The sequence below is a fragment of the Thalassovita mangrovi genome, from assembly GCF_009857745.1.
In the GTDB taxonomy this organism is placed as follows: Bacteria; Pseudomonadota; Alphaproteobacteria; order Rhodobacterales; family Rhodobacteraceae; genus Thalassobius; species Thalassobius mangrovi.
On record NZ_WWEN01000006.1, the window covers coordinates 1 to 217,014 of the forward strand.

Consider the following 217,014-nt stretch of genomic DNA (forward strand, 5'->3'; position numbering starts at 1 on the left):
TTGGCCAGATCGACACCGCTGCCATCCGCCTTAACGCGGACTTTCACGTTGTAGTCGATCACACGTTTGACCGGGACTAGTAGTTTCATCAAAGGTCTCCTCGGGAATTTCACTAAGATCGGGGCATCGATAGGATGCGGGCTGTCTTGGCGGGCATGGTTTCGGCCCTTCCGTCCGCTAGACGCGTTCCAGCAGGATGGCGACCCCCTGCCCGACGCCGACGCACATCGTCGCGAGCGCATAGCGCCCGCCGCATTTCTGCAACTCCAGCGCCGCGCTGCCGGTGATCCGCGCCCCGGACATGCCAAGCGGATGGCCAAGCGCGATGGCGCCGCCGTTGCGGTTCACGCGCGGATCGTCGTCGGAGATGTTCAGCCCGCGCAAAACGGCCAGCCCCTGCGCCGCGAAGGCTTCGTTGAGTTCGATGACGTCGATCTGGTCCAGCCCGATCCCCGTCATCGCGCACAGCTTCTGCACCGCAGGCACCGGGCCATAGCCCATCACGCGCGGCGCGATCCCGGCCGAGGCCGCGCCCACGATACGCGCCAGCGGGCGCAGCCCGTTGGCGGCAGCGGCGGCTTCGGAAGAGACCAGCAGCGCCGCGGCCCCATCGTTGACCCCGCTCGCATTGCCGGCCGTCACCGTGCCATCAGGGCGAACGATCGGCCGCAATCGGGCAAGATCCTGCAACGTGGTCCCGGCGCGCGGATGTTCATCCTGCGCCACCTCGACCGTCTTGCCGCGGCCCAGATCGATGGTGACCGGCGCGATTTCCTCGGCGAGCCGCCCCGCTGCCATCGCCACCCCCGCCCGCTCCTGCGAGCGCAGCGCAAAGGCATCCTGATCTTCGCGTGAAATCCCGTGTTCATCGGCGACGTTTTCCGCCGTTTCGGGCATCGACTCCGTGCCCCATGCGGCCTGCATCTTCGGGTTCACGAAGCGCCAGCCGATCGTCGTGTCATACAAGGCGCTGGCCCGCGAAAAGGCGGCGTCGGCCTTGGGCATGACGAAGGGCGCGCGGCTCATGCTTTCCACGCCACCGGCGATGGCAAGCGCAATGTCGCCGGCGCGGATGGCGCGGGCGGCCGAGGCGACCGCCTCCATGCCCGACCCGCAAAGACGGTTCAGGGTGACGCCCGGCACCGTTTCGGGCAGGCCCGCCAGCAGCGCGGCCATGCGGGCGACATTGCGGTTATCCTCGCCCGCCTGATTGGCGCAGCCGAGCCAGACTTCCTCGATCGCGCTTGGGGCGATGCCCGGATTGCGCGCCATCAGGGACGTCAGCGGATGCGCGGCCAGATCGTCGGCGCGCATCTTCGACAGGACACCGCCATAGCGGCCAATGGGGGTGCGGATGTAATCGCAGATGAAAGCTTCGCTCATGGGATAATCCGTTGTCCTTGCGGTTGGTTTCGTCAGGCCCCGGGCAGCGGCGTTCGCCGTGCCGGACCGGGTTGGAAGGGGTAGGAAAGCGGGCCTTGCGCGGGCTCACGCGGAACAAGATTACGCATCGCAAGCCCTCAGAGAGACGGGCGCATGCCGCCGGAGACAGACAGCATTTCACCGGTCAGGAAACGCGCCTGATCGGTGAGGAAACAGGCGATGGCCTCGGCAACCTCGTCGGGTTCGGCCATGCGCGGGTTCAGCGCCAGGCCGATCAGCCGGTCTTGCTGCTCAACCGGCATGTTTTCGGTCACCGAGGTGCGCGTCAGGCCGGGGGCGACGCAATTGACCGTGACATCGGGAGCGAACTCCGCCGCGAGAGTCCGTGTCAGCGACGCGACGGCGGCCTTGGCGGCGGCGTAATCCGCCTGCCCCGGTTCCCCGCCGAACACGATCGAGGCGACATTGACGATGCGGCCCCAACGGTTTTGCAGCATGCCCGGCGCAAAGGCGCGGACCAGGTGGATCGTCCCCATCAGGTTCAGGTCCAGCGTCGCCCGCCATTGCTCGGGCTCGATTTCCAGAAACGGGGTGTAAAGCTGCCTGGAGCGCAACCCGCCCACCAGGTTGACCAGGAGATCGACCCGCCCGAAGCGATCCAGCGCCGCGCGGGAAAAGCCGCCCGCCTCGTCGGCGCGGGTGACATCCGCCCGCGTCGCGCAGACCGGCAGATCAGGGGGCAGCGCCGCCACGGCTTCTTCAAGCCGGCGGGAGGAGATATCGGTCAGCGCCACCCCCGCGATCCCGCCCGCGACAAGCCGCTCGACGGTGGCGCGGCCCATGGGACCGCCCGCGCCGGTGACTGCCGCGATGCGGTTCGAGAGGCTCATTCCAGCCCCATTTCTTCGCGCAGCATCTTGCGCAGCGCGAATTTCTGGATCTTGCCCGAGGCCGTCGCCGGCAGGGTTTCGCGGATTTCCAGCCGTTCCGGCCAGTAGTTCCTGGAGAAGTTGTTTTCCGCCAGGAAGGTCTTCATTCCGTCGAAGGTCAGGGTCTGGCCGGATTTCGGGATGACGAAGGCGCAGGCGCGTTCGCCCAGGCGGTCATCGGGATAGCCGACGATGGCGACCGTGCCGACGGCGGGATGCTTGAACAGCGCGCTTTCGACCTCGATCACGGGAATATTTTCGGCCCCTCGGATGATGATATCCTTGGACCGGCCGCAGATGCGGATATATCCCCGGTCGTCCACCCGCGCGATGTCGCCGGTGTCGAACCAGCCGTCGGCATCCACATCGTTCAGATGCGCCCGCTTGAGATAGCCGCCGAAATTCGAACAGCCGCGCACGAAAAGCTCGCCCTCTTCATGAGGGGCGGCGATGCTGCCGTCGGGGCGGCGGATCTGAATTTCCATCCCGGCAAGCGGGTAGCCGTCGCTGTGGATCGAACATTCGTCCGGGTCGTGCAGATTGGTCAGCGTCACCGCGCCGTTTTCGGTCATGCCCCAGGCCGATACGATCTTGGTGCCCAGCACCGTGCCCGCCCGTTCGACAACCGGGCCGGGGATCGCCGTGCCGGCGCACAGGAAGGTGCGCAGCGAGGAACTGTCGGTTCCTTCTTCCTCGACGACATTCGCCAGGTCCATCAGGAACGGGGTCGATGCCATGGTGAAGGTGCAGCGATCCTCTTCCACCACCTTCGCCGCGACCGACCGGTCCCAGGTATCGAGAAGAACCGCCCGCGCCTGCAGCTGCACCGGCATCAGCAGCCCGTACATGAACCCGGTCTGATGCGCCATCGGCGACGCCATCAGCACCACGTCCTCGGCCCCGAGCTGCAGCCGTTCGGCATAGGGCACCAGGTTGGAATACATCGTGTTGGCGGTGTGCATAACGCCCTTGGGTTCCCCGGTCGTCCCGGAGGTGTAGATCAGCTGGCAGACCGCATTGGCATCCGACCGGTTGTCGGTGACGATGCGCGGCAGGTCCGGGTCGTCATCCAGCGACGGATCGGCAAGGAGCGCGTCGAAGTCGCGCTCGCCCTCGCCACCCGCGACGACGACATGCTGCAGATCGGGCAGGTCCTTGCGCATGCCGTCCGCCATCGCCTCATGATCGAAGCCGCGGAACAGTTTCGGAACGACGAACACCCTCGCCTCGCCATGCCGCAGCATGAAGGTCAGTTCGTGTTCGCGGAAGATATGCATCACCGGGTTGAACACCGCCCCGATCCGGGCGCAGCCCAGATAGGTGACCACGAACTGCCAGGAATTGGGAAGCTGACAGGCGACGACGTCGTCCTTGCCGACCCCCAGCCGCGACAGCCCGACGGCGGCGCGATTGGCCAGAACGTCCAGGTCCTTCCAGGTGAAATCGCGCCGTTCGCCGGTGGCGACGGAAATCGAGGTCAGCGCCGGCTTGTCGGGGCAATCGGTCATGCAGGCGTCGAAATGGTCATTGACCGTCTTGCCCTGCCAGAATCCTTTTGCCGTCATCTCGTCGATGCGCGGCTCGATCAGTACAGCGTCGAATTGCATGGGGTTTCCTCCTCCCGGTTTGCTGGATGCGCCGCTGCGGGTCTCCTCAGCCCGCAGCGGCCTCCGTTTGCATTTCGTCCTCAGGCGGACACGGCGGCCCGCCCTGCCCGTTCCCGGGCGATGATGTTTTTCATGATGTGCGCGGTCCCGTCGCCGATCTGCAGGCCAAGCACGTCGCGCAGGCGCTGCTGGAACGGGAAGTCCTCGGAATAGCCCGCGTGACCGTGGATCAGCAGACAGGCATGGATCGCCTCATAGGCAAGCAGCGGCGGCCACCACTTGGTCATCGCGGCCTCGGCGGTATGGGGCAGCCCCTGATCCTTCAACCACAGCGCATTCATCGACATCAGCCGCGCTGCTTCGACCTTGGTGTCGAAATCGGCAAGCTGATGCGTCACCCCCTGGAACGCCGACAGCGGTTTGCCGAAGGCGTGACGTTCGCCGATATAGGCCCAGGTTTCGTCAAGGCTCTGGCGTGCCGCGCCAAGCGCCTGCAAACCGATCAGCGAGCGCGAGAAGTCGAAGCCGTTCATGACCTGACCGAACCCCTTACCCTCTTCGCCCAGCAGCAGCTCCGCCGGGACGCGCACATTGTCGAACCAGATCGACCCGTGACCGACCGAATTCTGGCCGCAATTGGAAAACTTCGACGTGGTGATCCCCGGCAGGTCCAGCGGCACCAGGATCGCCGAAACGCCCTTTGCCCGGTCTTCGGGTTTGCCGGTGCGCGCGAAGGTCACCACGCCCTTGGCGATTTGGTTGGCCGAGATCGAGGTCTTTTCCCCGTTGAGAATGTAATGATCGCCGTCCCGTTCCATCCGCAGACCCAGATTGGCCGCGTCGGACCCGCCCTTGGGTTCGGTCAGTGCGATGGCGAGCATGTCTTCCCCGGCGGTCACCCCCTCAAGCCAGTCGCGGGCGACCTCTGGCTGGGCGAATTTGCGCAGAATCTGACCGTTGAGGGACGCCAGCAGCGGCGCATAGCCGAAGGTGAAATCGGCCTTGCCGATCTCCTCGATGATGACGCCCGAGTAAAGGAAATCGGCCCCCATGCCGCCGAATTCCTCCGGCAGTTCCGGCGCGATCAGGCCCAGCTGGCCCATTTCGCGCAGCAGGTCCATGTCGAAGCGACCGGCCTTTTCCCGTTCCAGATATCCCGGTGCGACGCGCTCCTGCGCGAATTTGCGCGCCAGGTCACGGATCTGGTTAAGCTCTTCTGTATCGAAAATCGTCTGCACGCTGTCCTCCCTCGGCGTGATCGGTTCGCCCCCGGACCTGTGCCCGGGGGCGCCTGCTTATTTCCCGAACCTGCGGAAATCCGGCTTGCGTTTTTCCTTGAACGCGATGCCGCCTTCCTTGCTTTCATCGGTGTCGTAATAGAGCGACAGACCCAGCATCCCGAGCCCGGCAATGCCGCGCTGATGTTCGGTATCCATGTTGAAGCTGCGCTTGGCCAAGGCGATGGCGGTGGGCGATTTTTCCATGATCTCGGCGCACCAGCGATCGACCTCGGCGTCCAGCTCCTCATGCGGGACGACCTTGTTCACCAGCCCCATTTCCTGCGCCTCCTGCGCCGAATAGCGGCGGCACATGTACCAGATTTCGCGCGCCTTCTTTTCGCCCACCACGCGGGCCAGGAACGCGGTGCCGTAACCGGGATCGACCGAGCCGACCTTGGGCCCGACCTGACCGAACTGGGCGCGGTCGCCGGCGATGGTCATGTCGCAGATCGTGGCCAGGACGTTGCCGCCGCCGATGGCGAAACCCTGCACCTTGGCGATCACCGGCTTGGGCACGTCGCGGATGATCGAATGCAGGTCCTCCATCGGCAGGCCGATGGTGCCGCGCCCGTCATACTGCCCCTCATGCGCCGACTGGTCGCCGCCGGTGCAGAACGCCTTTTCACCCGCGCCCGACAGCACGATCACGCCGACGGATTTGTCCCAGCCCGCCTTGTTGAAGGCGTCGATCAGTTCCTCGCAGGTCTGGCCGCGGAAGGCGTTGTATTTGTCGGGACGGTTGATGGTGATATGCGCCGCGCCGTCGCGGATTTCGTAAAGGATGTCTTCGTAGCTCATCTTGGCCTCCCTCAGCCGTGCATTGTCAGGCCGCCGGACACCGACATGACCTGTCCGGTAATGAACCCGGCATCGTCGCTGGCGAAAAAGGCGATCGCGCCGGGCAGATCGCCGGGCTGGCCAAGCCGGCCCATCGGCACCGCCTTGGTGAAGGCCGAGCGCAGCTTTTCCTTGTCGCCGGCCGCTTCCATGAAGGCATCGAGCATCGCGGTTTCGGTCACCCCGGGGCACACCACGTTGACCGAAATGCCGTGCCGGGCATGTTCGCGCGCGATAGTCTTGGAAAAGGCGATCACACCCGCCTTGCACGCCGCATAGACGCTTTCGCCCGACGACCCGCCGCGGGCCGCATCCGAGGCCAGCGAAACGATCTTGCCCGACCGGCGTTCGGCCATCTTCGACAGCACCGGGTGCACGATATTCAGGACACCGCGCAGATTGATGTCGATGATCTTGGACCAGAAATCCGGATCGCTTTTCAGGAACGGCGTGAACACATCCCAGCCGACACCGTTGACCAGAACGTCGATCGGGCCCAGTTCCGCCTCGATCCGCTCGACGGCGGCCTGGGTGGCGTCCGCATCGATGAGGTTCACCGCAACGGCCAATCCCCGGCCGCCCAGCTGATTGATCTGATCGGCCACCTTGCTGGCCGCCGCTTCGTTCAGATCCACGACGGCGACGCGCGCGCCCTCTTCCGCGAAACGCAGACAGGTTGCGGCCCCGATTCCACCGCCGCCCCCAGTTACGACAACAGTTTTACTTTTAAGCCCTCTCACGGAATTCTCCTTCAAATTTGCAGGACGCAAGAGGAGGGTCGAACAGATTCGATACAAAAATACATATAAACCCCTCCCCTATGTCGTCCAGCCTCCTCAACTTGACGAGATACAGCACTAATCGCCGCGCGATTTTATGTCAAGTAGTTGTCATTTATTTTCGCAAGAAGCAGCAAACTGTTGACTTGAACCGAAATAGCCCGCACAGACTAAAACCATGAGCGAACATCCTTCCCCAGCCCCGCACAGCAAGGTGGACGACCTGGCAAACCGGCTCTTTTTCCGGCTCTATCAGTCGGCAAACCTCATGCATAAAAGCGGCACGAAAGCGCTGGAAGACATGCACATCACCACCCAGCAATGGGCGGTGATCGGGGCCCTGGCGCGTGACGGCGCCGAAGACGGAATCGCGGTCGGAGAACTGACTCGCTTCCTGATGGTCAGCCGGCAGAACCTGACCGGTGTCCTGGCGCGGCTGGAACGCGACGGGCTGATCGAACGCGTCGTTTCCCCCCATGACAGCCGCAGCCGGCTGATCCGGCTGTCCAGCCACGGACGCCACCTTTGGCGCACCGACATGAGCGATCGGATCTCCGCCTTCTACGAAGCCGCGCTGGAAGGGTTTTCGACCACCGACAAGATCCACGCGATCCATTACCTGGACAAGCTGCTCGACAATATGCGGCAGCTCGACGAGGGCCAGGGCGAGTCATAGACCCGCCCGCACCCGCGCCTCGGCCGCCATGGCGCGCGCAATGATCCCCTGCTGAATCTGCGTCGTTCCCTCGTAGATGCGGAACAGCCGCGCATCGCGGAACAGCTGCTCGGCCCGGTATTCGCGGATATATCCGGCGCCGCCATGGACCTGCACATTGCGATCCGCCACGCGGCCGACCATTTCCGACGCGAACATCTTGGCGCAAGACGCCATCACGGCCACATCTTCCCCCGCATCGCGGCGCCGGGCGGCATCCTCCACCATCGCGCGGGCCGCCAATGCCTCCGCCCGGCTGTCGGCGAACATGACCTGCAGCATCTGGAAATCGGCGATCGGGCGGCCGAACTGTGTCCGGCTGACCGCATAATCCATCATGTCGTCGATGATCCGCTCGGCCAGCCCGACGCAGGCGGCCGCGATATGCAGCCGCCCCTTGTCGAGAACCTTCATCGCGGTCTTGAACCCCACGCCCTCGACGCCACCGATCAGCGCCGAGGCCGGCACCCGGCAATCCTCGAAAATCACATCGCAGACATGCGCGCCCTGCTGGCCCATCTTCTTTTCAGGCTTGCCGGTCGACAGCCCGGGCATCCCCGCCTCGACCGCGAAGGCCGACACGCCCCTGGCGCCCCTTTGCCCGCTATCGGTTCGCGCCATGACGGTGAAAAGCCCCGCAATCGGCGCATTGGTGATGAACCGCTTGGTTCCGTTGAGCACATACTCGTCGCCGTCGCGGGTGGCGGTCGTGCGCACCGATCCCGCATCCGACCCGACATCGGGTTCGGTCAGCGCGAAAGACCCGATCAGTTCGCCGGTGGCGATCCGCGGCAGATAGGCCGCCTTTTGTTCGGGCGTGCCGTCGATCACGATGCCCTGCGATCCGATGCCGACATTGGTGGCAAAGACCGACCGGAAGGCCGGCGCGGCACGCCCGATCTCGAAAATCAGCGCCGCCTCTTCCTGCATGTTCAGCCCCAAGCCGCCAAATTCTTCGGGAACGGACAGGCCGAACAGCCCCAGCTCACGCATCTCCTGGATGATCGATTCGGGGATTGAATCGCTCTCCGCCACCTCGGCCTCGGCCGGCAAAAGCCTTTCGTCGACGAAGCGCCGAACCGTCGCGACAAGCTGCGCGCGCGTTTCAATATCCAATGCCATTCACTTTTCCTCCATAGGATTTTTTGTGCAATATATTGCTATTTTTACCGAGCGCGCAACATGCTAGCCGATCCCCATCGAAAGGCGCAGCGCAACATTTGCCCCAAATTTAAAGACCAAATAGCACTAAATACCTTCAGTCCACCAATCCCCAGCCCGACACTCAAAACAAAATCCTTGCCTTATATGTAATGATATTTACATTATTGCCCTGGGAGGAGCCGAGAAATGAAAGACCATATCCTTGAGACAGTGCTGGTGGAAACCGATGGTCCGGCGGGGGTGTTGCGCCTGAACCGGCCCCAGGCCCTGAATGCGCTGAACAGCCAACTGACCTCAGAGCTCAGCGCGGCCCTCGATGCGTTCGAGGCCGATGACAGGATCCACAGCATCGTGATCAGTGGCAGCGACAGCGCCTTTGCCGCCGGGGCGGATATCAAGGAAATCCAGAACAAGACCTTCGTCGATGTCTATGATGAGGCGTTCATCACCGCGACCTGGGAACGCGCCGCGCGCTGCCGCAAGCCGCTGATCGCCGCCGTTTCGGGGCATGCGGTGGGCGGCGGCTGCGAACTGGCCCTGATGTGCGACATCATCATCGCCTCGGAAACCGCGCGCTTCGCCCTGCCCGAAACGAAGATCGGCGTCATTCCCGGCGCGGGCGGCACCCAGCGGCTGACACGGGCCGTCGGCAAGGCCGTCGGCATGGACATGATCCTGTCCGGCCGCAGCATGGACGCCGAAGAAGCGCTCGCCCGCGGCCTGGTGAGCCGTGTTTCGCCCATCGCTACATATCTCGACGACGCCATCGCGCTGGCCAAGCAGATCGCTCGGTCATCGCGCCCCATCCTTCGCATGGCGAAAGAGGCGGTCAACCATGCCTACGAGACCCACCTCGCCGAGGGCATCCACCTCGAACGCCGGCTTCTCTATGCGACCTTCGCCACCGAAGACCGCCACGAAGGCATGACCGCCTTCATCGAAAAACGCCCGCCGAATTTCCGCCACCGCTGAGCCCACGCGCCGGCCGAGCACCCCGGGACAGCCATGCAAATTTTCCAATCCCATCCCGCCGACGCGATCCATTCCCAGCAACCGCAAATGGGGAAAACGGCGACAAAACCCGGAAAAACCGAGGGCTTTCCGCAAATTATCGAGAAAAACGCCAACAGCAGCCGACAGCACAGCACGCATACCCCGGCTGCGAAATCATACGAATTGTACAGCTTTTCGAACATATTCTCCATTAAGCGCCCCCCGGTTTTCTGGAAGGTTCAGGAGAACAGGACAGCTGCACACCCAGCCAACCGTCTTTAGGAGGACCGCCCCCGCAGATCACGCCAACAGGTCGCGGGAGAGGAGTGAAGACGCGTTGAAACGGGCACCGGCAACGGGCCGGGGCTCTGAACTGAGCAAGTGTCATTCAAGGGAGGAAACCATGAAAAATGACCTGAAAATCGGATCGATCGGACTCGCCGCCGTTGCGGCAGTCACGCTGACGGCCTCGGCCGCCTTCTTTGCGCCGAACACGGCCACGGCCGCCGAGGTGGACGGCCCCAAGGTCAAGTGGCTGGTGTCGCTTTGGGGCTCGCGGCGCGGCTTCACCGAAGGGGTCGAGGGGCTCAAGGACTATCTTGCCGAAAAGACCGACGGGAATTTCGAACTCGACCTGCAATACGGCGGTGTCCTGTCGGACCCCAAGGAAAACATCGACGGCCTGCAGCTTGGCGCCTTCGAGGCCGCCACGGTCTGCCCGTTCTACCACCCCGACAAGACGCCCGCCTCGATGGGGCTGAGCCAGGCCTTCCTGCCGCTACCCAGCTTCGAGGTGCAGTACAAGGTCTACGGCGAATATCTCAAGCATCCGGCACTGAAGGCCGAATGGGACAAGTGGAATTCGACGCCGATCATGTCCGCGCTGATGCCGAATTACGAAATCATGGGGCGCGGTGACACCCCTGCGACCTTGGCCGATTGGGACGGTGTCCGCCTCAACGCCTCCGGCGGGCACGCGGCCCTGACCGAAGCGCTTGGCGCGGTGCCTTCGACCATGCCGGCCCCCGATCTGTACAATTCGCTGGAACGCGGCGTGATCGAAGGCATCGTCTATCCCTACACCTATGCCTTCGTGGCCTACCGTTTCCACGAATTGTCGACCTGGGTGACCGATGCCTGGAACCTCGGCACCGTTCAATGCACCGTCGCCGCCAACACCGACGCCTATAACGCGCTTCCCGAGCAATACAAGCAGCTGCTGGCCGAGGCCGTGGTGCCCGCCTATAACCATCAGATCGCGGCCTATGCTGAAATCGATGCAGCGAACGAAAAAGAGTTCGAGGCGCGCGGCCTGAAACGGATCCCGCTGACCGACGACATCAGAACGGCGCTCAAGGCCGCGGTTGAGCCCAGCTGGCAGAAATGGATCGACGACGCGACCGCCAAGGGCATTCCCGGCCAGGAACTTTTCGACCTGATCCTGTCGGAAGCCGAAAAGGCGCAAGCCGGATAACCATCCCAAACGCAAGCCCGGGTGTCAGCGGGGCCTTCCCCGCTGACCCTCCCGGAAGAGGAGCACTGCCATGCAGGCTTTCATCGACTCGTGCGACAACGCGCTTGGCGCTGTCGAAAAATTCGCCGCGATCATCGCCGGCATCCTGATCCTGGCGCTGATGTCGCTGGTCTGCATCGAAGTCGTCGGCCGCGGCGTTTTCAATCACCCGGTGCGCGGCTCCATCGATATCGTCGAACAGCTCATGGTCGCGCTGGTCACGCTTGGCGTATCTTATTGCCAAAGCCATTTCGGCAATGTCCGGATGACCCTGCTCAGCGACCGATGCCGGGGCCGCGCGAAATGGCTCAACGAGGTTTTCGCGCTCGCCATCGGGCTTTTTGTCGTTGCCATTCTGACCAAGGGCAGCTGGCTGAACCTGATGCGGTCCTGGAACAACGGCGGCGATACGCCGGAAATCGGCATCCCGCTATGGCCGGGCATCGCGCTGGTCACCGGCGCGCTCGGACTGCTGGGGCTGCGGCTCCTGCTGCAACTGACCGAGGCGCTGCGCCTGCTGGCCCGCCCGACCGACGGTTCCACCATCTTCGGCCATCCGATGGATGCGATCGAAACCACTCCCTACGAATAAGGCCGCTACCATGGACCCCATCACGCTTGGCTATCTTGGCATCGCAACCCTGATCTTTCTCGTCGTTGTCGGTGTGCCGGTGGCATATGCTTCGGCCTTTACCGGGATCGTGGGAATGATGATCCTGCGCAATCCCACCGTCGCCACCGGGCTGTCGGGGATCATTCCCTACGCCAATTCCGGTCATTACGCGCTCAGCGTATTGCCGCTGTTCATCGCCATCGGCTTTCTCGCGATGCATGCGGGGATCACCACATCGGCCTATGACGCCGCCCGCAAATGGGTCGGGCGCGCGCCGGGGGGACTGGCCACCGCGACGATCTTCGCCTCGGCCGGGTTCGCCGCCGTGTCCGGCGCCAGCACCGCCTCGACCGCCGTTTTCACCCGCCTGGCCCTGCCCGAGATGGAGGCGCGCGGCTATGACAAGCGCCTGGCAGCCGGGGTGGTCGCTGTCGGCGGCACCCTGGCGGCGCTGATCCCGCCCTCGGCAATCCTGGTGATCTACGGCATCATCGTCGAACAATCCGTCGCCAAGCTGCTGCTCGCCGGGCTGGTGCCGGGCATGATTTCGATGCTCGTCTACCTCATCGTGATCACCGTGGTGGTGAAGCTCAAGCCGGGCATGGCCCCGATCGAACCCAGCACCAGCTTCGGCGAAAAGCTCAGGGCGCTGCCCCAGGTCAGCGGGGTTTTCGCGGTGGTGGGCGTGATCCTGGGCGGGATTTACCTGGGCTGGATGACCCCCACGGAATCCGCGGGCGTGGCCGCCGCGATCATCCTGGTCATGGCGCTGTTCAAGAAAATCAGCCTGGGCGAATTTCGCAACGGCCTGCTGGACACGGTGCGCACCACGGTGATGATCTTCATGGTGATCTGGGGCGTGATGATCTTTGTCCGCTTCCTGGCCTTCACCGGCCTGCCGGGCGCAGTGACCGACCTGGTGGTGGGGCTGGACGTGCCGCGCGGGGTCATCCTGATGGGCATCATCGTGATGTATCTGCTGATGGGCATGATCCTCGACGGGCTGGGCATGATGATGCTGACCCTGCCGGTGGTGTTCCCGGCCATCATCGGGCTGGGCTATGACCCGATCTGGTTCGGCATCCTGCTGGTGAAGCTGATCGAAATCGGCGTGGTGACCCCGCCGGTGGGGTTGAACTGCTACGTGGTGAACGGCATCCGGCCCGACATCCCGCTGGAAAGCGTGTTCAGGGGCGTCACGCCCTTCCTGATCGGCGAGATTTTCATCATCTCGATCATCGTCCTGTTCCCCGATCTGATCCTGCTTCTGCCGAACATGATGAACTGATCACACCCGGACAATCCACGCAGGGAAAGGTGCCCCGAGATGACGCAAGACGACAGAAAAACGGCCCTGATCACCGGCGCGGCCCAGGGCATCGGGCTGGAAACCGCCCGGCTGTTCGCAGAGCGCGGCCACCGCGTCGCGATCGCCGATCTGGATGGGGAACTTGCCGCGGAGCGGGCGCGGGAGCTGGGACCGGACCATCTGGGCCTGGCCTGCAACGTCACCGATGAAACCGCGGCCCAAGCGGCAATCGACGCCGCGGTGGCGCATCTGGGGCGGCTGGATATCGCGATCAACAACGCCGGGATCGGGGACACCAACGCGCCGACGCTGGAACAGAGCGGCGATCATTTCCGCAACGTGATCGACGTGCATCTAGGCGGCACCTTCCTGGTGTCGCGGATGGCGGCGGCGGCGATGCAGGCCGCCGGTCGCGGCGGCGCCATCGTCAACTTCGCCTCGATCGCCGGGCTGACCGGGCTGCCCCGCCGCAACGCCTATGGCGCGGCCAAGGCGGGGATCATCGCGATGACCCGGTCGATGGGGGCCGAATGGGGGGCGCTTGGCATTCGGGTGAACGCGGTCGCGCCGGGGTACGTGCGCACCGCGCTGGTGGAAAAACTGATCGCGGACGGGCTTCTGGACCCGGCCACGATCATCGCGCGCACGCCACTCGCGCGTATGCTGGAGCCGCGCGAAATTGCCGAAGCCGTGTATTTCCTGGCCTCACCCGCGGCATCTGCCATCACCGGCACGGTGCTGAGCGTCGATGGCGGCTGGACCGCCTTCGGCGCGGCAGGCACGCCGTCGGGCGATCCTAGCGCAGCGGGGAACAGCTGAGCGGGCGCAACAATTCGTGCCGCTCCGCCCCGGCGGCGGTTGCCATCGCATCGTCGCGTTCATGCCGGTACAGGCTGACCGTTTGCCCCGGCGCCGCGCCCGACACCACCTGCCAGCGCCCCGCCAATTCCGCCCCCGCCGCCCGGGCCGTGCCGAAGGTCAGCGACATGTACTGCGCGGCGAACATCGGCGTGTCCGCCGCCTGCCCCGGATGCACCGTCTTGCGCGCCGCGACGACCTGATCGAGCAGATCGGACCCCTCCCGCAGCGCCATGATCATGTTTTCCTGCGCAACGATCAGCGGGAACCCGGCGGGAACGAAGACCTCGTTCCAATCGCGATCCGCCGCCAGACCGGCGCGGCAGTCCAGGCGTTCCTCAAGGCTCTCGTAAATCCATAGGTGATACAGCCGGTTCAGCGCGCCGCTATCGGTCAGCCAATAGCCCGCCATCGGCAAATGCCGCGTGACATACTGAACCCCGTTGCGGCGAAACAGGTCGAGATAATCCGGCCCCTTGCCCGGCACCAGATCGTAAACCCTCAATTCGTAGAGCATCCTTGCCTCCCTCTTCTGCCCCGAGACTGCCCCCGGCCTCAGGACATTGGAATGGAGAGAACCCGCGATCCCTTGGACAAATCCCTAGCCCGCGCCGGCGGCCTGCCCGTCCCCGGTCCCGTGACAGTCCCGATAGGCGCCCGGCGGCTGCCCCACCCGCTGGGAAAAGAAGCGCGAAAAATAGGCCGGGTCGTCAAAGCCCAGCTCATAGCCGATTTCGGCCACCGTCATTTCCATGTAGACGAGGCAGCGCTTGGCTTCGATGATCGTCCGTTCGTGCAGCAACTCCGAAGCGGTCTTGCCGGTCCGGGCCTTGCAGGCCTGGTTCAGCCGCTGCGCGCTGACCCCGATCTGCCCGGCGTAATAATCCATCGCCTTTTGCTGCCGGAAATTGGGTTCCAGCAGTTCCTTGTAGCGCATCAGGATATCGTAATTGCGATCCCTGGCCGAGGTCATCGCGCTGGTCTGCACGCTCCGCAACCGCATGATCGCGACCAGCACGCGCAGGAAATGGGCCTTGATGACGGTGCGCCGCCCGGGGGCCGACCAGACATATTCCCGGTTCATCCACTCGAAAGCATCGGCGACGGCCTCGACGCTGACGCCGGTGTCCGAAATCGGATAGACCTGTGGCGTCAGCAGCGCCTCCATCAGCCGCTTGTCGCCCTCGGTCACCGACACCGCATAGGCCGATGCGGCGGTGACCGCGATCCCGTCGGTGCTGGGACTGAAGCGGATTTCATGCACCATCGCCGCCGGAACGATCACGATGCTGCCGGTGGGGATGTCGTATTTCTGCGCCTCGATCAGGATTTCGCCGCCGCCATGTTCGACCCACAGGATTTGCAGATGATCCGGATGGGCATGCGCGCGAATAATCCAATCATGCGCGCCGCTGCGTTCGTGGATCGGCTCGACATGAAGGAAGTTCAGTTCAACATCGTTGACCTGATCTCCATAGAGATAATAACGCGGAATTGCGGCCGTCTTCGATTGTGCCATGCGCCCCTCCCACGGATACCCGTCTTACGCCCCAAATGAATTGTGCAATAAAACGCGCGCTTCGTCCATTCGGTTCATCGCCGCAAAATGCCAGATTTGCCGCCGGAGAACAGCGCCGGGACGGCGCATAAGGGAGGAAGCCGAATGTCGAATACTGTGCAAGGGAACCTGTCATGTGACGTGTTGGTGATCGGATCGGGTGCCGGCGGCATGTCGACGGCAATCACCGCCGCCAAGCACGGACTCAAGGTCGTCATCGTCGAAAAGGAACCGGTCTTCGGCGGCACCACCGCCTTTTCCGGCGGGGTTCTCTGGATACCCGGCAACCGCCACTGCGGCGGCGAAGACAGCCGCGAAGATGCGATCGAATACATGCAGCACGAGACCGGCAATTTCTACCGGGCGGAAATGATCGAGGCGTTTCTGGATGCCGGGCCGGAGATGCTGAATTTCTTCGAGGCGGAAACCGCAGTGAAATTCATCCCCACCCTCTATCCCGATTACCATCCCGACATGCCCGGCGGCGTCGATGTGGGCCGTTCGGTGCTGGCGGCGCCGTTCGACACCTCGGAACTGCGTGGTGATATCAAGCGCCTGCGGCCGCCGCTTTCGACCATCACCTTCATGGGGATGATGTTCAATTCGTCCAATGCCGACATCAAGCACTTCTTCAACGCCACCAAATCGCTGACCTCCTTTGCCTATGTCGGCAAGAGGCTCGTCGGCCATTTCCTCGAGGTCAGCCGCTATGGCCGCGGCACCAAGGTCACCTCGGGCAATGCGCTCGCCGCGCGCCTCGCGAAAAGCTGTTTCGACCTCGGCATCCCGATCTACACCGACACCCCCGCCACCGAACTGATGTTCGAAAACGGCAATGTGCACGGCGCGGTGGTTCGAAGCGGCCAGACAACCGCCCGCATCACCGCCAGCAAGGGCGTGGTACTGGCGGCCGGGGGATTTGCCCATGACCTGGAGAAGATCAAGGCGGCCTATCCTCACCTGCGCCGCGGCGGCGAACATTTCTCGCCGGTGCCCGAGGGAAATACCGGCGACGGGATCGACCTTGGCGTCGCCGTGGGCGGCAAGTTCGACATGCATTTCCCCAGCACCTCGGCCTGGATGCCGGTGTCAAAGGTCCCGGTGGGCGGCGGCAAGTTCAAGGCCTTCCCGCATCTGCTGGACCGCTACAAACCCGGCATCATCGCGGTGCTGAAGAACGGCAAGCGCTTCACCAACGAAAGCGCGAGCTATCACGATGTGGGCGCGGCGCTGATCGCCGCCTGCGAGGACGAGACGGAAACCGCCTGCTGGCTGATCGCAGACCGGCCTACCATACGCAAATATGGCCTTGGCTTCGCCAAACCGGCACCGGTGCCGCTGCGTAAATACCTGGCCAATGGCTATCTGCAATCGGGCCGGACCCTGGCCGACCTGGCGCGGAAATGCGGGATTGATCCGGCGTCCTTCGAGACCACGATTGCCGAATACAATGCCCATGCACGCAGGGGCGATGACCCGGAATTTCACCGCGGCGCGACCGCGTTCAACCGCTATCTGGCCGACCCCGACCATCAGCCGAACCCCTGCGTCGGCCCGGTCGAGCAAGGCCCGTTCTACGCGCTCAAGGTGATCATGGGGGACCTGGGCACCTTCGACGGGCTGCAGACGACGGTGCAGGGCCAGGTGCTGAACGAAAACGACGATCCCATTCCGGGGCTGTTCGCGGTCGGCAACGACCGCGCCTCGATCATGGGCGGGAATTATCCCGGTGCGGGCATCACGCTCGGCCCCGCGATGACCTTTGGCTATATCACCGGCCGCCATCTGGCCGGCGTGAACTGAGGGCGCGCGATGGACTGGCTTGGACTGAAAGACAAGGTTGTCGTCGTCACCGGCGGTTCGGGCGGGATCGGCCGGGCCTGCCTTGCGGCCTTTCACGGCGCGGGCGCGCGGGTGGTGTCGCTGGATTACGCCGCGAAGAATGCCGAGGCCGCGGCGGCGGCGATCGACCCCGGCGGCGCGCGGGCGATGGGATTGGGCTGCGATGTCAGCAGCGAAAGCAGCGTCGCACTTGCGGCGCAAGCAGTGGCGGACACGTGGGGCGGCGCCGACATCCTGGTGAACAATGCGGGCATCCTGCGCCCCGGCCCGCTTGCCGACCTGCCGCTTGCGGACTGGGACAGGATGCTGCAGGTCAATCTCAGCGGGTGTCTGCTGACGGCGCAGGCCTTCGGCAGGCAGATTGCCGCGAAAGGGACCGGCAGCCTGGTGCATGTCGCCTCGATCTCGGCCAGCCAGCCGCAGCCGTTTTCGGGCGCCTACAGCCCCGGCAAGGCGGGGCTGACGATGCTTTCGCGGCAGCTTGCCTATGAATGGGGACCGAAGGGAATTCGCTCGAATGTCGTAAGCCCGGGCCTTGTGCTGACGCCGCTATCGGAAGCGTTCTATGCCGACGAAACGGTCAAGGCGGCGCGCGAAGCGCTGGTCCCCATGGGCCGGATTGGCCACGCGGAAGACATGGCCGACGCCGCGCTTTTCCTGGCCAGCCCCCGCGCCGGTTATGTCAACGGGCAGGAAATCGTGGTGGATGGCGGGTTGTCGCAGACGCTGATGGGATCGGTGCCCAGACCCGGCTACCAGGCGCGATAGCCCCGGCAATCCCCAGGCCGGAGAGACCAGCGCTCACCGACGGCCAACTAAATGCGTTGCGCATCATGGGTGTGGCCGACATAGTGAACGCAAAGGGGGCGCGCCGCGCGCGTCCCCCGCAGCGGCGCCCTGGGGAGGATCAGACAGATGCACGACCATCCGCACCATGACAACGAACTGGACGAGATGACCGCCCGGGCGCGTGCGCTTGAAACGATCCTTGTCGAAAAGGGGCTGATCGATCCCGCCGCCGTCGATACCATCATCGACACCTACGAACACAAGGTCGGGCCGCGCAACGGCGCCGCCGTCGTCGCCCGAGCCTGGAGCGAACCCGATTTCGCCGACTGGCTGCGGCGGGACGCGACCGAAGCCATTGCCTCGATGGGTTTCGTCGGGCGGCAGGGCGAACACATGCAGGCCCTGTTCAACACGCCCGAGGACCACAACCTCGTCGTCTGCACCCTGTGTTCGTGCTATCCGTGGCCGGTGCTGGGCCTGCCGCCCACCTGGTACAAGGCGCCCGCCTACCGGTCGCGCGCCGTGCGCGACCCGCGCGCGGTTCTCGCGGAATTCGGGGTGGACCTGCCCGAAACCACCCGCATCAACGTCTGGGATTCCACCGCTGAAATCCGCTACCTCGTCATTCCCGAACGCCCCGAGGGGACCGAGGGGATGGATGCGGCTGCGCTGGCGGACCTGGTGACCCGCGACAGCATGATCGGTTGTGGCCAGCCACACCGCCCCGCAACGTCATGAACGGCCCGCAGGATATCGGCGGGCGGCACGGCTTCGGCGCGGTGCAGCCCGAGGACGAGACCACCCGGTTCCACGCGGACTGGGAAAAGCGGGTTCTCGGGGTCACCCTTGCCTCCGCCTCGCTGGGCTATTGGAATATCGACGCTTCCCGCCATGCGCGCGAAAGCCTGCCCCCGGCGGTCTATTACAATGCCAGCTATTACGAAATCTGGCTGCGCGCGCTGGAAAACCTGCTGGAAGCGGCGGGCGAAATCAGCCGCGACGAGCTGAGCGAGGGACATGCGCAACGCCCGGGCCGGCGCGCCGACCGCCGCCTGCCCGCAGGGTCCGTCGCGGGCGTTCTGGCCAAGGGCGGCCCCGCCGACCGGCCCGGGCCCGATCCGGTCTTCGCCGTCGGCGATCGTGTCCGCACCCGCAACCATCAACCCGCCGGTCATACCCGCCTGCCCGGATATGCGCGCAGCCATTGCGGCATCGTCACCGCGATCCATGGCTGCCATGTCTATCCCGACAGCAACGGGCATTTCGAGGGCGAAGATCCCCGCCCGCTCTACACCGTGCGGTTCGACGCCGTGGAACTGTACGGCGCAGACGCCGACCCGACGCTCACCGTCAGCATCGAAGCCTGGGAGCCCTATCTTGAACGCGCCTGACGCCCCTTTCGAAGAACCCTGGCAAGCACAGCTTTTCGCCTTCACCGTCGCGCTGAACGAGGCGGGGCATTTCACCTGGTCGGAATGGACCGCCGTGTTCGGCCCCCGGGTTCAGGGGGCGGAGGCGGATGTCTATTGGAACATCTGGTTCGAGGCGCTGGTCGAGATGCTGGAAACCGCCGGCATCGCCAGAGCAGACGAGGTGCAGGCCCTGACCGAGCGCTGGCAGGCCGCCGCGCGCGCCACGCCGCACGGGATGCCGATCCTGCTGTCAGCCGCGCCCTGATCCCTGCAACAGCCGGTAGCCGCCGCTGAGGGCCCCGCCCGCCCCCGCGAGCGTTGCCATGTGCCAGGCCAGCGCCAGGTTGCTGCTGATCACCGGCAGGCCCAGTTCGTCCTCAAGCCCCTCGATGATGCCCAGCGTGCGCAGGTTGGTGCAGGACAGGAACACCGCGTCGATCCCACCCCCGTCAGCGACCGCGCGGGCGGCGGCAGCGATGGACAGCGGGTCGATGCGGGCGACGTTTGCCTCGACCTCTTCGCCAAAGCTGATCGCCCGGGGCACCTCGACCCCCGCCGCCTCGAACGCCTTTCGCATATCCGCCGCGATTGTCGCCGAATAGGGCGACACCAGCCCGATGCGGCGCGCGCCGACATGGCGCAGCGCCGCCTGCGTGGCGGTGAGCGGATTGCAGACCCGTTCGGTTCGGCAGCCCTGGCGGACCAGCCCCTCCACCCTGTCCACCCCGATCAGCGTGGTGCCCGAGGTGCAGGCGTAACCCACCGCGCCGAACCGGGCGGCGGGCGGCAGCAGCGCCGCCGCATCCGGCAGGTCGTGTTCCATCCGCGCGATGGTGTCCGGCGTAAGGTCTGCCCCCGACGGGATGCGGGTTACGTAGAGCGCCACCTCCTGCCCCGGCAGCAACCGGCGGAAATCCTGCTCTATCGTTTCGTCCACCTGCAGCACGATCAGGCCCAGCGTGGCGGCACGGCCCTCGGCCTCGCTCAGGTCATAGGGGAAATCCGTCATAGCGCGATCACCGGCAGCTCGGCGGGGGCGCGACGCGACAGCAATTCGGGGCCGTCCGCGCGCAGCACGATGTTTTCCTCATGCACCATGATCCGCCCCGGCGCCAGAACCACCGCCGGTTCCAGCGTCAACACCATGCCCTCGCGCAGCACGCTCAGATCCTTGGTCGTAAAGGACGGCCATTCGGTCAGCGTCACGCCTAGCCCGTGGCCCAATCGCCCGCCGCCCGGGATCGCGCCCTGCCCCGCGATGGCGGTGGACAGGATGCGATGGGCGTCGCAGGCCCGCATTCCGGGGCGCAGCTGCGCCAGCGCCGCCTCGGTCGCGTGGTGCAGCACCGCATGGCCGTGGCGGGCGTCGTCGCTGGGCGTGCCGATGGCGAAATTGCGGTCGAAATCGCAGAAATAGCCATCCTTCACCGCACCGGTATCCAGCATCAGGATATCGCCTTCGCGCAGCGCCACCGGGGCGGCGGGAGAAATCACGTCGCCATAGCCGCCCTGCCCGGCCCCGCCTGCGGTATAGCTGACCCAATCGGCCCCTTCCGCCAGCAGCGCCATCTGGAATTGCCGGAACACCCGGTCCAGCGCCGGGCCCTCGCGCACGATATCCGGCACCTTGTCGAAGGCCGCGTCGGCAATGGCGCAGATGGTGCGAATGCGGTCGATCTCGGCCTCGGACTTGACCTCGCGCACCCTGTGCACGACCTCGGTGGCATCGATAAACCGGCGCGGCGCGATCCGCCCTGTGACGCGGGCGTAATCGCCCAGCGGCATCCGCAGGCTGGTTTCCAACCCCATCGGCACGCCGATGCAGCCGGTTCCCGGCACCGTTTCGCACAGAACCTCGCTCAGCAGCCCGACCCCGTCGTCGATCGGATCGGGCGCGTCCCAGGTGCGGATATCGCTGATCCAGCTGCGCGCCATCAGGTCCTGACCGATGGACGGGATCACCGCGATGGGATCGCCATGGGCGGGCACCACCACGAACCAGGGCCGCGCCGGGCTTTCCCAGAACCGGGTCAGGAAACCGGTGGCATAGAAGATATCGGCCTGGGCGGTCAGCAGCAAAGCATCGCAGCCGTGCAGCGCCATTTCGGATTGCAACGCCGCGATGCGCCGGGCGTATTCGCCGGCGGGGAAGGCAAGCGAGCGTTCAGCCATCTTCCGGCCCCTCGCTGAGGATCGCCGGCATACCCGCGCCGTTCCCCGGTCCCGGATTTGGATTGTCGTACCCGATTGGCATCGCATCCCCCCGTTTGCCGCCGTTTCCCCAAGCAAAGACCACAAGCCCCCCGCAAAGCAAGCCCTGTCACCCAAGGCGCCGTCGCCGGTCCCTGCCCGGTCCCGGCTCCGCCCGATCACCGCGCATCTTGCACCCTGCGCGGCGATTGCCGAAAGTGGCGCCGAACAAAGCCCTGCAACCGAACCGAGGCCCAGATGACCCAAGACAGCCATTCCACCCACGACGCCGAAGCCGATCCGCGCAACGACGACATCAAGATCTATGTCAACGGCGATATCGTGCCCAAGGACCAGGCGGTGGTGTCGGTCTACGATTCCGGCTTCATGCTGGGCGACGGGATGTGGGAAGGCATGCGGCTTTACGACGGGGAATGGGCGTTTTTCGACGATCACATGGATCGGCTGTTCAATTCCTGCAAGGCGGTGTCGCTGGACATCGGGCTGGGGCGCGAAGACATCCGCGACCTCCTCGACCGCACGGCGGCGGCGAACGGCATGGTCACCGATGCCCATTGCCGGCTGATGATCACCCGCGGGCGCAAGGCGAAACCGTTCCAGCACCCCGCCCTGTCGAAATGGGGGCCGACCGTGGTCGCCATCGTGGAACATTCCAAACCCGCGACCAGCCTGCAGGATCGCGGTATTCGCCTTGCCACCGTGCCGCAGGTGCGCGGTCTGCCCAATAGCCAGGACCCGAAATTCAACAGCCATTCGAAACTGAACTGCGTCATCGCCTGCCTGCAGGCGGAACAGGCGGGGGCCGACGAGGGGCTGATGCTGGACCCGCATGGCTTCGTGAACACCACCAATGCCTGCAACTTCTTCATCGTGCGCGGCGGTGAGGTTTGGACCTCGACCGGGGATTACTGCATGAACGGGGTGACACGGCAGAAGGTGATCGACCTGTGCCGCGCCAACGGCATCCCGGTCCATGAGAAGAACTATTCGCTTTACGAGGCCTATGGCGCCGACGAGGCGTTCCTGACCGGCACCTTCGGGGCGCAGACCCCGGTGGCCGAGATCGACGGCAAACCGATCGGCAGCGGCGGCGCGGGGCCGATGACCCAGCGGCTCCGGGCGCTGTACAAGGACCTGGTGGCGCAGAACGTGATCGAACAGCACACCGCGCGGGGCTGAGCCCCCCCCCGCGCCGGCCTGCGTCAGGCCAGCAGGTCGTAGACCTGTTCCCCGTTCAGGTAGATATTGATTTCCTCCTGTGCGGCCCCGTCCACCAGGGCCCACAGGATATGCCCGGTGGGCCGGTAAATCACGAAGGCCTCTTCGACACCGGCTACGCCCGCGCCCGGCGTTTCGACGAAGTTGACCTGGAACTGGCTGGGCAGAGTGCCCTGCAACCCGAATTGCAGCAGGTCGCCATCGGCCGCGCTGTAATCCTGCACCCAGTCGCCCGCGTGACCATCCAGATCGCGGCCGTCGACGAAGAACGTGTCGGCCCCCGCCCCGCCGTTCAGACGGTCGCGCCCGAAACCGCCATTGACGAAATCGTCGCCGTCGCCGCCGAACAGCACATCGCCCCAGGCCTGAGCGGTCAGCAGGTCGTTGCCGCTGCCGCCGATCACCGTGTCGGCGCCATAGCTGCCGTTGAGCGTATCGTTGCCGTCGTCGCCGCGCAGCAGGTCGTTGCCATAGCCGCCATCGGCGCTGTCATCGCCGCCGCCGCCATAGACCACATCGTGCAGATCCGCTTCGCTGTCGCCGCCGCCGAAGGTGTCGTTGCCGTCGCCGCCGATCAGAATGTCGGCCCCGTCACCGGCGCTCAGCACATCGTCGCCGCCTTCGCCGATCAGCGTGTCGGCCCCGTCGCCACCCAGCAGGGTATCGTTGCCCAGCCCGCCGTCGAGCCAGTCCGCCCCGGCAAAGGCATAGACGAATTCGTCGTCTTCCGTGCCGGTGAAACTGTCCGCCTCGTCGGTGCCGTGATAATAGGCCTGGGTTTCGAACAGGCTCATGTAGAACGCGGCGTATTGATAATTGGATCCGTAATGGTCTTCGTAGCTTTCACGCTCCACCAGCAGGAACGCCAAGGAACCGCCATCCAGACCGTCGGCATCGCTGGTGAAGCCGGAGGAATAAGGCTCGGTGATCTGCACCGCGACGCCGGCTTCCGGCTCATCCCCGGAAACGACACTGCCCCAATAGGTGCGGTCTATGCCCCAATTTTCGTCCTCATAATAATATTCGCTGATCACAACGATTTCACCGGTCTCGAGCTCCACCAGGTCATGGTTGCGCAGCTCTGCCTCGACCCCCGGATCGACCTCGATCAGGTCGCTGCGGGCCGTTCCGTCTGCGCCGTAGAGCTGGAGATAGATCACATCCTCATCGGCCCATGAAACGGCAAATCCCCCGTCTTGCAGCGCCACCAGTTCGGGAACGAAGCTGCCGGGATTGACCGCCAGATCGATCACGCTGGCCTGCCACTGCGCGTCCAGCAACAACACCTGCCTGGTGTCGTCCGGCGCGCGCACGGCGACGATCATTCCGCCCTGTGCGAGCGGGGCGTAGCTCAGGATCTCGCTGCCCTCGAATTCCACGGTATCGCCAATTTCCGCACCGTTCAGGTCATAGGCCTGGATCGCGAAGGCGCCGGATTCCAGCCGCCACAACACGGCAAGGTTTTCGCCATCCCAGTTCAGCAGGCTCATCCTCGTCGCAAAGGGATTTTCAGCAAGAGACGCCTGGACGACCGCCGGAAGCGCGAAGGTAAAGCTGTCACCGGCAGCTGCGCCGTCTGCGTCGAAAATGCGCCCGTGGAAGGACGACGGCACCCTGTCCCAGCTGTCGTCACCCTCCGATTCCGTCCAAGAGATCAGAAACGATCCGTTTTCCAGGAACGCCAGATCGGGGGAAGTCGGCCAATCCGCGCTTTCCGGATCGGCCCTGAACAGTACGCTCTCGAGGATTCCGTTTTCGTCCAACACATAGAAATAGATGCGATAATCACTTTCCGGCGGCGGGGTAAAATAGTCAAAGGCGGGATAAGTATCGAAATAGACAACCGCCCCACCCTCCGGACGCGCGGAAATCTCGGCGACGTAGGTTGTCGCATTGTCAACGACGGAACTGAGCGTGATGTCCGCCGTGAGCGAAAGTTGCAGGCGTTGGGTAAACATGTGTCTGTTCCAAATTGGCAGCAAATGATCTTCAATACCCCAGATCATGCCACAAAATCCGCGCCCGCGACATTCCGGCCCTGCAGCGCCAACCGGACCGAACGGCGCGCCGCGCGGGAACTGACCCGGTCAGCCGCCCCGCGCCATCACCACGAGCCCCGCAACGATCAGCACGATCCCGGCAAGCCGTGACGGGTTGACCGGTTCGTTGAAGACGAAAATGCCCGACAGCACGATCATCACGAAGCTCATGGCGACGAAGGGGTAGGCCAGCGACAGGTCGAGCTGGCGCAGGGCAAACAGCCAAAGCACCGCGCCGAACCCATAAAGCGTCAGCCCCAGCAGCACGAAGGGCGACATCAGCAGGCCCAGCACTTTCGCCAAGATCCCGGTGATGTCGGCAAGCGGCACCCGCATCACCCCGTGTTTGAACGCGGTTTGCGCCAGCGCCGAAAGGGTCACGCTGGTGAAGACAAGGGCGAAACTGCTCAGGTTCATGGCAGCATCCAATCCAGGTTGATAGCATATGCGGCAAGGACGATCCCCACGAGGATCAGCCCGCAGAACCGGCTGATCCGGTCCTTGATGGCGAACACCACCGGATCGTCGCCGATCTGATCGCGGTTGGCCCACATCCAGCTGCGATAGGTCCAGAACATCATCACCGGCAGCATCAGCCATAGCACGCCCGGCGACTGGTAGCGGCCCTGGGCCTGTTCGTTGCTGATATATTCGGCCATGGTCATCAGCGACAGGGCGGCGTTGGCGATGCCGAAGATCTGCACCACGATCACGTCGCCGGTATAGTAATTGCGCGACGGCAGGCGGCCCTCGGATTTGGCCCGGCTCAGTTCGATATAGCGCTTCATGTAGGCCAGGCTGAGGAAGAAGAAGAGCGAGAAGGTCAAGATCCACGGGCTGGGCACCACCTGGATCGCCGCCGCCCCGGCGACGATCCGCAAGGTGTAGAGCAGCGACAGCACCACCACGTCGATGGTGGAATAGACCTTCAGCCACAGCGAATAGGCCTGCGTCAGCCCGAGATAAAGCAGCAGCACCAGCCCGAATTGCCAGCCGACCGTGCCGAACCCGACCGCCAGCCCCGCCAGCATCAGGATCAGCGCCGCCGCGACACCAGGTTTCGGAGTCAATTCGCCCGCCGCGAAGGGGCGTTTGCATTTGCTGGCATGGCTGCGATCGGCCTCGACATCGAGCATGTCATTGATCAGGTACACCGCCGAGGCGCAGGCCGAAAACGCCACGAAGGCCAGCGCCGCGCGGGTTACGCTGAGCGCGTCGAAATACATGTGGGCAAAGAACAGCGGCACGAAGACCAGGATGTTCTTGACCCATTGATGCGGCCGCATCGCCCGGAAAAGCGCCCGCCAGAACGACGCCGGATCGCCCGGCATCAGCGTCGCCGTCCCGTCCGCCGCCAGATCGCGCGCACCGGGAGGGATGGCGGCGAAGCCGCGCAGGCGCGCTTCGTGCCAGATCGGCAGATCGGCGCTTGAATCGCCCAGGTATTCGAAACCGCCCGGCCCCGCCGCATCGCGGATCGCGGCCAGCTTGGTGGCGCCTTTCATGTTGTGCCCTGGCTCGGTGGCGATCACGTCGTCGAACAGCCCGGTGTGATCGGCCACCGCGCGGGCGACCTTGCTGTCGGCGGCGGTGGCCAGGAACACCCGCCGCCCGGCCCCGCGCGCCTTTTCCACATAGTCCAGAACGTCCGGGTTATAGGGCAAGATGTCGGCGTGGAATTCCATGTGATCGGACAGCGCCCGCTTCATACCGCTGACGCCGGTCGACGCGCCCCCCGACGCAACCGCCCACAGCGCGGCGGGCGATTTGAACGCCCGCACCAGCAATTCCTGCGCCACATCGGTGCGGACCAGCGTGCCGTCCATATCCACGAAAAGCGGAATATCGGCACGTTCGGAATGAGGATTAACACTATCCGGCATGGCGGCCCATTATTTCCAACACCTGCAATTTAATCGCCAAAAAAGACCCGAAATCCAGAAATTCAGTTTCAAAACGACAGTTTTCTTTGCCCGCAACGCCCTAGCAGGCTACCCAATGAGGTATATTCCACGCAACGCTCGACTTTTTAACCACGATTTCGATGAATAGTTTCGGCAAAACTGCGGCCATATTGTGCGTTATTTTATTCACTGCGGCATTTGTGCTGCGGCTGATCGGCGTCGACTATGGCTATTTCCACGGCGACGAACGGGTCAACGAGGCGGCCAAGGTGCTGACCGGGCAGATCATCCCGGGTCAGCTTTTCTATCCTCCCTTCTTCAATTACCTGAACGCGGTGGCCTTCGGCGCGTTGTTCGTTTTCGGGCTGATGAGAGATTGGTGGGACGGCGCGGCGGATTTCCGGGCGCAGTATTTCAACGACCCGACCGTGTTTTACATCACCGCCCGCATGGTCACCGCCGCGATCAGCGCCCTGATGGCGCCGCTGTTTTTCCTAATCGCGCGCCGGCTGCAGCTGGACCTGGCGCGCGCCACACTGATCGCGCTGCTGGCGCTGCTGTTTCCGCTGGCCGTCTTCATGGCCCATATCGCCAAGGGCGATACCGGTCTGGCCACCGGGATGATCGCCTGTTTCTGGGCGCTGCTGGCGCGTCTGCAAACCGGCCGGCCGCTGCGATGGGATATCGTTCTGGGGCTTTGCGTGGCGCTGACGCTCAGCTTCAAGCAATCCGCGATTTTCGTGCTGTTCCCCCTCGCCATCGGGCTTTTCGTCCTGCTGGCCCGCGCCGAGGGCATGAAGGGCGCGGTGCTCTCGCTGCTGCGCGCCATCCTGGTGATCGCGGTGCTGTGGCCGGCGCTCAATATCGGCCTGATCCTCGATTTCGGCAATTTCCTCGACTACCAGCGGATACAGGCGGTGATGTCGGTGCAGCCCGGTGAGGGCGGCCCGCTTGCCGGACTGCCCGTCCTGGCCGCACGGGCGGCGGAGGTGATTTTCGGGCTCAACCCGGTGATGGCGGCGATTACGCTACTGACCCCGGTGCTTTTGCTGCGGCCCGGATGCGGATTGCCGCAGAAAGGCGCGCTTTGGGTGATCTGGCTGTCGCTGGCGATCGGCACGGTGGCGACCGCCATCCTGACCGGTCCGCGCCAGCCCGAACACCTGTGGATCGCCAATTTCGCCGGTTTCCTGCTGCTGGGCGGGCTGGTGTTGGCCGATCTGAGCCGGGCAAGTCAAACGATCCCCCGCGCCGCGGGCAGAGTGATCCTGGCTGCGGCGCTGGCCTTTTCCGTCCTGGGCACCGGCGAGGTGCTGAAACAGGCCCGCGCCGAAACGATCCAGCAGGCGGTGGGCAATTACATCCGCGATCATTTCGCCGACCGGAAAATCGTCACCTCGATGCCGCTGACCCTGCCGCAAGAAAAAGCCGCGCAGCAGATCGAACTGCAACGCACCGCGCGGCTGGCGCGCAAATACCGGGTAGAGCTGCCGCAGATGGCCGAGGAACGGCTGATCCGCCAATCCGCCCCCGACGCGATTCACTACATCAACATGCCGGGCGTGATGTTCGGGCTGGAAAGCGTGGATGAAAACGACCAGGACTACGAGGTCAAAGCCCATGCTTGGCCGCTGCAGCACGAAGAATGGCAGCTCGACTATTGGCTGTCGCGCGGGTTCAGCATCTTCGTGGTGCGCGACTTTGACTATTACGCGCATGAGGCAGAACCGCAGATTCGGCGGCAGTTTTTCCAGACGCTGGAATCGGCCTGCGCCGCGGGGCCGCGTTTCCCACCCAGCAAGCCGCTGTTCCTGGAACGCGAGGTGCGGGTGTTCGACTGCGCGGCACAGCAATAGCGGCGCAACGCCGCCCCCACATTCGGGGCCATCAACCGTCTATCGATTTTGGGGTGATGGTACCGCCTCCCCGGCTTGAACGGGGGACCTCTGGATCCACAATCCAGCGCTCTAACCAACTGAGCTAAGGCGGCACTGTTCGGGCGATTTAGCCTTCCTGACCGGGGATTGCAAGCCCGTTAAAGCGCAATTTCCCAGCTTTGTTCGACAAGATCGGTTCCGAAGCTGTGCACCGGCTCGGACCGGGTCAGTGTCCAGCCGTTGCGGGCGTAAAGCGCGCAGGCGGCGGCGTGGCTTTCATGGGTCCAAAGCACCATGCGCCGGTATCCCTTTGCGCGCGCATAGTCCATGCAGGCAGACAGCAGGCGCTGGCCCAGCCCCATTCCCCTTGCTGCCGGCACCAGCAGGAACAGGCGCAGCTTGGCGGTCTCGTCGTCCTGGCGGACGCAGAACACGCTGCCCAGCCGCTGGCCGTCCTGTTCGGCGATCCAGGCCCGTTCACAGGCCGGATCGTGGTTGCGGATGTAATTGGCCAGAATCTCGGCCACCAGGGCTTCGAAGCTTTCGTCGAATCCTTCATCACGGGCATAAAGCACCGCGTGCTGTTCGATCAGCCAGCCCGCATCGCCAATTTGCAAATCGCGCAAGATCACGTCACTCATGCCGGCAGCAAACCCCTCTGCGGCTTGCAATGCAAGGGCGAAAGCGCTAGCTGAACCCTGTCAAAGGAGAGCCGGACCATGGGCATCAACACCGAACGCGATATCGAAGCCAACCTGCAGATCGGGCCGACCGATCAGGGCATGGTGCGACTGTTCATCGAAGGCCAGGGGATCGAGATCCCGATGGATTTCGACCCCGAGGAAGCCGAGGAAATCGCCGAGGAAATCCGCGCCGCCGCCCAGGCCGCCCGCGCCGTCAAGCGCTAAGCCCTTGGGTCGCGCAGCGCCTGCAGCCGCCGCGCGGCGTGGGTGGCGAATTTGTGGGTCAGAACCTTGCGCCGGGGCGCGGCAAGTTTTGCCTCCGCCCCCATGCGGATGATTTCGCCGCCATAGGCGTCGGCGATCATCAGCCCGGTCCCGTCCGGCAGCAGATCGGTGGGGAAATCCGCATCCACCGCCCAGAAATAGCGGTCGCACCAATCCAGATAGCCCTGCCATTTATTGTCCGACTGGAAATCGGCGCGGCTGGATTTGCACTCGAACACCCAAATCTCGCCCTTGGGGCCCAGCCCAATCACATCCACCCGCAGCCCGCGCGCGGGCACGAATTCCTCGACCGAGACGAAGCCGTAACTGCCGAGCGCCCGCGCCACGCCGCGCGCCAGAAGCTGGCCGGGCTGCATCGTGTCGGGCGGGATTTGGGCGTGGGAGTCCATGGCCGATATCATGAACATATCGTGAACAAATGCAAGCCCGGAGGGGGCTTCGCCTGAACGGCGAAGCGGATGGGGGCGCTGCCCCCGTCGCCGCGAGCGGCGACTCCCCCGGGATATTTATGAACAGAAGAAGCCGGGGGAGCGTTTCGCGTGGCCGTCAGTGGCGGGTGGGGGATTTTTCCGCCGGCTCCCCCGACGGCTTGGCGGCGCCGGGGTGCCAGTCGATGTGGTAGACCCGGTTGAAGTGGTCTTCCAGGTAGGAGCCGAGCGCCTCGAAGGTGCTGGAGAGCTTGGTGAATTCTTCCTGTCCCAGCACCAGCGCCGTGCCGTCGGTCAGGGCGCGCACCGTGCCGAAGCGGGTGGATTCGCCCATGATCATCCTCTCGCCGAAATGGCCGCCGGGGCCGACTTCGCGGGTCACGGTTTCGCCGGTGGTTTCGTCCTGGTAGCTGACTTCGAACCTGCCGCTGACGACGGTATAGAACCCGTCCGAGCGGTTGCCCTTCTCGAATACCGGGTCGCCGGCGGCGTAATGGACATAGCGCGCGCCTTCCTTTTCGGGGGCCCGCAGCGCCACCACGGAACGCGGCCGGATGCTGTCGAGCAGCCAGTTCAGGAACACCCGCAGCTTGGTGTCGAAGCCGGGCATGAAGCTGAGGTAATACATCCGCCAGAGCAGCCATGCGGGGTAGCCGGAAACCTTGATCCCGAAGACTTCCGCCACGCCCCGCCGCGCGCCCAGAGAGGCGAGCGCGCCACGGCTTTTGTACTTGAACGGCTTGAGCGGTTTGCCCTGCACGGCGGCTTGGATGTTCTGCGCGATCTGGCTGGCTTCTCGCACCGCGAACTGGGCGGTGGGCGGGGCGAAATCGTCGCGTTCCTTGGCGTCGTCCTTCAGCGGGATCAGCGCGCAATCGCCCAGAGACCAGACGTTTTCGCGCCCCTTTGCCTGCATTGTGCGGTCGACCGCGACGCGGCCATGGGTCAGTTCCAGGTCCATATCGAGAATGACCGGCGACGGCGCGTTGCCGATCGTCGCGACGATGGTCCGGGTCGGGATGACTTCGCCGGTAGAGGTGACCAGGCGGCGGCCGGTGACCGAGGCGACGCCGGTGTTGAACATCACCTCGACGCCGCGCTTTTCAAGCTGCTTGACCGCGTAGGCGGCAAGGCTTTCGGGCAGTTCGTTCAGGGCGCGCGGGGCGAATTCCACCGCGATGACACGGATTTCGGACGGGTCGATATTGGGGTAGTATTTCAGCGACCGGTCGATCAGTTCCTTCATCTCGCCGATGCATTCGATGCCGGAAAAGCCAGCGCCCACCACCACGAAGGTCAGCGCCTCGCGCTTGACCTCGGGCAGGAAGGTCACGTCGGCATGTTCGAGTCGTTCGATGATATGGGCGCGCATCCGGCGCGCGTCTTCCAGCGTCTTCATCTTCAGCGCATGGTCTTCCAGACCCGGCACCCGGCTGAGGTCGATGCGCGATCCCATGGCGATCACCAGGTGGTCGTATTCGATTTCGGTCGGGCGGCGCTGCACGCCCTGGAAGACGGTGACGACCTGGCGGTCGAAATCGACGGAATGGATCGTGGCCTTGCGCAGCCGCACGCCAGCCAGCAATTCGCGCAGCGAGGTGACCGCGTGCATGCTGGTGATCGCGCCCGCCGCGACTTCGGGCAGCAAGGGCTGGAAGACGAAATAGTTTTCTTCGCTGATCAGCTGGATCTCGGCCTCGTCGCCGAACCGTTTGCGCAGCTCGCGCGCTGCGTAGAGGCCGCCGAAGCCGCCGCCCAAGACAAGGAGTTTCTGTGCCACGCGTAATTTCCTTTTGTGACCCCGATCCCCCCGTTTGCGCCTGCAATACCCCCGGCGGCGGAAAATGTCACGCTCGAATTGATATTTTTAGCTGCAATTTCAGACACTTAGACGTATGCAACGGTATGCAAACCGATTTAATCCTTTATCGTCAATCTGATGCGCGGCGCGGATGAGAGCTGCGACATTTTCCCTTTTAAGCCGTATCGGGGTCGGCAAACGGGGGCTTGGCGGGTTTTTACCGCCGCCCTGCCCCGCCCCCTTGTCGCGGAGCGCGGGAGGAACTAAATAGGGCCCTGGCGGGTTCTGCTCTTCTCGTTATTCGGTTGCATTCCGGTGGCCTTAAGCAATTCCGAGGGAGCTGGCTCTGTTCAGGTCCTGGCCTGATTACCTGGCGCCCACCTGTATATACAGGTCCTCGGGAATGAGATAACCCCACGGTCGCTGCGGGCCCGCCACTTTTCACAAAACTTCGATGCAATATGGGGCTTTTGTACCGGGTTTCGGTACGGATCGCCCTGCCCCCAGACATGAAAAAACCGGCCGCGGACCCGGGCCGGTTTTCGGAATTCGCAGCGGCTGAGAAATCAGCGGCGGGTCAGGCTGTTCTTGGCCTTGGCCTCTTCCCGGACGGGGACCATGCGGGTCATGTCGACGCGGATCGGGGCACGCTTGCCGCCATTGCCGTCGTCGTCGTCCTTCATCCGCATCACCGCGATGGCGAATTGCACCCCGGCAAAGACGATGCCGTTGGCGAACCACAGCACGAAGACCGCCAGCAACCCGCTGCTGGAATGGGTCACCAGGTGCCACAGGTTGGCGATGTCGAAGTACAGCAGCATCGCCACGAAGGCCGCCGCGATCCCATAGCCGATCAACACATTGACGATATACATGCGGATGAGTTTCGGCATTTCGACATCTCCTCTAGTCACCCTACAAAGATATCCCTTTGTCCGGATGATGCAAGGCGCCTGCGCATATTGGGCCGGGGTTTGGCGCAATTAAGCCGTTTTGCCGCAGATTTCGGCGTTCAGAACGCTTCGGGCCTGGCTTCGCGCGCCATGTGGTCGAGCACCGCGTTGACGAATCTCGGCTCTTTCCCTTCGGGGAAAAACGCCTGCGCCACCGCCACGAATTCGGTGATCACCACCTTGGGCGGGGTATCCGTTTGCGTCAATTCGGCCCCGGCGGCGCGGAACAGCGCCCGCAGCGTCGGGTCGATCCGCGCGATCGGCCATTTGGCGACCAGCGCCCGGTCGGTCATCTGGTCGATCTTGGCCTGCCAGTTCACCGCCTCGCGCATCAGCTGGCGGAACAGGTCTGCATCGCCCTCGATCATTTCGTCGCCGTCGTAAACCGCGCCGAAGCGATGATCGAGGAATTCGACCATGACCTGATCCACGGTCTGGCCCGACTGTTCCATCTGGAACAGCGCCTGCACCGCGTACAGCCGCGCGGCCGATTTCATCTTGCGCTTCTGGTTACCGGAAAGCGATTTATCGTCGGGGGCGGAGGTCATGCGGTCGAGTTGTCCTTGAATTGGCCTGCCAGCTTGTATTCCTCGGCATCGGGCACGAATCCCACGCCGTTGCGCTGACCGCCCCACTTACGGGCCAAAGCGACAAGATGCAAGGCCGCCGCCGCCGCGCCGCCGCCCTTGTTCTGATCGGCCGGATCGGCGCGGACCTCGGCTTGGGGCCGGTTTTCCACCGTCAGGATACCGTTGCCGATGCACAGGCCCTGCAGGCCCAAGAGCTGCAGCGCGCGGGAACTGTCGTTGCAGACGGTGTCGTAATGGGTGGTTTCGCCGCGGATGACGCAGCCCAGGGCGACATAGCCGTCGAAATTGCTCATCCGTTCGGCCAGGCCGATGGCGGTGGGCACTTCCAGCGCGCCGGGCACCTCGACGAGGTCCCAGGTGCCGCCAGCGGCCTCGATCTCGGCCTTGGCGCCGGCGATCAGGTTGTCGGCGATATCCTTGTAATAGGGCGCCACGACGATCAGGATCTTCACCGGCTTGTCGAAGGATGCGCGCGGCAGGATGTAATGGGATTCATGTCCGGCCATATCAGGACTCCTTCAGGATCGGGCGGGTGCCGGTGATGGTCAGGCCGAAGGCGTCGAGCCCGACATATTTGGTCTTGGGCGAGTCGGTCAGTAGGATCAGTTCGCTCAGCCCCAGCTTGTTGAGGATCTGCGCGCCAAGCCCGGTCTGCTTGATGGTCCGGGGGCCTTCTTCCTCGGTGGCGTAGAGCGCGTTGCGCGGCTGCCGGAACAGGCAGACGACGCCGCGCCCTTCGGCGGCGATGAGTTCCATCGCGCGCGGCAATTGGCGCGCCGATTTCGGCCCCAGCCCCAAAACGTCGGTGGCTTCGTGCAGCGCATGGGTGCGGGTCAAAACCGGGTCCGGGGTGGTGATGTCGCCCTTGATCATCACCACATGTTCGACGCCGTGGGTCTGATCGGTGAAGATGCGCAATTCCCAGTCGCCGCCGAATTCCGAGGTCACGGTGGTGCAGGAGGTTTCCACCACCAGGTTGTCGTTGCGGGCACGATAGGCGATCAGGTCGCTGATGGTGCCGATCTTCAGCCCGTGTTCGCGTGCGAATTCCACCAGGTCGGGCAGCCGCGCCATGGTGCCGTCGGGCTTCATGATCTCGCAGATCACCGCCGAGGGGTTCAGCCCCGCCAGACGCGAAATATCGACCGAAGCCTCGGTATGACCCGCCCGCACCAGGACGCCGCCGCGCTTGGCGCGCAGCGGGAAGACGTGGCCGGGGGTGGCCAGCGCCGCCATGGTGTTCTGTTCGTTGATCGCGGTGGCGATGGTCAGCGCCCGGTCGCCCGCCGAAATGCCGGTCGACACGCCTTCGCGCGCCTCGATCGACACGGTGAAGGCGGTTTCATGCCGTGAGGAATTGTTCACCGCCATCATCGGCAGGCCCAGCCGGTCGATCCGTTCGGCGGTCATCGGCAGGCAGATCAGCCCGCGGCCATGGGTGGCCATGAAGTTCACCGCGTCGGCGTCGGCGAATTCGGCGGCGATGATCAGATCGCCCTCGTTTTCGCGGTCTTCGTGATCGACGAGGATATACATCCGGCCCTGTCGGGCTTCCTCGATGATCTCCTCGATCGGGCTGATCGCGTCGCGCAGTTCGGCCTCGACGGGACCGGGTGTTTCAAAGGCGGAGCTTTCGGGCATGGGGGACCCCCTGTCAGGTTTCCCCCCGCAGATAGCCCAGCCACGCCGCGAAGGCCAGAGCCAACGCGGCGTTCCACAGCACCTGTGCGCTGAAGATCAGAGCGGGATCAGAACTGCCAGAGCGCCGGCACGAAGCTGAAGCGTTCGCCGTCGCGGACCACATGGCCGACGCCGGGGAACGGGAAGTGATAGCCCAGCACCGCCATCCGGTCGGCCGCCGCCATGTCCAGGAGCCGCTTGCGGGTGGCGACGGTCAGCTCGCCATTGGCGTCGGTGCCGTTATACCATTCCGGCTGGCGGAAGCTCATGTAGGCATGAGTCATGCTGTCACCAAGCGCGATCAGCTGCTCGCCGCCGCTTTCCAGCACCACGCTCATATGGCCCGGCGTGTGGCCCGGCGTATCGATCACGCGCACGCCCGGCACCACCTCGTAGCCGTCCTTGGCCAGGATCCAGTCGACCCCGTCGCAATTGATCGAATTGACCGCGCCCAGCACGAATTGCTGATCCTCGGGCGGCACCTGGTTGACCAGGTCGTCCTGCATCCAATAGGCGTGCTCGGCCTCGCCCAGGACATATTCCGCATCCGGGTAGATCGCCTCGTCGAAATCGTCGCGAATGCCCCAGATGTGATCGGGATGGGCATGGGTCAGCACCACATGGGTGATCGAGGACGGATCGATGCCCGCCGCTTCCATGTTGCCGTTCAGACGGCCCACCGTGTCGAAGAACCGGCTGCCCGATCCGACATCGACCAGCACGGTCGCGTCGGCGGTTTCGATCAACAGGTGGTTGGTGTGGGAATAGCCCATGTCGGCGGGCAGGAAATAGCGGGTCAGGAAGGCTTTGACGTCCTCGGGATCGGCATTCACCCCCAGCCCGCTGGACGGTACCTGGAAATAGCCGTCCGACAACACGGTCAGCTTGATATCGCCCAGGGTGAAACGGAAATGCGCCGGCTGTTCGCCGCCGGGCGCGCCAAGCTGCGCCCGTGCGGCGGCGGGCAAGGCGAAACCGGGCGCGATGGCGGCCAGTTTCAGGATATCGCGGCGGCTGGGTTTGATGATCGACATGGTATGGCTCCCTTTTGCGGCAAAGATAGGCACCAACGCGGAGAACTCAATATCATTTGCGAATATGTTGTTAAACGGTGCGCCCGTTCCGGGCGCTCTTTATATCTCGCGAAATTGCCTGCAGCAATTTCACTCGGGAACGCCTCCGGCGGGAGTATTTGCGCCAAGAAGAAACAGCGAACCCGGTCTTCTTCTTGGCCGAAATACTCCGGGGGAGGCGTTGAAAACCCTCAGGTTTTCAACGTCGGGGGCAGCGCCCCCACACCGCTTTGCCCAAAGGCAAAGCTAAACCTGCGCGCCCTGCAAGGGCGCACACTGGAACTCAGCCGAAATCGCGCAGCCGGGCGACGTAGCGCGCCAGCGTGTCGATTTCCAGGTTGACCCGATCGCCGACCTTCGCCGCGCCCCAGGTGGTCATGTCTTGGGTATGCGGGATCACGTTGATGCCGAAATCGCAGCCCTCGACCTCGTTCACGGTCAGCGAGGTGCCGTTCAGCGCCACCGATCCTTTCGGCGCGATGTAACGCGCCAGCGCCTCGGGCGCGCGCAGGGTGATGCGGGTGCTGTCGCCCTCCTCGCTCATCGCCACGATCTCGGCCACGCCGTCGACATGGCCCGACACGATATGACCGCCCAGCTCGTCGCCCACCTTCAGCGCCCGTTCCAGGTTCAGCTTGCGGCCCTCGGCCCAGCCGCCCAGGTTGGTCTTGGACACGGTTTCGGCCGACACGTCCACGTCGAACCAGCCCGCGCCCTTCGCCACCACCGTCAGACAGACCCCGTCGCAGGCGATCGAGGCGCCCAGATCGACGCCGTCCATGTCGTAGCGCGTGCCGATCCGCGCGCGCAGATCGCCGCGCTGTTCCAGCGCCTGAACCTCGCCGATATCGGTGATGATGCCGGTAAACATATCCGCCCCCATTGCCATGCGGTCTAAACTGGATCATGACCTAGCCGTTGACCTTAATGGAAACAACCCAATTTACTTTCAATTTACGCCTTATTTTCGCCAACGAAACGCGTTAGCACGTTGAAAACAACCGTTAGGACAGCCTGACCGGAATGAGCAGCGACAGCGGACATACCCGGGTTTTCCTGTGCCTGCAGGGACCGCACGGACCTTTCTTCCACCAGCTTGGCAAGATGCTACGCCGGGCCGGGGCCGAGGTCTGGCGCGTCGGCTTCAATGCCGGCGACCGGGCGTTCTGGTTCGACCCGGCAAGCTATATCCCCTATCGCGGCTCCCATGACGACTGGCCCGACCGGTTCGAGGACCTGGTGGCCGAAAAGCGAGTCACCGATATCGTGCTTTACGGCGACACCCGCCCGATCCATGCCGAGGCGGTGGCGCGCGCGCGCCAGGCCGGGCTGCGGGTGCATGTGTTCGAGGAAGGCTACCTGCGGCCCTATTGGGTCACCTATGAACGCGACGGGTCCAACGGCAATTCGCGGCTGATGCGGCTGAGCGTGGCCGAGATGCGCGACGCGCTGGAACGCTCCGACCTCGACACCGTGCTGCCGCCGGGACATTGGGGCGACACCCGCCAGCACGTGTTCTACGGCGCGCTGTACCATTGGTTCGTGATGTTCCGGAACCGCGACTACCGCAATTTCCGGCCGCATCGCGATCTGCCGGTGGCGCGGGAATTCCAGCTTTATTTCACCCGGCTCTTGATGACGCCGCTGTTGATGGCCGAACGCGGGCTGGCCACCTACCGGGTGCGCCATGGCGGTTTCCCCTATCACGTGGTGCTGCTGCAGCTGGCCCATGACAGCGCGTTCCAGAAACATTCGCCGTTTTCGACGATGACCGAATTCCTGGACCTGACCATCGACGGGTTCGCCAAGGGCGCGCCGCAGCACCACCACCTGGTGATCAAGGCGCATCCGCTGGAAAACGGCCGGGTGCCGCTGAAACGCGAAATCCTGCGCATCGCGCGGCGCGCGGGCGTGGCCGACCGGGTGCATTTCGTGCGCGGCGGCAAGCTGGCGCGGCTTCTCAATGACACCCGCAGCGCGGTGACGGTGAATTCCACCGCCGGGCAGCAGGTGCTGTGGCGCGGCATCCCCCTGAAGGTGTTCGGCGACGCGGTCTATGCCAAGCCGGAATTCGTCTCCGACCAGCCGCTGCCCGCGTTTTTCCAGGCCGCGCGGCGCCCCGACCTGCCCGCCTATCGCGATTACCGCCGCTTCCTGCTGGAAACCAGCCAGGTGCCCGGCGGGTTCTATTCCGCCCGCGGGCGCAAGCAGCTGCTGCGTCACGTGGTCGACATGATGCTGAGCGACGAAGACCCCTATGACGCGCTGAAGTCGGGAACCGCGGCCCCGAGGCAACAGTTGCGTGTGGTGAGCTGAGCGCCACAAGGTCTAGCGCTGGATTTTTGTTCCGGATTCCGTTAGGTTGCCGCAAAGACTTGAGGCAGAAAACAACAGGTCGAGGAGACCGAGCAGTGAAATTCCCAGCTTCCCGACGGGCGAAATCCGTCGCCCTGCTGGCCGCCGTGGCAATTGTCGCCTCTTGCGGCCTGCCCCGGACCGGCCCGAACAAGCGCGAAATCTTCGCCGGATCGGTGCAGCGTGAAGGCGACGCCTTCATCGTGGCCGTGAACGACCGCGTCACCCGCGCCACCGCCGTCACCCCGGCGCTTGGCTTCTCCGAAAAATTCACCAAGGCGGGCACGCTGGGATCGGATATCATCCGCCCCGGCGACACGCTGTCGCTGACCGTGTGGGAAAACGTCGAAGACGGGCTGCTGGCCAGTTCCGCCAGTTCCGCCACCACCCTGGCCGAGGTTCAGGTCGATGGCGCCGGGTTCATCTTCGTGCCCTATGCGGGCCGCATCCGCGCCGCCGGCAACACGCCCGAGGCGCTGCGCAGCATCATCACCCGCAAGCTGGAAGAACAGACCCCCGACCCGCAGATCGAGGTCCGCCGCACCGCCGGCGACGGATCGACCGTGTCGCTGGTCGGATCGGTCGGCGCCCAGGGCGTGTTCGCCATCGAACGCCCCACCCGCACCCTGTCGGCGATGCTGGCGCGCGCGGGCGGCGTGACCATCGACACCGACATCGCCCAGGTCAGCGTGATCCGGGGCAGCGAAAAGGGCCGCATCTGGCTGCAGGACCTCTATGAAAATCCCGAGCTGGACATCGCGCTGCGCGGCGGCGACCGGATCTTGGTCGAGGGCGACACCCGCACCTTCACCGCGCTTGGCGCCACCGGCAGCCAGACCCGCGTGGGGTTCGAGAGCAAGACCGTTTCGGCGGTCGAGGCGATCGCCCAGGTCGGCGGGCTGGTGCCCACCGCGGCCGATCCCACCGGCGTTTTCGTGATGCGTAACGAACCGGCCGAGATCGCCAACGCGGTGCTGGGCCGCACCGACCTGATCGGGGCGCAGCGGATGGTTTACGTACTGGACCTGACCAAACCCAACGGGCTGTTCCTGGCGCGCGATTTCGCGGTGCGCGACGAAGACACGCTGTATGTGACCGAAGCGCCGTTCACCCAGTGGAACAAGACGATTTCGTCGCTGACCGGATCGCTGACCACGGCGAGCTCGATCGGCACGCTGACCGGCGGCTGATGCGTAATCCCGACTGGATCGGGACTGAACCCGCCGGGGCTCCGCCCCGGCGGGTTGCTTTTTTCAACGCCGGGTTCCTGCGCCAGCGCCGGGTGCGGCGGATCTGCGACCTGGCAGGCTATGATCTGAAACTGTTCCGCCCCGGGCCCGACGACTTGATCGCGGTCTGGGGCCATTCGCCCTATGCCGCGCGCGGCGAGGCGGTGGCGGAAAAGACCGGCGCGGGGATCGTGCGGGTCGAGGACGCTTTCTTGCGCTCGATCCATCCCGGCCGGGCGGGCGAGCCGCCCATCGGCTTGGTGATCTGCCAAGAGGGGATGCATTTCGACGCCTCGCATCCATCCGACCTGGAGCGCATCCTGGCCGAACAGCCGCTGGACGACGCCGCGCTGCTGAACCGCGCGCGCGGCTGCATGGCGCGGATGATCGAGGCGGGGCTGACGAAATACGCGGGCTTCGATCCCGATGAGGCACCGCCCGAACCGGGCTACGTGCTGGTGATCGACCAGACGCGCGGCGATGCCTCGGTCAAGCTGGGTGGGGCGGACGCCAATTCCTTCCGCGAAATGCTCTATTACGCGCAGGAGGAGAACCCCGGCGCGCGCATCCTGATCAAGACCCATCCCGAAACCCAGCAGGGATTTCGCAACGGCTATTTCAGCGCCGAAGACGCGACCGGGCGGATCGAACTGTACGACCGCCCCGTCAGCCCCTGGGCGCTGCTGGAGGGCGCCACGGCGGTCTATTCCGTCACCTCGCAACTGGGCTTCGAGGCGATCATCGCCGGGCACCGCCCGCGCGTCTTCGGCAAACCCTTCTATGCCGGTTGGGGGCTGAGCGAGGATTTCCACCCGATGCCGCGCCGCCGCCGGAGCCTGACCCGGGCGCAATTGTTCGCAGGGGCGATGATGCTTTACCCGGTCTGGTACGATCCCTGCCGCGACCGGCTGTGTGCGCTGGAAGACGTGATCGACGGGTTCGAGGCGCGGGTGCGGGCCTGGCGCGAGGACCGCGAAGGGTGGGACGCCAGCGGCATGCGGCTATGGAAGCGCCGCGCCATCGACGGTTTCTTCGGCGGCGAGAAAGCCGTCAGGTTCCGAGACGCGCCCGACGGGGGAGTGGCGCGGCCGCAGATGATTTGGGCCGGCAAGGCCGAAGGGCCAGAGATGGACGGGCTGGTGCGGGTCGAGGACGGGTTCCTGCGTTCGCGCGGGCTGGGCGCCGAGCTGGTGCCGCCGCTGTCGCTGGTCTGCGACGATCTGGGGATTTACTACGATCCGGGGCGGGAAAGCCGGTTGGAACGGCTGATCGCCGCCCGCGCCACGCTGCGCCCTGATCAGCAGTTGCGGGCGGATATGCTGCGCCGCAGCCTGATCAAGGCGGGGCTGAGCAAGTACAATCTAGGCGGCGACGCGCCCGAGCTGCCCGAAGGCCGCCGGATATTGGTGCCGGGACAGGTGGAAAACGACGCCTCGATCCGGCTCGGCGCGGGCGAAGTGCGCACCAACTTGGACCTGCTGCGCGCAGCAAGGGCGGCCAACCCGGACGCGGTGCTGCTGTATAAGCCGCACCCGGATGTCGAGGCCGGGCTGCGCCCCGGCGCGGTATCGCGCGAGGCAGCGCTGGAGCTGGCCGACGCGGTGCTGGAAGACGCCGATCCGGTGGCGCTGTTGGACGAGGTGAGCGAGGTCTGGACCATGACATCGCTGCTGGGGTTCGAGGCGCTGCTGCGCGGGGTGAAGGTCACCACGCTGGGCGCGCCCTTCTATGCGGGTTGGGGGCTGACCACCGACCTGGGCCCGGTGCCGGAGCGGCGGCGGGCGCGGGTCAGCCTGGATGGGCTGGTCCACGCCGCGCTGATCGATTACCCGCGCTACCGCGACCCGGTGAGCGGGCTGCCCTGCCCCGTCGAGGTGATCGTCGAGCGGCTGGCCGCTGGCGAGACCGGACAGGGGCGCGGGCTGAAGGCGCTGTCAAAGCTGCAGGGCATCTTCGCGGGCTGGGCGCATCTGTGGCGCTAGGGCGATCTAAAGGAGCGCGCCAAGGCGCGCGCATGTTTCGCCTGAAATTGTCCTGCGGAAAATTTCAGGCCTGACCGCCTGCGGCGGATTTTGAGTATTTGGGCCAAGAAGAAGAGATCAGCCGCGCCTTATCCAGCGGTGCAGGATGTCGGGGCCGAGCGCGCGAGTCTCGCCAAGCTGGAAGCGCGGCGCTTCGGCCAGACGTTCCAGCCCCATGGCGCCGATCGCGGGCAAGCCCTCGGCTCCGATGGCGAGGCCGGCAGTAAAGCCGATCAGTTCGTCCACCATGTCGTGTGACAGCAGCGAGGCCGCCAGCGCACCGCCGCCTTCGCAGAACACCCGGGTCAGCCCCTTGTCGCCAAGCGCGCGCAGCAGCGCCCCCGGGTCGATCTGACCGCGCGCCACGTCGCAGGGGATCAGGGTGGCGCCGAGATCGGTCCAGGTGCGTTGCAGCACCGGGTCGGGATCGGGGCCGTGGCAGATCCAGACCGGCACCTCGCGGGCGGTTTTCGCCAGGTTGCCCATCAGCGGCACGTCGAGCCGGCGCGACACCACGATGCGGACCGGTTGCCGGTCGATGCCGAGATCGCGCACGGTGAGCGAGGGATCGTCGGCCCGCGCCGTGCCCGCCCCAACCATTACCGCGTCGTGGCTGGCGCGCAGCCCGTGCACCCATCGCCGCGCCTGCGGCCCGGTGATCCATTTGCTTTCGCCGGTGGCGGTGGCGATGCGGCCGTCGAAGCTGCTGGCCAGTTTCAACGTCAGGAAGGGACGGCCTTCCTCGGTGCGCAGGAAGAACCCGGCGAGATCGCGCGCGGCCTCTTCGGCCAGCACGCCGGTGGTGACCTCGATCCCGGCGTCGCGCAGCATGGCGAAACCGCGGCCCGACACGCGCGGATCGCTGTCGGTGATCGATGACACCACGCGCGCCACGCCCGCGTTGATCAGCGCCTCTGAACAGGGCGGCGTCTTGCCGTGATGCGCACAGGGTTCCAGGCTGACATAGGCGGTGGCGCCGCGCGCCAGGTTCCCGGCCTGCGCCAGCGCCTGCGGTTCGGCATGCGGCCGCCCGCCCGGGGCGGTCCAGCCGCGCCCGACGATCCGGCCGTCCTTCACGATGACGCAGCCCACGGCCGGGTTGGGCCAGGTGTTGCCCTGGCCGCGCCGCCCCAAGCTGAGGGCCAGCGCCATGTAACGGGTATCGTCGTTCACGCCTCGTCGGGGCCTGTGTCGGGGCGCAGTTCGGAGACGAATTTGTCGAAATCATCCGCCGCCTGGAAATTCTTGTAGACGCTGGCGAAGCGCACATAGGCGACGGTGTCGATCCGCGCCAGGGCCTCCATCACGATTTCGCCGATGGTTTTCGACGGGATGTCGGTTTCGCCCATGCTTTCCAGCCGCCGCACGATGCCCGAAATCATCTGGTCGATCCGTTCGGGTTCGACGGGGCGTTTCTGCATCGAGATGCGGATCGAGCGTTCCAGCTTGTCGCGGTCGAAATCTTCGCGCCGGCCGTTCGACTTGATCACCACCAGATCGCGCAGCTGCACCCGTTCATAGGTGGTAAAGCGGCCGCCGCAGGCCGGGCAGAAGCGCCGGCGCCGGATCGCAACGTGATCTTCGGCAGGCCGTGAATCCTTCACCTGCGTATCAATATTTCCGCAAAACGGGCAACGCATGGCCGGCCCCCTCTTAAATTACCGCCTCATCCTGTGGATTTTTTCCACTTATCCACAGGCACTATAGGACAGCCTCTAGGGTTTGGGTAGAGGGAAGTTACGACCACCAGATGACGCGGCGGCACGGGCAGAAATGAAACAGCCGCGGCGCTTGCCGCGGCTGTTCTGGTTTTCCTGAACGGATCTTAGCCGGATCAGGACGCGGCCTTGAAATCGACCACGTCCTCGTCGCTGTCCGCGGTGTCGAGATCGATCAGCGGCTTGGCTTCGCCGGTCTCGTCCTCGCCGTCGAGATCGGCATCGGCGGCCTCGGCCTGGTCGGCCTGTTCACCCGCTTCCCCTGCCCCGCAATCGTCGGTCTGGAAGAAGCCGATCACCTCGGCCAGGTGTTCGGCCTGGCCCAGAAGTTCGGTCGCCGCCGCCGACAGTTCCTCCGACGCCGAGGTGTTGGATTGGGTCACGCCGTCCAGCCGCTGCACCGATTCATTGATCTGCACCGACCCGATCGCCAGTTCGCGCGACGACGCGGTGATGTCGCTGACCAGCGAGGAGGTCTTTTCGATATTGGGTACCAAGGCTTCCAGCATCTCGCCCGCCTTGGTCGCGGTGGACACTGTGTTGGCCGACATCGCCGATATTTCCGCCGCCGCCTGCTGGCTGTTCTCGGCCAGCTTGCGCACTTCGGAGGCCACCACCGCGAAGCCGCGGCCATGTTCGCCGGCGCGGGCGGCCTCAACGGCAGCGTTCAGCGCCAGAAGGTCGGTCCGGCGGGCGATTTCCTGCAGCACCATGATGCGTTCGCCGATGGTCTGCATCGCCGCGACCGCCTCGGACACCGTGGTGCCGGACAGCTTGGCGTCATGCGCGGCTTTCGCCGCGATTTCCTCGGTCGTGGCGGCGTTTTCCGAGCTCGACGAGATGTTGGCCGACATCTGCTCCACCGCGGTCGACACTTCCTCGGTCGATCCGGCCTGGACCGAAGCGCCCTCGGACAGGCTTTCGGAGGTGCCCGACACCTGGTTGGCCCCGGCGACGAGGTTGCTCACCGCCGAAGACACGTTGTCGACGGTTTCGCGCAGCCGCAGCACCATGTCGTTCTGGGCGTTCAGCAGGTCGCTGAGTTCGTTATTGCCGGTCACCGTCGCGGTGCTGCGCAGATCGCCCGAGGCCACCTGGCGCGCCAGCGCGATCGAGCGGTTCAGCCCCGTCGACAGGTTGCGGATGATCAGCGTCGAGGACACCAGCATCAGCGCGACCGCCACGCCCATGGCCGCAAACATGTTGCGGCGCACCTCGGCATAGTCCGCCCGCGCCTGTTCCACCGCCTGGTCCATTTCCGCGGCATAGGCGGCTTCGATCTGGGTCGCCAGGCCCTTCATCTTGTCCATCGTCGGATTGACGCCGAAATGATAGACCTCGTTCGCCCGCTCATCGCCGTCCAGTTCGTATTCGACGGCGCCGTGGGTGTATTGGGTAAAGCGCTTCACCTGGCTGCCCATGCGCTTGAGCGGCTTTTGCAGCTCTTCGCCGGAATAAGTCTTCATCTCTTCGAGGATCGCGACGGCCTGGTCCGCGTTGTCGTTCAGGCTCTTGCGCAGGGTCGGGACCCGTTCGGGGTCTTCTTCGCCACCGGCCCAGCCGATCAGGATATTGGCCGCATCGATCTGCATGTCCCGCGTCAGAACCAGCAGGCCCCGCGCATCCAGCAGATGCGCCGTCTTGACCTGCACGATCTCTTCCATCTTGGTATTGGCCTTTTGCAGCGCCGTGACTGCCAGGAACATGCTGCCCGCGAAAATCAGAAATACCGCCGCGAATGTCGCGACCAGGCGGGTTTTTAATGTGAAGCGCATCGAATCTCCTCCAGCTTCCAAATAGGAGGATCAGAGGAGAAATCCGGCGTGTCCCCTCCTGCGGCCAAAGCCGCCCCCCCGGGACTTGCGCGGGATAAACAATATGGGATCGCACCCAATCACTCTAATCACTCAACGCCTATGGCGTCAGAAGAGGGGAACGACGGGATTTGGGGAGTTTTGAGCAAATCGCGCGGTATGCGGGCGAAACTATCCGCAATGATAGCCGCCTTCCCATCATAAAGGCGTATATTTTCATCTTTTGCGCGCAAAAAATCGGCAAGCCCCAGTATAGGACGTCCCGCGCGGCGAGCTTCGGCGCGGGCGCTCAGCCCTCTTCCGGCCGCAGCACCGTTTCGATGACCGAGGCGTTATGCAGCGTCTTGTGCACAGGGCAGCGGTCGGCGATGCGCAGCAGCTTCTGCCGCTCCTCGTCGCTCAGATCGCCCACCAGCCGGATGTCGCGGCGGAATACGTCGATCTTGTCGCTGCCCTTGGCGGGATCGATTTCTTCGCCATGGCGCTTGTCATGGGTGATTTCGACCGACACATGTTCCAGCGGAAGTTTCTTGAATCGCGCATAGATGCGGATGGTCATCGCGGTGCACGCACCCAGCCCGGCGGCGAGGAACTGATACGGGTTGGGACCCAGGTCGGTGCCGCCCATTTCCTGCGGTTCATCGGCCAGCATGTGGTGGCGCCCGGCGATATTGACGTCCTGCAGGAAACCCGAGGCGTCGGCCTCCGACACCCGGACCACGCCGTCGGGTGCGTGTTGGGGAAAATCCTCCTCGATCAGATCGAGATAACGCCCGGCCCAGGTGGCGATGGTGTCGGCGACGTATTCGGCATCCGCCTCCGCCGTGATCAGGTGATCGGCATCGTCCAGCGTGACGAAGGATTTGGGGTGCATGGCGGCGGCAAAAATTTCCGCCGCGTTGTCGATCCCCACGACGGTGTCGCGCGGCGCGTGCAGCACCAGCAGCGCCTTTTTCATCGCGTGGATCGCCGGGCCCATCTTCTGCGCCTCCAGATCGTCGAGGAACTGGCTGCAGATGGTGAAATCGCGTCCGGCCAGATGCACCTGCGCCTTGCCCTTTTGCCGGATGTCTTCGACCCGGGCGCCGAAATTGTCCGTCACATGGGCCGGATCGAAGGGTGCGCCGATGGTGGCGACGGCGCGGGCCGAAGGAATGTCGCCCGCCGCCTTCAGCATCGCCGCCCCGCCCAGCGAATGGCCGATCAGCAATTGCGGCGCCATCAGCTTTTGCTCCAGCGCGCTTGCGGCCAGCAGCAGGTCGGCGACGTTGGTGGTGAAATTTGTATTGGCGAATTCGCCCTCGGAATGGCCCAGCCCGGTGAAATCGAAGCGCAACACGGCAATGCCCTGCGCCGCCAGCCGCGACGCGATGCGCCGCGCCGCCGGGATGTCCTTGGAACAGGTGAAGCAATGGGCGAACAGCGCGGTGGCGCAGACCTTGCCCTCGGGCAGGTCGAGCCGCGCCGCGAGCGTGCTGCCGTCATGGCCGGTGAAGCTGAAACGTTCGGATTTCATCAGTCGATTCCCTTGGGCGTTCGCGGGCCACTATGGGGAAAATCGGGCCCGCGCAAAGGGGCTCGCGCGCCTTTTCACCGAATTGTCAGGATGACAGGTGCGCCACCACCTGGCGGCTGTGCCGCGCGTCGCGGTGTTCGAACAGGTAGATGCCCTGCCAGGTGCCCAGCACCGGGCGGCCGCCACTGACCGGGATCGACAAGGACACCGGCATCATCGCCGCCTTGATATGGGCAGGCATGTCGTCGGGGCCCTCATAGGTGTGGGTCAGGTAGGACATCGACGGGTCAGTGGTGGGCGGCACCAAGCGGTGGAAGAAATTGCGCAGGTCGGTCTGCACCTCGGGGTCGGCGTTTTCCTGGATCAGCAAGCTGCAGGAGGTGTGGCGCACGAACAGCGTCAGCAGCCCGTCGCGCCGGGGCTGCTCACCCGTCCATCGGACGACCTCGCGGGTGAATTCGTAAAGCCCCTGTCCGCGGGTGGCGATGTCGAAGCTGGTCTGCATCTCAGCGGAACACGCCCTCGCCCATCTGGTCGATGAAGACCTTCGCCTTGCGCAGGCTCATGCTGCGCGCCTCGTCCTCCGACTGCACGGTGTCGGCGCGGATCATCATGTGGGTCTTCAGCTCGCCCCCCACTTCCTTTTCGATCCGGGCGGCGATGCGAAAACCGCCCTCTCCCGGCATCGGGTCGGGGAAGATGAGGAAGCCTTTGTAATCCTCGGGCTGCGCTGCGGGTTTGGCCTTGGGCTTCGACCGACCGGCGCCGAAGAGTTTGGAAAGCAGTGACATAGGGTGATCCCGTTGGTTCCGTTTGCGCGCCAGTGTGCGGGCTGCAGCGGTTGGGGGCAAGGGGGCGCGACCCGCTATTCCGGTACCAGCCAGCCCCGGTAGCGGATCAGCACCCCCAGGACGGGAAGCGCGGCCGAGACGTCGAAGCGGATGCGGCCCGCCTCATCGACGCCTTCGCGCGTGCTGCTTTTCGGGGCGATCCATCGCGGCAGCGGCAGGCCGAGCACGGCGATGCGGCTGATGGCGAGGGTCAGCCCCTGATCATCGATGTCCGGCACCATGGTGACGCGGAACGGGCCGAAACCTTCGACCACCGCCCTGCGCCGCGCGTCAAAGCGCAGGCTGGAAACGGTTGCGTCGCCGCCGAAATCCCGGCGCCATTGCGTCAGGCCGGAAACGGTGCGCATCTCGAGCCGGATCGCTATGCCCTGCCCCGCCGGGGGGAAGCCGCCAAGACGCAGCAGCAGGCCGACAAGCGCCCCGCGCCCGCGGGTGATGTCGCATTGTCCGGCAAAGCTGCGCGCCCCCGCCCCGGAATGGAAATCGGCAAGCGGTCCCGGCAGGATCAGACCCCGGGCCTTGGCCGCCCGCAGGAAAGGATCGTCCGCTTCCGTCATCCCCATCCCGTGGGCAGAAAGCGGGATTTCACCTGCTCGTCGGGGATCATGCAGGCGTCGTAGCGGCCGAAGATGCGATAACGGTTGCGCGCGATGAGGTGATAAAGCGGATGCTTGAGCGGCCCCGGCAGGAACCGGCACAGCGCCGGCACGCGCCAGACACCGCCAAGGGCCCGCATCGCGGCGGCAAAGACATCGAGCCGCGTGAAGATGCGGCCGCCGACGATGACCAGGTTGGTTTCGTAATCCGTCGTGGGCAGGCCGAGCGCCCGGTACATCGCCGTTCCCAGCGGCGACTGGGCCGTGGCGAAGCGGAACCGGCCGGATTTGTCATGGCGCAGCATGAACCGGAAGAAGCCCGAGCAGAGCACGCATTCGCCATCGAACACGATCACATCGCAATCGCCAAGCACCTGCTGCAGATCGTCGGGGAGCGCGGCGACAGGCGTCATGCCGCACCTTTGGGGGAATCATGGCATTTCGAATCTATCGATGGATGTGAAGACCGCAACATGCGGCGAGTATTGATCCGGCTGTTGCCGACGTCAACGCCGTCTGGCGGGCATGTTGGTTTTGGACAAGGGGTGCACCCCCGGCCCGGAACAAGGCCGCAGGCCGCCGGGCCAGCCCACGGTCCGGCGCTGGCCCGGCTACCCTCATCATAGCGCGCGTTTCCGAGCGTTTTGCGACGGATTTCCCAGGCCGGATGGTGCGTGCGAGCACTCACCCTACGAAATACTAATCATAGAGCCCTGGCCAAAGAGGGAGACTAGACCTCGTTAGTGAACGCTTCAATTCAGCACGATCAAGTACGACGCCACCACCAGAATCCGCTATTTTATACTGCGGTGGCTCAATCCACGTTAGCGTTTCTGTAGCCGTTTCGTCATCAAGCTCCGAAACAAGATCTGAAACGAGGCGCCCATGCAGGAACGGATGGTGCCCAACCAGTACCTCCCCGGGGCGGCCATTGACAGAAAGGCCTTTTTGCTTGTTGAGCGTTGGTAGCAACTCCGAAACGTTGCAGTAGCGCTGCTCGTAGATTACTTCCGCAATAGAGCGAACAAAGTGAGCCGAGCGTCTAGGAGAAATGATGGCGGCAATTACGTTGTGATTCCCAATGGGGGGATAGCCCGCGTACTCCCAACTAAGAAGCCATGCACGCTTTCCCACCATTGAGACGCCTCCCTTTACTGATCCAGGAAGCTCCGCAGCTTCCGGCTCCGGCTGGGGTGCTTCAACTTCCGCAGCGCCTTGGCCTCGATCTGACGGATCCGTTCGCGGGTCACGCTGAACTGCTGGCCGACTTCTTCCAGCGTGTGATCGGTGTTCATGCCGATGCCGAAGCGCATCCGCAGCACCCGTTCCTCACGCGGCGTCAGCGAGGCCAGAACCCGGGTCGTGGTTTCCTTCAGGTTTTCCTGAATGGCGGAATCCAGCGGCAGGACGGCGTTCTTGTCCTCGATGAAATCGCCCAGCTGGCTGTCTTCCTCGTCCCCGATCGGGGTTTCGAGGCTGATCGGTTCCTTGGCGATCTTCATCACCTTGCGGACCTTTTCCAGCGGCATCTGCAGCTTTTCGGCCAATTCTTCCGGCGTCGGTTCGCGGCCGATCTCGTGCAGCATCTGACGGCCGGTGCGGACCAGCTTGTTGATCGTTTCGATCATGTGCACCGGGATACGGATGGTGCGGGCCTGATCGGCGATCGAGCGGGTGATCGCCTGACGGATCCACCAGGTCGCATAGGTCGAGAACTTGTAGCCGCGGCGGTATTCGAATTTATCGACCGCCTTCATCAGGCCGATATTGCCTTCCTGGATCAGGTCGAGGAATTGCAGGCCGCGATTGGTGTATTTCTTGGCGATCGAGATCACCAGGCGCAGGTTCGCCTCGACCATTTCCTTCTTGGCCTGGCGGGCTTCTTTTTCGCCCTTCTGGACCTGGGACACGATGCGGCGGAATTCCGAGATGTCGAGGCCGACATACTGGCCGACCTGCGCCATGTCGTTGCGCAGTTCCTCGACCTTGTCCGCGGAGCGTTCGATCAGCGCCTGCCAGCCGCGGCCGGGTTTCTGCGACATATCGTCGAGCCAGCTCGGATCGAGTTCGCGGCCGCGATATTCCTCGATGAATTCGCGGCGGTTGATGCGGGCCTGGTCGGCCAGCTTCACCATCGCGGAATCGATCTGCATGATGCGGCGGTTGATGCCGTAAAGCTGGTCGATCAGCGCCTCGATCCGGTTGTTATGCAGGTGCAGCCCGTTCACCAGTTCGACGATTTCCGAGCGCAGCTTCTGGTAGGTCGCTTCTTCCTGTTCCGAGAAGCTGTCGTCTTCGTTCAGGGTCGCGGCGATCCGCAGGTCCTGCATTTCCGACAGGTGTTCGAAATCCTCGGCGATGCGGTTCAGCGTATCGAGCACGCGCTGTTTCAGCGCCGCTTCCATCGCGGCCAGCGACATGTTGGCCTGTTCGTCGTCATCCTCGTCGTCGTCGTCGCTGCGGATCGGGTTGCCGTCGGCATCCAGTTCCGGCTCGGCCGATTTTTCCTTCGGGGCCGAGGTCACATTGGCCGCCTCGACCACGGGTTCGGCGCCCTCGCCTTCTTCGTCCATCTGGTTGCCGAAGGTGGTTTCCAGATCGATCACGTCGCGCAGCAGGATGTCTTCGGACAGAAGTTCGTCGCGCCAGATGGTGATCGCCTGGAAGGTCAGCGGGCTTTCGCACAGCCCCTGGATCATCGTGTTGCGGCCGGCCTCGATGCGTTTCGCGATGGCGATTTCGCCTTCGCGCGACAGCAGTTCGACCGATCCCATTTCGCGCAGATACATCCGCACCGGGTCGTCGGTGCGATCCAGCTTTTCGGCGCCGCCCGAGGACAGCGCCACTTCGCCCCGGTTCGACGACACGTCGACCACGGCGGTGGATTTCTGTTCCTCTTCCTCGGCCTCTTCGTCCTCGATGATGTTGATGCCCATTTCGGACAGCATCGACATCACGTCTTCGATCTGTTCCGACGACACCTGGTCGGGCGGCAGCACCTGGTTGAGCTGGTCATAGGTGATGTAGCCCTTTTCGCGCGCCTCGGCGATCATCCGTTTGACGGCGGCCTGGCTCATATCGAGCGAAACTTCGGCGTCCTGATCGTCGGGTTTGCGGTCTTCGGTGTCTTTGGCAGCCATGTAGTTCTCCTGCACGGGCAGTTAGCTCGGACATGTCGGGTGATTCGTTAACCCGAATCAATAGCGCGAATCTGTGATTCGGAAACCCGTTTACCCGTATTTCTTTCCTAATTCTTCACCAAAACGGCTAACGTGACCGTTTTGTAAAGCTGATATTTCCCAAAACCCTGTCCAGGGCTTCGCGTTCGCTGCGGTCGATTCGGGCGCCGTTCTTGCCGATTTCATATTGCGCATTGTCTTCCTGTTCGCTGCGCACCGCGCGGTTGCGGGTTTCGGCGGCCTGCTGCAATCGCCAGGTCACCGCTTCGTCGGCCAGCCCGATCAATTCTTCCTCGGCCTCGGCGATTTCGGCGGACAGACCCTTTTCGGCCTGCAGCTTGGCGAATTCCTCCGACACGGTCATCCGGGCGGTTTCGACATCGCCCTGACGGCGCACCGAGGGTGCAATCGCCACATGGGGCAGCGCGAAGATGTTTTCAAGCACCCCCGGCCCCAGAATTTCCGCCAGCCGGTTTTCCAGATCGCCCAACTGGCCGTGATGCGACAGGTCCAACAGCTTGTCGCGCAGCAGCGCGTAATCGGGATCGGCGCAGTCGAGCCGGTCGATTTCATAGTCGAATTCGGCGATCAGCTCGGGCTGGCGCACCAGCGTGGCCAGGATTACCGCCTCGCGCACCCGGTTCTGCACCGCGTCGTCGGCGGCGGCCAGGATGGAAAACTTGGTGCCGGGATTGACGGCAGGGCCGTCCTTGCCGCGCCACGGCTGGCGCCCGCCGCCCTGCCCCGGCACGAAGGCGGCGCGGCGGTTGGGCCGGAACAGGTTCCAGCGCATTTCCTTGATCGCTTCGCCGTAATGGGCGCGGATCGACGGGTCGCGGATCAGCTTGATCTTTTCGCGCAGCGCCTTGTCCAGCGCCGCCTTGCGTTCGGGACTGTCGTAGACCTGGCCTTCGGTTTCGCGCCGCCACAGCAGGTCGACCATCGGGATCGCCGCGTCGAGCAGCGCCTGCATCGCGGCCGGGCCTTCGGCGCGGATCAGGTCGTCGGGGTCCTTGCCTTCGGGCATCAGCGCGAAACGCAGCGACTTGCCCGCCTCCAGCAGCGGCAGCGCCAGGTCGATCACCCGCATCGCGGCGCGCAGACCGGCGGTGTCGCCGTCCAGCGCGATGACCGGTTCCGATGCGATCCGCCACAGCAAATGCAGCTGGTTGTCGGTGATCGCGGTGCCCAGCGGCGCGACGGTGGCGCCGAAGCCTGCTTCGGACAGCGCGATCACGTCCATGTATCCTTCGGCCACGATCAGCGGATTGCCCTTGCCCGCCGCTTCGCGCGCGGGGCCTTGGTTGTAAAGGTTGTGGCCCTTGTCGAACAGTTCGGTTTCCGGCGAATTGAGGTATTTGGCGTTATCGTTCGGGTCCATCGCCCGGCCGCCGAAGGCGATGCAGCGGCCGCGCGGATCGCGGATCGGATACATGATCCGGTTGCGGAAGACGTCATAGGGCTGCTTGCCCTTGGTCGAGGCCCGCGCCAGACCGGCGCCGAGGATCAGGCCTTCCTCCACCCCCTTGCCGCGCAGGTGATCCCACAGGTTCTGCCAGCCCTCGGGGGCGAAGCCGATTTCGAACCGGTCCAGCGTTTCGGGCTTCAGCCCGCGCCGGTCGAGATAACCGCGCGCGGCTTCGGCCCCGCCGCGTTTCAACTGCAGCCGGTAAAACTGCACCGCCATGTCCATGACCTCGGCCAGCTGGCTGCGGCGGTCGGCCTTCTGCTGCGCCTGCGGGTCGCGTTTGGGCAGCGGCATCCCGGCTTCGCGGGCGAGGATTTCCACCGCCTCCATGAAGCCGACATTTTCGGTTTCGCGCACGAAGCTGATCGCGTCGCCCTTCGCGTGGCAGCCGAAGCAGTAATAATAGCCCTTGCGGTCGTCGACGTGGAACGACGCGCTCTTTTCCTGGTGGAACGGGCACGGCGCCCACATGTCGCCCTTGCCCTGGTTGGATTTGCGCGTGTCCCACATGACTTTGCGCCCCACCACCTGTGACAGGCTGAGGCGGTTACGCAATTCATCGAGGAAACCGGGTGGGAGACTCATGGCAGGAACTATAGTCGCAGCGGCCGGACAAGAAAATGGGCCGCGCAATCGCGACCCGGATCAGCGGCACGTCGGGGCGGATTATTGCTTGTAGTCGTTACAGGCGGCTTCGAAGGTGGTGACGGTATCGTCGGTCAGTTGATCCTGCGGCAGCCCGTAAACCCATTGCACCAGGATATCGACATTGCGTTCGTATTTGGTGCCGGCGATGGCATCTGAACGCAGAATGCGCCGGGTCGCGCCCTTCTGGGACTTGCGCCCGGCGCGCAGGGTCACCGCCTGCTGAACGATGCCGGTCTGGATGCCGCAGCGCTGCTGCCTTTCCTGTGCGGTTTCGGCCAGGGCCGGGGCCGCCGTCACCAGGGCGGCAATCGTCAGGGCACGGGTCAGGGCACGGATCATGGATCACCTCGGAAAGCTTTGCGTGCCCCTTGATGACACCCCGCCGGCGCTGACGCAAGAGGGCGCCAGGCGGGGCCGGCCGGCGCGGATGTCAACGGGGCGATTATCTAAGCTTTTATGGAATTCCCGGCGTTTTGGGCAACACTGGAGCCAGCGGAAACGGATTGTCTCCGAAACGGATACGGGGACCCCAGCAAGACCATCGACCCGCCTCAATTTGGCCACGAATCCCTCACACAACATTCCCAGCGCGTAATGCGTCCGTTGGGGACGGGACATCCCTCTGCGGACGGTGTTTTTAAAGGTTAATGACATGCAACAGCAGAATATTGACTGCCACAAGAGTCATCATGACATGGACCGCCCGGCCCGTTTCGACCGGCTGCAAAGGTTCGGCCGCGACGAAGCCGGGTCGATGTCGATGTTTTCCGTATTCCTGTTTATCTGCATGCTGATGGTCGCCGGGATCGGCGTCGACCTGATGCGCTATGAACGCAACCGGGCGAACCTGCAGAACACGCTCGACCGCGCGGTTCTGGCGGCGGCCGACCTGGATCAGACCCGCGACGCGAACGCGGTGGTGGCCGACTACTTCGACAAGGCGGGGATCGCCGACTACCTGACCAGCGTGACGGTAGACCAGGGGCTGGGATACAAGACGGTCAACGCCTCGGCGAAATCCACGCTCGACACCTTCTTCCTGCCGCTGATCGGCATCGACAATCTGACCGCCCCGGCCAGCGGCACCGCCGAGGAACGGGTTGGCAGCGTGGAAATTTCGCTGGTGCTGGACGTGTCGGGATCGATGGCCAGCAATTCGCGGCTGGCGCGGCTGAAACCGGCGGCGATCGAATTCGTGGATGCGATCCTGACCGCCTCGCAAAGCGGCACCGCCTCGATCTCGGTGATCCCTTATGCGATGCAGGTTAATGCTGGGAAACCGATCCTGGAAGAATACACCACCACGGCGGAACACGATTATTCGTATTGCATCAATTTCAACGACGACCAGTTCAGCAAATCCGGCCTGGAACAGGACGAGATGTTGGAACTGACCGCCCATTTCGACCCGTTTACCTGGGACGATGGCGGCGTGACCTACACGGTTTGCCCGACCTTCGACTATTCGCAGATCCTCCCCTTCACCAACGACCAGACCGAACTGCATGACTACATCAACGCGCTCGAAGCCTGGGGCAACACTTCGATCGATATCGGGATGAAATGGGGCACGGTTCTGCTTGATCCGACCACCCGCCCGGTGGTGAACGCCCTGATCAGCAAGGGTGAGGTCAATCCGCAATTTGCCGACCGCCCGGTGAATTACAATTCGGGCGAGACGCTGAAGATCATCGTGCTGATGACCGATGGGCAGAACACGAACCAGTATATGCTGAATCCGTCGATGCGCGATGGACTGTCGGATGTCTGGTACAAACCGGTAAGCGGCGACCTCAACGGGAACGGGGAACAGGACTACGGCGAAACCAATTACCAAATCGCCCGCTATTCGATGATGCGCAGCAACGGAAGCACGACCGACTACTGGTGGCCAAACGAAACCCGCTATGACAATTACGAAGACTGGTACAGCCATCCCTTCGGCGATTGCGAAGATCCGAATGATGCAAGTTCACCCGCCTGTGAAGACGGCGAGGACCGGGCAGAGGACGAGAGCCTGGGTCTGTCACTCGTCCGGCAACTGACCTACCCGGAACTGTTCAACATGACCTCGCTGGCCCACAACGCCGAATACAATCATTCCTACCAGGGCAACCGGTGGTCGGCATGGTATTCCAACGCGTTTTCGAAAAAGGAAGCCTCGGCCAAGGATCAGCGTACCAATCACATCTGTGACGCCGCCAAGGATGAAGGCATCGTTGTATTCACCATTGGCTTCGAAGCGCCGCGTTCCGGCCAGCGCCTGCTGTCGCGCTGCGCCAGTTCGCCCAGCCACCATTTCGACGTGAACGGGCTGGATATCGCGGATGCCTTCGATTCCATCGCCGCCTCGATCACCAAACTGAGGCTGGTCCAATGAGCATGTTCCGGCATTTCCTGGATCGTTTCCGCAGGTCCGAGCGCGGCTCGGCCACGCTGGAATTCGTCATCGTCTTCCCGATCTTCATGGTGCTGATGATGTCATCGTGGGAACTGGGCGTGATCACCATGCGCACCACCACGATCGAACGGGCTACCGACCTTGTGGTGCGCGATATCCGGCTCGGCACCGGCAGCGCCCCGCAGCATGACCAGATCAAGCAGCAGATCTGCGACAAGGCGCCGATCCTGAACAATTGCGACACCAACCTGCGGGTCGAAATGATCCAGCTCGACCCGCGCGCCTGGGTCGATCCGCCGGCGGATGCCGATTGCACCGATACCGCTCAGACGGTTTCGCCGGTACGGACCTTTGAAAACGGCCAGGAAAACGACCTGATGCTGATCCGGGTCTGTTTCAAGGTCGAACCGGTCTTCCCGGGGGTGGGTCTTGGTCACAAGCTCGTCGAAAACAGCGGCGGACAATATGCCCTGGTGGCCGCGGCCGCCTTCGTACAGGAGCCGATTTGATGCCTATCGTGACCCGCGCCAAACAGTTCCTGCGCCGCTTCGGTTCCGAAACCGGGGGATCCGTTGCACTGGAAGCGGTGATCGTCGCCCCCTTCCTGTTCTGGGTGTTCCTGGCCAGCTATGTCTATTTCGACGCCTATCGCCAGACCAGCGTGAACATCAAAGCCAATTACACCATCGGCGACCTGCTGTCGCGCGAAACCGAGGCGATCAACGAAAGCTATATCGACAGCATGGAATCGCTGTTCACCTTCCTGGCCAAGACCGGATCGGATGCGCGTATCCGGATTTCGGTGGCGATGTGGGACGAAGAGGACAACGTTTACAAACTGGACTGGTCCCGGGCCCGCGGCGGCGAAACCGCTCTCACCGATGCCGACATCAACGGCATGGCCAACGAATTGCCCACGCTGATGGACAATGAACGGGTCATCGTGGTGGAAACCTGGAGCCATTACAGCCCGCTTTTCCAAGTCGGGCTGCCGGAAGAGGACATCTACGAACGCTCCTCCACCAGCCCGCGTTTCGCACCGCAACTGGTCTGGGACCGCTACGCGGATTGATCCGGGATCAGGCAGGGATCAGGCGGCGCGCCCGGCGATCTGGGCCTGGATCAGTTCGGCCATGATCTTGGTCTGTGATCCGGGCATCACGCCGCCGATCCCGACCCGGCGGCCCAGCCGCCACCAGATTCCCGGATGCCAGGCGCGCGGCTGCGGCGCGCCCAGGCGAATCATGAACCCGTTCGACGGCTTGAAGGCGAAGGTGCCGCGTTCGACCGCGACGATATCCTCGATCCGCGCGATCACCCGGCCCTCGCTGTCGGTCAGCGCCTCGGCTGTCAGCCGCAGCTGCAGCGCGGTCGCGGCATGCATCTTGACCGACAGGGCGATCGCGGCCGCGCCCAGCACGATCAGGAACAGCTGCCACCCCAGCGACGCCGGCGGCTGCACGAAGCCCACATAGATCAGCAGCGCGCCCAGCACCGCCGTCATGCCCACCCCCAGCCAGCGCCGCGGCGCCGAGGCCTGCGCGGTGGTCAGAATGTCCTGCTTGTCCGATCCGTTCATCGTCTCTCCCCTCATCCTTTGCGCCGCACATAGCGGGTCTTGCGCCGCAAGGCGAGAGGCAAGCGGCGCTCAGACGGAAACCGCCTTGCGCACCATGTCCCAATAGATGCGTTCCACCTCACCCGCCGACAGCCGGCCTTCGGCCCGGTACCAGGTGGTGACCCCGGTCAGCATCGCGATCACCGCCATGGTTTCGATCCGCGTGTCGGCGGGGGCGAAGACGCCCTCTTCCTCGCCCTGGCGCAGGATCGCTTCCAGCTCGTTTTCATAGTCGCGGCGCAGGGCTTCGATCTCGGCGAAGTTTTCCGGCGTCAGGTTGCGCAGCTCCATATAGGCGATGAACACCTCGTCCGAACGATCGAGGTGATAGCGGATGTGGAACCGGGTGAAGTCTTCGAGCTGTTCCAGCGCGCTGCCCGCGCCGCGGTGCTTGGCCCGTTCGGCCAGCAGGTCTTCCATGTGCCGCTTCATCAGGTCGAACAGCAGCGATTGCTTGTCGGGGGTGTAATTGTACAGCGCCCCGGCCTGCACGCCGACCTCCTTGGCGATCTGGCGCATCGAGACGGCGGCATAGCCGTGGCGCGCGAAAAGCCTGAGCGCCGCGTCCAGGACGCGGGGGCCGGTGATATCGGAATGGGAACCTGCTGTTCTTGCCATGACAGGCAATTTAACTGAACATGCGTTCAGATCAAAGGGGGATCAAAGCGCTTTCGCGGCAATGGCTTGCGGGGCGGCCGGTTCTGGTGCAAGAAAAACCATCCCTAGACCGCGAGACGTCATCATGCGCGCGCCCGTTATCCCGATCCTGTTCCTGTCGCTGACCGGTCTGACCTGTCTGGCCGGCTGCACGGATTTTCCCGATCTCGACGAGCGGATCGAACCGGCGGCGCGCACCGCCCCCTACCCGGCGCTGATTCCGCTCGACGCCGTGCTGGGCGGCGGCACAGAACCGCAGATCACCGACACCACCGGCACCGATCTGGAAGCCCGCGCCAGCGCCCTGCGCGCCAGGGCGGCGCGGCTGCGCGCACAGGTCGCGGCCGAGGCCGAAAGCTGACGCGAGGCTGGCCCGCCTCCGCCAATTGCCGCGTTGCACCGGGCAGCAAGACCCGATACATCGGCTGCCTAGGATAAGTGATCTTTCAGGAGGGCCAGATGAGCCACCCCTTGCGCCTCGGAATTGCCGGGCTGGGCACCGTCGGTGTCGGCGTTATCAAAATCGTCCGTCAACAGGCCGCCCTTCTGACAGCGCGCACCGGCCGCGAGGTGACGATCAGCGCCATTTCGGCCCGCTCGCGGGGCAAGGATCGCGGCGTGAACCTGTCGGGTTACGACTGGGAAGACGACCCCGTCGCGCTGGCGCAGCGCGGCGACGTGGACGTCTATGTCGAACTGATGGGCGGATCGGACGGCCCCGCGAAAGCGTCTATCGAAGCCGCGCTGAAGGCGGGCAAGGACGTGGTCACCGCCAACAAGGCGCTGCTGGCCCATCACGGCCAGGAACTGGCCGAACTGGCCGAAGCCCAGGGCCGGGTGATCCGTTACGAGGCCGCCGTCGCCGGTGGCATCCCGATCATCAAGGCGCTGACCGAAGGTTTGGCCGCCAATGAAATCACCCGCGTCATGGGCGTGATGAACGGCACCTGCAATTACATCCTGACCCGGATGGAGGCGACCGGCCAGGGCTACAACGCGCTGTTCGAGGAAGCCAACAAGCTGGGCTATCTCGAAGCCGACCCGAACCTCGACGTGGGCGGCATCGATGCCGGGCACAAGCTGTCGATCCTGTCGACGCTTGCCTTCGGCACCAAGATCGATTTCGACGGGGTGGAACTGGAAGGCATCCAGCGCATCAGCCTCGAAGACATCCGCCAGGCCGCCGACATGGGCTATCGCATCAAGCTGCTGGGCGTGGCGCAGATGACCGGGCGCGGGCTGGAACAGCGCATGTCGCCCTGTCTGGTCCCCGCCGACAGCCCGCTGGGCCAATTGGAAGGCGGCACCAACATGGTGGTGGTCGAAGGCGACAGCGTCGGTCAGGTCGTGCTGCGCGGCGCCGGTGCGGGCGAAGGCCCGACCGCCAGCGCGGTGATGGGCGATGTCTGCGATATCGCGCGCGGCATCCGCTACCCGGTCTTCGGCCAGACGGCGGACAGCCTGAAACCGGCACCGCGCGCGCAATCCACCCTGCCCGCGCCCTATTACCTGCGCATGGGTCTGCGCGACAAACCCGGCGCGCTGGCCAAGGTCGCCTCGATCCTCGGCGAGGCGGGCGTGTCGATCAACCGGATGCGCCAATACGGCCATGTCGACGACAGCGCCCCGGTGCTGATCGTCACCCACAAGACCACCCGCGCCGATATCGACGCGGCGCTGTCGGCGATGGAAACCACCGACGTGGTGACCGGCGCACCGGTGGCGCTGCGGATCGAAAGCGTGTGACCCCCAAGGCCCGCACAGGCGGGCGAGGAACGGTAAGGCATTGAGCGGTACGGAACGGGCATATCTGGGAATCGAAGCGTCGCTGACCGGGCGGCGCTGGATCGGTCCTGGGGCCGAGGTCGAACGGCTGGCCGAAGCGATGCGCCAGCAGACCGACCTGCCCGCCGCCCTGTGCCAGACCCTGGCCCGGCGCGGTGTCGCGCCCGAGGCCGTCGCGGGCTTCCTTGACCCGCAGCTGCGCGAGTTGCTGCCCGATCCGCATTCCCTGAAGGATATGGAAAAGGCCGCCGCGCGCTTCCTGCAGGCGGTGAAGACCCGCGAAAAGATCGCCATTTTCGCCGATTACGACGTCGATGGCGGGTCCTCGGCGGCGTTGCTGATCGACTGGCTGCGCAAGATGGGGCGGCAGGCGACGCTTTACGTGCCCGACCGGATCGACGAAGGTTACGGCCCTAATGAGCCTGCGATGGAGGCGCTGGCGCGCGATCACGACCTGATCGTCTGCGTCGATTGCGGCACGCTGTCCCACGGGCCGATCGCGGCCGCCAAGGGCGCCGACGTGGTGGTGCTGGATCACCACCTTGGCGGCGAAACCCTGCCCGACTGCGTTGCCGTGGTGAATCCCAACCGGCAGGACGAAACCGGCGATCTGGCGCATCTGTGCGCCGCCGCCGTGGTGTTCCTGATGCTGGTCGAGGCGAACCGCCAGATGCGCGGCGAAGGCGCGCAAGGCCCCGACCTGATGGCAATGCTGGATCTGGTGGCGCTGGCCACGGTGGCCGACGTGGCGCCGCTCATCGGCGTCAACCGGGCGCTGGTGCGGCAGGGGCTGAAGATCATGGCGCGGCGCGCGCGCCCCGGGTTGGTGGCGCTGTCCGATGTGGGCCGGATCGATCAGGCCCCGACCTCCTATCACCTCGGATTCGTGCTGGGTCCGCGGGTCAATGCGGGCGGCCGGATCGGCGCGGCCGATCTGGGCGCGCGGTTGCTGTCCACCGACAACCCGGCCGAGGCGCGGGCGATGGCCGAACGGCTGGACCTGCTGAACACCGAACGGCGCGACATCGAAAATTCGGTGCGCGCGGCGGCTATGGAACAGGCCGAGGAACGCGGGCTCGACGCGCCGCTGGTCTGGGCGGCGGGCGAAGGCTGGCACCCCGGCGTGGTGGGCATCGTCGCCTCGCGCCTGAAGGAAGCCACCAACCGCCCCGCCATCGTCATCGGGCTGGACGGCGACGAAGGCAAGGGATCGGGACGCTCGATCAGCGGCGTCGACCTGGGCGCCAGCATCCAACGGCTGGCCGCCGAGGGGCTGCTGATCAAGGGCGGCGGCCACAAGATGGCCGCCGGTCTGACCGTGGCGCGCGACAAGGTCGAGGCGGCGATGGAACGGCTGTCCGAGCTGCTGGCGAAACAGGGCGCGGGCGATGCGGGCCCGGCCGATCTGAAACTGGACGGCGTGCTGATGCCGGGTGCTGCGCAGGTCGAACTGGTTGAACAGATCGAAAAGGCCGGTCCCTTCGGCGCCAGCGCCCCTGCCCCGCGCTATGTCTTCCCGGATGTGGAGATTCGCTTCGCCAAACGGGTCGGGGAATCGCATCTGAAAATCAGCTTCGGTGATGGCATGGGCGCGCGGATCGACGCGATCTGTTTCGGCGCCTTCGACGGCCCGCTGGGGCCGCGCCTGTCGGAACATGGCGGTGCGCGTTTCCACCTGGCCGGGCGGTTGGAAATCAACAGCTGGGGCGGCCGGCAATCGGTTCAGCTGCGGCTGGAAGACGCCGCCGAGGCTGGTTCGGGCCGGGTGTAAAAATTCCGTCACGAAAAGTGAATTTTCCTCTTGCGGTAACGGCGGGCTTTGCCTAAGTACGCCCCACACTACAGAGTGTCCCGTTCGTCTATCGGTTAGGACGCCAGGTTTTCAACCTGGAAAGAGGGGTTCGATTCCCCTACGGGATGCCACTTTCCCCCGGCATCGAATATCGACCAGAAACCCGCAGTTATCGGGCCGTCCGATTTGCGCCCTGCGCAAATGCACAGCCCTCATGCGGCCGGGAAGAAGTGACAAATCCGGGACGACCTTTATATCAGGGGTTCGGGCCGCGCGCCCTCCTTCGACCCCGCAGAATTAGGTGACCAAATGACCATCCAATACACGCCCCCCAAGGTCTGGACCTGGGAACAGGAAAGCGGCGGCACGTTCGCCAGCATCAACCGCCCCGTCGCCGGGGCCACGCATGATGCCGAACTGCCGCGCGGCGAGCATGATTTCCAGCTCTATTCGCTGGCCACGCCGAACGGCGTCAAGGTTACCGTGATGTTCGAGGAACTGCTGGAAGCCGGGCATGAGGGCGCCGAATACGACGCCTGGCCGATCAAGATCGGCGACGGCATGCAATTCGGGTCGGGATTCGTCGAGGTGAACCCCAACTCCAAGATCCCCGCCCTGCTGGACCTGAGCGGCGACGAACCGCTGCGGCTGTTCGAAAGCGGCTCGATGCTGCTGCACCTTGCCGACAAGTTCCGCGCCTTCCTGCCCGCCGAAGGCCCGGTGCGGACCGAGGCGCTGAACTGGCTGTTCTGGCAGATGGGCAGCGCGCCCTTCCTGGGCGGCGGCTTCGGCCATTTCTTTGCCTATGCGCCGGAAAAATTCGAATACCCGATCAACCGCTACGCGATGGAGGTCAAGCGCCAGCTCGACGTGCTGGACCGGCAACTGGCCGAGCGGCCCTATATCGCCGGGGATGACTATACCATCGCCGATATCGCGATCTGGCCCTGGTATGGCCAGCTGGTGCGCAACAAGACCTACAAGGACGCGGCCGAATTCCTCGACGCGGACGGATACACCCATGTGCAGGCCTGGGCCGAAAAGATCGCGGCGCGTCCGGCGGTCAAACGCGGGGTCATGGTCAACCGGCTTTCGGGCGACGAATCCGAACAGGTGCCCGAACGCCATTCCGCTGCGGATTTCGACGGCAAGGCGCTCTGACCCAATTTTCCGGGCGCGCCCGCGGCGTTTCGGCGCCGCGATGCGCGTTCGGAAAAAATTGCGACAAAGGGCACATTTTCGCTCTTGATCTACAAAAGCGCTTTGCCTAAAAGCGCTCCACACTACAGAGTGTCCCGTTCGTCTATCGGTTAGGACGCCAGGTTTTCAACCTGGAAAGAGGGGTTCGATTCCCCTACGGGATGCCACTTTCCCACGGCATATTTGGATCGATGTGAAGCAGCGGCTCGGTGCGTCCGGTTGCGGGTGGTTTCCGTTTGGGGGCTGTGGGAATCTGTCAGGACATCAGACGGCAAAACGCCAGCCCGGGGACCGGACTGGCGCTGACCCGGTTCTTGGTCCAGGTCTGGATTTCTTCTGAAGAAAGTTACGTCTCAGGCGTCGCCGTCATCCTGCGGCGCGTCGGGGTCGGCCTGGCCGACCCCTTTGAAGACGAATTTGAACGGCAACGCCCAGACGATGCCCAAGCCCACATAGATCAGCAGTTCCAGCCAGATCGCCGGCCGGTCGAACAGGTTCACCACGCTGATCGCCGCCACGATATAGGCGGGCAGACCGATCAGCAGGATCACCAGCGACCAGCGGCGGCGGGCTTTGTAGGACAGCGCCATCAGTCAGCGAAGGGATCGGTGACGAGGATGGTGTCGTCGCGTTCCGGCGAAGTCGACAGCAGCGCCACCGGGCAGTCGATCAGCTCTTCCACCCGCTTGACGTATTTGATCGCGTTGGCCGGCAGGTCGTTCCAGCTGCGTGCGCCTTCGGTCGATTCGGACCAGCCGGGCATTTCCTCGTAAACCGGGGTGCAGCGGGCCTGCGCATCGGCGGCGGTGGGCAGGTAGTCGAGCGTTTCGCCGTCGAGTTCATAACCGACGCAGATCTTCAGCGTGTCGAACCCGTCCAGCACGTCGAGCTTGGTCAGCGAAATGCCGTTGACTCCGCTGGTGGCGCAGGTCTGGCGCACCAGGGCTGCGTCGAACCAGCCGCAGCGGCGCTTGCGCCCGGTGGTGGTGCCGAATTCGTGGCCGCGTTCCCCCAGGCGCTGGCCGTCATCGTCCAGCAGTTCGGTCGGGAACGGGCCTTCGCCCACCCGGGTGGTGTAGGCCTTGACGATGCCCAGCACGTAATCGATCGACCCCGGGCCGATACCGGTGCCGGTGGCGGCCTGACCGGAAATCACGTTGGACGAGGTCACGTAGGGATAGGTGCCGAAATCGATATCCAGCAACGCGCCCTGGGCGCCCTCGAACAGGATGCGTTTGCCCGCCTTGCGCTTTTCGTTCATCACCTTCCAGACGGGTCCGGCATATTTCAGGATCTCGGGCGCGATTTCCTTGAGCTGCGCGATCAGGCCGTCACGGTCGATTTCCGGCAGCCCCAACCCCTTGCGCAGCGCGTTGTGATGCACCAGCGCGCGGTCGACGCGCAGTTCCAGCGTCGCGTCATCGGCCAGATCGGCAACCCGGATCACCCGGCGGCCGACCTTGTCTTCGTAGCACGGGCCGATGCCGCGGCCGGTGGTGCCGATCTTGGCGACCGAATTCTGGTTTTCCCGCGCCCGGTCCAGTTCGCCGTGGAACGGCAGGATCAGCGGGGTGTTTTCCGCGATCATCAGGGTGTCGGGATTGATGTCGACGCCCTGGGCGCGGATCGTTTCGATTTCCTTCAGCAGGTGCCACGGGTCCAGCACCACGCCGTTGCCGATCACCGAAAGCTTGCCGCCGCGCACCACGCCCGAGGGCAGCGCGTGCAGCTTGTAGACTTCACCGTCGATCACCAGGGTATGGCCGGCGTTGTGGCCGCCCTGGAACCGCGCGATCACGTCGGCGCGTTCCGACAGCCAGTCCACGATCTTGCCTTTGCCTTCATCGCCCCACTGGGCGCCGACCACGACGACGTTTGCCATTGCTGGCTCCTTTTGAAATTGGATCAAACCCGCGCCCATATATATCCCCTGCCGGGGCAGGGAAACCGGAAATTCGCCCCGGCACTGGACCGGACGCGACAGATTGCGTAATCCATGGTTAATGCGCGAGGGTTCGCATGGGGGACAACATGGGATTACTGCTGCGTTGGTTAGTGGCTTTCGTATTGCTGGCGGCCACGTTCAATCCGACGGAATGGAATTACACATCCTGGGCGGTGCAGCATTACAGCGACCAGACGCCGATGGCGGTGCTGTTGGGGCTTTTGCTGCTGATCGGCTACATCATCTATCTGCGCGCCACCCTGCGCTCGATCGGCGGATTCGGCATGTTCCTGATCCTGGCGGTGATCGCGGCGCTGATCTGGGTGCTGTATGATTATGGGCTGCTGGACCTGGAAAACCCGACGGTGAACACCTGGATCGGGCTGTTCGCGCTGTCGGTGGTGCTGGGCGTCGGGCTGAGTTGGAGCCATATCCGGCGGATGCTGTCGGGCCAGTACGATATGGACGATGTGGAAGAATAGAACCACCCCGGCAAAATCCCCCCTGCCCCACGCCCTTCGGGGTTGCGCCGTCCCGATATAGACCTTAAGTAGCCGCATCGAACCAATCCGAAGGCTGCTCCATGGAAAACGTCGTTCTCATCATCCACCTTCTTCTGGCGCTGGCGCTGATCGGTGTCGTGCTGATGCAACGGTCGGAAGGCGGCGGTCTGGGCATGGGCGGCGGCGGCGGTGCCGTGACGGGCCGCGCGGCAGCCACCGCATTGGGCAAAATCACCTGGGTGCTGGCCATTGGCTTCATCTGCACCTCGATCACGCTGACGATCATCGCCGCTGAAAAATCGGCGGGCGGTTCGGTGCTTGACCGCGTCGGCACCGGTGCGACGGCCACCGAGGAAACCGGCGACACCACCGCACCTGCTGCGGGCAACGATCTGCTGCCGCCTTCGGCCGGTGACAATGCGCCGCTGGTTCCGCGCGCCGACTGACCACAACCGATTGAGACAGGCAAGAAGACCGCAACTGCATCTAGCGGTCGTCTTGCTATAATTCTGCGAATCTAGTATTGCTTGAGTCCCGTGGTGCTACGGTTTTTCACGACCGTAGGGGCTTGGTTATTGGCGTGTGAACGCCAGTTGGAAATCACGGGGGTTGCCGAACATATGGCGCGTTTCATCTTCATCACCGGCGGTGTTGTTTCCTCTCTCGGCAAGGGGCTTGCCTCGGCCGCTCTGGGGTCTTTGCTGCAGGCCCGTGGGTATTCCGTGCGGCTGCGCAAACTCGACCCGTATCTGAACGTCGATCCGGGCACGATGAGCCCTTTCGAACATGGCGAGGTGTTCGTCACCGATGACGGCGCCGAAACCGACCTGGACCTGGGCCATTACGAACGTTTCACCGGGGTACCGGCGCGGATGACCGACTCGGTTTCTTCGGGGCGGATCTATTCCAACGTGCTGGAACGCGAACGGCGCGGCGATTACCTGGGCAAGACGATCCAGGTGGTTCCCCACGTCACCAACGAGATCAAGGATTTTATCTCGATCGGCGAGGATGAGGTCGATTTCATGCTCTGCGAAATCGGCGGCACCGTCGGCGATATCGAGGGCCTGCCCTTCTTCGAAGCGATCCGCCAGTTCAGCCATGACAAGCCGCGCGGCCAGTGCATCTTCATGCACCTGACCCTGCTGCCCTACCTGGCGGCCAGCGGCGAGCTGAAGACCAAGCCGACCCAGCACAGCGTCAAGGAACTGCAGTCGATCGGCATCGCGCCCGATATCCTGGTCTGCCGGTCGGAACAGCTGATCCCGGAAAAGGAACGCGAAAAGATCGCGCTGTTCTGTAATGTCCGGAAAGAGGCCGTGGTCGCCGCCTATGACCTGAAATCGATCTACGAGGCGCCGCTGGCCTATCACCGCGAAGGGCTGGACCAGGCGGTTCTGGACGCGTTCGGCATCGCCCCCGCGCCGCGCCCCGACCTGAGCAAATGGGACGACGTGGTCGACCGCATCCACAACACCGACGGCGAGGTCAACATCGCCATCGTCGGCAAATACGTGCAGCTGGAAGACGCCTACAAGTCGATCAAGGAGGCCCTGACCCATGGCGGCATGGCCAACCGGGTCAAGGTGAACGTCGAATGGGTCGATGCCGAGATTTTCGACAACGAAGATCCCGCGCCCTACCTGGAAGGCTTCCACGCGATCCTGGTGCCCGGCGGTTTTGGCGAACGCGGCACCGAGGGCAAGATCAAGGCGGCGCAATTCGCCCGCGAACGCAAGGTGCCTTACCTGGGCATCTGCCTTGGCATGCAGATGGCGGTGATCGAAGCGGCCCGCAACGTGGCCGGCATCACCACCGCCGGGTCCGAGGAATTCGACCACGAGGCCGGCAAGAAGCGTTTCGAACCCGTGGTGTATCACCTGAAGGAATGGGTTCAGGGCAACGCCAAGGTGCAGCGCAAGGCGGATGACGCCAAGGGCGGCACGATGCGGCTGGGCGCCTATCACGCGGCGCTGACGGCAGGATCGAAGGTGGCCGAGGTCTATCACGCGACCGAGATCGACGAACGCCACCGTCACCGCTATGAGGTCGACATCAAGTATCGCGACAAGCTGGAAGCCTGCGGGCTGAACTTCTCGGGCATGTCGCCGGACGGGCGGCTGCCGGAAATCGTCGAATGGAAGGATCACCCGTGGTTCATCGGGGTTCAGTTCCACCCGGAACTGAAATCGAAACCCTTCGATCCGCATCCACTGTTCGCTGATTTCGTCCGCGCCGCAGTGGAAACCTCGCGGCTGGTCTGAGCCGAAATATTTAACGCGCGCCCGCCGGCTTACGGTCAGGCGCGCGTCCATGGGCCGCTCGACAGGCTGAGTTTTCCGCAAGCGAGGCTGCTTACCCCCTCCCTGCCGTTCAATGCTCAGCCGCGTTTCCACATCGGTTCGAACAGGGTGCGCCACAGGGCGGTTTTCCGGCCGATATTCGGCGTCATCACCAGGGTGCGCGGGCTGTCGTCGGAAATCGCTTCAAAATGATCCTCGTCGAACCGCCAACGGCCCTGCACGCCGCGCGCGGCATCGGATCGCTGCTGGTCGATCCAGCGCACCGCATCGGCCCGCACCGGCGCCAGCCCGAATTCGGGATGCGGCAGGTAGAAGCCGTAGCCGATCTTCATATGCAGGCAATCCAGCGCCGCGACCCGGGCGGTATGCTCCAGCGGCACCTCATCGCGGTGAAGGTAATTGAACCGCGCGGGATCGGCGTTCAGGAACACCTGCAGCGCCGTGGCCAGGTCGAGCCCCAGGGTCGACATCAACCAGCCCAGTTCGCGCAGATCGCCGTTATCCCAGTCGAAGGCCAGCGCCGCGTTGCGGATCGCATCGATATTCCCGGCGATCCGTTGCTTCTGCAGCGCCGGGGCCTTGACCGCGCCCGACCGCGCGGTCGTACGCAGCGACAGCGCCGGGCGCTTTTTCACCACCGGGCGCCGGATCAATGCTGGACGTTTCAAATTCACGATCCCTATGCCTGCCATGGCTCTCTCCTGCCAAGTCACCGCTGTGTGCCCTTGTCGGATCGTAATCAAGCAGCGCATCCGGGAAAAACTTGGGTGCAAAAAGGGCGAATTCGTGAACAACCGCGCGACTTAGAGTAAAATTCGTTTCGCCCTTTCCTTTTACCGCAATTCGCGCCAACGTCCCCGCCAATTGGCCACTAGAGGCCCCGCATGGAGGAGAGAGCGAAATGACCAAAGCCTATTGGGTGGCGCATGTCGATGTCGACGACCCGGACGTCTATGAAAACTACAAGCGCGCCAATGCCGCGCCCTTCGCCGAATACGGGGCAAAATTCATCGTCCGGGGCGGCGATCAGGAAATCCGCGAAGGCCAGGTGCGCGGCCGCACCGTGGTGATCGAATTCCCCAGCTACGAAGCGGCGGTCGCCTGCTACGAATCGGAAGGCTACCAGAAGGCGAAAGCGCTGCGCGATCCGGTATCGCAAGGCGACCTGGTGATCGTCGCCGGCTACGACGGCTGACCCGCCCCACCCCTGCGCGGCCCGTTTTCGGGCTGCGACACTCCTTCCCCATGTCGGATGTCATTTTCCTTTCACGGTTTTGCCCGCCTTGGGATAAGCTGTGGATATGTTCGCCAACCTGCTCAGCGCCCTGACCGGGCACCGGCATGAAGAAACGCTGCCCGAACCGGATGCGGCGATGGCGCTTGGTGCGCTTCTGGTGCGGGTGGCGAAATCCAATCTCAGCTACCGGGTCGAGGAAATCCGCCGCATCGACCGGCTCCTGGCGAAGATTCATGACCTGTCCCCGGTTGATGCGGCGAAGATGCGCGCCACCTGCGAAAAGCTGGAAAAGCGGGCGCCGCCGACCGAAATCTTTGCCGAACTGATCCGCGAAGGGGTCGATTTCGACGACCGGCTGCAGGCGCTGGAGGCGATGTGGCAGGTGGTTCTGGCCGATGGCAAGCAAAGCCCCGAGCAGACCGAAATCGTGACCCGCGCACAGCATGCCCTGGGTCTGAGCGAGGCCGACAACCTGACCGCCCGGACCCGCGCGAAACAAGCGCGCTGAATTGTGAATTGGCGCGGCGGGAAAACCGTCTTATATGCCAATCATGTTTGCAGATTTCCTGAAACGGCTGGTACAGCCCGCCCCCGCCCCCCTCAATGACGACGACGCCCGCCTGGCGCTGACCGCTCTGCTGGTCCGCGTCGCCCGCTCCGATGGCCATTACGATCCCGAAGAAATCCACCGGATCGACCGGATCGTCTGCACCCGTTTCGGGCTGGTCCCCGAAGCGGCCGTGGCGCTGCGTCACGAAGCCGAAGCGCTGGAGACCGAAGCGCCCGACACCGTGCGCTTCACCCGCGCGATCAAGGAGGCGGTGGCCTATGAGGACCGGATCGGCGTGATCGAGGCGCTGTGGTCGGTGGTTCTGGCCGACGGGGCGCGCGACGCACAGGAAGACTCGCTGCTGCGGATGGTGTCCAACCTGCTGGGCATCAACGACCGCGACAGCGCGCTGGCCCGCCAAAGGGTGGAAAAAGCCCTCTGACTCCCGCCCTTCGATTGATCACCCAGGTGTCAAATTGCGGATGACCCAGGGTCAATTTGACCGATTCCCGGGCAGATTCGCCGAATTGCAAGTTGCACAGATTGTTTTTTTCGGTCCTATTCTGTCGATCAAACAGGGACAGAACACATAGGGACGCACTTGTCGGACCAGGATCCAGTCATTGAAATCCGCGGCCTTCACAAGGCCTACGGCGCGCTTGAGGTGATCAAGGGCGTCGATATCACCGCGCATAAGGGCGACGTCGTATCGCTGATCGGGTCGTCGGGATCGGGCAAATCCACCATCCTGCGCTGCGCCAACCTGCTGGAAGACAGCCAGCAGGGCGACATCCTGTTCAAGGGCGAACCGGTGAAATGGAAGGGCACGGGGCTGCACCGGCAGCCGGCCGATCCGAAACAGGTGCTGCGCATCCGCACCAACCTGTCGATGGTGTTCCAACAGTTCAACCTGTGGGCCCATATGACCATCCTGCAAAACGTGATGGAAGCGCCGGTGACGGTGCTGGGCCGCGACCGGGACGAGGTGGAACAGGCCGCGCGCCGTTACCTCGACAAGGTCGGCATCGGCGACAAATGCGATGCCTACCCGGCGCAGCTGTCCGGCGGCCAGCAGCAGCGCGCGGCGATCGCCCGGGCGCTGTGCATGGAACCCGAGGCGCTGCTGTTCGACGAACCGACCTCGGCGCTGGACCCGGAACTGGAACAGGAAGTGATCAAGGTGATCCGCGACCTGGCCGCCGAGGGCCGCACCATGCTGATCGTGACCCATGACATGAAAATGGCTTCGGACATTTCCAGCCATGTCGTGTTCCTGCATCAGGGCCTGATCGAGGAACAAGGCCCGCCCGCCCAGCTTTTCGGTGCGCCGGAAAGCGAGCGGCTGAAACAGTTCCTTTCGGCCACCGTCCATGCCTGAGGCAGGGGCGCGGGCCAGCTAATCAAAACGAAAACCTAACGGGAGCATTCTATGAAAAACCTGATTATCACCACCGCCGCCCTGGCCCTGACCGCAGGCATGGCAATGGCCGGCACCATCCGCATGGGCACCGAGGGCGCCTACCCTCCGTATAACTTCATCAACGACAGCGGCGAAGTGGACGGGTTCGAGCGCGAACTGGGCGACGAGCTGTGCAAGCGCGCCGAACTGACCTGCGAATGGGTCACCAACGAATGGGATTCGATCATTCCGAACCTGGTTTCGGGCAACTACGACACCATCATCGCCGGCATGTCGATCACCGCCGAACGCGAAGAGGTGATCGACTTCACCCAGAACTACACCCAGCCCGATCCGTCGGCCTACCTGGCGATGTCGGAAGATGTCGATCTGAAAGGCGCGGTGATCGCGGCGCAGACCGGCACCATCCAGGCCGCTTTCGTCGCCGCCTCGGGCGCGACCCTGGTGGAATTCGCCACCCCCGATGAAACCATCGCAGCCGTGCGCAACGGCGAAGCCGACGCGGTGCTGGCCGACAAGACCTACCTGGCCCCGATCGCCGACGAAGACGCCGACCTGATGCTGCTGTCGCAGGAAGAGCTGATCGGCGGCGGTGTCGGCATGGGCATCCGCGAAAGCGACGGCGAACTGAAAGCCAAGTTCGACGCCGCCATCCAGTCGATGAAAGACGATGGCAGCCTGAACGCGCTGATCGAAAAGTGGGAAATCGGCGCAACCTTCTAAGCGCCCGTTCCTTGGGGGGAAGGCGCGCCCTTCCCCCCTTTCACCCTTCCCCAAATTAGAATTCCCGCATCGCAGCCCCGACGAGGCCCGCCATTTTCAGCTATTGCGCAGATCCCGACACGCTTTCCGGCCTGACCTGGCTTTCGTGCTATCTCACCACCGGCAAGCACATGTCCTTCTACACCTCCTTCGGGACGGTGCTGCTGCTGCTGGCGATCACCGCTCCGGTGGCGCTGGCCTTCGGTTTCGGTGGCGCGATGGCGGCGCGGTCGCGCATCCTGCCCGTCTCTTGGCTTGGCAAGGCCTATATCGCGATCGTGCGCGGCGTGCCCGACATCGCCTTTTTCCTGTTCTTCGTGATCGCCTTCGACCAGGCGATCGAGTGGCTGCGCCACAAGGCCCTGTGCCCCGACTGGACCGACCCGATCCGCCAGGGCAACGATTTCGTGGTCTGCGCCGAGGCCAAGATGCCGCTGTCCTCTGCCGCGCAATGGGTGCATGAAGTGTACGGTTTCGGCCTGGCCGTGATCACCTTCGCCATCGTCTTCGGCGCCTTTGCCGCCAACGTCCTTTTCGGCGCGATGCGCGCCGTGCCCCGCGCCCAGATGGAAACCGCCGAAGCCTATGGCATGTCCCACCGGCAGGCGTTCTGGCGCATCCTGGTGCCGCAGATGTGGGTCTATGCCCTGCCCGGCCTGTCGAACCTGTGGATGGTGCTGATCAAGGCCACGCCGCTGCTGTTCCTGCTGGGCGTCGAAGACATCGTGTACTGGGCCCGCGAACTGGGCGGGTCGAAAACCGCCAAGTTCACCGATTACCCCCATGGCGACTGGCGCATGTGGTATTTCCTGGCGCTGCTGGTCTTCTACCTGCTGTTCACCAAATTCTCCGAGGTGGTTCTGGAAAAGCTGATGGTCCGCCTCAGCCACGGTCAGGCGACGCTGGCTGGTGAAAAGCAGAGAAAGGCCAAGGCATGAGCTGCTGGATCACCATTCAGGATTACGCCCTGCGGTCCATCGGCATCGGCGAGAGGCTGCTGCCGAAGGAAGACTTCACCCTGTGCCAGCAATTCACCCTGATCGGATCAGGGATGATCTGGAACGTCTATTTCGGCGTCGTCGCGTTGCTGGCCGGGTTCTTCCTGGCCACCGCCCTGGCGCTTGGCAAGAATTCCGACAACAGACTGCTGCGCAAACCCGCCGAATGGTTCATCTTCATCTTCCGCGGCTCGCCTCTCTTCATCCAGTTCTTCTTCGCCTATTTCCTGTTCCTCAGCCTGAAGAAGCTGTCGCCCGTCTTCGCCCCCTTCACCGCCGCCTGGCTGGGGGCGCTGGTGACGCTGTTCTTCAACACCGCCGCCTATTCGGGCGAGATTTTCTACGGCGCGCTGCGTTCGGTGCCCAAGGGCGATCTGGAAGCCGCCGACGCCTACGGCTTTTCCGGCTGGAAGAAGTTCCGCAAGATCACCTGGCCCACCATGCTGCGGCTGGCCTGGCCCGCCTATACCAACGAAGCGATCTTCCTGTTCCACGCCACCACGCTGGTGTTCTTTTCCGGCTTCCCGGCCTGGCGGCAGAAGGGCGATGCGCTCTATTACGCCAGCTATTTCGCCGACAAGACCTTCAACCCGTTCATCCCCTACCCGATTCTGGCGATGTATTTCGTGCTGCTGACGCTGATCGTGGTGACGCTGTTCGGGCTGGTGAACCGGCGCCTGAACCGGCACCTGCCGCAGGGTGTACGCCGAAAAATTCGCTTGCGTCCGAACTTGATCCGGTAGTAAACGATATTTGATCAAAATATTTGGGTGATGGTTTGACTGGATTTTCTTTCCAGTGAACTGGCTACAACCCCGCACATATATTTTGATCAAATAACAAGGACCAAGGGCATGGACCTGACGCGCAAACGCCCCAAAACCCGGGCTTGCGTTTCCCGTACGGGCACGGCCTCATCAGGCGTATGAAGATGAATATGAAAGACTGGCTCAGAAAGCACCCGGAAGTGCGCACGATCCGTGTGGCTGCCGCCGACCTGAACGGGCAGCCGCGCGGCAAGCGCGTCCCGGCCCGCTTCGCCGACAAGGTGGTCGAAGACGGCACCCGCTTCCCCTACTCGGTGCTCAACCTGGACATCTGGGGCGAAGATATCGACGACAGCCCGCTGGTGTTCGAATCCGGCGACCGCGACGGCGTGCTGAAACCGACCGAGCGCGGCTTCATCCCGATGCCCTGGCTGTCGGCGCCGACCGCGCTGCTGCCGATCTGGATGTTCCGCGAAGACGGCAAACCCTATGAGGCCGATCCGCGCCAGGCGCTGAACGCGGTGCTGAAACGCTACAAGCAGCGCGGCCTGACCCCGGTGGTCGCGGTTGAGCTGGAATTCTTCCTGATCGACGACTCGGGCCGCAACCTGCAGGTGCCGGTCAGCCCCCGCTCGGGCAAGCGCCGCAAGGCCGCTGAAACCATGTCGATCCGGGCGCTGGACGCCTTCGACAGTTTCTTCACCGACCTCTACGACGCCTGCGAGGAAATGGACATTCCCGCCGACACCGCGATTTCCGAGGCGGGGCTGGGCCAGTTCGAGATCAACCTGATGCATTGCGACGACGCGCTGCGCGCGGCCGACGATGCCTGGCTGTTCAAGATGCTGGTCAAGGGGCTGGCGCGCAGCCACGGCTTTGCCGCCAGCTTCATGGCCAAGCCTTACGAGGATTACGCCGGGTCCGGCCTGCACACCCATTTTTCGGTGCTGGACGAGGACGGCAACAACATCTTCGACGATGGCGGCCCGAAAGGCACCGACGCGCTGCGCCACGCGGTGGCGGGCTGCCTGAACGCGATGGCCGACAGCACGCTGATCTTTGCACCGCATTGGAACAGCTACGACCGCATGGTGCCCGGCGCCCATGCGCCGACCGGCATCTGCTGGGCCTATGAAAACCGCACCTCGGCGATCCGTATTCCTTCGGGCAGCCACAAGGCGCGGCGGATCGAACACCGGCTGGCGGGGGGCGACGTGAACCCCTACCTGATGCTGGCGGTGATCCTGGGCGCGGCGCTGAACGGGATCGAGGACGGGATCGAACCGGTCGAACCGATCACCGGCAACGCCTATGCGCTGGAGCTGCCGCAGGTGCCCGACACCTGGGGCGCGGCGATCGACGCCTTCGAGCAAAGCGAGGCGATCAAGCGCATCTTCGCGCCCGAACTGATCCAGAACTTCATCCTGACCAAGCGGCAGGAATTGCATTACATGGGCGAACTGACGCCGGCGGAACGGGTGGAGATCTACCTCGACACGGTCTGAGGGGGCGCTTAGCCCCCTTGCCGCAACCTCCCGCTCCACTTACCTTTGCTTTCGCAGCCAACTGACACTTTGGTGACCCATGAAAATCGGCATCCTGCAAACCGGCCATGCCCCCGACGAGGTGAAAGACGAACTGGGCGATTACGCCCGCATGTTCGCCACCCTGTTGGAGGGGCACGGCTTTGAATTCGAAACCTTCAACGTGGTGGACGGTGACTTCCCCGCCTCGACCGATGCGGCCGACGGCTGGCTGATCACCGGATCGAAACACGGCGTGTACGAACCCCACGACTGGATCCCGCCGCTGGAAGACTTCATCCGCAAGGTCCGCGATGCGGGCCAGCCGATGATCGGCGTCTGCTTCGGCCATCAGATCATCGCCCAGGCGCTTGGCGGCAAGGTCGAGAAATTCCAGGGCGGCTGGGCCGCGGGCGCACAGGAATACGATTTCGGCGGCAAGCAGATGGTGCTGAACGCCTGGCACCAGGACCAGGTGGTCGAGGCGCCGGAAGGCGCCGAGGTGATCGCCAGCAACGATTTCTGCGCCAATGCCGGGCTGCTGTACGGCGACACGATCATGACCGTGCAGCCGCATCCCGAATTCACCGCCCGGATGATCGAGGGTCTGCTGGAACACCGCGCGCCGGGCGTATTGCCCGAGGCAATGATCGAAGAGATCGGAAAACAGGGTGACCGGCCGGTGCACGACCGCGAATTCGGCGACCGCATGGCGGCTTTTTTCAAAGGAAAATCCGATGAATGATTTCATACAGGGCCTGCCCGAGGCCGCACAGGCCTATCTCGAAGGCCGCCGTCTGGACGAGGTCGAATGTATCGTTTCCGACCTGCCCGGGATTGCCCGCGGCAAGGCGGTGCCGGCGTCTAAATTCGCCAAGCAGGATTACTTCCACCTGCCCGACTCGATCTTCTACCAGACCATCACCGGCGACTGGGGCGAAGCGGCGGGCGACGAGGGGTTCATCGAACGCGATATGATCCTGCGCCCGGACATGGAAACCGCCACCGCCGCGCCCTGGACCGGCGACTGGACGCTGCAGGTGATCCATGACGCCTATGACCGCAAGAACAACCCGATCCCCTTCGCCCCGCGCAACGTGCTGAAACGGGTGGTGGACCTGTACCACAAGCAGGGCTGGGATCCGGTGGTCGCGCCGGAAATGGAATTCTACCTGGTCGCCAAGAACACCGACCCGGCGCAGACGATCCAGCCGATGATGGGCCGCTCGGGCCGCCCCGCCGCGGCGCGTCAGGCCTATTCGATGACTGCGGTGGACGAATTCGGCCCCGTGATCGACGACATCTACGATTTCGCCGAGGCCCAGGGGTTCGAGATCGACGGCATCACCCAGGAAGGCGGCGCCGGGCAGTTGGAGATCAACCTGCGCCACGGCGACCCGGTGAAGCTGGCCGACGAGGTGTTCTACTTCAAGCGGCTGATCCGCGAGGCGGCTTTGCGCCACGATTGTTTCGCCACCTTCATGGCGAAACCGATCGCCGAGGAACCGGGCAGCGCCATGCATATCCACCATTCGGTGATCGACATGGAAACCGGCGGCAACCTGTTTTCCGGCCCGCAGGGCGGCGAGACGGACGCGTTTTTCCACTTCATCGGCGGCTTGCAGAACTACCTTCCTTCGGCGGTGGCGATGCTGGCGCCCTACGTCAATTCCTATCGCCGCTACGTGCGCGATCACGCCGCCCCGATCAACCTGGCCTGGGGCCGCGACAACCGCACCACAGGCATCCGCATCCCGATCTCGGGCCCCGCGTCGCGGCGGGTGGAAAACCGGCTGGCGGGGATGGATTGCAATCCCTACCTGGGCATCGCGGCCTCGCTGGCCTGCGGCTACCTGGGCCTGATGGAGGAAAAGCGCGCTGGTCCCAGCTTCAAAGGCGACGCTTACGAGGACGAGACCGAGCTGCCCCGGGTGATGGGCGAGGCGTTGGACCTGTTCGAGGAGGCCGAGGCGCTGCACCAGGTGCTGCACCCGGAATTCGCCCGGGTCTATTCGATCATCAAGCGGACCGAATACGAGGAATTCCTGCAGGTGATCAGCCCGTGGGAACGCGAGCATCTGCTGCTGAACGTCTGATGCGTGAAGGGAAGCCGCGCCTTGCGGCGCGGCTAGGGGGCTCTGCCCCCGCCGTTGAAAATCCTCAGGATTTTCAACGACTCCCCCGGGATATTTTTGAACAGAAGAAGGGCTGGCGATGAACCTGCTGTATTCGAACGACCGCAAGGGCGAATATCCGGCGAGCTGGTACGCCGCGACGGCAAATGCGTTGGAGCCCTTTGCGGAGCTGAAGGGCGAGACGCGGGCGGATGTCTGTGTGGTGGGGGCCGGGTACACCGGGTTGTCAGCGGCGCTGCACCTGGCCGAGGCCGGGCTCAAAGTGGTGTTGCTGGAGGCGCACCGGGTCGGTTTCGGCGCCTCGGGGCGCAATGGCGGCCAGCTGGGCAGCGGCCAGCGCCGCGACCAGGAGGAGCTGGAGGCGATGTTCGGGCGCGAGGATGCGCACCGGCTGTGGGACCTGGGCGAGGAAGCCAAGCAACTGGTGCGCGACCTGGTGGCGAAACACGGCATCGAGTGCGACCTGAAACCCGGCATCGCCTGGACCGGTTTCGGCAAGAGCGACACCAAGCACCTGCATGACTATGCCGAGCATATGCAACGCGAGTACGGCTATGACCAGATTTCGGCACTGACGCCCGAAGAATGGTCCGGCATCTGCCCCTCGCCCGCCTATGACGGGGCGCTGCTGGACATGGGCGCGGGGCATCTGCATCCGCTGAATTTCGCGCTCGGGCTGGCGCGCGCCGCCGCCAAGGCCGGGGTGCGGATTTACGAGCGGACCGAGGTGACCGGGGTGCAGGAAGGTGCCAAGCCGGTGGTCAAAACGGCGCAAGGTCAGGTTACCTGCGATCATGTCGTTCTGGCCTGCAACGGATACCTGGGCGGGCTGAACGAAAAGGTGGCGGCGCGGGTGATGCCGATCAACAATTTCGTGGTGGCGACCGAACCTTTGGGCGACGACGCCGCCAAGGTTCTAAGCCGCGACATCGCGGTATGCGACAGCAAGTTCGTTGTGAATTACTTCCGCCTGTCGGCCGATAAACGGCTGCTGTTCGGTGGTGGCGAAAGCTATGGCTACCGCTTCCCGCGCGACATCGAAGCGACGGTGCGCAAGCCGATGAGCGAGATCTATCCGCATCTGAAGGATGTGCGGATCGATTACGCCTGGGGCGGCACCCTGGCGATCACCATGAAGCGGTTGCCCTTCGTGGCGCGGCTGCGGCCGAATATCCTCAGCGCCTCGGGCTATTCCGGCCACGGGCTGGGCACCGCCACCCATTGCGGCATGCTGATGGCGCGCGCGATCCAGGGCGATGCGGAAGGGTTCGACACCATGTCGGCGCTGCCCGCGCCCGGCTTCCCCGGCGGGCGGGCGCTGCGCTCGCCGCTCCTGGTGCTGGCGATGAGCTGGTACGCGATGCGCGACCGCCTGGGGCTGTAAGGCGCAGCGACTAAACAACAGAAACAGTAACAAAACCGCCCCACCGGGGCGGTTTGTCATGGCAATTTCATTTTCCTTGTGCTCAGAATGGTTTTAAGAAAAACCGAAGAAGACATTCAGGAAAGCCGAAAACATGACATTGCCGCCCAATGTTTACGATGCCGAACCGATCCCGGCCTCGGCCCGCGCCGAAATCGAACGCCTGCTGCAATCGGGCGACCTGTTCCGCTACACCGCGCCGGAAAACGCGCCGGTGTCGCTGCTGGAACGCGAATTCGCAGACATGCTGGGCAGCAAATACGCGCTGGCGGTGTCGTCCTGTTCGGCGGCTTTGTTCCTGTCTCTGAAGGCGCTTGGCCTGCCGCGCGAAGCCCGGGTGCTGATCCCGGCCTTCACCTTCGCCGCGGTGCCCTCGGCCATCGTGCATGCCGATTGCGTACCGGTGCTGGCCGAGGTGGCCGACAATTACCGCATCGATATGGCCGATTTCGACGCCAAGCTGGACGATACGATCAGCGCGGTGATGATCAGCCATATGCGCGGCCATACCTCGGACATGGATGCCATCGTGAAGCTGTGCGAGGAACGCAACGTACCGCTGATCGAAGACGCGGCGCATTCGCTGGGCACCCAGTGGCATGGGCGCAATATCGGCACCATCGGCAAGATCGGCTGCTTTTCGTTCCAGAGCTACAAGCTGCTGAATTCCGGCGAGGGCGGCATCCTGGTCACCGACGACGCCGATGTGCTGGCCCAGGCCACCATCATGTCGGGCGCTTACGAGCATAACTGGAAGAAGCACCTGGCCCGCAACGAGGAAGATGCCGAGGCGCTGCAGGCGGCCTTTGCCCGCTGGCAGAACAAGCTGCCGCTCTACAACCTGCGCCTTGGCAACCTGTCTGCGGCCGTCGTGCGGTCGCAGCTGGCCGAGGTGCCGCGCCGGATCACCGACGGGCGGCGCAACCACGATTACGTCGCCGAGAAACTGAACCTGTCGCCCTGGATCGAGGTGCCCGAAAAGCTGGGCCCGGAAGAGCGCGCGCCGGATTCGATCCAGTTCAACCTGGTCGGCATGGCAGAAGACGAAGTGCGGGCGTTCCAGGATGCCTCGGCCGCGCGCGGGGTGAAGGTGCAGGTTTTCGGGCTGAGCACCGACAATGCGCGCGCCTTCTGGAACTGGGAATTCCTTGGCAAGGCGCCGTCCTTGCCGCAGACCAAGGCGATGCTGATGAAGGCCTGCGATGCCCGCCTGCCCGCCCGGCTGACCCTGCCGGAACTGGATGTGATCGCCGAGGCGCTGATCAAGGCGGCGCAGGACGTGATGGGCAACAGCCGCGCCTTCGGGACCTGAGGACAGCGGTTTGAAACGCGCGTTCCGGGAGCGGTGAAGGGCGGCGACTTTTCACCCTCCCCGAACGTCACCCTGCCCCGTTGCGGGCAGACAGGTCACAAAATTTCCAGAACATCCGCCATGAACGGATAGGCGCGCACCGCCGGTTCGACCACGTGGCTTTGCAGCACCGGCTTCAATTCGTCGGCCACCCGCGCGGGCATGTCCTGCAGGATGCCCTTGCGCGCCACCAGAGAAATTCGCCGCGACAGCGGCGCGAAGGGCAGTTCGAACACGTCGAGCTGATCGGCAAAGCGCCGCGCCCGCATCAGCGCCAGCGGCGTCAGGATGGTCCAGCCCGCCCCCTGCGCCACCAGCGCCAGGATCGCGTGGTAGCTGTCCAGTTCGAACCGGTGCGCCAGCGTCAGGTTCTGCCGCGCCAGGTGCGATGACAGGATGCGGCCCATGTGGTGGCGGGTGGTGTAATGCACCAGCGGCAGCGCCTGCAGCTGCGGCAGCAACGGCTGGCCGCGGTCCACCGCGCCCTTGGGGGTGGCGACGACGAAGCCTTCGGACAGCAGCGGGTGGACTTCCATCCAGTCGGTTTCACCGCCCATGTCGGCAGCGACGATCACGTCCAACGCCCGCGCGTCGAGCTGGTCATAGAGGTGATGGCTGGCCCCGGTTTCCAGCAGGAACTGGCAGCCCTTCATTTCGCCGGCCAGCTTGGTCAGCAGGTGCGGCGTCACGTCGGTTTCGAAATCCTCGATCATGCCAAGCCGGAACCGGGTCAGCGCCGACATATCGGCCATCGCCAGTTCGGCGCGCGCCAGCGCCGCCTCGTTCAGGATGGTGCCGGCGCGGCGGCGGAAAATCTCGCCCGCCGGGGTCAGCGCCACGGGCCGCGTGTTGCGGATCAGCAGGGTCGCGCCGATGGCGGCTTCGAGATTGGTCAGTTGCTGGCTCACCGCCGAGGCGCTGGCGCCAAGCCGCCGCGCCGCGGCGGAAATGCTGCCTTCCTCGGCGGTGGCGACGAACACCTCGACCCCCCAAAGCGTGATCCGGCCGGGGCTGTCCACCATCGCGTTACTTGCTCATCTTGCTCAGCTTGTCCTGCAGCGCGGCCAGCTGTTCCTTGATCGCGTCAAGGCCCTCGTCCTCGCCCTCTTTCGCGGCCTTTGCGGACGCTTCGGGTTCCGGGCTGCTCCAGCCGCCGGACAACCCGCTGGTCATCGCCTTCAGGAAGGCTTCCTGCTGGGCCTGCAGCGCCTCGAAACCCGGCATGGTGGGCATCGGATTGGCCTTGGTCATGTTTTCCATCATCTTGGACTGACCTTCCTGCAGCATCTCGAAGGACATCTGCAGGAATTGCGGCACCATCGATCCGGCCTGAGTGGTATAGGTCCGCACCAGGTCGGTCAGCACATTGACCGGCAGCACGTTTTCACCGCGGCTTTCATGTTCGGCGATGATCTGCAGCAGGTATTGCCGGGTCAGGTCGTCGCCCGATTTCAGATCGACGATCTGCACCTCGCGGCCTTCGCGGATGAAGCCCGCGATGTCTTCCAGCGTGACATAGTCGCTGGTTTCGGTGTTGTACAAACGGCGACTGGCATAACGCTTTATCAGCAGCGGTTTTTTTTCGTCAGCCACGGGCGATCCTCCCAAAATGCAGCATTGCGGAAAAAGCTTATGCTAGCGCAGAAAAAAAAGAAAGGGCGGGCTTAAAGCCCGCCCTACGCGACGCATCTGATTGGGAGGAGGAGTGATGCGGCGGTCTTAACGATTACTTCGCTGCGGCTTTCTTGGCCGCTGCGGTGGCGTCCTTGGCGGCTTTCTGAACCGCGGCCGATGCTTCTTCGGTGATGTCCTTGCCCGCAGCCATCAGCAGTTCGACGGTTTCGGTCTGCAGTTTCTTGGCGATTTCGGCGAAGGCGGCCATGTTTTCGGCAGCGGTTTCGGCCGCAGCGGAAGCAAAATCGCTCAGCGCCTTGGCGTAATCGGCCGGCTCGTCCTTGACCTTGGAGACGTCGCTCAGCTTGGCCAGGGTGTCCTTGGTCCACTTGCTGGAAATTTCCGACGATTTTTCAGCCGCCGACAGCGCTGCCGAGGTCAGCTTTTCGTTCAGGGCCGCCTGGGTCTTGAATGCATCTTCAACGGCCTTGGTGTCGACCGGGAACGCGCCCATCATGTCTTTCATGATCGCGGTGAAATCTTGAGTTTTTGCCATTGTTCCAAAATCCTTTTGTGCAACCGGACCCCCGCCCGGCATTTCTGCATCTGCAAACAATATGCATGCTGCAGCGCAGAAAATCAAGTGATTTCGCTGCGCCGCAGAATGAATTTCGGGTTGTGCAGGGATTTCAGTGGTTTGCCTTGACCTTCACATAGGTCCCCGGGGCCGGTTCGAGCGCCGGGTAACCCGAATCACCAGGGGTGCGCGCCGGGACCATCTTGCCCGAGCGCTTGCGCAGCCAGGCTTCCCAACGCGGCCACCAGCTGCCGTCGTGCCGGGTGGCGCCTGCCATCCAGCCTTCGGCGTCCTGGCTCAGGTCGTCATTGGTGTAATGGCCGTACTTGTTCTTCGCCGGCGAATTCACGATCCCGGCGACGTGGCCCGATTCCGACACGATGAAGGTACGGTTCTTCGAACTGGTCTGCCGGAAGCCGCGATAGCAATCCTTCCAGCGCGCGATATGGTCGTTTTCGCAGGTCACCGCCAGGATCGGCACGTCGACATCGCTGACATGCAGCTTTTCGCCCAGCAACTCGAACCCGCCGTCGACGAATTCGTTGCGCTGGCACAACCCGCGCAGATACTGCATCACCATCCGCCCCGGCAGGTTCGCCCCGTCGCCGTTCCAATAGAGCAGATCAAAGGCGGGCGGCGCTTCGCCCAGCATGTAGCTGCGGATCGCCGGGCTGTAGATCAGGTCGTTGGAGCGCAGGAAGCTCATCGTGCGGCCCATGATGAAGCCGCGCAGGATGCCCTGCTTTTCGACCTCCACCTCGATCCCGTCGATGAAATCGTTCTGCAGGAACGGGGTGAATTCGCCCTGGTCGCTGAAATCGGTCAGCGCGGTGAAGAAGGTGGCCGACTTGATCGACTTGTCGCCGCGCTTCTTCAGCAGCGACAGCACCAGGTGCAACGTTGTCCCGGCGATGCAATAGCCCACCGCGTTGACCTGCTTTTCGCCGGTGATCTCCTTCGCCACCCGGATCGCCTCGAGGAAGCCTTCCTCGATATAATGCTCCATCCCGATGTCGCGATAGCTGCGATCGGGGTTGAACCAGCTGACCACATACAGTGTGTAGCCCTGTTCGGTGATCCACTTGATCAGGCTGTTCTGCGCCTTCAGGTCGAGGATGTAGAACTTGTTGATCCAGGGCGGGAAGATCACGATCGGGGTGGCGTGGACCTGTTCGGTAGCGGGACTGTACTGGATCAGCTCCATCATCCGGTTGCGATAGACCACCTGCCCCGGCGTGGTGGCGATGTTGCGGCCCAGCTCGAAAGCGCTGTCATCGGCCAGCCGGACCAGCATTTCGCCCTGGTTCGCCTCCAGGTCCGCGACCAGGTTTTCCAGGCCCCGCACCAGGCTTTCGCCCTCGGTTTCCACCGCCTTCTCCAAGGCGTCGGGGTTGGTGCCCAGGAAATTGGTCGGCGCCATCATGTCGATGATCTGCTGGGCGAAGTAGTTCAGCCGCTTGCGCTCGGTCTCGTCGAGATCCTGCAATTCGCCCACCGCTTTGCGGATCGCATCGGCGTTGCGCATGTATTGCTGTTTGACGAAGTTGAAATAGGGGTGCGTCTTCCACAGCGGGTTGGAAAACCGCCGGTCGTCGCCGGTTTCGTCCTCGGGCGCCTGGAAGGTGCCCTTGGCCAGCGCCTGCTGCGCCTCGATATAGTGCTTCACCGACTTGCCCCAGAATTCGAGCTGATTCTCGAAAAGCTTGGCCGGATTCTGCACCATCTCGGCCCAATAGGTCGTCGCGGCGTTCAGAAACACATCGTGATCGGGCGCGTTCAAAGTCGGATTGGCCGGGTTGCGCTGCGATACCGCGTTAATAAACCTCTGAGAAAGCTCCTCAACCCGCGCCAGGTTGGCGTTCAGCCGGTCGAGATTTTCGAGAGCAATGTCCTCTTTAGTTGTCATATCAACAAAACCCCCTTATCTTTGCTGCTGTGCAGCATTCGTAATGCGGTACTCTATGATGCGTTGTCGCCGGCGCCCGGTAAATAGTGACGGCAGGACCTGGTGGGACAGCGGAGATAAAAGGAAACGCTCATGCGCTACATGGCCACCTACGATCTTATGGAAACTTTCCGTAACACGAACCAATGGTTGGGTGCCTCCGCCCTGTCGCTTGCATCCTATCCGGTTTTTTCGATGGTGCCAAACCCCGCCTTGCAGTGGATGGCGGCCTGGGGCGAAGTGACGGAACGTACTTTCCAGCGCATGGTCGTGAAACCCAGCTGGGGCATCCGCTCTATCACCTGCGAAGACGGCAAGGACCACCTGGTCAGCAAGGAAATCGCGGTCGAGGGCGATTTCGGCGATCTGATCCATTTCAAGGTCGCCGGGCGCAAGACCAAGCCGCGCAAGGTTCTGCTGGTTGCGCCGATGTCCGGCCATTATGCGACTCTGCTTCGTTCCACGGTGATCAGCCTGCTGCCCGATTGCGAACTCTACGTGACGGATTGGCATAACGCGCGTGACATTCCGGTCTCGGCCGGCAAGTTCGACGTGGAGGATTACACCCTCTACCTGGTCGACTACATGAAGCATCTGGGCCCCGACACCCATGTGATCGCGGTCTGCCAGCCGGCGCCGCTGACGCTGGCCGCCACCGCCTACCTGGCCGGTGAGGAACCCGAGGCGCAGCCGAAATCGCTGACCCTGATCGGCGGCCCGATCGACCCCGATGCCACCCCCACCGACGTGACCGATTTCGGCAACCGCGTCACCATGGGGCAGCTGGAGGAAATGATGATCCAGCGGGTCGGCTACAAGTACAAGGGCGTGGGGCGGCTGGTTTACCCCGGTCTGCTGCAACTGGCGTCGTTCATGTCGATGAACGCCGACCGCCACAGCCAGGCGTTTTCCGATCAGATCCACCGGGTGCTGAAGGGCGAAGCCGCCGATCACGACGCCCACAACCGGTTCTACGACGAATACCTGGCGGTGATGGACATGACCGCCGAATTCTACCTCACGACGGTGGAACGGATCTTCAAGAACGGCGAGATCGCCAAGAACGAATTCACCATCAACGGCAAGCATGTCGATATCGGCAAGATCACCACGGTCGCGGTGAAGACGGTCGAAGGCGCGAATGACGACATTTCCGCCCCCGGCCAATGCATCGCGGCGCTGAACCTGTGCACCGGTCTGCCCGATGAAAAGAAGGCCAGCCATGTCGAACCCGGCGCCGGTCATTACGGCATCTTCGCCGGCAAGAGCTGGCGCAACAACATCCGCCCGCTGGTGCTGGATTTCATCGACGCCAACAGCGGCAAGGGGCCGTCGAAACCCGCCAACAAGAACGCCGCCGCGCGCTGAGCGGATCGGATTGACGAAACAAACGGCGGGGCCTGTGCCCCGCCGTTTTTATTTGAGTTGTCGAGAAGCCGGGCCAGCGCCAGTCCGCGGGGTGGCGCTGCGAACATCTGAGCATGGCAGTTACTGTCGGCCACATTCGCGCGCTGCAACAGCTGCCATGCTACCCTTCACCACTCCCCAATTTCATTCAGACTAAACGCGGAGGGTAGCCCCCGGCCGCGGGTGGGGGTGAAGCCCCCGCCCATGGGGGCGGTCGGGGGCTGCCCGGCCTACAGCCGGGCGGGAGCGTCAACCAAAGCGCGCCGCGCACCTCAAGAATTTTCAGATAGCTATGTAGAGCATATCGCTTTGCGGAACGATTGAGCGACCTTCCAGCATCCCGCCCAAGTCAATCAGTCCCCCTGCCGGCCCCGCCACCAACCGTGCAGCGCCCGGCAGATCGGCACCACGTCCAGCGCCGCGATGGCGACGCCCAGCGGGAACATCCAGAACCCGAACACCGGCAGGAACCCGAACAACCCCGCCAGCATCAGCAGCAGCCCCGCCAGCAGCCGCAGCCCCGGCGGGATATGGCGGCGGGTCCAGATCTGCAGCCGCCGGAGCTGCCGTACCGCCTTGGATTTGCCCTTGCCCGTCATGCCCTCTGTACGGCAGGCCGCGCCATCCAGCGGCGCAGCGCGGCGGTGACCGCCTCGGGCTGTTCCAGCACCGGCAGATGCCCGGCGCCGGGGATGATTTCCAGTTCCGCATAGGGGATCAGGTCGGCCATGAAGCGGTGCCGCTTCACCGGGGTCAGCCCGTCCTCTTCCCCGCAAAGCACCAGCGCCGGGCATTTGCATTTACGCAGGGTCGGCTGCTGATCCTGGCGGCGCTGCAGCGCACGGACCTGGCGCACGAAGACCTCGGGTCCCATGTCGCGGGCCATGTCGAACAGCGCGTTCAGCACCGCCATCCGCCCCGGCCCCGGGGCCAGGAAATCGGGTTTCATGAAGTCGCGCATCGCTTCGTCCAGCTGGCCCGAACGCGCCTTGATGATGAAGGGTTCGTACATCGCCGCCGATTGCGGCGTTTCGGCCAGCGCGTTGGTATCCATCAAGGCGATCCGGGTGACCCGGTCGGGCGCGCGGCGCAGGATTTCCATCGCCACGATGCCGCCCATCGACAGCCCGGCCAGCGCGAAACGCTGCGGCAGCCCGTCCAGCAGGTTTGAGGCGATTTCCTCCATCCGCTCGCCGCCGGTGATCGGCGCCACCGTCACCGCGGTGTCGCGGCTCAGATCGGCCAGCTGCGGCGCGAACAGCCGCGCGTCGCACATCATGCCGGGAAGGAATACCAAAGACTCTGTCATGCTGCCTGCTCCGATCCTTGCTTTGGGCTCAGAATTCGGCGCGCGGGCGCGGCTGTCAATTATTTCCCGCCGTAGCCCTGCCAACGGAACGCACCGTCATCGCGCAGCGGCGAAAACGGGTTATGGGCGATTTCCCAGACATGGCCGTCGGGATCGGCGAAATAGGCGATGTAGCCGCCCCAGAACACCTCTCCCGGTTCCTTCAGGATACGGGCGCCGGCCGCCCGCGCGGCCTCGGTCACCGCATCGACGCCCGCCTTGTCGCGCTGGTTGCAGGCCAGCGTCATCGCGCCGGTGCCCAGGGTTTCGGGGTCCACCCCCATGTCGCGCGCCAGGTCGGATTTGGGATAAAGCCCCAGCGACTGGCCCAGCAGGTCATAGACGATCATGCCCGCGGGCGCGTCCTGCCTTTGCCACCCCAAAGCATCGTAGAAAGCGGCGGAACGGGCGGGATCATCAACCGCAAGGGTGATCAGGGAAACGCGCGGGTCCATTGGCAGGGTTCCTCGGCAAGGGGGTATGGCGCGAGGCTATGCAGCCCCGCCGCGCATATCAACCCTTGGACCGTGACAGCACCTTTTCCACCGACTTTTCGATCAGCACCAGGCAGTCGGGATCGGAAAACCGGTGATCCGCGCCTTTCACCAGGGTCAGGCGGATATCGTCTCCCTCGACATGGTTCAGCAGCCGCACGGCGGTCTGGGTCGGCACCGCCGTGTCGTTCGTGCCCTGCAGGAAGCGCACCGGGAAATCCAGCCGCAGCGGGCTGCGCAGCACCAGCCGGTCGCGCCCTTCCTCGATCAGTCGCTTGGAGATGATGTAATCCTCGTCATAGTCCGACGGCATGGCAACGAAACCCTTTTCCGCCAGCTCGGCCTTCTGCGCGTCGGTGAAGCTGGCCCAGTATCCATCCTCGGTGAAATCGGGGGCGGCGGCGATGGTGACCATGCCGACGATCCGGTCGGGGATCGCGCGAGCCAGCAGCAGCGCCTGCCAGCCGCCCATCGAGCTGCCCACCACCACGATCGGCCCCTCGGTCAGCTGATCGACCACCGCCAAGGTATCTTCGTGCCAGTCGCCGATCGCACCCTCGGCGAAGCTGCCCGAGCTTTGGCCGTGGCCGGAATAGTCGAAGCGGATATAGGACAGGCCCTTGGACTTGGCCCAGGCTTCGAGGAACACCGCCTTGGTGCCTTCCATGTCGGATTTCAGCCCGGAACAGAAGATCACGGTCGGCCCCTGGCCTTCGGTCTTTTCATAGGCGATCCGGCGGCCCTGCGGGGTGGTCAGAAATTCCATTGCTCTCTCCCGATGATTTGCGGCCAATCTAGCGGCGGCTTGGCGTAGGGAAAAGCGGTTTGGCCCTGCCCTATGGCACCACCGAGATTTCGTTCTTGAAACAGCGCAGTGAGAAGCTCGACCGCGACTGGCGGATGCCCTTGATCCGGTGCAGCCTTTCGCGCAGGAACCTCTCGTAACCGCGGGTGCCGCTGACGGCGAGCTTGGCGAAGATGTCGAAATCCCCTGACGTCATCCGCACCTCCAGCACCTCGGGGAACCGGGACAGGGTTTCGCAAACCGCTTCGACCCCGACCCCTTCATTGCGTTCCAGCGCCAGTTCCAGCAGCACCGTTTCGGGCAATCCCACCGCTTCCTGATCGACACGCGCGCCATAGCCCTTGATCACCCCGGATTTTTCCAGCCGCCGCAGCCGTTGCCAGCACTGGCTGGCCGACAGCCCGACCTTTTCGGCCAGGTCCGCGTTGGTCTGCCTCCCGTCGCGGGCCAGTTCCCGCAATATCCGCAGATCGGTATCCGACAGTTTCATCGCCGCATCCTCAAAATCTTCATTCGCACTTTCAATACCATGCAAAATTTAATTTTGCCATTCACCCATATTTTCTTAACTTCGACAGAATATTTTCTCCGTGATCGGTAACCTTATTGCAGAACAAACAATCAGCACAGCTGCGGAGGATCACATGGCGATTGGCAAGGGTAAGATCACGACCTGGTTCGAAGGCGACTGGCACGACGGCAACACACCGATCATGGGCGCCGCCGATCACGGCGCCTGGCTGGGCAGCCAGGTGTTCGACGGCGCGCGGATGTTCGAGGGCGTGCTGCCCGATCTGGACCTGCATTGCGCCCGCCTGCCCCGCTCGGCCCAGGCGCTTGGCATGATCCCCAGTGTCACCGGCGAAGAAATCGCCGCGCTGGTTCGGGACAAGGTGAAACAGGCCCCCAAGGGGGCGGAGCTGTATATCCGCCCGATGATGTGGTCGCGCGACAGCGGGGCGGGATTGATCGAACTCGACCCGGCCAGCACCGGCTTCGCGATCTGTATCGAGGAACTGGCGATGCCCGCCATCGAGGGGTTTTCGCTGACCGTTTCCCCCTATCGCCGCCCGCGTCAGGACATGGCGCTGACCGAGGCCAAGGCGGGATCGCTTTACGCCAATAACGGCCGCATCATGGTCTATGCCCGCCAGCACGGGTTTTCCAACGCGCTGTCGCTGGATATCGACGGCAACGTGGCCGAAACCGCGTCGACCAACGTGTTCCTGGTGCGCGACGGGGTGGTATTCACCCCCGCCCCGACGGGATGTTTCCTGAACGGTCTGACCCGGCAGCGGGTGATCGGGCTGCTGCGCGGCGACGGGGTGGAGGTGGTCGAGACCGCGCTGACGGTCGAGGATTTCCGCCTGGCCGAGGAAATCTTCGCCACCGGCAATATCGCCAAGGTGATGCCGGTATCGCGCTTCGAGGAACGCGAGCTGGGCATCGGCCCGGTCACGCTGCGGGCGCGCGGGCTGTATTGGGATTTCGCCCACAGCCCGGCGCAGGCCGACAGCGCCGCCTAAAGCTGCAGCTTGTAGCCGACATGGCTGGGCTTGAAGCCCAGCCGGTCATAGAACTCATGCGCGCCGGTGCGTTCGGCGTCCGAGGTCAGCTGCACCAATCCGCAGCCCTGCGCACGCGCCTTGTCGATGGCCCAGTCGAACATGAAGCGGCCGATACCCTCGCCACGCGCTTCGCGCGCCACCCGCACCGCCTCGATCTGCGCGCGCCACATGCCGTGGCGCGCCAGCCCGGGCAGGAAGCTCAGCTGCAGCGTGCCGATCACCTCGCCGCCGCGATCGGCCACGGCAAGGTAATGCGACGGATCGCGGTCGATGGACTCGAACGCGTTGCGATAGGTGGCGTCGACCAGCCCGCTTTCGCGCCCCTGCCCCAGCGGATCGTCGCTCAGCATCGCGACGATCCGGGACAGGTCCGCAGCGACGGCCCGGCGCATCACCGTCTGCGCGCCGGTCAATTGGAAATCCCCACGGCACGGCCCGCGCAGCCGGCTGCGGCAAAGATAATAACTTTCATCTGCCTGTCCTCTCGGATCGTTTAAAAACACATTTCTTGACATCATGTCCAGTTGACAGGGCGACAAGTAGGGCTACATTGACACCATGTCAAGCCAAAGCAAAAACACCCGCACCCGCATCCTCGACGCCGCCTGGAAACTTCTGGAATCCGGCGCCACCGTCCGCATGTCCGATATCGCCAAACAGGCCGGGATCAGCCGCCAGGCGCTGTACCTGCATTTTCCCACCCGGGCGGACCTGCTGATCGCCACCACCCGGCATCTCGACGAGGCGAAGGATATCGACGACCGGCTGGCCGCCAGCCGCGCGGCCGGGTCGGGGCGCGAACGCCTGGCGCTGTTCGTCGAGGCCTGGGGCAATTACATCCCCGAAATCCACGGCGTGGCACGGGCGCTGATGGCGATGCAGCACAGCGACGACGAGGCGCGCAACGCCTGGTCCGGCCGGATGCAGGCGGTGCGGATCGGCTGCGAGGCCGCGGTGGCGATGATCGAAGCCGATGGTATGCTGGCGCCGCATCTGGACCGCGACACCGCAACCGATCTGGTCTGGACCCTGTTGTCGGTCCCCAACTGGGAACAGCTGCGGCTGACCTGCGGCTGGTCGCAGGTCAGCTATGTCACGGAAATGAAACGGCTGACGGAACGCGCGGTGATCGCGCCGGGGCATTGAGTCGCGCGCGCAATACCTTTGCGCGCCCCGTCTTGACTTGCCCCCACCGCGCCCCCATTAAGGGCGCGAACATATAACCCGCAACCGGGCGTTCCGTGGGCGCCAAACTGACGAGGAGGCCAAAGAATGGCTGAAGTCACCCTTACTTTCCCCGATGGCAATCAACGTGCATTCGAGGCTGGCATTACCGCCGCCGAGATCGCCGAAGGCATTTCCAAATCCCTTGGCAAAAAAGCGATCAGCGCGACCGTGAACGGCGCGCATTGGGATCTGCAATGGCCAATCACCGAGGATGCCAGCATCGCCATCAACACCATGCAGGACGATGAACCGGCGCTGGAACTGATCCGCCACGACCTGGCCCATATCATGGCCCGCGCGGTGCAGGACATCTGGCCCGACGTCAAGGTCACCATCGGCCCGGTCCGCGATTACGGTTGGTTCTACGATTTCGACCGCGAAGACCCCTTCACCCCCGAAGACCTGGGCCGGATCGAAGCGCGGATGAAGGAAATCATCAACGCCCGCGACGAGGTCAAGACCGAGGTCTGGGACCGCGCCCGCGCGATCGAACATTATCGCGGCAGCAACGAGCCCTATAAGATCGAACTGATCGACCGCATCCCCGAAGGCGAAAACATCCGCATGTATTGGCATGGCCCATGGATGGACCTGTGCCGTGGCCCGCACCTGCAGAATACCGGCCAGGTGCCCGCCGACGGGTTCAAGCTGACCCATGTGGCCGGCGCCTACTGGCTGGGCGACAACACCCGCCCGATGCTGCAGCGGATTTATGGCGTCGCCTTCAAGGACCGCAAGGCGCTCAAGGCGCACATGACCATGCTGGAGGAAGCCGCCAAGCGCGACCACCGCAAGCTGGGCCGCGAAATGGACCTGTTCCACATGCAGGAAGAAGCCCCCGGTCAGGTGTTCTGGCACCCGAACGGATGGCGCATCTACACCACGCTGCAGGATTACATGCGCCGCCAGCAGCAGCGCGACGGCTATGTCGAGGTCAACACCCCGCAGGTGGTCGACCGCAAGCTGTGGGAAGCCTCGGGCCACTGGGAGAAATACCAGGAAAACATGTTCATCGTCGAAGTGGACGAGGAACATGCCCGCGAAAAGGCGATCAACGCGCTGAAGCCGATGAACTGCCCCTGCCACGTGGAAATCTTCAAGCAGGGTCTGAAATCCTATCGCGACCTGCCGCTGCGGATGGCCGAATTCGGCGCCTGCAACCGTTATGAACCCTCGGGCGCGTTGCACGGGATCATGCGGGTGCGCGGCTTCACCCAGGACGACGCGCATATCTTCTGCACCGAGCAGCAGATCGCCGAGGAAACCGAGAAGTTCATCGCCTTCCTCAGCAATATCTACCGCGATCTCGGTTTCTCAAGCTACAAGATCAAGTTCTCCGACCGCCCCGATATGCGCGCCGGTTCGGACGAGGTCTGGGACCGCGCCGAAGACGCGCTGCTGTCGGCCACCCGCAAGGTGACCAACGACATCGCGCTGAACCCCGGCGAAGGCGCCTTCTACGGGCCGAAGCTGGAATTCGTGCTGACCGACGCGATCGGCCGCGACTGGCAATGCGGCACCTTGCAGGTGGATTTCGTGCTGCCCGAACGGCTGGATGCGCATTACATCGGATCGGACGGCGAAAAGCACCGGCCCGTCATGCTGCACCGCGCCACGCTGGGCAGTTTCGAGCGCTTCATCGGCATCCTGATCGAAAACAGCGCCGGCAAGCTGCCGTTCTGGCTGGCGCCGCGCCAGGTCGTGGTTGCCGCCATCGTGTCGGATGCAGACGATTACTGCATGGAAGTGGTCAAGGCGCTGCGCGCCGCGGGCGTGAACGCCGAGGCCGATCTGCGCAACGAGAAGATCAACTACAAGGTCCGCGAACATTCGCTGAGCAAGGTTCCGGTGATCCTGGCCTGCGGCATGAAAGAGGTCGAGGACCGCACCGTGTCGGTCCGCCGCCTGGGCGAAAAGCAAACCTCGGTCACAACCCTGGACGAAATCGTGAGCCAGCTGAAGATCGAAGCGACGCCGCCCGACCTTCTGTAACAATCGAAAAAAACTTTCACGGCCCGCGACGGAAATCCCGCCGCGGGCCGTAACATTTCCGGGGATTTCCGCCGATATCGTGGCCCCGGCGCTCACACGGACACACGCACGTGTGAGGCACGGGCTCGTGAGTGGCCCGTTACGTCCCTCAATCCCTAGGTTTTACACATCGCCACCGAGCGATCTGGATTTGAAACCGAAAGGGAAGAGAAATGTCCAATACGATGAAAACCCTGGCCGTTGTCGGCGCCGTTGCCGCAGCGCTGTCCGCCCACGCCACCACCGCCAGCGCCGATGGCGCCAAGGAAAAATGCTTCGGCATCTCGCTGGCCGGTCAGAACGACTGCGCCGCAGGCCCCGGCACCACCTGCGCCGGCACCTCGAAGGTCGATTACCAGGGCAATGCCTGGAAACTCGTCGATGCGGGCACCTGCATGAATATCGAACTGCCGGCGATGGCCGACGGATCGATGCGCCACGGTTCGCTGGAAGCGCTGAGCCGCGACCTGCCGATGGAAGGCTGAGCCCCTTCTCGGGCCATTCACGGGGCGGGTCATCCCGCCCCGATCTTCAAGACCGGGGGAGAAAGCCATGTTCGACCAACCCAACACCCTGCCCGCCGCCCCGGGCGTCGGATACAAGCCGCAGCATTACAGCGATATCCTGGCCGATGCCGGGCCGGTGCGCTGGCTGGAAATCCATGCGGAAAACTACATGGGCGACGGCGGCCGACCGATCGCGCAACTGCGGTTCCTGGCCGATAGGTTTCCGATCTCGGTGCATGGCGTCGGGCTGTCCATCGGCGGCGAAACCCCGCTTGACCCGTCCCACCTGGCGCGGCTGAAATATCTCTGCGACTGGCTCAACCCCGCCAGCTTTTCCGAACACCTGGCCTGGTCGACCCATGACAGCGGTTTTCTGAACGACCTGCTGCCGCTGCCCTATACCAATGCCACGCTGGCCCGGGTCTGTTCCCATATCGACCAGGTGCAGGAAACGCTGGGCCGCCGGATGCTGCTGGAAAACCCGTCCTCCTACCTGGCCTTCGCGGAGTCGACCTATGACGAACCGGCCTTCCTGGCCGAGGTGTCGAAACGCACCGGCTGCGGGCTGCTGCTGGATGTGAACAACATCTTCGTGTCGGCCACCAACCTGAACTACGACCCGCGCGCCTATGTCGATGCCTTTCCGCTTGATCAGGTGGGGGAAATCCACCTCGGCGGCCATGACGAGGACGAAGACGATCACGGCGCGCCCCTGCTGATCGACAGCCACGGACGCGAGGTGGCCGATCCGGTCTGGACCCTGCTGGATTACGTGCTGGAAAAATCCGGGCCCCGCCCCACCCTGATCGAATGGGATACCGACGTGCCCGACTGGGCGACGCTGGCCCTTGAGGCCGCCCGCGCCGAGGCCGCGCTGGACAAGGTGCCGGCATGACCCAGACCGATTTCACCACCGCCATTTTCGATCCCGCCCGCCCGGTTCCCGCCGGGCTGACCGACGCGGCGGGCCGCCCGGCGGGCAAGCGGTTTTCGGTGTACCGCAACAACGTCGCGGTATCGCTGAAAGAGGCGCTGGAAACCGGGTTCCCGGCCACCGCCCGGCTGCTGGGTGAGGCGAATTTCGAAACCCTGGCGCAGAGATACCTACGCGCCCGGCCGCCGCAGTCGCCGCTGATGATGCTGTTCGGCGAAGGCTTCGCCGATTACATCGCCGCCATCCCGGCGCTGAAATCGCTGGGCTACCTGCCTGATGTGGCGCGGCTGGAATATGCAATGCGGCAATCCTATCACGCCGGTGATGCCGCACCTTTGGACCCGGCGAAGCTGGCCGCTCTGCCCCCCGAGGCGCTGAACCGCGCGCGGCTGAGCTTTGCCCCGGCGGTGCGGCTGGTCCTGTCGGACTGGCCGATCCACGCGATCCGGCAAAAGGCGCTGGAGCCAGACGCCCCCAACCCGCCCGGCACCGCCCAGCCGGTGCTGATCACCCGCCCCAATTACGATCCCGTGCCGCATCCGCTGGCGCCCGAACAGGCCGTCCTGATCGCCGCGCTGATGGATGGTGCGACCCTGTCGCGGGCATTGACACAGGCGCCCCGGGCCGACCTGGGTGCCGTGCTGAGCCTGCTTCTGGCGCAATCCGCGCTGACCGATATTGATGTGGAGACCCCGAAATGACCCCGCTGATCACCTCCTACACCGCCCTTGTCGACCGGCTGGACCGGAACGACTGGATCTTGCCGGTGCTCGCCCGGTTCCTGTTCGCCGCCATTCTGCTGGGCTATTTCTGGGCCTCGGCCCAGACCAAGCTGGGCGACGGTTTCTTCGGCTTCCTCAGCCCCTCGACCGGCGCCTATGCGCAGATTTTCCCGAAGACGTTCGAAGCGGTCGGATATGACAGCAGCCAGCTGGGCCCGCATCACTGGGCGGTCACGGTGGCCGGGACCTGGGCGGAATTCATCCTGCCCGCGCTGATCGTGCTGGGGCTGTTCACCCGCCCGGCCGCCGTCGGGATGATCGGGTTCATCGCTCTGCAATCGCTGACCGACCTGTTCGGCCATGGCGGCATCGAACACGCCGCAACCTTGGGCGCCTGGTTCGACCGGATGCCCGACGGGGTGATCCTGGACCAGCGCGGCTTCTGGATGCTGGCGCTGATCCTGCTGGTGGTGAAAGGCGCCGGCCCCTTGTCGCTGGACCGGCTTTTGCTCAGAAATGCGCCTTCGGTTCGTCCGGTTTGCCAGCCGCAATAGCCAGCAGCCCGCCGATCCCCACGAAGCCGATGGGGAACATGGTGAAGGCGTTGAAGCCGAAGGCATAGACCATGCCCGCCGCCGACAGCAGCATCAAAACGCCGCCCCACAGCGCCCGCGCCCGCGCCATCGCGCCGCCGGCAATCGCCAGCAAGGGCGAGACGAAGCTGGCCGCGCGGATGATTTCGGGGCTACTGACCTGTTCGAACAGGCCCTCGACCTCGCCGTAGCGGTCGATCATCTCGGTATAGCCGTAGCTGAAAAAGCCCACGATCATTCCGATGATCCCGCCGATGATGCCCAGCATCAGGGCCGCGTTGCGCATGTCCGGTCCTCCGTCATTCCGTCACTTCAGATAGGCATGCCCGGCCTATTTGCCAAGCAGCGCCGCCTGTACGTCCTTGCCCCAGCCCAGATGCATCGCGCCCTGATCGTCGACGATCAGCGGCCGCTTCATCAGCGCCGGGTGATCTGCCAGAAGTTGCATGGCCGGGCGGGCGCGTTCGGCCTCGTCCAGCCCGCGCCAGGTGGTCGACCGGGTGTTAAGAAGGGCATCACCGAACTGTTCATAGGCCGCCGCGCGCAGCCCCTCGTCCATCGGATCGGCGCGGATATCGATCAGTTCCGCCCCCTCCAGCGCCTTGGCCGCCTTGCGGCAGGTATCGCAATTCTTCAGCCCGTAGAGTCGCATTTTCGGTCTTCCCTCTGTCGTTTCTTGCATCAATAACGGGCATTTCGCCGATCTTCACCACTCTTTTGCTTGATTTTTGCAATGGTGCTGCAATGCTCGGACCCGTGACATTGGCGATAGCGGATCAACAGACGAATTACATTTCAAGAATTGCTGTCATGCCAGCGTGACATGGGCCCCGCATTAACAGGGGGAAGAACGGCAAAAAGGAGACACGGACAATGCCGACGGGCACCGTGAAATGGTTTAACACCACCAAAGGTTACGGATTTATCGCCCCCGATGACGGTGGCAAGGACGTATTTGTTCACATTTCGGCCGTGGAACGGTCGGGGCTGACCGGGCTGGCGGATGACCAGAAGGTCGGTTTCGAAATGATCGACGGGCGCGACGGCCGGCAGATGGCCGGCGATCTGAAAATCCTGTGAACCCGCGGTCCGGGGGGATTGCCCCCCGGGCAGGCTTCACTCCGTGTAGCAGCCCTTTACGCCCTCGGGGCAGATCGCGCCGGAACTGGCGCGGTAGCTGCGTGCGCCATAGGCGTTTTCCCGCATCACCGAAAAATAGCTTTCCGTCTGGTTCGGGATGCTGCAGCTGACCGCGCCGTCGTAATAGACCGGTTGCAGCCCGGCGGGGCAGTAGTTTTCCCGGGACGGGAAGGGATAGGTATTCGGATCGGCCTGCGCCGCGGCGGCGGGCAGCAGGGCGGCGGCGGCCAGAATGGCGAGCCTTTGATACGTCTTCATGAGATCCCCCCGGATCGTTGTAAATAAACTGTTAATACCGGGATCAGGGTAAAGGCGGCCCTGCCCGGCTCAAAGCTCAATTTTCGGAAACGAAGCGTTTTGCGCCCGGAAACAAAGACATGCGGGCGGATGGGGCCCTCGACGGGCCCCAACTGCTTACTGGTAGGGCGACAGTTTCTTAAATTCGCTGTCCAGCCGCGCCCGCACCTTCTTGGCCGCCTGGCGCACCGCCACCGGAATCTCGGTCGCGTCGTGGTGGGCGGCATAGGGGCGCAACCCTTCGGGGCGGGCCTCGACGGTGGCGCGGATGTCTTCGCCGCCCTTGGGGCCGCGGATATCCTTGATATGCACTTCAACCGCGCTGAGCCGCTTGGCGATGGGCGCCAGGGCCTCGGTCACGATTTCCTCGCAGACCTCGATCAGCCGTTCGTCGCCCTGGATGTTATGGTCGGTGTTGACTTGGATATGCATGCGCAGCCTCCTTCTTGATCTGATTTCAGGCTACGCCGATTCACCGATGCGCGGATTGATCTGGGACAAGAGTTTAGGGGAATTTGCACAATTTGTACGGGGAAACGGTGCGAATGCCCGTAAGGGTTTGTTAACCGGTGGAAATCGCGGGGCGGGCGCGGGAAAGAGGGGACGTTTCCGACGCCCCAATCCGGGGGCATGGTGGGGTGAAACCCCACCCTACGGAGGACGGACAGGTTTTACCGGCCCGCCACGCGGTTGTACATTTCGATCCCCGACAATGCGATCGAGGCCAGGATGAGCAAGACGATCAGCACCCACAGGACCGGGTGGCGCCTGGTGCGGCGATGGAGGAATTCCACGATCTGAGTGACGATGATTTCCATGTCGGTCCGGTTGAGGTGTCGGCGGCGTGAGGTCACGCCCATCATTATAAGATTTATCACAAGCGCCGCACTCAAATCAAAGCGCCCCGCCCGGCTGCAGGCCGGGCAGCCCCCGACCGCCCCCGTCACGCCGGAGGCGTGCTTCCAGCACGACGGCGGGGGCTTCACCCCCACCCGCGGCCGGGGGATGCCCTTCGCGTTTGGTCGGAGTTCGGGAGTTTGTTGGTGGATTGTGGGGGCGTGAGGTCACGCAGGATATTGGGCGGCGGGATCGATGGTGCGTACGAGCACGCACCCTACGGTTTGCTAATCCTGTAGCTCAACAAAATCACACAACTTTTGCACCCATGCCTCACTGTAACTATAGCTTTTAAATGTCGCATTGTAGAAACAATAGTCTTGCTTGGTAACCGAAGGGTCTTCAGCATCCCCGGAGGGCCTTACCTTTAGTCGTTTCCATGCCTGAGTATGATCATGAGAAGAAAATTTCTTCCCAGTCCTCTCTTTAACCAACTCGACCACTTGATTGGCTCGATAAGGATGTGTCTGAGTTGAAGGCTTATTTTTCACTAATATGTTTGCTACTGTCTCAGCCTCAGCTTCATCAGACGAAATAAATCTAAAATTAGCCTTAGATTTAGATGAAGCCACAGTAGTATACACCACAGAAAACTGAAAATCAGGATCGGACATTTGCGTTTCCGAAAGCCCTTGATAGACTTCAGAATTTATAGCCTCAATTTCTTGAGGCAATTCCGCCTCAATCATTCCTTGAGCTTGATGCAAGGATAATCCACTAAATTGCAACGCAAAAGCTAGATCCCTTCGCAGCGACAATCTCTCTCCGAATTGTGAGACAATAAAATTTTCATAATTAATGCAACAAGCTTGAAAAAGCGAAAGCCATTCACGATCATACTTTCCAAGCGTTCTGTGCTCTACACTATTCCGAAGGTTAATAATTGACTTAAGGTTATTACGCACACCCTCAACAAGCGGACATTCTTTAAATTTCAAAAAATCTGCTAAGGATATGGCATTTCCGTCTTGTCGCTCAATTGGAAGATTGTTCCTGGCACAATACTCTATAGAAATATAGGTCCATGCGATTATTGCCAAAACAGCAAAACACTCGGCGCGAAAATTCGTCGACGGATTATTATATACATGAACTGCTAGCTGCATAGCCTCGCGCGAACGAACCAATCGTTCGTCAGTATATGGACTTAATCCCGTATAGTTATCAAACGAACGTTTGAACTCTATGTATTCCTGAACTTCACGATCAGACGCCGCCGATTGCTCATCGTCAGCCTTAACTTCTGCGATCCTGGCAGGATTAACAGTAGCTGGCCGGTTGCCACTGATCAGAGTCAGCACATCCTGATTTCGCCAGCCGCTGTTAAGCAGTCCCTTTACTATCTTACGCTCATGAGCGGTTAGACTTCCGCGCCTTCCTTGAGCAAACAATTGCCTCTCCCACCAAACTGCCTCTAGGGAGCGGCTGGGAATAAAATAATTGTTTACCCCAAAACTTCCTGCAGCTCCCGCCACTCCCGCGCGGACATGCCGGAAGTCTCTTGGGTGACTTCCTCACCTTTCAACATCCGCCGGACACAATCAAGAGCCGCAGCGCTGAGCGTTTCGCCACCCATGCGATAATCCTCGAAGGCCTTGTAGGCGAACGGCACCCAGTCGGCGACCAGCTTGCAGATTTCCTCGGCATAGACGCGGATTTCGTACTGGGCGTGTGAATCGGCGCGCAGGCGCAGGAAATGCAGCAGGTTGTGCAGGTCCACCTTCCAGTACCACTGGGTATAGATGTTGGCAGGCAGGTTCATCCGGGCCAGTTCGCGGGCAAGGCCCTGCTGGCCCTCGTCGGAAATCATCTCCTGGTAATGGTCGTAGCAGCGGGCGGCGTCGGATTTCAGGATTTCCAGCACGCGGGCGGCTTCCTCGCCCGACAGGGCCTCGCCGCGGCCCTGGTTGTTGATGCTCGATTGCGCGGCCAGCTGCTCCTCGGTCGGAATGTAGAATTCGCGGTCGAGGATCGAATAGCGGGCGGAGTATTCGTTGACGTTGGCGGTGCGGTGGCGGATCCATTGCCGCGCGACGAAGACCGGCAGTTTGACGTGCAGTTTCAGTTCGCACATCTCGAACGGGGTCGAATGCCAGTGGCGCATCAGGTAGCGGATCAGGCCCTCGTCGTTCTGCACCGACTTGGTGCCCTTGCCGTAGGAGACCCGGGCGGCCTGGCAGATCGCGGCGTCGTCGCCCATGTAGTCGATGACCCGGACGAAGCCGTGATCGAGCACCGGGTTGATGGTGTAGAGATGCGCCTCCATCCCGTCCGAGACCGCCCGCAGGGTCGGGCGAGGATTGGCGCGCAGCGCGTCGATTTCGGCCTGCTGTTCGGGGGTCACGGGCATCTGGGGGGCTCCTTGTCGGATGAATCACGGTTGCGCCCACTATATCTAGCCTCCGGGCGCGGGAAAACGACAATATGAGCAGGGACATATGGATGCAACAGGTCGCCGGATTTTTCCCGCCCCGCCGCAAGAAACGTTGACTTTGCACGAAACCGCCCGGATTCTGAACCCCGAGCAGATAATAAAATTACGCTACGTAAATCATTGCGGGGTACGAGCATATGAAAAAGATCGCGACAGTCCTGGCGGCGCCGTTGTTCCTGGCGGCCTGCGCCGAAGACCCGGGCGGCGTCAATACCGGGTTCGGCATGACCACCAATCCCGCCCCCGCTGAGGTCGCGGGCAGCCTGCAGGCGGTGGATTACGACCCGGATGCGCAGGAACTGATCCTGAGCGTGGCGGCGATCCATGGCGGCCAGGTCAACGTGACCTACACGCGGACCCCCGCTCTCGATACCGCCGGGTACGAAGGCTACATGATGCAGCAGACCCCGGCCGACCGGCATTACACCGCGCTGTTCAAGGAAAGCAACGGCGGCGAATTGATCGCCGGCGTGGTGGCCGATGGCGGCAACAACAACCGCTATTTCGGCGGCGGCTTCTTCGCACGGCAGGGCGCGGGCATCTATTCGCCCTACGATCACCCGGTGAACGAGGGCGAAGCGCAGTATTACGGCACCTATGCCGCGGTGACCAATGTGAACGGCAACGGCGATCAGTTGCTGGATGCCTCGGGCATTCCCGCCAATCTGACACCGCCGGCCCAGGCCGACCGGATCAGCGGGATCATCCTGCTGAACGCCGATTTCGCCAACAACCAGGTGGATGCGGAGATTTCCAACCGCATGATGATCGATAACCGGGCCGGTGTGAATCCCCTGCCCGACATCATGCTGATCCAGACCGCGATCGACGGGAACGGCGAATTCATGGGGGATGTCGAATATCAGGGCGATATCGGCAATTCGATCGGCACCTATGCCGGGATCTTCGGCGGGTCCGGGGCGACCGCGGTCGGGGGCGTTGTCTATCTGGGCGAATTCGATCAGGACGGCCCGCTTGAAAACGAAGAAGAATATGGGGTTTTCGTGCTGACCCGGTGCGGGGCCGCGAATGATGATCCGCTCTGCCCCGGTCTCTGATACCGGGTTGAAGGCGTTTCTGCTGGCTTTGCTGTTGTTGCTGCCCGCGCTGCCGGGCGCGGCACAGCAGGATGGCCAAGTCCGGGTGCCGATCGAAGCGGCGGCCGGCATTGCCGAGCGCGCCCTGCTTGAGGGCCAGCCCGACCTGGCGCTGCAGCTGGCCAAGGGGCTGTTGCAGCGCGATCCGAACGACGCTTATGCCCATTTCATCGCCGCCCGCGCGCTGATGCAGCTTAAGCGCCCGCGCGACGGGCGCCGTGCCGCCGCGCTGGCCTATCGCCATGCCCGCACCGGCATGGAAAAGTTCCAGGCCGCGCAGCTGGCGGCGAAACTGTCGCTGGATGGCGAACAGGCCGCGCTGGCGCAGGTGTGGCTGCGGCGATCGCTGCTGCACCTGCCCGACGAGAGCTACCGCGACCGGGTGATCGCGGATTACAAGATCCTGCGGCGGATTTCGCCCTGGTCGGTGTCGGCACAGTTTTCGCTGGCGCCCAGCAACAACCTCAACAACGGCGCCGACGGGCCTTATTCGCTGATCGACGGATTGCCGGTGGTCGGGCTGCTGAGCGGCGATGCGCAGGCGCTGTCGGGGCTGCGGGCCACGTCCAACCTGACGTTTTCGCGCCGCCTGTCGGGATCGAAGACCCATGAAACCCGGCTGACCGGGCAGTATTACGCCCAACGGGTACGCCTGTCCGAGGATGCCCGCGCCCTGGCGCCGGGGGCTGAAAACAGCGATTTCGCCTATGACCACCTGGAACTGGGCCTGCAGCACATCACCGACACCGGCGACGGGCCGCTGCAATTCGAGGCCAGCGCCGGTCGCAGCTGGTACGGCCAGAGCCCCTATCAATGGCAATATCAGGCCGGCATCGGACGTGGTTTCAAGCTGTCCGACCATGCCGGGCTGCGGCTGTCGGCACAATACGAGCATCACGTCTATGACAGCCCGCTACTGGACCCGATCGACACGCTGAACCTGCGGGCAGATTATTCCGCCAAGCTGAAGTCGGGCGACCGGATCGGGCTGGGTCTGATGCTGAGCAAATCGCAAAGCGACACCGCCAATTCGCGCCAGAGCCGCGCCATCGGATACCTGGGCTACTCCCTTGCCGAGCCGGTGGGCCCGGCCAAGCTGTCCGGCCGGATCGGCGCCAGCCTGCAGCGCTATCCCGATTATGCCGTCGGTTTCCTGACCGTGCCCGGCGGGCGCGAGGACCGAATGGTGTTCGGGTCGGTGGATTTCAGTTTCCAGAAACTTGACTATGCCGGATTTGTGCCGACCTTGACACTGACGGCCCGGAAGACGCAGAGCAATGTCAGCCGGTTCGACACCAACGAGGTTTCGATGTCCTTCGGAATCCGGTCGAGCTTCTGAGGAGACAGGAAAGGTAAAGCGATGGAAATCAAGTATCTGCACACCATGGTCCGGGTGAAGGACCTGGAAAAGAGCATGGCGTTCTATGCCCTGCTGGGGCTGAAGGAAACCCGCCGCTATGACAGCGAAGCGGGCCGGTTCAGCCTGATCTTCATGGCCCCCGAAGGCCAGGAGGAATGCCCGGTGGAGCTGACCTATAACTGGGACGGCGACGACGAGCTGCCGTCGGACAGCCGTCATTTCGGGCATCTCGCCTACGAGGTGGAAAACATCTACGACATGTGCCAGCACCTGCAGGACAATGGCGTGCTGATCAACCGGCCGCCGCGCGACGGGCGCATGGCGTTCGTGCGCTCGCCCGACAATATCTCGGTCGAATTGCTGCAGAAGGGTGACGCGCTGGAACCGGCGGAACCCTGGGCCAGCATGGAAAACACGGGTCATTGGTGATCCGCGCCGCGATCGCGGCGCTGTCGTTGATCGCGGCGCCCGCCGGGGCGGCCGAATGCCGGCTGGCCCTGGCGCTGGCGCTGGACGTGTCGTCCTCGGTCAGCGCAGCGGAAGACGGGCTGCAGCGGCGCGGGTTGGCCGCGGCGCTGCTGGCCCCCGAGGTGGAGGCGGCGTTCTTCGCCTCCCCCCTGCCCGTCGCCTTGTCGGTCTACGAATGGAGCGGCCGGGACAATCAGAAACTGCTGCTCGACTGGCGGCTGATCGCGGCGCCCGCCGATCTGTATGACGCCGCCGCGCTTCTGGGCCGGTCGGAACGCAGCACGCAGGAATTCCCCACCGCATTGGGCCATGCCCTGGGCTATGGCGCGACCTTACTGGGGCGCGGTCCGGATTGCCTGTACCGGACCCTGGACATGAGCGGCGACGGCGAGAACAACGAAGGCTTCGAGCCGCGCCAGGCCTATGACGCCTTTCCCTTCGAGGACGTGGTGGTGAACGGTCTGGTGATCGAGATGCCGCTTGAGACCTATGACACCGACGTGGCCGAGTATTACCGGCGCGAGGTGCTGCACGGGCCCGGCGCGTTCGTGGAAATCGCCAAAGGCTACGGCGATTACGAAACCGCCCTGCGGCGCAAGCTGGCGCGGGAATTGTTGCCGCGGATGTTCGGGCTGGCCGAGTGAAACGGCGCCGCCCCGGGGGAGGAACGGAACGGCGCCCGGCCGGCTGGAGAGGCTAGTAGATATAGCGGATCTGATCGGCCCAGTAGCGTTCGACCCGGCGCAGCGAATTGGAAATCTCGGTAACGCCGTCCGGCCCCAGCACGCCCTTGGCCTGCAGCCCGTCGGCATGGCGGGCGAACAGCGCCGCCACCACGTCGCGGATATGCCGCCCCTTGGAGGTCAGCCGCACCCGCACCGAGCGGCGGTCGACTTCGCAGCGGTGGTGGTGCATGTAGCCCATTTCGACCAATTTCTTTAAATTGTAGCTGACATTGCTGCCCTGGTAATAGCCGCGCGATTTCAGTTCGCCCGCCGTCACCTCGTTATCGCCGATATTGAACAGCAGCAAAGCCTGCACCGCGTTGATGTCGAGCACGCCGATCCGTTCGAATTCGTCCTTGATCACGTCGAGAAGCAGCCGGTGCAGCCGTTCCACCAGCGCCAGCGCTTCGAGATAGCTGCTCATGAAGCCGGCCCTGTCGCCGGTCTTGAGGGGGTTATGAATGCTCATCCGGGTCTCCGTCCGATATGTCTTCGGAACCGAGGCTCGGGGATAAAACTCAAGAATGTATTAAATCCGAACGGCTTATCACTAAAATGTTAGCTATTTTCCTGTTCGGGCATTGCGGCGGGAGGACGCCCGGCCGGTGGCCCGGGCGCCTAAGCCCTTATTACTCTGCCGCGATCATGCCGCGGATATCGGCGATCTGATCGGCGACATGCGCCGGCGCCTCGGCCTGGCCGGACACCCACTGGTAGAGGTCCTGGTCGTTTTCCGACAGCAGCCGGTCATAGGCGTCGAGTTCCGCCTCGCTCATCGTTTCCAGCTTGGCGTCGGCATAGCGCGACAGGATGATGTCCATTTCCTTGATGCCCCGGCGCATCGAGCGCATGGCGAGGCGTTTGAGACGGTGTTCACGGGTTTCGGTCATGTCTTCATTCGTTCTTCAGTTTCAGCCTTAGCTGTTTTTCCAGCCGCCCCAGCCGGTCGGCGGATTGGCTGATCTGGACCTTGATATCACGGATTTCGCCCAGCAGGTCGGCGATTTCGGGGTCGATGGTGCCGGGATCGGAAGGGTCTTCGACCCCTTCGCCCTGCCCGGTCAGCAGCCAGGCGATCGACACGTTCAGCAGCCCCGCCATCATGCTGAGCTTGTTGGCGCGCGGTTCGGACAGGTCGTATTCCCAATCCTGCAACGACTTGAGCTTCACGCCCAGCCGCCGGGCCAGTTTCTTCTGGTCCATCCCGGCCTGTTCGCGCGCAGCGGCGACGCGATCGCCGAAGGTGGCCGTGTCGGGGCCGTACCAGTTGTCGGTGACTTGGGTCTCCATTCTCCGCCCTTTCCGCCGATCCGGCTTGATCGGCCTTGTGCTTGAACCTATGACATGGCGTCAGGGAACACAAACCAGTCGAGGTGTCGAATGTCTTTTCTGTCCGAGACGCTTGCGCGCGTGAAACCGTCGCCGACCATGGCGATCACCGGCCTGGTGGGCGAATTGAAGGCGCAGGGCCGCGACATCATCGGCCTGTCGGCGGGCGAGCCCGATTTCGACACGCCGGAAAACATCCGCGCCGCCGGTATCCGCGCGATCGAGGAAGGCAAGACGCGCTATACCGCGATCGACGGCATCCCCGAACTGAAGCAGGCGATCTGCGCCAAGTTCAAGCGCGACAACGGGCTGGACTACACGCCGAAGCAGGTCACCGTCGGATCGGGCGGCAAGCAGGTGCTGTACAACGCGCTGATGGCGACGCTGAACCACGAGGACGAGGTGATCATCCCCGCGCCCTACTGGGTCAGCTACCCCGACATGGTGCTGCTGGCGGGCGGCGTGCCGGTGTTCATCGAGGCGTCGCTTGAGAACAATTTCAAGATCACCGCCGAACAGCTGGAAGCGGCGATCACCCGCAACACCAAGTGGTTCCTGTTCAATTCGCCGTCGAACCCGACCGGCGCGGGATATAGCCGCGAGGAGCTGAAGGCGCTGACCGACGTGTTGCTGCGCCATCCGCATGTGCATGTGCTGTCGGACGACATGTATGAACACCTGGCCTATGACGGGTTCGAATTCTGCACCCCGGCGCAGGTGGAACCCAAGCTCTACGACCGCACCCTGACCGTCAACGGCGTGTCCAAGGCCTATGCGATGACCGGCTGGCGCATCGGCTATGCGGCGGGCCCCGAGCCGCTGATCGCGGCGATCCGCAAGGTGCAGTCGCAATCGACCTCCAACCCCTGTTCGATCAGCCAGTACGCGGCGGTCGAGGCGCTGAACGGGCCGCAGGATTTCCTGGCCCCGCATAACGAGATCTTCAAGCGCCGCCGCGACATGGTGCTGGAAAAGCTGAACGCGATCGACGGCATCACCTGCCCCACCCCGGAAGGGGCGTTTTACGTCTATCCGTCCATCGCGGGGCTGATCGGGAAAAAGACCGCCAAGGGGGTCGAGATCACGACCGACGAGGTCTTCGTCACCGAGCTTCTGAACGACACCGGCGTGGCGGCGGTGTTCGGCGCGGCCTTCGGGCTTTCGCCGAATTTCCGCATCAGCTACGCTACCTCGGACGCGGCTTTGGAAGAGGCCTGCGCGCGGATCGCCAAATTCTGTTCCGAGCTGTCCTGACGGAGAAAACGCATGTCGGTCGAGTTGCCCGAATATTACTTCCGCGTCCGTGAAAACGGCGCCTTCGTGTTTCGCGTCGACACCGAAAACCGCCAGCGCCGGATCGAGCTGGACCAGATCGCCAACGTCAATATCCGCAACGGCGAGATCAAGCCGCATGGCGACCGCAAGCTGAGCGATCAGGACATGGCGGCGATCCGCGACTGGATGGACGACCGCCGCGACCTGCTGGCCGCGCGCGACATCGACGACATCCACCGCGCCATCGACCACATGAACCTGACCACCCACTGGGCCAACAGCCGCGCGAGCGACGAGCAGCTGGAAGAGGTGACCGACGCGCTGCTGCTGGCAATGCACGACCTGCGCACGGTGCTGGTGCGGAAGAAGGCGGATAGGTTGATGAAGGCGAACGCGGCCAAGGAGTGAGCCGGGTTGGTTGATTGCTCGAACGTCAGCCAAGAGCCAAAAGCGGGTTCATCAGTCGCTGGTGATGCTTGGCGAAAGCCGAGGAAGACGGCGTAGGGGCAATTTACGCCAAGCCAAAGCGACGAATGACACGCATGCAGCAAGCACCTTGCGATGCGGGGTGTACGGGTGCCTATGCATCTGACGATGGCCGGGGCGTGGGTGACCGCTGGCATCATAGGGTGACATTGCACGTAACAGGTCTGTGTTCGGGATCATCATTTCTCAACTCCCTAAATTCATCAAAATTCATTGGAAATATCGCAGAAATTCTGGAATGCTCTGAGTCAGGAATTCTTCAATGTTGAAAGCTGAGGTTTCAACGTGGCGTTTGACTGGACCAAACTCCCATCCCTGACGGCTCTGAGATCATTTGAGGCCGTCGCCCAGTCCAGTAGCTTTTCTGAAGCCGCTCGATCGCTGAACGTGACCCATGCAGCGGTCGCGCAGCAGGTGCGGGCACTGGAAGATCACATCGGGCTGAAGCTCGTGGAACGATCTCCGCGCGGGGTGAGCCTGACGCTTGAGGGAAGCGAGCTGGCGCGGGCGCTGACGACCGGCTTCACCGCGATTGCGGAAGGGATAGACGCCCTTCTGGAAAAGGACAGGACCCGGCCAATTCGCATCACCACCACGGCCCTTTTTACCGACGCCGTGATCTTTCCAAAAATCTTGTCATTCTGGGGCGAACACCCCGAGATCGAAGTTTCGTTCACGCCATCAGACATAGCAGTGGACCTGGTGGCGGAAGGGTTCGATCTGGCGGTCCGGGCGGGCGGCGGACACTGGCCGGGATTGAAGTCACGTCTTCTTCTGGAATCTGCCACCCGTGCATATGCGGCCCCGTCCCTCGTTGATGATCCCACCACCGATTGGGACAATGTCCCCTGGCTGATCCCGAGCGACACGCTTTGGGAACGGGAAACTCTCGAACAATCCGGCTTTGATACCAGCCGCATCCGGACACTTGATCTGGGCAACCCGTCGCTCAAAGTCCGGGCTGGAGAAGAAGGAGTGGGGCTGATCCTGGAATCCGAATTCGACGTGATACCCCAGTTGCGCAGCGGAACGCTCAAGGTCGCGCCGATACCGATCAATCATGTCAGTCAGTTTTTCATCGTGACGCCCCCTTGGAGACCGCGCCCCGCGGTCGCGGCCTTCATCAAGTGGCTTGAGACCCTGGGGCGGCAGCTCATGGAAGAGCGAAACGGTTTCTGACACCCAGCAGGGTTTTGCGACAGGCCGCGCTCGCCCGGCGGCGGGAACGCCTTCGGGTTGCTCAGGAGCTCACCGATTGTCGCGCAGCCGTATTGCTTCCCGCGCGATCAGGTCGAGCGCGTCTTGGTCGCCGTCTCGCGCCGCCTCGATGGCTTGATCCAGCCTTGCCCAGGACGGGTGGTCCTTTGCAATCAGCGCTCCCTGGCTATGCGCCGTGACCAGCATATGGGCATAGACCGGCAGGTCGCGCTTGCGGCGCCAGGCGCGATCGCGCCAGTTTTGCAGTCTTCTGTGCAGGTTGAAGTCGGACATGCGCAAGAAATGGGTTTGCTTGGGGAAGAGTCAATTTCTCCCCCCTCCCCTTACGCAGATCATGCGGGGGCTTAGCGGTATCAGTGTCCTTTCAGGTGCGCGTGACGGCCTGCTGTGGACCAGCAAGTGCAGGCGCGCACCGCCAAGGGGGCGCGCCTGAATGGTGGGATAGGCCTGAAGCCGCCCTTCACCACCGGGCGGCGTCGACGCCGAACCACGTTTCGGTCAGGGCGTTCAGGCTGCCATCCTTCGACATCTCGAAGATCTGATCCTCGAAGGCGAAGCGCCTGTCGGTGTCGTCAGCGCGCAGCGCCATCGCCACGCCTTGCTTGATGTTGATTTCTCCCTTGTCAGCAACGACAACCAAGCCGCCGCCCGATGCTTCGACCGCCGGGGTAAGGGCCTCCCTTTCGCCGAACAGCGACAGAACCTGCCCGTCCCGCACCGCGGTCAGCGCATCCTCAATGGTTGCATATTCGGTGAAGGTGGCTCCCGACGCCCCGGCATACGCCGTCACTGCGGGGTCAGGCAGATGCGCCACAACAGCCCCCTCGACCTGCCATTGCGTGCCGGGCAAGCCGATATGGACGAAAGGATCGGGCCTGAGATAAGGCATCGTCCAGTCGACACCTTCCCCGACGTCTTTGCTAATCGGTACCCCGGCCATCACGGCGTCTATCCCGCCCGCTGCGAGCGCGACCCACAACCGATCCGACGGCAGGACCTTCCATTCGCAGGTCAAGCCCGCACGCTGGCAAAGCTCGTCGCCCAACGCCTTTTCGAACCCCTGCAGGGCCGCCGGATCGATTGTGTAGCTGCCCGCATCGTAGGCCTCTACCGTGCCGATGGTCACGGTGTCGGCCAAGCCCGGCAAGGCTGCGAGTGAAAAGGCTGCCGCCAAAACTGAAATATGCTTCATGAAACCCTCCCTGCCCGTCGTGCCGCAGTCGGTCGCGGCAACAACAGGCTCGCTATCACGCAAAATGCGCTGCCCCATTGGGCAAGCGATGGCGTTTTTCGTCCATGATCGAAGTCAAACCGGGGATCAGGCCCGCCGCAACCATGCAGCGCGGGCGGCTGCGTATAATACAATCGGCCAATATGGTATTTTGCTGTCTTTAGATTAAGGATGGAAGAGGAAATGCCCCATAAATTTAAAGGCCAATGTTTTTGCGGCGCGGTCGAAATCGAAGCGACGGGCGAACCTGCGGGAATGGGATATTGCCATTGCGACAGCTGCCGCCACTGGTCGGCGGGACCGGTCAACGCATTTACCCTCTGGGAACCCGAAAACGTCAAGGTGGTGAAAGGTGAAGAACACCTGCGTCAGTACAACAAGACCGAAAACACAGACCGCAAATGGTGCGCGAAATGCGGCGGGCACGTGATGGCGGGCCATCCCGGCCTGAAACTCATCGATATCTACGCGGCCCTTCTGCCGGATCTCGACTTCAAGCCGGGCCTGCACGTCAACTATGCGGAAACCGTCCTGCCAATGAAGGACGGCCTGCCGAAGATGAAGGATTTTCCGGCAGAGTTCGGCGGCTCGGGAATCGTGATCCCGGAGTGACGTTTCCGAGCGCCGATACGAACGGCGCGGGGCTTGCCGCCCAAGGCGGCAAGCCCCGCCTCTTTCAATGCCGGTACTGCGGTTCCTCGGCGTCGAGCTGGCGGCGGATCGCGGCGAGGTGGAGCTTGGCAGACTCGGCGTCTTCCTCGCGCATCTGGTCGTAGGTCGCCTGCGCGACCTCCTTTGAGACCGGAAGCACCTTGCGGCCGGTGGACATCGCCAGCACCTGCACCTCGGCGGCGCGTTCCAGATAATAGAGGTCGTCCCAGGCCTCGGCGATCGTGTTGGCCAGCACCATCACGCCATGGTGCTTCATGAAGACGATATCGGCCTCGCCCACCGCTGCGGCGATGCGGGCGCCCTCGGCGTGGTCCAGCGCCAACCCGTTGTAATTCTCGTCCACCGCCGTGCGGCCGTAGAATTTCAGCGCGGTCTGCCCGGCCCAGATCAAGGGTTCGCCCTCCGTCATCGACAGGGCGGTGGCATAGGGCATGTGGGTGTGGAACGCGACACGCGCGCGCGGCAGGCGCTTGTGGATTTCGGCATGGATATAGAAGGCGGTGGCCTCGGGCGTGCCCTGCCCGTCCACCACGTTGCCGTGGAAATCGCAGATCACCAGGTCGGAGGCAGTGAGTTCGCGGAACGCCTTGCCATAGGGGTTGACGATGAACAACTCGTCATGGCCCGGCACCACGGCGGAAAAGTGATTGCAAATGCCTTCCTCGAACCCGTTGCGGGCGGCCATGCGGAAACACGCGGCGAGGTCTTCGCGCGCGGTGCGGATCGCGTCGGAATTCAGGTCGGGGGTGTTGCGGCGCTCCGGGGTCGCGGCGGGGGCGGTGTCGGCATTGGGCAGGGCGTGGGCCATCACTTGGGTCCTTCGGTCGGGTGGATTTGCCCGGCAGTGTCGGGGAAAGCGGGGCCGTCGGCAAGCGGCGGCGGGCGGCTTACAGCCCGTCGCGGTCGATCCGCCGCAAAACCGGGCCCCAGAACCGGATGCTGAGCAAGATCGCGGCGGCGGCCAGACCGATAGCCAGCCCGATCCACACCCCGACGCCGCCCCAACCGAGCCCGAAGCCCAGCCCGTAGCTGACCGGCACCCCGATACCCCAATAGGACACCGCCGCGATCAGCATCGGGCGGCGGGTATCCTGCACCCCGCGCAGCAGCCCGATGGCGATGACCTGGGCGGCATCGACCAGCTGGAACACGCCGGCCGCCGCCAGCAGCCCGACACCGACGCCGATCACCGTGGCGCGCTTGGGGTCGTCGGGCGACAGGAACAGGCCCATCAGGGTTTCCGGCATGGCCAGGAAGACGACCAGCGCCACCGCGGCGACGCCCATCGACATCATCATGACGATCCGCGCGCCCAGCCGCAGGTCGGGCGCCGATCTGCGCCCCAGGGCCCGGCCCGCCCGCACGGTGGCGACGTTGCTGAGCCCCAGATGCACCATGAAGGTGAGCGAGGAAATCTGCAGCGCGATGCCATGCGCCGCCAGCGGCAGCGGCCCCAGCCAGCCCATCATCATCGAGGAGGCGGCGAACAGGCCGACCTCGGCCAGGTTGGCGATGCCGATCGGCCAGCCGAGCCGGAAGATGCGCCCGAAGGCTTCCCAGTCGGAGCGCCAGAAGCGCACGAACAGCGCGTGTTCCGGCGTCTTGATCGCGGCATAGAGCGCCAGCAGCCCGAAGGAAACGATATTGACCGCCAAGGTCGCCACCGCGGCGCCCTGGATGCCCATTTCTGGCATGCCCCAATGGCCGAAGATCAGCGCGTAATTGATCACCGCGTTCAGCGGCACGCCGCCGAAGGTGACCCAAAGCACCACCTGGGCGCGTTCCAGCGCCGACAGGAAGGAGCGCATCACCATCGTCAGCAGCCCCGGGAACATCGACCAGCCGGCGATTTGCAGGTAGCGCTGCGCATTGTCGGCCAGATCGGGCTGCTGCCCCGTCAGCCGCAGCATGGGGCCCGACCACAGCATGACCGGCATCACCAGCACCCCGAAGATCAGCGAGGCCCAGATCGCCATCCGGGTCAGCCGCCGGGTCTGGGCTTCCTCGCCGGCCTCCTCGGCCTCGGCCACCAGCGGCATCAGCGCGAAGGCGAAGCCCTCGCCCATCACGAAGAAGACGAAGAACAGCGACCCGGCGATGACCTGGGCGGCCAGCACCTCGGCGTCGTACCAGCCCAGCATCACGGAATCCGTCAGCATCAGGAAAAAATGCGCCAGGTGGCTTCCGATCAGCGGAAGCCCCAAGGTCAGGATGTTCCTGACATGCTGGGGGAAAGGCATCGGCGCGCTCATGCCCCTTGGCCTAGCGCCGGAACGCCGGGGCGGCAATCACAAAGCGCGTCCGGGCGGCGGGCGACCTCGGGTCAAACGGGGGCAGCCGGGGGCGGAACGCAGGCCCGAGCGCGCGCTCGGGCAGCATCCCCGCGCGCGCGGGGATGCCTCTAGCCGCGCGGTTTGCGCAGGTCGGGATGCAGCGCCGCGCCGAGGATGTGATCGGTGCGGTGGATCACGTGGTTGGCGCCGCCGACGATCAGCGCATCGGGGGCGTGGGCGACATGCGGGTCCTTGCCGGGATAATCCAGCGTCGACAGGAAATGCAGCATGCAGTTCAGCCTTGCGCGTTTCTTGTCGTTGGATTTGACCACCACCCAGGGCGCGTCGGCGGTGTCGGTGTAGAAGAACATCGCCTCTTTCGCCTCGGTGTAATCGTCCCACTTGCCCAAGCTGGCCTTGTCGATCGGGCTCAGCTTCCATTGCTTCAGCGGGTCGGTTTCGCGCGATTTGAAGCGGCGCTGCTGTTCGTCGCGGGTCACCGAGAACCAGTATTTGTAAAGCCGGATGCCCGAGCGCACCAGCATCCGTTCGAATTCCGGCGTCTGGCGCATGAATTCCAGGTATTCGTTCGGTTCGCAGAAGCCCATCACCCGTTCGACCCCGGCGCGGTTGTACCAGCTGCGGTCATAGAGCACCATTTCCCCCGCCGTCGGCAGGTGTTCGATATAGCGCTGGTAATACCACTGACCGCGTTCCACCTCGGTCGGCTTGTTCAGCGCCACCACCCGCGCGGTGCGCGGGTTGAGGTGTTCGGTGAAGCGCTTGATGGTGCCGCCCTTGCCCGCCGCGTCGCGGCCTTCGAACAGCAGCACCGCCTTCTGGCCGGTTTCCTGCAGCCAGAGCTGCGCCTTCAAGAGCTCGGCCTGCAGCTTGGCCTTGTGCGCCTCGTAGGCCAGCCGCTTCATCTTGGTCTTGTAGGGATATTCGCCGCTCTCGAAGGCGCGGCGCACCTCGTCGGGCGAAGGCGTGTGACGGCCGCCGTGGCGCGGCTGGGGCGTTGCGCCGTCCCCGGTCGCGGAGGGAACCTCGGCCGCAACGGGACCGGGTGCCGGGGCATCGGTTTGCGGGGCTTGAACTTCAACGGCATCCGGCTGTGCGGCGGGGTTCGTCACGGTCATGCGTCTCTCCTTCACTAAAACATATAAATTTTAGCATTCATTCGCTCTGCCCGCCTTGACCGGGGTCAAACCGGCCGCGACGCCGGGGAACTGTTGTTGCAGCGCGGGACCCGCGCTAGGCTGAGACATGCTGAGCCATCACATCCACCTGAACGGCCAACCGTTCCATTACCTCGGCTGGGGCGACCGCGCTGCCCCGGTGATCCTGATGCTACACGGGTTTCCGGAATATTCCGGCGCCTGGTCCGAGATCGCCGAGGACCTGGGCCGCGACTATCACTGCGTCGCCCCCGACCAGCGCGGTTACGGCCAGAGTTGGACGCCGGAGGAGGTCAGCGCGTACCGCACCGGCAAGCTGGTCGGCGACATGGTGGCGCTGATCGAACACCTGGGCGGCGGCCCGGTGATCGTCTTCGGCCATGACTGGGGCGCGGCGGTGGCCTATGGGCTGGCGATTGCGCGGCCCGATCTGGTCAGTCGCCTGATCATCGCAAACGGTGTGCACCCGGGGCCGTTCCAGCGCGCGCTGGCCGCCGGCGGGGCGCAGACGGCGGCGTCGCAATATATCCATTACCTGCGCGCGGAAGGGTCGGAAGCGCGCCTGGAGGAGGATGATTTTTCCAAGCTTTTCAAAATGTTCGGCGCGTCGATGGATATGTCATGGATGACCCCGGAACGGCGCGCCGCCTATCTGGAGGAATGGCGCCGCCCGGGGCGGATGCGCGGCATGGTCAACTGGTACCGGGCCTCGCCCATGCAGTTGGGCGGGCCCGGCGAGACGATCGCGGACCTGCCCGAGATGCCCGCCGAGGCGCTGCGGGTGCGGATGCCGCATCTGCTGATCTGGGGGGCGCGGGACGGCGCGCTTCTGCCCGAGGCGACCGAGGGGCTGGAGGACTATTGCGACGACCTGACCCGGATCACGATCGAGACCGCCGATCACTGGATTCTGCACCAAGAATCACACCGTGTCGCGGCCGAGGTCCGGGCCTGGTTGCAACGGCGCTGACACGCCCTGAACGGTCGCGGCTGAACGGATCACACCCCAAGGTTGACCATGTCAATCACACAACGGGCAGCAGCGAAATCCGGCGCCTATCTTTCGGCTAGGGTGTACATACTTTTGACTCGGTGCGACGACTCAGCGCTTTCAATCCTATCCAAATGGGCAAATACTGCCCGGGCACCTGGATCTACCAGACAGACTGAACTGAATGAGCGTCGCCAATCCGGTTTGGACGTCGCGCCTTTGAGGCTGTAGGACAACTTGACGACGCTACCCGACGACAGCTTTGACGACCTCGACGACGCGTTTCCCGCGAAGGCCGCGAAACCGCTTTCCGGGGACAAGGGCGACGTGTTCCGCGATTTCGAAATTTCGCGGATTCAGGGCCTTACCGAAATTGTCCGCCGCAGCCCCGGGCCCAGCAGCATCGTTTTCCTGGGCTTCCTGACGTTCTGGACCTTGTCGCTGTCCTATGGCGCGATCCTGTTCAGCCCCAACAATATCGCGATCAACCTGACCGCCCATATCGCGACCCATGCGATCATTCTGGGCTTCCTGATCTATCCCCTGCGGCTGCTTTGGCTGCCGCTGGCCGCCTTCGTGCTGCTGTTCTTCCTGCCCTTCGTCCTGCCCTTCACCGGCCGACCGCACTGGCTGTTCGAACCGCAGGCGAGCGCCGAGATCGCCGGGTTCTTCTTCGTCAGCAACCTGCTGTGCGCCGCGCTGACCGGGCTGTCGGCGCGCTGGCTGTTCGGTTTCCTGATCGACAAGGTGCCGCCGCGGGTCGCCGACCTGTCGGTCATCGCGTCGATGTTCGGGTTCGGGCTGCTGTTCTTCCTGCCGGAGGTCTTCGCCGCTGACTACCTGGCCGGGATGCTGACCGTGGAACAGGCCGAGGCCGCGGGGTTCCACGACAAGTACCTGCCCTTCGCGATCGAGCGGACGATGCGCAGCGGCGTGATCAGCGCGGCCTTCCTGTTCGCGATGCTGCAGATGCCCTCGGCGCGGCAGATGAAGCTGGCCGCCCCGGCCTTCCTGCTGTTCCCGCTGGCGGCGCTGCTGCACAATCACGGCTATGGCGGTTTCCCGATGATGGATGTCGGGCTGATGGCGATCCTGATCGCGCTGGTGCTGCCGGTATCCACAGTGCCGATCATCATCATCACCGGCATTTCCTTCTACATGTCGCTGACCGGCGAATTCCTCAAAAGCGCGATCCCGCTCGATGCCGAGACCGGGCTGCTGGACAATTACGCCACGGCGGTGATGGGGGTTCTCGTCGTCGTCATGGTGCTGCGCGGGCGGGAACGCTATGAGCGCGAACAGAACCTCGCCAGCATCCGCCGGCTGAGCACGGTGCGCGGCTTTGCCGGGGTCGGGCTGTTCACCCTGAACGTGCCGCGCGACAAGATGCGGCTGGACCCGGCGGGCAAGCAGTTGCTTGGCCTGCCCGACGGCGCCGGGCTGGATGATCTGCTGGAACGGTTCCGCGCCGACGAACGCTATCTGCTGCGCCATGCCATCGAATCCGAAAGCCATGCCAGCATCACCCTGCTGCTGCGGCTGGCCGAAACCCTGTCCTCGGGCGATCCGCGCGTGCTGCGGCTGCACCTGTGGGCCGAACCCACCCCGCGCGGCGAAAAGGTGGTCTATGGCCTGATGGTCGAGGTGACCGACGAACACCTGCAGGAACAGGCGCTGACCGACGCGCTGAACGAATTGTCGCTGCGCCAGGACCGGCAGAAGCAGCTGTTTTCCATCGTGTCGCATGAAATCCGCACCCCGGCCTCGGTGCTGTCGATGCTGATCGAGGACCTGGAAAACGGCCACAATTCGACCCAACTGCAGGGCCAGATGCGCGAAGCCTCGACCCAACTTCTGAACGTGCTCGACGACATGCGCCAGGCGGTGAACCCGGAAAAGAACCAGCCGCTGACCATCGCGCCCTACACGCCCGCCGATATCGCCGAACGGGTGCGCAACACCTACCAGATGCTGGCCAAGGGGCAGGATATCCGCATCAGTCTCGATCTCGGCCCCGGCGCCTCGACCCAGATGATGGGCGACAGCAACCGGTTGAAACAGGTGCTGGGCAACCTGGTGCGCAATGCGATCATCCACAGCCAGGGGTCCGAGATCCGCCTTACCTACCGGCCGCAGATCGCCCCGCCGATCGCCGGGGCCGATACCTCCACCGCCTGCTGGACGGTGACCGATAACGGCATCGGCATCCCGCTGGAGGAAGTGGACCGGCTGTTCCAGCCCTTCGAGCGCGGATCGGCCGATGCCCGCAACAAGGCCGATGGCAGCGGGCTGGGGCTTTATATCGCCAAGCAATCGGTCGACCTGCTGGGCGGCAATATCGAATATTTCCCCGCCCCCGAGGGCGGCGCCGGGTACTGGCTGTGCCTGCCCGACGAACCGGCCTCGCCGGAGGAACTGGCGGCGGCGATGCCGAAGAAGCCGCTGGAGGTGAAGAACCTCGACGAATTGCGCGTCGTGCTGGCCGAGGACAACGCGCTGGTGGCGCAGGTGACCTCGAAGCAGCTGGGCCGGGTGTTCGGCGAGATCGAGCTGGCCGAAAACGGCCGCGTGGCGCTGGAAATGATCCGCAAGAACCCGCCGGACGTTCTGATCACCGACCTGTTCATGCCGGAAATGCCGGGCGACGAACTGGTCGCGGTACTGCGGGCCGAGGCGATCGACATCCCGATGATCGGGCTGACCGCGGCGGTGGTGGGCGACGATATCCACCGCTTCGAGGATGCCGGCGCCACCGCCGTGCTGCCCAAGCCGCTGGACGTGTCGCGGCTCTGCACCCTGCTGAAGGATAGGGTCGAAGGGTAGTCCCTTCCCCTACCCTACCCTCGACACGAGCGTTCCACTCTGATCGGAGCACCCGCCCGGCTGCAGGCCGGGCCGCCAACAAAGCGTGTCGAGAATTGGAACGAACGCCTTTCCCCCCGTCATTTGCCGCTTTTCCCCCCGCGCCCTTGCTGCCATAATGCCCCCCAACCAATCCATAAGAGCAGCAAAACATGGCCGACGATCTTCTCTCCGGGTCCCAGAACGACACTTACGACGCCTCCTCCATCGAGGTGCTGGAGGGGCTGGAGCCGGTCCGCAAGCGCCCGGGCATGTATATCGGCGGCACCGACGAACGCGCGCTGCATCACATGGTGGCCGAAATCCTCGACAACTCGATGGACGAAGCGGTCGCCGGGCATGCCAACCGGATCGAGGTCGAACTGAACGCGGATTATTCGCTGACCGTGCGCGACAACGGCCGCGGCATCCCGATCGACCCGCACCCCAAGTTCCCCGACAAGTCGGCGCTGGAGGTGATCCTGTGCACCCTGCACGCGGGCGGGAAATTCAGCGGCAAGGCCTACCAGACCTCGGGCGGTCTGCACGGGGTCGGTGCCTCGGTCGTCAACGCGCTGTCGGATCTGATGGTCGTGCAGGTCGCGCGCAACAAGGAACTTTACGAGCAGCGCTTCAGCCGCGGCATCCCGCAGGGGCCGGTGGAAAAGGTGGGCGCGGCGCCGAACCGGCGCGGCACCACGGTGACCTTCCACGCCGATGAGCAGATCTTCGGCCAGCACCGGTTCAAGCCCGCCCGCCTGTTCAAGTCGATCCGTTCCAAGGCCTACCTGTTTTCGGGCGTCGAAATCCGCTGGAAAACCGCCATCGACGATGGCGAAACGCCGCTTGAGGCGACGTTCCACTTCCCCGGCGGGTTGTCCGATTACCTGAAGGAAACGATGACCGGGTCGTCGACCTATGCCGAGCAACCCTTTGCCGGGACGGTGGATTTCCAGGAAAAGTTCAACACCCCGGGCAAGGTCGAATGGGCGATCAACTGGACGCCGTCGCGCGATGGCTTCATCCAGTCCTACTGTAACACAGTGCCGACGCCCGAGGGCGGCACCCATGTGGCGGGCTTCTGGGCCGCGATCCTGAAGGGGATCAAGGCCTATGGCGAGCTGGTCAACAACAAGAAGGCGGCGCAGATCACCCGCGACGACCTGATCACCGGCGGCTGTGCCTTGGTGTCGTGTTTCATCCGCGAACCGGAATTCGTGGGCCAGACCAAGGACCGTCTGGCCACGGTCGAGGCGCAGCGGCTGGTGGAAAACGCCGTGCGCGACCATTTCGACAACTGGCTGGCGGCGGATACCAAATCGGCCGGTGCGATCCTCGATTTCCTGGTGCTGCGGGCCGAGGAACGGCTGCGCCGCCGGCAGGAAAAGGAAACCCAGCGGAAGACCGCGACCAAGCGGCTGCGCCTGCCCGGCAAGCTGGTCGATTGTTCGGCCACCAACCGCGAGGGCACCGAGCTGTTCATCGTCGAGGGCGACTCGGCCGGCGGGTCGGCCAAGATGGCGCGGGATCGCAAGACGCAGGCTTTGCTGCCGCTGCGCGGCAAGATCCTGAACGTGCTGGGCGCGGCATCCTCCAAGCTCGGCTCCAACCAGGAAATCAACGACCTGAGCCAGGCCCTGGGTGTGGGTCTGGGCAGCCGGTTCAACATCGACGATCTGCGCTACGACAAGGTCATCATCATGACCGACGCGGATGTCGACGGGGCGCATATCGCGTCGCTGCTGATGACCTTCTTCTTCACCCAGATGCGGCCGCTAATCGATACCGGGCATCTGTATTTGGCCTGCCCGCCGCTGTTCCGGCTGACCCAGGGCGCCCGCCGCGTCTATTGCATCGACGAGGCGGAAAAGGACGCGATGCTGGAAAAGGGTCTGGGCGGCAAGGGCAAGATCGACGTGTCGCGCTTCAAGGGTCTGGGCGAAATGGACGCCAAGGACCTGAAGGAAACCACCATGGACCCGAAATCGCGCAAGCTGATCCGGGTGACCATCGACGAGGACGAACCCGGCGAAACCGGCGACCTGGTCGAGCGGCTGATGGGCAAGAAGCCCGAGCTGCGGTTCCAGTATATCCAGGAGAACGCGCGGTTCGTGGAGGAGCTGGATGTGTAGATGGTAACAGAAATAACGAAGTCACAAATAATTAGGGCTAGCGGATGTTTTCCTATATTCGATGGCAGGGCGATACTAAGCACAAGCACCACAAGTAAAAGCGAAGAAGAAATAGCAACATACCGATCAAAGCCCCCCGCCCCTTGGGGCTACTCTGACCTACCGAATATATTAAAAGAATTATTTAAAACAAAGAAACTGGATCAGATCACAGCAGGACTGAAAGCAAATTTCGATGAAGTTCAGGCCAATTCAAAAATTGCCATCGTGAAATACGTTGCGAGCAAACTTGACCCTAATCAGTACTCATATTCTGAAGACCGATTACCAGCGAGAACCCTTGGTGAGGGGTACTCCTTTCGACCGACTTATGACATTGCCTTAAGGTCAAAAAGCGGAATTCATTTTGTATTCATTTCACCTAGCGCAAAACCAGTCTTAAAAAAATCTCAACGAAACCTCTTAATAAGAGCACTTTCCATACCGCAACCTGGTTATGATGAGGATCTTTTCGTTGAATATTTTGAGTTTCCAGAACTATCTTACGGACGTGAAGCCCTTCACATATCAGATACATTTCAGTATTTTGACAGCGCTGATATTATTCAGCACTTTCTTAATTTTGCTATCATAGATAATCGCTTTAAGCGTCCCGGATCACTGCTTTAAGCAACCCGTAGGGTGGAGTTTCACCCCACCATTCCGACACCGAGCAAATTGGTGGGGCAAAACCCCACCCTACCCCTCATCTGAGCCAGAATGGACAAGGCGATGGACGTGAAATTTGACGAACTTCCGTGGCATGACACCGAATTGTTGAGCGTGAATATTGACCGGAAAAATCCCGGTAAGTGCGACGAGGTTTCTTTGAAAATCCGGTGGCCGAACGGCGAAAGAAGTACATTGGTTTTCACGGATTGCTATGGTTTCGAAGCGGATATGAATTTTGGCATTGTTGCCGAAGAGAGCATTCTGGACGCGTCGGTGTCTGACGAAGATGATAGGCTGAGCCAGATCAGATCGGACTGGCGCAAAGGGGGCGTCGACCTGTCGAATTTGAAACTCTTTGAAATAGAAATGAATTCGAGTGGGAGCCTACTTAAAATCTTTTCGTTAGGTTTTAACGCTAAAAATTAACATCTTAACAAGACGTAGGGTGCGTGATTTCACGCACCATGATGGCGCCTCTTTAGGAAGGTGCGTGCAAGCACGCACCCTACCCCGCTTGCCGCAACCGGCCGGCTCCCCTACCCTTCCGCCACCCAATCCCGGAGCCGCCGATGACCCCGCAAGACGCCCAAGCCCTGCTGCAGGAAAACTTCGCCCCCTGGGTGCTGGACCTGGACCTGACGGTGACGGAGGTCACGCCCGAACACCTCACCACCCGGATGCCGCTGACCGACCGGCTGGCGCGGGTGGGGGGCATCGTGTCGGGGCAGGCGCTGATGGCGATGGCCGACACCACGATGGTGCTGGCCGCCTGCGCCGCACGCGGCGGTTTCCATCCCTTCGCCACCACCAACATGGACACGCAATTCCTGCGCCCCGGCAAGGGCAGCGCGATCCTGTGCCGGTCCGAGGTGGTGCGCGCGGGCCGGGCGATGACCTTCGTCCGCGCCACGATGAGCGAGGAAACATCTGGCAAGCCGGTCGCCACCGCCTCGGCCACGCTGTTCGCAGGGTAGGCCAACGGACGGTCGGCGGAAAGTTTTAGGTCGGGAATCCCTTACTTTATGCCCGCCGCGGCGCAGGTAACCTGAAAGCCGTCTGCTCAAGATTCTGCGCCAGAACCTGCCACATCAACCCGAAGGGGACCCCATGCGATTCATTCTGATCGTGCTGGGCTGGGTCATCGCGACCTCGGCCCTGTCTGCCATTACCTCGCTGCCCGGGGCGGAACGGGAAAGCTCCATGCCGCCGTCGGTGACCACCGGCTGATCATGACCCCGCGCGGCCTCCGCGATATGCCGGGGCCGCGCAAAAGGGCTGGACCAATCGCGCCCCGCCATGCCTAATCGCCCCATGCGTTTTGCCCCGATCCTGCTGCTGTTTCTCGCCGCTTGCGGCCGTCCCCTGACCGAGGGGGAAAAATCCTTCGCCGCGACGCTTTACGGCGACGAATTGCAGACCGAAAAGGTGCGGCTGGTGGACGGGCATTTCGCCCGCTCCTTCACCTTCGAATACGCCGCACGGCCACGGGTGACCTGCCAGGACCGGGTGTTCCCGCCGGTCGAGACCGAGACCGTCACCTGGTCGCCCGCCGCCACCACCCTGTTCAACACGGTGCTGCTGCGCGACGACCTCTATCGCGAAGATTTCACCCAGGAATACCGGCCCGGCACCGACCTTTACGCGCTGATGCTGTTTTCGCATGAAATGGCGCATGTCTGGCAATGGCAGAACCGGCGCGACACCGGCTATCACCCGGTGAAGGCGGCGCAGGAACATGGCGGCGGGCGCGACCCGTATCTGTTCGATCTGGACGGAGAGGCGCGATTTGCCGATTTCGCCTATGAGCAGCAGGCGGCGATCGTGGAGGAATATGTCTGCTGCCGGGCCTTGGCGCCGCAGGCGGCGCGGACCGGGCGGCTGCACGCGATGCTGTCGCAGGCGATGCCGGTGGAGCGGATGCAGAACCGGATCGACGCCATCGCGGCGGTGCCGTGGAAAGGCGTCGATACGCGCGGGATCTGCGATTGAGGGTCTAGCCGGGCGCGAGCCGGGTTGGCGCCGCCGGGGCAGCGGCCCCACTTCATCCTGACGGCCTTGTTCCGGGCAGATCAGCCCGTCTTACTGCTGGATGCTTTCGAGATAGACCATGAGCGCCGCCAGCGGCCGCGGCACCGGCGAGAACTTCCCGTCGCCGACATCGACCGGCACGGTCGGGCCTTCCAGCAGCAGGCCGAATTCCGGCATGTCCTCGCCCGGGGTGTCCATCCGCGTATAGCCGTCGATCACCGACAGGATATGGGCGCGCGGGAAGGTCCCGTCATAGCGCCGGGTGATCGCGGTCAGGTCCGCCGGGGCCGGGCGCAGGTCCTTGGCCAGCTCGCCATCGCCGCGCCCCGACACGCCATGGCACAGGGCGCAGTTTTCGGCGTAAAGCGCCGCCCCCTCTCCGGCTTCGGGCATGCTGTCATTGGCACAGGCCACCAGCAGGGCCGCGCCCGCCAGTCCGGCCAGGATCGTAAGGGGTTTCATCTGCGCCTCCGTCGAAATCGTTATTCTTGCTGAATGGTTAGCAGATAAGACACCAGATCGGCAATCGGCCGGCTGGTCATCACCGGCTGGCCGTTCGGGGCCTTCAGCGCGGTATCGTCGCCTTCGAAGAACTGGCCATAGACCGGCATCGAACTGCCGTGGCTGACCAGCGGATCGCGCCCGTCGATGCGCCGGATCGCGCGCAGCAACGGGAATTCGCCGCCGTTATTCGCCGCCAGCGCGGACAGGGCGACCGGTTGCACCAGCAGGATCGGCGCCATCGGCCCGTCGCCGTCGGCTTCCAGCCCGTGGCAGGTGGCGCAGTGGCGCATGTAGAGATCGCGCCCGGCGGCGATCTGGGCGGTATTGTCGATTTCCTGGGCCTGGCCGGGGGCGGCCACGGTGGTGAAAAGAACTGATGCGAGAATCGCTTTGAGCATCCGGCGTCTCCTTCCCTGCAAAGCGCGGTTTCCTGCACTGTGGCAGACCCGGCGCGATGCCACTTTGACACGTATCATGTTCGCGGCGATAGCCCCGGATCGGCCCGGTCGCGGGTTTTTTACCGCGCCCCGGCCCGCGGGCGCGGCCCGGTCACAACACGGGTGACAAGCGGGGCGGTTTTGCCCATCCTGCCGCCGATACGACCGGGAGGATACAAATTGCCACAGACCACCATCTATGCCCTGACCATGTTCGCCGCCGGTGTCGGCATCCCTGTCCTGGCGGCGCTGAACGCGGCGCTTGGCGGGCGGATCGGATCGCCTGTAGCCGCCGCCGCGATCCTGTTTTCGGTCGCGTGGTGCGCGGTGGCGCTGCTGGTGCTGATCACCGGGCCTGCGCCGCTGGCCAAGGCTATGGGCGCACCGAAACACCTGTTCCTGGCCGGGCTGTTCGTGGCCTTCTACGTGCTGTCGGTGACCATGGTGGCGCCGAAGTTCGGCATCGGCAACGCGATCTTCTTCGTGCTGCTGGGGCAATTGTTCTGCGCCGCCGCGATCGACCATTTCGGCTGGTTCGGCGCGATCCAGAGCCCGCTGACCCTGAAACGCACCCTGGGGATCGCGGTGATGTGCCTGGGCGTGTTCCTGGCGCGGAAGGTCTAGATCGGAGGCCCCGCCCGCGCGGGCGGGGGGACGCCCGGCGCGCGCCGGGCGCGTCCTCAACCCTCGGTCAGAACCCCGTTATCCATCCGCAGCACCCGGTCCATCCGGGCCGCCAGTTCCATGTTATGGGTGGCGATCAGCGCCGCCATGCCGGTGGCGCGCACCAGTTCCATCAGCGTTTCGAACACGTGATCGGCGGTGCCCGGATCCAGGTTGCCGGTGGGTTCGTCCGCCAGCAGCAGCGCCGGTTCGTTGGCCAGCGCCCGGCAAAACGCCACCCGCTGCTGTTCCCCCCCCGACAGCGCCGCCGGGCGGTGATCGGCGCGGCCGCCCACCCCCACCCGCGCCAGCAGGTCGGCGGCCCTTGTCACCGCCTCGCCCCGGTTCACGCCGTTGGCCAGCTGCGGCAGCACCACGTTTTCCAGCGCGGTGAATTCCGGCAGCAGGTGGTGGAACTGGTAGATGAAACCGATGTCCTCGCGCCGCGCGGCGGTGCGCTTGCGGTCGGACATGCCGGTCATGTCGCGGCCGCAGATGCGCACCGCGCCCTCATCGGGCGTGTCCAAGAGCCCCGCGATATGCAGTAGGGTCGATTTGCCCGCGCCCGAGGGGGCGACCAGCGCCACCACCTCACCCGGGGCGATGGAAAGCTCCGCGCCGCGCAGCACCTCGACCGCGCCGGGCAGGCCCTTGTTATAGGTCTTGGTGACGCCCGACAGGGCCAGCACGGGATCATTCATAGCGCAGCGCCTCCACCGGGTTCATCCTTGCCGCGCGCCGCGCCGGGAAGATGGTGACGACGAAGCTCAGCCCCAGCGACAGCGACACCGCGCTCAGAACGTCACCCAGTTGCAGCTTGGCCGGCAGGTTGTAGATGCCGCGCACCGACGGGTCCCAGACGCCGCCGCCCGAGACGTAATTCACCAGCGAAAAGATCGGATCGATATAGATCGCGAACAGGCAGCCGAACAGCACCCCAAACACCGTGCCGATCAGCCCGGTGAATGCCCCGCAGATGAAGAAGACCCGCAGCACCGATCCCTCGGTCAGCCCCATCGTGCGCAGGATGCCGATGTCGCGGCCCTTGTTCTTCACCAGCATGATCAGCCCCGACACGATGTTCATCGCCGCGATCAGCACCAGGATCGACAGGATCACGAACATCACGTTGTCCTCGATATCCAGCGCCCGCAGGAAGCCGCCCGATGCGTCGCGCCAGGACCAGATTTGCACCCCGTCGCCGCCCGCCTTCAGCAGCGGCAGCGTCAGGTCGTCGACCTTTTCCGGCTCGGCCACCATCACTTCCATCTCATCCGCCACGCCTTCGCGGTTGAAATAGCTCTGCGCCTCCTTGAAGGGCATGTAGACGCGCACACGGTCGATGTCGTAGCGCCCGGCCGAGAAGATATAGATCACCTCATAGGCCTTGACCCGCGGCGAGGTGCCGAAGGCGGTCTTGACCCCGTTGGGGGAGATTACCTTGATCTTGTCGCCCAGGGTCACGCCCAGTTCGCGCGCCACGCCCGATCCGATGGCGATGCCATCGTCGAAACGGGAAATGTCGCCCATGCCGGTGTCTGCGGCCACAATGCGCGGGATCGCCTTCAGGTCATCCAGCGCGATGCCGAACACCTCGATCCCGGCGTTGCGGTTGCGGGCATTGGCCATCACCTGCCCCTTGACCAGCGGCGCCACCCGGGTGACGCCGGGGACCTGGCGGATACGCTCGGCCAGCTCGGCGTAATCGGGGATGGTGCGGTCGATCCCGCCGGTCACCGGGTCGACCCGGCCGATATTGTAGACCGTGACATGGGCATTGGCGCCCAGGATCGTGTCGACGAATTCGGCGCGGAAGCCCGAGCGCACCGCCAGCGTGGCGATCAGCGCGAAGACCGCCAGCGTGATGCCGATCAGCGAAATCCAGGTCATCACGCTGACCCCGCCCTCGGCCCGGCGCGCACGCAGGTAGCGCCAGGCGATCATCCATTCGAAGCGTGAAAAGGGTGCAGTGCTGCCCGCCATCATCCGGCCCTTGTTTGGTTTTCCCAGAGGTGGCCCAGCGATGGGCGGAGGTCAAGTTTCAACTTGCGGGGCGGGCGGGCAACCGCCCGCACGACAACAGGTTCGGCTCACCCCGCGTCCTTGTGCCTGCCATTCTCGATCTTGTGGCGCAGCGGCAGGATCCAGATCGCCGCCACCGCGGCGAAGGCGGCGCCCGCCAGGAAGGTCCATTGCGCGCCGAAGACCTGCCACAGCCCGCCCGCGATGACGCTTGCCAGCAGCAGCGCCACGCCGGTCACCAGGTTGAACATGCCAAAGGCGGTTCCGCGCAATTCGGCGGGCACGGTTTCGGCGACCAGCGCCGACAGCAGCCCCTGGGTGAAGCCCAGATGCGCGCCCCACAGCAGCACGCCGACGGCGATGCCCATCAGCCCGCCCGACAGCGCCAGGAACAGGTCGGCCACGATCAGCAGGGCAAGCCCCACGATCATCAGCCGCACCCGGCCGATCTTGTCCGACAGCGCGCCGACCGGATAGGCCACGACCGAATAGACCGCGTTCATCCCCACCAGCACCAGCGGCACCAGCATCAGCGCGACGCCCTCGGCTTCGACCCGCAGGATCAGGAAGGCTTCGCTGAACCGCGCCAGGGTGAACAGCGCCGCCACCACGACCACCTGCCAGTAGACCCCGCCCAGCAGCCGCAATTCGGCGCGCGACAGCGGGTTGCGCACCTTGCGCAGGCCCGCCGGGCGGTCGGGTTCCTTCACCGCGAAGACGATCAGCGCCAGGGCCAGGAAGGCGGGCAGCACCGCGACCCAGAACACGGAGCGGAAATCGTCGGCGAACAGCCACATCAGCGCGATCGCCAGAAGCGGCCCCAGAAAGGCGCCGAACGTGTCGAGCGACTGGCGCAGCCCGAAGGCCGCGCCGCGCAGGTTGCCCGGCGCGATATCGGCGACCAAAGCGTCGCGCGGCGCGCCGCGAATGCCCTTGCCGACCCGGTCGATGAACCGCGCCGCGATCAGCCAGCCGATCGAGGGGGCGAGCGGGAACACCGGTTTGGTCACCGCCGCCAAGCCATAGCCGAGCGCGGCGAGCTCCTTGCGCCGCCCGATCCGATCGGACAGGGCACCGGAAAACACCTTGGTTATGGCCGCCGTGGCCTCGGCAATGCCTTCGATCACGCCGACGGCAAGCGTCGTCGCGCCCAGCCCGACGGTCAGGTAGACCGGCAGCAGAGCGTGGATAATTTCAGAGGAAATATCCATCAGCATCGACACCAGCCCGAGGGCCCAGATTCCCGCAGGCAGGCCGCGCCACTGCGGTTTTGGTTGCTCGGTTTCGGCTTGGTTCGGTTGTGTCACTGCCGGGTCCCTTCCCTGCTTCGGCCGTATCGAGCCGGAAGATATTGCGACAGTGGCATGGATCGGATGGCCGGGAAAGGACGGAAATCGGCCCGTCGGAACAGCCCTGACCGGGATGGCAGGGAACGGGCTGCGCCCGGCCGCGGGTGGGCGCGCCAAGCTGCGCGATTGGCAGTTTATCCATCCGCCCCTTCCGACCTTCATGTATCGCGCATGCCTCACCGAAGCGCCCGCCCGGCGGCGCAAAGCGCCGCTGTTTCGGGCTGGGGTCCATGCCCCAAGAGCTCGGATCAACAAAGGGTATCAATTAAAAAACCCGGCCGAGCACCTGTGGCGCGGCCGGGTTTTAATTCGTTCGGGAACCGGTGAAAGGATCAGAGCCCGGTCACGCGGTGCTTGGCGTAGATCTGAATGATCTTTTCCACCGCCTGTTCGGGCGGCAGTTCCTCGCTCTCGCCGGTGCGGCGGCTGGTCAATTCGACCACGCCGTTCTTCAGCCCGCGCGGGCCGACGGTGATGCGCCAGGGCAGGCCGATCAGGTCCATGGTGGCGAACTTGCCGCCAGCGCGTTCCTTGCGGTCGTCGTAAAGCGGTTCCAGCCCGGCGGCGGTGAAGCTGTCGTACAAAGCTTCACAGGCGGCATCGGCTTCCTCATCCCCCTGTTTCAGGTTGACGATGCCAACGTGGAAGGGCGTCACGCCCTCGGGCCAGATGATGCCGTTTTCGTCATGGCTTGCCTCGATGATCGCGCCCAGCAGGCGCGACACGCCGATGCCGTGCGATCCCATGTGGATCTGCACCGGCTTGCCGTCGGGGCCCTGCACCGCGGCGTTCATCGCATCGGTATACTGGGTGCCGAAATAGAAGATCTGGCCGACCTCGATGCCGCGCGCGGTGCGGCGGCGTTCCTCGGGGACCTCGTTGAACAGCGCTTCGTCATGGGTTTCATCGGTGCGGGCATAGCGCGAGGTGAATTCCTCCAGCACCGCCTGGCACTGTTCGACGGAATCGTAATCGATCGCGCGGTCGCCGAAGGTCAGATCGGTGATTTCGCTGTCATAGAACACTTCCGATTCACCGGTTTCGGCCAGCACCAGGAATTCATGGGTGTAATCGCCGCCGATGGGGCCGGAATCGGCGCGCATCGGGATCGCCTGCAGCCCCATCCGTTCATAGGTGCGCAGGTAGCTGACCAGGTGACGGTTATAGGCGTGCAGCGCGTCTTCTTTCGACAGGTCGAAGTTATAGCCGTCCTTCATGTAGAATTCGCGGCCCCGCATCACGCCGAAACGCGGGCGGATTTCATCGCGGAATTTCCACTGGATCTGGTACAGGGTCAGCGGCAGGTCCTTGTAGGAATTCACGTGGGCGCGGAACACGTCGGTGAACATTTCCTCGGCGGTGGGGCTGTAGAGCATGTCGCGCCCGTGGCGGTCCTGCATCCGCAGCATTTCTTCGCCATAGCCGTCGTAACGGCCGGATTCGCGCCACAGGTCGGCCGATTGCAGCGTCGGCATCAGCATCGGGATGTGACCGGCGCGGACCTGTTCCTCGTGCACGATGTTTTCCAGCTTGCGCAGCACCTTGAAGCCCAAGGGCAGCCAGGCATAGATGCCCGCCGATTGCTGCTTGATCATGCCGGCGCGCAGCATCAGGCGGTGGCTGACGATCTGCGCCTCGGACGGGTTTTCTTTCAGAACGGGCAGGAAATAGCGCGACAGACGCATTTAGGGACCCCTTGGGTTGGCATTTGGCTTTCAGGCCGGTTTAGAAGGTGACGGGCGGGCAGGCAAGCCCGATGAGACGCGAGGCCGTTTTGCCGCTGGCCCGGATTTGGCCCAAGCGGGGTTAAGCCTTTCTCAAGCATTTTGCCGCTAAGACTTTTACATGTCTGATCGCAATCAAAATGCTCATGAGAACCTGGCCTACTGGTTCGTCCTGGCCGATGCCCAGCGCTCGCCGACGGCGCGTCGCCTGCGGCCGGCCTTCGCCCTTGTGTCCGCCCTGCTGTTCGCGCTGGCGCTGGCGGCCACCACTCTTGTCCTGCTGCGGGTGATCGCGGCGCCTGCCGGGATCGACGCCGGTGGCGGGCTGGTGGTGATCGGGGTGCTGGCGGCGCCGCTGGTGGTCTGGTCGGCGGCGGTCAGCCGCCGGGCGCTTTGGGTGCAGCAGGAAGGCCGGGTGACCGAACTGATTTCCGAAACCATCGCATTGCTGGCGGCCGTCAAGACGGTGAAGGCGTTGCAGACCGATGCACAGGGCCGCCAGGTGGCGGTCGACCTCTCGGTCCCCAATATCGAGGTGCGCACCGGCGCTTTGCTGTCGCTGGAACGGATCGCGCGGGATTCGGTGATCCACGGGCGCGGCCGCGACCATGTGCGGGTGATGGAAATCCTCTGCGCCTATATCCGCGAAAACGCCCCGGCCCGGGACGCGGCGGAGTTCCCCCTGCCCGACTGGACCGCGCTGCCGGAACAGGCCGATGCGGCCGCGCGGCGGCAGCATGAAATGTGGCGACGGGCGCGGTTTTCCCCGCAATTCGACGACAATGCGCGCGACTGGGCGCAATCGCTGGCCGGGCCGCGGGTGGATATCCAGATGGCGCTGGACATCCTGGCGCGGCGCAACCCAGCGCAGCGGCTGGCCGAGGCCGAGTGGGGCGCGGCGCCGGGCGAAGACCCGAATTGGGTGTTCGACAGCGAGGGTTTCGAGGATCTGCCCGAGGCGGCGACGGGCGATACGGTCGCGGCGCAAACCATCAAGGCCTTCCTGCGGCGGCTGACCGGGTGGCGCGAAATCGTCTGGGCCTATCCCGGGTATCGGATCGACCTGCGCCGCACCAACCTGCAGGGCGCCGACCTGTCCGGCGCCTTGCTGTGCGGCGCGCGGCTGGAAGGGGCGCGGCTGGAAGGCGCCAAGCTTGCCGGGGCACGGCTGGAAGGCGCGCATATGGACGAGGCCCATCTGCAGGGCGCCAACCTGTTCGAGGCGCAGATGCAGGGCGCGCGGATGTTCGCCGCAAGGCTGGAAGGCGCCTATCTGCGCCGCGCACGGCTGGAAGCCGCGCTGCTGCAGGAGGCCCGGATGGAGGGCGCGCTGCTCTACCGGGCGCGGATGCAGGGGGCCGATCTGCGCGGCGCCCATCTGGAAGCGGCCGATCTGGGCGAGGCGCGGCTGGAAGGAGCGAAACTGACCGGCGCGCGGCTGGAAGGGTCGAGCCTGTACGAGGCGCATATGGAAGTGGCCAACCTGTTCGAGGCGCGGATGGACAAGGCCCGCCTGTTCGAGACCCGGCTGGAAGGCGCCGACCTGCGCGGCGCGGACATGGCCGGAGCCTTCATCACCCGGGCGCGGATGGATGCCAATACCGCGCTTAGCGCAGCCAATATGCGCGGCGCGGCGCTGCGCGAGGTGGATTTTTCCGCCGTGCCGATCGCCGCCGATCAGATCACGGCGAGCTTCGGCGACGCCTCGGTCATCCTGCCGGGTCATGTCGGCCCTGGCGGCCCCGACTGGCCGGGGCACTGGCCGCAATGGCAATTGCCGCTGGGCATCCCCGACGCCAACGATTTCCCCACCCAGTGGAACGCCTGGCGCGCCGGACCCGAAGCCTATACCCCGCCGCCGCCGCCCGCCGCCGCCTGAGCGGAGGGGACCGCGCCGCGAGCCTGGTCGGCGGCGCCGGGCCGGGCGAGCCCTCCCCGGGCCGACTACTGCCCCCGGCCTGACGGGACCGGGACCGGATCAACCCCACTCTGACCGGACGAGTCCGCTGCCGGGGCCTGACCGCACGCGCCGGGGCCGCCCCCGGGGACCGGCGGACCCCGCGATCGCAAAAGCCCGCTTGCGCCCGAAACCCCCTTGAACAAAAGCCCGCAACAGGGGACATAAGGGGGAAACGGGGGAACGCGCATGGCTTTGCCGGCCAAGGATCAGCTGAAATACTGGGGCGTCGCCACGGCGGTTTTCGCCGTGGTGCTGTGGTATCTGGGCGACGTTTTGCTGCCCTTCGTGCTGGGCGGGGCGGTGGCCTATTTCCTTGATCCCGTGGCCGACAAGCTGGAAGAGATGGGGCTGAGCCGGGCGGCGGCGACGGCGGTGATCACCCTGGCCGCGATCCTGATCTTCGTCATCCTGATCCTGCTGGTGCTGCCGACGCTGATCCAGCAATCGGTGTCGCTGTTCAACACCGTCCCCGACCTGTTCAAGGAATTGCGCAGCTTCCTGATCACCAAGTTCCCCGACTTGATGGACGAGAATTCGACGCTCTATCAGTCGCTGGCCTCGGTGGGCGAAACGATCAAGTCGCGCGGCGGCGAATTGCTCAACACGCTGCTGAGTTCGGCGATGTCGATCATCAACATGGTGGCGCTGCTGGTCATCGTGCCGGTGGTCGCCTTCTACCTGCTGTTCGACTGGGACAACATGATGGCCCGGATCGACGAATTGCTGCCGCGCGACCATGCGCCGGTGATCCGCCGGGTGTCGGCCGATATCGACAAGACGCTGGCCAGCTTCATCCGCGGCATGGGCACCGTCTGCCTGATCCTGGGCAGCTATTACGCGGTGGCACTGATGCTGGTGGGGCTGCAATTCGGGCTGGTCGTGGGATTTGTCGCCGGCGCGCTGACCTTCATCCCTTACGTCGGCGCCTTCGTCGGCGGCGTGTTGGCGATCGGGCTGGCGCTGTTCCAGTTCTGGGGCGAATGGGTGTCGATCGGGCTGGTGGTCGGCATCTTCGTGCTGGGCCAGGTGGCCGAGGGCAATTTCCTGACCCCGAAACTGGTCGGCAGCTCGGTCGGGCTGCACCCGGTCTGGCTGATCCTGGCGCTGTCGGTCTTCGGCGCGCTGTTCGGCTTCATCGGGATGCTGGTGGCGGTGCCGGTGGCCGCCGCGATCGGCGTCATCGCCCGTTTCCTGGTCGAGGAATACAAGGACAGCCGCCTGTATCGCGGCCATACCGGCAATCCCGGGGAAGACGACGCGTGAAGACCCAACAGTTGAGTTTCGACCTGCCGGTGCGCCCCGCGCTTGGCCGCGACGATTTCTTCGTCTCGCCCGCCAATGCGATGGCGGTGGTGCTGACCGAAAGCTGGCAATCCTGGGCCGGGCGCAAGCTGGCGCTGATCGGGCCGGCGGGATCGGGCAAGACCCACCTGGCCCATGTCTGGGCCGCGGCGAGCGGCGCGCGGATCGTGAATGCCCGTGACCTGGCCGAGGCCGATATCCCGTCCCTGGCCAGCGGCCCGGTGGCGGTGGAGGACGTGCAGAACATCGCCGGGAACCGCCCCGCCGAGGAGGCGCTGTTCCACCTGCACAACCTGGTGCTGGCCGAGGGCCATCACCTGCTGGTGACGGCCGATCGCGAACCGCATCTGTGGGGGCTGACCCTGCCCGACCTGATGAGCCGGATGCAGGGCACCCAGGCGGTGCGGCTGGACCAGCCCGACGATCAACTGCTGACGGCGGTTGTGGCCAAGCTGTTCGCCGACCGGCAGCTGGCCCCGGCGCCGGACGTGATCGCCTATCTGGTCGCCCGGATGGACCGGTCGATGCAGGCCGCCCGCGACCTGGTGGCGCGAATCGACCGCGAGGCGCTGGCGCAGAAACGCCCCGTCACCCGGCGGTTGGCAGCGGAAGTGTTGGGCCAGAGCGAATTTCCCGACCTGCTGGATGGCGCGGGCTGAGCGGCAGCGGATGGATTGGGGGCCAGCCCCCAAACCCCCGGGACATTTTTGAACAGAAGAAGATCGGCGGGAGGATCAGGGCCCGGCGCAGCCGTGGCCCTAGCCGCTGGACAATCCCCGGCAACGGCGGCACTCTGATGTCACCGTAGCGTCACAAGTTCCAAGCATAAGCGGCTCATGATACAAGCAGATTTCCTCAAAGCTCCGTTCCCGGAGCCCGTCGACCTTCCCGATCTGGATTTCACCGGCCCGGGCCGTTTCTACAACCGCGAACTGAGCTGGCTGGGCTTCAACTGGCGCGTGCTGGAAGAGGCGGAGAACCCCCGGGTTCCGCTGCTCGAACGGGTGCGGTTCCTGTCGATTTCGGCCACCAACCTGGATGAATTCTATACCGTGCGCGTCGCCGGTCTGCGCGAGCTGAAGCGCGAGGGCCATACAGCCCCCGCGCAGGACGGGCTGAGCCCCGCCGAACAGCTGGTGCTGATCAACGAGGACGCCCGCAACCTGATGCAGGAACAGCAGCGCATCTTCGGCGATCTGCGCAAGGAACTGGCCGGCGAAAACATCTTCATCCTCGACCGCAATGACGTGCCGGAGGACGACAAGCCCTATCTGCTGGACATCTTCCTGAACAAGGTGTTCCCGGTGCTGTCGCCGCTGGCGGTGGACCCGGCGCACCCGTTCCCCTTCATCCCCAACACCGGTTTTTCGCTGGCGCTAAGGATGGAACGGCGCAGCGACAAGCGGCAGCTGACCACGCTGCTGCCGATCCCGCAGCAGATCGACCGTTTCGTGCGGCTGCCCAACGCCGAAAGCGGCGATCGGTTCCTGCCGCTGGAGGAACTGCTGCTGCTGTTCGCGGAAAAACTGTTCCCCGGCTACGTGATGAAGGGTCATTGCACCTTCCGCGTGCTGCGCGACAGCGATTTGGAGGTCGAGGAAGAGGCCGAAGACCTGGTGCGCGAATTCGAGGTGGCGCTGAAGCGCCGCCGCCGCGGCGAAGTGGTGCGGATGAAGATTTCGTCCGGCGCGCCCGCGGCGCTGACCTCGGTCATCATGCGCGAATTGCATGTGGTCGACGACGAAATCGTCGAGGTCGACGGCATGATCGGCATCGCCGACGTCAAGGAACTGGTGATCGACGAGCGGCCCGACCTGCTGTGGCCCAGCTTCACCCCGCGGGTGCCCGAACGGGTACAGGACCATGACGGCGATATGTTCGAGGCGATCAAGCAAAAGGACATGCTGCTGCACCACCCCTACGAGACCTTCGACATGGTGGTGCGTTTCCTGCAGCAGGCGGCGCATGATCCCAACGTGGTGGCGATCAAGCAGACGCTGTACCGCACCTCGAAGAAATCGCCCATCGTCGAAGCCCTGTGCGAGGCGGCCGAGGACGGCAAATCGGTCACCGCGCTGGTGGAACTCAAGGCGCGGTTCGACGAGGCCGCCAATATCCGCCAGTCGCGGCGGCTGGAACGCGCCGGGGCGCATGTGGTCTACGGCTTCACCGACTGGAAGACGCATGCGAAGATTTCCACCGTGGTGCGCCGCGAGGGCGACAAGCTGGTGACCTATACCCATTACGGCACCGGCAATTATCACCCGATCACCGCCAAGATCTACACCGACCTGAGCTTCTTCACCTGCGACGCCTCGCTGGGGCGCGATGCCACCAAGGTGTTCAACTACCTGTCGGGCTATGTCGAACCGGAAGGGCTGGAAAAGCTGTCGATTTCGCCCAGCGGGCTGAAGCAGAAGCTGCTGGAGGAATTCGAGAACGAGGCCGAACACGCCCGCGCCGGACGTCCGGCGGAAATCTGGGCCAAGATGAATTCGCTGATCGACGCGGAAATCATCGACGGTTTGTACAGGGCCAGCCAGGCCGGGGTGAAGATCAGCCTGGTCATCCGCGGCATCTGCGGCATCCGCCCCGGCATCAAGGGGTTGAGCGAAAACATCCGCGTCAAATCCATCGTCGGGCGGTTCCTGGAACATTCGCGGATCGCCTGCTTCGGCAACGGTCACGGCCTGCCCAGCAAGCAGGCGCGGGTCTATATTTCCTCGGCCGACTGGATGGGGCGCAACCTGAACCGGCGGGTCGAAACCCTGGTGCAGATCGAAAATCCCACGGTGAAGGCGCAGATCGTCGGCCAGATCATGGCGGCCAACATGGCCGATGTGGCGCAAAGCTGGGTGATGAAGCCCGACGGGCATTTCCAGCGCGCGACCTGGGACGAAGGCGACTTTGCGTTCAACTGCCACCGGTTCTTCATGGAAAACCCGTCGCTGTCGGGCCGCGGCTCCGCCGGGGCGAAGGATGTGCCCAAGCTGACGCATACCAACGATTGACCTTCCGGCCCGGCTTGGGCAAGAAAGCTTGAAGCTACAAGGAAGAGTTCGATGGACGATCCGAACGCCCCGGCTGGGCAGGATTGGGGCCCGTTTGGCAGGCCGCTGTTCAACGACCCCTCGTCGCGGGCGCTGTCGCGCGTCGGCGTGGTCGATATCGGGTCGAACTCGGTCCGGATGGTGGTGTTCGACGGCGCCGCCCGGTCGCCCGCCTATTTCTTCAACGAAAAGATCATGTGCGCGCTTGGCGCGGGATTGTCCGAAACCGGGCGGCTGAACCCCGAGGGCCGGGTGCGGGCGCTGGCTGCGATGCGCCGGTTCCAGCGGCTGGCCGAGGGCATGGACATGCCGCCGCTGACCGCGGTGGCCACGGCGGCCGTGCGCGAAGCCGAGGACGGGCCGGATTTCGTGGCCGAGGTGGAACGCGAAACCGGGGTGAAGATTTTCGTCATCGACGGCGAGGAAGAGGCGCGGCTGTCGGCGCAGGGCGTGCTGCTGGGCTGGCCGGGGTCTTACGGGCTGGTCTGCGATATCGGCGGGTCGTCGATGGAACTGGCGGAAATCGCCGGTGGCGCGGTCAAGCGGCGGGTGACCTCGAAGCTGGGGCCGCTGAAGCTGAAGGACGTGCCGGGCGGCAAGAAGGGGCGCCGGGAATACATCGCCGACACCGTCGCCGAGCTGGCCGAGGTGATGGGGTCGCAGCGCAACCGGCTGTTCCTGGTCGGCGGGTCGTGGCGGGCGATCGCACGGGTCGACATGGAACGGCGCGGCTATCCTTTGCACGTGCTGCACGAATACCGGATGACCCGGAAATCGGTGAGCGCCACGCTCGCCTATATCGCCGAAACCGACCCCGACGAGCTGCGCAAGCGCTGCGGGCTGTCGGCCCAGCGGATGGCCCTGGTGCCGCTGGCGGGCGAGGTCCTGAAACAGGTGGTGAAGACCTTCCAGCCGCATGACATCGCGGTGTCGAGCTATGGCATCCGCGAAGGGATGCTCTATGAGCAGATGCCGCAGAAGCTGCGCGAACGCGATCCGCTGATCGAGGCGAGCTATTTTTCCGAAGCCAAGGATGCGCGCCTGCCCGGGTTCGGCCGCAGCCTGTACCAGTTCGTGCTGCCGCTGTTCAAATCCGCGCCGCTGGAGCGCAAGCGGCTGATCAAGGCGGCCTGCCTGATGCATGACGTCAGCTGGCGCGCCCATCCCGATTACCGCGCCGAGGCCTGTTTCGACAACGTGACCCGCGCCAACCTGGGCGGGCTGCGCCATTCCGAACGGGTGTTCCTGGGCCTGTCGCTGCTGCACCGCTATCGCAATTCGCGGTCGGGCACGCGGTTCGAACCGATGTTCGACCTGCTGGACGAGAAATCGATGAAAGAGGCGGAAATCCTCGGCAAGGCGATGCGGTTCGGCGCCATGCTGTGGCCGCAGAACGATCAGCCGATCGGCGAATTGCGCTGGTTCCCGAAGAAGAAGTTCTTGCAGCTGTTCCTGGAACAGGACTCCGAAGCCCTGTTCGGCGAAGTGGCCGAGGCGCGGTTCAAATCGCTGGCCAAATCGCTGGACGCGGAAACCGAAGTGAAAATCCGCCGCGCCACCCGGCCGCACCAGCCCTGAACCGGCCACCCGGCAACGGGTCGGTTACAGGTCGATCTGGCCCTCTTCCTTATCCGGCAGGGCGTTGGGGGCCGGCGGCATGTCCGGCGGCGGCAGCGGGGTCTTGCGGCGCAGGATGATATCGCCATTGGGCAGCAATTCGGGCGGGTGATACATGGTGATATCGTCCACCTTGCCCATCAGGTCGCGCAGCGCCGGGCCCATTTCCTGCGCGAACTGGCGCAGGGCGGGTTCCATTTCCTCGGTCAGGTCCTGCAGGTCTTCCAGCGCGGGTTCCATTTCCTGCATGATCCCCCTGAAGAACAGCTTGGCGCCCTCTTCCATCAGGGAAAAGCCTTCCTCTTCCGGCGCGGGCGACGGCGCATCCTGATCCTGGGCAAAGACGGGCTGGGCCAGCAAGGCGGCGCTCAGGGCGGTGGCGAGAACATGTTTCATGCCCCTAAGATAGTCCAGTTCGGTGACAGTTTTTAGGGGGCAATGCGCGATGGGCCGAATCCGGCCTGCCGCGCCGCCCTAGTCCAGATCGATATCCAGCGTGACCGGGAAATGATCCGACGCGGTCAGCAGCGCCTCGCGCAGTTCGGGCACCCGGAAACAGCCGGCATCGTCGAACGGGTGCCAGATGCGCCAGTCGGGATTGCGCGCGCGCAGGTCGGGCGACACCATGATGTAATCCAGCAGCGCCGACAGGTAGTGTTTTTCGCTTTCGATATAGAACCGCGCGGTGGCGATATGCGCCCAGCGGTGCTGCAGCACCTGGCGCGCATGGGGATCGTAAAGGCAGGGCCCGTCGGTATCGCCCATCACGATTTCGACCGAGGAACGACCGAACAGGTTTTCGTATTCGTCCAGCCCCGGACCGTCGTTCAGATCGCCCAGCACGATCAGCGGTTCGCCCAGATCCAGGTGGGTTTCGATCCGGCGGCGCAGCCAGATCGCCTGCGCCAGCTGCTTGCGCCGGTTGGCGATGGCGGCGCGCATGATTTCGTCGCGCCCGCGCGCGCCGTGCGGCGCCTTGGATTTCAGATGCGCCCCGATCATCCGCAATTCGAACCCGCCCGCCGTGCGCAACCACAGTTCCAGCGGCGGCTTGGAAAAGCTGACCAGATCCTCGGTCGCGTCGATATCCAGGTCGATCCGGAACACCCCGTCGAAGCGCGGCGCGTCGGGCGATCCCTTCTTGCCGGTCGGCGCGCCCAGCGGATCGTGCCAGGCGCTCAGCCGGTCGGGATCGTAGAGAAGCGCGATTTCCTGCTGGGTATGGTTGGAAAACCCCACCACCGCCTTGCGGCAGCGCAGGTCGAAGGCGCGGGCGAAGCTTTCCAGCGCGTTGACCGTGGTGCGCTTGTGGTTTTCGTCGGGCGCTTCGATGATCATCACCGCGTCGGCGTCGATCGCGGTGAACACAATGCCCAAGGCAGCCAGCTGTTCGCCCCGTTTGACGTCCTGCCGCCCCGACCAGCGGTCGTCGTCCAGCAGATCACCCGCATCGTCAAACAGGTTGTTGAACCATTCGACGTTATAGGTGGCGATCCGCATCAGGCATCCCCGTCACGCGTTTTCGGAGGCGCTGATTTCCTCCCACGCGTTGTTGAGGTCGATCATCCGCTTCTCGGCCAGCTTCACCGCTTCTGGCGGCACCCCGCGCGCGACCATCGCATCGGGGTGGGTGTCGCGCACCAGCCGTTTCCAATGGCGGCGGATGTCGTCCATCGGCATGTCGGGGCTGACCCCCAGCACCGCGTAAGGATCGGGCGCGGCATCGGGCACGAAGCGCGACCGCAGCCCGCGAAACTCCGCCTCGCCCATGCCGAAGATTTCCGCCACCCGCGCCAGGAAGGCGTCCTCGGCCGGGTGGTAGCTGCCGTCGGCCATGGCGATGTGGAACAGCCCTTCCATCAGGTCGCACAGGCAATCGCCGCTTTCGCTGAACATCGCCCGGATGCGGCGGGCGTAATCTTCGAACCCGGCGACGTCCTGGCGCGCCAGGTTGAACACGCGCGCCGCGCCCGGTTCGTCATCGCGCGCGATCTGGAACACTTCGCGCATCGCGCTGACCTCGTCGCGGGTGACCAGACCGTCGGCCTTGGCCATCTTGGCCGACAAGGCGATGACCGCGATGGTGAAGGCGACGCTGCGTTCCGGCGGCGTGCGCAGGGTGTCGAAGATCGTGCTCAGCCCCTCGCCATTGGCAAGGGCCGAAATCGCATCGCCTATGCGTCTCCAGATCGACATGATCCCATCCTAGCCCGCGCCCACGTAAAAGTCATGGCGCATAAAGCAGATGCGGCGCGCGGATCAAAGGATTTTCTGCATCAACACAAGGTCCATCCAGCGGTCGAACTTGCGCCCCACCTCGGGCAGGCGGGCGATTTCCTTGAATCCGATGGCGGTATGAAAGGCGATCCCGTCGGCATTTTCGGCGCTGACCCCGCCGAACAGCGAATGCGCCCCGCCCGCGCGGGCGTGATCCTCGATCGCGCTCATCAGGGCCCGGCCGATGCCCCGCCCCCAGGCGCGCGGCGACAGGATCACCGTGTGTTCCATCGTGTGGCGGTATCCCGGCCCGCCGCGGAACTGGGCATAGGTGGCGAAGCCCGCCACCTCCCCGTCCAGCTCGGCCACCAGGAAGGTCTTGCCGTCGGCCGCTTTGGCGGCGAAATCGGCGATCAGCCCGTCCTCGGTCTTTTCCAGGTTGGTGAAGGTCGCGGCGCTGTTGCGGATCACGTCGTTCCAGATTTCCGCCACCGCCTTGGCGTCTTGCGGCCCAGCCTGTCGGATCAGCACGACAGGCTCCGGTTTTCTCCGTTCACAAGGAAATCCGCGCTCATTGCAGGCTTGTCCGCCGTTTCGAACACCAGTCTCGGCTCGGACAGCAGCGGCGCCAGCACCTGTTCCAGCTCCGCCGCCTGCGGATGCGCCAAGGTCAACCGTTCCAGCCGCGCCCCGGTGGGCGTCAGCGATCCGGCCGCCTGCCGCCCCTGCCATTGCAGCAGCGCCGGGCAGATTTCGTCGAACGGCAGATAGCCGTCCTCGGGCACCGCCATCAGCCAGCGCAGATCGCCACGCGCCAGCGCCTGCACCTTGCCGGTGCCTTCGGGCATCTGCGCCAGGTCGGCGCGAATATCGTCGCTGCGGCAGGCCCAGTTGTGCAGGCAGGGCGTGTCGTCGAAATCGTCCAGCGCGAACCAGCGCGGATCGGGCGGCAGATCTGCCTGCGGATCGACCGCGATCACCTCCAGGTAAATCCCGTCCTCCAGCCCGGCCAGCAGGTTATGGGTGCCATAGCGCGGATGCTGGCCGCCCTTCTGCATGGGGATGCCCAGTTCCGCCTCGACAAAGGCGCGGCCTTCCTTCAGCGACCGCGCCGCGACGACGATGTGATCCAATTGCAACATTCCGACCGCTCCCGGCTCCCGCTTTCTTGAAGCAGAATTTATATTACCCATTTCGTCAGGAAATCTGACTCCGCGCACAGGGAAACGCAATGCTGCTTAGAACCATAGACCGATTTTTCCGCCACGAAGCCTCAGGGGGCATCCTGTTGATGCTCTCCGCCGTCGCCGCACTGATCGTGGCGAATTCCTCGCTCTCGGGCTTCTACGACAGTTTCCTCAGCGCCAAGCTGGCGGTGACGCTGAACGGCGAAGGGCTGGCCAAGCCGCTGATCCTGTGGATCAACGACGGGTTGATGGCGGTGTTCTTCTTCCTGATCGGGCTGGAGCTGAAGCGCGAAATGCTCGAAGGCAAGCTGAAGAACCCCAAGGACGTGATGCTGCCGGGCCTGGCCGCCGTGGGCGGCATGGCGGTGCCCGCGCTGATCTACGCCGCGCTGAACTGGGGCGAACCCAGCCTGCCCGGCTGGGCCATCCCGGCGGCCACCGACATCGCCTTCGCGCTCGGCATCCTGGCCTTGATGGGCTCGCGCGCGCCGGCTTCGCTCAAGGTGTTCCTGCTGACGCTGGCGATCCTTGATGACCTCGGCGCGATTGTGATCATCGCGCTCTTTTACACCGCCGAACTGAAGGTCGATTACCTGTTCCTGGCGCTGCTGCCGCTGGGCGCGATGATCTGGCTGAACATCAAGCAGACGCACCGGGTGGCGCCGATGATCCTGCTGGGCATCATCCTGTGGGTCTTCGTGCTGAAATCCGGCGTTCATGCGACGCTGGCGGGCGTGATCACCGCCTTCTTCATCCCGCTGACCGACAAGTGGGGCAAAAGCCCGCTGCACGCGCTGGAAAACGGGCTCGGGCCGTATGTGCTCTACCTCATCGTGCCGATCTTCGCCTTCGCCAATGCGGGCGTGGTGCTGACCGGGATCACCCTGGCCGATTTCGCCGCCCCGCTGCCGATGGGCATCGCGCTTGGCCTGATCGCGGGCAAGCAGATCGGCGTCTTCGGCGTCACCTGGTTCCTGGTGAAATCCGGGCTGGCGCGGATGCCGGCCGGGGCCAACTGGGTGCATATCTACGGCATCGCCTGCCTGGCGGGCATCGGCTTCACCATGTCGCTGTTCATCGGCGGGCTCAGCTTCAGCGATGCCGCGATGATGAACCAGGTGCGCCTTGGCGTGCTGACCGGCTCGCTGATCTCGGCCGTACTCGGCTACGCCGCGCTGAGCGCCGCCAACCGCCGGGGGGCGCCCCAGCCCCAAGCCGCGGAATAAACCGCACACACAAAATGAAGGGCCCGCGCGTCGCACAAACGCCGGGCCCTTCTTCTGTTCAAAAATATCCTCGGGGGGAATTGGCCGCAGGCCAAGGGGGGCAGACAGCCCCCCTGCCCGGTCCAATCAGCCGCGCGCCTCGCGGATCAGCTTCAGGATATCCTGCGCCGCCTCGGGAATATTGGTGCCCGGTCCGAAGATCGCCTTCACGCCGGCCTTTTTCAGGAAGTCGTAATCCTGCTGCGGGATCACCCCGCCGCAGATCACGATGATGTCCTCGGCGTCCTTGTCCTTCAGCGCCGCGATCAGCTGCGGCGCCAGGGTCTTGTGACCCGCCGCCTGGGACGAGATGCCGACCACGTGCACGTCGTTGTCCACCGCGTCCTGCGCCGCTTCCTCGGGGGTCTGGAATAGCGGGCCGACGTCGACGTCAAACCCGATATCGGCGAAGGCCGTGGCGATCACCTTGGCGCCGCGGTCGTGGCCGTCCTGGCCCATCTTCACCACCAGCATGCGCGGGCGGCGGCCTTCTTCCTCGGCGAAATCCTCGACCGATTTCTGGATCTTGGCGAAACCTTCGTCGCCCTCGTAGGCGGCACCATAGACGCCCGCCAGGGTCTTCACCTCGGCGCGGTGACGGCCGAATTCCTTTTCCATTGCCATGCTGATTTCTCCGACAGTCGCCCGTGCGCGGGCGGCCTCGACCGCCGCTTCGAGCAGGTTGCCGCCTTCCTTGGCGCGGCGGGTGAGTTCGGCTAAAGCCGCCTCGCAGGCGGCCTCGTCGCGGGTGGCGCGGATCTGTTGCAGTCGCGCGATCTGGCTTTCGCGCACCGCAACGTTGTCGACGTCGAGGATGTCGATCGGGTCTTCGCGGTCCTTGCGGTACTTGTTGACGCCGACGATCACTTCCTCGCCGCGGTCGATCATCGCCTGGCGGCGGGCGGCGGTTTCCTCGATCCTGAGCTTCGGCATGCCAGAAGCGACGGCCTTGGTCATGCCGCCCATCTCCTCGACCTCCTGCATCAGCGCCCAGGCCTTGTCGGCCAGTTCTGCGGTCAGGCTTTCGACGTAATAGGACCCGGCCAGCGGGTCGACCACGTTGGTCACGCCGGTTTCTTCCTGCAAGATCAGCTGCGTGTTGCGCGCGATCCGGGCCGAGAAATCGGTGGGCAGCGCGATCGCCTCATCAAGCGCGTTGGTATGCAGCGACTGGGTGCCGCCCAGAACCGCGCTCATCGCCTCGTAGGCGGTGCGGATCACGTTGTTGTACGGATCCTGTTCCTGCAACGACACTCCGCTCGTCTGGCAGTGGGTGCGCAGCATCTTGGATCGTTCGTTCTGCGCCCCGAATTCGGTCATCACCCGGTGCCACAGCAGCCGTGCGGCGCGCAGCTTGGCGGCTTCCATGAAGAAGTTCATGCCGATGGCGAAGAAGAAGGACAGGCGGCCGGCGAACTTGTCCACGTCCATCCCCGCCTCGATCGCGGCGCGCACGTATTCGCGCCCGTCGGCCAGCGTATAGGCCAGTTCCTGCACCAGGTTCGCGCCCGCTTCCTGCATGTGATAGCCGGAAATCGAGATCGAGTTGAATTTCGGCATCTCGTTCGAGGTGTATTCGATGATGTCCGAAATGATCCGCATCGAGGGTTCGGGCGGATAGATATAGGTATTGCGGACCATGAATTCCTTCAGAATGTCGTTCTGAATGGTCCCCGCCAGCAGCGCCTTGTCATGGCCCTGTTCTTCGCCCGTCACGATGAAGCTGGCGAGGATCGGGATCACCGCGCCGTTCATCGTCATCGACACCGACACCTGGTCGAGCGGGATGCCGTCGAACAGGATCTTCATGTCCTCGACGCTGTCGATGGCGACGCCCGCCTTGCCGACATCGCCGACGACGCGCGGGTGATCGGAATCATAGCCGCGGTGGGTGGCCAGGTCGAAGGCCACCGACACGCCCTGCTGACCGGCGGCCAGGTTGCGGCGGTAGAAGGCGTTGGATTCCTCGGCCGTGGAGAAACCGGCATATTGCCGGATGGTCCAGGGACGGCCGGCATACATGGTGGCCTTCACCCCGCGGGTGAACGGGCCGAAGCCCGGCAAGCTGCCCATATGGTCCAGTTGGGACGTGTCTTCCTCGGTGTAAAGCGGCTGAACCTCGATCCCTTCCAGGGTGTTCCAGTTCAGGTCCTCCAGCGGGCGGCCGCGGAGTTCCTTTTCCGCCAGCTTGCGCCAGTCATCCTTGTTCAGGGTCATCGGTTTGTCCTCTTGTCTTCGCACCGCGCGGGGGCGGCACCGTGGGGAGATTGGGCAGGGTCCGGCCGCAGCAGCGGGGACCCCGTGAATTTGTCATTCGCATTCGGCGCGGGGATGCCTATATCTTGTCCGACAGGAGGTCCCATGATCACGCGAATGCTTGGAATTGCAGTCTTTCTCGCCCTGCCCGGCTGGGCCATGGCGGCCGATGCGACGGCACCGGAAACAGTGCCCGCCCCCCAGCCCGAAACGCTTTCGGCGGAAAGCGGCGAGGTCACGCTGGAGCAGTTCCTGTGGATCAAGCGGCCCATCGTGGTCTTCGCCGACAGCCCCGCCGATCCGCGCTTCGTCGAACAGATGCGGTACCTGGCGGCGGATGCGCCCGGGTTGGAACTGCGCGACGTGGTGGTTCTGACCGATACCGATCCCGCGGGCAAAAGCGCGCTGCGCAAGGATCTGCGCCCACGCGGTTTCATGCTGGCGCTGATCGACAAGGACGGGCAGGTCAAGCTGCGCAAACCCGCCCCGTGGACGGTGCGCGAAATCACCCGCTCGATCGACAAATGGCCGACCCGGCAGCAGGAAATCCGCGAAGAGCTGGGCAAGGAATAGCCGTTCCGACCCGCCGCCCGCCGGGGGGCGGGCACGTCGCGCCCTCCCCGCCGGGCCGGGCGCTGGATATGAACCGGAACGGCCATCATCCGATCACTCGAACTCGATGATCACGTCGTCCACGGCGAGGCTGTCGCCGGGGCCTGCGTTGATCTTCTTGACCACGGCCTTCTTCTCGGCGCGCAGGATGTTTTCCATCTTCATCGCCTCGACGGTGCACAGCGCCTGGCCTTCCTGCACTTCCTGGCCTTCTTCGACGTCGACCTTCACGATCAGGCCGGGCATCGGGCAGAGCAGGAATTTCGAGGTGTCGGGCGGCAGTTTTTCCGGCATCAGCTTCGCCAGTTCCGCCTGACGCGGGGTGCGCACATGGACCTTCAGGTCGGCGCCGCGGCTACGGATGCGGAAGCCGCCGGAAATCTTGCCGACCTTCAGAACCAGACCTTCATGGCCTTCAAACGCGATCTCGGCCAGCTGGTCGCCCGGGGTCCAGGCGCTGGCCACCCGCAGCGAGGTGCCGTCATCGAAGGTCACCGTCGATCCGTCGTGATCGGCGTCGATATGGACCGGGAAATCCTCGCCCTGCAGGGTCACCATCCATTCGGTGCCCACCCGGCGTTCGTGGTTGTCCATCCGGCCCGACACGCGGGTGCGGCGGATTTCCGCGACGCGGTGCATCGCGGCGCAGGCCGCCGCGATCCGGCGCAGGGTATCTTCGGGCAGTTCGACACCTTCGAACCCTTCGGGATATTCCTCGGCGATGAAGGCGGTGGTCATGTCGCCCGAGATGAATTTCGGGTGATCCATCACCGCCGACAGGAACGGCAGGTTGTGACCGATGCCTTCCACCTCGAACCCGTCCAGCGCGTTGCGCATCGCCTCGATGGCTTCGGCGCGGGTCGGGCCCCAGGTGCAGAGCTTGGCGATCATCGGGTCGTAATACATGCTGATTTCGCCGCCTTCATAGACGCCGGTATCGTTGCGCACCGCGTGATCGCCGTTGGGCGCCTCGCCCTGCCATTTGCCGTTGATCTGCAGCGGCCCGGCGGCGGTTTCCACCGGCGGGCGGTAGCGGGTCAGACGGCCGATCGAGGGCAGGAAGTTGCGATAGGGATCTTCGGCGTAAAGCCGGTTCTCGATCGCCCAGCCGGTCAGCTTCACGTCGTCCTGGGTCATGGTCAGTTTTTCACCGGCCGCGACGCGGATCATCTGTTCCACCAGGTCGACACCGGTGATCAGTTCGGTCACCGGGTGTTCCACCTGCAACCGGGTGTTCATTTCCAGGAAGTAGAAGTTCTTGTCGCCATCGACGATGAATTCCACCGTCCCGGCGCTGGCATAGCCCACCGCCTGCGCCAGGGCCACGGCCTGTTCGCCCATCGCCTTGCGGGTTTCTTCGTCCAGGAAGGGGCTGGGGGCCTCTTCGACGACCTTCTGGTTGCGGCGCTGGATCGAACATTCACGTTCGCCCAGGTAGATGCCGTTGCCGTGGCTGTCGCACAGGACCTGAATTTCGATGTGGCGCGGCTGGGTCACGAATTTCTCGATGAAGATCCGGTCATCGCCGAAGCTGTTGGCGGCCTCGTTCTTCGAGCTCTGGAAGCCTTCGCGGGCTTCCTCGTCGTTCCAGGCGATCCGCATGCCCTTGCCGCCGCCGCCCGCGCTGGCCTTGATCATCACCGGGTAGCCGATTTCGTTGGAAATCTTCACCGCCTCGTCGGCGTCTTCGATCAGGCCCATGTAACCGGGTACGGTGCTGACGCCCGCTTCCTGGGCGATCTTCTTCGAGGTGATCTTGTCGCCCATCGCCTCGATCGCGCCGACCGGCGGGCCGACGAAGGCAACGCCTTCGGCCTCGAGCGCCTCGGCGAACTTGGAGTTTTCCGACAGGAAGCCGTAACCGGGATGCACCGCCTGGGCGCCGGTGGCGCGGATCGCCTCCATCACCTTGTCGATGACGATATAGGACTGGTTGGCGGGCGGCGGGCCGATATGCACCGCTTCATCCGCCATTTCGACATGCAGCGCCTGCTTGTCGGCATCCGAATAGATCGCAACGGTCTGGATACCCATCTTGCGGGCGGTCTTGATCACCCGGCAGGCGATTTCGCCCCGGTTTGCAATCAGGATCTTATTGAACATCTCTCGTCCCTTCCGGTTCTCGGCCGCCGGGGGTCGGCCCCGGGGCTATGGCAACAAAAACCCCACCGCGGCACAGGGCCGCGATGGGGCGTAAAATCTGGACCGGCGCGATGGCCGGAGCGGCGCGCTTAGTTGCAGCGCGACGGGTATTGCTGGCAGTAGGCGACATTGGCCGCCGCGCCGACAAGCGCACCGGCGGCAAGATTGCCGTCGAGGACGGCGGCACCGGCAAGCCCGGTCCCCGCGCCGAAGAGCGCTTGTTGTTCGAATGTGTCGCCGCAGGCGGCAAGCCCGCTGCAGGCGATAAGGGCAAGGGTCCAGTGTTTAAGACGCATTGTGATTGGCTTTCTTCCGTGAGTGATTCCGGCGCCAATCTGTCCAAGTCGCGACACATGTCCAAGCCCCGCCGCGCGGCGCGGGCATTTTGCGCAAAAGCTTGCTTATAAAGCGTTTTTTCGCCACCACCCAGGCACGAAAAAACGGGCGGGCGGCCAAAAATACGGCCGGTCCGCCCGAAAGGGGAAGGGGAATGGTTCAGAACATCAGGTCCGGCATACACGTCACGAACCGGCCCTGCATATTGCAGCGTGACGCAATCCCGGCGCAGCACCAAGCCGCCATTCCAGCATGTGCCGAAATCAGCCGGTTCCCGCTTAACCTGGATCGCGTTGTGCAAAATCATGCCGATCAGTCCTCGAAGGCTTCGGGGAAGGACGCCCGCGCGACCGCCTCGTTGATGACCAGAAGCGACTCGTAGCTTTCGGGATCGAACGGGTCCTCGGCCGCGATCACCTCGCGCCCGAACAGCCAGCTCAGCCGCCCGGCATCGAGATTGCCACGCTCGAACGGCTGATCGCCGAAACATTCCCACAGCGCCTTCATGAAGGTGGCGTCGACCTGCCGGTCCACCGTCTTGCGGTCGCGGAAACGTTCGCGGCGGGTCAGCGGCGTCACCCCCTTGGGATTGGCGCGGCGGATGGTGAATTGATAATCGGTGCCGGGCATCCGACCCGGAAAGCCGCGATGTTTCAGCATGGTGCGTTCCATTCTTGTCTGCGGGCGCGCGGGCGGGCCGGACCGGGCCGGGTTCCCGGTTGCCGTGCCGCCAGACCGGCGCGCCGGTTGTCAGGGGCCGCCGGTATAGACCGGCCCGGCCGGAATGTCGCCATCTGGCTGCGGCGCTGCTGGAATTTCGCGGCATGGTGCGGGGACATCAGAAGGCCTCCCAGATGCAGCGGTCGTCTTCGATGCTGAAGGCTTCGAAATATTGCACGATCTCAGGGGCCGAGGCGCCGAATTCCAGCGGCTGCGACGACATCGAAATCACCACCTGCGACACGGTTTCCCCCGCCGCGCGCAGCAGCGGCAGCGCGTATTCGGCGCACAGATGAGCGAAATCGGGTTCCACCCGGTCATAACCGACGCCCTGCGCCAGCCCCGGCGCGACGAAGCGGAACCGCGCCCAGGCGGTGCCGTCGGGCTGCGGCTCGATGAACTGCTCCAGCGGTTCCAGCTGCAATCCGGAGGGCACGGCGGTCAGGGCCTCCTCTTGCCCGACCGCCGTGGCCGCGCTGGCCCAGAAAAGGGCACCTCCGCACGCGGCTAGATTGATGAAACGATTACCCATGACGGCCCCCGCCCGCATAAGCGATCCAGCGGGCGCGATGCGCCGGGTCCTGCAGCAATGCAGCCACCGTATCGGCGGCGCGCTGCCGGGGGAAAGTGCCGTCGACCTGACCGCCCGCGCGCACCTGCACGCCCGCGCTGGTGGTTTCGACCCGGACCACCGGGGCGAAGCCGCGCAGGTTTTGCAACGCCCGCCACATATCCTGCCGGATCTGCCGCGCCAGCCGCAGCCGCCCGACGGGCGGAAACGCGGCCTCGGCGCCGAAATCGAAGCGCGCGGGCAGCCGGCGGGCCAGCGTCAGCGCATCGTCTTCGCGCAGGATATGCCAGGTGGCGGCCATCAGCCTTGCGGCCTCCGCGCGATGCAGTCGATCTCGACCAGGGCGCCGACGGCCAGCGCCGTCACCCCCACCGTGGTGCGGGCCGGGCGCCGGTCGGCCGGGAAGAACTGCTCATACCGCGCGTTGAAGGCGGCGTAATCGCGTTCGAACTCGGTCAGGTAACAACGGCATTGCACCACATGGCTCAGGTCCAGTCCCAGCCCTTTTAGCACGATTTCCAGATTGGCCATGACCCGCGCGGTCTGCGCCTCGATCCCGTCGGGAAGCGGCGCATCCGGCGCGTCGGGGTCGGTCGGCATCTGCCCGGTCAGGATCACCCAGCCATCGGTTTCCACCGCATGGCTGAATGGCGCGACCGGGCGGGGACCGCCGGAAATCATATGGAAGACAGGATCGGACATGGTCGCCCCTCGGATCACAACGGAATGTTGTCGTGCTTCTTCCACGGGTTGCTGAGCTTCTTGTTGCGAAGCGAAGCAAAGGCCCGGGACACGCGTTTGCGGGTCGAATGCGGCTGGATCACCTCGTCGATGAAGCCGCGTTCGGCGGCGACGAAGGGATTGGCGAAGCGGTCTTCGTAATCCTTCGTGTGCGCCGCGATCTTGTCGGCGTCGCCCAGATCGGCGCGGTGGATGATTTCGGTCGCGCCCTTGGCACCCATCACCGCGATTTCGGCGGTCGGCCAGGCATAGTTGAAATCGCCGCGCAGGTGCTTGGACGCCATCACGTCGTAAGCGCCGCCATAGGCCTTGCGGGTGATCACGGTCACCTTGGGCACCGTCGCTTCGCCATAAGCGAACAGCAGCTTCGCACCGTGCTTGATGACGCCGCCATATTCCTGGCTGGTCCCCGGCAGGAAGCCCGGCACGTCGACCAGGGTCAGGATCGGGATTTCGAACGCATCGCAGAAGCGCACGAAACGCGCGGCCTTGCGGGACGAGTCGATGTCGAGGCAGCCTGCCAGCACCATCGGCTGGTTCGCCACCACGCCCACGGTCTGACCTTCCAGACGGATGAAGCCGGTGATGATGTTCTTGGCGTAATCTTCCTGAATCTCGTAGAAATCGCCTTCGTCCGCGACCTTCAGGATCAGTTCCTTCATGTCGTAGGGCGTGTTGGCGTTGTCCGGGATCAGCGTGTCGAGCGATGCCTCGACCCGGCCCGGTTCGTCGAAGAACGGGCGCACGGGGGGCTTTTCGCGGTTGTTCAGCGGCAGGAAATCGACCAAGCGGCGGACTTCGGCCAGCGCCTCGACGTCGTTTTCAAAGGCGCCATCGGCGACCGAAGATTTCTTGGTATGGGTCGATGCGCCGCCCAGTTCCTCGGCGGTGACATGTTCGTTGGTCACCGTCTTCACCACGTCGGGGCCGGTGACAAACATGTAGGAGCTGTCTTTGACCATGAAGATGAAATCGGTCATCGCCGGGCTGTAAACCGCGCCGCCGGCGCAGGGGCCCATGATGACGGAAATCTGCGGCACCACGCCCGAGGCCATGATATTGCGCTGGAACACTTCGGCATAGCCCGCCAGCGACGCCACCCCTTCCTGGATGCGCGCACCGCCCGAATCGTTCAGCCCGATCACCGGGGCGCCGTTCTGCACCGCCATATCCATGATCTTGCAAATCTTTTCAGCATGGGTTTCCGACAGCGACCCGCCGAAGACGGTGAAATCCTGGCTGAACACATAGACCATGCGGCCGTTGATCGTGCCCCAGCCGGTGATCACGCCATCGCCCGCGGGCTTGTCCTTTTCCATGCCGAAATCGGTGCAGCGATGCGACTTGAACATGTCGAATTCTTCGAAGCTGTCCTCGTCCAGCAGCAGCTCGACCCGTTCGCGCGCGGTCAGCTTGCCCTTTGCGTGCTGGCTGTCGATGCGGCGCTGGCCGCCGCCCAGGCGGGCGGCTGCGCGGCGTTCTTCCAATTCCTGGAGAATATCTTTCATGGCAGACCTCATATGATTTGGGCTAGGGTATAGGGGTTGGACGGCATGTCTCAAAGAAAAATCCGGCAAATTTGCAAACAGTTGGCAGCATGAGGCGAGCTAATTGCAAAGCAGCAAATTGACGTTACGTAAGCAAATTGACGCCGCTGGACAGCCGGAGATTTCGCCCCATAGATTTCACCCATGAAGAGTATAACGAGTGTCCGGTTTCTCGACCGTAGCACAGCCCCGCATATTTCGACTCTGATTTTTCTGGCCGGCATGTCCGCGCTGGCGATGAACATTTTCCTGCCCTCGCTGCCCGGCATGGCCGAATATTTCGATGCCGATTATTCGGTGATGCAGCTTTCGGTGGCGCTTTACCTTGCCATCAACGGCGTGTTGCAGATTTTCGTCGGCCCGCTGTCGGACAAGTTCGGCCGCCGCCCGGTTCTGCTGTGGGGCACCGGGTTGTTCTGCCTCGCCACGCTGGGCTGCATCCTGTCGACCAGCGAATTCATGTTCCTGGTGTTCCGCATGCTGCAGGCGGTGATCGCGGTGGCGATCGTGCTGTCGCGCGCGGTGGTGCGCGACATGTTCCCGCCGGAAAAGGCGGCCTCGATGATGGGCTATGTCACCATGGGCATGTCGCTGGTGCCGATGCTGGGCCCGGCGCTTGGCGGCTACCTGGAATCGCTGTTCAGCTGGAAAGCCTCCTTCGTGCTGCTGCTGGCCTGCGGCGTGACGCTGTTTTGCCTGATCTGGCTCGACCTGGGCGAAACCGCGCCGAAGAACGGCAATTCGGTCGGCCAGCAGTTCCGCGAATATCCCGAATTGCTGGTCTCGCAGCGGTTCTGGGGCTATTGCATGGCTTCGGCGCTGAATGCGGGGGCGTTCTTCGCCTATCTCGGCGGCGGGCCCTTCGTGGGCACCGAGGTGTTCAACCTGTCGCCGGAAAAGGTGGGGCTCTATTTCGCCATGCCGGGGATCGGGTACTTCATCGGCAATTTCATCTCGGGGCGGTTTTCCGCCCGGATCGGGGTCAACCCGATGATCCTGCGCGGCACGATGATCACCTCGGGCGGGCTGCTGCTGTCGCTGCTGCTCAGCCTGTGCGGCTTCCATCACCCGGTGCTGTTCTACGGCTCGATGGTCTTCGTCGGCATCGGCAACGGCATGACCATTCCCAACGCGACCTCGGGGATGCTGTCGGTGCGGCCGCACCTGGCCGGCACCGCCTCGGGACTGGGCGGCACGATGATGATCGGCGGCGGCGCGGCGCTATCTGCGCTGGCGGGCGTGTTGCTGACGCCGGGATCGACCGAAGTGCCGCTGGTCGGGCTGATGACAGCGACCTCGCTGGCCTCGATCCTGTTCATCCGGATGGTCGTCCGGCGGGAACGGTTGGTGGGAATCTGACCCCTTGCGCCCGCGGGTTTGCAAATCTAGGCTTTGCCAATCGCAAAACTGTAAACCCATCGGGTGCGGATCATGGCCACACAAAAACTCTATGCCGGCGCAAAGCTGCGCGAAACCCGTCTGCGACTGGGGCTGACGCAGAAGGAATTCGCCACCAAGCTGGGCGTGTCGCTGCCCTATCTGAACCAGATGGAAAACAACAACCGGCCGGTATCCACCACGGTCGTTCTGGCGCTGGCGCAGGAATTCGGCTTCGACGTGACCGAACTGTCGACCGGCGACAGCGAACGCCTGGTCAGCGACATGCGCGAAGCGATCGCCGACCCGGTCTTTGCCGACAACATGCCGCCCCTGGCCGATCTGCGCCTCACCGCCTCGAACGCCCCGGCACTGGCGCGCGCGTTCCTGGACCTGCACCGGGCCTATCGGCAGACCCATGAACGGCTGGCGTCGCTAGACGAAGCATTGGGGCGCGAAGACAGCCGCACCCAGCCCTCCCCCTGGGAAGAGGTGCGCGATTTCTTCCATTACTGCGACAACTACATCGACGCGGTGGACCGCGCTGCGGAACATTTCGCAGACCAGACCGGGCCGGGCGGTATCCGGCTGCACGCGCTGAAGGCGCTGAAATCGGCCGGGCTGACGATCAATTTCAGCGACAAGGCCAAGCTGCGCAGCTTCGACCCCGAAACCCGCACCCTGAGCATTTCGTCGCGGATGGCACCGGAAACCCAGACCTTCCAGTTGCTGCTGCAGATCGCCCTGATGCAACAGGACAAGCTGCTGGAGGCGACGCTCGATTTCGCCCGATTCCAGTCGGAGGAAGCCCGCACCATCGCCAAGATCGGGTTGGCAAATTACTTCGCGGGTGCGGCCCTGATGCCCTACGGCGATTTCCTGGCCGCGGCGCAGGAAACCCGGCACGACCTGGAACTGCTGTCGCACCGCTTCGGCGCCTCGATCGAACAGGTGGCGCACCGGTTGTCGACGCTGCAGCGCCCCGGCGCCAAGGGCATCCCGTTCTTCTTCGTCCGGGTCGATCAGGCCGGCACCATCACCAAGCGCCATTCGGCCACCCGGCTGCAATTCGCCCGCTTCGGCGGCGCCTGCCCCTTGTGGAACGTGCACAGGGCGTTCGAAAGCCCGGGACGTTTCCTGCGCCAGCTGGCCGAAACGCCCGACGGGGTGCGCTATATCAACCTGGCGCGGGACGTGTCGAAATCGGGCGGGTCCTTCGGCGCGCCGGTGCGCCGCTTCGCCATCGCTTTGGGCTGCGAAACCCGCCATGCCGCCGATCTGGTCTATGCCGACGATCTGGATCTGAACAACCCGCTGGCCTATGAGCCGATCGGGATTTCCTGCCGTATCTGCGAACGCACCGAATGCCATCAGCGTTCGGTGCCGCCGCTGGAACGGAAGCTGACCATCGACGCCAACGAGCGCGATCTGCTGCCCTATAAGGTCGGCTGAGCACCAAGCCGGGCCAGCGCTAGTCCGCGGGGCGGCGCTGCGACGATCCGGCATGGCAGTTTATCCCGCCAAACCCATGCGCCCTGTCAGCATCGGAACCAACCCCTCAAACGCGCCAGCCCGTGCGGGCGGACTGGCGCTGGCCCGGCGGCCTGACGGCCTCGTTCCGGGCTGGAACTCTTCCGAAAACTGGCAAGGCACGAAAAAGGGCGGCAACTTGCGTTGCCGCCCTCCCCCGAGGGAAATTACTCGTACCGTACCTCTTGGCGCCGGGGACCGGTGGGAGGCATGACGCCCCCGCCCCGGTCGCGGCGCGTCCGGTTCTTACGCCTGCTCTTTCAGATAGGCGTAGATTTCGTCCTTCAGCGCGGCGCGGCGCTTGCGCAGGTCGACCTCCGCCAGTTCCTCGACCGGTTCGACATTGGTTTCGGCGCGATGCACCGTGCGGTTCAGCTCGTGATACTCATCCGCCAGCTTGACGAAATGGTTGTCGCTGACCTTCAGCGCATGGATTTTCTCTGCGAATTCGGGGAATTCTTCGTGCAGTTCGTGGGGGGTGTTAGACATCGCGCGGTCTCCTTTGATTCTGTTGTAGCGGACCCTAGCCTTTACCGGAGCGCCGCAACTTTGACACGGATCAAAAGCGCGGCGGAGATACCGGTTTTTCGGGGATTTTTTCGGTTGCGCGTCTAGAGCCTGTAAACCCGGTTCGCGGTGCCCGAAAACAGCGCCTGCTGCGCCGCCTCGTCATAGCGCGCCGCGATCTTCTTCATCGCGTTCCAATAGGTCACGTAACCGACCGACAGCTTGTCGACCGGGAAGTTGCTTTCGAACATCGCGCGCTCGGGGCCGAAGATGTCGATCATGTGGTGATAGTAATGCGCCTGCGCCTCGACCAGCTCGTCCGATGTGGGCGGGGTGTTGCGGCTGTCCCAGCCAAACCCATTGACCGGCATCGCCAGCCCGCCGAGCTTCGCCACCACGTTGGGGCACTCGGCGATGGCGGCCATTTCGTCCTGCCACTGGGCAAAACGATCCTCGCGCCTGCCCTCGAAACGGTGAGTGCCGATGGGCGTGCCGAAGTGATCGAGGATGATGGTGGTGTCCGGGCAGGCCTTGGCGAGGGACAGGAATTCGCCGTTCTGCGGGTGGAAATGCCAGGTGTCATAGGTCAGCCCGCGCGCCCCCAGCACCCGCACCCCGCGCTGGAAATCCAGGTCGGTATAGAGATGCGGGATCGGCTGGCCCTGGAACATGAATTTTTCACGCTCCTCGTCCCAGGCCCCGGCATGGCGGATGCCACGAAACAGGGGGGATGCCGCTTCGTGCGCGTCCAGCACCGCGTTCAGGGTATCGGTGTCGAGCCGCAGATCGGCATGGGCGACGATCCCGGCGATCTGCGCCTTTTGCGGCTGTTTCGCGGCCTCAGCGGCGATGCCCGCGACGTAACGGGTTTCCCCCACCGGCGCGAAGGGTTTCGGCGCATCATTGTCATAGGCGGATCGGCATTCGATGAACACCGTGCGCGTCACATTGTGCCCCGCCTGGGTGTCGGACCAGAGCTCGCCCAGCTCATAGGTGCTGCCCAGCCTGTCAGCCCAGAAATGGTGATGCGGATCGGTGATCTCGCGCGCGGGATCGATGATGTCTTCGCGCACCTGGTCGTGCCAGGCGCTCAGGTTTTCCGGATAGTGCATGGGCCTCCCCTCCCTTTCATTTAGGAAAGATTAGGGGCGGCACCACACGCGGGGCAAATATTCCGGTGCGTCACACCTTGGCTTTTCGCCATCCGGCACGCTGGGCATCGGCCTCGGAACAGAACCAACGCTCCCCCTTCGATGGGGAAATCTTGGTTTTCGAGTAATATTTCTGCCCCGGCATGTGATAGATCTTTTCACCCGAACGGCTGATATTGCCCTTGATCGCGCATTCCTTGCTGCCGACGAGTTTACCGGCTGTTCGGATCAGGCGGAATTGCGCAGGCGACTGGACCTGCATCCCCATGAGGCCAGCCATGCGCGCCCGCGCCCGGTCTTCCGCCGGAACGTAGCGCGTCGAATATTTCCGGTATGCGAAAGCGACGCCGTTTGAAACCAGCGCTTCGCCGACATCCTGCCCGTCGATCCGGCACGTCGCAACGACGCGCCCGTATTGGTCCGTGTCCAGCGCCTCGCATTCGGCCTGCTTGCCCGCGAAGGCCCGATCGGCCCAGGCTGCCGCCCACGCCCCGCAGTCCCATGCGACCTTCTGTTCGGTTCGGCAGCGTTGCGATGATTCCGGCGCATCTATACCGTGCAACCGCACCCGCACACCCCCGACATCAAGGGTATCGGCGTCGACCACCCTCACCAGCCCCTGTGGTGCGGCAAAAGCCATGACCGGAAGGAAGAGCGCCAGAATGAGCAGGTTAAGAATCTTTAACATAAAGTTAACGTGGCTCCCGTCACGTTAACTTTCAAGAGATTTCCACACCTCTAGCGCTGCTCGGTCTGCCATTTCGGGTGCACCCACGGGGCTTCATTCGCGGCGGGCAGCATGCCGCGCCCCAGCAGGTGATCGCTGACCTTTTCGCCCACCATGATCGACGGAGCGTTCAGGTTGCCATTGGTGATGCGCGGGAAGATCGAGCTGTCGGCCACCCGCAGCCCATCGACCCCGATCACCCGCGCCTGCGGGTCGACAACCGCCAACGGATCGTCGGCGGCACCCATCCGGCAGGTGCCGCAAGGGTGATAGGCGCTTTCGGCATGGTCGCGGATGAAACTGTCGATCTCGTCGTCGCTCTGCAATTCGTCGCCCGGCTGGATCGCGTGGCGGACGTAAGGCGCGAAGGCCTCCTGCCCGAAGATTTCGCGGGTCAGCCGGATGCAGGCACGGAAATCGCGCCAGTCGCTGTCCTGGCTCATGTAGTTGAAACGGATCGCCGGGGCGTCCTTGGGATCGGCGCTGCTGAGCGTGACGGAGCCGCGCGAGGCGCTGCGCATCGGGCCGACATGGGCCTGGAACCCGTGACCTTCCGCCGCCGCCTTGCCGTCGTAGCGCACCGCGAGGGGAAGGAAATGATACTGGATATCGGGGTATTGCACGCCTGCACGCGAGCGGATGAAGGCGGCGCTTTCGAACTGGTTCGACGCGCCCAGCCCCGTCTTGGTCAGCAGCCACTGCGCCCCGATCACGCCTTTCCAGAACAGGGTCCAGTAACGATACAGCGTGATCGGCTGGCTGGCGGCCATCTGGAAATAGACCTCCAGGTGATCCTGCAGGTTGGCGCCGACACCGGGGCGGTCGGCCACCACGTCGATGCCGTGTTCGGCCAGATGCCCGGCCGGGCCGATCCCCGACAGCATCAGCAGTTTCGGCGAATTGATCGAGGAAGCGGCCACGATCACCTCGCGCCGGGCGCGGATCACCTGTGTTTGTCCTCCGCGCTCGATTTCCACCCCGACGGCACGGCCATTCTCTATCACCACCCGGCGGGCCAGACCCCGGACCAGATCGCAATTGTCCCGCCGCAAGGCCGGTTTCAGGTAGGCGTTGGCCGCCGACCAGCGCCGGCCGCGCCAGACTGTCTGTTCCATCGGGCCGAAGCCTTCCTGCTTCTCGCCGTTATAATCGCCGGTGGTCTGGTATCCGGCCTGTCTGCCGGCCTCGACAAACGCGTGATACAGCCTGTTGCGGCGCGGGCCGCGGGTGACATGCAGCGGGCCGTCCGACCCGCGCCAGGCCGGATCGCCGCCGTGGCCGCCCGAATGCCAATGTTCCATCCGCTTGAAATAGGGCAGCACGTCGGCATAGGACCAGCCCTCGGCGCCCGCATCGCGCCAATGATCGAAATCGCAGGCATGACCGCGCACGTAAACCATGCCGTTGATGCTGGACGAGCCGCCGATCACCTTGCCGCGCGGGCAGACCAGGCGGCGCCCCCCGAGATGCGGTTCTGGTTCGGAGCTGTAGCCCCAGTCATACAGCCCCATATTCATCGGGTAGCTCAGCGCCGCCGGCATCTGGATGAACGGCCCCGCGTCGGTGCCGCCATACTCGATGATCAGCACGCTCGCCCCGGCCTCGCTCAGCCGGTAGGCCATGGCACAGCCCGCCGATCCCGCGCCCACGATGACAAAATCCGCTTCCATCTCTCTATCCTCAGGTCCGGGCGGCGCCCGGGATCACTCGGCGCACCATCTGGCCTTCATCTGCTTCAGGAATTCTGCCGTCAGCGGCACATCGGTGCTGGCCAGGACGGTATCCATGCCACAGCGAGGGCAGACAGCCGTTTCGCCCGCCGGGCGGTTGTCGAACGGGGGCTCCTCGATCCATTCCGTGATCTCGGACGGATCAAAGATCGCAAGGCAGTCGAAACACCCCGCCTGATCGCTTTTCATCAGGGTGTCGCGGTGCCGCGAGCTGAAGTAATGTGCACGCTCGATATCCATCATTCGCCCCTCGGGGATGCCCCGCCCTTACCCGGCGGGTTCATCTCTCTTCCCTCGCGGCTTCCAGCTCGAAACAGCGCAGCACCTGTTCGACCGCATGATCGCGGTCGGGCTGGTCGTGGCCCAGCGTGTGTTTCAGATAGACCCCGTCGATCAGCGCCGCGATGCGGTCGGCGACCTCGCCCGCGCGGTCGCCCACCAGCGGGCGCAGGCCGTGGCGCAGGTTCGACCGGACACGGGCTTGATAGGCGCGCAACAGCCGCTGCGCCTCGTCCGACACTTGCGCCAGCACATAAAAATTCAGCCAGGCCGCCACCACGTCGCGGCGGAAATTGGTCTGGCTGAAGCTGGCGCGCACGATCGCCTCGACCCGTTCGGCCGGGGTTGTCGCCATACCCAGGGCGCCGCGTACCTCCGCCGCGTAAAGCGCCAGAGTGTGGCGCATCGCGGCCAGGAAAATCTGTTCCTTGCCGCCGAAATAATGATGCGCCAGCGCGCTGGACATGCCGGCGCGCTTGGCGATCTGACTGACCGTCACGTCCAAAGTGCCGCTTTCGCCGATCTCCGCGATTGTCGCTTTTACAAGCGCGGCGCGGCGTATAGGCTCCATTCCCAGCTTAGGCATGCAGAAACTCCTTGCCAGAAAAAGCTAGAAGTATTTTTATTGACTCGTCAATCAAGAAAAAATCAGGGAGGTCGCAATGACCATCAAATCGACGCTTTCCGTGCTGGCCCTGCTGGCCGCCACCCCCGCTTTGGCCGATTGCGGCGAGGTCACTTTCTCCGACGTGGGCTGGACCGACATCACCGCCACCACAGCCGCGACCACCGTGGTGCTGGAAGCCCTGGGCTATGACACCGACATCAAGGTGCTGTCGGTGCCGGTGACCTATACCTCGCTGGCGGGCGGCGACGTGGACGTGTTCCTGGGCAACTGGATGCCGACGATGGAGGCCGATATCGCCCCCTATCGCGACGCCGGAACCGTCGACACCGTGCGCGCCAACCTTCAGGGCGCGAAATACACCCTGGCGGTGAACAAGGTGGCCGCCGATCTGGGCATCAAGGATTTCGCCGATATCGCGGCGCAGAAGGACGCGCTGGACGGCAAGATCTACGGTATCGAGCCGGGCAATGACGGCAACCGGCTGATCATGGACATGATCGCCGGAAACGCCTTTGGCCTTGACGGGTTCGAGGTGGTGGAAAGCTCCGAACAGGGGATGCTGGCGCAGGTGGCGCGGGCCGACCGCAAGGGCGAACCGGTGGTGTTCCTGGGCTGGGAACCGCACCCGATGAACGCCAATTTCGACATGTCCTATCTGACCGGCGGCGATGACTGGTTCGGCCCGAACCTGGGCGGCGCTACCGTTTATACCAACACCCGCGCGGGGTATGTCAGCGAATGCCCGAATGTCGGCAAGCTGCTGACCAACCTGGAATTCTCGCTGGCGATGGAAAACGAAATCATGGGCGCGATCCTGAATGACGGCACCGACCCGGCCGATGCGGCGGGGGCGTGGCTGAAGGCCAACCCCGCGTCGCTCAGCGGCTGGCTCGACGGCGTGACCACCAAGGATGGCGGCGACGCGATGGCCGCCGTCAAGGGCGCGCTCGGGCTCTGATCCCCGGACCTTCCACTGGCCTCCCCCGGGACCGGGGGAGGCCGGCAGGAAACCGCTACGACCTGACGGGGCATTGCCCGCCCCGACCGAAGGAGACCGTCATGACGCTGACCGCCCTCGCCCTTTTCGTGCCCGCCTGTTTCGCGCTGAACGCCGCGCCGGGGCCGAACAACCTGCTGGCCTTTTCCAACGCCTCGCGCCTGGGCTTCTGGCGCGCGGTGGCGGGCAGCATCGGACGTCTGCCCGCCTTCGCCGCAATGATCGCCATTGTCGCGCTCGGGCTCGGGGCGCTGCTGGCCGCGTCCGAGGCCGCCTTCTCGGCGGTGAAATATGCCGGGGCGGCCTATCTGATCTATGTCGGCTGGAAGCTCTGGCGCGCCCCCGCCCCCGACGCGGCCGAGATGCGCGTGCGCGACGACAGCACCTCGGCGCTGGCCCGGCGCGATTTCCTGATCGCCATCGGCAATCCCAAGGCAATCGCGATCTTCACCGCCTTCTTTCCGCAATTCGTCGATTTCGCCGCCCCGCTGGCGCCGCAATTCCTGACGCTGGGCGGGTTGTTCCTGATCATGGAACTGGCCGCCGCAGCGCTTTACGCAGGGTTGGGGCGGGTCATGTCGGGGGTGCTGACCCCGCTGCGGCTGCACCGGCTGAACCGCGGTGTCGGCGGTTTCCTGATCTTTTCCGGCCTCGCCATGGCCCTGAACCCGAAGCACTGAGCGCATGGACTGGATCACCGACAACAAAATTCCCGTGGGCAAATGGGCCGCCGGCATCTTCGACTGGATGCAGGCCCATTTCGTCGTCTTCTTCGACGCGCTGTCGGATGGGCTCGAGGCGCTGATCGACGCGATCCTGTGGGGGCTGCAGACGCCGCATCCGCTGATCGTCATCGCCATCTTCGCCGCGCTGACCTATGCGCTGCACCGCAGTTGGAAAACCGCGCTGCTGGTGGCGGCCGGGTTCCTGTTCATCCTGAACCAGGATTACTGGGAAGAAACCACCGAGTCGCTGACGCTGGTCCTATCGGCCTGCGTCGTCTGTATGGGGTTGGGCGTGCCGATCGGCATCGCCGCCGCCCACCGGCCCCGGCTTTATGCCGCGATGCGCCCGGTGCTGGACCTGATGCAGACGCTGCCCACCTTCGTCTACCTGATCCCGGCCATCGTGTTTTTCGGCATCGGCATGGTGCCGGGGCTGATCGCCACCGTCATCTTCGTGCTGCCCGCGCCGATCCGGCTGACCCATCTCGGCGTGACCTCGACCCCGCAGGAATTGCTTGAGGCGGCGCAGGCATTTGGCGCCACCCCGCACCAGACGCTGGTCAAGGTGGAACTGCCCTATGCGCTGCCGCAGATCATGACCGGGCTGAACCAGACCATCATGCTGTCGCTGTCGATGGTGGTGATCGCCGCGCTGGTGGGGGCCGACGGGCTGGGCGTGCCGGTGGTGCGGGCGCTCAACCAGGTCAATACCGCGCTCGGCTTCGAATCCGGCTTCGTCATCGTGGTGCTGGCGATCCTTCTCGACCGGATGCTGAGGCTGGACCGCAAATGAACACCGCCGTTTCCTTCAACAACGTTTCCATCGTTTTCGGCGATCACCCCGACAAGGCGCTGCCGCTGATGGACAAGGGCCAAAGCCGCGCCGAGATCCAGGAAAAGACCGGCCAGATCCTGGGCGTGCACGACTGTTCGGTCGAGGTCGAAGCGGGCGAAATCCTGGTGCTGATGGGCCTGTCGGGATCGGGCAAATCCACCCTGCTGCGCGCGGTCAACGGGCTGAACCCGGTGGCGCGCGGCCATGTCGAGGTGGCGACCGGCGACACGATGGCCGATGTCACCCATGCCGACGCCAAGACCCTGCGCAGTATCCGGCAAAAATCCGTCGCCATGGTGTTTCAGCAATTCGGGTTGCTGCCTTGGCGCAGCGTGCGCGAAAATGTCTGGCTGGGGCTGGAACTGGCGGGCGTGCCCAAGGCGAAGCGGTCTGCCAAGACCGATGAGCAGCTGGCGCTGGTCGGCCTGTCGGACTGGGCCGACCGCAAGGTATCGGACCTGTCGGGCGGCATGCAGCAGCGCGTCGGCCTGGCCCGCGCCTTTGCCACCGACGCGCCGATCCTGCTGATGGATGAACCCTTTTCGGCGCTCGACCCGCTGATCCGCACCCGGCTGCAGGACGAATTGCTGGACCTGCAGGCGAAACTGAACCGCACCATCATCTTCGTCAGCCATGACCTGGACGAGGCGTTCAAGATCGGCAACCGCATCGCCATCATGGAAGGCGGCCGGATCGTGCAATGCGGCACGCCGCAAGAAATCTTCACCGCGCCCGCCACCGATTACGTCGCCGATTTCGTGGCGCATATGAACCCGCTCGGCGTGCTGTGTGCCCGCGACGTGATGGAACCGGCCAGCGGCGCCCATGCGATGCATGTCGCCCCCGATGCCAGCATCCGCGAGGTGATGGATCAGGTCCGCAACGGACCCGTCGGCGTGCGCGAACACGGTCAGCTTATCGGCCAGATCACCGCCGAACAGGTGCTGGAAAAGCTGCTCGATCCGCGCGGCTGAGGCGTCAGACCTTGGTGGCCAGGGCGGGCGGCGTCACCATGCGCCGCTTCAGCACCGCTTCGCGCCAGGTGATGAAGCTGACCGATCCCACGATCACCAACCCGCCGACGATCACCCAGAAATCCACCCCTTCGCCGAACACGAAATAGCCCAGCAACACGGCCCAAAGCAGTTGCAGGAACGACACCGGCTGGGTCACCGTCACCGGCGCGGCGGCGAAGGCCAGCGTCATGGTGTAATGCCCCGCCGTGGCCGCGCAAGCGACGCAGAACAGGATGAACAGCGCCTCGGCGTCCGGCGTCACCCAGTTCGCGATCGCCATCGGCGCCAGCCCGATCGACACGAAGATCGACAGCATCGCCACCACGACGGCGGCATTGACCTCGGTCGCCAGCACCTTTGCCAGCAGGTAGGACGCGCCGAAGACCAGCGCGGTGATCAGCATCGCCATATGCCCCGGTCCGATTTCGCGGAACCCCGGCCGCAGGATGATCAGCGCCCCGACCAGCGCCAGGACCACCGCCAGGATGCGCCGCGCCGCCAGCTTTTCGCCCAGGAAAAATGCAGCACCCAGCGTGACATAGATCGGCGACATGAAATTCATCGCGGTGACGTCGGCGATCGGGATGCGCGCCATGGCGTAGAACCACAGCGCCACGCCGAAGGAATGCGCCAACCCGCGCGCCGCGAACAGCCCCCATTGCCGCCGGGTCAGCCCCGAGCGCAGCAGCGGCCGCAGCATCGGGATGACGAAGATCACCCCCATGGCATAGCGCAGGAAAGCCGCCTCGGACGCCGGCACGCGCGGCCCCAGCAGCTTGACCAGCGCGGTCACGCCGACGAACAGCAGCCCGGTCACCAGCATCCAGAAGACACCAACCACCGGTCGAGAGGTTGTTTCGGTACTCATGCGCCGCATGAATTCACGAACCGCGCCAATGCGCAAGCCGCGAACCGGTCAGATTAGCAAAGACGCTGCGACGGCCCACATGATCAGCCCCACCACTGCCTCGAAAACCTGCCAGGCGCGCGGTCTGGCGAAGACCGGCGCCAGCATCCGCGCGCCGAACCCGAGGGTCATGAAGAAGGTCAGGCTGGCCGCGCTGCCGCCCAGGGCGAAGCCCAGCCGGTCGTTATATTGCGACGACACCGATCCCATCAGCACCAGCGTGTCGAGATAGACATGCGGGTTGGCCCAGGTGAACAGCAGGCAGGTGACCACGGCGGCCCAGAGCGACGGCGCCGCCGCGCCGCCGCTGCGCAAGGCATCCCCGCCGCGCCAGGCGGCGATGAAGGCTTTGAGGCCGTAGGCGAACAGGAACGCCGCCCCGCCCCACCGCATCAACGGTTCGAACCAGGGCAAAGCGCGGGCCAGCCCGCCGAAGCCCGCGACGCCCGCCGAGATCAGCACCGCATCGCTGAGCGCGCAGATCGCCACGATGGGCAGCACGTGCTTGCGCAGCAGCCCTTGCCGCAGAACGAAAGCGTTCTGCGCCCCGATCGCCACGATCAGCGAAAGACCAAGCCCGTATCCGGCAATCCAAGCGTCCATTGCAGCCTCATTTCTTACACCGGCTTTGACTAGCGCCCGGGGGTTCGTTATTCAAATTAAAGTAATTTACTCTTCATAAGCATTTCTAATGTTCGACTACGATCAGCTGGAAACCCTTGCGGCGGTGCTGCGCACCGGCAGTTTCGACGCGGCGGCGGCCGAACTGCACGTGACCCAATCCGCCGTGTCGCAACGCATTCGCCAGCTGGAAGAACGGATCGGATCGCCCCTTGTTCTGCGCGGCCATCCCTGCACCGGGACCGAGGCCGGGCTGCGGCTGGCCCGCCATGCCGAAGAGGTCGCGCTGCTGGAAAGCCAAGTGAGCGACGCCCTGCCCCGCCCCTCGGCCCGATTGCGCATCGCGGTGAATGCCGACAGCCTGGCGACCTGGGTGTTGCCGGCGCTGGCCGAACACCCGTCGCATTACTTCGATCTGGTGGTGGACGATCAGGATCATTCCGCCGATTGGCTGAAACGCGGCGAAGTCAGCGCCGCGGTGACCTCGGTCGCGCGGCCGCCGAAAGGATGCGACAGCGTGAAGCTCGGAAACTTCCGCTATATCGCCACGGCGAGCCCGGATTTTATATCCAGATATTTATCCACAGGTGTCACGGCGGCAAATCTGCTGCAAGCGCCTATGCTAGTTTTCAACATGAAGGATGACTTGCAATACACTTGGATTAAAGAGTATTTTCAAGTTATCCACAGGCCGAAATCACATCTCATTCCATCCACACAGGGCTTCGTCGACGCGGCCTTGCTTGGCATGGGCTGGGGATTAAATCCCGAAGCCCTGGTGCGCGATCACCTGCGGTCCGGCGCCCTGGTGCCGCTGATTCCGGATGCCGAATACGATATTCCGCTGTTTTGGCAGTCCAGCCGGCTGATGTCCCGTGCCCTGGCCCCGCTGGAACGGTCGATCCGGCGCGTGGCGCAGCAGGAGCTCATCCAAGATCAGTCAAACTAAACGCTTGATTCAAATTGGGATAATCAGACTTTCCACAAAGTTATCCACAGGCCTGATTGAAGGTTATCCACAGGCCAGCCACAGGAATCTATTTCCCCAGGTTTTTCCACCGGGCCTTTCCGGGCCTGTCACAGCCGCCCTCCTCCCTGGGGATGACGGTGGGGATTATCGCTGTTTTCCACCTTTACTCCCGGCAACGGCATCTTAGCCGCCCTTCACCTGCCAAAACCGCAAACAAGGCCGAAATATCGCAATAAGACAAACTTTAGAAATTATAATCCACTCTTTCGAGACAAATACATCAAAATGAGACAATGATTTCCACGACGAAATTCGACTTCTCGGCGCCCAAAACGCAAAACGGCGCCCCGGGGGGCGCCGAATTCGCTCTGAGAACCGCTTTTACAGCTGTTCCATCACCTCGTCGGAGGCTTCGAAATTGGTGGTGACCCGCTGAACGTCGTCGTCGTCTTCCAGCGCATCGACCAGCTTCATCAGCTTCTGCATGCCTTCCAGGTCCAGCTCGGTGGTGGTGGTGGGTTTCCACACCAGCTTGGTCGATTCCGACTCGCCCAGCTCGCCTTCCAGCGCGTTCGACACTTCGCTCAGGTCGGTATCGGCGCAATAGATGATATGGCCGTCTTCCGAGCTTTCCACGTCCTCGGCACCCGCTTCGATCGCCGCCATCATGACGGTGTCGGCATCGCCCACTTCCGCCGGGTAGGACACTTCGCCCTTGCGTTCGAACATGAAGCCGACCGAGCCGGTTTCGCCCAGGTTGCCGCCGTTCTTGGTGAAGGTGGACCGCACGTTCGATGCGGTGCGGTTGCGGTTGTCGGTCATCGCCTCGACGATCACCGCCACGCCGTTGGGGCCATAGCCCTCGTAGCGGATTTCTTCGTATTCGTCGCCCTCGCCCGCCTGCGATTTCTTGATCGCGCGGTCGATCACGTCCTTGGGCACCGAATTCGACTTGGCTTCCTTCACCGCAAGGCGCAGGCGCGGGTTCTTTTCGGGGTCCGGATCGCCCATCTTCGCGGCGACGGTGATTTCCTTCGACAGTTTAGAAAACAGCTTCGAGCGCAGGGCGTCCTGGCGCCCTTTGCGGTGCTGAATATTCGCCCATTTTGAATGGCCGGCCATGATGCCTCCGATCGATTTCGCTTGGTTTGCGATGTTCTATATTGCACCGGGGCGGTGGGCTGCAAGCCTCCGGCCCCGGAAATGAAGGGCTCAGAGCGGCCAAATCACCGGGATCAGCGCCGAAGCGAGGATTCCCATGCTCAGGTTCAGCGGGATGCCAACCCGCAGGAAGTCGGTGAACTTGTACCCGCCCGGCCCGTAGACCAGCATGTTGGTCTGATACCCGATCGGCGTGGCGAAGCTGCACGAGGCCGCCACCATCACCGCCACCACCAGCGGCCGCGCGTCGATCCCCATCGCACCGGCCAGCCCTATGGCGATCGGCGTCACCACCACCGCGACGGCGTTGTTCGACACCATCTCGGTCAGCACCGAGGTCAGCAGGTAGATCCCCCAGACGATCAGGAAGGGCGGCAGGCCCTGCAGCCACGGCGCCACCGCGTCCACAATCAGCGCCACCGCCCCGGTATGATCCAGCGCCGCGCCGATCGCCAGCATGGCAAAGATCAGCGCCAGCAAGCGGCCCTCGACGAAGGAAAAGGCTTCCTCGGAATCGATGCAGCGGGTGACCAGAACGATGCCCACGGCGATCACCGCCAGGTACAGGATCGGCGCCACGCCAAGCCCGGCCAGCACCACCACCGACAGCAGCGAAATCACCGCCAGCGGCGCGTGGCCGCGGCGGAAGGCGCGGACCGACGGGTGGCTGACATCGACCATGTCCATGTCGCGCGCCAGCTTCTGGATATCCTCGGGCGCGCCTTCCAGCAGCAGGGTATCGCCGACCCGCACCACCAATTCGTCCAGCTGCCGGCCGATATTCTGGTTCCGCCGGTGCACCGCCAGCGGGTAAACGCCGTAACGGCGGCGCAGGCGCATCGATCCCAGCGACCGGCCCACCATCTTGCAATCGGGGGTGATCAGCACCTCGACGGTGGAGGTTTCCACCGCGCCGACCTGGTCCAGCCGCTTCAGGCTCTTGTTACGCTGCAGGCTCAGCAATTCGGTCATCTGGGTGCGCAGAACCACCCGGTCGCCGACCTGCAGCCTGACATCCTTGAGATTGTGCCGCAGCGAGGTGTCGCCGCGGATCACGTCGATCAGCCGCACGCCTTCGCGCTTGAACAGCTGCACGTCGAGGACGTCGCGCCCGATCAGGTTGGATTCGGGCGGGATCACCGCCTCGGTGAAGAATTTCATCTTCGAGCGGTCCGACAGCATCGACGCCATCGAGGTCCGTTCCGGCAGCAAGCGGCGCCCGAAGATCAGCAGATAGATCATGCCCCAAGCCACCAGAACGACGGCCAGCGGGGTCACCTCGAAGATGGAGAACCCTTCCAGCCCCTTGGCCCGCGCCACCCCGTCGACCAGCAGGTTGGTCGAGGTCCCCACCAGCGTCAGGGTGCCGCCGATGATCGCGGCATAGCTGAGCGGAATCAGCAGCTTGGACGACGCCACCCCGATGGTGCGCGACAGTTGGACGAAGACCGGGATCATCACCACCACCACCGGGGTGTTGTTCATGATCGCCGAGGCCAGCACCACGACGGCCAGCATCATCGCCAGCGCCAGCTTCGGGCTCTTGCGGGCCTGCCGGTCGGCGGCGGCGGTAAAGGCGTCCAGCGCGCCGGTCCTGACCAGCGCCCCCATCACGATGAACATCGCCGCGATGGTCCAGGGCGCCGGGTTCGACAACACCCCAAGCGCCGCCTCATAGGGCAGCAGCCCCAGGGCCAGCAGCACCGCGACACCGGTAATGGCCACCACCTCTGTGGGCAGCACTTCCTTGACGAAAAGGACGAACATCCCCAGCACCACGCACAGGGTCAAAACGGCCTGCGCGGTCTGGGACAAATCAATCAGCAGCATTCACATCCGCTCGCATGGTGACAATCCGGCACAGTTTCGCGCAGCGGCGGGGGCGCAACAAGCGCTTTGTCGCCACGAGCGGCAAACTGGCGCTTTTTGCGTCACTTCAAAGCCATAGCGGGCGTCAGAGACCGGCCTGCTGCAGCCGGCCGCCCTGACGGATCATGCGGATATCGATGGCCTTGCCGGTGCGGTCGTCGGTTTCCACGAAGACGCCCGACAGGGTCGCCTCGCCCAGGGCGGGGGTGAAGCGCGTCTTCGACATGCCGGTGACGAAACGGCGCATCGGTTCGGCCTTTTCCATGCCGATGACGCTGTCGTAATCGCCGCACATGCCGGCATCGGACAGGTAACCGGTGCCGCCGGGCAGCACCTGCGCATCGGCGGTCGGCACGTGGGTATGGGTACCCACCACCAGGCTGGCGCGGCCGTCGCAGAAATGCCCCATGCCCACCTTTTCACTGGTCGCCTCGCAATGCATGTCGACGATCGCCGCCTGCACCGCGCCGCCCAGCACATGCTGGCGCAACGGCGCGTCGATGGCGGAAAACGGATCGTCGAAGGCGCGTTTCATGAACACGTTGCCCAGAACCTGCGCCACAAGGACCTTGCGGCCGCGATGATCGGTGAACACCCGGTAGCCGCGCCCCGGCGCGCCCTTGGCGAAATTGATCGGGCGGATGATGCGCGGCTCGGAATCGATGAATTGCAGCATGTCCTTCTGATCGAAGGCATGATCGCCCAGGGTGATGCAATCGGCCCCGGCATCCAGCAACACCTTGGCATGCCCCCCCGACAGCCCCATGCCGCCGGTGGAATTTTCGCCGTTCACCACGACGAAATCCAGCCGCCACTCGGCGCGCAGCCGCGCCAGGTTTTCGCTCACCGCGCGCCGGCCCGCGCGCCCTACAACATCGCCAAGAAATAGAAGTCTCATGCCCCGTGCCTAGGCCGCCGCGCGCCCGGACGCAAGTCACAGTGTGCTTACCCGGTTTCTTCTTGGTTCAAATACTCCCGCCGGAGGCGGTCCCGGGCCTTCCGATTGCGTCACGGTCGGGATTGGGGGCCAGCCCCCAAACCCCCGGGATATTTATGAACAGAAGAAGATCAGAGGGGCAGGATGCCCTGTTCGGTCACGATCATGTCAAGCGGCTGGTCGGTGGGTTCCAGCGGCAGCTCGTCCGCTTCCTGCGCGGCATAGGCGAAACCGACGGCCAGCACCGGGCCGTGTGCGCGCAGGAGCTCCAGCGTGCGGTCATAGAAACCGCCGCCATAGCCCAGGCGGCCGCCGCGGCGGTCGAAGGCGACCAGCGGCACGATGACGATTTCGGGGGTGAAATAATCCTCCACCGCCGGGACTTGCGCGCCGAACGGGCCTTCGGTCATCGCGCAGCCCGGTTCCCAGCGGGAAAACTTCAGCGGCAGGCCCGCGCCCTGGATCACCGGCACGCCGACCGGGCCATGGGCGGCGGCTTCCTCCATCGCGGGCAGCGGGCTGATTTCGCTGCGGATCGGCATGTAGCCGGCCAGCGGCACGCCGCGGTAGCCAGCGAGGACTTCCGACAGGAAGGACGAGCGCCCCCTCAGCCCCGCCTCATGCGCGGCCTTGCGGCGGGCCAGCGCCGCCTTGCGCGCAGCTGCTTTGCGTTCCGCCAGGCCCGTCACATCAGCACCGAGGCGGCCAGCCCGAGGAAGGCGAAGAAACCCACCACGTCGGTCACCGTGGTCACGAAGGGGCCCGAGGCCAGCGCCGGATCGATGCCCGCCCGGTCCAGCGCCATCGGGATCACGATACCGCCCAGGGCGGCCGCGACCTGGGTGCCCAGCATCGCCAGCGCGATCACCGCCGCCAGCATCGGCACGCCGAACCAGACCGCGACGACCAGCGCCATCAGGCCGCCGAAGATCACCCCGTTCAGCGCCCCCACCGACACTTCGCGCAACACCACCCGCGCCGCGTTCTGCGCGGTCAGGTCGCGGGTGGCCAGCGCCCGCACCGTCACCGTCATCGTCTGGGTGCCCGCATTGCCGCCCATCGAGGCGACGATCGGCATCAGCACCGCCAGCGCCACCATCTGGTTGATGGTTTCGGCGAAGAGATCGATCACCAGCGAGGCCAGGATCGCCGTCAGCAGGTTGACGAACAGCCACAGCGCCCGGCCCTTGGCGGCCTCGTAGATGGTGTCTGTGAGGCTCGCCTCTTCGCCCACACCGGCGAGGCGCAGGATGTCTTCTTCGTGTTCCTCATCCAGCACCGTCATCGCGTCGTCGATGGTGATGACGCCGACCAGCCGGTCGTCCTCATCCACCACCGGGGCGGAAATCAGGTGATACTGGTTGAACGCATAGGCGACGTCGGCCTCGTCCTGCAGCACCCGGAAGACCTGGAACACGTCCTCGACGATATCGGTCAGCTTCACGCTGCGGCGCGAACTCATCAGCTTGCCCAGGGTCACGTTGCCCTTGGGATGCATGCGCGGATCGACCAGAACCACGTGATAGAACTGTTCCGGCAATTCCTCGGCCGAGCGCAGGTAATCGATCGCCTCGCCCACGGTCCAGTGGTCCGGCGCCACCACCACTTCGCGCTGCATCAGGCGCCCGGCGGAGGTTTCGGGATAGGACAGCGCCTGTTCGACCGCGACCCGGTCGGCGTCTTCCAGCGCGTCGAGGATCGCTTCCTGCTGCGGCTCGTCGAGGTCTTCGACCAGGTCGACCACGTCGTCCGATTCCAGCTCGCGCACCGCCTCGGCCAGGACATCGGGGTGCAGCACGCCGATGATGTCCTCGCGCAGGCCCTCGTCGAGTTCCGACAGGATGTCGCCGTCGAATTCGCGGCCGTACAGCGTGACCATGCGGCGGCGGTCATAGGGGTTGAGCTGTTCCAGAAGGTCGGCGATGTCGGCCGCGTGCAGCGGCTCCATCAGTTCCAGCAGCTTGGCCTGGTCCTGGGCGTCCACCGCATATAGGATCGCGGCGATATCGCGGCGGCTCAGGGTGTAGTCGCTCTCTGACAGGCCCTCGGGATGGGTTTCGATGTGATCGATTTGGTCGCTCATGCCGCCCCCTTTCGCCCGTTTTTCTTCTCTTAGCGGAAGCTGCTTCAAGGAAACAATGGGGCATTGGTGATTTACCCTTCTTTTCGGTCAGAATAACGTGGCCGGGAAAGGATATCACCATGATGCAGGACAAATTGCTGATCGGGCAGACGCTGGGCTTCGCGGGCAACCCGTTCGAGGCGGGCGTGGACGCGGCGCGCCATGACAGCCGGGGCGGCGTGCTGATCCGGGGCGGCAAGATCGCCGAAACCGGTCCGGCCGAGGCGCTGCTTGCGGCGTACCCGCAAGCGCAGGTCACCGATTACGGCGAGGGGCTGATCATGGCCGGGTTCATCGACCCGCATGTGCATTATCCGCAGACCGGGATCATCGCCAGTTGGGGCAAGCGGCTGATCGACTGGCTCAACAGCTATACCTTCCCCGAGGAAATGCGTTTCGGCGATCCCGCCTATGCGGCGGAAGTGGCCGGGCGCTACCTGGACCTGACGCTGGCCCACGGCACGACCACGGTGGCAAGCTACTGCACCATCCATCCGGAAAGCGTCGATGCCTTCTTCACTGCCGCCCAGGCGCGCGGGCAAAGGGTGGTGGCGGGCAAGACCTGCATGGATCGCGACACCGCGCCCGAAGGGCTGCGCGACAGCGCGCAATCGGCTTATGACGACAGCAAGGCGCTGCTGGAAAAATGGCACGGGGTGGACCGGCTGAGCTACGCGATCACGCCGCGGTTTTCACCCACTTCGACGCCGGAACAGCTCTCCGCGCTTGGCGCGCTGTGGGCCGAAAACCCCGATTGCCTGATGCAGACGCACCTGTCGGAACAGACCGACGAAATCGCCTGGGTAAAGTCGCTTTACCCTGAGGCGCGCGATTACCTGGATACCTATGAGGCCTTCGGGCTGCTGGGCGCGGGCGGGCTGTACGGCCACGCGATCCACCTGGAAGAGCGCGAAAAGGGCCGCTTGAAAGAGGTCGACGCCTCGCTGATCCATTGCCCGACCTCGAACACCTTCATCGGATCGGGCCTATTCGACATGGCCGGCCTGATGGCGGCAGGGCACCGGATCGGGCTGGCCACCGATACCGGCGGCGGGTCGAGCTTTTCGATGCTGCGGACGATGGCGGCGGCTTACGAGATCGGCCAGCTGCGCCACAACCCGATCCACCCGGCGCAATTGCTGTGGCTGGCAACCGCCGGTTCGGCGCGCAGCCTGCGGATGGAGGACAAGATCGGCAACCTGGCCCCGGGGATGGAGGCCGACCTGGTGGTGCTGGATCTGCAATCCACCGCCGATATCGCGCAGCGCGCGGTGCGCGCGGATGACATCTGGGAAGCGGTGTTCCCCACCATCATGATGGGCGACGACCGGGCGGTGACGGCAACCTGGGTCGCCGGAAATCAGACGCAGGGACCGGCCAGCGTCATCACCCAGTAACCGTTGACCTTGCTGATGCCGAACCGGGTGTATTTCCGGTTCAGCATGTTCTTGCGATGCCCGGCGGACTCCATCCAGCCCGCGATGACCCGTTCCGGCGTGCGGTAGCCCTTGGCAAGGTTTTCCGCCGTCGAGGCGCGGCAATAACCCGCCGCGGTGATACGGTCGACATGGGTACGGCCCTCAGGGCTTTGATGGGCGAAATAATCGCGCCGGTCCATGTCGCGGGCATGCGACGCCGCCGCGCTGTTCAGCTTGGCATCCGGTGTCAGCGGCCCCAGCCCACGCTTGGTCCGTTCCGCGTTCAAAAGCGAGGTGATCGCGGACTGGACGGAGGTGCCGGCGGCCATCGCACTGCCCCCCTGCCCCATCGTCAATGCGGGCGCGCCGCTTGCCAAGACTGCGGCAAGCACCAACGCCGCGAATGATTTACCCCGAAACATACCGGTTCCTTCTCAAGCCATCAGCCTGGACACTAACCGGTGCTGGGCGGCAATCACACTATCCAATTGGATGGTAAGCAAATCCCCGCCGCGCACCACCTGGCGCGCCTCGACGAACAGGTCGCGCACCTTCACCGGCCCGGCCAGAAGCAACGCCGCCGGGTCCCAGCTGCCGGCGCTTTCGATGCCGGTGACGTCCCAGATCGCGATATCGGCTCGCTTGCCGGTTGCGATCCTTCCGCAATCGGGCCGGTTCAGCACGTCGGCGCCGCCGCGGGTGGCGATTTCCAGCGCCTCGCGGGCGCTCATCGCGTCGGCGCCTTTCGCCACGCGCTGCAACAGCATTGCCTGGCGCGCCTCGGCGGCCAGATTGCCGCTGTCGTTGCTGGCCGACCCGTCGACGCCCAGCCCCACCTTGACCCCGGCGTCGCGCATCGCCCGCACCGGCGCGATGCCGGACCCGAGGCGGCAATTGGAACAGGGGCAATGGGCCACGCCGGTACGGGAACGGGCGAAAAGATCGATCTCCTGCCCGTCGAGTTTGACGCAATGGGCATGCCAGACATCCGATCCGGTCCAGCCCAGATCCTCGGCATATTGCCCCGGGCGGCAGCCGAACTTTTCCAGGCTGTAGGCGATGTCTTCGTCATTTTCCGCCAGATGGGTATGCAGCATCACACCCTTGTCGCGCGCCAGCAGCGCCGCGTCGCGCATCAATTCGCGGCTGACCGAAAACGGCGAACAGGGGGCGACGCCGACCCGACACATCGACCCTTCGGATGCGTCGTGAAACCGGTCGATGACGCGGATGCAGTCGTTGAGGATATCCGCCTCGCGCTCCACCAGGCTGTCGGGCGGCAAGCCGCCATCGCTTTCGCCGATGCTCATCGACCCGCGGGTCGGGTGGAAGCGCAGCCCGATTTCCGCCGCCGCCTCGATCGTGTCGTCGAGCCGCGCGCCGTTGGGATAGAGATACAGGTGGTCGGAGCTGAGCGTGCAGCCCGACAACGCCAGTTCGGCCAGCCCGATCAGCGCCGAAATGCGCATTTCCTCGGGCCCGAAGCGGGACCAGATCGGGTAGAGCGTCTGCAACCAGCCGAACAGCAGCGCGTCCTGCCCGCCCGGCACCGCGCGGGTCAGCGTCTGGTAAAGGTGGTGATGGGTATTCACCAATCCCGGCGTCACCACGCAGCCGGTGGCCAGCACCACCTCGCCGCGCTCCGGCAGGTGGTGGCCAATCTCGGCGATGACACCGTTTTTCAGGTGAATATCAGCGCCGTGCAATTCGCGGCGGTCGTCATCCATGGTCAGGATGGTATCGGCGTTCTTGATGGTGAATTCGGTCATGTAAGCCCCACACACAATTTGGCCCCTTTCGGATGTGTGTGGAACATGCGCGACAGAAAGGGGCGAAGGACTCGCGCAGCGCCCCTAAATTGCCATACGGCGCGGATTAATCAAGCGGCACGCGGGACAGGATTTCCAGCGCCTCTTCGTGCTGCTGCTTGGAGGCCGCGGCGAGCACCCGACCACCCTGATGCGCCGGGCCGCCCTGCCAGTCGGTGACGATGCCGCCTGCGGCCTCGATCACCGCGATCGGGGCCTGGATGTCGTAATTCGAAAGCCCCGCCTCGATCACCAGATCGACCTGCCCGGCGGCGACAAGCGCGTAGGCATAGCAATCCATGCCGTAGCGGGTCAGCCGCGCCTGGCTGGCAACCTGCTGAAACCCCTTCATTTCCGCGGGCGTGCCAACCTCGGGGAAGGTGGTGAACAGGATCGATTCCGACAGCGGGCGATCCGGCCGCGCTACCAGATCCACGGGGCCGTGCGGCCCCGTCATCCGGGACAGACCGAAACCGCCCTCGAAGCGTTCGCCGGTATAGGGTTGGTCGATCAGCCCGTAGATCGGGCCGCTGTCGTCCGACACCGCGATCAGAACGCCCCATGTCGGCGTGCCGCTCATGAAGCCCCGGGTGCCGTCGATCGGATCGATCACCCAGGACAGCCCGCTGCTGCCCTGCGTGGTGCCAAATTCCTCGCCGACGATGGTGTCGTTGGGGCGGCGTTCGGCCAGGATCGCGCGCATCGCCTGTTCGGCGGCGCGGTCGGCCTCGGTCACCGGGTCGAACCCGGCCGCGTGTTTGTTATCCGCGCTCAGCCCGGGCGACCGGAAATAGGGAAGAATCACCTCACGCGCGGCATCGGCCAACGCGTGAGCGGTTTCGATCATGCTTTTCGCATCCAGAATGTCAGCCATGTGTTCCCCGCGCAAATTTGGCGCATGGGTAACTCAGGTCCCGGCGGCACTCAAGCCACGTCGGACAGGCAGCGCGCCAATTCGAACAGGTGTTTACGCTGCTGTTCCGGGATTGCGTAATAGCTGCGCACCAGGTCCAGGGCTTCCTTGTCGGCGATCAGGTCGGACGGGTATATCTTGGCAACCTCGCCCTCGCCCTCATCGTCTTCGAGACCGGCGAAGAAAAAGCCCACCTCGACATCCAAAGCATCGGCGATATCCCAAAGACGGGAGGCGCTGACCCTGTTGGTGCCCGTTTCGTATTTCTGAATCTGTTGAAATTTGATTCCAACTTTTTCCGCCAATTGCTGCTGGGTCATGCCGACCAGCCACCGGCGGTGCCGAATGCGTTTACCAACATGCACATCCACAGGGTGTGCCATAAAGCGACTCCTTCATACCGTTCCGATCACCAAACTTTTTCCGCCCCGTGCCGAACACAGACGCTTCCCAAAGGATTGTTGGGCTTATAATTAACTACGACTGTAGCGAAATTTGCCTTTCGATCAAGGAAAAACACACTCAAAGGGGGAAGTTTTCACCTGAAAACACAATCTTAGCGACACATTTTCCAAGTCCCCACAAATGCAGAAAAGCTTATTTGACTTGGTGTTTCGCCCTTCCCCACAAGGTCCGCAAACGGAGGAGACCGATGAAAGCCTACCACATCCCGGAGCCCGGCGCAGAGCCGCGCCTGTGCAGTTTGGCGGACCCGATACCCGTAAAAGGCGAAGCGCTGGTGCGAATCATGGCCTGTGGGCTGAACTTTGCCGACCTTCTTATGATCAAAGGAAAATACCAGGACACGCCGCAAGCTCCCTTCACGCTGGGGTTGGAAATGGCCGGGGTGGTCGAAGCCCTGGGACCGGACACCGACGGCCCCGCGCCGGGGACCCGGGTGGCGATCTATAGCGGCCAGGGCGGGCTGGCGGAGCGGGGCGCCTTCCCGGTCGAACGGATGGTGGAAATCCCCGACAGCATGAGCTTCGAAGACGCCGCCGCCTTCCAGATCGCCTATGGCACCAGCCACGTCGCGCTGGAACACCGGGCGCGGATGAAACCGGGCGAAACGCTTCTGGTGCTGGGCGCGGCGGGCGGTGTCGGGCTGACGGCGGTGGAAATCGGCAAGCTGATGGGCGCGAAGGTGATCGCCTGCGCCCGCGGCGCCAACAAGCTGGAAGCCGCGAAAGCCGCCGGGGCCGATCACCTGATCGACGCGACAACCCAGGACATCCGCCAAGAGGTCAAGGCGCTTGGCGGCGCCGACGTGGTCTATGACCCGGTGGGCGGCGAACAATGGCAGGCGGCCTTCCGCGCCTGCAAGCCCGAGGCCCGACTGATCCCGATCGGATTCGCCAGCGGCGAGGTGCCGCAAATCCCGGCCAACCACCTGCTGGTCAAGAACCTCACCGTGCTGGGGCTCTATTGGGGCGGCTACCTGAAATTCCGCCCCGACGTGCTGACCAGCAGCATGAAGACGCTGCTGCACTGGTACGCTGAGGGCAAGCTGAAACCCCATGTCAGCCATGCGCTGCCGCTCGAACAGGCGGCAGAGGGGCTGGACCTGCTGCGCTCGCGCAAATCCACCGGCAAGGTGGTGATCACGCCATAGGTCGGGGTCCGGGAAGGCGGGATTTCCTCGGAACCACCGAAGCGCGGCAATGAGCCCTTATTGACTTGTTTTTCCATTCGCAGCGAAGGGCTGCTTTAGATCGCAAAGAGAGGTGAATGGCTTTGGCTCATCTGAAGAGCTTCTGGCGCTGTGTATACATACTTTTCCTAGAAGGAATGCTGCGCAGAACCGAAAATGGAGAGAGACTCGGTGTTTTCTCTAAGCGCGCCTGGGGCTCGAACCTGATGTTTGCAGGGATCACAGGCTCCTTGATCGCGTTTTTCTGGTTTGCGCAAAGAACACATTTTGAGCTCAACGCAATCGCAACGACCTCCGAAGTCTTAAAGGTAAGCCGCCACTTAACTAGGAACAGGAAAACAGTTTACGAACTGACGCTTAGATGGATCGATCAGAATGAGCAGGTCCATGAAACTGTACCAAGAGTGAAGGCGAGCTACTATAACGTTCCCGTTGGGACTGAGCTGGACATCAAATACGATCCAAACGACCCAACGGATGTGCGCGTCGAAACACAAGAAGGGCCTTGGTATCTTCCGCGCCTGACATTGCTTGGAAGCTTCATGACCTTTCTCATGGGGTGGGCCATGAGAGGGCGCCCACAATCCTAATGGATTGTGCTGTTCTACGCCGACACAAACCCAGTCACGCCCTGATCGCTTCGACCTGGCGCAGCGGCTGATAGCCGGCCCGGATCATGTCGGCGAGCCGCTGCACCGGTTCGCTGAGCCGCCGCCCGGCGGTGTACATGTTGACCAAGTACATGCCGAGATCGGGCAGGTCGGTGCCGTCGATTTCGGCCAGCTGCGGCGGCGCGGTGCCTTCCAGCATGGTACAGACCGCCAGGTCGGCGCTGACCGTCGCTTCGATGGTGCGGTCGCTGGCGGTATCCACCACCGAGGTCCAGGGCACGCCCGCCTTGTCCAGCGTCGAAATCAGGTCGGCGCGGAAAGCGCACATGCGCCCCTGCGCGATGCGCAGCGGCCGCTGCTTCCAAACTTGCGCGCCGGGCGCCCCGACCCAGCGAAGCGGGATTTCGTTCAGCGTCTCGCCGCCCTCTTCCAGCTTGCCCTCGGTGGTCAGGATCACGTCCAGTTCGCCCCTGGCGAATTGTTCCTTCAGCTTGTTGGTATGGCTGGCGCTCAGCTGCACCTGCATCCGCGGCATTTCGGCGGCAAAACGCTGCAGCACCCGCGGGATCACCGGATAGACGATGTCATGCGGCACGCCGAGATGGATTTCGCCGGCATATTCCTTGTGGGTCAGCCGCGCGAAGGCCTCGTCGTTCAGCTCGACCATCTTGCGGGCATAGGACAGCAGCTGTTCCCCCGACGCGGTCAGCCGGACGCTGCGCCCCGAGCGGTCGAGCAGCGACAAGCCCAGCAATTCCTCGAGCCGCTTGAGCTGCATCGATACCGCCGATTGGGTCAGGTTCAGGAACCCGGCGGCGCGGGTCACCCCGCCCAGTTCGGCAACGGCGACGAAGGATCTCAGCGTGGTGACGTCCAGATTCCGCATCCATCAATTTCCTTGATACATCGACCAACAAACATTCGTTTTCAAAATGAAACACATTTCCCCATATACATCAACAGAAATGATGAAACGAAGAGAATGAATCACGATTGAGAAAGGGTAGCACATGTCCACGATGATCAATTCCTCGGCCGCCTGCCCCGCCGCCCGGCCCGCCAAACCGTCGCTTTTCGCCCGCCTGATCAAGGCCCGGGACCTGTCGCGTCAGCGCGCCGCCCTGCGTGCCCTCGATGACCGGGCGCTGGACGATCTGGGACTGACCCGCAGCCAGGCCGAAGCCGAAGCGCGCCGCCCGGTCTGGGACGCGCCGGCGAACTGGCTCAAATAAGCGCGAAAAAGCGTGAAAAGCGTGTCCGTAAAATCTTGAAAAAGCCGTCCGTCGTACCGATATTTGCCGCAAGCCCCTTGAAATGGGGCAAAACGTTTTACCAATCGGAGGCTTTGATGGCTGATTTCAACACGATCCGGACCGCAGCGGGTGCCCGCGCGACCCAGATTGATGAGGGTCTGCGCACCCATATGAACAAGGTGTATGGCACGATGTCGATCGGCCTGCTGCTGACCTTTGCAGTGGCATGGGCGGTCGGCACCTCGCCCGACCTGCTGAGCATCCTGCGCGACCCGATGACGCTGAAGCCCAATATCCTGGGTTACATCGTCATGTTCGCCCCGCTGATCATGGTGTTTGCCTTCGGCGCGGCGATCAACCGCCTGTCGGCGGCGGGCGCCCAGACCTTCTTCTACGTCTTCGCGGCGGTCATGGGCCTGTCGCTGAGCTGGATCTTCGTGGCCTTCACCGGCTTCTCGATCGCCCAGGTCTTCCTGGTCACCTCGATTTCCTTCGCCGGCCTGTCGCTGTGGGGCTACACCACCAAGAAGGACATTTCCGGCTGGGGGTCGTTCCTGATCATGGGCCTGATCGGCATCATCGTGGCGTCGATCATCAACATCTTCCTGGGTTCGCCCGCGATCATGTTCGCGATCTCGATCATCGGCGTGCTGATCTTTGCCGGTCTGACCGCCTATGACACCCAGAACATCAAGACCACCTACCTGGCCCACGCCCATCACGGCGACAGCGAATGGCTGGGCAAGGCGGCGATCATGGGCGCGCTGAACCTGTATCTGGACTTCATCAACCTGTTCATGATGCTGCTGCAGCTGCTGGGCAACCGCGAATAAGCGGCCCCATAGGAACACGACAAAGGCCGGTCGAAAGACCGGCCTTTTCTTTTTAGGCCAAGCCTTTCGGCGGAAAGCGGCCCGGCGCGAAGAAAGGGATTCCCTTTCGCCCGCCCCTGCGGCAAAGTCGCGGCAAAGAACAGGGGATCATCGATGCAAACCAGCCACTTCGCCATCGCCGCCGTGTTCGGCGCCACCGCCGCGACGGCCCAACCCGACGCCTGGCACCTGCTGAACCAGATCGGGATCGAGGAAATCGTCACCGAGACCACCTATGAGGTGCGCAAGACCTACCCGGCGGAGATCGAGAACGGCGTTCAGGGATTTGAAATCACCGGCTATGCCGCGCCGATGATCCCGGGCGAGGCGGTGCGCGAGCTGATCCTGGTGTCCGACATGGGCCTGTGCCCGTTCTGCGGCAGCGCCGATCACGGCGCCAGCCTGCAGGTCAGCCTGGCCTCGCCCATCGCGATGGGGGACGAGGCGCAACGCATCACCCTGCGCGGCACGCTGAACCGGGTGGACGACCCGGAAACCTGGCAGGCGGTGATCCTGCAGGATGCAGAGATCGTCACGCGCTGAGCAACCCACCGCATGGATATAAAAAAAGGCCGGTCCCGCGACCGGCCTTTTCTTTTGCCTATTCGAAGATCACCGGGCTTTGCGGGCTGCGGTCGACCTCCAGCGTGAAGACGTCCGGCCTTGCATAGTGACCGCAGGCATCGAATTTGCGGCGCGAGGCCCGCGCCTCGGCCACGTCGATATCGTGCAGCAGCAGCCCCTTTTCCTTGTGCATCGGTCCCGCCTCAGGCCCGCCGAAGGGGCGATAGATCACCGCGTCGCCGGGGTTGACCCATTCGTCTTCGTTCGGGAACAATTCGTCCCGGCTGGGCACATCCGCCGGGATATCCTTGGCTTCCAGCGCCGTGGCGCAACCGATCACCCAGCAGCCGCCCTCGCGCGCGATATGCTGCATCGTGGCCAGCCAGGTCGCGCCGTTGTCCCAGGTCGGTGCCACGTAGATGTCGAGGTTCTGGGCATAGAGCGCGTAACGCGCCAGCGGCATGTAGCTTTCCCAGCAGATCAGCGTACCGATCCGCCCCACAGCCGTATCCACCACGTTCAACCCCGACCCGTCGCCGAAGCCCCAGACCATGCGTTCGGGGTTGGTCGGCATCAGCTTGCGGTGATTGTTGGCGATCCGCCCGTCGGCGTCGATCACGGCGCAGCTGTTGAACAGGGTGCTGCCGCTGATCACGCCGTCGAGTTCCTGATACCCCAGCACCACCACGACGCCGTGATCGCGCGCGGCGTCCTGGATCGGCCGCAGCCCGCCGCGGCCCAGATCGACGGAATTCGCCTGCAATTTCGAAAACAACACATCGGTCTTGCCCATGCCCGCCCCCGGCGCCAGCCGCCAGACGAAGGTCGGGTAGCCGGGCAGCCAGGCTTCGGGAAAGACGACGAGCCCCGCGCCTTCCCCGGCCGATTGCGCGATCAGGTCGACCGCCCTTTCCAGGGATTTTTCAAGGTTCAGATAGACGGGCGGTTGCTGAATGACGGAAACCTTCATGGCGGTCCTCCTCGTGGCATCCCCATTCAAGGATAACACAGGCCGGTCATTTCCCGAAATCGCCGCCCCGAGGCCGATCCGCCCCGCCCCGTCAGCTCGTCAGATCGCCACGTCGAACAGGAACCCGACCAGATAGGTCACCGTCATCGCGAGACTGCCCCAGAACAGCACCCGGGCAATGCCGCGCCCCATCGGCGCGCCGCCCAGCCGCGCACCGGTACCGCCCAGCAGCACCAGCGCCAGCAGGGTCACCACGGCGATGACCGGCACGCCATTGCCATCCACCGCGACCAATGCCCCGATCAGCGGCAACACCGCGCCAATCGAAAACGCCAACGCCGAGGCCCCCGCCGCTTCCAGCGGGTTGGCGCTGGCCAGGTCGGTCAGCCCCAGTTCCTCGCGCGCATGGGCGTCCAGCGCGTCGTGTTCGGTCATCTCGCGGGCCACCTGCAACGCCAGCTCCGGCGACACGCCGCGCGATTGCAGCCCTTCGGCCAGTTCGTGCAATTCGTATTCCGGATCGTCTTCCAGCGCCTGGCGTTCACGCGCCAGATCGGCGGCCTCGGTATCGGACTGGGCCGAGACCGACACATATTCCCCCGCCGCCATCGACAGCGCCCCGGCAGTCAGCCCCGCCAGCCCGGTCAGCAACACGGCCGGCCGGTCCATCCCGGCGGCCAGCACCCCCACCAGCAGGCTGGCGGTGGACACGATACCGTCATTGGCGCCCAGAATCGCGGCCCGCAGCCATCCGCTGCGGTTGATGAAATGGCCCTCTTTCGGCATGGCGCACCTCTTTATGACGCTGAAAAGAAAACGCCGCGCGACCCGGGGGTGCGCGGCGTTCCTATCATCCGGATCGGCAGATCTTACTTGATCTTGCCTTCCTTGTATTCGACGTGCTTGCGCACAACCGGGTCGTACTTACGCACAACCATTTTTTCGGTCATGGTGCGGGCATTTTTCTTGGTCACATAGAAGTGGCCCGTGCCAGCGGTCGAGTTCAGACGGATTTTGATCGTCGTCGGCTTCGCCATTGTTATATCTCCAGTCTCGTTCGAAACGGGTCAGTCGGGCCGTCCCGTGGAATCCTTGAAGCCCGCCTTTTAAGGGTTCCTCGGCCCAAGTCAACAGCAATTCGACCATCCCGTGACGGCGGAGCTGTTTTCGCGGCCGCGGCCCACCCCCAACCCCCGGATTCGCCGCTCAGAGCGGGGCCTTGCCCAGCGATTCGTGGATTTCCGCCACCTTTTCGTCGGACAGTTGCAGCGCCGTCGCCAGCTGCCGCAGATAGGTCTTTTCCGCCTCGGTATCGACCGAAATCGGCATCAATGCGGCGCTGTAGATCTGCGACTTGGCGGCGTGCCCGGCGTCTTCCACCAGCGCGGTCACATCGACCGGCGCGTCCAGAGCCGCCTCGACGAAGGCGATTTCTTCCTCCGAGGCGTCCGACAGGTGATCGAGGATGACCTTGCGTTCCTCCTCGTCGATCTCGCCATCGGCCTTGGCCGACTGGATCATGGTGCGGATCATCAGGCGGGCGTTTTCCTCGCTCACCGTGCCTAAGGGCGTGCCGGCGGTCAGCTGGCTGTAAAGCTCGCTCATGCTGCCCGCGCCGGTGGCGGCGGCCGAGGTCATCATCGCGATCATGTGTTCCAGCCCGGCCTCGGTCGCCTCGGTGGTGTCGGCGGCCTGATTGCCCATCTTCGACATCATGTCGGTGACCGCCTTCTTGCCGCCCGGCAGGCCCATCTTTTCGGCCATGTCGCCCAGCGTCCCGGCGATGCCTTCTTCGTCGCCGGCCTTGCGCATGGCGTCCTTGACGCCCTTCATGCCGCCCATCTTGCGATATTTGTCGACCCCGCGCGCGGCGGCGAAGCCGATGGTCAGCGCGGCAAGCGTTTGAACGAAACTCATCCCTGAATCCCCTATGTTGGCAATGCCCCCATACTGGGCGGGAATCACCGTTTCACCAAGGACGGATTTGCCCGGGTCGGGCCGAACGTGGCGGTGAAATCTATGCGCGGAGGGCCTGTAAGCCGGATTCTGTCATAGGCGGCGTGAACCGCCCGAGATGACCATTCCTCTGAACGGACCGTTACCGGCCCGCCTATAGCTGCCAACCCGGGCCTCTGGGTCAAGGCAGACCCTGCGGTGATATCCGGCGAACCGGATCATTCCCGCGCGAGGCCCCTATTCGGCATTGCTCCGGGTGGGGCTTGCCGTGCCGGTCCTGTTACCAGTCCCGCGGTGGGCTCTTACCCCACCGTTTCACCCTTACCCCTGCGGACAGGGGCGGTTTGTTCTCTGTGGCGCTTTCCCTGGGGTTACCCCCGCCGGGCGTTACCCGGCACCCTTGCCTTGTGGAGTCCGGACTTTCCTCCCGGGCCTTGCGGCCCAAGCGGCCATCCGGCCCTCCGCGCCCCGCTGATCTAGGTACTCGGCGCGCCCGGGTCAACGGGAAAGCGCGCCGCCAGCGCGGCCATCAGCGCCCGGTCGGTGTCGTCCAGCGCGCCGGTGGCGCGCGGCCGGAACCGGTCGCGGAAGGCGTTCAACACCGCCGCCTCGCCGAAATCGCCGACCGCATAGCCGAACCGCGCCGCGTCGGCGGCGAAATCCCCCGGCGCGCCCGGGTCGGGCCAGACCGACAACCCCTGCCATGCCAGCCGCCGCCAGTCGAAGCGGGGGCCGGGATCGCATTTGCGCTCGGGCGCCATGTCGGAATGGGCAATGACCCGTTCGGGCGGGATTTGCCAGCGGGCCATGATCCCGGGCAGCAAGGCCTCGAGCACCGCCATCTGCGGTTCGGAAAACGGGTGGGTGCCCAGATTGGACAGCTCGATCCCGATGGAGCGCGAATTGACATCCCTGACGCCGCCCCAGGCCCCTGCCCCGGCATGCCAGGCGCGCATCTCTTCGTCGACCATCTGCCAAAGCTGCCCCTGCTCACCGATCAGGTAATGCGCCGACACCTCCGTGCACGGATCGCACAGCCGCTCCAGCGCCGCCTCGGCGCTGACCATCGCAGTGTAATGCAGCACGATCATGTCGGGCCGGGCCCCGTCGCGGCGCGGCCCGAAATTCGGGGTAGGATGCGGGATCGGCGTGATGGCCTCAGCCACCGTTCACCTTGCGGAACGGCGCCGGGTCCCAGGCGCAGGCGAAACCGTCGCCATCCGGGTCGATGCCCAGACGATCCTTTTCCGGTCCGCCCTTGGCAAGGAAATCGGCCTGTGCCTGATCGGGCGAGGCATAGCGGGCGCAATTGCGCTGTTCGCGGGATTCGCTGGCGATCAGGCGCTTATAGACATGCTGCCCCACCACGTTCGTGGTGTTGAGCGCATAGCTCACGATATTGGGGCCTTCGCGGCCGGTGCGCGAGGGCAAGGCGGTGGGCTGCACCACCTCGTATTGCGCCCGGTTCTGTTCGATCAGCTGGGCGTCGTTTTCGATCGAGCGCAGGGCCGACACGTCCGCGAAATCGTTTTCGTTGGAAATGCCCGAGGGCGCCAGCGCCACCTGCGGCACCGGTGCCGCGGCATCGGTACCCGCCGCATTCAGCGCCGCCGCGGTTTCGGCAGCCAGACGTTCGGCTTCGGTTTCCGGCAGGGTGGAGGCCACGGTGCTCAGCGGCCCCTGATCAACGGTGGATTGCTCCGACGACACCGCCAGCGGATCGGCCAGCGGCTGCCCGGCCAGCTGCGCGTCGCGCAGGGCCTGGGCCTTCTGATAGTCGTCGTAGTTCCTGAACCCGACGCCCGCCGCGCTGTCGGGGACCGTGGGGTCGCAGGCCGCCAGCGCCAGAATGGCCAGGGATGGGATCACGTACCGCATATCGAACACCTGCTCGTGGTTGATTACCGCAGACTTACCACCATTCGCCGGGCTTCGCCACAAAGCCCGCCGCTTTCTCAAGCGCATAGGCGGTATTCAGCAGATCGCCCTCTTCCCAGGGACGGCCGATCAGCTGCAGCCCCAGCGGCAGGCCCTGTGCATCCACACCGGTCGGAACGCTGATCCCCGGCAGACCCGCCAGGTTCACCGTCACGGTGAAGACGTCGTTGAGGTACATCTTGACCGGATCTTCGTCGTTCATCTCGCCCAGGCCGAAGGCCGCCGACGGTGTCGCCGGGGTCAGGATCGCGTCGATCCCGGCGGCGAAGGCATCGTCGAAGTCCTTCTTGATCAGCGCACGCACCCGGCGGGCGCGGTTGTAATAGGCGTCGTAGAACCCGGCGGATAGCACATAGGTGCCGACCATCACACGGCGCTGCACCTCGTGGCCGAAGCCCTCGGCGCGGGTTTTTTCATACATCTCGGTGATGCCGTCGCCCGCTTCCAGCGTGGCGCGGTGGCCGTAGCGCACACCGTCATAGCGCGCCAGGTTCGACGACGCCTCGGCAGGCGCGATCACGTAATAGGCGGGCAGCGCGTATTTGGTATGCGGCAGCGAGATATCGACGATCTCGGCGCCGGCGTCCTTCAGCATCGCGCGGCCATCGGCCCAGAGCTGATCGATCTCGGCCGGCATGCCGTCCATGTGGTATTCCTTGGGGATACCGATCTTCTTGCCCTTGATGTCGCCGGTCAGCATCGCCTCGAAATTCGGCACCGGGATGTCGGCAGAGGTCGAATCCTTCGCATCGTGGCCGCACATGGTTTCCAGCATGATCGCCGCATCGCGCACCGTCTTGGTCATCGGACCGGCCTGGTCGAGCGAGGAGGCGAAGGCCACCACGCCCCAACGCGAACAGCGGCCGTAGGTCGGCTTGATACCGACGATGCCGGTGAAGGCGGCCGGTTGACGGATCGACCCGCCGGTATCGGTGCCGGTCGCGGCCAGGCACAGATCGGCCGCAACGGCCGAAGCCGAGCCGCCCGAGGACCCGCCCGGGGTCAGCTGCGCTTCGTCATTGCCGCGGCGCCACGGGTTGACCGCGTTGCCATAGCAGGAGGTTTCGTTGGACGAGCCCATGGCGAATTCGTCCATGTTCAGCTTGCCCAGCATGACCGAACCCGCGTCGAACAGGTTCGAGGTCACGGTGGATTCGTATTCCGGCTTGAACCCTTCCAGGATGCGGCTGGCGGCCTGGCTCGGCACGCCCTTGGTGCAAAACAGGTCCTTGATCCCCACCGGCAGACCGCACATCGAGGGCGCGTCGCCCGCGGCCAGGCGCGCGTCGGCCGCCTTGGCCTGTTCCAGCGCGATCTCCGGCGTCTTGTGGACGAAGGCGTTCAGCGCATCGGCCTTGTCGATGGCCGCAAGGCAGGCTTCGGTCAGCTCGACAGAGGTGACATCCTTGGCGCGCAGCTTGTCGCGGGCCTCGGCCAGGGTGAGTTTGTTCAGGTCAGTCATTATTCCACCACCTTCGGGACCGCGAAAAAGCCTTCGCGCGCATCGGGCGCGTTGCTGAGGATCTTGTCCTGCATGTTGCCGTCGGTCACGATATCCTCGCGCCGCTTCAGCCGCATCGGCGTGACCGAGGTCATCGGCTCCACCCCTTCCACATCCACTTCGTTGAGCTGCTCGATGAAGCCCAGGATGGTGTTGAATTCATTGGCCAGCGCCGGCAGCGCTTCGTCCTCGACCTTGATCCGGGCGAGCTTCGCCACTTTGGCGGCGGTTTTGGTGTCGATCGACATCTGCAGATCTCCGTTATCCAGTTGCAACAGCGTTTAGCGCCGTGGCGATCCATCCGCAAGCATGTGACGGCGATAGACCTCGATCATCCAGCCCAGCATCGTGGCATTGAGCAGATGCCAGACGAAATGCGTGCCCAGCGGCCAGAGCGTGCAAAGCGGCTCGTCAAGGCTGCGGAAGGTGATCGAGACGGCCAGCAGCGCCGCCCCGATACCCAGCCCCCGCGCCGTGGCGGGCGCGCGGCGGCGCAACAGCACCGCGTGAATCGCGATCAGCAGCGGCACCGGCGCATAGGCCGCCGACGATCCCAGCCCCGGCAGCAGCCGGAACAGCGGCACCGTCAGGGCGGCGTAGGGAAAGAACAACAATGTCGCGCCAAAGGCCCGCCCCGGCGGCAAGCGCCAGAAATCGCGATGCGCGGCATAGATATAGATCAGCACGAAAACCAGGATCGGCACGGTATCGGCCACCCCGGCCCAGGCCCGCGCATGGGTGTGAAACAGCCACGACCCCACCCCGATCACGGCCAGAACGACAACCAGCGCCCGGCCCAGCGGCAGCCCCCGCACCCGCGGCCACATCACCGCCGCCGCGATCACGAAGGCCAGGTTGGTCAAAGCGTTGACCGGCTCGGCCCAATACTCCGGCCCGCCCCGTTCGCAATAGGCATCCACCGCCCGGCCCCACTCCATGCCCGCTCCTTCTTCTTGGCCCAAATACTCACATCCCGCCCCCCCGCGCACGAAAACGCTGCTGGCGGATCGCGGCCCTCGTGCTAGGCTTCGCGTAAAGACAGATAGGAGGGAAGACATGAAAATCATCTGGCTGGGCCATTCCGGCTTCCGCATCGAAATCGGCAATCAGGTGCTGCTGGTCGATCCCTGGCTGACCGGCAACCCGATGTTCCCCGCAGAAAGCCGCGCCGCAGCGACCCAGGGGGCAACCGCCATCCTGGTCAGTCACGGCCACGGCGATCATTCCGCCGACGCGCTGGCGATCTCGAAGGAGCTCGGCATTCCGATCCTCGGCATCTACGACCTGATGAGCTTCTGGGAAGCCACCGAGGGCGCCAAGGTGATCGGCTTCAACAAGGGCGGCACGGTTTCCGTGGGCGATGTCGCCGTCACCATGGTGAATGCGGTGCATTCCTCGTCGATCCCGGGCGGCAAGGACGGGCCGATCTATGCCGGCACCGAGTCGGGCTACATGATCGCGGGCGAAGGCCACACGATCTATTTCACCGGCGATACCGACGTGATGGCGGACATGCAGGTGTTCAACGACCTGCACGCGCCCGATATCGGTCTGCTGTGTTCCGGCGGGCATTTCACCATGGACATGAAGCGCGCCGCCTACGCGGCGAAGACCTTCTTTGACTTCAAGACGGTGATCCCCTGCCATTACCGCACCTTCCCGCTGCTGGAACAATCGGCCGAGGCGCTGGCCGAGGCATTGCCCGGCGTCGACGTGATCGAGCCGCAGGTGCTGGAAGCGATCACCTTCTAAGGCTCAGCCCCGGCCTGGACCGGGGCTGACGCGAACATAAAGCGGGGATGGGGGCGCTGCCCCCGCCGCCGCAAGCGGCGACTCCCCCGAGGTATTTGAACCAAGATGAAGGGGTTATCAGCGCCGCTCGGCGAAAAACGCCTTCAGCAGCTCCTCGGAGGGCTTGGCGTCGATATGGTCATAGACCTCGGGCACGTGGTGGCATTGCCTGTGGCTGAAGATGCGCGCGCCATGCGCCACGCCGCCGCTTTTCGGGTCCGCCGCGCCATAGTAAAGCCGCGCGATCCGCGCCGCCGAGATCGCCGTGGCGCACATCGGACAGGGTTCCAGCGTCACGTAAAGGTCATGCCCGGGCAGGCGTTCGCTGCCCAAAGCGGCGCAGGCCGCGCGGATCGCCAGGATTTCGGCATGCGCGGTGGGGTCGTTCAGCTCGCGCGTGCGATTGCCCGCCCGCGCCGCCACCGTCCCGTCGGGGGCCACGATCACCGCGCCCACCGGCACCTCGCCGCGTTCGCCTGCCGCGCGCGCCTCCTCCAGCGCGATATCCATGTAGCTGCGAAAAACCATGCCCTTCCTTGCCCTGCGATCAGCGCTTTCGCAATGGCGAAATTTGCGCTAAGCCTCGGCCCTCAAAACCCAAAAGGTCCGCCCATGTCCGATACCCCCGCAGGAGAACGCATCGCCAAGGTCATCGCCCGCGCAGGGCTGGCCAGCCGCCGCGAGGCCGAGAAGCTGATCGAGGCCGGGCGGGTGAGCGTCAACGGCAAGAAGATCGACAGCCCGGCGCTGAACGTCACCGCGCGTGACAAGGTGGTGGTGGACGGCAAGACGCTGGAGGCGCCGGAACCGCCGCGCATCTGGCTTTACCACAAACCCACCGGGCTGGTGACCACGCACAAGGACGAACAGGGCCGCCCGACGATCTATGACGACCTGCCCGAGGACATGCCGCGGGTGATGAGCGTCGGCCGGCTCGATCTGAATTCCGAGGGCCTGTTGCTCTTGACCAATGACGGCGCGGTGAAGCGGCAGCTGGAACTGCCCTCGACCGGCTGGCTGCGCAAATACCGGGTGCGGGTGAAGGGCGCGGTGAAGGACGAGATGCTGGAACCGCTGCGCCAGGGCATCAGCATCGAGGGCGAGAAATTCCAGCCGATGATCGTCAGCTTCGACAGGCAGCAAGGCGCCAACGCCTGGCTGACCGTGGGGCTGCGCGAGGGCAAGAACCGCGAGATCAGGCGCGCGATGGAGGCGGTCGGGCTGACCGTGAACCGGCTGATCCGGGTGTCTTATGGCCCGTTCCAACTGGGCCAGCTGAAATCGGGCGAGGTCGAGGAGCTGCGCCGCAAGGTGATACGCGATCAACTGGGGCTGGACGGCGAGGAAGCTCCGCGCGGCCGCGGCCCGCAGGTCCGACGCAAGCCGGACGACAAGCGCGGACCGGAAGGCAAGCGCAAGCGCCCGCCGACGGACAAGCGCGGAGCGGAGGGCACACGCGGGCTGGCAGGCAAGCGTGGACCGGCCCCGGAAAGCAAGCGGGGCCCGGCAAGCAAGCGCGGCCCCGGTGACAAGCGCGGCCCGTCGGACCGGCCGAAACCGCCGCGCGGCGGCAAGCCGGGCGGACCGGCGCGCAAAAGCTGACGGCACCGGTAACAGCGCGGACAGGGCGGAAGCCGGGCCAGCGCCAGTCCGCGGGGTGGCGCCACTCACCTCTGACCATGGCAGTTTATCCTGCCACACCTGTGCTCCCTATCGACAGCCGGGCAAGCCTCTCAAAAGCGCCAGCCCGTCGGGGCGGACTGGCGCTGGCCCGGCGGCCTTCGGCCTTGTTCCGGGCCTTTCCCCCTCCCCTGCCCCCGCGTCAGCCCGCACCGGCGCAATTGCCGCGATCTTCCCCCTAGCCATTCCGCCCCGGCCCGCTTACGGTCTCAAAGAGTTATTCTTCACGCGAGGCCCCGATGTCTGGCACCGGATTGCAAAAACTGGCCTTTTTCCTGCTTGTCATACTGACCCTCTATGTGGTCCTCGCAGGAGGCGCGTGATGGCACAACGCTATGGCGGCAAATTCAGCCCCGAGGGCAAACCGGTCAAAGGCGCCTATCGCGGCGCCAAGCGCACCCGCGCGGGCGGCCGGGTCAACCTGCTGTTCATCATCCCGCTGCCCTTGATCTGGAAGGCCTTCACCTCCGACCCGGTGGGCATGGCGCAATATCTGGTGGCGCTCGGCGCGCTGATCCTCGCCGCCTGGCTGACCCGCGAAGGGCTGCTGGCGCAGGAAGCCTATGAGGCGCGCAAGATCGCCCGCCGCCCCGCCCTGCCGCGCAAGATCGCCGGATCGGTGCTGACCGGGCTGGGGCTGGGGATTGCCGGCTTTGCAGGTTTCGGCGTGACCGAGGCGGCGATCTTCGCGGTGCTGGGCGCGGTTCTGCACTCGATGGCCTTCGGGTTCGACCCGCTGACCGACAAGGGGATGGAAGGCGTCGACACCTTCCAGACCGACCGGGTGGCCCGCGCGGTGGAAGAGGCCGAAACCTACATGAGTGCGATGACCGAGGCGATGAAACGCGCCGGCGACCGGCAGATGATGGCGCGGCTGGAAGCCTTCCAGGCGACCGCCCGCGACCTGTTCCGCACCGTCGAGGAAGACCCGCGCGACCTGACGGCGGCGCGCAAGTACCTGTCGGTCTACCTGATGGGGGCGCGCGACGCGACGGTGAAATACGCCGATATCTACGGCCGGTCGCACGACGAGAAGGCCAAGGCCGATTACGCGGCGCTGCTGGACGATCTTGAGCAGAACTTCGCCGCCCGCACACAAAAGATGTTGCTGGACGACCGCAGCGATCTGAATATCGAGATCGAAGTGCTGCGCGACCGGCTGAAACGGGAAGGCATTAAGGCGGGCTGACCGCTGCAAGCCATTGTATTCAAGGGGATCATCATGTCGCAAACCATTCAGCAAAAAGCCGCCGCCGACCTGGCGATGGTCGAAGAAGTCACCGCCGTGGCGCTGCCCGAACCGGGCAAGGCCGACGATATCGTGCCGTTGGAGCAAGCCGACGCGCCGCTGAGCGCGGAAATCCGGTCGCGGATGGGCGAGCTGGACATGGGCGATACCAATTCCATCGTGTCGTTTGGGTCGGCCGCGCAGGCCGAACTGCAGGAAATCAGCCAGGCGATGCTGACGGATGTGCGTAACAAGGATGTGGGGCCTGCGGGCGACAGCTTGCGCGAAATCGTCACCACGATCCGCGGCTTTTCGGTCAGCGAACTGGACGTGCGGCGCAAGCGCAGCTTCTTCGAGAAACTGCTGGGCCGGGCCGCGCCCTTCGCCAAGTTCACCGCGCGCTATGAAACCGTGCAGGGCCAGATCGACCGCATCACCGACAACCTTCTCAAGCACGAACACACGCTGCTGAAGGATATCAAGTCGCTCGACATGCTCTATGAGAAAACGCTGAATTTCTATGACGAGCTGGCGCTTTACATCGCGGCGGGCGCGGCCAAGCTGACCGATCTGGATGGCAACGATATCCCCGCCAAGGAAGCGGCGGTCAAGGCCGCGCCCGAGGACGATCAGGTGATGGCGGCGCAGGAATTGCGCGACCTACGCGCGGCGCGCGACGATCTTGAACGCCGGGTGCACGACCTGAAACTGACCCGCCAGGTGACGATGCAATCGCTGCCCTCGATCCGGCTGGTGCAGGAAAACGACAAGTCGCTGGTCACCAAGATCAATTCGACCATGGTCAACACCGTGCCGCTTTGGGAAACCCAGCTGGCCCAGGCGCTGACCATCCAGCGCAGCGCCGAAGCGGCGGCGGCGGTGCGCGAAGCCAGCGACCTGACCAACGAGCTTCTGACCGCCAACGCGGAAAACCTGCGCCAGTCGAACAAGGCGATCCGCGAGGAAATGGAACGCGGCGTGTTCGATATCGAGGCGGTGAAACAGGCCAACGCCAACCTTGTCGCCACCATCGAGGAAAGCCTCGCCATCGCCGACGAGGGCAAGGCGCGGCGCAAGGCCGCCGAGGAAGAGCTGAAGAAGATGGAAGCCGAGCTGCGCGATACACTGGCTTCGGCCAAGGCGCGCAAGACCGGGCTGGGCGATGCCGCCGGCACCGCGGTGCCGGAAAGCTGAGGGGTATTTGAATTTGCGACGCCATATCGGGGTGGTCCTGGCCGGGGCCTTGGGGATGCTGGCCGCCTGTGCGCCACTGGGGCAGCAGGATCAGATCCGGCCGCAGCCGAAACCCGCCGCGATCGTCCCCCCCGCCCCGGTCAGGATTTCCGACGGCAGCCGGGCGCTGAGCACCTATTTCAATCGGGTGCAGTCCGACCTGCTGAGCCAGGGCTTGCTGCGCACCGATGGCGGCGGGCCGGACACGCCCTTCACCGCCAGCGATCTGGCGCGCAATTTCGAAATGATCGCCTTTTACGACGAATACGAACGCGGCGCCGGGCTGCGCAATGCGCGCAGCGGGCCGGGGCGTCTGCGTCGCTGGGGCGTGCCGGTGCGCTTCGGGGTGGAATTCGGCGCCACGGTGCCCGAGGATCAGCGCCGCATCGACCGCGCCAACGTCCGCGCCTATTCGCGGCGGCTGGCCCGGGTGACCGGCCATTCGATCACGGTGTCCGACAGCAATCCCAATTTCCACGTGCTGTTCATGGGCGAAGACGACCGGCCCCAGATGCTGCGCCGGGTGCGGCAGATCGTGCCCAATATCAATCCCGCCTCGCTGAACATCCTGCGCGACATTCCCCGGTCGATCCACTGCCTGGTGATCGCCTTTTCGGCCACCGGCAACGACAGCGATTACCGCGAAGCGATCGCGCTGGTGCGCGCCGAACACCCCGATCTGCTGCGCAAATCCTGCATTCACGAAGAACTGGCGCAGGGGCTGGGCCTGGCCAATGACAGCCCCCACGCGCGGCCGTCGATCTTCAACGACGACGACGAATTCGCGCTGCTGACAAGGCATGACGAATTGCTGCTGAAGATGCTTTACGACCGCCGCCTGCAGGCCGGCATGTCGCTGCAGCAGGCGGACCCGATCGTCCGGCAGATCGCCGAGGAACTGGCCGGCGGCCCCAGCTGACACAAACGGGCCCGGCGGGCCCCGACGGATATTGACGGGCGGCGGGTGCCGCCCAACCGATGAAGGAGTTTTACATGGGTATTTTCGATTTCCTGACCGGGGAATTCATCGATGTCATTCACTGGGTCGACGACACCCGCGACACGATGGTGTGGCGGTTCGAACGCGAAGGGCATGAAATCAAATACGGCGCCAAGCTGACCGTGCGCGAAGGCCAGGCCGCCGTGTTCGTGCACGAAGGCCAGCTGGCCGATGTCTTCACCCCGGGCCTGTACATGCTGGAAACCAACAACATGCCGGTGCTGACGACGCTGCAGCACTGGGATCACGGGTTCAAATCGCCGTTCAAGTCCGAGATCTACTTCGTCAACACCACCCGGTTCAACGACCTGAAATGGGGCACCAAGAACCCGATCATCTGCCGCGACCCGGAATTCGGCCCGGTGCGCATCCGCGCCTATGGCACCTATTCGGTGCGGGTGACCGATCCGGCGCGCTTCCTGACCGAAATCGTCGGCACCGACGGCGAATTCACCATGGATGAAATCAGCTTCCAGATCCGCAACATCATCGTGCAGGAATTTTCCCGCGTGGTGGCGTCGTCAGGCATCCCAGTGCTGGACATGGCCGCCAACACCGCCGATCTGGGCAAGCTGATCGCGGCGGAAATCAGCGGCACCCTGGCCGAATACGGGCTGGAAATGCCCGAGCTTTATATCGAAAACATCTCGCTGCCCCCGGCGGTCGAGGCGGCTTTGGACAAGCGCACCTCGATGGGGCTGGCGGGCGATCTGGGCAAGTTCACCCAGTATTCCGCGGCCGAGGCGATGACGGCGGCCGCGCAAACGCCGCAGTCGGGCATGGGCGCCGGGATCGGCATGGGGATGGGCATGGCGATGGCGCAGCAGATGGCGAACCAGGGCCCCTGGGGCGCGCGGCCGCAGGCGCATGTCCCGCCGCCGCCGCCGGTCGAACATGTCTGGCACGTGGCCGAGAACGGCGAAACCAAGGGGCCGTTTTCCAAGGCGTCGCTGGGCCGGATGGCCACGGCGGGCGACATCACCCGCGACACCTATGTCTGGACCGCAGGTCAGGATGGTTGGAAGAAGGCGGGCGACGTGATGGAGCTGGCGCAGCTGTTCACCGTGATGCCGCCGCCGCCGCCGGGCGTCTGAACCCCGGCCAATCAGTTACCGCACAATAAAAAAGCGGCGCCCCCCGGGCGCCGCTTTTTTGTAACCACGCTAGAAGTAGCGATCAGGCGATCTCGACGCCGAAGTAGCACAGGGCGCGCGACAGTTCAGACGCGGATTCTGCGAAGTAACCGGTGGCCAGCTCGTCGATGGCTTCGTCGAACAGACCGGCATTGATCAGGGTGGCGACGGCGCCGGCGGCGTCGTGGAATTCGGCGTGCAGCATGTCGACTTCACGCATTTTCGGGGTGATGCGGCCGCGCTGGACCAGCGATTTCAGCAGCTGTGCCAGCGGGGTCTCGCTGCGGTCGCGCACCTGCTGAACGTCGATGGCGCGGTTTTCGTCGTAGGCGGCTGCGCGCAGCTGCAGGGCCAGAGCGTAATGGGCGACGTGGGCCGATTTCAGGATCTCGCGGATGTCCAGGGTTACAGTCTGTTGAGCCATTTCGATATCCTTTCGCGGTCGCCGGTTACATTCTGTTGCGTGGTCTTGATTACACTTACGTCTCTAACCCCAATCATTTTAGGAAGAAACTATCCATAAGTTCTGTTTTGCCACTATTAAGTATGTATCCGACTGCAAACTATCGAAATTCCTTCCCCCTACGAACGCGCGCCGGGAGACTCCGACGAATAGGTCGCCATAGCAAACGGCGTACCAATCCTGCCGCGCCGCGTCGGAACGCCGCGTCAACGGGCGGTAGAGCCCCCGCGAAAGCAGGCGAAACGCACTGCAAAGCCCCCAGGAAAAACAAAAAGCCCGGCCAAAGGGCCGGGCTTGGGCAAGCTTGAAAGCTGCTGTGGTCCTGTGAGCGCTGCCGGCACCCTGCAATGGTCCCTTCATTGCCAGGGGGGGGCACGCGAAGGCCGGCAGGATTTACGACACCGCCAGTTTCCAGCGCGCCACGGCCTTGGTCAGCTTCGCCGATAGGGCGTTATATTGGCGGCCGCTCAGATCCGAAATAGCGGCATCGAATTCACAGTTCGAAATCCGCCTGGCGATCTTGCCGGCACAGGCGTGGAACTCTCTGTGCAACCGGTCCACTTCGCGCGCTTCGGGCGTCACGCGAAGAAACCCGGGCAACGATTGCATCCAATGGCCGAACTTGCAGCAATCGCAGCTTTCGATTTCTTCCACGGGCAGACCGGTATCCCGATATACCGCCGCTTCCCGCAACCCGTATTTCCAATCGATATGCGCAAAGAGAGCGTCGTCCAGTTCGCCGCGCAATGTGATGGCCGTCATAGTCTGCATTTTCGTCCCTTTCCCTTTCCAGCACCCCGGGATGGGCTGCTGCGCCTCTTGACCCACCAAAACGGTATGCGACCCATACTTTTTAATGTGCTTTAGCGAAAAAGAGAGCCGTTTGAGAGCCGCAAAAGCCCTGCCAAGCAAGACGTTTGGACTGTTTTCAGCCGCAAAGTCGCATGAAAAGCAAAAAGCCCGGCCAGACGGCCGGGCTTTGGAAAGCGTGATATGCGATGGGATCAGGTCAGCGACATCCGCCAGCGGGTCACTGCGCGGGCCAGGCTGTCGGTGCTGTTCTTGTAGACCTGCCCGTTCAGCGCGGCGAGCGCCCCTTCGGTCTGACCGCTGGCGATCTGGGCTGCCACGCCGCCGGCAATCAAATGGAAATTGGCATGCAGTTCGTGGACGGCCTGCGCCTCGGGCGAATTGCGGGTCTCGGCCGGCAGCCCCTGCAGCCATTTGCCGAACTTGCAGCAATCCTCGCGCTTGATCATGTCCACCGGCAGATCGGTTTCACCGGCGATCGCCGCCTCCCGCAGGCGGAGCTTCCACGCGGCATGGCGGCCAAGGGCATCGTTCAATTCGTCGCGCATATCTTGAGTATTCATACTGTTGGGGTCCTATTTAAACTATTTTCACCAGAGGCATGAAAGATGCCTCCAAACCGCCCAACGTCCAGAAATCATTCGCCTTTAACGATCGGTTAAATATTTAAATGATGCATTTTCGGCATCTGTTTTTAGCCCTGTGCCTTGCCCGCGGCTCTTGCCGCCCCTGCCGCGCGGATCACGCGGCCGCCATGTGCCAGCGCGACACCGCCCGTTCCAGTTCGACCGACAGGCGGTTATACTCTTCACCGTTCAGGGCGGCGTGAGCCTGCGGAAATTCGCCCCGGACAATCATTTCGGCGATCGCCCCGGCGCAGGCGTGGAATTCCTCGTGCAGGCGGTTCACCTCGCGGGCGTCGCGGGAAATGCGCAGGATGGGCGGCAAGGCGTTCATCCATGCGCCGAACCTGCAGCAGCTATGGGATTTGATATGCGCAACCGGCAGATCGGTTTCGCGGCGCCTGGCCGAATCGTACAGAAATTGTTTCCAGTCAGCATGCGCCCGCAGCGCTTGAATCAGTTCTTCCCGCAGAGCGATGGCCGTTCCTGTTTCCACCTGCTTCTCCTTTTACGTTTCACACCACGCGACCGGTTGCCTCCGATCCCGAACCCTTTAAAGATCAGCGCCCAAGGCTCTATTCGTGATTTTTGTAAAAGAGAGAAATTTGGGCTGTACTAACGTCCTAGGGGGGCCTCTCCCTTGATCTGCCTCAAAATGCCAGGAAAGAAGCAATGACCCGGACCGAACACCGTTTTCCCTGCGAACAATGCGGCGCGGATTACCGCTTCGACCCGGAAGCCGGGCAGCTGGTCTGCGATCACTGCGGCCACCGGGCCGCGCTGGCCGAGGGCAACCCGTGGGAAGGCGGCATCCGCGAGCTGGATTTCAAACAGGCGCTGGACCATCTGCTGCCCGAGCAGGAGATCGAGGAAACAAGGGTCAGCAAATGCCCCAATTGCGGCGCCGAGGTGGAACTGGACGAGGCCACCCATGCCGCCGAATGCCCGTTCTGCGCCACGCCGGTGGTCACCGATACCGGCGCGCATCGCCATATCAAGCCGCGCGGCGTGCTGCCCTTCGCGCTGACGGAAACCCAGGCACGCAAATCGATGACCGACTGGCTGGGCAAGCTGTGGTTCGCTCCGAACGGGTTGCAGGAATACGCCCGCAAGGGCCGCAAGATGCAGGGCATCTATGTCCCCTACTGGACCTTCGATGCCGACACCAAGAGCCGCTACAGCGGCGAACGCGGCATCGTCTACTACGAAACCCGCACGGTGATGCGCGACGGCAAGCAGGTGCAGCAACAGGTGCAGAAGGTGCGCTGGTATCCTGCCTCCGGCAAGGTGGCGCGGTTCTTCGACGATGTGCTGGTGCTGGCGTCGCGATCTTTGCCGAAATCCTACACCGACGCTTTGGAGCCCTGGGACCTGGCGGCGCTGGAACCCTACCGGCCGGAATACCTCGCCGGGTTCCGGGCCGAGGGATACACGGTGGAACTTGACGAAGGCTATGACGAGGCGCGGCGCAAGATGGACCGGGTGATCGAACGCGACGTGCGCTTCGACATCGGCGGCGACCGGCAGCGTATCCACGATATCCAGACCCAGATCAGCGATGTTACCTTCAAGCATATCCTGCTGCCCGTCTGGCTGGCCGCCTATAAATACCGGGGCAAGACCTATCGTTTCGTGGTCAACGGGCGCACCGGGCAGGTGCGCGGCGAACGGCCCTGGTCGGTGTGGAAGATCGCCATCGCGGTCATCCTTGGCCTGATCGTGGCGGGTGGCATCGGGTATCTGATCGCGCTGAACGAGGGACAGCTTTGACCGACATGACCGATTACGACACGCTTTCGCGCCTGCTTCACGACCGCCACAGTTGCCGCGGCTTCCTGCCCGATCCGGTGCCGCGCGATCAGATCGAACAAATCCTGCGCGCCGCGCAGCGGGTGCCGAGCTGGTGCAACGCTCAGCCCTGGCAGGTGATCGTGACCAGCGGGGCCGAGACCGAGCGGTTCCGCGAAGTGCTCTATGCCGACGCGACAGCCAAAACGCCGGAGCCCGATCTGGAATGGCCGCGCCAGTATGTCGGCGCCTACAAGGACCGCCGCCGCACCTGCGGCTTGCAGCTTTACGATGCGGTGGGGGTGGAACGCGGCGACCGCGCGGCCTCGGGCCAGCAGATGCTGGAGAATTACAAGTTCTTCGGCGCGCCGCATGTGGCCGTCATCACCAGCGACCGCGATCTGGGGCCTTACGGGGCGATGGATTGCGGCGGTTTCGTCGCCGCCTTCACCCTGGCGGCGCAGGCTTTGGGCATCGCCACCATCCCGCAGGCGGCGGTGGCGGCCTTCGCCCCCACCCTGCGCGATCATTTCGCCATCCCCGAGGACCGGCTGATCCTCTGCGTCATATCCTTCGGATACGAGGACGAAGACCACCCCGCCAACAATTTCCGCACCGAACGGGCGGACCTGGACGAGGTGGCGGATTGGCGCGGCTGATGCCGCGCCACCCGATCAGGCCTTGTTGATCTTGACCTTGACGCCTTGCTTGGCCTCGGGGCCTGCCTTGGGCACGATCACCAGCAAGACGCCGTCCTTCAGATGCGCCTCGATCTTGTTGCCATCGGCATCCTCGGGCAGCCGGAAGGACCGGCTGAACGCGCCGTATTGGCGTTCGGAAAAGAACCAGGTCTCGCCCTTCTCTTCGCGTTCCGAGCTTTTTTCGCCCTTCACGGTGACGACGCCGTCATGCACCGAGATGTCGATATCCTTTTCCTCGACCCCTGGCAGTTCCAGCGAAATCTTGTAGCTGTCATCGGTCGAAGACGCCTCGGACGCTGGGGCCAGCCAATCGGCCACCTTCTGTCCGAAATTGCGGAAGGGTTCATAAAATTGCGGCCAGGTCCCGGATGCTCCGGCGGTATGGGTTTTCTCTACCATCGGTATTACTCCTCTGAATCGATGCGCCCAGTTTTCCCAACCTGCCGGCGCTGCGCTTTGACCCGTGTCAAATCCGCTTGCAGCCCAGCCCGGATTCGCCGACCAATGGGGCGATCAAATGAGGGCGGAAAAATGCGCGCATTGCTGCAACGGGTAAGCCACGCGTCGGTGACGGTGGACGGCGAAGTGATCGGGAAGACCGGGCCCGGGCTGCTGATCCTGATCTGCGCCATGCAGGGCGACAGCGAGGCGCAGGCCGATCAGCTGGCCTCGAAGATTTCCAAGCTGCGGATTTTCAAGGACGAGGCGGACAAGATGAACCGCTCGGTTCTGGATATCGGCGGCTCGGCACTTGTGGTGTCGCAATTCACCCTCGCCGCCGATACCTCGCGCGGCAACCGCCCCGGCTTTTCCACCGCCGCCGCGCCCGACGAGGGCCGGGCGCTCTATGAATATTTCGCGGCGAAACTGGCCGAAACCGGCGTGCCGGTGGAAACCGGCGAATTCGGCGCCGACATGCAGGTCGAGCTGCTCAACGACGGGCCGGTGACGATCTGGATGGACGTCTGAAACAGACCCATCGCGCGCCAGACGCCCAGACCGGCACATCCCCTGATCGGTCATTTCCCCGAAGCGGCAATCTGAGATTGACCCCGCGCCCGGTTTTCTGGCATTCAAAATCCATGTCCGGTTCCGGGGGTCGCCCCCCGGAGGAAAGAGGGAATGCAGTGCGGCGCGATTTCAGCGCTCATTCTGCAGCTGCCCCCGCAACTGTAAGCGGCGAGCAAGGCTGACATGCCACTGGAGAAATCCGGGAAGGCCAGCCAGATTGCGACGACCCGCGAGCCAGGAGACCTGCCGGACAGGCGCCTTCGGAAAAGGCGCTTCACCGGACGCCGGGGTGCGCGTCTGAGCTTGCGCGCGCCGGTTTTTCCGATCGCGCATCAGGCCGTTCGCCCCGTTTTCCAGACAAAAATTGCGCCGGGTGTGGCGCATATGGACAAGGACGACGAGCCTTATGAAAAAGACCCTGCTTGCCGCCGTGGCGGCCGCCGCGTTTCCCGCGATGGCCTCGGCGCATTTCCTGTTGGAATACACGACCGACACGATGATCGAAGCCCCCGGCGATGTGCCGGTGAAGCTGATCTTCTGGCACCCGTTCGAAAACGGCCACGTGATGGACCTGGAGATGCCGGAAGAATTCTTCGTGATCCACCGGGGCGAAAAGACCGACCTCAAACCCACGCTGGAACCGGTCCGCTTCACCGGCGGCGAAAACGAAGGCGCGGCCTTCAAGGGATCGGTACCGGTCAAGCGGTCGGGCGATTACGTGCTGGTGACGGTACCCGCCCCCTATTTCGAAGCCTCCGAGGATATCTATATCCAGCAGATCACCAAGAGCTTCCTCAACCGCAACGAATTGCCGACCGACTGGATGGAACCGGTGGGCCTGCCGACCGAAATCGTGCCGCTGAACAAGCCCTATAACGTGCTGGCGGGATCGACCTTCACCGGCCGCGTGGTGGCCAATGGCGCCCCGGTCGCCGGGGCCGAGATCGAAATCGAATACATGGCCGCCGAACCCGACATGGACACCGCCGCGTCGAGCACCCCGGTCACCGCACCGCCGCCGGGCGGCGCCGTGGTGGCGGTGTCGGATGACAACGGCTATTTCACCTTCGGCATTCCCAAGGCCGGCTACTGGGGCTTTGCCGCCCTGGGATCGGGCCCGGTGACCGAACATGAGGGCAAGGACCTGAGCCAGGACGCGGTGATCTGGATCCGCGCCTGGGACCTGGAGTAACCCCCATGCATATCGTGGACGGCGCGCTTTCCAATCCGGTTGTCATCGGCGGCGCGGTTGCCGCGGCTGGCGGCATCGCCATGGGCCTGCGCGCCCTGCCGCTGGAACGCATTCCCGCGGCAGGGGTGCTTTCGGCGGCCTTCTTCGTCGCCTCGCTGGTGCATGTGCCGATCGGGCCGTCCTCGGTGCATCTGATCCTCAACGGTCTGGCCGGGCTTGTGCTCGGCTGGGCCGCCTTTCCGGCATTGTTTGTCGGGCTGCTGCTGCAGGCGGTGTTCTTCGGCTTCGGCGGGCTGACGGTGATCGGGGTGAACACGCTCAACATCGCCCTGCCCGCCGTGCTGGCCTGGGTGCTGTTCGGGCGGCTGGCCGCGTCGGGCAGCCCGCTGAGCGGCGCGATCTGGGCCGGGATCGGCGGGGCGTTTTCGATCGCCGCGACGACCGCCATGGTGGCGCTGGCGCTGACCCTGTCGGGCGATGAATTCATCGCCGCGGCCAAGCTGGTCTTCTTCGCCCATATCCCGGTCATGGCCATCGAAGGGTTGTTGACCGGCTTTGCCGTGCTGCTGGCCCGGCGGGTCAAACCCGAACTCTTCACTCATCTGCAAGGAACCCGCGCATGAAACGGCTTGCCTTCATCGTGATGCTTTGCGCCGCCCCCGTTCCGGCTCTGGCGCATAAGGTCATCGCTTCGGTCTTCCCCTCCGGCAGCGCCATCGAGGGCGAAATCGGATTTTCCAACGGCGATATGGCCGTGGATCAGGAAATCATCGTGACCGGCCCCGACGGGGCCGAGCTGGGCCGGGCCCGGACCGATGGCGACGGCTTCTTCGTCTACACCCCTACCGTGCCGGTGGCGCATACGTTCCGCGCCAATCTGGGCGCCGGCCATGTCGCCGAGGCGACCATGCCCGCCGAAGAGGTCGCCGCGATCCTCGGCAAATCCGCGCCCGTCCCCGCCACCGCCCCGGCGGCTGAGCAGCAAGCCCCGGCCAGCGCGGCCCCGCTTTCCGCCGAAACCCGCGCCATGATCGCCGAAGCGGTGCGCGACGAAATCCGCCCGCTGCGCCGCGAAATCGCCGCCTATCGCGAACATAACAGCCTGCAGACCATCCTTGGCGGCATCGGTTATATCCTCGGGCTGTTCGGGCTGGGCTTCTACCTCGCGGCGCGCCGCAAGCTCGCGGGCTGATCCTTGGGCCACGCGCTGTCGCATGGGGAAAAGACCCTGTCGGAAACCGGGGCGGACCGGGGCACCGGGCCGCTGACCGCGATCGACCCGCGGCTGCGGATCGTCGCGGCCTGCCTGTTCGGGGTGACCGTGGTGGCGCTGTCGTCGCTGCCGGCGCTGATCCTGGCGCTTGCCCTGTCGCTGGGCCTGCTGCAGCTGTCGCGCCTGCCGGTGCGGCAAACCCTGCGGCGCATGGCGATGATGGACGGGTTCATCTTCTTCATGCTGGCGCTGCTGCCCTTCACCGTGCCCGGCGACGCGATCTTCACCCTCTGGGGAATGACCGCGAGCTGGCAGGGGCTTCTGAACGCCATCGAGATCGGGCTGACCGCCAATGCGGTGATCCTGGCACTGATGACGCTGGTCGGCACGCTGGAACCGGTGACCCTGGGCCATGCGCTACACCGGCTGCGCTGCCCCGAAACCTTGGTGCACCTGCTGCTGTTCACCATCCGCTATATCGAGGTGCTGCGCGAAGAATACCTGCGGCTGCGCGCCGCGATGAAAGTGCGCGGCTTTCGCCCCGGCACCAACTGGCACACCTATCGCAGCTTCGGTTACCTGGTCGGCATGATGCTGGTGCGGGCCATCGAACGGTCCGAACGCATTCTCGACGCGATGAAATGCCGGGGCTTTTCGGGCCGGATCGTGCTGTTGCAGGATTTCGCGCTGGCACGGCGGGATTATGTTTTCGCGGCCCTGTTCGCCGGGCTGACCCTTGCCCTGATCATGGTGGACCTCACATGACCCTGATCGCGCTGAGCGATATCCATTTCGCCTATCCCGGCCAGGTGCCGATCCTGCAGGGCGCTTCGCTGCGGCTCGATCCCGGGCAGCGGCTGTCGCTGATCGGGCCGAACGGATCGGGGAAATCGACGCTGCTGCGGATGATCCTGGGGCTGCAACGCCCCGATCGCGGCACCATCACCGTGTTCGGGACCGAGCGCCGGGACGAGGCCGATTTCCACCCGGTGCGCCGCCGCGTCGGGCTGGTTTTCCAGGATGCCGACGATCAGCTGTTTTGCCCCACCGTGGCCGAGGACGTGGCCTTCGGCCCGCTCAATCTCGGCAAGAGCCGCCACGAAGCGCTGGAGATCGTCGACCGGGTACTGGGCGATCTCGACCTGATGCATCTGCGCGACCGGATCACCCACAAGCTGTCGGGCGGGGAAAAGCGGCTGGTCACGCTGGCGACGGTGCTGGCGATGCAGCCCGAGGTGCTGCTTCTGGACGAGCCTACCAATGCGCTCGACACCAAGAACGAGGCGCGGCTGCTGGAGATCCTGAACGCCCTGCCCCAGGCGATCCTGCTGGTCAGCCACGCGCCGGAGTTCAGGGTGAAACTGGCGCCGGAAACGGTGCGGCTTGAAGACGGGCGGCTGTTGCGGGACTGACGGCAAGGGCGCGGGGGGCAACGGATCGCCGCCGGCCCCGCAGCCAATCGTTTCAGCGACAGCTTGTCGAAGACCGACCCCATGCGCGGGCTGAACAGCCGGTCATAGGTGCGCAGCACGTCACCGGAAAACCGGCCTTTGCGGGGGGGGGGCCTCAAGGGAGCGCCTTTGACCATGGCTATCATCCCTTACGGCCACTCCGCAGGGGATGACCGGAATGGCGCCGCTTGGCGCCGCCAAACGGGGCCGTTTCCTTCCAGGGATACCGGGAATGCAATGCGGCGCGCCGGTCCCCAATGGGTCATCTCCTCCTGCTCCTCCACGTCACCCTCATCCAATGGCGGCGCAGGCGGGTCTTGAAGCCCTGCCGAAACAAGAAGATGCGCAGTCCGCGCCAGGGACAGCCTGGCCGAACGCGCGCACCCGTCCAACTTCTGCATCCGCAAGGCATAAAGAACCGCTGCGGCCATGAGATATCCGGTCCCGTGGTCGAGCACCTGAATCGGCAACTGAACGGGCGTGTCGGCGCCTGTTCTTTCCATGCCCTCCTGGGCGAGCCCCGTGTTGACCTGCACAACGCTGTCGAAACCGCGCCGGCCACGCCACGGACCTGTCCAGCCATATGCGCTCAGGGATACGTCGATGATATCCGGATTGATCTCGCGGCGGCGGTCATTGCCATAGCCCAGCCGTTCAAGCGCCCCCGGCCGATAGCCGTGAACCAAAACATGAGCTTCGGATAAAAGGGTTTCGAATTGCTTGCGATCGCCGTCCCGGCGCAGATCAAGGCCTGCGCAGGCTTTGCCAAGCGTCACCTCCGGTTCAAGCCCGTCCTCTTGCCAATGGGGAGGGTCGATCCGCAGCACGCTGGCTCCGAACCCAGCAAGGAACCGCGTAGCAACCGGCCCGGCCAGAACGCGCGTCAGGTCGAGCACCCGCAGCCCTTCCAACGTCTTGTCGAAGTTGGGGAGCCGCGGAGCGCGACCGGGATGCACCTGCCAATGGATCAACGGTTCGGAGGCAACCGCGCGGCCCTGGGGATGCGCGGCCCAATCCTCAATCCCGATCATCGCGGCTGCGACACCACCGGCATCGACGACGGCTTTCTCAAGCTCGAAACGATCCCAATGTGCCACCGCCTGGGCCACGGCCTCCCGGTCGGCAACCGTTTTCAGCACGCGCAGGGTGCTGTCCAGGTGCTCGGGCACGTTCGTGTGCAGCCGGATCCAGCCGTCGCGCGCCCGATAGTTGCCGGCGACGGGATCCCATGAATCCGGCAACGTCCAGCCTTCGGCCTTCAGCGTCATGCCGCACCACAGCTCGGCTCGCCTGCGATTGACCGAAACCTGTTCGGCACCGACCAAGAGTGCCAGCTGTTGCGCGGCCGCCGACATCGCCGCATGCGCCAGGCCCGAAACATGCGCAACAGAACTCAGACAGAAGTCGCCCTCGAATTCAATTTTTGGACGAATCTCTTTACCGCCTCCAAGCGCTTCAAAAATCCTTTCCTCAAACCAAGCCTGGCAATCTGCAGCCATTGAATCACCCTTTGCATTCGCCTTTTTTATGATTAACTCCCCATTTTATAAGAGCTTCAAGCATAACGATAAATATCAATCTTTAATCGAAAAATATTGTTTGACTCACGCGATGGCAATTTACGATCAAATTCAACAATGAGCTCATCCATCCCAAAAAGACGACAACACAATCTATTATAGAATTCACAACACTTCCAAGAAGCCTTGAATGGATACGCAAATGACTGCCGATACAGGCCAGGTCTGGCGTGGCGAGGACATGATTTTGCGACAAGATTGGGTCCTGGATCTGGCTTCCGGCGCGATGCGAATCGAGGACAGCTACCCATGGATACGGGAAACTCCGCAACGCGCGGGGGTGGCTGTTTTGCGCAACCTTCCGATTGCAGACCCGAGCGAAGCCGCGGCCTCTCACCTTCTGGCCGAATTCGGCCTGTCCTTCGGCTGTCCCGTCTCCCAAAGCGATAAATTCGACTTTCTCGGCCATGTCACCGATCGCGGCAGCAACATTCGAAACCACGCGGCACGCGGGTACGAAAGTTCGGCGGAATTGCCCTTCCACAACGACCGGTGCGATCTTCTGGCCTTGCTCTGCATCCGCCAGGCGCCAATCGGGGGGGAAACCGACATGCTGGAAGTCGATCATCTCGGATTGTGTCGGCTTTGCCCGTACGCTTGGCCTGAAGGTGCGCTTCACCGTCGAAGACGCCAGCCGCACCGATCAGGACCGCCTTTGTGCCGCATATGACGCCGCAGTCGACGCCGGTGCCAACCGTTTGTGTTACGCAGACAGCGTACCCACGCAACTGTCCGACATTGAGGGATATCCGCTGATCGAGGATAAAATTCATCGCTATTGGGCGCGATACGCGCGTTCGATCAATCTCGAAATTGACCTCGCAAGATCAATCCTTTTCGATGACAGTGGCGTGATCGTCGAAGCATCCGCCAATGCGCAGGGCGTTGCTCTTGTACGCGCCTCTTTGGCTGTGTCAGCTTTGCGCAAGGGTAGGCTGATCAAGCTTTTCGATGCAAATCTACCTGGCAACATCGGCTACCATATCGTCACCCCGGAATCCCGCCGTTCGGACAGGGAAATCCAGCGGGTGAGCAAGTGGCTGCGGCGGGAGGCTTCGAAAACCGCATAGTTGCTGTATCTAGATCCGGATCGCCGCCAATGGTGCGAACCCGGGTGACACGAGGTGTAAGATCGAGATGGAGCCCCGAGCCTCGAACCCCAAATATATCGGCGCTCACACGGCAACATGGGCCGTGGGAGAGATAAGACGAAAAAAGGGAGAGCCGTAGCCCTCCCTCATGATCGAAATTTTCCTAGAAACACTCTGGAAACTGATAGCGCCCCCGCCCAAGAACCGTCTTTTGTCGTAAAGTCGGTGTATAGGGGGCGGACAACAGCGCCAGTCAGAGAAACCAAATGAATGCGCAAAATCAATGGCATTTGATTCGCGGCAAAGAATCCATATTAAATTTCAAAGACTTGCCGAAGAGGTTCCGTCGCGAGCAACCATAAACTTACGCAGAAACCAAAAACATGCGCAGCTCCAATACGTTAGCATTCGGGGCGCCCTGGACACCTGAGGCCTAAGCACGAAAAAACCCGCGCCGAAGCGCGGGTTTCTGACCAACTAGAATGTATTGTCGGCTTAGGAACCGATCTTGCTGCGGAAGAGCGTTTGGTTACGGAAAACTCGCTCGTACGCCTCATGTGTGAAGGGCGTTGCCAGCTCGTTCATCTTGGTTTTATTCACCCAAGCAGCCACGAAATCCTCAGGCGTCAGAAAGCCTCCCATCCGGCCGACGGCATGCGCAACTGCGTCCACGACGATGTCGATCACGATCCCCCAGCGAAAGCCTCCAGCCGTCGCAAGGCGATGCAGGAAATCCCCCGTCTGCAAACCAGGGTCGACTTCGAGCCCGGCACTCATTGCGTAGCTTCCTACAATCTCATGCAGGACAGTGTAGTCAGGTGCGAGCTGCCCCGGGGCACTACACAAATCGATCTCTGCGAAGGTGACCCTGCTGAGGAGGCGATCCAACTGTGGTTCTCTTTGGACATAGCTGTCCAGTTCGGGCACTCCGGAGAGGATCAGCATTAGCGGCCACTCGTGCGACTTCATGAGCGTCTTGAAAGCATCCAAGATCGCCAGGACTTCCTTGTCCGACTTGTCGCGCATGATGTGTTGCGCCTCGTCGTAGTGGATTCCGACGATCCCTTTCAGCTTGGCCTGCCTCACAACCAAGTCCCAGATCTCAAACTGGGTTTTTCGGGTCGTGTCCGAAAGCGGGTACCCAATCGCGTGGAGCGTTTTCTTACCCAGATCCTTCCAACTCCCCTTGGATGCGAGCAAGCACTCGGCGAAATCAGCGGGAACGCCGGAGGGCAGCGGCACCTCACATTCCTTGAACCGCTTTAACATGCCTTCGATTTCCGTACTCTTGCCGGAACCCGAAAGACCGGTGACAAGCATGCTCCGAGCCTCAAACCGCCGACCGGACTGCAGGCACCCAAGATGGCGACTAAAGACCAGCGCGAACGAAGTCTGCAACTCTTCTGCCCGCGCGAGCGGGTACTGCTGGCGTCCCAAGTCCTTGTTGAGATCGACGACCGACTGGTTAACGAAAGGATTGCTCATAGTTTGCTGTCCGTGATTGGTGGGAATTTCATGCTCTTGATGTCGACGGCGTCATCCGTCGGTTTCTGAGGTCGCCTACGGGGTGATGTCGTCGTTTCAACAGCCTGGTGGCTCCTGTTCGGTGGGACCGTAGAATTCGATGACTGCGTGCCTAGCGAACCGTCGATTTCCGGGGGCGTGACCGGCGCGGATTCAACAGGCACTCCGCGGCTCATAATAGAGCCGGGCGCGACCGTGGCGCCGGTATAGCTCGCTGGCCGCGTTTCGACCTGCAAAAGCTTTTCGGCACGCCGCTGCAGCTGAGCGAGCGTCTCATAGTTCGACGGGTCGCGGGAATCCTTGAAGAAGCCGGACTCCCGTGCCCTGCGGGCTCGGGCTTCTTCAAGGTGGGCACGATGCAGCTCTCGCAACGTCGGGTTGTCCTTCGTAGCCCGTTCCATGATCTCGATCGCTTCCTGAAGCGTCTGGTCCTTGAAGACCGTCATTCTCAGCTCCGCTTCAATGACTTCGTCATGACCTTCGGCCGTGATGAGAACCGTTCGGAGGTCGTCAGGGTCTAGATGGACGTTGACGCGTTTTGACTTCCCTCCTGCGAACCTCTGCAAAGCGGGAGAACTGAACGGAATGTTGTAGGCCTTGACGCCCTCGGACGTCGTACTGGCCTGGACCTTGGCGCCCAGCGCAAGAAACCTCTCGCGCAGCGACGGCGCTTCGATTGGGCCATAGCGCCTGATCGCTTCCTCGCGTTTCTGACGAGGCGTCGCGCCGAACATTCCGGTCCCGAGGTGTTCTTGGAATGGGTACTCGTCGATGAAGTACCGGCTAATCATCCCATAAAGAGCGTCATGACTGAGCTCAGCGGACGGTTTCGGATCATAGCCGGGAAGCTCTCCTGGAAAGCTCCCGGTGTAGCCGGGAAGGAAATTCAGGACCTGCCCCTGCATTGTCCCGAACAGGCGCTCGACATGAGGTTTGTCAGTCGCGTGATAGGCGCGACCAGTCATGACGGTCATGTCCATACCAAGCTGTGCGGCGTAGACACGTCCATTGCGCGTCGCGGTACCGTTGTCGGCCAGGGAAAGCCCCAATCGAATTGGCGGCGGCGGTTCATGCTTGCAGTCGTAGCGAACCTTTTCCTTTGTCTTGTCCCTAGTAGCCATACGCAGCAGTGCTAGGCTGTGATCCGCATCGGCTGTTTCCGAAATGACCCAGCCCAGTACCTCGCGCGTTGCGACATCGAGGATTGCGTGCATCCAGCATCGACGCACCTCGTTGTCCTCCAATTCCTCGCTGGCTGTTTCGGGATCGATGGCCCTGGCGCGCATGACACCACCACCATCAGTAAAGATCGAGAGGTAGACTTGGTCCCACTCAAACTTCTCTCCGAAACGGAGCGCACGCACGTCGGTGGAGCCTGCCCCTTTCGTGTTGGTCGTGTGCCGTCTTCCGTTGCGACCAAGGGCTACGGTCACTCCAGAGATAGCTTTTGCGTAAGCGCGAATGGTTGTGATTGACGGGAACCCAACTCCCTGGGCTTTTTCAGTTGGAGTCCGGTCAAACACGCCAATGGCCATGTTGACGAGCGGTGCGAGTGAGGGCTTTCGTTTGTCCATCCACGTGTTGAGAACGTAGTCGATGAACCGCTTCTGCCAGGGCAGCAGCCTCGGCTCCCGGCGTCCCTTCAGGTGATCGCGGTCTGCCAGAACGACCGCGTTCTGCTCAAAACGGTGGTAGGTTTCGTGATACCTGGCGAGGGTCCGGCCCTGCGGGACCGTGAAGCCAACCGCCAACTTGCCACCGCGGCGTGTCCTGAGAAAATTATGGCCCGGCGCAATCTCATCAGCCCTGACCAAGAGCGCGCGGCGCTGAGCGCCACAGTTGCTCATGTTCCTCTGTGTGAGCTTCACCCCTTCTGCACGCAGCTCGTCCATGGCCAGGACCAAAGCTAGACGCGCCCGAATAATCCGCTGCGTTTCCTCGGACAATTGCTCCATACACTCGAACCCGCCGGTGTAATCAAGCAGCGCCTTGCGCTTCTCTGCGTCCTTCGGTTGAATGACCTCGCAATCACGTGCGCGGATCGCGGCCTCGACACGCTCGAGAGACAGCGTGAAGCATTCACCGCTTTCCTGGCACTCGACGGCATAGCCGCTCTCCTCGCGCACTGTCACAAGCAAAGCGCGGCCATCCAGATGCAGGATGGATCCCTTGGGGATATTGAAGAGCGGCTGAAGGGTCATGAGTTCAGCATGACCCGGGACGGGTAGTCGATGACCCCGTGCATGTCGGTCCAGAGCACATTCCGACCGATGAGCCGCACCGCGGCCTGATACGCACGCCACTCCACCAGATCGCAATTCGCGATGAGGTCACTCAGATACCAGTAGTTGGTCGACCGCGCCGCGGTTTCCACTATGCGGTCTGCCTCGTCGTCGTCGACTTGGAGCAACTCCCAGATTCGGCGCAGGTTGTCACGGTAGGCGCGCGTGTAGTCGTCAACATTCACGACAACCGCTTCATCCGCGAATTCCTTCGGAATGCAGGAGAAGATGTCATCAATTTCATCCAGGGTCTCGGGCTTGGCGAGGCTCGCTCCGTTGCGGGCGAAAACCGCCCGACGGTATCCATCGTGGAAGGTCAGGCGCAGATCGAAATAGTGCCGCCGTTCCTTGCGGGACTTGCGACAATAGTAGGTGATGGGTGCGAGCTGCACTTCCAAGCCGAAGAGTTCCGGGCTCCGAAGAGCATCAAGGGCGATCGCGTACTCCCCCTCCCCGTCGAAGTGATAGACTTGCGGCACACCATTCGTCATCGGGGTCGCGATGACCATGGAAACGCGCTTGGCGGTATCGCTGCGGGTCATCGGGTTGCGTGCGCCAGCGAAAGGCCGAACGCCATGGATGGGATCCACGACCAGAGCAGGCAATTTCTTCTTGGTTTCCGGTTCCTCCGGCTCCCAATCTTCGTATTTCGACATACCGTCTCCGTTCCCGGAAACAGACCGCTTCCGGGGTATTCACTTCTCATTCCGGAGCACAGACCGCGCTTGCCTGGGCCGTTTTCGGCCTCTAACGTGGCAAGTGATAACCGGGCGATCTTTGCCCCAACTTTCAGACGCGCATCCTCGTGGTGCGCGTTTTCTTTTACGCTCTCAGCAGGTTTCGATCCGTCCGCTTTCGAGTAACGACAAGGTCAGCGAATCCGATGAAAATCCGAAGAGAAAAATCACCCGAGCCTTGGATACCATTCTCAAAAATGAGTCAAGCCATTGTAATTATGCGAAAAAATGACGAAATTTTCTTTTCAAAGAAGCCCTGAAAAGCTCCCCAGCTCCGAACCCACCGACAGAACAGGAATGTGCCGACGGGGTGACTCCGGAAATTCCGATCAGGTTGTTCAACAGGAACAAAATGGAAAAACTTCAGTTAGCGGGCTTTCCGCCCCCCGCATGACATCATGAGCCAGTAGTCTACTTGAAGAAAGCCGTCAGGATTATGCAAAGCCTGTTTCGCACATTGCCGTGAAAGGCAGCAGGTCAGACCGCCAAAATGGATCAAAGCCACTGTCGGCCCTTTGCTGCCTCTCACACCCGAGCTGCTCACTGCGGTGCGGCTTCACCGAAGCGGCCCTTTATGCGCTATGCAGCATCGGCACGGCAGTCAAAGACCGGTCAGCGGACTGGAGCTGACCTTGGCTACAGCGCTTCCAACGACCGTGGCCAGCCCGAAGCAGACCTAGTCAATCAGCGAAGAAGGACGGAAGCAGTGAGGCCCCACGGCACGAACCCAGGGTCGTTAATTAATATTGAGAATATCATGTCACTTAACCACCGCAACATTAACTCAACTTTTACTTGAATTGCGCAGCATTCCCATATCAGAGACATAGGTGTGCAATGAAAATTTCGTTGGAAACCACCCCGTTTTTAGAGCATGAAGTTGCGCTAGTATTGGGCCTCTCCATTGATGACGTAAGACGCTATCTTGACGATGGAGTTTGTAAACGCTCGGTGGAGCTCGTGACGGGTTTTGCCAACGTAGTTTGCTTTCCCAATTTTTATGACGTGGTCTGTCTAGGCGTTACACATTGCCTCATGCCTTCTAATCGGCTGGCGCAGCATCGAAGTGTGATCGGAGACGAAGTCGCCAATGCGCTGTTTTATTTCCTGGGCGACCAGGAAGTCCCCGACCCGCTTGGAACAGCATCTTGCCGCCAGTTCCGCAAATCTATGCTCGATTGGGAAGAAGCAGGCTTTCTAGAAGGCTATCCCCAACTGAATGAACATGAGCGAACGGTAGTGCTTAATAACGTGCTAAGGACATGCCTTCGCACGAGGAAACGCATTCTGCAGAACTATTTGACCAATTCGCAAGGCAATGATGTTTGCCGGCACAATGATTTCAGAGCTTCAGACCGCAATCGACAGGGCCATGGAAGTGAGGTCCTGCGTCCCGACACTCACCGGGCAACGGGTAGCGCAATTAAGACCAGGATCTCGCCCCCGAGCTTAGGGAGTTTTCCCTATGAGCGACCAACTTTGCATTGGTCCAAATCGTTTGCGAGTTCGCTCCAAACCCAGGCTGCAAGATAACAGAGGATACCTGAATATCGCTTTCTATCGTAGTATCGTACAGGTTCGGTCCGGTCCGATCACCGTCGATCAACTCTGCAGCCCGCGATCTACCCTAAGATCTTTGCTTTCAGGATTGGCGTCTCCCTCCCAGCACTGAGAGTTCGCGGCCATTGACCATATAGGATGATGTTAAAATTGTCCGTAATTTGGCCTTGGCAGCTTGCCGACAGTAAGGACGCCTTAACAGCAAATGGTTAGAACGAGCAGGCCCCTCAAACACCTGCGCGGCAGTACTGCTGGCGGAAGTCTCCACCGGCTAAAAAACGTCAACGTTGCTCGAGAACTTCATCAGATCATTTGAAGAAGAAAAACTCGACGCGGTGTGAACAGCTTCGATTACTCAGCAAGGAGTAGACCGTGTTTCAGTTGCTTGTGCTATTCGGCATCGGTCTTATTGGAGCTTTGGTTCTCGACCTGTTTTCCGACAACGAGGCTAACGATACGGTTGAGCGTGACGATCCCAATTTCGACACCGGGGACACGCCGAGCAACCCCGACCTTACACACCTTGAAGATGGAATTTTTATGGGCACTGAGGGCGATGACGATCTTTCAACAGCACCGGATGACCCGCAGTCGATGCTTACCACTTCGGTATCGCTTGACGATCAAGTGAATGATGAATCGGAAACCGTATCGGGACTTGAGGGGGATGACGAGATCGAAATCGGCAACAACGATCATGCTTCTGGCGGTCCGGGGTCGGATATGTTCGTCGTAAATTACAGCTTCGATAGCGGACTGGGCGCAGCGGTCATTGAAGACTTCGAACCGGATCATGAAACGATCGTGCTGCAAATCGGAGGCGCACCAAGCAATGCCTTACCCGACCATGAAACCTTCAATCTGACCGATGACATCGAAGTGGAAGAGAGCGAAGAAACGGGAACAACCATCCTGGTTGAGGGAGAAGCTGCTTGCGAGCTGCCTGAAGTGACCGGTTTGACCGTGGTCTGGACAGATAACGAGGTCTCCCCCAACCACATCATCGATTCCAATCGGACTTTCTTCAATCTCGACGGGAGCATGTTTACTGGCTCCCGTGACGATATCGATGTCGTTGTCTATCGCTTCTACAACTATTCGTCCTAGAACTCCGGCCTTAACCATTACCTACCAAACTAAAAATAATTCTAATTATTTCAAATAATTAGATTTAGACTTTCTTCAATTGAACCATGGCACGCTGAGACCTGGCAGTACGGCAGGTTCCCATGGTTGTTATTAACGCTTACTCCGTATCTTCGACGTCCTATACGCAGGATGTTTTTGGCGGCAACATTCTGGCCACCCGGGATACGCTTGGCGAGGGCAGTAGCTTTGAAAGCGTCGCAGAGCAGCTGAACATTACGAGTTTCCGCTATCCTGGCGGCTCGATCTCCGAGCATTATTTCGACATCACCAATCCGAATGCGACGTCTGCACCACATACCAATGGCGTGGATACTGTAAACCTGCTGGGCCTAGGCGAATTCTTTGGATTTCTAGAAGAAAACGGCTATCGCGCATCGCTAGTCATTCCGACGCGGACGTATCTATCTGAAGCAACGGATGCTCAGGGAAACCGATTTGCTGCCGTGGACGAGGAAGCGCTACGCGGGTTCATAAATGACGTTCTCGACGGCGTATATGGCCTAGTCTCTATAGATGCGTTCGAAATAGGAAATGAATATTGGAACAGCGGCGGAATGACCTCGCTTGAATATGGTCGAGTCGCCACTGAAATGTGCGCCATTATTCACGACGCGCTCGCAAATCATCCCAGCTATGAAGCTCTCTTCTCGACGCCCAGGGTGTTGGTGCAGATGGGGGCGGATTATGGCTATGCCGATCTCGAGACGCACTATGCTGATGTCGGAGACGGAGCAGCGCAACTGGCGGCCTTCAACGCCGACTATGGGTTTAGCTTCGGAGATGAGTACATCTACGGCTCAGGAAAGGTGAAGTGGTCACTTCTCGCCAACGAAATCATCATAAGGGAGTTCGAGAACAGCGCGTTGCTGGACAACGTCGATGGTGTTGTCGCCCATCTCTATTCGCGTGGCCCCGAATTACCAAGCAGCCGATATTTTTCTGTGAGAACCATCGACAATTCATGGGGAAATTACATTGATGATCTGTTTGTTCACATCACGGAGTGGAACCAGTCAGCCTCTACCAGGGCCCTGGACCACGAAGAAGATTTCGGGCTTCTTCAAGCACATGAGATGTTGAATATCTTGGAAGTGTTCGCCGACTATGAGGTCGGGTGCGCCCGTGTCTGGCCGCTTCAGCAAAACACAGCAAATGACCTGAGTGGAGATGTCGGCCAATCAGAACTGACGGTGCCGGGCCATATGTTTGCACTCATGTCGGAGCATTTACTCGGCACGCGTCCTATTCAGCTGATCCCAAACACAGGTCAGTCGGAAGACGAGGTCTCTGTGGATGGAGCTGACATCCATGCATTCTATGCTGTAGATCGATTGGTGATGTTTGTCGCCTCCACGAGTGAGAGCGGCACAGATCTGACGATGGACCTCGGGCAACTGATCACTGATGAGATAGAAGTGAGCGTAACCATCCTCGGGGTGGTGGATGGGCAAAATCCAACCGACACTTCATCGACCGCCGAATTGATCAGTGTTGATTCCGACCTCCTCTACCAAGATCAACGTCTCTTTTTGAACCTAGATTCCTATGAAATAGCTCTGATTGAGATTCGCGGCCCTAGCTACACCACCGAATTCAACAGCCTGGTGGCAGAAAATAATATCGTTGAGGATCGCACCCTGGAAGGTTCTGGCGGGAACGACAGCCTATATGGTGGGGATGGCCATGACACTCTGCTCGGAGGCGATGGCGATGATTTCATATTTGGCGGAGAAACTGACGCAGACGTTGCAGATGTAGCTTATGGCGGCCGCGGCGATGACAGCATTGACGGTGGTTATGGCAATGACGAACTGAGGGGTGATGATGGAGCCGACACCATTGTCGGCGGGTACGGTGCAGATACTATCATCGGAGGTGCTGGAGATGATGTACTGACCGGTCAGGCCTGGTCGGACTTGCTCGTAGGCGGCGACGGCAACGACTTTCTGAATGGCGGCTTCGGTTATGACCGTTTGCAAGGCGGCGAAGGCGCAGACTATTTTTTCCATTTAGGCGTGCGAGGACACGGCTCGGATTGGGTTCAGGATTACGACACAGCCGAAGGCGACGTGTTGGCCTATGGAGGCAATGCCTCCCTTGACCAGTTCCAGGTCAACTTCACCGAAACTGCCAATTCCGGTATCGCAGGAGTACAAGAGGCCTTCGTGATCTATCGGCCAACCGGACAAATTCTTTGGGCGCTCGTCGATGGAGCCGTGCTCGACGAGATCGATATTTTGATTAATGACGAAATCCACAATCTTTTGTAGTCGTTTGCCCGAGACTTTGCCAAGGTGTTTTGGATCTTCGCCCCTTTTCTGGTTCAACATTCTTATTGCCTGTCGAGTTTGGTTCAGTTGGGCTTTTCAAAGCCCACTTGCTGCGCAGTACTGCCATTTGTGAATTGTGCGGCATCCGTTAGTCCGGGCTCTTTCCAGACCTTCTCTGCAATGCCATTTTCGTGTGTTAGGCTGTGAAGCCAACATTGGGTTGGCGCTGTGGCGGGGCGCGGTGGATCGGAGGATCCATCATGCAAACACCAAACTTACCTGCCATTCGCGCACGCCGCCCTGCCTGGAACAAGGGCCGCATCGTCGGGCAGAAGCGTCCCCTGCTACCGAAACATGTCTGGGCGATCCGCGTCCGGCTTGAGATCGCTGAGAACCATCGTGACCTGGCGCTGTTCAACCTGGCCATCGATAGCAAACTCCGGGGCTGCGATCTGGTCCAACTGAAGGTGGCGGATGTTTTCGCTGCCGGACAGGTCAAGGAACGCACTTCGATCATTCAGAGCAAGACGCAGAAACCTGTTCGTTTCGAGATTACCGAGGGCACCCGGAAGTCGCTGCTCCGCTGGATGGACGAGCCGCTAATGGTCGGCTCGGAATATCTCTGGCCTGGCCGCTTCCACGAACGGCTCCATATTTCAACTCGCCAATACGCCCGGCTAGTCCGGGAGTGGGTGAAATCGATCGGTTTGGAACCAAGCGCCTATGGCGCCCATTCCATGCGACGGACAAAGGTGGCACAGATTTATCGCAAGACCGGAAACTTGCGAGCGGTTCAACTCCTGCTCGGTCATACCAAGATGGACAGCACCGTTAGGTATCTTGGTGTCGAATTAGAAGATGCGTTGGCGATCGCAGAGGCTGTCGAAATCTGAAGGCTGGGGCCGTCTTCAGGGACGGCCCATTGCCGACATTCACGGCGCCTCCGGATGCGGCGGCGCAGCTTCCCCGAACCTGCCGTTCGCCGCAAATGCATCACGCTGAAGCGCGCCGAGGTCCGCAGTGCTGGACAAATCAGTCGTTCGCTTTCGTACGACTGGTCAGAAACGGTCATTTTCGCCGGCGACAGAAACGTATG

The 217,014-nt window shown here is 63.6% G+C and carries 225 protein-coding genes, 3 tRNA genes, 2 other RNA genes, 1 pseudogene and 1 riboswitch; of the genes and pseudogenes, 109 read left to right on the forward strand and 122 right to left on the reverse strand.

Annotated elements, in window-relative coordinates; translation table 11 throughout:
• The 7 genes and pseudogenes from GR167_RS13845 to GR167_RS13875 form a co-directional block, all read right to left on the reverse strand.
• Window positions 1-89 (reverse strand): annotated as a pseudogene (locus tag GR167_RS13845) (electron transfer flavoprotein subunit beta/FixA family protein); the annotation flags it as partial.
• Between the two features lie 88 nt (window positions 90-177).
• Window positions 178-1,383, reverse strand: coding sequence for a 3-oxoadipyl-CoA thiolase (gene pcaF, locus GR167_RS13850; RefSeq protein ID WP_160974311.1), 1,206 nt, complete (start codon window positions 1,381-1,383; stop codon window positions 178-180).
• Between the two features lie 137 nt (window positions 1,384-1,520).
• Entirely contained in the window at window positions 1,521-2,273 is a 753-nt protein-coding gene (locus GR167_RS13855) for an SDR family NAD(P)-dependent oxidoreductase (protein ID WP_160974312.1), read from the reverse strand.
• Window positions 2,270-3,919: a cyclohexanecarboxylate-CoA ligase gene (gene aliA / locus GR167_RS13860; protein WP_160974313.1), complete on the reverse strand. Its 1,650-nt coding sequence runs from the start codon at window positions 3,917-3,919 to the stop codon at window positions 2,270-2,272. Before aliA ends, GR167_RS13855 begins: the two co-directional genes overlap by 4 nt.
• Window positions 3,920-3,999: 80 nt before the next feature.
• Entirely contained in the window at window positions 4,000-5,157 is a 1,158-nt protein-coding gene (aliB, locus tag GR167_RS13865) for a cyclohexanecarboxyl-CoA dehydrogenase (protein ID WP_160974314.1), read from the reverse strand.
• 57 nt (window positions 5,158-5,214) lie between these two features.
• Complete coding sequence (badI, locus tag GR167_RS13870) at window positions 5,215-5,997, reverse strand: 2-ketocyclohexanecarboxyl-CoA hydrolase (protein ID WP_160974315.1); 783 nt, start codon at window positions 5,995-5,997, stop codon at window positions 5,215-5,217.
• Window positions 5,998-6,008: 11 nt separating this feature from the next.
• Window positions 6,009-6,776 carry an SDR family NAD(P)-dependent oxidoreductase gene (locus GR167_RS13875; protein ID WP_160974316.1) on the reverse strand — a complete coding sequence of 256 codons (768 nt, stop codon included), beginning with the start codon at window positions 6,774-6,776 and terminating at the stop codon, window positions 6,009-6,011.
• Window positions 6,777-6,993: 217 nt separating this feature from the next.
• Between GR167_RS13875 and GR167_RS13880 the strand changes: the two genes are divergently transcribed.
• Window positions 6,994-7,491, forward strand: a complete 498-nt coding sequence (locus GR167_RS13880) for a MarR family winged helix-turn-helix transcriptional regulator (RefSeq protein WP_160974317.1) — start codon at window positions 6,994-6,996, stop codon at window positions 7,489-7,491.
• Here the strand turns inward: GR167_RS13880 and GR167_RS13885 are convergent.
• The gene (locus GR167_RS13885) at window positions 7,486-8,652 is read right to left on the reverse strand and encodes an acyl-CoA dehydrogenase family protein (protein WP_160974318.1); all 1,167 of its coding nucleotides are present in this window, start codon (window positions 8,650-8,652) and stop codon (window positions 7,486-7,488) included. The two genes, GR167_RS13880 and GR167_RS13885, sit on opposite strands and share 6 nt — an antisense overlap.
• Window positions 8,653-8,880: 228 nt before the next feature.
• On the opposite strand from GR167_RS13885, the gene GR167_RS13890 reads away from it, so the two are divergent.
• The 5 genes from GR167_RS13890 (at window position 8,881) to GR167_RS13910 (ending at window position 13,941) form a co-directional block, all read left to right on the forward strand.
• Window positions 8,881-9,666, forward strand: coding sequence for an enoyl-CoA hydratase-related protein (locus GR167_RS13890; protein WP_160974319.1), 786 nt, complete (start codon window positions 8,881-8,883; stop codon window positions 9,664-9,666).
• 424 nt (window positions 9,667-10,090) lie between these two features.
• Window positions 10,091-11,161: a TRAP transporter substrate-binding protein DctP gene (gene dctP / locus GR167_RS13895; protein ID WP_160974320.1), complete on the forward strand. Its 1,071-nt coding sequence runs from the start codon at window positions 10,091-10,093 to the stop codon at window positions 11,159-11,161.
• A 70-nt stretch (window positions 11,162-11,231) separates the two neighbouring features.
• Complete coding sequence (locus GR167_RS13900) at window positions 11,232-11,792, forward strand: TRAP transporter small permease (RefSeq protein ID WP_160974321.1); 561 nt, start codon at window positions 11,232-11,234, stop codon at window positions 11,790-11,792.
• A 10-nt stretch (window positions 11,793-11,802) separates the two neighbouring features.
• Window positions 11,803-13,101 (forward strand): TRAP transporter large permease, encoded by a 1,299-nt coding sequence (locus GR167_RS13905; protein WP_160974322.1) that lies wholly within the window; start codon window positions 11,803-11,805, stop codon window positions 13,099-13,101.
• A gap of 39 nt (window positions 13,102-13,140) precedes the next feature.
• Window positions 13,141-13,941 carry a glucose 1-dehydrogenase gene (locus GR167_RS13910; RefSeq protein WP_160974323.1) on the forward strand — a complete coding sequence of 267 codons (801 nt, stop codon included), beginning with the start codon at window positions 13,141-13,143 and terminating at the stop codon, window positions 13,939-13,941.
• Here the strand turns inward: GR167_RS13910 and GR167_RS13915 are convergent.
• Window positions 13,919-14,497: an NIPSNAP family protein gene (locus GR167_RS13915; protein ID WP_160974324.1), complete on the reverse strand. Its 579-nt coding sequence runs from the start codon at window positions 14,495-14,497 to the stop codon at window positions 13,919-13,921. The genes GR167_RS13910 and GR167_RS13915 overlap by 23 nt on opposite strands.
• An 84-nt stretch (window positions 14,498-14,581) precedes the next feature.
• A complete protein-coding gene (locus tag GR167_RS13920) occupies window positions 14,582-15,499 on the reverse strand; it encodes a helix-turn-helix domain-containing protein (protein WP_160974325.1) in 918 nt (305 codons plus the stop codon).
• 144 nt (window positions 15,500-15,643) lie between these two features.
• On the opposite strand from GR167_RS13920, the gene GR167_RS13925 reads away from it, so the two are divergent.
• The 5 genes from GR167_RS13925 to GR167_RS13945 all read left to right on the forward strand — a co-directional run bounded on the left by GR167_RS13925 (window position 15,644) and on the right by GR167_RS13945 (window position 19,846).
• Window positions 15,644-17,341, forward strand: coding sequence for an FAD-dependent oxidoreductase (locus GR167_RS13925; protein WP_160974326.1), 1,698 nt, complete (start codon window positions 15,644-15,646; stop codon window positions 17,339-17,341).
• Window positions 17,342-17,350: 9 nt separating this feature from the next.
• The gene (locus tag GR167_RS13930; RefSeq protein ID WP_160974327.1) at window positions 17,351-18,148 is read left to right on the forward strand and encodes an SDR family NAD(P)-dependent oxidoreductase; all 798 of its coding nucleotides are present in this window, start codon (window positions 17,351-17,353) and stop codon (window positions 18,146-18,148) included.
• Between the two features lie 147 nt (window positions 18,149-18,295).
• A complete protein-coding gene (gene nthA, locus GR167_RS13935; protein WP_160974328.1) occupies window positions 18,296-18,907 on the forward strand; it encodes a nitrile hydratase subunit alpha in 612 nt (203 codons plus the stop codon).
• Window positions 18,904-19,560, forward strand: coding sequence for a nitrile hydratase subunit beta (gene nthB, locus GR167_RS13940; protein WP_160974329.1), 657 nt, complete (start codon window positions 18,904-18,906; stop codon window positions 19,558-19,560). Before nthA ends, nthB begins: the two co-directional genes overlap by 4 nt.
• Entirely contained in the window at window positions 19,547-19,846 is a 300-nt protein-coding gene (locus tag GR167_RS13945; protein WP_212769980.1) for a nitrile hydratase accessory protein, read from the forward strand. The genes nthB and GR167_RS13945 overlap by 14 nt, the downstream gene beginning before the upstream one ends.
• Here the strand turns inward: GR167_RS13945 and GR167_RS13950 are convergent.
• Both GR167_RS13950 and GR167_RS13955 read right to left on the reverse strand, forming a co-directional pair.
• Entirely contained in the window at window positions 19,832-20,590 is a 759-nt protein-coding gene (locus GR167_RS13950) for a maleate cis-trans isomerase family protein (RefSeq protein WP_160974330.1), read from the reverse strand. The genes GR167_RS13945 and GR167_RS13950 overlap by 15 nt on opposite strands.
• Window positions 20,587-21,753, reverse strand: a complete 1,167-nt coding sequence (locus tag GR167_RS13955) for a M24 family metallopeptidase (RefSeq protein WP_160974331.1) — start codon at window positions 21,751-21,753, stop codon at window positions 20,587-20,589. Before GR167_RS13955 ends, GR167_RS13950 begins: the two co-directional genes overlap by 4 nt.
• A 276-nt stretch (window positions 21,754-22,029) precedes the next feature.
• On the opposite strand from GR167_RS13955, the gene GR167_RS13960 reads away from it, so the two are divergent.
• On the forward strand, window positions 22,030-22,971 hold the full coding sequence (locus GR167_RS13960; RefSeq protein ID WP_160974332.1) for an aminotransferase class IV: 942 nt from the start codon (window positions 22,030-22,032) through the stop codon (window positions 22,969-22,971).
• A 23-nt stretch (window positions 22,972-22,994) separates the two neighbouring features.
• Here the strand turns inward: GR167_RS13960 and GR167_RS13965 are convergent, their stop codons facing one another.
• The 3 genes from GR167_RS13965 to GR167_RS13975 all read right to left on the reverse strand — a co-directional run bounded on the left by GR167_RS13965 (window position 22,995) and on the right by GR167_RS13975 (window position 26,932).
• Window positions 22,995-24,968, reverse strand: a complete 1,974-nt coding sequence (locus tag GR167_RS13965; RefSeq protein WP_160974333.1) for a calcium-binding protein — start codon at window positions 24,966-24,968, stop codon at window positions 22,995-22,997.
• Window positions 24,969-25,097: 129 nt separating this feature from the next.
• Window positions 25,098-25,466, reverse strand: coding sequence for an EamA family transporter (locus GR167_RS13970; RefSeq protein ID WP_160974334.1), 369 nt, complete (start codon window positions 25,464-25,466; stop codon window positions 25,098-25,100).
• Entirely contained in the window at window positions 25,463-26,932 is a 1,470-nt protein-coding gene (locus GR167_RS13975) for a UbiA family prenyltransferase (RefSeq protein WP_160974335.1), read from the reverse strand. The genes GR167_RS13970 and GR167_RS13975 overlap by 4 nt, the downstream gene beginning before the upstream one ends.
• Window positions 26,933-27,153: 221 nt before the next feature.
• Between GR167_RS13975 and GR167_RS13980 the strand changes: the two genes are divergently transcribed.
• Window positions 27,154-28,809 carry an ArnT family glycosyltransferase gene (locus GR167_RS13980; protein WP_160974336.1) on the forward strand — a complete coding sequence of 552 codons (1,656 nt, stop codon included), beginning with the start codon at window positions 27,154-27,156 and terminating at the stop codon, window positions 28,807-28,809.
• Between the two features lie 57 nt (window positions 28,810-28,866).
• Here the strand turns inward: GR167_RS13980 and GR167_RS13985 are convergent.
• Both GR167_RS13985 and GR167_RS13990 read right to left on the reverse strand, forming a co-directional pair.
• Window positions 28,867-28,943, reverse strand: a tRNA-His gene (locus GR167_RS13985).
• Between the two features lie 45 nt (window positions 28,944-28,988).
• Window positions 28,989-29,471, reverse strand: a complete 483-nt coding sequence (locus GR167_RS13990; RefSeq protein WP_160974337.1) for a GNAT family N-acetyltransferase — start codon at window positions 29,469-29,471, stop codon at window positions 28,989-28,991.
• A gap of 78 nt (window positions 29,472-29,549) precedes the next feature.
• On the opposite strand from GR167_RS13990, the gene GR167_RS13995 reads away from it, so the two are divergent.
• Window positions 29,550-29,738 (forward strand): DUF6324 family protein, encoded by a 189-nt coding sequence (locus GR167_RS13995; RefSeq protein WP_160974338.1) that lies wholly within the window; start codon window positions 29,550-29,552, stop codon window positions 29,736-29,738.
• On the opposite strand, the gene GR167_RS14000 is transcribed toward GR167_RS13995, so the two are convergent.
• Together GR167_RS14000 and GR167_RS14005 are read right to left on the reverse strand one after the other, a co-directional pair.
• The gene (locus tag GR167_RS14000; RefSeq protein WP_235915973.1) at window positions 29,735-30,187 is read right to left on the reverse strand and encodes an MmcB family DNA repair protein; all 453 of its coding nucleotides are present in this window, start codon (window positions 30,185-30,187) and stop codon (window positions 29,735-29,737) included. The two genes, GR167_RS13995 and GR167_RS14000, sit on opposite strands and share 4 nt — an antisense overlap.
• A gap of 157 nt (window positions 30,188-30,344) precedes the next feature.
• Entirely contained in the window at window positions 30,345-32,006 is a 1,662-nt protein-coding gene (locus tag GR167_RS14005) for an FAD-dependent oxidoreductase (protein ID WP_160974339.1), read from the reverse strand.
• Between the two features lie 300 nt (window positions 32,007-32,306).
• On the opposite strand from GR167_RS14005, the gene ssrS reads away from it, so the two are divergent.
• Window positions 32,307-32,463, forward strand: a non-coding RNA gene (gene ssrS / locus GR167_RS20430) — 6S RNA.
• Window positions 32,464-32,593: 130 nt separating this feature from the next.
• Here the strand turns inward: ssrS and GR167_RS14010 are convergent.
• From GR167_RS14010 to GR167_RS14035, 6 genes are all read right to left on the reverse strand, one after another.
• Complete coding sequence (locus GR167_RS14010) at window positions 32,594-32,920, reverse strand: hypothetical protein (RefSeq protein ID WP_160974340.1); 327 nt, start codon at window positions 32,918-32,920, stop codon at window positions 32,594-32,596.
• A gap of 119 nt (window positions 32,921-33,039) precedes the next feature.
• Window positions 33,040-33,528, reverse strand: a complete 489-nt coding sequence (nusB, locus tag GR167_RS14015; protein WP_160974341.1) for a transcription antitermination factor NusB — start codon at window positions 33,526-33,528, stop codon at window positions 33,040-33,042.
• Entirely contained in the window at window positions 33,525-34,076 is a 552-nt protein-coding gene (locus tag GR167_RS14020; protein ID WP_160974342.1) for a 6,7-dimethyl-8-ribityllumazine synthase, read from the reverse strand. Before GR167_RS14020 ends, nusB begins: the two co-directional genes overlap by 4 nt.
• A gap of 1 nt (window position 34,077) precedes the next feature.
• On the reverse strand, window positions 34,078-35,211 hold the full coding sequence (ribB, locus tag GR167_RS14025; RefSeq protein ID WP_160974343.1) for a 3,4-dihydroxy-2-butanone-4-phosphate synthase: 1,134 nt from the start codon (window positions 35,209-35,211) through the stop codon (window positions 34,078-34,080).
• A 107-nt stretch (window positions 35,212-35,318) separates the two neighbouring features.
• Window positions 35,319-36,284, reverse strand: a complete 966-nt coding sequence (locus tag GR167_RS14030; protein WP_160974344.1) for an MBL fold metallo-hydrolase — start codon at window positions 36,282-36,284, stop codon at window positions 35,319-35,321.
• A gap of 322 nt (window positions 36,285-36,606) precedes the next feature.
• Window positions 36,607-37,194: a riboflavin synthase gene (locus GR167_RS14035; RefSeq protein ID WP_160974345.1), complete on the reverse strand. Its 588-nt coding sequence runs from the start codon at window positions 37,192-37,194 to the stop codon at window positions 36,607-36,609.
• Window positions 37,195-37,346: 152 nt separating this feature from the next.
• On the opposite strand from GR167_RS14035, the gene GR167_RS14040 reads away from it, so the two are divergent.
• The 3 genes from GR167_RS14040 (at window position 37,347) to GR167_RS14050 (ending at window position 41,889) form a co-directional block, all read left to right on the forward strand.
• A complete protein-coding gene (locus GR167_RS14040) occupies window positions 37,347-38,639 on the forward strand; it encodes a capsule polysaccharide biogenesis protein (RefSeq protein ID WP_160974346.1) in 1,293 nt (430 codons plus the stop codon).
• Window positions 38,640-38,734: 95 nt separating this feature from the next.
• Complete coding sequence (locus tag GR167_RS14045; protein ID WP_160974347.1) at window positions 38,735-39,868, forward strand: polysaccharide biosynthesis/export family protein; 1,134 nt, start codon at window positions 38,735-38,737, stop codon at window positions 39,866-39,868.
• A complete protein-coding gene (locus GR167_RS14050; protein ID WP_160974513.1) occupies window positions 39,868-41,889 on the forward strand; it encodes a capsule polysaccharide biogenesis protein in 2,022 nt (673 codons plus the stop codon). The genes GR167_RS14045 and GR167_RS14050 overlap by 1 nt, the downstream gene beginning before the upstream one ends.
• Window positions 41,890-42,006: 117 nt before the next feature.
• Here the strand turns inward: GR167_RS14050 and ribD are convergent, their stop codons facing one another.
• The 11 genes from ribD to GR167_RS14105 form a co-directional block, all read right to left on the reverse strand.
• Window positions 42,007-43,101, reverse strand: a complete 1,095-nt coding sequence (gene ribD / locus GR167_RS14055) for a bifunctional diaminohydroxyphosphoribosylaminopyrimidine deaminase/5-amino-6-(5-phosphoribosylamino)uracil reductase RibD (RefSeq protein WP_370741317.1) — start codon at window positions 43,099-43,101, stop codon at window positions 42,007-42,009.
• Window positions 43,098-43,568: a transcriptional regulator NrdR gene (nrdR, locus tag GR167_RS14060; protein WP_160974348.1), complete on the reverse strand. Its 471-nt coding sequence runs from the start codon at window positions 43,566-43,568 to the stop codon at window positions 43,098-43,100. Before nrdR ends, ribD begins: the two co-directional genes overlap by 4 nt.
• Window positions 43,569-43,762: 194 nt before the next feature.
• Window positions 43,763-45,421, reverse strand: a complete 1,659-nt coding sequence (locus GR167_RS14065; protein ID WP_160974349.1) for a methyl-accepting chemotaxis protein — start codon at window positions 45,419-45,421, stop codon at window positions 43,763-43,765.
• A gap of 328 nt (window positions 45,422-45,749) precedes the next feature.
• Window positions 45,750-46,976, reverse strand: a complete 1,227-nt coding sequence (locus GR167_RS14070; RefSeq protein WP_160974350.1) for a bifunctional alpha/beta hydrolase/OsmC family protein — start codon at window positions 46,974-46,976, stop codon at window positions 45,750-45,752.
• Between the two features lie 85 nt (window positions 46,977-47,061).
• Window positions 47,062-47,481: a secondary thiamine-phosphate synthase enzyme YjbQ gene (locus tag GR167_RS14075; RefSeq protein WP_160974351.1), complete on the reverse strand. Its 420-nt coding sequence runs from the start codon at window positions 47,479-47,481 to the stop codon at window positions 47,062-47,064.
• A 1-nt stretch (window position 47,482) separates the two neighbouring features.
• Window positions 47,483-47,767 (reverse strand): HlyU family transcriptional regulator, encoded by a 285-nt coding sequence (locus GR167_RS14080; protein WP_160974352.1) that lies wholly within the window; start codon window positions 47,765-47,767, stop codon window positions 47,483-47,485.
• A gap of 74 nt (window positions 47,768-47,841) precedes the next feature.
• The gene (locus GR167_RS14085) at window positions 47,842-48,384 is read right to left on the reverse strand and encodes a DUF4166 domain-containing protein (protein ID WP_160974353.1); all 543 of its coding nucleotides are present in this window, start codon (window positions 48,382-48,384) and stop codon (window positions 47,842-47,844) included.
• Window positions 48,381-48,836: a thiol-disulfide oxidoreductase DCC family protein gene (locus GR167_RS14090; RefSeq protein WP_160974354.1), complete on the reverse strand. Its 456-nt coding sequence runs from the start codon at window positions 48,834-48,836 to the stop codon at window positions 48,381-48,383. Before GR167_RS14090 ends, GR167_RS14085 begins: the two co-directional genes overlap by 4 nt.
• A gap of 738 nt (window positions 48,837-49,574) precedes the next feature.
• On the reverse strand, window positions 49,575-51,563 hold the full coding sequence (gene rpoD, locus GR167_RS14095) for an RNA polymerase sigma factor RpoD (protein ID WP_160974355.1): 1,989 nt from the start codon (window positions 51,561-51,563) through the stop codon (window positions 49,575-49,577).
• 127 nt (window positions 51,564-51,690) lie between these two features.
• Complete coding sequence (gene dnaG, locus GR167_RS14100) at window positions 51,691-53,655, reverse strand: DNA primase (protein ID WP_160974356.1); 1,965 nt, start codon at window positions 53,653-53,655, stop codon at window positions 51,691-51,693.
• An 81-nt stretch (window positions 53,656-53,736) separates the two neighbouring features.
• Window positions 53,737-54,057: a hypothetical protein gene (locus tag GR167_RS14105; RefSeq protein WP_160974357.1), complete on the reverse strand. Its 321-nt coding sequence runs from the start codon at window positions 54,055-54,057 to the stop codon at window positions 53,737-53,739.
• Window positions 54,058-54,412: 355 nt separating this feature from the next.
• Between GR167_RS14105 and GR167_RS14110 the strand changes: the two genes are divergently transcribed.
• The 3 genes from GR167_RS14110 to GR167_RS14120 are packed head-to-tail and all read left to right on the forward strand — an operon-like array spanning window position 54,413 to window position 57,191.
• Window positions 54,413-56,098 carry a TadE/TadG family type IV pilus assembly protein gene (locus GR167_RS14110; RefSeq protein ID WP_160974358.1) on the forward strand — a complete coding sequence of 562 codons (1,686 nt, stop codon included), beginning with the start codon at window positions 54,413-54,415 and terminating at the stop codon, window positions 56,096-56,098.
• Window positions 56,095-56,628, forward strand: a complete 534-nt coding sequence (locus GR167_RS14115) for a TadE/TadG family type IV pilus assembly protein (RefSeq protein WP_160974359.1) — start codon at window positions 56,095-56,097, stop codon at window positions 56,626-56,628. Before GR167_RS14110 ends, GR167_RS14115 begins: the two co-directional genes overlap by 4 nt.
• Window positions 56,628-57,191 (forward strand): TadE/TadG family type IV pilus assembly protein, encoded by a 564-nt coding sequence (locus GR167_RS14120; RefSeq protein WP_160974360.1) that lies wholly within the window; start codon window positions 56,628-56,630, stop codon window positions 57,189-57,191. The genes GR167_RS14115 and GR167_RS14120 overlap by 1 nt, the downstream gene beginning before the upstream one ends.
• An 18-nt stretch (window positions 57,192-57,209) precedes the next feature.
• Here GR167_RS14120 and GR167_RS14125 read toward each other — a convergent pair whose 3' ends face one another.
• Window positions 57,210-57,698, reverse strand: a complete 489-nt coding sequence (locus tag GR167_RS14125) for a hypothetical protein (RefSeq protein ID WP_160974361.1) — start codon at window positions 57,696-57,698, stop codon at window positions 57,210-57,212.
• A 69-nt stretch (window positions 57,699-57,767) separates the two neighbouring features.
• Window positions 57,768-58,355: a TetR/AcrR family transcriptional regulator gene (locus GR167_RS14130; protein WP_160974362.1), complete on the reverse strand. Its 588-nt coding sequence runs from the start codon at window positions 58,353-58,355 to the stop codon at window positions 57,768-57,770.
• A gap of 124 nt (window positions 58,356-58,479) precedes the next feature.
• Between GR167_RS14130 and GR167_RS14135 the strand changes: the two genes are divergently transcribed.
• From GR167_RS14135 to GR167_RS14160, 6 genes are all read left to right on the forward strand, one after another.
• Window positions 58,480-58,755, forward strand: a complete 276-nt coding sequence (locus GR167_RS14135; RefSeq protein ID WP_160974363.1) for a hypothetical protein — start codon at window positions 58,480-58,482, stop codon at window positions 58,753-58,755.
• Window positions 58,756-58,853: 98 nt separating this feature from the next.
• Window positions 58,854-60,140 (forward strand): homoserine dehydrogenase, encoded by a 1,287-nt coding sequence (locus GR167_RS14140; protein WP_160974364.1) that lies wholly within the window; start codon window positions 58,854-58,856, stop codon window positions 60,138-60,140.
• Between the two features lie 40 nt (window positions 60,141-60,180).
• The gene (gene recJ, locus GR167_RS14145) at window positions 60,181-61,950 is read left to right on the forward strand and encodes a single-stranded-DNA-specific exonuclease RecJ (RefSeq protein WP_160974365.1); all 1,770 of its coding nucleotides are present in this window, start codon (window positions 60,181-60,183) and stop codon (window positions 61,948-61,950) included.
• 77 nt (window positions 61,951-62,027) lie between these two features.
• Window positions 62,028-62,102: transfer RNA gene (locus GR167_RS14150), tRNA-Glu, on the forward strand.
• A 178-nt stretch (window positions 62,103-62,280) separates the two neighbouring features.
• Window positions 62,281-63,132, forward strand: coding sequence for a glutathione-dependent disulfide-bond oxidoreductase (gene yghU / locus GR167_RS14155; RefSeq protein ID WP_160974366.1), 852 nt, complete (start codon window positions 62,281-62,283; stop codon window positions 63,130-63,132).
• Between the two features lie 131 nt (window positions 63,133-63,263).
• Window positions 63,264-63,338: transfer RNA gene (locus GR167_RS14160), tRNA-Glu, on the forward strand.
• 186 nt (window positions 63,339-63,524) lie between these two features.
• Here GR167_RS14160 and GR167_RS14165 read toward each other — a convergent pair.
• The gene (locus GR167_RS14165; RefSeq protein ID WP_160974367.1) at window positions 63,525-63,761 is read right to left on the reverse strand and encodes a DUF2842 domain-containing protein; all 237 of its coding nucleotides are present in this window, start codon (window positions 63,759-63,761) and stop codon (window positions 63,525-63,527) included.
• Window positions 63,761-65,053, reverse strand: coding sequence for an adenylosuccinate synthase (locus GR167_RS14170; protein ID WP_160974368.1), 1,293 nt, complete (start codon window positions 65,051-65,053; stop codon window positions 63,761-63,763). Before GR167_RS14170 ends, GR167_RS14165 begins: the two co-directional genes overlap by 1 nt.
• A gap of 149 nt (window positions 65,054-65,202) precedes the next feature.
• On the opposite strand from GR167_RS14170, the gene GR167_RS14175 reads away from it, so the two are divergent.
• From GR167_RS14175 to pyrG, 3 genes are all read left to right on the forward strand, one after another.
• Window positions 65,203-65,598, forward strand: a complete 396-nt coding sequence (locus tag GR167_RS14175) for a DUF6524 family protein (RefSeq protein ID WP_160974369.1) — start codon at window positions 65,203-65,205, stop codon at window positions 65,596-65,598.
• Window positions 65,599-65,699: 101 nt separating this feature from the next.
• Window positions 65,700-66,065: a preprotein translocase subunit SecG gene (secG, locus tag GR167_RS14180; RefSeq protein WP_160974370.1), complete on the forward strand. Its 366-nt coding sequence runs from the start codon at window positions 65,700-65,702 to the stop codon at window positions 66,063-66,065.
• A 174-nt stretch (window positions 66,066-66,239) separates the two neighbouring features.
• Window positions 66,240-67,883 (forward strand): CTP synthase, encoded by a 1,644-nt coding sequence (gene pyrG / locus GR167_RS14185; RefSeq protein ID WP_160974371.1) that lies wholly within the window; start codon window positions 66,240-66,242, stop codon window positions 67,881-67,883.
• 116 nt (window positions 67,884-67,999) lie between these two features.
• On the opposite strand, the gene GR167_RS14190 is transcribed toward pyrG, so the two are convergent.
• Window positions 68,000-68,575, reverse strand: a complete 576-nt coding sequence (locus GR167_RS14190) for a hypothetical protein (protein ID WP_160974372.1) — start codon at window positions 68,573-68,575, stop codon at window positions 68,000-68,002.
• Between the two features lie 248 nt (window positions 68,576-68,823).
• Here GR167_RS14190 and GR167_RS14195 point away from each other — a divergent pair, with 248 nt between their 5' ends.
• The 12 genes from GR167_RS14195 to GR167_RS14250 all read left to right on the forward strand — a co-directional run bounded on the left by GR167_RS14195 (window position 68,824) and on the right by GR167_RS14250 (window position 80,049).
• Window positions 68,824-69,117, forward strand: a complete 294-nt coding sequence (locus GR167_RS14195; protein ID WP_160974373.1) for a DUF1330 domain-containing protein — start codon at window positions 68,824-68,826, stop codon at window positions 69,115-69,117.
• Between the two features lie 106 nt (window positions 69,118-69,223).
• On the forward strand, window positions 69,224-69,667 hold the full coding sequence (locus GR167_RS14200) for a tellurite resistance TerB family protein (protein WP_160974515.1): 444 nt from the start codon (window positions 69,224-69,226) through the stop codon (window positions 69,665-69,667).
• Between the two features lie 43 nt (window positions 69,668-69,710).
• Window positions 69,711-70,151 (forward strand): tellurite resistance TerB family protein, encoded by a 441-nt coding sequence (locus GR167_RS14205; RefSeq protein ID WP_160974374.1) that lies wholly within the window; start codon window positions 69,711-69,713, stop codon window positions 70,149-70,151.
• A 159-nt stretch (window positions 70,152-70,310) separates the two neighbouring features.
• Window positions 70,311-71,087: an ABC transporter ATP-binding protein gene (locus GR167_RS14210; RefSeq protein WP_160974375.1), complete on the forward strand. Its 777-nt coding sequence runs from the start codon at window positions 70,311-70,313 to the stop codon at window positions 71,085-71,087.
• 51 nt (window positions 71,088-71,138) lie between these two features.
• Entirely contained in the window at window positions 71,139-71,852 is a 714-nt protein-coding gene (locus GR167_RS14215) for a transporter substrate-binding domain-containing protein (protein ID WP_160974376.1), read from the forward strand.
• A 92-nt stretch (window positions 71,853-71,944) separates the two neighbouring features.
• Window positions 71,945-72,829 carry an ABC transporter permease gene (locus GR167_RS14220; RefSeq protein WP_160974516.1) on the forward strand — a complete coding sequence of 295 codons (885 nt, stop codon included), beginning with the start codon at window positions 71,945-71,947 and terminating at the stop codon, window positions 72,827-72,829.
• Window positions 72,826-73,632: an ABC transporter permease gene (locus tag GR167_RS14225; RefSeq protein WP_160974377.1), complete on the forward strand. Its 807-nt coding sequence runs from the start codon at window positions 72,826-72,828 to the stop codon at window positions 73,630-73,632. The genes GR167_RS14220 and GR167_RS14225 overlap by 4 nt, the downstream gene beginning before the upstream one ends.
• A gap of 194 nt (window positions 73,633-73,826) precedes the next feature.
• On the forward strand, window positions 73,827-75,161 hold the full coding sequence (locus tag GR167_RS14230; RefSeq protein ID WP_160974517.1) for a glutamine synthetase family protein: 1,335 nt from the start codon (window positions 73,827-73,829) through the stop codon (window positions 75,159-75,161).
• Window positions 75,162-75,240: 79 nt separating this feature from the next.
• Window positions 75,241-75,924: a type 1 glutamine amidotransferase gene (locus GR167_RS14235; protein ID WP_160974378.1), complete on the forward strand. Its 684-nt coding sequence runs from the start codon at window positions 75,241-75,243 to the stop codon at window positions 75,922-75,924.
• The gene (locus tag GR167_RS14240) at window positions 75,917-77,275 is read left to right on the forward strand and encodes a glutamine synthetase family protein (RefSeq protein WP_160974379.1); all 1,359 of its coding nucleotides are present in this window, start codon (window positions 75,917-75,919) and stop codon (window positions 77,273-77,275) included. Before GR167_RS14235 ends, GR167_RS14240 begins: the two co-directional genes overlap by 8 nt.
• Window positions 77,276-77,393: 118 nt before the next feature.
• Complete coding sequence (locus tag GR167_RS14245; RefSeq protein ID WP_442478245.1) at window positions 77,394-78,698, forward strand: NAD(P)/FAD-dependent oxidoreductase; 1,305 nt, start codon at window positions 77,394-77,396, stop codon at window positions 78,696-78,698.
• A 133-nt stretch (window positions 78,699-78,831) separates the two neighbouring features.
• A complete protein-coding gene (locus GR167_RS14250; protein WP_160974380.1) occupies window positions 78,832-80,049 on the forward strand; it encodes a DegT/DnrJ/EryC1/StrS family aminotransferase in 1,218 nt (405 codons plus the stop codon).
• 95 nt (window positions 80,050-80,144) lie between these two features.
• Here GR167_RS14250 and GR167_RS14255 read toward each other — a convergent pair whose 3' ends face one another.
• The 4 genes from GR167_RS14255 to GR167_RS14270 all read right to left on the reverse strand — a co-directional run bounded on the left by GR167_RS14255 (window position 80,145) and on the right by GR167_RS14270 (window position 84,185).
• Complete coding sequence (locus GR167_RS14255; protein WP_160974381.1) at window positions 80,145-81,110, reverse strand: LysR family transcriptional regulator; 966 nt, start codon at window positions 81,108-81,110, stop codon at window positions 80,145-80,147.
• Window positions 81,111-81,114: 4 nt separating this feature from the next.
• Entirely contained in the window at window positions 81,115-81,681 is a 567-nt protein-coding gene (phaR, locus tag GR167_RS14260; RefSeq protein ID WP_160974382.1) for a polyhydroxyalkanoate synthesis repressor PhaR, read from the reverse strand.
• A gap of 133 nt (window positions 81,682-81,814) precedes the next feature.
• Entirely contained in the window at window positions 81,815-82,258 is a 444-nt protein-coding gene (locus GR167_RS14265; protein ID WP_160974383.1) for a phasin family protein, read from the reverse strand.
• Window positions 82,259-82,391: 133 nt separating this feature from the next.
• Window positions 82,392-84,185, reverse strand: a complete 1,794-nt coding sequence (locus tag GR167_RS14270) for a PHA/PHB synthase family protein (RefSeq protein WP_160974384.1) — start codon at window positions 84,183-84,185, stop codon at window positions 82,392-82,394.
• A gap of 132 nt (window positions 84,186-84,317) precedes the next feature.
• On the opposite strand from GR167_RS14270, the gene phaZ reads away from it, so the two are divergent.
• Complete coding sequence (phaZ, locus tag GR167_RS14275; protein ID WP_160974385.1) at window positions 84,318-85,592, forward strand: polyhydroxyalkanoate depolymerase; 1,275 nt, start codon at window positions 84,318-84,320, stop codon at window positions 85,590-85,592.
• 392 nt (window positions 85,593-85,984) lie between these two features.
• Here the strand turns inward: phaZ and GR167_RS14280 are convergent, their stop codons facing one another.
• The 5 genes from GR167_RS14280 to GR167_RS14300 all read right to left on the reverse strand — a co-directional run bounded on the left by GR167_RS14280 (window position 85,985) and on the right by GR167_RS14300 (window position 88,768).
• Window positions 85,985-86,230: a hypothetical protein gene (locus GR167_RS14280; RefSeq protein WP_160974386.1), complete on the reverse strand. Its 246-nt coding sequence runs from the start codon at window positions 86,228-86,230 to the stop codon at window positions 85,985-85,987.
• Complete coding sequence (locus GR167_RS14285; RefSeq protein WP_160974387.1) at window positions 86,227-86,940, reverse strand: alpha/beta fold hydrolase; 714 nt, start codon at window positions 86,938-86,940, stop codon at window positions 86,227-86,229. The genes GR167_RS14280 and GR167_RS14285 overlap by 4 nt, the downstream gene beginning before the upstream one ends.
• 59 nt (window positions 86,941-86,999) lie before the next feature.
• Window positions 87,000-87,434 carry a VOC family protein gene (locus GR167_RS14290; protein WP_160974388.1) on the reverse strand — a complete coding sequence of 145 codons (435 nt, stop codon included), beginning with the start codon at window positions 87,432-87,434 and terminating at the stop codon, window positions 87,000-87,002.
• Window positions 87,435-87,492: 58 nt separating this feature from the next.
• Window positions 87,493-88,239, reverse strand: a complete 747-nt coding sequence (locus tag GR167_RS14295; RefSeq protein WP_160974389.1) for an alpha/beta fold hydrolase — start codon at window positions 88,237-88,239, stop codon at window positions 87,493-87,495.
• Between the two features lie 70 nt (window positions 88,240-88,309).
• Window positions 88,310-88,768 (reverse strand): Lrp/AsnC family transcriptional regulator, encoded by a 459-nt coding sequence (locus GR167_RS14300; protein ID WP_160974390.1) that lies wholly within the window; start codon window positions 88,766-88,768, stop codon window positions 88,310-88,312.
• 154 nt (window positions 88,769-88,922) lie between these two features.
• Between GR167_RS14300 and GR167_RS14305 the strand changes: the two genes are divergently transcribed.
• Window positions 88,923-89,804 carry a branched-chain amino acid aminotransferase gene (locus tag GR167_RS14305; protein WP_160974391.1) on the forward strand — a complete coding sequence of 294 codons (882 nt, stop codon included), beginning with the start codon at window positions 88,923-88,925 and terminating at the stop codon, window positions 89,802-89,804.
• On the opposite strand, the gene GR167_RS14310 is transcribed toward GR167_RS14305, so the two are convergent.
• Complete coding sequence (locus GR167_RS14310; protein ID WP_235915975.1) at window positions 89,801-90,259, reverse strand: GNAT family N-acetyltransferase; 459 nt, start codon at window positions 90,257-90,259, stop codon at window positions 89,801-89,803. The genes GR167_RS14305 and GR167_RS14310 overlap by 4 nt on opposite strands.
• A 145-nt stretch (window positions 90,260-90,404) precedes the next feature.
• On the opposite strand from GR167_RS14310, the gene GR167_RS14315 reads away from it, so the two are divergent.
• The 6 genes from GR167_RS14315 to GR167_RS14340 all read left to right on the forward strand — a co-directional run bounded on the left by GR167_RS14315 (window position 90,405) and on the right by GR167_RS14340 (window position 95,820).
• On the forward strand, window positions 90,405-90,992 hold the full coding sequence (locus GR167_RS14315; RefSeq protein WP_160974392.1) for a TetR/AcrR family transcriptional regulator: 588 nt from the start codon (window positions 90,405-90,407) through the stop codon (window positions 90,990-90,992).
• 126 nt (window positions 90,993-91,118) lie between these two features.
• The gene (thrS, locus tag GR167_RS14320) at window positions 91,119-93,065 is read left to right on the forward strand and encodes a threonine--tRNA ligase (protein WP_160974393.1); all 1,947 of its coding nucleotides are present in this window, start codon (window positions 91,119-91,121) and stop codon (window positions 93,063-93,065) included.
• 212 nt (window positions 93,066-93,277) lie between these two features.
• Window positions 93,278-93,589 carry a BufA1 family periplasmic bufferin-type metallophore gene (locus GR167_RS14325; protein ID WP_160974394.1) on the forward strand — a complete coding sequence of 104 codons (312 nt, stop codon included), beginning with the start codon at window positions 93,278-93,280 and terminating at the stop codon, window positions 93,587-93,589.
• Between the two features lie 67 nt (window positions 93,590-93,656).
• Window positions 93,657-94,505 carry an MNIO family bufferin maturase gene (gene bufB / locus GR167_RS14330; protein ID WP_160974395.1) on the forward strand — a complete coding sequence of 283 codons (849 nt, stop codon included), beginning with the start codon at window positions 93,657-93,659 and terminating at the stop codon, window positions 94,503-94,505.
• Complete coding sequence (locus GR167_RS14335; RefSeq protein WP_160974396.1) at window positions 94,502-95,245, forward strand: HvfC/BufC N-terminal domain-containing protein; 744 nt, start codon at window positions 94,502-94,504, stop codon at window positions 95,243-95,245. Before bufB ends, GR167_RS14335 begins: the two co-directional genes overlap by 4 nt.
• Entirely contained in the window at window positions 95,242-95,820 is a 579-nt protein-coding gene (locus GR167_RS14340; RefSeq protein WP_160974397.1) for a DoxX family protein, read from the forward strand. Before GR167_RS14335 ends, GR167_RS14340 begins: the two co-directional genes overlap by 4 nt.
• Here GR167_RS14340 and GR167_RS14345 read toward each other — a convergent pair.
• Both GR167_RS14345 and GR167_RS14350 read right to left on the reverse strand, forming a co-directional pair.
• Complete coding sequence (locus GR167_RS14345; RefSeq protein WP_160974398.1) at window positions 95,777-96,145, reverse strand: hypothetical protein; 369 nt, start codon at window positions 96,143-96,145, stop codon at window positions 95,777-95,779. The two genes, GR167_RS14340 and GR167_RS14345, sit on opposite strands and share 44 nt — an antisense overlap.
• A gap of 45 nt (window positions 96,146-96,190) precedes the next feature.
• Window positions 96,191-96,511, reverse strand: a complete 321-nt coding sequence (locus GR167_RS14350) for an arsenate reductase family protein (protein WP_160974399.1) — start codon at window positions 96,509-96,511, stop codon at window positions 96,191-96,193.
• 221 nt (window positions 96,512-96,732) lie between these two features.
• On the opposite strand from GR167_RS14350, the gene GR167_RS14355 reads away from it, so the two are divergent.
• The gene (locus tag GR167_RS14355) at window positions 96,733-96,939 is read left to right on the forward strand and encodes a cold-shock protein (protein ID WP_160974400.1); all 207 of its coding nucleotides are present in this window, start codon (window positions 96,733-96,735) and stop codon (window positions 96,937-96,939) included.
• 36 nt (window positions 96,940-96,975) lie between these two features.
• On the opposite strand, the gene GR167_RS20165 is transcribed toward GR167_RS14355, so the two are convergent.
• From GR167_RS20165 to thyX, 5 genes are all read right to left on the reverse strand, one after another.
• Window positions 96,976-97,257: a hypothetical protein gene (locus GR167_RS20165; RefSeq protein WP_212769982.1), complete on the reverse strand. Its 282-nt coding sequence runs from the start codon at window positions 97,255-97,257 to the stop codon at window positions 96,976-96,978.
• Between the two features lie 156 nt (window positions 97,258-97,413).
• Window positions 97,414-97,728 (reverse strand): HPF/RaiA family ribosome-associated protein, encoded by a 315-nt coding sequence (locus GR167_RS14360; protein WP_160974401.1) that lies wholly within the window; start codon window positions 97,726-97,728, stop codon window positions 97,414-97,416.
• Between the two features lie 239 nt (window positions 97,729-97,967).
• Window positions 97,968-98,150: a hypothetical protein gene (locus tag GR167_RS14365; RefSeq protein ID WP_160974402.1), complete on the reverse strand. Its 183-nt coding sequence runs from the start codon at window positions 98,148-98,150 to the stop codon at window positions 97,968-97,970.
• 270 nt (window positions 98,151-98,420) lie between these two features.
• Window positions 98,421-99,668: a DUF3644 domain-containing protein gene (locus GR167_RS20380; RefSeq protein ID WP_160974403.1), complete on the reverse strand. Its 1,248-nt coding sequence runs from the start codon at window positions 99,666-99,668 to the stop codon at window positions 98,421-98,423.
• Window positions 99,638-100,543 (reverse strand): FAD-dependent thymidylate synthase, encoded by a 906-nt coding sequence (thyX, locus tag GR167_RS14375; protein WP_160974404.1) that lies wholly within the window; start codon window positions 100,541-100,543, stop codon window positions 99,638-99,640. Before thyX ends, GR167_RS20380 begins: the two co-directional genes overlap by 31 nt.
• Window positions 100,544-100,764: 221 nt before the next feature.
• Here thyX and GR167_RS14380 point away from each other — a divergent pair, with 221 nt between their 5' ends.
• From GR167_RS14380 to GR167_RS14395, 4 genes are read left to right on the forward strand one after another with little or no spacing between them, the layout of a single operon-like run.
• A complete protein-coding gene (locus GR167_RS14380; protein ID WP_160974405.1) occupies window positions 100,765-101,685 on the forward strand; it encodes a hypothetical protein in 921 nt (306 codons plus the stop codon).
• Entirely contained in the window at window positions 101,657-103,063 is a 1,407-nt protein-coding gene (locus GR167_RS14385) for a surface lipoprotein assembly modifier (RefSeq protein WP_160974406.1), read from the forward strand. Before GR167_RS14380 ends, GR167_RS14385 begins: the two co-directional genes overlap by 29 nt.
• Window positions 103,064-103,084: 21 nt before the next feature.
• Window positions 103,085-103,513, forward strand: coding sequence for a VOC family protein (locus tag GR167_RS14390; protein ID WP_160974407.1), 429 nt, complete (start codon window positions 103,085-103,087; stop codon window positions 103,511-103,513).
• Window positions 103,510-104,196, forward strand: coding sequence for a DUF1194 domain-containing protein (locus GR167_RS14395; protein WP_160974408.1), 687 nt, complete (start codon window positions 103,510-103,512; stop codon window positions 104,194-104,196). Before GR167_RS14390 ends, GR167_RS14395 begins: the two co-directional genes overlap by 4 nt.
• 52 nt (window positions 104,197-104,248) lie before the next feature.
• Here the strand turns inward: GR167_RS14395 and GR167_RS14400 are convergent, their stop codons facing one another.
• The 3 genes from GR167_RS14400 to GR167_RS14410 all read right to left on the reverse strand — a co-directional run bounded on the left by GR167_RS14400 (window position 104,249) and on the right by GR167_RS14410 (window position 105,567).
• Window positions 104,249-104,746, reverse strand: coding sequence for a MarR family winged helix-turn-helix transcriptional regulator (locus GR167_RS14400; RefSeq protein ID WP_160974409.1), 498 nt, complete (start codon window positions 104,744-104,746; stop codon window positions 104,249-104,251).
• Window positions 104,747-104,906: 160 nt separating this feature from the next.
• Complete coding sequence (locus GR167_RS14405) at window positions 104,907-105,167, reverse strand: succinate dehydrogenase assembly factor 2 (RefSeq protein WP_160974410.1); 261 nt, start codon at window positions 105,165-105,167, stop codon at window positions 104,907-104,909.
• Between the two features lie 4 nt (window positions 105,168-105,171).
• Window positions 105,172-105,567: a helix-turn-helix domain-containing protein gene (locus GR167_RS14410; RefSeq protein WP_160974411.1), complete on the reverse strand. Its 396-nt coding sequence runs from the start codon at window positions 105,565-105,567 to the stop codon at window positions 105,172-105,174.
• 90 nt (window positions 105,568-105,657) lie between these two features.
• On the opposite strand from GR167_RS14410, the gene GR167_RS14415 reads away from it, so the two are divergent.
• The 3 genes from GR167_RS14415 to GR167_RS14425 all read left to right on the forward strand — a co-directional run bounded on the left by GR167_RS14415 (window position 105,658) and on the right by GR167_RS14425 (window position 108,546).
• Complete coding sequence (locus GR167_RS14415; protein WP_160974412.1) at window positions 105,658-106,860, forward strand: pyridoxal phosphate-dependent aminotransferase; 1,203 nt, start codon at window positions 105,658-105,660, stop codon at window positions 106,858-106,860.
• Window positions 106,861-106,872: 12 nt separating this feature from the next.
• Window positions 106,873-107,289, forward strand: coding sequence for a hypothetical protein (locus GR167_RS14420; RefSeq protein ID WP_160974413.1), 417 nt, complete (start codon window positions 106,873-106,875; stop codon window positions 107,287-107,289).
• A gap of 363 nt (window positions 107,290-107,652) precedes the next feature.
• Window positions 107,653-108,546 carry a LysR family transcriptional regulator gene (locus GR167_RS14425; protein WP_160974414.1) on the forward strand — a complete coding sequence of 298 codons (894 nt, stop codon included), beginning with the start codon at window positions 107,653-107,655 and terminating at the stop codon, window positions 108,544-108,546.
• 69 nt (window positions 108,547-108,615) lie between these two features.
• Here the strand turns inward: GR167_RS14425 and GR167_RS14430 are convergent, their stop codons facing one another.
• Both GR167_RS14430 and GR167_RS14435 read right to left on the reverse strand, forming a co-directional pair.
• A complete protein-coding gene (locus tag GR167_RS14430; protein WP_160974415.1) occupies window positions 108,616-108,858 on the reverse strand; it encodes a hypothetical protein in 243 nt (80 codons plus the stop codon).
• A gap of 187 nt (window positions 108,859-109,045) precedes the next feature.
• The gene (locus GR167_RS14435) at window positions 109,046-109,777 is read right to left on the reverse strand and encodes a transporter substrate-binding domain-containing protein (RefSeq protein ID WP_160974416.1); all 732 of its coding nucleotides are present in this window, start codon (window positions 109,775-109,777) and stop codon (window positions 109,046-109,048) included.
• On the opposite strand from GR167_RS14435, the gene GR167_RS14440 reads away from it, so the two are divergent.
• Complete coding sequence (locus GR167_RS14440; RefSeq protein WP_160974417.1) at window positions 109,776-109,985, forward strand: hypothetical protein; 210 nt, start codon at window positions 109,776-109,778, stop codon at window positions 109,983-109,985. The two genes, GR167_RS14435 and GR167_RS14440, sit on opposite strands and share 2 nt — an antisense overlap.
• 2 nt (window positions 109,986-109,987) lie before the next feature.
• On the forward strand, window positions 109,988-110,428 hold the full coding sequence (locus GR167_RS14445; protein ID WP_212769984.1) for a GFA family protein: 441 nt from the start codon (window positions 109,988-109,990) through the stop codon (window positions 110,426-110,428).
• 64 nt (window positions 110,429-110,492) lie between these two features.
• Here GR167_RS14445 and GR167_RS14450 read toward each other — a convergent pair whose 3' ends face one another.
• The 3 genes from GR167_RS14450 to ppk2 form a co-directional block, all read right to left on the reverse strand.
• Complete coding sequence (locus GR167_RS14450) at window positions 110,493-111,296, reverse strand: aldolase (RefSeq protein ID WP_160974418.1); 804 nt, start codon at window positions 111,294-111,296, stop codon at window positions 110,493-110,495.
• A gap of 79 nt (window positions 111,297-111,375) precedes the next feature.
• A complete protein-coding gene (locus GR167_RS14455) occupies window positions 111,376-112,728 on the reverse strand; it encodes an MATE family efflux transporter (protein WP_235915976.1) in 1,353 nt (450 codons plus the stop codon).
• A gap of 161 nt (window positions 112,729-112,889) precedes the next feature.
• Window positions 112,890-113,900: a polyphosphate kinase 2 gene (gene ppk2, locus GR167_RS14460; protein ID WP_160974420.1), complete on the reverse strand. Its 1,011-nt coding sequence runs from the start codon at window positions 113,898-113,900 to the stop codon at window positions 112,890-112,892.
• A gap of 127 nt (window positions 113,901-114,027) precedes the next feature.
• Here ppk2 and GR167_RS14465 point away from each other — a divergent pair, with 127 nt between their 5' ends.
• From GR167_RS14465 to GR167_RS14495, 7 genes are all read left to right on the forward strand, one after another.
• On the forward strand, window positions 114,028-114,909 hold the full coding sequence (locus GR167_RS14465) for an alpha/beta fold hydrolase (RefSeq protein ID WP_160974421.1): 882 nt from the start codon (window positions 114,028-114,030) through the stop codon (window positions 114,907-114,909).
• Between the two features lie 258 nt (window positions 114,910-115,167).
• Window positions 115,168-117,753: an ATP-binding response regulator gene (locus tag GR167_RS14470; RefSeq protein ID WP_160974422.1), complete on the forward strand. Its 2,586-nt coding sequence runs from the start codon at window positions 115,168-115,170 to the stop codon at window positions 117,751-117,753.
• A gap of 191 nt (window positions 117,754-117,944) precedes the next feature.
• Window positions 117,945-119,903: a DNA topoisomerase IV subunit B gene (gene parE / locus GR167_RS14475; RefSeq protein WP_160974423.1), complete on the forward strand. Its 1,959-nt coding sequence runs from the start codon at window positions 117,945-117,947 to the stop codon at window positions 119,901-119,903.
• A complete protein-coding gene (locus tag GR167_RS14480) occupies window positions 119,904-120,572 on the forward strand; it encodes a hypothetical protein (RefSeq protein WP_160974424.1) in 669 nt (222 codons plus the stop codon). It abuts the gene before it with no gap.
• 90 nt (window positions 120,573-120,662) lie between these two features.
• Window positions 120,663-121,040 carry a hypothetical protein gene (locus GR167_RS20170; RefSeq protein WP_212769985.1) on the forward strand — a complete coding sequence of 126 codons (378 nt, stop codon included), beginning with the start codon at window positions 120,663-120,665 and terminating at the stop codon, window positions 121,038-121,040.
• A 143-nt stretch (window positions 121,041-121,183) separates the two neighbouring features.
• A complete protein-coding gene (locus GR167_RS14490) occupies window positions 121,184-121,588 on the forward strand; it encodes a PaaI family thioesterase (RefSeq protein WP_160974425.1) in 405 nt (134 codons plus the stop codon).
• Between the two features lie 337 nt (window positions 121,589-121,925).
• Window positions 121,926-122,603, forward strand: a complete 678-nt coding sequence (locus tag GR167_RS14495) for a hypothetical protein (protein ID WP_160974426.1) — start codon at window positions 121,926-121,928, stop codon at window positions 122,601-122,603.
• Between the two features lie 90 nt (window positions 122,604-122,693).
• On the opposite strand, the gene GR167_RS14500 is transcribed toward GR167_RS14495, so the two are convergent.
• Window positions 122,694-123,104, reverse strand: a complete 411-nt coding sequence (locus GR167_RS14500) for a c-type cytochrome (protein ID WP_160974427.1) — start codon at window positions 123,102-123,104, stop codon at window positions 122,694-122,696.
• Window positions 123,105-123,124: 20 nt separating this feature from the next.
• The gene (locus GR167_RS14505) at window positions 123,125-123,544 is read right to left on the reverse strand and encodes a c-type cytochrome (RefSeq protein WP_160974428.1); all 420 of its coding nucleotides are present in this window, start codon (window positions 123,542-123,544) and stop codon (window positions 123,125-123,127) included.
• Between the two features lie 249 nt (window positions 123,545-123,793).
• On the opposite strand from GR167_RS14505, the gene GR167_RS14510 reads away from it, so the two are divergent.
• Window positions 123,794-124,207, forward strand: a complete 414-nt coding sequence (locus GR167_RS14510; protein WP_160974522.1) for a DMT family transporter — start codon at window positions 123,794-123,796, stop codon at window positions 124,205-124,207.
• Window positions 124,208-124,263: 56 nt separating this feature from the next.
• Here GR167_RS14510 and GR167_RS14515 read toward each other — a convergent pair whose 3' ends face one another.
• From GR167_RS14515 to proS, 4 genes are all read right to left on the reverse strand, one after another.
• Window positions 124,264-124,947 carry an ABC transporter ATP-binding protein gene (locus GR167_RS14515; RefSeq protein ID WP_160974429.1) on the reverse strand — a complete coding sequence of 228 codons (684 nt, stop codon included), beginning with the start codon at window positions 124,945-124,947 and terminating at the stop codon, window positions 124,264-124,266.
• Window positions 124,940-126,229 (reverse strand): lipoprotein-releasing ABC transporter permease subunit, encoded by a 1,290-nt coding sequence (locus GR167_RS14520; RefSeq protein WP_160974430.1) that lies wholly within the window; start codon window positions 126,227-126,229, stop codon window positions 124,940-124,942. Before GR167_RS14520 ends, GR167_RS14515 begins: the two co-directional genes overlap by 8 nt.
• Before the next feature lie 107 nt (window positions 126,230-126,336).
• A complete protein-coding gene (locus GR167_RS14525) occupies window positions 126,337-127,575 on the reverse strand; it encodes an MFS transporter (protein ID WP_370741321.1) in 1,239 nt (412 codons plus the stop codon).
• A 374-nt stretch (window positions 127,576-127,949) separates the two neighbouring features.
• Entirely contained in the window at window positions 127,950-129,302 is a 1,353-nt protein-coding gene (gene proS / locus GR167_RS14530; RefSeq protein ID WP_160974431.1) for a proline--tRNA ligase, read from the reverse strand.
• Between the two features lie 160 nt (window positions 129,303-129,462).
• Here proS and GR167_RS14535 point away from each other — a divergent pair, with 160 nt between their 5' ends.
• The 5 genes from GR167_RS14535 (at window position 129,463) to GR167_RS14555 (ending at window position 137,231) form a co-directional block, all read left to right on the forward strand.
• Window positions 129,463-131,220, forward strand: coding sequence for a pentapeptide repeat-containing protein (locus GR167_RS14535; RefSeq protein WP_160974432.1), 1,758 nt, complete (start codon window positions 129,463-129,465; stop codon window positions 131,218-131,220).
• 267 nt (window positions 131,221-131,487) lie between these two features.
• Window positions 131,488-132,564 carry an AI-2E family transporter gene (locus tag GR167_RS14540; protein WP_160974433.1) on the forward strand — a complete coding sequence of 359 codons (1,077 nt, stop codon included), beginning with the start codon at window positions 131,488-131,490 and terminating at the stop codon, window positions 132,562-132,564.
• Window positions 132,561-133,262 carry a P-loop NTPase family protein gene (locus GR167_RS14545; RefSeq protein ID WP_370741322.1) on the forward strand — a complete coding sequence of 234 codons (702 nt, stop codon included), beginning with the start codon at window positions 132,561-132,563 and terminating at the stop codon, window positions 133,260-133,262. Before GR167_RS14540 ends, GR167_RS14545 begins: the two co-directional genes overlap by 4 nt.
• A gap of 177 nt (window positions 133,263-133,439) precedes the next feature.
• A complete protein-coding gene (locus GR167_RS14550; RefSeq protein WP_160974434.1) occupies window positions 133,440-135,614 on the forward strand; it encodes an RNA degradosome polyphosphate kinase in 2,175 nt (724 codons plus the stop codon).
• A 51-nt stretch (window positions 135,615-135,665) separates the two neighbouring features.
• Complete coding sequence (locus GR167_RS14555) at window positions 135,666-137,231, forward strand: Ppx/GppA family phosphatase (protein WP_160974435.1); 1,566 nt, start codon at window positions 135,666-135,668, stop codon at window positions 137,229-137,231.
• Between the two features lie 24 nt (window positions 137,232-137,255).
• On the opposite strand, the gene GR167_RS14560 is transcribed toward GR167_RS14555, so the two are convergent.
• The 5 genes from GR167_RS14560 to GR167_RS14580 form a co-directional block, all read right to left on the reverse strand.
• Window positions 137,256-137,666 (reverse strand): hypothetical protein, encoded by a 411-nt coding sequence (locus GR167_RS14560; protein ID WP_160974436.1) that lies wholly within the window; start codon window positions 137,664-137,666, stop codon window positions 137,256-137,258.
• A gap of 78 nt (window positions 137,667-137,744) precedes the next feature.
• Window positions 137,745-138,770: an endonuclease/exonuclease/phosphatase family protein gene (locus GR167_RS14565; protein ID WP_160974437.1), complete on the reverse strand. Its 1,026-nt coding sequence runs from the start codon at window positions 138,768-138,770 to the stop codon at window positions 137,745-137,747.
• Between the two features lie 12 nt (window positions 138,771-138,782).
• Window positions 138,783-139,466, reverse strand: coding sequence for a molecular chaperone DjiA (locus tag GR167_RS14570; RefSeq protein ID WP_160974438.1), 684 nt, complete (start codon window positions 139,464-139,466; stop codon window positions 138,783-138,785).
• A gap of 63 nt (window positions 139,467-139,529) precedes the next feature.
• Window positions 139,530-140,015 carry a GNAT family N-acetyltransferase gene (locus GR167_RS14575; RefSeq protein WP_212769994.1) on the reverse strand — a complete coding sequence of 162 codons (486 nt, stop codon included), beginning with the start codon at window positions 140,013-140,015 and terminating at the stop codon, window positions 139,530-139,532.
• On the reverse strand, window positions 140,012-140,629 hold the full coding sequence (locus GR167_RS14580; RefSeq protein ID WP_160974440.1) for a VOC family protein: 618 nt from the start codon (window positions 140,627-140,629) through the stop codon (window positions 140,012-140,014). The genes GR167_RS14575 and GR167_RS14580 overlap by 4 nt, the downstream gene beginning before the upstream one ends.
• Window positions 140,630-140,718: 89 nt before the next feature.
• Here GR167_RS14580 and nhaA point away from each other — a divergent pair, with 89 nt between their 5' ends.
• Window positions 140,719-141,900 (forward strand): Na+/H+ antiporter NhaA, encoded by a 1,182-nt coding sequence (gene nhaA / locus GR167_RS14585; RefSeq protein ID WP_160974441.1) that lies wholly within the window; start codon window positions 140,719-140,721, stop codon window positions 141,898-141,900.
• Window positions 141,901-142,026: 126 nt separating this feature from the next.
• On the opposite strand, the gene scpA is transcribed toward nhaA, so the two are convergent.
• On the reverse strand, window positions 142,027-144,156 hold the full coding sequence (gene scpA / locus GR167_RS14590; protein ID WP_160974442.1) for a methylmalonyl-CoA mutase: 2,130 nt from the start codon (window positions 144,154-144,156) through the stop codon (window positions 142,027-142,029).
• A 144-nt stretch (window positions 144,157-144,300) separates the two neighbouring features.
• On the opposite strand from scpA, the gene GR167_RS14595 reads away from it, so the two are divergent.
• Window positions 144,301-144,768: a DUF4174 domain-containing protein gene (locus GR167_RS14595; RefSeq protein ID WP_160974443.1), complete on the forward strand. Its 468-nt coding sequence runs from the start codon at window positions 144,301-144,303 to the stop codon at window positions 144,766-144,768.
• A 93-nt stretch (window positions 144,769-144,861) separates the two neighbouring features.
• Here the strand turns inward: GR167_RS14595 and GR167_RS14600 are convergent, their stop codons facing one another.
• A complete protein-coding gene (locus GR167_RS14600) occupies window positions 144,862-146,910 on the reverse strand; it encodes an acetyl-CoA carboxylase biotin carboxylase subunit (RefSeq protein ID WP_160974444.1) in 2,049 nt (682 codons plus the stop codon).
• An 83-nt stretch (window positions 146,911-146,993) separates the two neighbouring features.
• Here GR167_RS14600 and GR167_RS20385 point away from each other — a divergent pair, with 83 nt between their 5' ends.
• Window positions 146,994-147,356, forward strand: coding sequence for a hypothetical protein (locus tag GR167_RS20385; RefSeq protein ID WP_160974445.1), 363 nt, complete (start codon window positions 146,994-146,996; stop codon window positions 147,354-147,356).
• 241 nt (window positions 147,357-147,597) lie between these two features.
• On the opposite strand, the gene GR167_RS14610 is transcribed toward GR167_RS20385, so the two are convergent.
• The 5 genes from GR167_RS14610 to GR167_RS14630 form a co-directional block, all read right to left on the reverse strand.
• On the reverse strand, window positions 147,598-147,945 hold the full coding sequence (locus tag GR167_RS14610; protein WP_160974446.1) for a hypothetical protein: 348 nt from the start codon (window positions 147,943-147,945) through the stop codon (window positions 147,598-147,600).
• Window positions 147,946-148,123: 178 nt separating this feature from the next.
• Window positions 148,124-148,555: a DUF6497 family protein gene (locus GR167_RS14615; protein WP_306419574.1), complete on the reverse strand. Its 432-nt coding sequence runs from the start codon at window positions 148,553-148,555 to the stop codon at window positions 148,124-148,126.
• Entirely contained in the window at window positions 148,530-148,877 is a 348-nt protein-coding gene (locus GR167_RS14620; RefSeq protein ID WP_160974448.1) for a hypothetical protein, read from the reverse strand. Before GR167_RS14620 ends, GR167_RS14615 begins: the two co-directional genes overlap by 26 nt.
• Entirely contained in the window at window positions 148,877-149,278 is a 402-nt protein-coding gene (locus GR167_RS14625; protein ID WP_212769986.1) for a RidA family protein, read from the reverse strand. The genes GR167_RS14620 and GR167_RS14625 overlap by 1 nt, the downstream gene beginning before the upstream one ends.
• Window positions 149,279-149,292: 14 nt before the next feature.
• Window positions 149,293-150,825 (reverse strand): acyl-CoA carboxylase subunit beta, encoded by a 1,533-nt coding sequence (locus GR167_RS14630; RefSeq protein WP_160974449.1) that lies wholly within the window; start codon window positions 150,823-150,825, stop codon window positions 149,293-149,295.
• 183 nt (window positions 150,826-151,008) lie between these two features.
• Between GR167_RS14630 and GR167_RS14635 the strand changes: the two genes are divergently transcribed.
• Together GR167_RS14635 and GR167_RS14640 are read left to right on the forward strand one after the other, a co-directional pair.
• Window positions 151,009-152,223, forward strand: coding sequence for a multidrug effflux MFS transporter (locus tag GR167_RS14635; RefSeq protein WP_160974450.1), 1,215 nt, complete (start codon window positions 151,009-151,011; stop codon window positions 152,221-152,223).
• A 72-nt stretch (window positions 152,224-152,295) separates the two neighbouring features.
• Complete coding sequence (locus GR167_RS14640; RefSeq protein ID WP_160974451.1) at window positions 152,296-153,693, forward strand: helix-turn-helix domain-containing protein; 1,398 nt, start codon at window positions 152,296-152,298, stop codon at window positions 153,691-153,693.
• Window positions 153,694-154,017: 324 nt separating this feature from the next.
• Here the strand turns inward: GR167_RS14640 and GR167_RS14645 are convergent, their stop codons facing one another.
• From GR167_RS14645 to betI, 6 genes are all read right to left on the reverse strand, one after another.
• Window positions 154,018-154,260, reverse strand: coding sequence for an HP1242/YdcH family protein (locus GR167_RS14645; RefSeq protein WP_160974452.1), 243 nt, complete (start codon window positions 154,258-154,260; stop codon window positions 154,018-154,020).
• Window positions 154,261-154,382: 122 nt separating this feature from the next.
• Window positions 154,383-155,390 (reverse strand): amidohydrolase family protein, encoded by a 1,008-nt coding sequence (locus GR167_RS14650; RefSeq protein WP_160974453.1) that lies wholly within the window; start codon window positions 155,388-155,390, stop codon window positions 154,383-154,385.
• Window positions 155,391-155,460: 70 nt separating this feature from the next.
• Window positions 155,461-156,117 (reverse strand): thermonuclease family protein, encoded by a 657-nt coding sequence (locus GR167_RS14655; protein ID WP_160974454.1) that lies wholly within the window; start codon window positions 156,115-156,117, stop codon window positions 155,461-155,463.
• A gap of 50 nt (window positions 156,118-156,167) precedes the next feature.
• On the reverse strand, window positions 156,168-157,826 hold the full coding sequence (gene betA, locus GR167_RS14660) for a choline dehydrogenase (RefSeq protein ID WP_160974455.1): 1,659 nt from the start codon (window positions 157,824-157,826) through the stop codon (window positions 156,168-156,170).
• A gap of 33 nt (window positions 157,827-157,859) precedes the next feature.
• A complete protein-coding gene (locus GR167_RS14665; protein WP_212769987.1) occupies window positions 157,860-158,129 on the reverse strand; it encodes a cytoplasmic protein in 270 nt (89 codons plus the stop codon).
• 37 nt (window positions 158,130-158,166) lie between these two features.
• Window positions 158,167-158,751 (reverse strand): choline-binding transcriptional repressor BetI, encoded by a 585-nt coding sequence (betI, locus tag GR167_RS14670; protein WP_212769988.1) that lies wholly within the window; start codon window positions 158,749-158,751, stop codon window positions 158,167-158,169.
• A gap of 76 nt (window positions 158,752-158,827) precedes the next feature.
• On the opposite strand from betI, the gene GR167_RS14675 reads away from it, so the two are divergent.
• From GR167_RS14675 to choV, 4 genes are all read left to right on the forward strand, one after another.
• Window positions 158,828-159,751: a choline ABC transporter substrate-binding protein gene (locus tag GR167_RS14675; RefSeq protein WP_212769989.1), complete on the forward strand. Its 924-nt coding sequence runs from the start codon at window positions 158,828-158,830 to the stop codon at window positions 159,749-159,751.
• Between the two features lie 101 nt (window positions 159,752-159,852).
• Window positions 159,853-160,470, forward strand: a complete 618-nt coding sequence (locus tag GR167_RS14680) for a LysE family translocator (protein ID WP_160974456.1) — start codon at window positions 159,853-159,855, stop codon at window positions 160,468-160,470.
• A gap of 4 nt (window positions 160,471-160,474) precedes the next feature.
• Entirely contained in the window at window positions 160,475-161,308 is an 834-nt protein-coding gene (choW, locus tag GR167_RS14685) for a choline ABC transporter permease subunit (protein ID WP_160974457.1), read from the forward strand.
• On the forward strand, window positions 161,305-162,324 hold the full coding sequence (gene choV, locus GR167_RS14690) for a choline ABC transporter ATP-binding protein (RefSeq protein WP_160974458.1): 1,020 nt from the start codon (window positions 161,305-161,307) through the stop codon (window positions 162,322-162,324). The genes choW and choV overlap by 4 nt, the downstream gene beginning before the upstream one ends.
• Before the next feature lie 4 nt (window positions 162,325-162,328).
• On the opposite strand, the gene GR167_RS14695 is transcribed toward choV, so the two are convergent.
• Together GR167_RS14695 and GR167_RS14700 are read right to left on the reverse strand one after the other, a co-directional pair.
• Window positions 162,329-163,234 (reverse strand): DMT family transporter, encoded by a 906-nt coding sequence (locus GR167_RS14695; RefSeq protein ID WP_160974459.1) that lies wholly within the window; start codon window positions 163,232-163,234, stop codon window positions 162,329-162,331.
• Between the two features lie 48 nt (window positions 163,235-163,282).
• A complete protein-coding gene (locus tag GR167_RS14700) occupies window positions 163,283-163,876 on the reverse strand; it encodes a LysE/ArgO family amino acid transporter (protein WP_160974460.1) in 594 nt (197 codons plus the stop codon).
• An 88-nt stretch (window positions 163,877-163,964) separates the two neighbouring features.
• On the opposite strand from GR167_RS14700, the gene GR167_RS14705 reads away from it, so the two are divergent.
• Entirely contained in the window at window positions 163,965-164,843 is an 879-nt protein-coding gene (locus tag GR167_RS14705; protein ID WP_160974461.1) for a LysR family transcriptional regulator ArgP, read from the forward strand.
• Between the two features lie 402 nt (window positions 164,844-165,245).
• Here GR167_RS14705 and GR167_RS14710 read toward each other — a convergent pair whose 3' ends face one another.
• The 5 genes from GR167_RS14710 to mgtE form a co-directional block, all read right to left on the reverse strand.
• On the reverse strand, window positions 165,246-165,986 hold the full coding sequence (locus GR167_RS14710) for a YebC/PmpR family DNA-binding transcriptional regulator (RefSeq protein ID WP_160974462.1): 741 nt from the start codon (window positions 165,984-165,986) through the stop codon (window positions 165,246-165,248).
• A 90-nt stretch (window positions 165,987-166,076) separates the two neighbouring features.
• Window positions 166,077-167,855 (reverse strand): SLC13 family permease, encoded by a 1,779-nt coding sequence (locus GR167_RS14715; RefSeq protein ID WP_160974463.1) that lies wholly within the window; start codon window positions 167,853-167,855, stop codon window positions 166,077-166,079.
• Window positions 167,856-167,979: 124 nt separating this feature from the next.
• Window positions 167,980-168,792, reverse strand: coding sequence for a TIGR00282 family metallophosphoesterase (locus GR167_RS14720; RefSeq protein WP_160974464.1), 813 nt, complete (start codon window positions 168,790-168,792; stop codon window positions 167,980-167,982).
• Window positions 168,793-168,962: 170 nt separating this feature from the next.
• Window positions 168,963-169,520 carry a 5-formyltetrahydrofolate cyclo-ligase gene (locus GR167_RS14725; protein ID WP_160974465.1) on the reverse strand — a complete coding sequence of 186 codons (558 nt, stop codon included), beginning with the start codon at window positions 169,518-169,520 and terminating at the stop codon, window positions 168,963-168,965.
• Window positions 169,517-170,914 (reverse strand): magnesium transporter, encoded by a 1,398-nt coding sequence (mgtE, locus tag GR167_RS14730; protein ID WP_160974466.1) that lies wholly within the window; start codon window positions 170,912-170,914, stop codon window positions 169,517-169,519. Before mgtE ends, GR167_RS14725 begins: the two co-directional genes overlap by 4 nt.
• A gap of 119 nt (window positions 170,915-171,033) precedes the next feature.
• Here mgtE and guaD point away from each other — a divergent pair, with 119 nt between their 5' ends.
• Window positions 171,034-172,350, forward strand: coding sequence for a guanine deaminase (gene guaD / locus GR167_RS14735; protein ID WP_160974467.1), 1,317 nt, complete (start codon window positions 171,034-171,036; stop codon window positions 172,348-172,350).
• Here guaD and GR167_RS14740 read toward each other — a convergent pair.
• The 4 genes from GR167_RS14740 to GR167_RS14755 form a co-directional block, all read right to left on the reverse strand.
• Entirely contained in the window at window positions 172,314-172,700 is a 387-nt protein-coding gene (locus tag GR167_RS14740) for a CAP domain-containing protein (protein ID WP_160974468.1), read from the reverse strand. The two genes, guaD and GR167_RS14740, sit on opposite strands and share 37 nt — an antisense overlap.
• 105 nt (window positions 172,701-172,805) lie before the next feature.
• Entirely contained in the window at window positions 172,806-174,140 is a 1,335-nt protein-coding gene (locus tag GR167_RS14745; RefSeq protein WP_160974469.1) for an 8-oxoguanine deaminase, read from the reverse strand.
• 106 nt (window positions 174,141-174,246) lie between these two features.
• Window positions 174,247-175,053 (reverse strand): inositol monophosphatase family protein, encoded by an 807-nt coding sequence (locus tag GR167_RS14750; protein WP_160974470.1) that lies wholly within the window; start codon window positions 175,051-175,053, stop codon window positions 174,247-174,249.
• 50 nt (window positions 175,054-175,103) lie between these two features.
• The gene (locus GR167_RS14755) at window positions 175,104-175,475 is read right to left on the reverse strand and encodes a helix-turn-helix domain-containing protein (RefSeq protein WP_160974471.1); all 372 of its coding nucleotides are present in this window, start codon (window positions 175,473-175,475) and stop codon (window positions 175,104-175,106) included.
• Between the two features lie 269 nt (window positions 175,476-175,744).
• Between GR167_RS14755 and GR167_RS14760 the strand changes: the two genes are divergently transcribed.
• Both GR167_RS14760 and GR167_RS14765 read left to right on the forward strand, forming a co-directional pair.
• Window positions 175,745-176,704, forward strand: coding sequence for an NADPH:quinone oxidoreductase family protein (locus GR167_RS14760; RefSeq protein WP_160974472.1), 960 nt, complete (start codon window positions 175,745-175,747; stop codon window positions 176,702-176,704).
• A gap of 116 nt (window positions 176,705-176,820) precedes the next feature.
• Window positions 176,821-177,333, forward strand: coding sequence for a DUF3592 domain-containing protein (locus GR167_RS14765; protein WP_160974473.1), 513 nt, complete (start codon window positions 176,821-176,823; stop codon window positions 177,331-177,333).
• 34 nt (window positions 177,334-177,367) lie between these two features.
• On the opposite strand, the gene GR167_RS14770 is transcribed toward GR167_RS14765, so the two are convergent.
• Window positions 177,368-178,240: a LysR family transcriptional regulator gene (locus GR167_RS14770; RefSeq protein ID WP_160974474.1), complete on the reverse strand. Its 873-nt coding sequence runs from the start codon at window positions 178,238-178,240 to the stop codon at window positions 177,368-177,370.
• 124 nt (window positions 178,241-178,364) lie between these two features.
• Here GR167_RS14770 and GR167_RS14775 point away from each other — a divergent pair, with 124 nt between their 5' ends.
• From GR167_RS14775 to GR167_RS14785, 3 genes are all read left to right on the forward strand, one after another.
• The gene (locus GR167_RS14775) at window positions 178,365-178,586 is read left to right on the forward strand and encodes a DUF1127 domain-containing protein (RefSeq protein ID WP_235915979.1); all 222 of its coding nucleotides are present in this window, start codon (window positions 178,365-178,367) and stop codon (window positions 178,584-178,586) included.
• A 116-nt stretch (window positions 178,587-178,702) separates the two neighbouring features.
• Window positions 178,703-179,440: a Bax inhibitor-1/YccA family protein gene (locus GR167_RS14780; RefSeq protein ID WP_160974475.1), complete on the forward strand. Its 738-nt coding sequence runs from the start codon at window positions 178,703-178,705 to the stop codon at window positions 179,438-179,440.
• A gap of 153 nt (window positions 179,441-179,593) precedes the next feature.
• Complete coding sequence (locus tag GR167_RS14785) at window positions 179,594-180,022, forward strand: hypothetical protein (protein ID WP_160974476.1); 429 nt, start codon at window positions 179,594-179,596, stop codon at window positions 180,020-180,022.
• A gap of 58 nt (window positions 180,023-180,080) precedes the next feature.
• Here the strand turns inward: GR167_RS14785 and GR167_RS14790 are convergent, their stop codons facing one another.
• The 10 genes from GR167_RS14790 to GR167_RS14835 all read right to left on the reverse strand — a co-directional run bounded on the left by GR167_RS14790 (window position 180,081) and on the right by GR167_RS14835 (window position 187,346).
• Window positions 180,081-181,013, reverse strand: a complete 933-nt coding sequence (locus GR167_RS14790) for a carbon-nitrogen hydrolase family protein (RefSeq protein ID WP_160974477.1) — start codon at window positions 181,011-181,013, stop codon at window positions 180,081-180,083.
• Window positions 181,014-181,112: 99 nt separating this feature from the next.
• A complete protein-coding gene (locus GR167_RS14795) occupies window positions 181,113-181,799 on the reverse strand; it encodes a VIT1/CCC1 transporter family protein (protein ID WP_160974478.1) in 687 nt (228 codons plus the stop codon).
• Window positions 181,800-181,882: 83 nt separating this feature from the next.
• Complete coding sequence (gene rpmG, locus GR167_RS14800; RefSeq protein WP_007814563.1) at window positions 181,883-182,050, reverse strand: 50S ribosomal protein L33; 168 nt, start codon at window positions 182,048-182,050, stop codon at window positions 181,883-181,885.
• Window positions 182,051-182,219: 169 nt separating this feature from the next.
• Window positions 182,220-182,930 carry a DUF533 domain-containing protein gene (locus tag GR167_RS14805; protein ID WP_160974479.1) on the reverse strand — a complete coding sequence of 237 codons (711 nt, stop codon included), beginning with the start codon at window positions 182,928-182,930 and terminating at the stop codon, window positions 182,220-182,222.
• Window positions 182,931-183,032: 102 nt separating this feature from the next.
• An RNA gene (gene rnpB, locus GR167_RS14810) (RNase P RNA component class A) lies at window positions 183,033-183,434 on the reverse strand.
• Between the two features lie 11 nt (window positions 183,435-183,445).
• Window positions 183,446-184,060, reverse strand: coding sequence for an N-acetylmuramoyl-L-alanine amidase (locus GR167_RS14815; protein WP_160974530.1), 615 nt, complete (start codon window positions 184,058-184,060; stop codon window positions 183,446-183,448).
• Between the two features lie 67 nt (window positions 184,061-184,127).
• Window positions 184,128-184,847 carry a hypothetical protein gene (locus tag GR167_RS14820; RefSeq protein WP_160974480.1) on the reverse strand — a complete coding sequence of 240 codons (720 nt, stop codon included), beginning with the start codon at window positions 184,845-184,847 and terminating at the stop codon, window positions 184,128-184,130.
• A 34-nt stretch (window positions 184,848-184,881) separates the two neighbouring features.
• Complete coding sequence (gatA, locus tag GR167_RS14825; RefSeq protein ID WP_160974481.1) at window positions 184,882-186,369, reverse strand: Asp-tRNA(Asn)/Glu-tRNA(Gln) amidotransferase subunit GatA; 1,488 nt, start codon at window positions 186,367-186,369, stop codon at window positions 184,882-184,884.
• On the reverse strand, window positions 186,369-186,656 hold the full coding sequence (gene gatC / locus GR167_RS14830; protein ID WP_160974482.1) for an Asp-tRNA(Asn)/Glu-tRNA(Gln) amidotransferase subunit GatC: 288 nt from the start codon (window positions 186,654-186,656) through the stop codon (window positions 186,369-186,371). The genes gatA and gatC overlap by 1 nt, the downstream gene beginning before the upstream one ends.
• A 33-nt stretch (window positions 186,657-186,689) precedes the next feature.
• A complete protein-coding gene (locus tag GR167_RS14835; protein WP_160974483.1) occupies window positions 186,690-187,346 on the reverse strand; it encodes a ceramidase domain-containing protein in 657 nt (218 codons plus the stop codon).
• Window positions 187,347-187,464: 118 nt separating this feature from the next.
• Here GR167_RS14835 and GR167_RS14840 point away from each other — a divergent pair, with 118 nt between their 5' ends.
• Complete coding sequence (locus GR167_RS14840; RefSeq protein WP_160974484.1) at window positions 187,465-188,160, forward strand: metal-dependent hydrolase; 696 nt, start codon at window positions 187,465-187,467, stop codon at window positions 188,158-188,160.
• Window positions 188,161-188,277: 117 nt separating this feature from the next.
• Here GR167_RS14840 and GR167_RS14845 read toward each other — a convergent pair whose 3' ends face one another.
• Entirely contained in the window at window positions 188,278-188,727 is a 450-nt protein-coding gene (locus GR167_RS14845; RefSeq protein WP_160974485.1) for a nucleoside deaminase, read from the reverse strand.
• A gap of 84 nt (window positions 188,728-188,811) precedes the next feature.
• Here GR167_RS14845 and GR167_RS14850 point away from each other — a divergent pair, with 84 nt between their 5' ends.
• From GR167_RS14850 to GR167_RS14870, 5 genes are all read left to right on the forward strand, one after another.
• Complete coding sequence (locus tag GR167_RS14850; protein ID WP_160974486.1) at window positions 188,812-189,801, forward strand: pseudouridine synthase; 990 nt, start codon at window positions 188,812-188,814, stop codon at window positions 189,799-189,801.
• A gap of 400 nt (window positions 189,802-190,201) precedes the next feature.
• Window positions 190,202-191,068: a 5-bromo-4-chloroindolyl phosphate hydrolysis family protein gene (locus GR167_RS14855; RefSeq protein WP_160974487.1), complete on the forward strand. Its 867-nt coding sequence runs from the start codon at window positions 190,202-190,204 to the stop codon at window positions 191,066-191,068.
• A gap of 33 nt (window positions 191,069-191,101) precedes the next feature.
• The gene (locus GR167_RS14860) at window positions 191,102-192,301 is read left to right on the forward strand and encodes a toxic anion resistance protein (protein ID WP_160974488.1); all 1,200 of its coding nucleotides are present in this window, start codon (window positions 191,102-191,104) and stop codon (window positions 192,299-192,301) included.
• A 55-nt stretch (window positions 192,302-192,356) separates the two neighbouring features.
• Window positions 192,357-193,259 carry a DUF2927 domain-containing protein gene (locus tag GR167_RS14865; protein ID WP_160974531.1) on the forward strand — a complete coding sequence of 301 codons (903 nt, stop codon included), beginning with the start codon at window positions 192,357-192,359 and terminating at the stop codon, window positions 193,257-193,259.
• 74 nt (window positions 193,260-193,333) lie between these two features.
• On the forward strand, window positions 193,334-194,434 hold the full coding sequence (locus GR167_RS14870) for an SPFH domain-containing protein (protein ID WP_160974489.1): 1,101 nt from the start codon (window positions 193,334-193,336) through the stop codon (window positions 194,432-194,434).
• 82 nt (window positions 194,435-194,516) lie between these two features.
• On the opposite strand, the gene GR167_RS14875 is transcribed toward GR167_RS14870, so the two are convergent.
• The 4 genes from GR167_RS14875 to GR167_RS14890 all read right to left on the reverse strand — a co-directional run bounded on the left by GR167_RS14875 (window position 194,517) and on the right by GR167_RS14890 (window position 196,865).
• On the reverse strand, window positions 194,517-194,897 hold the full coding sequence (locus GR167_RS14875; RefSeq protein WP_160974490.1) for a hypothetical protein: 381 nt from the start codon (window positions 194,895-194,897) through the stop codon (window positions 194,517-194,519).
• 432 nt (window positions 194,898-195,329) lie between these two features.
• On the reverse strand, window positions 195,330-195,698 hold the full coding sequence (locus GR167_RS14880; protein ID WP_160974491.1) for a CZB domain-containing protein: 369 nt from the start codon (window positions 195,696-195,698) through the stop codon (window positions 195,330-195,332).
• Window positions 195,699-195,940: 242 nt separating this feature from the next.
• A complete protein-coding gene (locus GR167_RS14885; protein WP_160974492.1) occupies window positions 195,941-196,309 on the reverse strand; it encodes a CZB domain-containing protein in 369 nt (122 codons plus the stop codon).
• A gap of 178 nt (window positions 196,310-196,487) precedes the next feature.
• The gene (locus GR167_RS14890) at window positions 196,488-196,865 is read right to left on the reverse strand and encodes a CZB domain-containing protein (RefSeq protein ID WP_160974493.1); all 378 of its coding nucleotides are present in this window, start codon (window positions 196,863-196,865) and stop codon (window positions 196,488-196,490) included.
• 176 nt (window positions 196,866-197,041) lie between these two features.
• Here GR167_RS14890 and GR167_RS14895 point away from each other — a divergent pair, with 176 nt between their 5' ends.
• Together GR167_RS14895 and GR167_RS14900 are read left to right on the forward strand one after the other, a co-directional pair.
• A complete protein-coding gene (locus GR167_RS14895; protein WP_160974494.1) occupies window positions 197,042-198,139 on the forward strand; it encodes a TFIIB-type zinc finger domain-containing protein in 1,098 nt (365 codons plus the stop codon).
• A gap of 5 nt (window positions 198,140-198,144) precedes the next feature.
• A complete protein-coding gene (locus tag GR167_RS14900) occupies window positions 198,145-198,816 on the forward strand; it encodes a nitroreductase family protein (protein ID WP_160974532.1) in 672 nt (223 codons plus the stop codon).
• A gap of 15 nt (window positions 198,817-198,831) precedes the next feature.
• Here GR167_RS14900 and GR167_RS14905 read toward each other — a convergent pair whose 3' ends face one another.
• Window positions 198,832-199,257, reverse strand: coding sequence for an Hsp20/alpha crystallin family protein (locus GR167_RS14905; RefSeq protein WP_160974495.1), 426 nt, complete (start codon window positions 199,255-199,257; stop codon window positions 198,832-198,834).
• Between the two features lie 132 nt (window positions 199,258-199,389).
• Between GR167_RS14905 and dtd the strand changes: the two genes are divergently transcribed.
• From dtd to GR167_RS14935, 6 genes are all read left to right on the forward strand, one after another.
• Window positions 199,390-199,827, forward strand: coding sequence for a D-aminoacyl-tRNA deacylase (gene dtd / locus GR167_RS14910; protein ID WP_160974496.1), 438 nt, complete (start codon window positions 199,390-199,392; stop codon window positions 199,825-199,827).
• Between the two features lie 101 nt (window positions 199,828-199,928).
• A riboswitch (cobalamin riboswitch) is annotated at window positions 199,929-200,134 on the forward strand.
• A gap of 141 nt (window positions 200,135-200,275) precedes the next feature.
• Window positions 200,276-201,061 (forward strand): DUF4198 domain-containing protein, encoded by a 786-nt coding sequence (locus GR167_RS14915; protein ID WP_160974497.1) that lies wholly within the window; start codon window positions 200,276-200,278, stop codon window positions 201,059-201,061.
• Window positions 201,062-201,066: 5 nt separating this feature from the next.
• A complete protein-coding gene (cbiM, locus tag GR167_RS14920) occupies window positions 201,067-201,684 on the forward strand; it encodes a cobalt transporter CbiM (protein ID WP_160974498.1) in 618 nt (205 codons plus the stop codon).
• Complete coding sequence (locus GR167_RS14925; protein WP_160974499.1) at window positions 201,681-202,253, forward strand: NikL family nickel/cobalt ECF transporter subunit; 573 nt, start codon at window positions 201,681-201,683, stop codon at window positions 202,251-202,253. Before cbiM ends, GR167_RS14925 begins: the two co-directional genes overlap by 4 nt.
• 3 nt (window positions 202,254-202,256) lie before the next feature.
• Complete coding sequence (gene cbiQ, locus GR167_RS14930; protein WP_160974500.1) at window positions 202,257-203,039, forward strand: cobalt ECF transporter T component CbiQ; 783 nt, start codon at window positions 202,257-202,259, stop codon at window positions 203,037-203,039.
• The gene (locus tag GR167_RS14935; RefSeq protein WP_160974501.1) at window positions 203,036-203,686 is read left to right on the forward strand and encodes an energy-coupling factor ABC transporter ATP-binding protein; all 651 of its coding nucleotides are present in this window, start codon (window positions 203,036-203,038) and stop codon (window positions 203,684-203,686) included. The genes cbiQ and GR167_RS14935 overlap by 4 nt, the downstream gene beginning before the upstream one ends.
• Before the next feature lie 188 nt (window positions 203,687-203,874).
• Here GR167_RS14935 and GR167_RS14940 read toward each other — a convergent pair whose 3' ends face one another.
• Complete coding sequence (locus tag GR167_RS14940; protein WP_160974502.1) at window positions 203,875-205,224, reverse strand: CoA transferase; 1,350 nt, start codon at window positions 205,222-205,224, stop codon at window positions 203,875-203,877.
• 307 nt (window positions 205,225-205,531) lie between these two features.
• Between GR167_RS14940 and GR167_RS20420 the strand changes: the two genes are divergently transcribed.
• Both GR167_RS20420 and GR167_RS14950 read left to right on the forward strand, forming a co-directional pair.
• On the forward strand, window positions 205,532-205,975 hold the full coding sequence (locus tag GR167_RS20420; RefSeq protein ID WP_370741323.1) for a TauD/TfdA family dioxygenase: 444 nt from the start codon (window positions 205,532-205,534) through the stop codon (window positions 205,973-205,975).
• Window positions 205,914-206,375, forward strand: a complete 462-nt coding sequence (locus GR167_RS14950; RefSeq protein ID WP_160974504.1) for a LysR substrate-binding domain-containing protein — start codon at window positions 205,914-205,916, stop codon at window positions 206,373-206,375. Before GR167_RS20420 ends, GR167_RS14950 begins: the two co-directional genes overlap by 62 nt.
• 516 nt (window positions 206,376-206,891) lie before the next feature.
• On the opposite strand, the gene GR167_RS14955 is transcribed toward GR167_RS14950, so the two are convergent.
• The 3 genes from GR167_RS14955 to GR167_RS14965 are packed head-to-tail and all read right to left on the reverse strand — an operon-like array spanning window position 206,892 to window position 210,858.
• On the reverse strand, window positions 206,892-207,881 hold the full coding sequence (locus GR167_RS14955; protein WP_160974505.1) for an ATP-binding protein: 990 nt from the start codon (window positions 207,879-207,881) through the stop codon (window positions 206,892-206,894).
• On the reverse strand, window positions 207,878-210,121 hold the full coding sequence (locus GR167_RS14960; protein ID WP_160974506.1) for a TnsB C-terminal domain-containing protein: 2,244 nt from the start codon (window positions 210,119-210,121) through the stop codon (window positions 207,878-207,880). The genes GR167_RS14955 and GR167_RS14960 overlap by 4 nt, the downstream gene beginning before the upstream one ends.
• Entirely contained in the window at window positions 210,118-210,858 is a 741-nt protein-coding gene (locus tag GR167_RS14965) for a hypothetical protein (protein ID WP_160974507.1), read from the reverse strand. The genes GR167_RS14960 and GR167_RS14965 overlap by 4 nt, the downstream gene beginning before the upstream one ends.
• Before the next feature lie 930 nt (window positions 210,859-211,788).
• On the opposite strand from GR167_RS14965, the gene GR167_RS14970 reads away from it, so the two are divergent.
• From GR167_RS14970 to GR167_RS14985, 4 genes are all read left to right on the forward strand, one after another.
• A complete protein-coding gene (locus GR167_RS14970; RefSeq protein WP_160974508.1) occupies window positions 211,789-212,472 on the forward strand; it encodes a hypothetical protein in 684 nt (227 codons plus the stop codon).
• 399 nt (window positions 212,473-212,871) lie between these two features.
• The gene (locus GR167_RS14975; protein ID WP_160974509.1) at window positions 212,872-213,606 is read left to right on the forward strand and encodes a hypothetical protein; all 735 of its coding nucleotides are present in this window, start codon (window positions 212,872-212,874) and stop codon (window positions 213,604-213,606) included.
• A 122-nt stretch (window positions 213,607-213,728) separates the two neighbouring features.
• Window positions 213,729-215,918 carry a calcium-binding protein gene (locus GR167_RS14980; RefSeq protein ID WP_235915982.1) on the forward strand — a complete coding sequence of 730 codons (2,190 nt, stop codon included), beginning with the start codon at window positions 213,729-213,731 and terminating at the stop codon, window positions 215,916-215,918.
• Between the two features lie 260 nt (window positions 215,919-216,178).
• Window positions 216,179-216,811, forward strand: coding sequence for a tyrosine-type recombinase/integrase (locus tag GR167_RS14985; RefSeq protein ID WP_160974510.1), 633 nt, complete (start codon window positions 216,179-216,181; stop codon window positions 216,809-216,811).
• The last annotated feature ends 203 nt before the right edge of the window (window positions 216,812-217,014 follow it).

Coding starts and splice junctions, on each gene's coding strand:
- pcaF (WP_160974311.1), bottom strand. CDS start 1,383: ATGAGCGAAGCTTTCATCTGCGATTACATCCGCACCCCCATTGGCCGC.
- GR167_RS13855 (WP_160974312.1), bottom strand. CDS start 2,273: ATGAGCCTCTCGAACCGCATCGCGGCAGTCACCGGCGCGGGCGGTCCC.
- aliA (WP_160974313.1), bottom strand. CDS start 3,919: ATGCAATTCGACGCTGTACTGATCGAGCCGCGCATCGACGAGATGACG.
- badI (WP_160974315.1), bottom strand. CDS start 5,997: ATGAGCTACGAAGACATCCTTTACGAAATCCGCGACGGCGCGGCGCAT.
- GR167_RS13880 (WP_160974317.1), top strand. CDS start 6,994: ATGAGCGAACATCCTTCCCCAGCCCCGCACAGCAAGGTGGACGACCTG.
- GR167_RS13885 (WP_160974318.1), bottom strand. CDS start 8,652: ATGGCATTGGATATTGAAACGCGCGCGCAGCTTGTCGCGACGGTTCGG.
- GR167_RS13890 (WP_160974319.1), top strand. CDS start 8,881: ATGAAAGACCATATCCTTGAGACAGTGCTGGTGGAAACCGATGGTCCG.
- dctP (WP_160974320.1), top strand. CDS start 10,091: ATGAAAAATGACCTGAAAATCGGATCGATCGGACTCGCCGCCGTTGCG.
- GR167_RS13900 (WP_160974321.1), top strand. CDS start 11,232: ATGCAGGCTTTCATCGACTCGTGCGACAACGCGCTTGGCGCTGTCGAA.
- GR167_RS13905 (WP_160974322.1), top strand. CDS start 11,803: ATGGACCCCATCACGCTTGGCTATCTTGGCATCGCAACCCTGATCTTT.
- GR167_RS13910 (WP_160974323.1), top strand. CDS start 13,141: ATGACGCAAGACGACAGAAAAACGGCCCTGATCACCGGCGCGGCCCAG.
- GR167_RS13915 (WP_160974324.1), bottom strand. CDS start 14,497: ATGCTCTACGAATTGAGGGTTTACGATCTGGTGCCGGGCAAGGGGCCG.
- GR167_RS13920 (WP_160974325.1), bottom strand. CDS start 15,499: ATGGCACAATCGAAGACGGCCGCAATTCCGCGTTATTATCTCTATGGA.
- GR167_RS13925 (WP_160974326.1), top strand. CDS start 15,644: ATGTCGAATACTGTGCAAGGGAACCTGTCATGTGACGTGTTGGTGATC.
- GR167_RS13930 (WP_160974327.1), top strand. CDS start 17,351: ATGGACTGGCTTGGACTGAAAGACAAGGTTGTCGTCGTCACCGGCGGT.
- nthA (WP_160974328.1), top strand. CDS start 18,296: ATGCACGACCATCCGCACCATGACAACGAACTGGACGAGATGACCGCC.
- nthB (WP_160974329.1), top strand. CDS start 18,904: ATGAACGGCCCGCAGGATATCGGCGGGCGGCACGGCTTCGGCGCGGTG.
- GR167_RS13950 (WP_160974330.1), bottom strand. CDS start 20,590: ATGACGGATTTCCCCTATGACCTGAGCGAGGCCGAGGGCCGTGCCGCC.
- GR167_RS13955 (WP_160974331.1), bottom strand. CDS start 21,753: ATGGCTGAACGCTCGCTTGCCTTCCCCGCCGGCGAATACGCCCGGCGC.
- GR167_RS13960 (WP_160974332.1), top strand. CDS start 22,030: ATGACCCAAGACAGCCATTCCACCCACGACGCCGAAGCCGATCCGCGC.
- GR167_RS13965 (WP_160974333.1), bottom strand. CDS start 24,968: ATGTTTACCCAACGCCTGCAACTTTCGCTCACGGCGGACATCACGCTC.
- GR167_RS13970 (WP_160974334.1), bottom strand. CDS start 25,466: ATGAACCTGAGCAGTTTCGCCCTTGTCTTCACCAGCGTGACCCTTTCG.
- GR167_RS13975 (WP_160974335.1), bottom strand. CDS start 26,932: ATGCCGGATAGTGTTAATCCTCATTCCGAACGTGCCGATATTCCGCTT.
- GR167_RS13990 (WP_160974337.1), bottom strand. CDS start 29,471: ATGAGTGACGTGATCTTGCGCGATTTGCAAATTGGCGATGCGGGCTGG.
- GR167_RS13995 (WP_160974338.1), top strand. CDS start 29,550: ATGGGCATCAACACCGAACGCGATATCGAAGCCAACCTGCAGATCGGG.
- GR167_RS14000 (WP_235915973.1), bottom strand. CDS start 30,187: ATGGACTCCCACGCCCAAATCCCGCCCGACACGATGCAGCCCGGCCAG.
- GR167_RS14010 (WP_160974340.1), bottom strand. CDS start 32,920: ATGCCGAAACTCATCCGCATGTATATCGTCAATGTGTTGATCGGCTAT.
- nusB (WP_160974341.1), bottom strand. CDS start 33,528: ATGACCTCCGCCCCCGACGATAAATCGCTTTCCGGTAACCAGAAGCGC.
- GR167_RS14020 (WP_160974342.1), bottom strand. CDS start 34,076: ATGGCCGGACATGAATCCCATTACATCCTGCCGCGCGCATCCTTCGAC.
- ribB (WP_160974343.1), bottom strand. CDS start 35,211: ATGCCCGAAAGCTCCGCCTTTGAAACACCCGGTCCCGTCGAGGCCGAA.
- GR167_RS14030 (WP_160974344.1), bottom strand. CDS start 36,284: ATGTCGATCATCAAACCCAGCCGCCGCGATATCCTGAAACTGGCCGCC.
- GR167_RS14035 (WP_160974345.1), bottom strand. CDS start 37,194: ATGTTTACCGGCATCATCACCGATATCGGCGAGGTTCAGGCGCTGGAA.
- GR167_RS14040 (WP_160974346.1), top strand. CDS start 37,347: ATGAGCAGCGACAGCGGACATACCCGGGTTTTCCTGTGCCTGCAGGGA.
- GR167_RS14050 (WP_160974513.1), top strand. CDS start 39,868: ATGCGTAATCCCGACTGGATCGGGACTGAACCCGCCGGGGCTCCGCCC.
- nrdR (WP_160974348.1), bottom strand. CDS start 43,568: ATGCGTTGCCCGTTTTGCGGAAATATTGATACGCAGGTGAAGGATTCA.
- GR167_RS14065 (WP_160974349.1), bottom strand. CDS start 45,421: ATGCGCTTCACATTAAAAACCCGCCTGGTCGCGACATTCGCGGCGGTA.
- GR167_RS14070 (WP_160974350.1), bottom strand. CDS start 46,976: ATGAAATCCGAACGTTTCAGCTTCACCGGCCATGACGGCAGCACGCTC.
- GR167_RS14075 (WP_160974351.1), bottom strand. CDS start 47,481: ATGCAGACCAGCTTCGACATCGCCACCCGCGGACAGGGGCTTTACGAA.
- GR167_RS14080 (WP_160974352.1), bottom strand. CDS start 47,767: ATGTCACTGCTTTCCAAACTCTTCGGCGCCGGTCGGTCGAAGCCCAAG.
- GR167_RS14085 (WP_160974353.1), bottom strand. CDS start 48,384: ATGACGGAAGCGGACGATCCTTTCCTGCGGGCGGCCAAGGCCCGGGGT.
- GR167_RS14090 (WP_160974354.1), bottom strand. CDS start 48,836: ATGACGCCTGTCGCCGCGCTCCCCGACGATCTGCAGCAGGTGCTTGGC.
- rpoD (WP_160974355.1), bottom strand. CDS start 51,563: ATGGCTGCCAAAGACACCGAAGACCGCAAACCCGACGATCAGGACGCC.
- dnaG (WP_160974356.1), bottom strand. CDS start 53,655: ATGAGTCTCCCACCCGGTTTCCTCGATGAATTGCGTAACCGCCTCAGC.
- GR167_RS14105 (WP_160974357.1), bottom strand. CDS start 54,057: ATGATCCGTGCCCTGACCCGTGCCCTGACGATTGCCGCCCTGGTGACG.
- GR167_RS14110 (WP_160974358.1), top strand. CDS start 54,413: ATGGACCGCCCGGCCCGTTTCGACCGGCTGCAAAGGTTCGGCCGCGAC.
- GR167_RS14115 (WP_160974359.1), top strand. CDS start 56,095: ATGAGCATGTTCCGGCATTTCCTGGATCGTTTCCGCAGGTCCGAGCGC.
- GR167_RS14120 (WP_160974360.1), top strand. CDS start 56,628: ATGCCTATCGTGACCCGCGCCAAACAGTTCCTGCGCCGCTTCGGTTCC.
- GR167_RS14125 (WP_160974361.1), bottom strand. CDS start 57,698: ATGAACGGATCGGACAAGCAGGACATTCTGACCACCGCGCAGGCCTCG.
- GR167_RS14130 (WP_160974362.1), bottom strand. CDS start 58,355: ATGGCAAGAACAGCAGGTTCCCATTCCGATATCACCGGCCCCCGCGTC.
- GR167_RS14135 (WP_160974363.1), top strand. CDS start 58,480: ATGCGCGCGCCCGTTATCCCGATCCTGTTCCTGTCGCTGACCGGTCTG.
- GR167_RS14140 (WP_160974364.1), top strand. CDS start 58,854: ATGAGCCACCCCTTGCGCCTCGGAATTGCCGGGCTGGGCACCGTCGGT.
- yghU (WP_160974366.1), top strand. CDS start 62,281: ATGACCATCCAATACACGCCCCCCAAGGTCTGGACCTGGGAACAGGAA.
- GR167_RS14165 (WP_160974367.1), bottom strand. CDS start 63,761: ATGGCGCTGTCCTACAAAGCCCGCCGCCGCTGGTCGCTGGTGATCCTG.
- GR167_RS14170 (WP_160974368.1), bottom strand. CDS start 65,053: ATGGCAAACGTCGTCGTGGTCGGCGCCCAGTGGGGCGATGAAGGCAAA.
- GR167_RS14175 (WP_160974369.1), top strand. CDS start 65,203: ATGGGATTACTGCTGCGTTGGTTAGTGGCTTTCGTATTGCTGGCGGCC.
- secG (WP_160974370.1), top strand. CDS start 65,700: ATGGAAAACGTCGTTCTCATCATCCACCTTCTTCTGGCGCTGGCGCTG.
- pyrG (WP_160974371.1), top strand. CDS start 66,240: ATGGCGCGTTTCATCTTCATCACCGGCGGTGTTGTTTCCTCTCTCGGC.
- GR167_RS14195 (WP_160974373.1), top strand. CDS start 68,824: ATGACCAAAGCCTATTGGGTGGCGCATGTCGATGTCGACGACCCGGAC.
- GR167_RS14200 (WP_160974515.1), top strand. CDS start 69,224: ATGTTCGCCAACCTGCTCAGCGCCCTGACCGGGCACCGGCATGAAGAA.
- GR167_RS14205 (WP_160974374.1), top strand. CDS start 69,711: ATGTTTGCAGATTTCCTGAAACGGCTGGTACAGCCCGCCCCCGCCCCC.
- GR167_RS14215 (WP_160974376.1), top strand. CDS start 71,139: ATGAAAAACCTGATTATCACCACCGCCGCCCTGGCCCTGACCGCAGGC.
- GR167_RS14225 (WP_160974377.1), top strand. CDS start 72,826: ATGAGCTGCTGGATCACCATTCAGGATTACGCCCTGCGGTCCATCGGC.
- GR167_RS14230 (WP_160974517.1), top strand. CDS start 73,827: ATGAAAGACTGGCTCAGAAAGCACCCGGAAGTGCGCACGATCCGTGTG.
- GR167_RS14235 (WP_160974378.1), top strand. CDS start 75,241: ATGAAAATCGGCATCCTGCAAACCGGCCATGCCCCCGACGAGGTGAAA.
- GR167_RS14240 (WP_160974379.1), top strand. CDS start 75,917: ATGAATGATTTCATACAGGGCCTGCCCGAGGCCGCACAGGCCTATCTC.
- GR167_RS14245 (WP_442478245.1), top strand. CDS start 77,394: ATGAACCTGCTGTATTCGAACGACCGCAAGGGCGAATATCCGGCGAGC.
- GR167_RS14250 (WP_160974380.1), top strand. CDS start 78,832: ATGACATTGCCGCCCAATGTTTACGATGCCGAACCGATCCCGGCCTCG.
- GR167_RS14255 (WP_160974381.1), bottom strand. CDS start 81,110: ATGGTGGACAGCCCCGGCCGGATCACGCTTTGGGGGGTCGAGGTGTTC.
- GR167_RS14265 (WP_160974383.1), bottom strand. CDS start 82,258: ATGGCAAAAACTCAAGATTTCACCGCGATCATGAAAGACATGATGGGC.
- GR167_RS14270 (WP_160974384.1), bottom strand. CDS start 84,185: ATGACAACTAAAGAGGACATTGCTCTCGAAAATCTCGACCGGCTGAAC.
- phaZ (WP_160974385.1), top strand. CDS start 84,318: ATGCGCTACATGGCCACCTACGATCTTATGGAAACTTTCCGTAACACG.
- GR167_RS14280 (WP_160974386.1), bottom strand. CDS start 86,230: ATGACGGGCAAGGGCAAATCCAAGGCGGTACGGCAGCTCCGGCGGCTG.
- GR167_RS14285 (WP_160974387.1), bottom strand. CDS start 86,940: ATGACAGAGTCTTTGGTATTCCTTCCCGGCATGATGTGCGACGCGCGG.
- GR167_RS14290 (WP_160974388.1), bottom strand. CDS start 87,434: ATGGACCCGCGCGTTTCCCTGATCACCCTTGCGGTTGATGATCCCGCC.
- GR167_RS14295 (WP_160974389.1), bottom strand. CDS start 88,239: ATGGAATTTCTGACCACCCCGCAGGGCCGCCGGATCGCCTATGAAAAG.
- GR167_RS14300 (WP_160974390.1), bottom strand. CDS start 88,768: ATGAAACTGTCGGATACCGATCTGCGGATATTGCGGGAACTGGCCCGC.
- GR167_RS14305 (WP_160974391.1), top strand. CDS start 88,923: ATGGCGATTGGCAAGGGTAAGATCACGACCTGGTTCGAAGGCGACTGG.
- GR167_RS14315 (WP_160974392.1), top strand. CDS start 90,405: ATGTCAAGCCAAAGCAAAAACACCCGCACCCGCATCCTCGACGCCGCC.
- thrS (WP_160974393.1), top strand. CDS start 91,119: ATGGCTGAAGTCACCCTTACTTTCCCCGATGGCAATCAACGTGCATTC.
- GR167_RS14325 (WP_160974394.1), top strand. CDS start 93,278: ATGTCCAATACGATGAAAACCCTGGCCGTTGTCGGCGCCGTTGCCGCA.
- bufB (WP_160974395.1), top strand. CDS start 93,657: ATGTTCGACCAACCCAACACCCTGCCCGCCGCCCCGGGCGTCGGATAC.
- GR167_RS14335 (WP_160974396.1), top strand. CDS start 94,502: ATGACCCAGACCGATTTCACCACCGCCATTTTCGATCCCGCCCGCCCG.
- GR167_RS14340 (WP_160974397.1), top strand. CDS start 95,242: ATGACCCCGCTGATCACCTCCTACACCGCCCTTGTCGACCGGCTGGAC.
- GR167_RS14345 (WP_160974398.1), bottom strand. CDS start 96,145: ATGCGCAACGCGGCCCTGATGCTGGGCATCATCGGCGGGATCATCGGA.
- GR167_RS14350 (WP_160974399.1), bottom strand. CDS start 96,511: ATGCGACTCTACGGGCTGAAGAATTGCGATACCTGCCGCAAGGCGGCC.
- GR167_RS14355 (WP_160974400.1), top strand. CDS start 96,733: ATGCCGACGGGCACCGTGAAATGGTTTAACACCACCAAAGGTTACGGA.
- GR167_RS20165 (WP_212769982.1), bottom strand. CDS start 97,257: ATGAAGACGTATCAAAGGCTCGCCATTCTGGCCGCCGCCGCCCTGCTG.
- GR167_RS14360 (WP_160974401.1), bottom strand. CDS start 97,728: ATGCATATCCAAGTCAACACCGACCATAACATCCAGGGCGACGAACGG.
- thyX (WP_160974404.1), bottom strand. CDS start 100,543: ATGCCCGTGACCCCCGAACAGCAGGCCGAAATCGACGCGCTGCGCGCC.
- GR167_RS14380 (WP_160974405.1), top strand. CDS start 100,765: ATGAAAAAGATCGCGACAGTCCTGGCGGCGCCGTTGTTCCTGGCGGCC.
- GR167_RS14385 (WP_160974406.1), top strand. CDS start 101,657: ATGATGATCCGCTCTGCCCCGGTCTCTGATACCGGGTTGAAGGCGTTT.
- GR167_RS14390 (WP_160974407.1), top strand. CDS start 103,085: ATGGAAATCAAGTATCTGCACACCATGGTCCGGGTGAAGGACCTGGAA.
- GR167_RS14400 (WP_160974409.1), bottom strand. CDS start 104,746: ATGAGCATTCATAACCCCCTCAAGACCGGCGACAGGGCCGGCTTCATG.
- GR167_RS14405 (WP_160974410.1), bottom strand. CDS start 105,167: ATGACCGAAACCCGTGAACACCGTCTCAAACGCCTCGCCATGCGCTCG.
- GR167_RS14410 (WP_160974411.1), bottom strand. CDS start 105,567: ATGGAGACCCAAGTCACCGACAACTGGTACGGCCCCGACACGGCCACC.
- GR167_RS14415 (WP_160974412.1), top strand. CDS start 105,658: ATGTCTTTTCTGTCCGAGACGCTTGCGCGCGTGAAACCGTCGCCGACC.
- GR167_RS14420 (WP_160974413.1), top strand. CDS start 106,873: ATGTCGGTCGAGTTGCCCGAATATTACTTCCGCGTCCGTGAAAACGGC.
- GR167_RS14430 (WP_160974415.1), bottom strand. CDS start 108,858: ATGTCCGACTTCAACCTGCACAGAAGACTGCAAAACTGGCGCGATCGC.
- GR167_RS14440 (WP_160974417.1), top strand. CDS start 109,776: ATGAAACCCTCCCTGCCCGTCGTGCCGCAGTCGGTCGCGGCAACAACA.
- GR167_RS14435 (WP_160974416.1), bottom strand. CDS start 109,777: ATGAAGCATATTTCAGTTTTGGCGGCAGCCTTTTCACTCGCAGCCTTG.
- GR167_RS14445 (WP_212769984.1), top strand. CDS start 109,988: ATGGAAGAGGAAATGCCCCATAAATTTAAAGGCCAATGTTTTTGCGGC.
- GR167_RS14450 (WP_160974418.1), bottom strand. CDS start 111,296: ATGGCCCACGCCCTGCCCAATGCCGACACCGCCCCCGCCGCGACCCCG.
- GR167_RS14455 (WP_235915976.1), bottom strand. CDS start 112,728: ATGCCTTTCCCCCAGCATGTCAGGAACATCCTGACCTTGGGGCTTCCG.
- ppk2 (WP_160974420.1), bottom strand. CDS start 113,900: ATGACCGTGACGAACCCCGCCGCACAGCCGGATGCCGTTGAAGTTCAA.
- GR167_RS14465 (WP_160974421.1), top strand. CDS start 114,028: ATGCTGAGCCATCACATCCACCTGAACGGCCAACCGTTCCATTACCTC.
- parE (WP_160974423.1), top strand. CDS start 117,945: ATGGCCGACGATCTTCTCTCCGGGTCCCAGAACGACACTTACGACGCC.
- GR167_RS14480 (WP_160974424.1), top strand. CDS start 119,904: ATGGTAACAGAAATAACGAAGTCACAAATAATTAGGGCTAGCGGATGT.
- GR167_RS20170 (WP_212769985.1), top strand. CDS start 120,663: ATGGACAAGGCGATGGACGTGAAATTTGACGAACTTCCGTGGCATGAC.
- GR167_RS14490 (WP_160974425.1), top strand. CDS start 121,184: ATGACCCCGCAAGACGCCCAAGCCCTGCTGCAGGAAAACTTCGCCCCC.
- GR167_RS14495 (WP_160974426.1), top strand. CDS start 121,926: ATGCGTTTTGCCCCGATCCTGCTGCTGTTTCTCGCCGCTTGCGGCCGT.
- GR167_RS14500 (WP_160974427.1), bottom strand. CDS start 123,104: ATGAAACCCCTTACGATCCTGGCCGGACTGGCGGGCGCGGCCCTGCTG.
- GR167_RS14505 (WP_160974428.1), bottom strand. CDS start 123,544: ATGCTCAAAGCGATTCTCGCATCAGTTCTTTTCACCACCGTGGCCGCC.
- GR167_RS14510 (WP_160974522.1), top strand. CDS start 123,794: ATGTTCGCCGCCGGTGTCGGCATCCCTGTCCTGGCGGCGCTGAACGCG.
- GR167_RS14515 (WP_160974429.1), bottom strand. CDS start 124,947: ATGAATGATCCCGTGCTGGCCCTGTCGGGCGTCACCAAGACCTATAAC.
- GR167_RS14520 (WP_160974430.1), bottom strand. CDS start 126,229: ATGGCGGGCAGCACTGCACCCTTTTCACGCTTCGAATGGATGATCGCC.
- proS (WP_160974431.1), bottom strand. CDS start 129,302: ATGCGTCTGTCGCGCTATTTCCTGCCCGTTCTGAAAGAAAACCCGTCC.
- GR167_RS14535 (WP_160974432.1), top strand. CDS start 129,463: ATGTCTGATCGCAATCAAAATGCTCATGAGAACCTGGCCTACTGGTTC.
- GR167_RS14540 (WP_160974433.1), top strand. CDS start 131,488: ATGGCTTTGCCGGCCAAGGATCAGCTGAAATACTGGGGCGTCGCCACG.
- GR167_RS14550 (WP_160974434.1), top strand. CDS start 133,440: ATGATACAAGCAGATTTCCTCAAAGCTCCGTTCCCGGAGCCCGTCGAC.
- GR167_RS14555 (WP_160974435.1), top strand. CDS start 135,666: ATGGACGATCCGAACGCCCCGGCTGGGCAGGATTGGGGCCCGTTTGGC.
- GR167_RS14560 (WP_160974436.1), bottom strand. CDS start 137,666: ATGAAACATGTTCTCGCCACCGCCCTGAGCGCCGCCTTGCTGGCCCAG.
- GR167_RS14565 (WP_160974437.1), bottom strand. CDS start 138,770: ATGCGGATCGCCACCTATAACGTCGAATGGTTCAACAACCTGTTTGAC.
- GR167_RS14570 (WP_160974438.1), bottom strand. CDS start 139,466: ATGTCGATCTGGAGACGCATAGGCGATGCGATTTCGGCCCTTGCCAAT.
- GR167_RS14580 (WP_160974440.1), bottom strand. CDS start 140,629: ATGTTGCAATTGGATCACATCGTCGTCGCGGCGCGGTCGCTGAAGGAA.
- nhaA (WP_160974441.1), top strand. CDS start 140,719: ATGCTGCTTAGAACCATAGACCGATTTTTCCGCCACGAAGCCTCAGGG.
- scpA (WP_160974442.1), bottom strand. CDS start 144,156: ATGACCCTGAACAAGGATGACTGGCGCAAGCTGGCGGAAAAGGAACTC.
- GR167_RS14595 (WP_160974443.1), top strand. CDS start 144,301: ATGATCACGCGAATGCTTGGAATTGCAGTCTTTCTCGCCCTGCCCGGC.
- GR167_RS14600 (WP_160974444.1), bottom strand. CDS start 146,910: ATGTTCAATAAGATCCTGATTGCAAACCGGGGCGAAATCGCCTGCCGG.
- GR167_RS20385 (WP_160974445.1), top strand. CDS start 146,994: ATGGGGCGTAAAATCTGGACCGGCGCGATGGCCGGAGCGGCGCGCTTA.
- GR167_RS14610 (WP_160974446.1), bottom strand. CDS start 147,945: ATGCTGAAACATCGCGGCTTTCCGGGTCGGATGCCCGGCACCGATTAT.
- GR167_RS14615 (WP_306419574.1), bottom strand. CDS start 148,555: ATGCGGGCGGGGGCCGTCATGGGTAATCGTTTCATCAATCTAGCCGCG.
- GR167_RS14620 (WP_160974448.1), bottom strand. CDS start 148,877: ATGGCCGCCACCTGGCATATCCTGCGCGAAGACGATGCGCTGACGCTG.
- GR167_RS14625 (WP_212769986.1), bottom strand. CDS start 149,278: ATGTCCGATCCTGTCTTCCATATGATTTCCGGCGGTCCCCGCCCGGTC.
- GR167_RS14630 (WP_160974449.1), bottom strand. CDS start 150,825: ATGAAAGATATTCTCCAGGAATTGGAAGAACGCCGCGCAGCCGCCCGC.
- GR167_RS14635 (WP_160974450.1), top strand. CDS start 151,009: ATGAAGAGTATAACGAGTGTCCGGTTTCTCGACCGTAGCACAGCCCCG.
- GR167_RS14640 (WP_160974451.1), top strand. CDS start 152,296: ATGGCCACACAAAAACTCTATGCCGGCGCAAAGCTGCGCGAAACCCGT.
- GR167_RS14645 (WP_160974452.1), bottom strand. CDS start 154,260: ATGTCTAACACCCCCCACGAACTGCACGAAGAATTCCCCGAATTCGCA.
- GR167_RS14650 (WP_160974453.1), bottom strand. CDS start 155,390: ATGCACTATCCGGAAAACCTGAGCGCCTGGCACGACCAGGTGCGCGAA.
- GR167_RS14655 (WP_160974454.1), bottom strand. CDS start 156,117: ATGTTAAAGATTCTTAACCTGCTCATTCTGGCGCTCTTCCTTCCGGTC.
- betA (WP_160974455.1), bottom strand. CDS start 157,826: ATGGAAGCGGATTTTGTCATCGTGGGCGCGGGATCGGCGGGCTGTGCC.
- GR167_RS14665 (WP_212769987.1), bottom strand. CDS start 158,129: ATGATGGATATCGAGCGTGCACATTACTTCAGCTCGCGGCACCGCGAC.
- betI (WP_212769988.1), bottom strand. CDS start 158,751: ATGCCTAAGCTGGGAATGGAGCCTATACGCCGCGCCGCGCTTGTAAAA.
- GR167_RS14675 (WP_212769989.1), top strand. CDS start 158,828: ATGACCATCAAATCGACGCTTTCCGTGCTGGCCCTGCTGGCCGCCACC.
- GR167_RS14680 (WP_160974456.1), top strand. CDS start 159,853: ATGACGCTGACCGCCCTCGCCCTTTTCGTGCCCGCCTGTTTCGCGCTG.
- choW (WP_160974457.1), top strand. CDS start 160,475: ATGGACTGGATCACCGACAACAAAATTCCCGTGGGCAAATGGGCCGCC.
- choV (WP_160974458.1), top strand. CDS start 161,305: ATGAACACCGCCGTTTCCTTCAACAACGTTTCCATCGTTTTCGGCGAT.
- GR167_RS14695 (WP_160974459.1), bottom strand. CDS start 163,234: ATGAGTACCGAAACAACCTCTCGACCGGTGGTTGGTGTCTTCTGGATG.
- GR167_RS14700 (WP_160974460.1), bottom strand. CDS start 163,876: ATGGACGCTTGGATTGCCGGATACGGGCTTGGTCTTTCGCTGATCGTG.
- GR167_RS14705 (WP_160974461.1), top strand. CDS start 163,965: ATGTTCGACTACGATCAGCTGGAAACCCTTGCGGCGGTGCTGCGCACC.
- GR167_RS14710 (WP_160974462.1), bottom strand. CDS start 165,986: ATGGCCGGCCATTCAAAATGGGCGAATATTCAGCACCGCAAAGGGCGC.
- GR167_RS14715 (WP_160974463.1), bottom strand. CDS start 167,855: ATGCTGCTGATTGATTTGTCCCAGACCGCGCAGGCCGTTTTGACCCTG.
- GR167_RS14720 (WP_160974464.1), bottom strand. CDS start 168,792: ATGAGACTTCTATTTCTTGGCGATGTTGTAGGGCGCGCGGGCCGGCGC.
- mgtE (WP_160974466.1), bottom strand. CDS start 170,914: ATGAGCGACCAAATCGATCACATCGAAACCCATCCCGAGGGCCTGTCA.
- guaD (WP_160974467.1), top strand. CDS start 171,034: ATGATGCAGGACAAATTGCTGATCGGGCAGACGCTGGGCTTCGCGGGC.
- GR167_RS14740 (WP_160974468.1), bottom strand. CDS start 172,700: ATGGCCGCCGGCACCTCCGTCCAGTCCGCGATCACCTCGCTTTTGAAC.
- GR167_RS14745 (WP_160974469.1), bottom strand. CDS start 174,140: ATGACCGAATTCACCATCAAGAACGCCGATACCATCCTGACCATGGAT.
- GR167_RS14750 (WP_160974470.1), bottom strand. CDS start 175,053: ATGGCTGACATTCTGGATGCGAAAAGCATGATCGAAACCGCTCACGCG.
- GR167_RS14755 (WP_160974471.1), bottom strand. CDS start 175,475: ATGGCACACCCTGTGGATGTGCATGTTGGTAAACGCATTCGGCACCGC.
- GR167_RS14760 (WP_160974472.1), top strand. CDS start 175,745: ATGAAAGCCTACCACATCCCGGAGCCCGGCGCAGAGCCGCGCCTGTGC.
- GR167_RS14765 (WP_160974473.1), top strand. CDS start 176,821: ATGGCTTTGGCTCATCTGAAGAGCTTCTGGCGCTGTGTATACATACTT.
- GR167_RS14770 (WP_160974474.1), bottom strand. CDS start 178,240: ATGCGGAATCTGGACGTCACCACGCTGAGATCCTTCGTCGCCGTTGCC.
- GR167_RS14775 (WP_235915979.1), top strand. CDS start 178,365: ATGTCCACGATGATCAATTCCTCGGCCGCCTGCCCCGCCGCCCGGCCC.
- GR167_RS14780 (WP_160974475.1), top strand. CDS start 178,703: ATGGCTGATTTCAACACGATCCGGACCGCAGCGGGTGCCCGCGCGACC.
- GR167_RS14785 (WP_160974476.1), top strand. CDS start 179,594: ATGCAAACCAGCCACTTCGCCATCGCCGCCGTGTTCGGCGCCACCGCC.
- GR167_RS14790 (WP_160974477.1), bottom strand. CDS start 181,013: ATGAAGGTTTCCGTCATTCAGCAACCGCCCGTCTATCTGAACCTTGAA.
- GR167_RS14795 (WP_160974478.1), bottom strand. CDS start 181,799: ATGCCGAAAGAGGGCCATTTCATCAACCGCAGCGGATGGCTGCGGGCC.
- rpmG (WP_007814563.1), bottom strand. CDS start 182,050: ATGGCGAAGCCGACGACGATCAAAATCCGTCTGAACTCGACCGCTGGC.
- GR167_RS14805 (WP_160974479.1), bottom strand. CDS start 182,930: ATGAGTTTCGTTCAAACGCTTGCCGCGCTGACCATCGGCTTCGCCGCC.
- GR167_RS14815 (WP_160974530.1), bottom strand. CDS start 184,060: ATGATCGTGCTGCATTACACTGCGATGGTCAGCGCCGAGGCGGCGCTG.
- GR167_RS14820 (WP_160974480.1), bottom strand. CDS start 184,847: ATGCGGTACGTGATCCCATCCCTGGCCATTCTGGCGCTGGCGGCCTGC.
- gatA (WP_160974481.1), bottom strand. CDS start 186,369: ATGACTGACCTGAACAAACTCACCCTGGCCGAGGCCCGCGACAAGCTG.
- gatC (WP_160974482.1), bottom strand. CDS start 186,656: ATGTCGATCGACACCAAAACCGCCGCCAAAGTGGCGAAGCTCGCCCGG.
- GR167_RS14835 (WP_160974483.1), bottom strand. CDS start 187,346: ATGGAGTGGGGCCGGGCGGTGGATGCCTATTGCGAACGGGGCGGGCCG.
- GR167_RS14840 (WP_160974484.1), top strand. CDS start 187,465: ATGAAAATCATCTGGCTGGGCCATTCCGGCTTCCGCATCGAAATCGGC.
- GR167_RS14845 (WP_160974485.1), bottom strand. CDS start 188,727: ATGGTTTTTCGCAGCTACATGGATATCGCGCTGGAGGAGGCGCGCGCG.
- GR167_RS14850 (WP_160974486.1), top strand. CDS start 188,812: ATGTCCGATACCCCCGCAGGAGAACGCATCGCCAAGGTCATCGCCCGC.
- GR167_RS14855 (WP_160974487.1), top strand. CDS start 190,202: ATGGCACAACGCTATGGCGGCAAATTCAGCCCCGAGGGCAAACCGGTC.
- GR167_RS14860 (WP_160974488.1), top strand. CDS start 191,102: ATGTCGCAAACCATTCAGCAAAAAGCCGCCGCCGACCTGGCGATGGTC.
- GR167_RS14865 (WP_160974531.1), top strand. CDS start 192,357: ATGCTGGCCGCCTGTGCGCCACTGGGGCAGCAGGATCAGATCCGGCCG.
- GR167_RS14870 (WP_160974489.1), top strand. CDS start 193,334: ATGGGTATTTTCGATTTCCTGACCGGGGAATTCATCGATGTCATTCAC.
- GR167_RS14875 (WP_160974490.1), bottom strand. CDS start 194,897: ATGGCTCAACAGACTGTAACCCTGGACATCCGCGAGATCCTGAAATCG.
- GR167_RS14880 (WP_160974491.1), bottom strand. CDS start 195,698: ATGACGGCCATCACATTGCGCGGCGAACTGGACGACGCTCTCTTTGCG.
- GR167_RS14885 (WP_160974492.1), bottom strand. CDS start 196,309: ATGAATACTCAAGATATGCGCGACGAATTGAACGATGCCCTTGGCCGC.
- GR167_RS14895 (WP_160974494.1), top strand. CDS start 197,042: ATGACCCGGACCGAACACCGTTTTCCCTGCGAACAATGCGGCGCGGAT.
- GR167_RS14900 (WP_160974532.1), top strand. CDS start 198,145: ATGACCGATTACGACACGCTTTCGCGCCTGCTTCACGACCGCCACAGT.
- GR167_RS14905 (WP_160974495.1), bottom strand. CDS start 199,257: ATGGTAGAGAAAACCCATACCGCCGGAGCATCCGGGACCTGGCCGCAA.
- dtd (WP_160974496.1), top strand. CDS start 199,390: ATGCGCGCATTGCTGCAACGGGTAAGCCACGCGTCGGTGACGGTGGAC.
- GR167_RS14915 (WP_160974497.1), top strand. CDS start 200,276: ATGAAAAAGACCCTGCTTGCCGCCGTGGCGGCCGCCGCGTTTCCCGCG.
- cbiM (WP_160974498.1), top strand. CDS start 201,067: ATGCATATCGTGGACGGCGCGCTTTCCAATCCGGTTGTCATCGGCGGC.
- GR167_RS14925 (WP_160974499.1), top strand. CDS start 201,681: ATGAAACGGCTTGCCTTCATCGTGATGCTTTGCGCCGCCCCCGTTCCG.
- GR167_RS14935 (WP_160974501.1), top strand. CDS start 203,036: ATGACCCTGATCGCGCTGAGCGATATCCATTTCGCCTATCCCGGCCAG.
- GR167_RS14940 (WP_160974502.1), bottom strand. CDS start 205,224: ATGGCTGCAGATTGCCAGGCTTGGTTTGAGGAAAGGATTTTTGAAGCG.
- GR167_RS20420 (WP_370741323.1), top strand. CDS start 205,532: ATGCGAATCGAGGACAGCTACCCATGGATACGGGAAACTCCGCAACGC.
- GR167_RS14955 (WP_160974505.1), bottom strand. CDS start 207,881: ATGAGCAATCCTTTCGTTAACCAGTCGGTCGTCGATCTCAACAAGGAC.
- GR167_RS14960 (WP_160974506.1), bottom strand. CDS start 210,121: ATGACCCTTCAGCCGCTCTTCAATATCCCCAAGGGATCCATCCTGCAT.
- GR167_RS14965 (WP_160974507.1), bottom strand. CDS start 210,858: ATGTCGAAATACGAAGATTGGGAGCCGGAGGAACCGGAAACCAAGAAG.
- GR167_RS14980 (WP_235915982.1), top strand. CDS start 213,729: ATGGTTGTTATTAACGCTTACTCCGTATCTTCGACGTCCTATACGCAG.
- GR167_RS14985 (WP_160974510.1), top strand. CDS start 216,179: ATGCAAACACCAAACTTACCTGCCATTCGCGCACGCCGCCCTGCCTGG.